The sequence below is a fragment of the Shewanella sp. 433 genome, assembly GCF_059338565.1.
The window spans coordinates 2,479,871-2,710,556 of record NZ_CM181703.1; the positions used below are offsets into that span (position 1 = coordinate 2,479,871).

The following is a 230,686-nucleotide window of genomic DNA, read 5'->3' on the forward strand; positions in this document are numbered from 1 at the left end:
GACTCGCTCAAAGTTTGGGCTTGAGTCATCAGCGGGTGCAATTTACCAGTGACATGTTGCCAGCCGACATTATTGGCGTATCGATTTTCGATAAAGAACAGTCGCAATTTGTATTCCATCCCGGGCCGATTTTCAAACAGATGATCCTCGCCGATGAAATCAATCGCGCCAGCCCTAAAACCCAAAGTGCGCTGCTCGAAGCCATGGCCGAACATCAGGTAACAGTCGATGGCATGACTCACCCACTACCCAAGCCATTTTTTGTGATCGCCACGCAAAACCCGAGCGAGCAATCGGGCACCTTTCCCTTACCAGAATCACAACTCGATCGCTTCATGATGCGCCTTACCATTGGCTACCCGAGCGCGGCGGCAGAACTTGCGATGCTTAAGAGCGAGGATTCATCACCGCAAAGTGCGCCATTGCCGCAATGCATCGATCCTGTCACCCTAAGCGCCTTGCAGCAAGAGGTCAGTACGGTCAGCGCCTCCGATGCGTTATTGCAGTATATTTTGGCTCTGGTCGATGGGTCACGTCAGTTACATGAAGGTTACGGGCTGTCGCCGCGAGCCAGTAAAGCCCTATTGAGCGCCGCCAAAGCATGGGCTTTTATTGCCGGGCGACGCTATATCGTCCCCGAAGATGTACAAGCGGTATTTGCCTCAGTGGCAGAGCATCGCCTGCGTCACACCAGCCAGCAACAAGGTGAGGCACTATCGCAAAAATTGCTTAGCAGCACGAACCCCATACGCTAATCCGATGCAACAGGCTAAGGCTGGACTCAAACCTTATCAACGCTGGTGGCAACACTGGTTGTCGCGCCGCTTACCTGCGCAGTCCCCAATAACCTTAGCGCATAAGAGTATTTTCATTTTGCCGAGCGCATTTGGATTATGTTGGCTTGGGGTGGTGGTACTGTTATTTCTGTTTGGTACCAACTACCAAAACAATTTAGTGATAGGCCTAAGCCTCTTACTACTGAGTATCTTTAATACTTGTATTATCTACAGTTACCGCAATCTCGCAGGCCTTACCCTTAACGCTGCACAGGGCCCCGCGGTCTATGCGGGGGAAGATGTGCTCTATCCTGTTGAGTTAACGGCTAAGCAAGCCCAACACCAAATCCAATTGCGTTATGGCAATAATGCGCCGCTTAGCGCGGCGCGTGTCGATGATAAAAAACAGCGCTTATTATTGCCCTTTACCAATCAAGGTCGTGGCTGGATCCACCCAGGTCGATTAACCGTTGAGACTCGCTACCCGTTGGGATTATGCCGCGCTTGGTCGGTTATCGATTTGGCCAACCGCCAACTGGTATTTGCGGCGCCTAAAGCGGTAATGACACCACTTCGCCAACATGCAACTCACGCCCATGAGCAAGCTCATCTAAAGGGAAGTTTGGCGGCGGGGGTGGAAGAATTTAATACCTTAAAGCCCTATGTCAACGGCGAGTCGCTCAACCAAATCGCATGGAAACAGTTGGCGCAAGGCCGAGGTATGCTCACCAAATCATTTGGTGAGCCCGTGAGCGCGCCCACCTGGTTAATACTCAACGCCCAGCATCCTGACATTGAGCAGCACCTCAGTGAACTGACATGGACGGTAGACACCTTATCGCAAACTCAGCAGGTATTTGGTTTACAGCTCCCGATGCACACTATTGCTCCCAATAGCGGCGCAGCACATCGGCTGCAATGCCTCACCGCGCTAGCCGTCTACCCGGAGGTTCCCAACGCTGTCAGCTCAGGTTCACCGCACGTAATGTTCCACGCCAAGCAGCCGAGCTATACACAAGCAAATGCTACTACACCAGAGAAGCCGACAAGCTCGCAGGAGCAGCATAATGGCTGATCAGCAGGAGATCATCACGCGCCACACGCTCGCCTGGTTACTACTGGTTAATATTGCCGTGCTGGCGCCGCTGCACGATAAAATGACCAGTTGGACTCTCGCCATCTGCGCCATCTGTTTCGTCTGGCGTGTGGGCATTTTTAGCGCCAAAGTCGCTCGTCCACCGCGCTATCTGGTCACCCTGATCGCGCTTGCATCGGCCGCTACGTTAGTGTTAGTCACCAGCCAAATAGGCATGCTCAATGGTTTGATTAACTTACTGATTTTAGGTTACGCACTTAAGTATATCGAGATGCGAGACCGCCGCGATGTGCGCGCGGTCGTCATGGTCGGCTTTTTCTTAATCGCCATCACCTTTATCGAAAAACAAAGTCTGTTGTTTACCCTACAACTGACCCTAGTCGCCACCCTTAATTTAGCGGTGTTACTCAGTTTATACCGTGAAAATGAGGCGATGATGCATACCGCCAAGCGGGCGAGTCAGCTGCTGTTACAAAGCGTGCCACTGGCGATCCTGTTATTTATCGTGCTACCGCGATTCCCCCCACTGTGGTTGGTGCCTAACGCCAATAACGCCACTACAGGACTGTCAGATACGGTTTCCTTCGGTGATATCAACCAATTAACCCGTTCGCCTGCACTGGCGTTTCGGGTCAGCTTCGACAACGAACCGCCACAGCACAAACAACGCTATTGGCGCGCCTTAGTGATGGAGCATTATGACGGTAAAAGCTGGACCCCATCTGCGGCAATAAAGCAGCTTGAAGCCAACCCCAGTCAAGCTAAAGCGGCGCAAAGGCAACGCCCTGTAGGTCAAGCATTGCAATATCAAGTGATCGCCGAGCCCAGTCATCAGCACTGGTTATTTGGCCTAGACCTTGCCTACAGCCCAAGCGATGGGGTGATTAACCTACCCGACGGTCGGCTATACGCCATAAGCTCGGTGGAGCAGCAATACCAATATCGCGTCGCCTCCTACACTGAGGCGAGTTTAGACAGCCAGTTAAGCGAGGCGCAAATCCAAGGTAATTTACAGTTACCCGCACGCAGTAATCCCAAAACGCTAGCGTTAGCCGAACGGTTTAAGCAAAGCTATCCAGATCCTCAGCAGCGTATGGCTGCCATGATGCGCTATTTCAATGAGTCACCCTATTACTATACTTTGCAGCCGCCACCCGTTGGACCACAGCAGATAGATGATTTTCTGTTTGAAAACCAAGCGGGCTTTTGCGTGCATTATGCTAGCGCCCTCGCCTTTATGGCGCGTCAAACTGGCATTCCAGCCCGCTTAGTGACCGGATACCAAGGCGGAGAGTGGAACCAAAGCGCACAATATCTCAGCGTGTATCAATATATGGCCCATGCTTGGATCGAAGCATGGCTTCCTGGCCACGGCTGGACCCGATTTGATCCCACCGCTATGATTGCGCCAGAGCGCGTCGAACAGGGATTTGATGCCTTTTTTAATCCCGCAGATAGCTATCTACAAGAGCGTCCTTTTAGTAGTTTGCGGCTCAGACAATACCCCTTACTTAACCAGCTCAGGTTATCCATTGCCAGTATCGACTACTACTGGAGCAAATGGGTATTAGGCTTTGATAACCAGCGTCAGCAGCAACTGCTTAAACGCCTGCTGGGCGATGTTGACAGTACTAAACTGGCCATATTGATTATCTGTACCATGGCCCTTATTGGCGTCGCTATTGCCTACAGTGTTGGATTATTGCAGTTTCAACGCCAGCCAGACCGACTTAAAGCAGGCTTCGATGCCATCACCGCCTTGCTGGCAAAAAAAGGCCTGCCCCGTGAAACCGACGAACCGCCGCTGCGTTATGCTCAGCGCGTTGCAACGCACTTGCCGACACTCGCCGTCCCCTTGCAGCGGTATATCGACTGTTACATGGCGTTAAAATACCAGCCTCACAGCCCTAGTGAGCGCCAAGCGTTACAACAGCAGATAACGAGGTATCGCAGGCAGTTACGCTTGGCGATATTAAGCCTTGATAGCCGCCAAGCTACGCGCTGATGTTTTTTCAGGCAAATGTTTGTTTCACTCGATAAAATTGACCTTGATGATTGGCTATCAAGCATTAACACCATAGAATAACCCCTATAAGTTTGTCACTCTTGGCGCACACCTTCGCGCGCAGCATCATAAAGATAAAGGCCCACTATGCTTTACTTGGTTCAGTCAAATCGAATGGAATCGTTAGCCCAATTATTGGCTGATGAGCTGAAATCGCCTCAAGCCATGGACTCGCTGTTATCGTGCGAGCAAATTTTGGTGCAAAGCCCGGGCATGTCCACTTGGCTGCGTCTGGCGATTGCGCAGCACAACCACATTGCTGCGGCGCTCGAATTCCCCCTGCCTTCCAGCTTTATCTGGCAATTGTGTCACACCCTACTGCCTAACGTGCCCAAAGAAAATGCCTACACCAAAGCGGCGATGACCTGGAAATTAATGGAGCTGTTGCCGCAGTTGCTGGCACAACCTGTGTTTGCGCCCCTAAGACACTATCTAGATGATGATGCCATCACAGATGATCTCAACGCGACTCACTCGCTTAAGCTGTATCAGTTATGCGGTCAAATCGCCGATATTTTTGACCAATACTTGGTCTATCGCCCCGATTGGATTTTAGCTTGGGAGGCCAATGAGCCGTTGCTGCCACCCAAAAATGAGCGCCTTAGCCCAGCACAAGAGTGGCAACCTGTACTCTGGCGCGCGCTTATCCAATACAACAATCAAGAGTTAGGCCAAAGCACCTACCACAGGGCCAACCTGCATCAGGCACTGTTTGATACCTTAGATGATCCTAACTGCGACTTAAGTGGCTTACCTCGACGACTGTTTGTGTTTGGTATCTCATCCATGGCACCGCAAACCCTAGAGGTGCTCTATTTCTTAGCCAAACGCATCGATGTGGTGATGCTCAACCTCAGCCCTTGTCAGCATTATTGGGGCGACATTGTCGACCCTCGTCTGCGCGCCCGTATGGCGCTGCAATATGCAGATAAGCAGCAACTGTGTATGGACTGGGAAGATAAACTGGAAGTGGGTAACCCTTTGCTTGCCAATAATGGCAAGATGGGCCGTGAACTGCTGGATTTGATCCTCGAACTGCCTGAAGAAGATACCAATTTTAACTTCGAATGCTATCAAGATCCCGGCAATAACACCCTATTACACGGCGTGCAGCAAGATATTTTGGAGCTTACCACCCGCGGTAAGAGCCTTGGCCCCGATGGCGAGCTCTATTTAAGCCTCGAAGGGCGGCGACGGTTACCCGCCAATGATGACTCTATCACCCTTCGAAGCTGCCACAGTGCGCTGCGCGAAATTGAAACCCTGCATGATCATTTATTGGCGCTACTGGCACAGCAAGAGGGCAGCGAAACGCCCATCAGCCCGAAAGACATAGTGGTGATGATGCCTGATGTTGCGGCCTACGCGCCCTATATCGACGCCGTGTTTGCGGCTAAAAGTGGCGCGCACTATATCCCTTACGCCATTGCCGATCGCGGTGCCGCCCAAGAGTCGCCCTTGATCAGCAGCTTTTTACACCTGTTAACCCTAAATCAGAGCCGCTTCGCCCTCACCGATATTTTAGCCATTGTGGAAGTGCCAGCGGTACTGCGCCGCTTCGATATTAGTGATGATGAACTGGGTATTATTCGTCGTTGGTTAGAACAAGCTGGCGTGCGTTGGGGCCGTGATGCCAAGGCGCGTCAGGCACAACAACTGCCCGCCTTTGAGCAAAATTCTTGGGCCTTTGGTATTAAGCGATTGATTTTAGGTTACAGCTTTAGCGATCACGCCCCTATCTACCAAGACAACTTGGCGTTAGAGGGCATTGAAGGTCAATCGGCTCAGGCCTTAGGCAAGTTACTCAATTTTATCGAAGCGCTCGATGAATTTACTCTGGCGCTCAATCAGCCTTGCTCGCTCAATGAGCGTATCGCCCAGCTGCAGCAGTTAGTCGATGAGTTTTATGATTGTGATGAGGAGGAGCTTAATCAAGAGCAAGCCATTCGCAGCGCCATTAGCCGCCTAAGTGAAGAGCTAAACCAGAGCCAATACAGCAGCGAACTGGATATTAGCGTACTGCAAAATTGGTTTGTTAGCCAACTGTCAGAATCCCGCGTTGGTCAACGTTATTTAGCCGGTAGTGTCAATTTTTGTACCTTAATGCCGATGCGCTCTATTCCCTTTAAGGTGGTGTGTTTACTGGGGATGAACGATGGTGTCTACCCTAGGGTACAACATCCGGTAGGCTTTGATTTAGTTGCACAGTTTGGTGCGCGCAAAGGCGATCGTTCACGCCGACTCGACGACAGATACCTGTTTTTAGAAGCCATGTTATCGGCAAGGCAACAACTGTATATTAGCTACATAGGTCATAGTGAGCGCGATAACAGTGAGCGCATCCCCTCGATGCTGGTCTCAGAGCTGATAGAATATTGCCAGCTGTGTTACCTGCCTGCATCGCTCGAAGCTACGGTTAATGCGCCAGACTCTGACTCTGGCACTGTCGATATTGATGCCATTGAAAAAACCATTGCCGCGCAGTTGATAAAACAGCAGCCGCTACAGCCCTTTGATGAGCGTCTGTATCAAGCCGGCCAAGGCTTACAGCACAGTTATAGCCAGCAATGGTGCCCCGTTGCCAGTCACAGCAGCGACACGCAAGGCCAACAGAGCCGCTTTATTGAGCAAGCGCTCAAGGTTAGCAGTGATGATGACAGCCGTGAAATCGAGCTCTCGGCGTTGATCCGCTTTTATCGTAATCCCGCGCAGTATTTCTTTAACCGCTCGCTGAAACTGGATTTAGGCTTAGCTATTCAAGCCGATGACAATGATGAGCCTTTTAGCCTCAATCCATTATCTCGCTACAAGTTGCAAGCCCACTTGATTGATGATGCCATTAAGCGGCAGCAAGAGCTGCCCGACGAGCAACTGCTCCATAAACTCAAACTGGCGGGCCAACTGCCCCTAGCGCCGTTTGACGATCTGCTGCTTAATCAATATCTACACGATATTAAACCCATTATCGGCAGAGCTAACTACCTCAAAGGCGAACAATCCCACGCGCTAGAGATCGCTATCGCCCTCAACGATAGCCGCCAAAGCCACCTAGTGGGGCGGATAGACTCGCTATCGGCCAAAGGGCTCGTCAATTATCGTCCAGGCACGGCCAACGCCCGCGATCTTATTCGGGTTTATTTGCGCCACCTTTGTCTTAACGCCATGGGCACCCAAGCCATTGGCGACAGTTATCTGCTCGATATTGGCCATTTTTATGGGTTTGCCCCAATTACGTGCGAGCAAGCCATCAATCAGCTCAGTGTGTGGGTCGACTACTTTCACCGTGGCCAACATCAGCCGTTGATGTTTATTCCGCGCACGGCCATGAGCTATGTCGAAGCCGAAGGCGACCACACAGGCAAACTTGCCGAGGCGCAGAAACAGTGGCTTGATGATCAAGGTGCCATGGGTGAAGGGCTCGAACCCCATTACCAGCGCCTATTTCGTTTTCCAGAAGATTTCACTGAGGCCCAATTTGGCGAGCCTGCCACAACACTATTATCGCCCTTAATTAGCCTGCTTTATAAGGCGCCATTAAGTGAGCTGGCCACCTTTGTGGAGGGACGCTAACATGAGCACCACCATACTCAACACCCTTACCCTCCCTTTTGACGGCACCCGTCTTATTGAAGCCAGCGCCGGCACAGGTAAAACCTATACTATCGCGGGCCTATATGTGCGCCTATTGCTGGGTCATGGTTGCCCGCAGCCACTGCGCTGCGAGCAAATATTAGTGGTGACCTTTACCAATGCCGCCACAGGTGAACTGAGGGATCGCATTCGTAAAAAAATCCAGCTGGCTTATCGCTGTTTTATTGGCCTGCCCGTGAGCGATCCCCTGATTGAGCAGCTCTACGCACAGACCCCAGCAGAGCAGCTACCGCTGGCGCGTAAACGACTCGATTTGGCGCTTAAATCCCTCGATGAGGCGGCCATTTTTACTATTCATGGTTTCTGTCAGCGCATATTAGCCGACATGGCGTTTGAATCGGGTTTGCTGTTTGAGTCTGAATTTACCCTCGATGATAGTGAGTTTTTACACCATGCGGTGCGCGATTTCTGGCGAGAAACCTGCTATCCACTGCCCGGCTATCTTGCCCAAATTGTGCAAGGTAAGTTTAGCGATCCCGATGGATTGGCCCAGCAACTCAGGCCGCTGCTCGGCGCCAGTCAAGCCAAAGCGACTCCCACGCCGCAACCCTTTAAACTGATAGCCCAGGCGCTGAGCCAAAGCCTGAGTCGCTTAAGACTCATCTGGCCGCGTGAGCGCGATGCACTCGAGCAACTCTTGCTGCAGCTGCCGCTCAATGGAGTGCGGTTTGGTAAAAAAGATCAAGGTTTTCCCAAACTCGCTGCCATGTTAGCGGCGATGGACAATTGGGCTCATCATGGCCAATCACTGCCCGATAGCAAAGTGCTCGATGCGCTCGCGTTAAGCCAGCTTAAACTCAATAAAGGCGGCGAGATCCCAACGGCTGAGCAAGCGCCACTGTTGGCCCATATCGACAATCTGAATCAATTGATAACTCAGTTTGTGCCCAGCTTTCTGTTTGCGGCGCGCCAAGGGATCTCGAGCCGTTTTGCAAAGCAAAAACAAGAGCGTAATCTGCTGACACCCGACGATCTGCTGCTCACCCTTGCGGGTGCACTGAGCGCGCAGAGTAAAGATAACAACGACGCAGCGCAGAGTCTGGCTCACAGCATCGCCCAGCGTTTTCCTATTGCGCTTATCGATGAGTTTCAAGATACCGATCCACTGCAGTATCAAATTTTTAGCCACATCTATCAGCAGGGCGAAAACCTAGCGCATCCGGCGCAAAGCTTATTGATGATTGGCGATCCCAAGCAGGCCATTTACGCCTTTAGGGGCGCCGATATTCACACCTATATTGACGCTCGCCAGCAGGCTCAAGCCCACTACAGCTTAGACACTAACTTCCGCTCTAGTCGCAATATGATAGCCGGCGTTAATCAGTTATTTGGCCAACATCACGATCCCTTTATTAGCGAAGCGATTCCGTTTGAGATCGTGGCGCCCTCTCCCTTTGCCGATAACAAACGTTTAATCGAGGCCAATAGCGATAACAGTGCACTGCGGCTCAAACTGCTCGGTGAAGATCCCGACAAAGGGCTCAATAAAGCCACCGCGAGAAGTTTGCTCGCCGAAGATGCCTGTAATGAGATAGCCAGACTATTAACCGAGGCGCAGCAAGGTTTATGCCTGCTGGACGATAACCCCCTTAGGGCCAAAGACATTGCGGTGCTGGTTCGAGACCGTAACGAAGCCGCCTACATTAAAGCCGCCCTCAGCGAGCGCCAGATAGGCGCGGTGTTTCTCAGCCGTGACAGTGTATTTGCCACCCTCGAAGCTAAAGAGCTGGCACTGGTGTTGGTCGCGATTGCTAATCCAAAGGATGAGCGCGCGCTAAGAAGCGCGCTGGCCACCCAGCTGCTGGGCTACAATGCCGAAGCTATTCATCAATTTAACCTCGATGAAGACAGCCGACAGCAACTGCTGGAACAATTTAATGGCTTGCAGCAGATCTGGCAAAAACGCGGCATTATGCCCTGTTTATTGGCCATGGCCAGCGATACCGCGCTTATTCAGCGGCTGTTAAGTACCGCTGACGGCCAGCGCCGCTTAACCGACTTTAGGCATTTAGGCGAACTGTTACAGCAAAAAGCCAGCGAGCTTGACGGGATCAGCGCCCTGCTCAATTGGTATCAGCAGGCGCTGCTCGACAGCCACAGCACAGAAGAAGCGCAGCTCAGGCTCGAAAGCGAGCAAAACCTTGTGCAGATAGTCACCATCCATAAGAGTAAGGGGCTAGAATACCCAGTTTGCTTTGTGCCCTTTGTCAGCCTTGCCCGCGACAACCGCCGTAAGCCGGCCCCCATGTTGTACCACCAAGATAACCAACTGCTGTGGGACATAGAGCAGAGTGATGAGGGCTGGGCGCGGCATAAACGGGAAACGCTGGCCGAAGATTTGCGCTTACTCTACGTGGCGTTAACTCGCCCCGTACTCGCCTGTTATCTGTATGTGGCAAACCACTCGCGCTACACCAAAAAAGCGGGCATTAGCAGCCAACTACACGAAACCGCCATTGGCTATCTGCTTGGCATTGAAGAGGCCAAATGTGAATTTAGCGATATACAAGCGCGTGCCCAAGCCTTGGCAAGTGATGCGTTAAGTGTCACCAGCATCGAGGAAATAGCCAGCGCCACAGTGCTGGCGCCAACGAGTGTCGATAACCTAAGCCTAGCGCCTAAGGCACTGCGACGCCTTCAAACCACCCCATGGCGGGTCGGCAGTTATTCGGGGCTGGTAAAAAACCAAGCCCATGAACGTGTCATGCCCGGCGGTGACGATGAGGCCTTTCCTGAGCTCAAGGTGATTGAAGATGATCTCGATAACCAGATGTCACGTTTCACCTTCGAGCGCGGCGCCAATGCAGGTAGCTTTATGCACTTGGTATTAGAGCTGATTGATTTTACCCGCGCCGATGTCACGCTACAGGAGCAACTGCCCATAGCGATGGAAAAATTTGGCATCGATAGCGTCTGGCAACCTGTGCTGCACCCGTGGTATATGGACCTGCTCGCTGCGCCGCTCAATGACAGTGGCCTGTGCTTGGCGCAACTTCCAGCAAGCAAAACCTTAGTCGAAATGGAATTTTACCTACCGATATCGCACTTACAGGCCAGCGCATTGAATCAACTACTTAGCGAGTTTGGTTATAGCGCCGAACTCAGCTTCGATGCACTACAGGGCATGCTAAAAGGCTTTATCGATTTAACCTTCGAATATCAGGGCCAATTTTACATTGCCGATTATAAGTCCAATCATTTGGGTAACGATGTGAGTCATTATCATCAAGGCCAGATGCAACAGGCCATTAGTAGCCACCGTTATGACTTGCAATACATCCTCTACACCTTGGCGCTGCACCGCTACCTTAAGCTGCGCTTAGCCAACTATTGTTACGATCAGCATATCGGCGGATGTTACTACCTATTTTTACGCGGTATGTCACAGCAAGCACCTGGTGCTGGGGTGTTTTATGATAAACCCAGCCAAGCCCTGATAGAGCGACTCGACCATCTATTCCAAGCCCCCCATCAGCCTTTGGGCAGTGGGACATCTACGGAGCTCGCACTATGATAACCTTAGAGCAACCCTTAACGGCACTGTTAAAACAGTGGGAACAAGAACGACTATTAACCCCACTCGATCGCCATTTTGCACTGCAGATGAGTACGCTGCATCCGAGCAGCAATGAGCTGTTTATCTTGATCTGCGCCCTGCTCAGCCGCCAACTGTCACTGCAGCATAGCTGCCTGCCCATTGAGCAGATCGATGTCGACAACCCCATGAGTGAGCAGCAAGCTCAGTGCCGTATCACCTTAAGTCCACAGGAGATCATCGCTGAGCTGAGTCGCTGCGATGCGGTCGGCTTAGCGCCGGAGCAACTCGATAAACCGCTGATCCTTGATGGTTCCAACCTCTACTTGCAACGTTATTACCAGTTTGAATCTCGCGTGGGCCAGCAACTCAATGCCTTAGCCCAGCCCATTAGCGTGAGTGATATCGGCGCAAGCACCAATATGCTCGCCAGCTTATTTGCCCCTACCGAGAGGCAATATGACTGGCAAAAAATCGCCACGGCCACAGCGCTCACTCAAAAGCTGGCGGTGATCACGGGCGGCCCTGGGACGGGTAAAACCACCACAGTGACTAAGCTACTGTTGTTATTGTGTCAGCAAGAGACCATGACTATCCGCCTCGTTGCGCCCACGGGTAAGGCCGCAGCGCGATTAAGTGAGTCGATTAAAGCCTCTAAAGCGCGCCTAGCCACTGAACTGGCCCCCTTCAGTGACATTATCGATCTTAACGCATTGCAACAGGTGCCAGAGGAAGCCTCGACGCTACACCGTTTACTGGGGGTTATTCCCAACTCACACCGTTTCCGCCACGATAGCGACAACCCAATGCGACTGGATCTCTTGGTGGTCGATGAAGCCTCAATGGTGGATCTGCCTATGATGTATAAACTCCTTAATGCCTTGCCTAGTCATGCTCGGCTTATTTTACTTGGCGATCAGGATCAGCTGGCGTCGGTAGAAGCTGGCGCTGTGCTGGCCGATATTTGCGCTGGGTTAAAAGAGAGAAATGGTCAATGGTCAATGCGCTACTCGCAAGATAAGGCTGCATTACTCAGCCAGCTCACGGGGACAGATCTTAATGGTTTTGTCAGCGAATCACCCCAGCTCGGTGACAGTTTGGCGATGCTGATGCACAGCCACCGCTTTAAGGGGGATGCCGGTATTGGTCAACTGGCCAGCGCCGTTAACATCAGTGATTTAGCGGCCATAATGCAGGTCTGGCAGCGCGGTTATCAGGAACTGCTGTGGATTGAGCATCAGATTCATCAGCAAGCCAATTTGGGCTTAAACGCCTTGCTCGAGCGCAGCGTGGCGCAATATCGTCACTACCTTGAGGCGATCACTCAAGCGCAAGATGCCATGAGTATTATCGACAGCTTCAATCGTTACCGCGTGCTGTGCGCCATGCGCGCTGGTGAATATGGCGTCGATGGCATTAATGCCAGTATCACCCAGGCCCTCGCCAAGGAAAAATTGGTCAACCCGGCCACTGAATTTTATGCAGGGCGGCCGGTGATCATCCAAAGTAACGATTATAACCTTGGTCTGTTTAATGGTGATATCGGCATTATTTTGCCCGATGCCCATAACCAACATCGCTTAATGGCCCATTTTGTTCAAGCCGATGGCACCTTACTCAAAGTGTTACCGGCGCGCCTGCCAAGCCACGACACCTGTTATGCGATGACAGTGCATAAAAGCCAAGGCAGCGAATTTAGCCACGTGGCGTTAGTCATGCCACCTCGCCCAAGTGTCGCCCAGCGGCAACTGCTCACCAAAGAGTTGGTGTATACGGCGATCACTCGCGCTAAACACCATTTTACCTGTTTAGGTAGCCAGCGCGTGTTTGAACAAGCATGCAGCCAAGCCACACTGCGCGCATCAGGACTGGCGAAACGCTTATGGCAGTGACAGCATAAAATAGGCTGCAAGCCTATAAAATCGTCAAACGATAACGGCGCTTGATAGCAAAACTTGCATAAAATTATTAGCGCGTCATAGTGCATCATAACATCTACATTCAGTTGTAAACGGAGACCCGATGAGTCCGACCAATCTATTATTGTTATGTGGTGGTGGCGGTGATGAACACGCTATCTCACTGTTGTCAGCTAACTATTTTGAAACTTCGCTGGCAAAATTAGACCAAGTGAATGTGCTGCGTGTCGAACTGGACGGCCATGGTCAGTACACCACCAAAGACGGCCACCGCTGTGAGCTCACTAATCGTAAAGAGATCCGTTTCGAAGATGACAGCATAGCGCCTTGGCCTGTGGATTACGTCATCCCTTGTATACATGGCTATCCGGGTGAAACGGGTGATATTCAATCCTATTTTGAACTCATAAAACTGCCCTATTTTGGCTGTAACTCAGAAGGTTCGAGTAACTGTTTTAACAAGGTCACCGCAAAAATGTGGTTTAGCGCACTGGGGATCCCCAATACCCCCTACCTGTTTTTAAATCAACTCGATGCCGATGCCATTAAACAAACGCAGCAAGCCTTGGCGGACTGGGGCTCAATTTTCATTAAAGCCGCCTCACAAGGCTCATCTGTTGGCTGCTACCGAGTTGATGATGCAACGCTTATCCAAACTACGCTGACCGATGCCTTTCAATATTCCCCCTATGTGGTCGTTGAAAAAACCATCAAGGCTCGGGAATTAGAGGTGGCTGTCTATCAATATAAAGGGCAGACAGTGGCGACCCTGCCCGGTGAAGTGATCTGTGCTGGCGACACTTTTTATACCTTCGATGAAAAATATGCAGCTAACAGTAAGGCCACTACACAAGTGGTTGCCGATGTTTCGCCGGCTATCGCCCAACAAATACAGCAGTATGCCATCAAAGTATTTGATGGCATGAAACTGCGTCATTTGTCACGTATCGACTTTTTCTTAACCGAGCAAGGTGAGATCTTACTCAATGAGATCAATACCTTTCCGGGCTTAACTCCAATCTCTATGTTTCCTAAGATGCTAGCCAACCATGGCGACGATTTTAGTGCGTTTTTACACGAAACCATTATGGCGGGGTTATCGGCGGAAAAATAACCGCCTCATGAGCTTATCCTGAGGCGTAGGTTGTAAGGTGTTATGCGTCATTAGCACCGATTGAGTACAAAAAAGGGAGCCAAGGCTCCCTTTTTTGTTTGTGTGAGCAATGCTGGCTAAGCCGCATTGGCTAAGGCGGTATTACTCTTTATTGAGTAAACCTGAGTGGTTGATCTCAATTTTACGAGGTTTGAGCATCTCAGGGATCTCACGTTTGAGATCGATATTGAGTAAGCCGTTTTCTAAATTAGCACCAATCACGGTGACATAATCGGCTAACTGGAATGTACGCTCAAAACCACGCTCAGCAATACCTTGATATAAGTACTTGCGTTGTTCATTGGCTTGTTCCGCCTTTGTGCCCTTCACAATCAATTTATCACCTTCGCTGGTGATCTCTAATTCTGGCATCGAAAAGCCGGCTACAGCCATAGTAATACGGTAACGGTTTTCGCTGAGTAACTCGATATTATAAGGTGGGTAACCTGAGTTACCTTTGTTCGCTGCTGCATGCTCTGCAAGCTGAGCTAAACGGTCATAGCCAATGGCACTGCGATAAAGTGGAGATAGATCATAATTACGCATTTTTATATCCTTGTATTAAGCAATATAGTGAAAATTTGGCCGACCGCCCATATAGTGGGCTTGAGTCGCACCGTTTGACTGCCACTTCGATCACGTTAATTCACTGAGGGTGACAGCCCTGTTAATGGTCGATTGCACAGCCCCAAAGGCACTGTATTTCAATCGACCCGAAAGCCTCATTGAGCGCTTCCTACAGACTATATAGGGATAGGCCAAATTGTTTTCAAGTCATCAATGCAAAAAATTTTATCGCGTCTAACTTATCTATTAACCGCCAATAAAAAAGCAGCCTTGCGGCTGCTTTTACGCTGTAAAGTGTAACGGTAATAACCCTAACGCCTTTGGCATAAGCAAGGTGTTAGTTAAATCATGTCATTACTCTGCTGCACAACTTGCAACGACTTTACCCGCTTTAGTGAACGTGAGCTCGCCATCTACCGGCGCATAATCGGCTATCGATAGGCTTGGGTTTTTAACGAAGTAATCACGGAATACCGCGGCATCGGTCAACTGAGTGTCAATATAATTTGGGTGTTGGTTAACGATAGGATAATCATCACCACCCGCTGCACTAAAATGGATCAGTGCAAAGGTGTAATTTTGCTCTAGATCAAAGGCGCGGCCACCTAATTGAGCAATATCGACAGTCCCTGCATCACAATTAACCTGCATTGCGACTTTGTTGAATTGTGGGTAACCACCACCGGTTTTAACAGCAACAGCGGCCAGGTAATCTTGCACTTCAGCGCCGGTCATGGTGACGTATGACACAAAATTACCAAATGGCTGCACGGTCAGTACATCACGATAAGAAATATCACCTTGTGCAATCGATGCGCGAATACCGCCAGAGTTCATTACGCCAAAATCGGCCGTCACATTAAAGTTATTGGTCACAAATTCAGAATATGCGGTTGTCAGTAATTGACCTAGGTTAGTTTGCTGAGCGCGTACTACATTTCGCTCACCTTCAAATACCCCATCGGTGTACGAGATCACCACATCAAGCAACTCTTGACCGCGCTCTTGGTAAGGCTTGAGCATGGCATACACATCTTGGTCTTGCTCAATCTCTTCGGTCACGTAGACCAATTCACCAGCGTCATCTTTGGTCTTTAAGTTAATTGGGATCAACTTATAACTTGCCAGCGTTAGCTCACCGTCTAGGTATTCAAAATCGGCGCGGCCCACATATTTGCCCCACTCATGGGCTTGCATGATATAGGTGCCATTTTGCACATCAGGTTTACACTCATCACCAGGTTTGAAGTCGGCATATTCGCTACCTTCCATACACACTGGATTTTGCGAATGACCACCAATAATGGCTTGTAATTGGCCAGCCTCCACTGAGCGGGCTAACAACACATCACCAGGGGCCTCAGTACCATGATTACCGTTGGCGTAATGGCCCATGTGGGTTAGTGCAAATACCATATCCACAGTTTCATTTTGTTCAATTTCAGCTAATACTTTTTTAAGCTCGACCTGTGGATCGGTAAAGCTTAGTGGCTCAACATTTTCGGGGTTAACAATTTTAGGTGTATCAACGGTTGTGAAACCGACAATGGCCACTTTAACACCATCAAGCTCAAACACACGGTAGGGTTCAAAATAGCGCTCACCGCTATTTTTATGGTAAATGTTAGCCGCTAACATGGGGAATCTCGCCAGCGTTTGCTGCATATCGAGCACATCTAATGAGTTATCAAACTCATGGTTACCCACAGCCATTGCATCGTATTCCAATAAGTTCATGCCGACAAAATCGGGAATAGCCTGTTGCATATCAGACTCTGGAACACCGGTATTGATATCACCACCAGACAAAACGATGGCTTGGCCACCACGGCTTTCAACTTCGTCTTTAATCTGTTCGATGACCGTCATACGAGCGGCCATACCATATTCGCCTTTGCTGTTTTGCCAAAAACGACCGTGGTTATCGTTGGTGTGGATCACAGTAAATGTTTTACAAGCATCACCTGCAAGTTCACATGCTGTTTTAACTTGATCATCATCGCTATTACAACCAGCAAGTGCAGCGAGCACTGCTGTCGCAACTAATCCTTTAATAAGCTTATTCATTATTACATCAACCCCTAATTTTAGTTTTTAATAACCATTATTCTTGTGCCGGCGAATCGGAGTTATCGCCAGCCAATATAATAACAAACATTACACCTAAATTGTGGCATTTTTATGAACAAGCTTGAGCTAACTCATTATTTTAAAACAATTTTATCAATGCCATTGTTCGTTGACAAAAACAAGGGCATTTAAAACTAAAAAACAAACACAAACATTAGCGCTTCACTTTGAAATAAAATCGCTACATTTAAATCACTTACACAAGCCAAGCTGGCATTACCCAGCATCCTCTTTGCAAAACAACAAAGCAGTAACAACCCTCTAGTGATTGCTACGAAAATGAAACTTTTATGCTTTTTATTGGTTAACTCAAGGTCATTATTGCTGGTTAAAGCGTCAATAGGAGCGATGCCTGTGTGTGGATGCTTAACAGCACGCCACAAAAGTGATTTGCGGCGCGCTTAACTTAGGAGACTAGATAAGCGCGATATAGCGTTAACGGTTTAAGTGGAAGGTACAGCTTAACGCCGTACGGATCTGGAGCCGTTCACGTCGCAACATGGCTTAACATAAGTAGTTAATTGATGCTTAGCTCAAACACTCAGTTAACCAGCGGCCAATATCTTGTAGCTGATTAGGCAGCACGCTATGCCCCATAGGATAGGTTTGCCACTGGGTTGGATAACCTGCGGCGCGAATGAGCTCAAATGCCGCCAGCCCTAAAGATAACGGTACCACCTCATCTTGCTCACCGTGCTGCTGTAAAATAGGCGTCGTTAAATTGGCTTCACTTAGCTGCGTTGGTAATGCATTGCCTGTTGGCAGATAACAAGAAAGCGCCATGATCCCAGCTAATTTTTTAGGGTAACGTAATCCGGTAAATAGGCTCATCACCCCACCTTGACTGAAGCCTGCTAAGACAATGTTCTCTGCTGGGATCCCAGCTGCTACCTGTTGATCGATTAAAGCGGCGATTGCTCTTTCTGAATGCAACACGCCAGGCATATCGGCGCGATTATCCATGTCCATCCCTTTGATATCATACCAAGCGGGCATGACATACCCTTGGTTAATGGTCACAGCCATAGTGGGAGCATTAGGGAAAATAAACCGCACAGCTAGCGCATCTGGCATGCCCAACATGGGGACTACTGGGGCAAAACCTGCCCCTGAATCTCCCAATCCATGTAACCAGATCACGCAAGCTTTAGCGGCTGACTTGGGTTCTATGGTGATCTGCTCTAATGGCTGATTCGACATTTTTATATCCTTTAACAAGAAATGGTTGATTGTTTACGGTAGTGATGATGCAAATATTGGCGATTCACTATCAGGCAATTGAGCACACTTAAGGGGAATGGCCAACAAAGGCTAAGCCAATCCGCTGGTGCGCAATCATAACAGGAAGGCTGAATACGCCCAACTATTCGAAAAATTCGATATTTTAAGGCCGTTTTCTGGCCTTTTTATTTCGTTGGTGGGCTTATACACTCAATAGACCAGCAAATAATGAGGCAAACTAATGGGATTACTACAAGGTGGTAAGTGGATCGACCAATGGTACGACACAGAAAAAAACGAGGGGCAATTTGTAAGAGAAGATGCCGCCTTTCGTCATTGGATAACAAAGCCAACCCCTGACAACCCTCACCCCACATTTGCACCTCAATCGGGCCGTTACCATCTCTATGTTTCGCTGGCCTGCCCGTGGGCACACCGCACCTTAATTTTTAGGTCATTAAAGTCACTGCAATCACATATCGATGTGACCGTAGTGGAGCCGCATATGTTGGCTAATGGCTGGGAGTTTAGTGGGCCAAACCAGAGTAGTGATGCCATACATATTGACGGGGCTGAGCCAGATAGCCTTAATGGCCATGATTACCTATATCAGCTGTACCAACAAGCAAAAGCGGATCATAGTGGCCGAGTTACCGTGCCAGTGTTATGGGATAAGCACCACAACACCATTGTCAGTAACGAGTCGTCGGAGATCATCCGCATGTTTAACGATACGTTTGACGATATTACGGGCAATACCACCGACTTTTACCCCAGTAAACTTCGAGCAGAAATCGATACGCTAAATGACTGGATATACCAAACCATTAATAATGGCGTCTATAAAGTGGGGTTTGCGACCACTCAACATGCCTATGCGCAGGCATTTGATACCCTGTTTAGTGCGCTCGATACTTTAGAGCAACGCCTGACGACCCAACGATATCTCACCGGTGATACCATCACCGAAGCCGATTGGCGCCTGTTTACCACGCTTATCCGTTTCGATGCTGTGTACGTGGGCCACTTTAAGACCAACCGCAACAGGCTGGCCGATATGCCTGCCATTCACGCTTATATGAAAGCACTGTATCAATACCCCGGGATTGCAGAAACGGTTAATTTTGAACACATTAAGCAGCACTACTATTTCAGCCATGGGCAAATTAATCCCACTCGAATTGTGCCTGTAGGGCCAAGGCTGGATCTACTCAGTCCCCATGGTCGTGATTAAGGTCGTTTCAATGCGCCATCAGAATATGCTTAGTGAGAGCCACCATGGTTAAATATTGATGTAGTAGCTTAAATTGCCAGCGAGCTTAGCCGTCAATGCCAAGCTCGTTTGCCACGTCATCGAACTGTTCGATAGAGTCGAGTTTAATGCTCCAACGTACTGCGCCCGCATCGGCCACTATGGTGAGCGCGCTGCGGATCAGCTTAATGTCTTCTGCCATGGCATATAAAGATACCCCCGTTGCCGAGAGCAATATTTGCACCTCCTGCATCGACACCACAATCTTACCTTGAGCGAAATTAATCACCATTATTAGACCCGTCTTCTAGCGTTGAGTAGGAACATAAAAAAACCCAAACGCTTGTCTGGGTTTTTAGCGATATGGCACTTAATTTTCACCTTAGCCTCAGTGATGAATCACTGAGGCTAAGGCATTAAAGATTTAGTGGTGATGGCCGCCAACCCCATGGGCGTGACCATGAGCAATCTCTTCGGCACTGGCTTCGCGCGCATCGACAATCGTTAAATCAAAGGTTAACTCGCGACCGGCTAAAGGATGATTAACATCCACGGTCGCCATAAACTTACCCACTTTAACCACAGTCACTTGGCGCTGACCTTGGTCAGTGTTGATAATGGCGCGCATGCCGGGTTTCCACACTTTAGCGCCCTGAAGGTGCTTAACTGAAACCCGCTGCTCTGCATCGTCATTACGAATACCGTAAGTCAACTCTGGTGGCAATGTCACTGAGAAACTGTCACCCACTTCGCGACCGGTAATGGCATTTTCGACACCGGGCATCATATTGTCATGACCATGAAGATAAGCGATGGGATCTAACCCTTCGTTGGTCTCAAGCACTTCGCCCGCTTCGTCACGTAGCGTGTAGTTAAACTGCACCACCATATCATCTTTAATGCTCATCAAGGATCCTTTGTCTCTGTTCAAAAATAAAATTCGCCAGAGCTTAACAAAACTTGTTTCATTGCTCTAGCGCTATCACTGCCTTGGCACGATTTAATTAGGCTAATGCAATAATGCCCACAGCCATGGACGCATCATGTAGCGCTCGATGATTATTCCAAACCCAGCAGCTTGAAGGTTTCATCACTTGGAAAACCATCGGCGATTAATCCCACGCTGCGCTGATAGGCCTGTAAACCGGCTCGCGAATTACTGCCAAGTACGCCATCTGGGGTACCGACATCAAACCCATTTTCATTGAGCTTAGTCTGTAACGCTTTGAGTTTGTCACGACTGATATTAGCTTGTTGCGGCGGCGCTACACGTAATGGCGGCGCGCCATTAATACGGTCTGCTAGGTGCCCTACCGCGATGGCATAAAACTCAGAGCGGTTCCAACGCATAATCACATTAAAATTGTCATAGCCTAAAAATGCAGGGCCAGTATGACCTGCCGGTAAATATAAGGCCGCTTGCATATCGGGTGTCGACAGCGGCTGGCCATTAGCTTTCGTTAGCCCAAGTGTTGCCCACTGGGTCAGTGGTAAGGTGGCTTTGCCGCCCAAATAACGATAATCATAGGCGTTAGGAACCAAGACTTCACGGCCCCAACGCTCATTACGTGCCCAGCCCAATTGCTGTAAAAAGTTGGCCGCAGAGCTAAGCGCATCGGCAGTACTGTTCCATAAGTCGGCTTTACCATCACCATCACCATCGACCGCATATTGTGCATAAGCCGACGGCATAAACTGAGTGTGCCCCATGGCGCCCGCCCAAGAGCCAACCATGTCACTGGTATCAAACTGATAGGCTTCCTTGAGCTTCAATGCCTGAAGTAATTCGCCACTAAAATAACGGCTGCGACGTTGATCGCAGGCTAACGTGGTAAGCGAATCAATCACTGGCATCTTACCTTTATAAGAGCCAAAATTAGTTTCTAGCCCCCAAAAAGCCATCAAATACTGAGGAGGAATGCCGTAGGTCTGTTGTAATTGACTCAGTAATGGACCGTGTTGCTTTAATAAACGGCGCCCTTCTTGTACACGCCAATCGGTCACGCGCTTAGTAAAATAATTTTCAAATGTTTGACTAAACTCAGGCTGCTTTTTATCCAGCTCAATAACGCGTGTCACATACTTAACCTGACCCAAGGTTTCATCAATGGTTTTGGTCGAAATGCCAGCGGCTATGGCTTGCTGCTTAAGATTATCGACGCAAACATTGAAATCTTGTTCCGCATTAATGGGGTCAACCGCCAAGGCTGAAAAAGCACTGAGACTCGAGGCAAACATGAATGAGGCAAGGGTGAACATTTTAGTCAAAATAGGGACTCCACAATACTAGGGCTGAATATACACGCTACCCAATAACTGACAGCCTAAAAAAGATGATAGCGTACTGACATCATAGCGATAGAAACTATTAATACTAAGTATTTTATGATTAATTATTGTTGGAATTGCCGCTTTTAAGAGTGAGCGTTTAAATAGTGCACTTTTTCATAAAACAATCACTTGGTCGAGCACTCACTTGGCGTATAATAGGGCCGTTTTTAATCGACTTCTAAGAGAGCAACATGACTGATAGCAATCCCGTATTAGCAAGTTTTATCGACAACGTAAAAGAACACCAAGCCGTTTGGGGTCTTCAAGACGAAACTGGCGAAGGCTGGGTGGTATGTGACTCTTCAGAATATGAAGAAACGGATGTAATGCCGCTGTGGTCAAGTGAAGCGCAGGCAAAAGTGCATTGCACCGACGAATGGCAAGATTATCAACCCACTGCCATTAACCTAGAAGAGTTTTTAGAATACTGGGTTAAAGACCTGCATGATGATGGTGTATTAGTGGGCATTGACTGGATAGCTGAGCAAGAGTGCTTAGAGTTAGATCCTATCGGCCTAGCTAAAAACTTAGTCGATATCGAGCAAGAATAATTCCTTGGCAAATCTTATTGTAGTGATGTCAGCAGCCGAGGAAACTTCCCTTGTCTGCTGATATCCCGTTAATCGATATTCCATTTGAGCAACGTCACACCTGTTGGTTTTGCAGTGAACCTTGCGATTGCGTGCTGCATTATGAAGCACAGTCTTACACTCCCCATCCCTCATTAGCCGTCCCCTGCTGTAAAGAGTGCCTCAGCATTGCCAAACGCTCGCCATTAACCTCTATTTGGGATTGCCATATGGCAGTTAAAGATGAATTAATGCGCATTTATGCTAAACATTTAGCCATTGGTGAAAACTGGACAGAGCAAGAACTCGCCGAGTCAGAGTTTTCGTGTAAGGTGTTTGAGGGGTTTAAAAAGAGTGCTTGGTTTATGTATCAAGTGGCTAAAACCCGTGTAAGTGTTGCGCCTTGGCCACTGAGCATCAATGGAGTGCTGATTGACAATCAAGATTATCAACTGGCGTTTGAATTTGATGGGGCTCAGTATCGCAGTATTGCTAATGCTGTAGAGCACTACAGCCAGATGCTGGGGTTAGACCGCCACTTTTTACATGATATTATAACGCTCGTAGGGCGAGATCGTTTTGCCTACGCGGTAAGAGTCTGCCGCCTTAATATCGTTAGTACTAAAGCCGTCAAACGGCAAATCTTGGCTGACATCGCCAGCCAAGAAACTCAAGTTTAAGCCTCGACTAACTGCCTGAGACGCTCTTGCACCACTCCGACCAATAAATCCGGCTGGAACTTTGAAATAAATTGATTACAGCCCACCTTTTCGACCATAGCGTTATTAAAACTGCCACTGAGTGAGGTATTAAGGGTGATAAATAATTCTTGCATGCGTTTGTCATTACGGATCTCGTGGGTGAGCCGGTAACCGTCCATTTCAGGCATTTCAGCATCGGTTATCAACATCAAAATCTCATCGTAGACGTCAATACCTTCATCACACCAGGCTTGCAACAACTTCAGCGCCTGTAAACCGTCGGACACCTCTATCACTTCGATCCCCAAGGGCATTAAGGTGTCTTTAATTTGCCGTCTTGCCGTTGAGGAGTCATCGGCAATTAAAATCTTGCGCCCCACCATATTCTCAACCAATGACTCATCTAACACGCCATCCGATAGGGTGATATCGTAATGGATGATCTCAGCCAGTACCTTTTCTACATCGATAATCGACACTAATTGTGTTCCACCATCGACCTCAATTTTAGTAATAGCGGTTAAATAACTGTTGCTGCCCGCGGTTTTAGGTGGCGGCATAATGTCGCCCCAAGTCATATTAATGATGTGCTCAACCTTACCCACCATAAAACCTTGCACGCTGCGGTTATATTCAGTAATGATTAAGTTTGCCTCTACGTTCTCTGCCATCGGCTGAAACCCAATGGCGCGACGTAAATCGATCACTGGAATCGATACGCCGCGGATATTGGCCACGCCTTTAATGCTGTCGTGGCTACCGGGTAGATGGCTCAAGGCCGGTAGTTTCACCACCTCTTTAACTTTGAAGACATTAATGGCGAACAACTGGGTGGCATTAATACGGAACAATAAGAGCTCTAATCGATTTTCACCCACCAGTTTTGTTCTTTGATCAACTGAATCTAACACGTTAGCCATACATCTTCCCGTTACTGCTTTTAAATGTGTGTATCTTAATTTGGTGTTGATTATAACCCGTATAGCCGGATTTAGAATCACCTGAAGCCATTGAAGCTCACATGTTATCTATATTTTTGATCGCATCTTCACCACTTAACCTTCTAAAACAAATTAAGCTGACTGTTTTCGCCGCCACAATGTTACTACCCTGTTACTCCAGTAACACTTGCAACATTAAACGCAGACAGTCACATAGAAATCATTCACTAATAAAATAAATCATTATAAAACAATAGGTAAATCAAGCCCACTCTAGTAAAAGCACAAGACCAGATACCAATAGCGGTGTATAACAGGCATATTCTCGAAGAAGATAAGCCTAATGAATAAATAAAACGCTAATAATGATTGTAATATGTTGACAAAAGTTAACTTATCGATATACTCGATCAATTGAACTTCCTGCCCCATTTGCTTGTGTAGCTCGACCCATCCGTCTTCGCATCCAACAAAATCAGCAGCATCTCTTACGTCATACTCTTGTCATCAAATGATGGTTAACTGTATGCGTTAATTAAGTCAATATTGTGATCTGTCTAACAAGAATAAAATAGATAGCCCGCAGCAAGGACTTGATTAGTAATAAAGAAATGGATAGTCTCAGTAACTTAGAATTCATCTTTCGCTAAAGCTAAGGATATTTTTATTATTAAATTTCAACTGCTAAACAAGCAGTCATCATTAAAGGAGTATGGCCAATGTCGTACAATATGAACGGTCAAGAGATCACGGTTAATTTTCCAGTGGCCTCTATATCATCAAATAAAACCTCTATCGCATTTACTGATAGAGCTGGTAAAAATAGACAAACCTTTTCTAAACGTACCGAAGCGTTACAGTTTATGAAATGGTTACTTTCAAGCAATAAATAAACCTCACGCTATTCGATACACCTCCTCTCATCGTATCGAAGGTTGCTAACGCAACAAGTAGGATTGACATCATTCGTCAACGACTCAGCACACTTCATTTGGCCTAGGTTGTATCACTTTCACAGATACTGACCTAGCCAAGTGATGCTAACCCCCATATTTTCGCCTATATCTCGGCAACATAGACTCATTCCCTAGCAACCCACCTTGATGTAGATAGAGCACCTTTTGCTTTGGATTATTTTCAAGATAGTGCAGTAATACTAGCCAACCCAGTGGATCGTAGAGTAACTCAAATTCCATCCCTGCTTGCTTAAGTTTTTGCCATACTTGAAAAAATTCGGGATAGAGCTTACCAAAATGGTAACGCTTATTCGGGCTTAAAATTTGAGGAAACATTGACTCATCATCGACAAGCATTCGCCATTGCAGCTTAAGGTAATCATCACCGCCAACAACTGAGCACGTTTTAACTTGAATGCTATTATCGAGTTCGCTAAAGCTCTTATGTAAAAATAAGGCTGTGGTCCCCGTCCCTGACGGTAAGAAAACCACGAGTTCACTTAACTGCTGGGCCTGTTTCCACGCTATTATTTCACGTGCTAATTGCCGCACTCCAGACTCGGCATACTGACAGCGCCCACCTTCTGGAATAAACAACAGATCATCACGACCCGGTAATACGCATTGCTCGATATAACTGGCGCAATCGAGATCAGCCCTATCATGACACTGACTTAAATCGATAATATTGGCGCCATTTTGCAGCGCTGCACGGTAATTACCCAGTGGATGCGTAAGCAGATAGCTGGCTATATGATCCACATAAAACTCTAATTGCCACCCCTTAAGCTTAGCCAGCGCTGACATCGAATAAAGTGAGTTCGCCTGAGGGGAGCCATATCCAACTAAAGTGGAGATGTCGGGGAAATCCTGCTGGAGAAAATAGGCAAATTTTCGTGCCTTGTTACCAGAAAATGCCGGGTGGAGCAAATCATCACGTTTGACATAAACATCATGCCCATCAACATGAAGGGTATGCACAGGAGTCTGAGTCAGTTGTATCATAAGCAGTTCAAAGACAAAGAAATCCATTTTACACTGACTGATACACCTTGACTAACTTCAATCTCAAGTACCTTAGGGACTCAATCGCCCGGCACTCTAGATAACATGATTTGTCCCCCACTATTAGTTAGCCTGATGGGCTAAACAGTAGTAAAAAAAAACATCTATGATTGTAATAAAAACTAAAAATCAATAATAAACAGCAGTTTAAGTATTGGCACGATTATCGCTTGATTGCGTTTATAGATGATTAACACTTACTGACAGAGAGTGATTGAGGCGCTTAGCCCGTACTGGCGATCGTCACCATCAGAAGTTGCTATTCATCAAGGTACATTTTAATTAACAACAGATATTCAAAAACCGATGTTTTGAACACTTTAGCTCGGCATTAAATCGATAGCATAAGTGAAAATAATAATAGGAGCGCTCAATGACCGTCATTCGTTTACTACTCAATATTGCATGGTTCATCTTAGGGGGATTGGTGATGGGGTTAGCCTGGTGGTTAGCAGGCCTACTCTGTTTTATCAGCATTATTGGCATTCCCTTTGGACGCGCCTGCTTTGTGATTGGCGAAATGGCTTTTTGGCCCTTTGGTCAAGAGAGCCACAACCGTAAATCGCTGACAGGCGTTGAGGATCTGGGTACCGGTTCACTGGGTATGATAGGCAATGTCATCTGGTTTATATTATTTGGTTTCTGGTTAGCAATAGGCCACCTGGCCCACGCACTGGCTTTATTTGTCAGTATTATTGGCATTCCATTTGGGATCCAGCATTTAAAACTGGCCATACTCAGCCTAACGCCGATAGGTCAAACCATCAAAGCTAAAGCCACTTAAACCAACATGTTGATCACTATTTGCGGAGTAATAATTAATGGATAACCAATTACATAAAATAGCTATCACCATGATAGGAGGTATCTTAGTATTGCTTGGTGCTGTGCTAATAATACTGCCAGGCCCTGCATGGCTACTACTGCCTATAGGATTAGCAGTATTGAGTATTGAATACCCATGGGCAAGGCGTTGGCTCAAACTGAGTCAACGCCAGATGAAACAATCGGCACTTTGGTTAGATAAACGCTGGGCCAATAGAAAGGGTTAACACAGTGATAACGCGCAGTAATTAGTTGCTGCGCGTTATTCATTATCAGTACAGTCAGATTGCTAAACGTCATTGCCCCGACAAGCAATTGAGCAGAAGTCTATAAACTAATGAGTTTAAATTAATTTAACTAGCGTTGTTGACCATCTGCCACCTGAGTAAGTCGCTCTAAAATAGCTAATAACACCCCTTGGTGATGCATATTGTCGAGCAAGCCTGTGCTAAAGCGCTCAAGACGCGTCATAGCGGTCAACAATAACTGACACTCTTGCAAACTAGCATCACCAATATATTCGGGTCTATCGATAAGATGGCTATTTTGATACCAATCACTCCAGTCTAATCGCTCCAGTAACAGACCACACTCTTGCAACTGCTCAGTAAAGTCATGCAGTTTACTGCTACACACAAGGTGTTCTCCTTGGGTAAAATGCTTAGCATACTCTGCATATAATGCAGCGATTTGTACTGACATAATATCACTCATACCGACCTCCTAAAGCGAAATGTCAGAACACGTGACCAACAATGTGGCGCGTAGCACTGAACTAACGAAAAAAGAGATAAGCACGTCACCTATACCAACGAATGGGGGACTAGGCTAATTCAACGCAGCTGTACCATGGCTTAACGGCTAATAATTAGTCTGGCTGATAGATCATAATTCGAGAGGCTAGCGCCGCTCAAGAGGTGATAGTCATATTAATGGACGCTCAAGTTTCACTGGCAAATTGATTAAAGCAGTCGCTGCTGATATAAGCTATTAGAGCGAGTCTTGATACAATGCAAACTCCTGTAAAATCAAATCGGTAAATAGACTACCAGCCCGACCTAAAGGCCGCTCCATGGTGGAGACAAGTTGCGGAGTAAAGCTGTAACGGCTGGCGCCGACAAAGTCCACTTCCACTAATGCTCCCGAGGCCAACTCGGTTTGAATCAAAAATTCAGGCATCCACCCAAAACCTAAACCCATCTGCAGCGCATTTTTCTTCATAATAAAACCTGATAAATAAAACACCTTATCGCCACCAAACTGTAATTGGTCACTGTGGTGCACACTGGGGGATGAATCTTGAATGGTGAGCTCGACATACTGCAATAACTCAAATAAGGCCACTTGTTGCATCGCGGCAAGTGGATGCTCGCGGGAGACCACCAGCAAACTGTTAATGACCGGCAAAGGTTGAGGGCAATAGTTAGGGCCTGAGCGATAGTCCTTCACCAGCATAAGATCGGCAGCGTCACGCTCAAACCTCTGTTGCACCCCACCCAAAAATTCAACATTAAGCTGGATCTTAGTGGGAATATTCTGCTCAGCCACTTGCTTAAGCGCGCGCATTATCGGCTCCATGGGTAATGAGCCATCGACCACCAATTCCAATGTCGGCTCCCAGCCTTGACTAAATCGGCTGGCTAAATGCTCAATATTGCCCAAATACTGCAGCAACCTTTGGCCCTCGGCCAACATAACCTTGCCTTCTGCGGTTAATTCGGCTCGATACTTATCGCGACAAAAAAGCTTTACACCTAAGTGTTGCTCTAGTTTTTTTACCTGATAGCTCACTGCCGATTGCGCCTTATGTAAACGTTCTGCCGCCTTGGCAAAGCTGCCCTCTTCGACCAGTACTTCGAGTACCTTAAATGCTTCAATATCAATTTTCATCAGCCTTCCAAAGCGTAAAGCAAATACAACCATCTAAATATTGGATTGAGTTAAGCTATTTATTATTCTTTTTTTTGTTAATGCGAGCAACTAAATTGATAACTCGATCACAAAAAACGCGTTCACCACAATAACAACAAGATCTGTGTGCAGGTAAAGCACTGAGGAAGAACATTATGCCGTTTTATGTCAAGCAGGGGCAGATCCCACACAAGCGTCACATCACCTTTAAAAAAGACAATGGTGAGCTTTATCGTGAAGAGCTGTTTTCTACCCACGGCTTTGCCAATATTTACTCTAATAAATATCACCATAATATGCCCACTAAAGCATTAACGGTGGCGCCATATGACTTAAACCACGGCGATACCTGGCAAGACCCACTGATCCAAAACTACAAACTTGACTCGAAGCAAGTGGATTGCCAAGGCCACTTTTTTTCCGCCCGTAATAAGATTTTTTTCAATCATGATGTGGCGATCTATACCGCCAAAGTCACCCAAGATACCGACGAGTTTTATCGAAATGCCTATGCCGACGAGGTGGTGTTTATTCATGAAGGGCAAGGCACGCTTTACAGCGAATATGGCACCATTAGTGTCAATAAATGGGATTATCTGGTGATCCCGCGAGGCACCACCTATCAACTTAAATTTACCGATTTGGATAATGTCCGCCTGTTGGTGATTGAGTCCTTTTCCATGGTGGAAGTCCCCAAACATTTTCGTAACGAATATGGTCAACTGACCGAATCGGCGCCCTATTGCGAGCGCGATATTCGGGTGCCAACCTTGCAAGATGCCACAGTAGAGCAAGGAACATTTCCCTTGGTGTCTAAATTTGGCGAGCGCTACCAGATAACTGAGCTGCAATGGCACCCATTTGACTTAGTCGGCTGGGATGGCTGTGTTTACCCATGGGCGTTTAACATCCAAGATTACGCGCCAAAAGTGGGGCAAATTCACCTGCCGCCCTCTGAGCATTTAGTCTTTAGTGGCCATAATTTTGTCATCTGTAATTTTGTGCCGCGCCCTTATGATTTTCATCCCCAGTCGATCCCGGCACCTTATTACCACAACAATATTGACAGTGACGAGGTGCTCTATTATGTCGACGGCGACTTCATGAGCCGAACTGGCATTGAGGCCGGTTACCTGACGTTGCATCAAAAAGGGGTACCACATGGGCCCCAACCGGGACGCACCGAAGCCTCCATTGGCAAAACTGAAACCTATGAATATGCCGTTATGGTCGATACGTTCGCCCCACTACAACTCACCCAGCACGTACAAACCTGTATGAGCCCAGATTACAACCGCTCGTGGATAGAAGAAAAACAATAACCACACATCGGCAGTCAAGCTGCCAACACCCAACACAACTCAGGCCGATGGAGCAATACACCGCGGCGAGATAACATATTGAACGAGGACATTGACATGGCAAGCGAACAAAATCCCCTAGGACTATTAGGTATCGAATTTACAGAATTTTGCACGCCTGACAGTGAGTTTATGCATCAGGTATTTATCGATTTTGGTTTCTCTAAGTTAAAAAAACATCAGCAGAAAGAGATTTTTTACTACAAACAAAATGACATCAATTTCCTGTTAAATAATGACAAAAAAGGGTTCTCATGCGCCTTTGCCAAAAAACATGGCCCAGCTATTAGCTCAATGGGCTGGCGTGTGGAAGACGCTCAATTTGCCTTTGACGGCGCCGTGGCGCGCGGTGCAAAGCCCGCTACAGAAGCTGCGAAAGATCTACCCTATCCTGCAATTTACGGTATTGGTGACAGCCTAATCTATTTTATCGACACCTTTGGTGAACCAAACAACATTTATGCCAATGACTTTATTGACTTAGATGAGCCCGTTATCACCCAAGAGAAAGGTTTTATCGAAGTCGACCACCTGACCAATAATGTCTACAAAGGCACCATGGAGCATTGGTCTAATTTCTATAAAGAGGTATTTGGCTTTACCGAGGTGCGTTATTTCGATATTAAAGGCTCGCAAACGGCGTTGATCTCCTATGCACTGCGCTCACCCGATGGCAGTTTCTGTATCCCAATCAATGAGGGTAAAGGCGATGATAGAAACCAAATTGATGAATACTTAAAAGAATATGATGGCCCGGGAGTACAACATCTGGCTTTTCGCAGCCGCGACATAGTGGCCTCGCTCGATGCGATGGAAGGCAGCTCCATTGAAACACTAGACATCATCCCCGAGTACTACGACACCATCTTTGACAAGCTGCCACAAGTCACCGAAGACAGAGAACGTATTAAGCATCACCAAATTCTGGTCGATGGCGATGAAGAGGGTTATCTATTACAGATTTTCACCAAAAACCTATTTGGGCCCATTTTTATCGAGATCATTCAACGCAAAAATAACTTAGGTTTCGGTGAAGGTAACTTTAAGGCGTTATTTGAATCCATTGAGCGCGACCAAGTGCGCCGCGGTGTGCTCTAAAGCCCACTGGCTCTCATAGGATAATAAAAACCAGCTCAAGGGCTGGTTTTTTATTGGCACCCAAGCGATAAATCACTACACTAGCGGCCTGTTTATATTCACTGATTAGTCCTTATCACCATGTCCGAACACATTCTTATTGCGGTATTTTTACCGACCTTTTTCTTTGTCTCGATAACCCCAGGTATGTGCATGACCTTAGCCATGACCTTAGGCATGAGCATTGGCGTACGCCGCACTCTGTGGATGATGATAGGTGAATTGGTGGGCGTGGCACTCGTGGCCATTGCCGCCGTCATGGGTGTGGCCAGCATGATGCTCAATTACCCCCAGATATTTGAGATCTTAAAATGGGTCGGTGGCCTCTACCTCGCCTTTATCGGGGTGCAGATGTGGCGCGCCAAAGGCAAACTCGCCCGTTTAGAAACCTCGACCTCGATCAGTAATCGCGCCCTTATTACTCAAGGCTTTGTCACCGCCATCGCTAACCCTAAGGGCTGGGCCTTTATGATCTCCTTACTGCCGCCTTTTATCAATGTCGATAACGCCATTGCGCCGCAAATGATGATGCTGTTATCCGTCATCATGTTGACCGAATTTGTTAGCATGTTGGCTTATGCCAGCGGCGGTAAATCCCTCAAACTGTTTTTAAGCCGGGGTGACAATATTAAGTGGCTCAACCGCATCGCCGGAAGCTTAATGGTGGGTGTGGGTTGCTGGCTGGCGCTAGGTTAGACGCCAGCCTCTAACGTAAACCGCTTCACTCTTGCCCTTTTTTGTAAGGCAGAGCCTGTTTAAGCTGTGTCATGTAATGCTGCACCTGTGCCCGTTCTTGCTGGGTAAAGTCGGCGATGGCGGCGCGAAATTGCCCATGGGCTATCTCATGGGCCGAATAGGTTTCTACCGGTTCAAAACCCCGTAACACCTTATGTTCGCCTTGAGCCCCCGCATCAAACACCTTAAGCCCATGGGTAATAGCATACTCGATCCCCTGATAGTAACAGGCCTCAAAGTGCAACCCATCGAGCTCAACTAAGGTGCCCCAATAACGCCCATAGAGGGTGTTGTCAGAGACAAAATAGAGCGCCGCCGCAATCATAGACTCACCGCCTTCCCCTTGCTGGCTCACCAATAACAGGCGTATCGCAGCGCCCATGGTGGCCACCAGCTGAGTAAAAAAAGCTAAGTTAAGATAACCGCTATGACCTGAGCGTTTAAAATAGGTCGCTTGATAACACGCCACAAAATGTTGCAATGCATCACCGGTGATCTGCGGCCCCTCAACAAACCGAAAATGCAGCGATTTATCCTGTAACTGCCGTCGATCTTTGAGGATGTTTTTACGCTTGCGGCTGCTCATTTGCGCTAAAAACTCATTAAAATCATGATAACCACGATTATGCCAATGAAACTGAGTGCCCAAGCGGGTTAAACACCCGGTACTGGCCAAACGCTGATGCTCGGCGTGAGGATGAAACAGTTGATGCCAGCCAGAGCCTGCAACACGTGCAACCTGCTGTTCAAGGTAACGACTGAGCTGGGTTAACAACGCCTGTATCTGCGCGGCATTTAGCTGCGTCGATATTGCCAGCCGCGGCCCGGTCACTGGCGTAAAAGGGACTGCACTAACGAGTTTGGGATAGTAGTTGAGTTGATGCCTCTCATAGGCCTGCGCCCACGCCCAATCAAACACATATTCGCCATAGGAATGGGTCTTAAGATACATAGGCATGACAGCGACTACGTTAGTTTCAGCATCAATATTAGTACCGAAAGTCGCTTCATCCTGAGCCAGCTTGACGATGACATGCATTGGCTGCCATCCGGTTTCGATACTCACGCAGCCACTGTTTTCTAATGCGTGTAAAAATTCATAGCGGCTAAAGGGGTTATCACTGCCCATTAACTGCGCCCACTGCCGCTGGCCTATTTGACTTATCTGACTGACGCACGTGAAGGTAAACAAGGGCACAAGACTCCTTTATGATGATGGTTTAAGTGCAGCAACGCGCTGTGGTAAGCATCACTTACTAATGGCCACTTGATAAGCGTCTTTTTGACAGCAATGACTTGCTATTAATAATGCCAGCGGCTTGATTTTAACAGCAATAGTCGGCACATTGAGGGACAAATGTAGACACAAAGGATCAATTGTGCGCCCACTTAACACCCTCATTATCGCCCTATCGCTTTCACTGCCTTTCACCTTAGGCCAGTATAGCCACGCGGCTGAATCATCAATATACAGTAATAGCGCTACCGTCCAACCGGTATGGGCAAAGCATGGCATGGTCGCCAGCCAAGAAGCGCTCGCCACCCGAATTGGGGTGGATATTTTGCAGCAAGGAGGTAATGCCGTCGATGCTGCCGTTGCCGTTGGCTTTGCCCTAGCGGTTACCCTACCGCGCGCGGGTAACCTCGGCGGCGGAGGCTTTATGCTGGTTCATATCGCCAAAGACAATAAAACTATTGCCATCGATTATCGCGAGGTCGCGCCAGCAAAAGCCGATAAGGATATTTTTTTGAACGCGCAAGGCGACGCCGTCGCCAAGCTCAGCCGTGAACATGGCCTCGCCGTAGGCGTGCCCGGCACCGTAATGGGCATGGAGTTAGCCTTAACGCACTATGGCACCATGACCCTAGCACAAGTCATCGCCCCCGCCATCACTTTAGCCAAGCAAGGCATTGTCGTTACCCCAGATTTAGCCACCTCCCTTGCAGGCCTTAAACGTCGCATTAGCCAATGGCCTAGTTCGAAAGCAATTTTTTATCGACCCGATGGCAGTAACTTTGAGATTGGCGACACCTTAATACAACAGGATCTGGCTCACTCGCTAACACTTATCGCCGAGCAAGGCAGTAAAGGCTTCTATCAAGGCAGTACGGCTGAAAAAATCGTGGCCGCAGTAACCGACGCTGGCGGTATCATGACTCAGGCCGATCTGGCCGACTATCATGTGGTTGAGCGCGAACCCGTCAGTGGCGAATATCGCGGTTATCGGGTGGTCTCTATGCCACCGCCATCATCGGGCGGCGTGCATATCATAGAGATGCTCAACATGCTCGAACCCTTCCCCATTGATAAAATGGGCCATAACACCGCCGATACCCTGCATGTGATGTCTGAGGTGATGAAGCGCGCCTATAGCGATCGCAGCAAATACTTAGGCGATCCCGACTTTGTCTCTGTGCCGGTGGCCGAGCTTATCAGTAAGTCCTATGCCAAGCAGCGTTCTAAAACCATCACCTTAGAAACATTGACCCCAAGTCATCTTATCAACCCAGGTAAAGTCTCGGGCTATGAAAGCCCACAAACGACCCACTATTCTGTGGTCGATAAATGGGGGAACGCAGTCGCGAACACCTACACCCTTAATTTTAGTTACGGCTCTGGTTTAGTGGCTCAAGGCACGGGGATTTTACTTAATAATGAGATGGATGATTTTTCGGCAAAACCCGGCGTGCCTAACGGATATGGGTTAATTGGCGGTGATGCTAATGCGGTCGAGGGGCACAAACGCCCGTTAAGCTCAATGAGCCCGACCATAGTGATGCAAGATGGTAAACCATTTATTGTCACTGGCAGCCCGGGGGGCTCGCGGATCATCAATACCACCTTACAGGTGATCATGAATGTGATTGACCATAAGCTCAACATTGCCGAAGCCAGCTATGCCAGCCGAGTCCATCATCAATGGCTGCCCGATGAGCTGAGGGTTGAGAAAAGCCTCAATCACGACACTATTAAGCTGCTAGAGGCCAAAGGCCACAAAGTGACGATAGGCAATGCTATTGGCTCGACCCAATCGATTATGGTTACTCCTGAAGGGATCTATGGCGCATCAGATCCAAGACGTGCGGGTAGTGAAACGGCGGGTTATTAACATAGCCACTTTCGAGTGAGTCAAAATGCGCCGTCAAGGCGCTTTTTTATTGAGTCAGCCAAAGCCATTAAGGTAAAGTGAGCCATCAACACCACCACACAAGAGCTGCAATGAATCAAGCTGATGGACTGCCCTACTCCCAAGCCTGCGAAAATAATAAACAAGCCATTTTATCTGTGTTACGCCACCGTTTTGCTCAGGTCACTCAAGTATTGGAAATCGGCAGTGGCACGGGACAACATGCACTCTATTTTGCCGAGCAGTTGCCTCATCTCACTTGGCAACCAAGCGATCAAGGCGCCTATCTTGCACCGCTGTGCCTTAGAGTGAGCCTGGCGGCCCACCTTGATAATCTTGCCCTGCCGTTAACTATCGATGTTATGCAGCCTTGGCCCTGCAAGGCGCAACAATTTGATGCACTCTTTAGCGCCAATACCTTACATATTATGAGTAAAGCCATGGTAGAAGCCATGTTTGAGGGGATATCGCAGCATTTAGCTCTAGGAGGAGTATGCTGCCTGTACGGGCCGTTTAATTATCAACAAGCCTACAGCAGTGCCAGTAATCGAGAATTTGATACTTGGCTAAGGACTCGCGATCCCCTCAGTGGTATTCGCGACATTGAGTGGATAATCGAGCTTGCCGCCCGCGCAGGTATGCGTTTAATGGCTGATAATGAGATGCCTGCCAACAATCGGTTACTGCAATTTTTAAAAGAGGCGTGATCATTCCCCCCTGATATGCCGCGTGACCACGGCATATCATTATCTAGCAGTCATTAAAAATGGTGGCTTAGAAGTCGGCCTCGGTCAGTGAACAGATAAGCTCACTACTGGACTCAATTTGCGCCCTCAAACTGCGAGTTTGCACCGCCCAATACGCCATGTAAAACGCGGCGGTTTTCAGTTTATCCTGATAAAACGCCTGCTCTTGAGAGGAATGCTCGAGCGCCACCGCCGCCATCCTCGCCCACATCCAAGCTAACGCGGCAATGCCAAACATCTGCATATAGGGCATAGACGCCGCCCCGATGATATCGGGATTGTGACCAGCATGAGTACTGATATAACCTGTGGCCTGTTGCAGATCCTGCAAAGCATCGCGCAGCGGCATAATATAGGGGATCATGGCGTCATTAGCTTGATGCTCATCGATAAAGCGGGTCACTATCTCAGACCATAGGGCTAAAGCTGCACCGCCATCGCTGAGTATTTTGCGCCCAACTAAATCCAATGCCTGCACGCCATTAGTGCCTTCATAGATCATCGCAATACGACTGTCGCGTACAAATTGCTCCATGCCCCACTCATGGATATACCCATGGCCACCAAACACCTGCTGGGCATCGACACAGGCCTTAAACCCTTGGTCGGTCACAAAGCCTTTGACCACTGGGGTCAATAACGCGGCCAGCTTACTGGCATTAGCAGCCAGTGACTTATCGTTAGCGCGATGGGACTCATCGAGCCACAGTGCTTGCTGGCCCATTAAGGCTCGCGCCCCTTGATTAAAGGCCTTTTGTGCCATCAACATACGCCGAATATCACCATGAACTAAGATAGGATCGGCGGCCTGTTCGGGTGCCTTGACACCGCTCAGCGCGCGACCTTGAATCCGCTCTTTGGCATAGGCTAATGCATTTTGGTAGGCAATCTCCGATACGCCAAGGCCTTGCACTCCCACCCCAAGGCGCGCCTCATTCATCATGGTAAACATGGCACGTAAACCTTGATGGGGTTTGCCCACCAGTTCCCCCATGGCCTCATCAAACACCATCACGCAGGTTGAATTACCATGAATGCCCATTTTATGTTCCAGCGCACTGGCGACCACACCATTGTGCTCGCCTAAGCTGCCATCGTCATTGACGCGATATTTCGGCACCGCAAATAAGGAGATCCCTTTCACCCCAGCAGGTGCATCTGGCAGGCGAGCCAAGACCAAATGTACTATGTTGTCGGCCAAGTCATGATCGCCCGATGAGATAAAAATTTTCTCGCCGCTAATGGCATAATATTGCTCGTCAATCGCTTGTGCCTTGGTGCGAAGTAGCGCCAGATCGGTTCCCGCATGGGATTCAGTTAAGTTCATGGTGCCGCTCCATTCACCGCTGACCAATTTGGCTAAATATTTCGCTTTAAGCACCTCACTGCCGTGGGCATGAATCGCCGCATACGCCCCATGAGTTAAGCCGGGGTACATGGCAAAAGCCATATTGGTGGAGGTGTTCATTTCGGTGGCAAATATCCCCACAGACTCGGGAAGCCCCTGGCCACCATAATCAGGATCGCTGGTCAATGTAGCCCAGCCATTGTCTACATATTGTTGATAGGCCGCTTTAAAACCTGTTGGGGTGCGTACTTGCCCCGCGACAATTTCGCAGCCCTCGACATCGCCGCTGCTATTTAATGGCAACATCACTTCGGTAGTAAAGTCTGCAACCCCTTGTAGAATCGCGTCCACTAATGGCGCATCAATCTCATCGAATCCTTGTAGATCGCCACGCTGATAAATCGACAGTAACTCACTTAATATAAATTGATAATCTCGAAGCGGAGCTTGATAGATAGGCATTGAATCATCCTTATTAATCGCTATTTCATCCATTACGTCATACCGAGCTTAAGTTCAGTTACGTGACTGAGATGGCCGCGTCGCCACTCATGCAACCACTATTGCAGCATTACGAACCTATGCATCGAACTTGAGCGTCAATATTTTCGTCAAGATGCAAGCTAAACATGGCACTTGCTCTTGTCCTCCCACTCTAACCAAATCAGCCTAAAAATACAGCACTGATAAGACTAATAATATTGAGCGGGGATAATAAAACAGCAAAAAAAATCAAGGCGATACTTATCCTTAAATAAAAAAAACGTTAAGCTAATACCTCTGCGGCCTCAGGCCAATATTAGGCAATAGGATAAGACGATGGCTTCTGTTACCACCAAAAAACACCCTAACGGACTCGACTATGTCGAAATCGACACCCCCTTGTGCGAGGCGCGGATCTTTATGCAAGGCGCGCAGATCGACCGTTTCACCCCTAAAGGCAAGCCCCCGTTACTCTGGGTGTCGAGCGCGGATGATTATCAGCCCGGGCATGGTATTCGTGGTGGTATTCCCGTATGTTGGCCTTGGTTCGGTATGAGCAACCATCCAGAATGGCCGCAACATGGTTTTGCACGCACTCGTATTTGGACACTCGATTCGGTGCAGCTGCGCAATGACATAGCCGAACTTAAATTTAGTTTATCCATCAATGATGAAGACAGGATCAGCTGGCCCCATGACACCAAAGTCGAGCTGCTGTTTACCCTAAGCGATACCTTAAGCGTCAGCTTAATCAATACCAATCTCAGCGATGAAACCGTAAGCCTAACCCAAGCCTTGCATACTTATTTCCCTATTGACGATATTCACCAACTTAAAGCCACTGGCTTTAGTGGCGCCCATTACATTGAATTTGGTAAAGGGCCCTATCCGCAGGCCACAGATGAAGTGATATTCAACCAAGAAACCGATAGGGTTTATAACGCCCTTGGCCCACGACAGCAGCTACATACGCCCCAAGGGATAATTAATGTCTGTCGCCGCAATAGCCAGTCGGCAGTTCTGTGGAACCCATGGATTGATAAATCCAAGCGCCTAGCACGCTTTAATCATGATGATTATCTCACCATGGTATGCCTCGAAGCGGCCAATGTGCTTGAAGATAAAGTCACCCTTGCCCCCTATGGCAGTCATACCTTAACTACTGAGATCAGCTGGGCCAACTAACAGCATTGGCCATAAATAGCCAACTGAGCAGCTTATGTTGCGCCAATGGACGGCCCGCCCGACATAACTGCTAGACTGATCGTAACGACTCTATTTGTGGCGCAGCATGTTTAGCCAACGACATTAAGGGCAACAACCGAACCATATGACAAAGAGACAGGGATAGATGCGGCAGCGACTGAGTCAATCACGCCTAATGGCAGCGCTACTGATCACGGCGCTGCTAATGGTTGTCGCCCTCGGTTTAGTGGCTGCCAATCTCAGTGGTATCACCCAAAGCCTAGCGAATCGTTACCTATTACCTGCCAACACCCAAATCAGTGCCCTCAATGTTAACCTTGACGGTGTGCTCAACGGCCATGTTGCACAGTTAGATTTACAGGTCAACGACAGTCATATCGCCATCAGCGATCTGCAATTGACCTTCAATGATGCCGTTACATGGACACATTTTTCTCTCGAGAATATTGACACGCTGGCCATTAGGCACATTGAGGTGCTGTTATCACCCACGCTATTTTCTTCCAATCCCAATACAGAACTCGCCCCGACGACTAGCCCAGCGCTGTCGCTCGATATGGTAGCAATACCTAAAATAGCCATAGGACAGACGCAACTGAGTGTGCAGCAGATCCCGAGTGAACAACTGAGCCTAAGTCTGGATTATCTCAATATCGATAATCAAGGAAGAGTGACCAGCCAGTTAAGTCATCATGATAAATTACTGTTTGGCCTCGATGCGCAACTATCTGACGAGAGCTGGCAGTTCGACACTCGCTTATCCTTAGATACCCTCCAAGCATTCATGGCCCAGTGGGTAGCATCGGCGCCGGCGCAGCAGCAAGAGACGCCTCCACTGCGCCAATTTATCGCACTAAAACACCAGTTAGCTACCCAGCATATAGATATCAGCGGCCAGCTTATTTCATCGACTCGGCTCGATATTGCCAAGGCCCGCATCGATTCCAGCCATCAACTGGAGCCGTTTTCGCTAACACTTAACGGCTTGACTGGTACAGTATTTAACTCACCTTTGCAATTAGTTCCAAAAGCGCTGCCGATTGAGGGCGGTGCTGACTCAGCCTCCGTTTCGACGCCAAGCAACTCATTGCCATCAAATAGCATTGCCTTCGAGATCACCGGTCCAGTTAGCGACCTAAGCGTGAGCCTTGCGCCAAGCCAACTTGAGCTGGCAATATCGCCATTGCAACGTCAGGCATTCTATAGCGGGGCCACGACCCACGCGCCTTTGCTCAATACACTCGATAGGCTATTGAGTACAACTGCCTTGTCTGAAAGCAACGTGGCGGATAACAATTCGGCTGATAATCACCGCCAACCCTCTCCCCCAGATCAGGACGCTCTGCACTCTCAGCAATCTCTGCGCACTCTACTTGGTGAGCTAACTGGCCAGCCACTTTATCTTATGTTGCAACTTGCCAGTCCGCTTAACTATCAAATTAATTCACAACAATTAAGCATTGAGCACCTACAAGCAGAGCTGTTACTGGGTAATTTACAGCTTAATACTGAGCTAAAACATCTCAAGAGCGTGAATAAAATTGATGAAACCAGTGTCACCACCGATTGGCAGCTGACGCTGGCGCACCCATCCACCTTATGTGTCGGTTTTTCAACGCAGCAAGAAAACGCAGCCCCTATTGCTCCCTGTGATACGAGGATAGATTCGCAGCTACGCGCCGATAACATAGCGTTGTCTGCAACAGGCAGCGCCAACGCAACCTACCCCACAGCGCTGTCGGCAGGGGCTGTAGCATCGAGCTTTGCCTTGACAGTGCTGCCTGAGGCACAGCTGATAATCGACGGGCCATATTATCGTCATCAGTCCCTTGATGTCGCCTCAACACAGTTCACACTTGCGCTCACTGAACCACTGAGTTTTAACACTGCTGATGAGGTTAAACTGCAATTTGGTCATATCGATATAAGTAACAGTGGCAATCAATTCACCTTCGTGCAAGCTGGCGAGCACTACCAGCTTGCGAGTCATCGCACTGAGCTGCAACTAAGCGGTGGCCAGTTCAACAAGCTAGCTAATGGCGCAAGCCAATGGTTATTGCGCCCCTTGAGTATCTCAACCCTTAACCCACAGCTAACCCAGTTAAGTAACCTCGTTGCGGCGCTGCCAGCACAAACACTGACCAGTGCCGAGCTTGTTTTCAACAGTAAAGAGACGCTACATATTAACCTCGACGCGGAGCTTAATAATAAAAACACAGGCAAACTAACGACTCAACTATATCTCCCCCCCCTCATGCTGCAACTTAATGGGACGCAACTGACGCATCGGCAAATTAGTGATGAGCAACATACAATTGCCACCACGACCAACATAGGCGTCGCTCGCTTAGATGTGGGCGCTATTGATATGGGGTACATAGCCTCCCTTACAGAGGAGAGCAGCTCAGCTGTAAACAATAAACCTGTCGCCAACACGAGCGCGCAGTCGAATCTGAGCGCACCATCACACTCACTGGCAGCTTTGGTTCTGAACGCACCATGGCACAATCAACTTGAACTTAGCCTTGAAAATATCAGTGTTAATCAGCAGTATTATCAGCTGAAAAAACGCCGGCAACGTAATCTTTTTGCGATCACCCAGCTGGGGATGACTCAACAACTCGATTGGCAAGCCAGCGCCAGCCAATATCGGCTAAGCACAGCAGAGCAATGGACGGCTGGACAGTTATCGATGCGCAGTCAGCATCAATTGACACTGGCAAAACAACCAGATAAGGTCGCGCTACAAGGTGAGTTCGCGCTTAATAGCGATCTGCAGCAACTAATCAACCAACTCAGTAGCAGTTTTGCCCTCAACATGCCTCTTACGACCATTGGCGATATCCAGCTAGCCAGCCATCATCAACTCTCATGGCAGCCTGATGAACTCCACTTCTCCATGCAGCTGACACCAAAAATTCAAATCAGCGAAGGTAGCATTAACCTACTGCCCTTTAAACAGTTTAACCTTGATGGCAAATGTTATTTCAGTGCGAGTGCGATAAAACATAGCCCTAGCAAACGCAGCATTAACTGTAATGACCTAAGCCTTCAGACGCAGGCATTTAATCCTGGCGTGGTACTCAATAATATCAATGCCAGTACTCAACTTAATTGGTCTTCTCAAAGCGCGTCGAGCCAAGAGACTAAAGAGGCTTTGCTTCAAACAGCCGATATTAATATCAATGCCAGCGCCGATACCCTAGGTGGCCATTTGCTGCTGCCTAAATTTTCGCTCGACTTACATCACCCCTCAGAGGCGTATCTAGTGTTACAGGCGTTAGATTTAGCCCAGCTACTGACCATTCAGCCACAAGAAGGTATTTACGCCGACGGTATTTTCGACGGTGTTTTACCGATGCAAATTGTCGATGGCAAAGTGTCGGTCAGAGGCGGTAAATTGGCTGCGCGCGCTCCGGGTGGCTTAATTAAAGTCAGCAATAATCCTGCAGTGATACAGATGCGCGCCTCTCAGCCCTATTTGGATTTTGCCTTTTCTGCCCTCGAAGAGCTGCACTATAGCGAGCTGTCGAGTCGTTTTGATATGGCCGCCAATGGCGATGCCGTGCTGCATGTCAATGTAAAAGGTAAGGCTAAAGATATTGAACGCCCTATTCACTTGAACTACGCTCAAGAAGAGAATATGTTGCAGTTGCTCAAGAGTTTACAAATAGGTGATCGCCTACAACAGGATATTGAACAGTCGATGGCACAATAAGCGGGCGCCAATCATGTTCAGGTTATGGTCATCTATAAAGGATTAAGCTGAGCTCACCTTGAATGATCCAGAAACGATCATCGCTACAAAAAAGGAATCACTAGTGAAGATATTGCCGACGTTAATAAGCACCACCATAGCGGCCGCGCTATTAAGTACCATAGGCTGTTCACCCACGGTTAAAATCGAGCCGCCAGATAAGCCTATTGTGATTAATCTTAATGTTAAAATTGAGCACGAGATCAAGATCAAGGTCGACAAAGAGCTTGATGAGTTACTCAATAACAATGAGCTATTTTAACCCATTTTGAGATCAGGAAATCACCATGAAACGTCAAATACTTATACTCATAACCGGATTGCTGTTGAGCCTAAATGCGTTCGCTATCTCCTTACAAGAGGCCAAGAGTCAAGGTCTTGTCGGTGAGCAGGTGAATGGTTATTTAGGACTGGTCGTTAACAATAGCCAAGCCAAACAACTGGCTGACTCGGTCAATGCTAAGCGCCGAGCCCATTATCAAAAAATTGCCACGCAAAATGGCATTAGCGTCGAAGATGTCGCCAAACTGGCAGCAGAAAAGGCCATTGCCGCCGCCGATAGAGGTGAATATATCCAAACGCCTCAAGGTAATTGGATTAAGAAATAACCTTTAACTAGATACTTAACATAGTCACCAGCTAAGCAACTAACCTCCAGCGCCTATGAGATGGGCGCCTTTTCTTTTGCCTAATGATAAACCGCTGACGAGCGAGGTTTAACCACCAGTAGATCGCAATCGATACGATCGATCACCTGCTCAGCGGTATTACCACACATGCTAGAGAGCAAATTAGACTCGCCAGCATCGCCCACAATCACTAACTCCGAATCCACCTGCTTCGCCAGCACGGCTATGGCGTCTTCAGGGAGCGCTTTAGCCACATGAAAATGACTGGCTGGCACATGATGCCGGCTCTGATCCGGTAACAGGTGATAACGACTCGAATAGAGCGACAGTTGGCGCAAATGATACTGTTCATCAGTTTCAGGCATGACAGGTTGCTGAAAAGAGATACTGGGGTTATCACCATAATAGCAATCAAGCAGATGACAATTCCCCTTTAACAGTCGGGTAAAGTGTTCGGTCGTTTGTAATACCGTTTCATTTAACGATTGATGCTGCAGCCCTTCAGCGCAAGGCTCGACCAGAGATAAAATTCGCCCGCCTGGTTGCCAAGCATGATCTTTTACTATCACCACAGGCTTCGGTGACTCTTTAAGTAATCTCACATCTAATGATTTAATCGCTAACCAGTGCCATAACTTGCGAGTCGAGGCACTAATCAAAACCGCATCAACATGAAAATCTCGGCAACACTGCAACACATCATCAATAGCGTGGCACGATGTCGATGCATATGATATTGCAACGCCTGTATGAGCAACCGAGTGGATAAAGTCAACTAAACATTGACGTTTAGCGTCGATAGTTGGTGCACCATTATCGGCATTGGCTTGTTGGGTGTCTTGACTACGATAAAAAGTATGTACAAGGCGTGAGACAAAATGACTATGTTCAAGCAACATGACTAGGATATGCGCTTGACTTTTTTTGGCCATATAGGCGGCCCTTGAGATACCTCTAAAATTAAAATCGTGTTCATCGATAACCACTAGCAATCGTTTGTAGCTGTCCATAACGGATCCATCTTGCCATGGGGGAACCCTAATTGTAGTTGAGCCTGAGACGCTATTTGAAGCTGTTTACCGCATAAACACTGGGCTAGCGCCAAACAGCTGATAATGAAAATGATTACTGTTTATAACATTTTCGACTTAAAAAATCCGTTTGCCATAATACCGACCACAACGGTAATCTCTATTAGCGCCAGTACGAATGCCATAATAAATAGGCAATACAAATGGCAGGTAATGACGACAAGTTAATCCCCCCATTTTGTGGTGTAAGGCCGTTAGCGCATCTCACCGCTGTGAACAAGTTCACAAGGTACAGAAAAAGTGAATTAGTTGGCGCTACTATAGTGATTAAAGGCGTAAAATCAGTACATCGTGCATAAGCAAGTCATACTATTAATAAGCTTCCCTGCTCTCATACCGTCCTTTTGTTTTTACACCTGGAGTTTTTATGATCGCAATAGAGCTATTTGTAGTACTGGCCTTTATCTATCTAGGTGCCAGAATGGGCGGCATTGGCATAGGGCTGGCTGGCGGCGCAGGCGTGCTGGTGCTCACCCTCATCTTAGGCCTAGATCCCGGTCATATTCCGGTGGATGTCATTTTAATCATCATGTCGGTGATCGCTGCCATTGCGGCAATGCAAGTTGCCGGAGGATTAGACTGGCTAGTACAACTCTCTGAGACCTTTTTAAGAAAAAACCCCAAACACATCACCTTTTACGCACCGATCGTCACCTATTTTATGACGCTGCTTGCAGGCACAGGTCACACCGCATTTTCAACCTTGCCCGTTATTGCACAAGTCGCTAAAGAGCAAGGGATCCGCCCATCTCGGCCACTGTCGATTTCCGTTATCGCCTCACAAATTGCCATAACAGCATCGCCTATCTCAGCCGCTGTGGTGTTTTTCTCTGGCATACTCGAACCATTAGGCGTTGATTATCTGACATTATTGGCGATCTGTATTCCGGCGACTTTTTGTGCTTGTATGGTGGGCGCTATAGTCGCCAATGTGATGGGGAGTGAACTAAAAGACGACCCCATTTACCAGCAGCGTTTGGCTCAAGGACTGGTTAGCCAACAACAAAGTTCAACACAAGTGATCGCCCCTAGCGCTAAGCTCGCTACCGCCATCTTTATCAGTGCCATTGTTTGTGTCATCGTGTATGCCACCCTGATCTCCGATTCGGTGGCGCTGATCACCGAACCCACTTTAAGCCGTAACGATGCCATCATGGTATTTATGTTAACGGCCGCCGCGGCCATTGTGACCTTTACTCATATCGATGCCAGCAAGATCTCTGAGGCTTCCACGTTTAAGTCAGGAATGAGCGCCTGTGTTTGCGTACTCGGCGTCGCTTGGCTGGGTGATACCTTAGTCGCCGGTCATATTGATGAAATTAAAGATGTCGCGGCAGCGCTATTACAGCAGTATCCTTGGCTATTGGCATTAACGCTGTTTTTGGCGTCGATGCTGCTTTACTCACAAGGGGCAACGACCACCGCATTAATGCCAGCCGCGCTAGCCATTGGCGTTGCTCCCATGACAGCGATAGCCTCTTTTGCCGCAGTCAGTGCATTGTTTGTTTTGCCAACCTACCCAACATTATTAGCCGCTGTGGAGATGGATGACACAGGCTCGACCCGCATCGGTCGTTGGGTGTTTAACCACCCCTTCTTTATCCCCGGAGTGGTGACAATCGGCACCTCAGTACTACTTGGATTTGTCTTTGGCGAGCTACTGTTAGGCTAAGGACTTAGCAACCCAGCAAACTCAGGGGGTTATAAGCGCCCCCTGATGTGGAGGACCATAGAGTGAGTGGGCAAACGGGTGGCAAGCGCAATCTATACGCTTACTCACCAAGTGCGAGTGTGACAGAGGTTAACCCTTTCTTTTGATGCTTGTGACGATACATTTGCTCATCAGCCTGTTGCAACAGTTGGGTGATATCAGCCGCCTCATCAACCGCTACGGCAACCATGCCATAGGAAAATTGCAGCGGATAAGGCAGTTGCTCTCGCAACATAACTTCGTGTAAATGTTCACCAAAACGCTTAACCGCTGTTTGTGCAACAGCCGGTGTGCAATCATGGAAAAAAGCGGCAAACTCATCGCCGCCAAAACGACCCACAATGTCTGAATCACGCAAGGCAGTTAACATTTGCTGCGCAAACAGACACAAGACTTTATCGCCTTCACCATGACCATACTGATCATTAATCGGCTTAAAGTTATCTAAGTCGAGATAAACCAAGCACGCTGGCTGTTTATTGCGCTGCATCATTTGCAAGCTTTTATCGACCAGAGCCATAAAGCCGCGTCGATTCGCTATCCCTGTCAATTCATCACTGGTCGCCAGCTCGATAGCTGCTAGCTCATCTTCAACCATCATCGCCAGATCTTTAAGTGCCAGTTTATCCTCATCCGTTAACTGTCTAGGCTGATCATCGATAATACACAAGGTTCCCATCAATTGGCCATTGGGTGCATGTAGCGGTTGCCCTGCATAAAACCGCACATGCGGCGGTTCTGTGACTAGCGGATTGTTGGCAAAGCGGCTGTCTAGGGTGGCATCGCTAATATGAAACAGCTCATCTTTTAAAATGGCATGGCCACAAAAAGAGATATCCCTTGGCGTCTGACGCACATCAGTACCTATGGCAGACTTAAACCATTGTCTCTGTTTATCAACCAGGCTAACGCAAGCTATCTTGACATTAAATAAGCGCTTAGCCACTCGAGTGACACGATCAAAACGCTCTTCTGGTGCCGTGTCGAGAATATTCAACGCGGTTAACGTTGACAACCGACACGGCTCATTTGGGGGAATACTTGGGACCTGCATATATGGCCTCTGTTATTAAAGTAGTTTAAATTATCTGAGGCCTATCCAATGGCGCGAATTAGGCTAAGCGATTATCCAACCTAATACAAACATTCATGCTGACTAATTATTGTTCCAGATCAATACCTGCGCGGGTTCGCCGCTTTTTCGAGTCGCGCGGTACATGCCTTCAGTATTAAAGGGAGTTGCGATATTGCCACGTTGGTCGATAGCAATCACTCCTCCGGCACCGCCAGCAGTGATTAAACGTTGATTAATCACCTCATCGGCGGCCTGAATAATTGATTTTTGCTGGTATTTCACTCTCGCGCAGATATCTCCCGCCACGTGATAACGAATAAAATATTCTCCATGGCCGGTCGCCGACACTGCACACACCTTATTTTCAGCATAGGTACCAGCCCCAATGACCGGCGAGTCGCCAATGCGACCAAACCGTTTGGCTGTCATGCCGCCGGTAGAGGTTCCAGCGGCTAAATTACCCTGTTTATCCAGGGCCACCGCGCCAACAGTGCCGAACTTGTAATCGAGCTCCTGTGGATCGTCAAACAACAATGATGCTTGTGACGCGCCACTAACATCACCGACCTGAGCCGCCTTTAGCTTGGCTTTGGCATCGAGTAACTGCTGATAACGATGGTCATCATCAAAATAACTGACTGGCACAAGCTCAAAACCTTGGGTCAACGCGAACTCCTCGGCGCCACTACCAGATAGCATCACATGAGGCGAATGGTCCATCACACGGCGGGCGAGCGTGATCGGGTTCTTAATGTGTTTAACTCCCGAGATGGCCCCGGCATTTAGGGTACTGCCATCCATAATGGCGGCGTCCATCTCATGTTGACCATTAAAAGTATACACTGCGCCAACCCCTGCATTAAACAAGGGGCTATCCTCTAAGATGCTAATCGCGGCAGTGACCGCACTAAGGCTATCTCCGCCTTTGTCTAATACTTGATAACCCGCATCAACTGCTTGCTTTAATTTGGTGCGATAAGCTTGTTGCTGTGCATCACTCAACGCAGCTTTTGAAATCGTGCCAGCCCCACCATGAATGGCGATAGCAAACGGCTGTGATGATGTCGCGCCCACTGTTGTAGCAACGATACTCAAGAGTGCGGTCAAGCTAAATAATTTGATTGTACTGTTCACCTAAGGCTCCTTGCTATGGTTTGTATTGTTTGTACCGATTTTAATTATTAATTACAATCATCGTCTTGCTTGACCGTAATAATCTGCGACAATAAACCTTAATCACTTTTTAAATTAGATAAAGGCGTTTTGAGTGCGAATTTTTTTCGTTAAGTCGCTTCTCATCCTTGTGGTCATTTGGCTAGGCATTCATACATCAGTAGCATCAGCAAATCAATGGCTTAATATTAATATCCTTGGTGCAGATGAGACGTTAACCAAAAATATCACCGCCCATTTAAGCCCCTTACCAACATCTGAAGTACAACGCCGCGCTTTTTTATTTAATACCGCAGACAGCCTCGATGCCGCGCTACACTCACTCGGTTACTACCATGGTGTGGTCGACCAACAATTAGACAGTCCAGAACAAGGGCCATGGCAACTGACTTTAAGAGTCACTCCAGGTGAGCCAACCCGTGTTCAATGGGTTGATATTCAACTGAGCGGTGAAATTCGCCAAGATAAAGTCGTCAACATATGGTTATCCAAACTCGAACTAAAACCTGGTGATATTCTTAACCATGGCCAGTATGAAACCATTAAGTCGCAACTGCTCACCTTGGCATTAGCCCGTGGCTATTTCGATGGCCGTTACCTGACCAATACCATAGTGGTTAACCGTGATCTCAATCGCGCGCAAATTAATCTGCATTATGATTCTGGACCGCGTTATAAAATGGGCAGTGTCAATTTTACTGGCCATACGCTGATCCCAGGATTACTCGATCAGTTAATTCCCTTTGAAGCAAACACCAATTACAGCACCGGTGCACTAGGTGGCTTAAACCGTGAGCTGGTCGACACTGGCTATTTTACAAACATCAAAGTGTTACCCCAACTGGATAAAATTGAGCAGCAACTCGTCCCCATTAAGGTTGAACTTACCCCAAAACCCAGCCATTCAATTAAATTGGGGGTGGGTGTCGATATTGGCAGTTCGGCCAACAATAGTGTTGATCCAAGAGTACGTGTCACCTGGCAAACGCCGCAGATCAATCGTTATGGACACTCACAAGAGACCAGTATTGAGTGGTCTCCCGATCGGCCAAAATTTCTTACGACTTATACCATTCCGCTTAGCCACCCGCTGGATGATCAGCTTAAAATTCGGCTTGGCTTACTACGTGACAAATATGGGGTAACCCAATTGTACGACCCCGACGAACGCCGTTATGTTAATACCGGAGAACTCGAATCCACCAAGCGCACTGCTGGTGTACTGCGGCAAAAACGCCTTAACCATAATTGGTTACTCAGTTATTCACTCGATGCCATTAAAGAGTCCTATACGCAATCGGATACCTATTATGACCCCAATTTTTTACTCTTAGGCAGTAGTCTTAGCCACACTTATCGCGGCGACAATTCGCTGGATCCGAAATCAGGTTTCTATCAATATTACAGCGTAGAATATGCCGACCCCACCCTAGGTTCAGAAGTACGCCTAACACGACTACAAGCCAAATTTAAATGGATTGACACCTTTTTCGATAAGCACCGACTCGTCACACGTATGGACTTCGGTGCTAACCTTGCCGCCGACGACGACTTAGCAAACATCCCGCCCTCTTTACGCTATTTTGCCGGTGGCGATGAGAGTATCCGTGGTTATAGTTTTAATGAACTAGGGCCTTACATAGATTATCGAACTCAAGATGATCAATTAGCTCGTATGGTCGTTGGTGGTCGCTATTTAATGGTGGGCAGTATTGAATATCAATACTATGTCACCCCCACCTGGCGAGTAGCGACCTTTGTCGACGGCGGTAATGCCTTTGATGTCGACCAAATCGACCCCATTGTCGCCGTCGGTGCTGGCATCCACTGGATCTCTCCTATTGGCCCGATCAAGCTAGATTTAGGGGTGGGCCTCAACGAGTCAGAAACCGTTGAGCGCTCATGGCGGATCCACTTGTCGATGGGGGCTGAGTTATGACCCAATCGACACACAAACCACCAATATCTGACTTACCGACCGAAGAAGCAACCGCTCAAGGCAAAACCTTCGCCACGCGATTACTTCGTTGGCTTAAAAACACCATCCGCTTCGTATTCTATGTACCGCTTTCACTGTTAGTCATTGTTGCCGTGTTATTTGGAACCCCATTTGGCAGCCGTATCGCTGTGAGTATCGCCGATACATTTATCGACGGATTAACGCTTAACTACCAATCTGGCACCCTTAACAAACAACTGAGTTTATCCCTGGCCCGTTGGCAAATGCGTGGACTGACAGTCGCAATTGATGACTTAACACTCGATTGGCGGCCACTATGCCTACTGCAACGTCAGCTCTGTGTGGAGGCATTAACGGCCACGGCCGTCAATGTCGATATCGATACTGCCGAGCTCAGCGCCGACGCTGCAGAGCCCAAAATTGACCCCGTTACAGAACAAGGCCTACTGCAACTGCCTGTCGATATTTTATTGAGTCATACGCAACTGCAACAAATTAAGGTGGCGGTCGATAAGATGCGATTTAACGCTCAGCAGCTCAGTGGCCAAGCCAGCTGGTTAACTAATGGCCTACGTATCCACTCGCTCGACAGCCTAGGACTATTAGTCTCTATCCCCAAAAATGAGGCTGAGCCACTCACAACGGTAGCCGATCCCCTGGATAGCCCATGGCCCCTTGCAAGCTTGCCGCAAGTCGCCATGCCTATGCCCATTTTTGTCGATAATTTGCAATTGAGCGACAGTCAATTGCAACTGGGCGATCGCACTGACAACTTCGCCAGTATCCATTTACAAGGTAACTACATTGACTATCTTCTTGCTGTGGATCTATTGCAAGTCACCCATGATTACGGTCAAATCACTGTCGATGGTGACATTACGCTTAGCGCCCATTACCCAATGGCCCTTCAAGTTGAGGCGACAATCGATAACATAGCTGAACTACCAAGCTTGTCTCAGCAAACCCTCGAACTAAACCTGAGTGGTGACCTACAGCGGTTGCAGCTAACGGCCGCAGGCCAAGGACATATTAACTTAGCCTTAGAAGGTGAAATTGATTTAGCCGATCCCGAGCTCCCCTACCAGCTCAAATTGACTAGCGAACAACTTATGTGGCCGCTCGATGCGCCACTATATCGAGCACAAGCTATCACGCTGGAAACGGCAGGGTCGCTTAGCCAACAACAGGCTAAAGTGAATGGCCACGTTTTGACCCCTTATCATCCTATGCTGCAGCTGGATGCTCAGTTGAGTCACAGTGAGCAAACGGTCACGATAAGCCAATTGGCCATCATTAGTGATATGGGTAACCTGCAAGCTTTAGGCTCTGTGGGTTATGGCGATGAGATCAGGTGGGACTTAGCCATAACCAGTGACTCGCTACAATTGGCATCTCTGACGCTTGATAATGAGACCACCTTACCAAATACCAATATCAGCGGTTCATTGATAAGTCAGGGCTCAGTGGCTGCTAAACAATGGCAAGTAGCCATTCGCGAGGCAGCGCTGCAAGGCCAGATAGATCAGTACCCGTTACGAGTAGAAGGAGATGTTAATCTTAACCATTTATGGCAACTTAACGCTAATCGCTTAGTGCTTCACGCGCTAGACGCAGAGTTGGCTATATCAGGAAACGTTGACCAACAATGGGCGCTCGGTGGTCAATTAGCTATTCCGGCGCTGAATTTATGGCACCCCGATGCCTCCGGAAGCATTAATGCCAAGATCACGGTTTCTGGTGACAGCCAACATCCTGAGCTGGCTCTGAATGTTGACAGTCGCGATCTTAGTTTTGCTGGTAATGCTGTAGATAAAACTCACCTAACAGCTTTTTATCGACCATTGGATGATCACCAATTTGCCTTATCAATGAACGCCTCAGCAATCGTCATGCCTGCGGTAGAATTTGACTCTATCACCCTTGGAATACAAGGCGATCAAGCGGTGCAGCAACTGAGTCTACAAAGTGAAGGCGATGTAATTTTAGACAGTGCGATAGCATCGACGTTTGATATGGACAAACAACAACTCGCACTGTCAGTCAATAAGCTAAACCTTGATTCTCTGCTTGGATTAGTCCAGCTTAATCACCCCATTGTGTTTAATTGGGATAATAATGCCCAACAAGGAAACATCGACCCATTTTGCTGGCAACATCAACACGGAAAACTGTGTCTCAACGACGATGTAGAACTTGGCAAATCTGGCGATGCCAATATTCAGTTTGCCGGGGATATTGGCGCACTGATTAAACCATTATTACCAGTAAACATGTCGTGGCAGGGCCCTGCGACTCTCGAATCACAGCTAAGTTGGGCACCGCAGCAAAAACCACAAGCACGGGTTGATTTAAACTTCAGTGCTGGGCAGGTCTTATTACAAACCAGTAAACGAAAACTGGAAAGTCGTTATCGACAACTGCAGTTTAATGCTGCATTAGACGCAGAACAATTCGTCTTAAATGCCCAGCTTGATGCGCAGGAATTGGCGCAACTTAACAGCTATGTAGCCATAGGTGTCGGTCCAGAAAAGCCCCTATCAGGTAATATCAACATCGCTAATATTGATCTGCAGGCTCTGGCCAATTTCACCCCACAATTGGCCACCTTAAATGGGCAAATCGACAGTGCACTGCAGTTATCAGGCTCCTTAAGCCAACCTCAGGTAACCGGTAACATCGATCTATCCCGGGGCAAATTACTCGCAGCGGCTAATCCAACCTTACTCGATGACATCAATATCGCTGTTCGGCTACAAGGACAAGCGGCCAGTGTTCAAGGTGGCTGGACAATGGGCAATGGTAAAGCCAACTTAAGTGGTGATCTCGATTGGGGCGGTGAAGCATTTCAAGGCAATTTAGCGGTTAACGGTGATAAGCTTGCCGTTATCCAACCGCCGATGGTCATTTTAGATGTATCACCCGACATAAACATTACCTTTGGACCAGAGCGTTTGGATGTCAGTGGGATAATTAATGTGCCCACTGGCCATATCAATATTGTTCAACTGCCCGAAGGGGGGGTAGCCGAATCCAGCGATGTGGTCTTTAACGATAGTAAAGCCAGTGAACAGCAGAAGGTCAATCCTATCGCCATCACCTCTAAAATTGACATCCAAGTAGGCGATCAGTTAACCATTGACGGTATGGGATTAACGGGTCGACTACAAGGCACCTTAACGCTTCGTCAAGAAGCCTTTAAACCCCCCTTGTTGTATGGCGATGTAAAAGTGGTTGATGGATTTTATAAATTTATGGGGCAGAAACTCGCAATCAACACCGGTGAAGTGCAATTTATAGGGCCTATCGATGTCCCTAACCTCAATATTGAAGCGGTACGAGAAATTAAAAGCGAAGATGTCATCGCCGGAGTCCGCGTCACTGGTACGCCTTTAAAACCCATTGTCACCCTCTTCTCTTCGCCAACCAAGGAGCAAGCGGAGATCTTGTCATACATTGTCAAGGGAACTGGCTTTAACAATAATAGTGACTCACAAAATAACGCCTTAATGATGGGAGCGGCATTAACCCTTGGTAACCAATTGGGTGGCGGTGCAGTCAATAACATTGGCAGTTCAGCGACAGGCATCGTTGAGAAATTTGGTCTTTCTAATGTACAGCTCGATGCTAATGATGATGGTAAGGTGGCTATTAGTGGCTTTATTGGTGATAACTTAATGGTCAAATATGGTATTGGTGTCTTTAACCCAGGTTATGAGATGACGGTGCGCTACTATTTACTGTCTCAGCTCTATTTAGAAAGTGTCTCAGGCACGGTAGAGAAATCACTCGATATCTATTACAACTTTAATATCGATTAGCCAATTTAAACTTTAATAAGTGCATCATTACTTTTCGCATTCGGTTGACGAAATAATGCCACGCCGAGAATAGCTATAGCGAAAGGTCAACCGACATCCATAAAAAACCGCAGTTCACAAACGAATGTGAATGCGGTTTTTGTGTTAATGACGTTAGCAACACTAAAAGTTAGCAGATAGCAACAAGCCTCACTATGGATGCTGCTTGGATTGGCGGTTGCAGCTTAGCTTGTCATCACAATGATTTTTCAGCCTGGAGCAAGAGATCATTTTTATGTCGTTGCCAAACTTTACCACTATTGATGCCGTAACTGCGCATCAACACAGGAATGTCATTATGATTATGCTCTTTGGCTAACGCCTCTAGTGCCTGATAAAAATCAAGCGCCAGTTCACGAGCCTGATCAATGGCAAAATACTCTTTACCAACTCGGCTATATAAACCTTTAAACCCATTTAAGATCAATACATAAAGCGGATTACCCGAATGATAGGCAAGCGCATGATGCAATTGGTAGTCGAAATCGATATAGGCCTTTGCTTCATCTTTTAATGTCGCTAATGGTGCCAACGCTTCTAATACTTTATCCGGATTATAACGCACTGCACCTTTAAAATAGATAGCGCTGATATTGGTGCGAGCCGACAAGAGTTGTTCTAGTAATACAGGCTCGCCAGCAGGGTTAAGTTCGGCAATGGTTTCTAATACATTTAAGCCAGAGGTTTCCCAAATATCATTAACCCGAGTTGGTTTACCATGTTGGATGGTTAACCAACCATCTCGTGCTAAGCGCTGTAACACTTCTCGAAGTGTAGTACGGGTAACCCCGATAAGTTCCGATAGTTCACGCTCAGCAGGCAAAATTGAACCGGGAGGAAATTTCCCTTCCCAAATAGAGCGAACAATATATTTTTCAGCAAAGCTTGCGGGCCCTTTCGCTTCAATTATATCTTTGTTTTTCGGCGGTACTGGTGCTTGGGGGACAGTTGTCATCAGGCCACTATTCCAAATAAATGAGATTATCTTAATACTGATCATACCAGAGCGACGAAAAATGGAAACCTAATCCGCGATATTAACTACTCACACCTAGAAGGACGAAGCTCTCAATTTTCACTTAAACGTGCTGCATATCAAAAAATAACCAATTCAAATTTTGTTGTAGCCCTGTGTTTTTAAACTTTAGCTTTATAAAAGTATTAATTTATAGATATCATTAGGCTACACTGTCCGAACTTCGGACCGTTCCTTGTCTATTTTTATCAAAACAATTATACATTTGAGAGGGTGCCATGCCTGTGACTATGAGTCGGGCGTTTATTGACAATTTCTTAGGAAACTCTCCTAAGTGGTTCAAATTCGCAATTATATCATTTCTAGTGATTAACCCCATTATATTCTATATCAACCCATTTATTGCCGGTTGGTTATTGGTGGTTGAGTTCATATTTACCTTGGCTATGGCCTTAAAGTGTTATCCGTTACAACCTGGGGGGCTGTTAGCCATCGAGGCCGTGATTATCGGCATGACCTCCCCCAGCCAAGTTCTGCATGAAATTGAAGCTAATCTTGAAGTATTATTATTGCTGATCTTTATGGTTGCCGGTATCTACTTCATGAAACAGTTATTGCTGTTTGTCTTCACGAAGATGATCACTAAGGTACGCTCTAAAATTGTCGTTTCTTTGATGTTCTGTATTGCATCGGCATTTTTATCGGCGTTTCTCGATGCTCTAACCGTTATTGCGGTTATCATCGCTGTAGCTGTTGGTTTCTACTCCATTTACCACAAAGTTGCGTCAGGTAAAAACTTTGCAGATGACCATGATCACACCAACGATCAACATGGTGAAGGCTTCTCTTTATGTGAAGATGAGCTCGAAGCCTTCCGCGGATTTTTGCGTAACCTATTGATGCACGCAGGTGTGGGTACGGCATTAGGTGGTGTATGTACCATGGTTGGTGAGCCACAAAACCTCATCATCGCCGCACAAGCCAATTGGCAATTTGGTGAGTTTGCCCTGCGTATGGCGCCAGTGACTGTGCCCGTGTTTATCGCGGGGATATTCACCTGTTTCTTAGTTGAAAAATTCAAAGTCTTTGGTTACGGCCAGCAATTACCTGAAGCTGTACATAAAATCTTGGCAGATTATGCTTCACATGAAGATGCTCGACGCACTAAACATGACAAAATGAAGCTGACTATTCAAGCGTTAGTCGGTGTTTGGCTCATTGTCGGGTTAGCATTCCACTTAGCGTCAGTTGGCTTAATCGGCTTGTCAGTTATTATTATCACCACCGCATTTAATGGTGTCACTAACGAACATGCCTTAGGTAAAGCGTTTGAAGAAGCCTTACCTTTCACGGCGTTACTCGCCGTGTTCTTCGCCATTGTTGGGGTGATTATCGATCAGCAACTGTTTGCCCCAGTGATTCAGTGGGCATTAAGCTATGAAGGTAATACACAGTTAGTGATTTTCTATATTGCGAATGGTTTACTGTCAATGGTCAGTGACAACGTGTTTGTTGGTACCGTTTACATTAACGAAGTCAAAGCTGCGTTACTGGATGGACAAATTACCCGAGATCAGTTTGATCTACTGGCAGTGGCCATTAATACCGGTACTAACTTACCTTCAGTAGCAACACCTAACGGCCAAGCTGCATTCTTATTCCTGCTGACTTCAGCAATCGCACCACTTATTCGTCTCTCGTACGGACGCATGGTGTGGATGGCTCTCCCCTACACTATCGTATTATCGATTATTGGAGTATTGGCGATTGAGACTGGGTATTTAGCTGACATGACGCAATACTTCTATGATTCACAGATGCTGATCCATCATTCGGTAGCGGAAGTGAGTCAAGGCGCTGTTAGCGTTCATTAAATGATAATTGACCTAAACGAACTAGTTTCGTAAAGTCTTAAAAACGCCTCTTAATGTAAGAGGCGTTTTTTATAGGAGAAGTTTGTTTGAGCCCACTAACCCGTTTTGCCCAATCCCGTGTTGCATGGATAACCTTATTCAGCAGTGCACTGGTTCTTGAATCTTGTGCTCTATATTTTCAATATGTGATGCAGTTAACCCCCTGCGTAATGTGTATTTACCAGCGCCTTGCCCTGTTTGGGGTATTGTTTGCTGGCGCATTGGGTTGCATAGGTTACCGTTATCGTTTAGTGCGGCTATTGAACATTATATTATGGGGAGTGAGCGCTGCATGGGGCTTAAAGCTCGCGATAGAACTAGTGGATATGCAAACCAATCCATCGCCTTTTTCGACCTGTTCATTTCTGCCCGAATTTCCGACTTGGATGCCATTACATGAGTGGTTACCTTCGGTATTCATGCCAACAGGTATGTGCACCGATATTCCCTGGCAACTATTTGGCGTCACTATGGGCCAATGGATGATAGTGGCATTTTCAGTCTATTTACTTGCCTTGGCTATTTTCGCCATCCCCGCTTTGAGTAAAACTAACGAGCAAGGTAATTAATCGGCGGGCCTTAGTTAAATGACCATAAAAATGCCCGGGTAGTGATACTCGGGCATTTTTATGGTGTGTATAGTGGCCAAGCGTTCTATTTAACGCTCCTTCGCACACTAACGATTAATCGTTCAGTATGGCAAAGTCAATATAGGTAGGCACAGTTACTCACAATCCTTGAGCGGCCATAACACTATATGATCTTCTAAGTATTTCACTTTAGTCTCGTTAACCACTTTATCTTGAGTCGACATACCCAGTGCATGCATCATCTGTTTATCGCCAGCGATTAACGGATGCCAACTGGGTAAACTACGACCTAAATATAGCCGGCGATATGCACAGCTGTCGGGTAACCACGTGAGATCCGCAATATTATCGAGTGTCACTTTAGTGCAGCTTGGAACGAAGTCAAAACGCTGCTCATAATGGCGACATTGGCATTGCTGGGCATCAAGTAATTGACAGGAAGCATTGGTGTAATACAACTCCTCTGTCTCGTCATCGATAACCTTATTTAAACAACATTTGCCACAACCATCACACAACAACTCCCACTCTTCACTGGTTAATTGTGCTAGAGATTTTTCATTCCAAAAAGCCATAGTTCTCATTCTACAAAATGCCTACAAACGCAGGCGAGTTTACACTATTTTAGCCTAATGCGGCAGATGCCAGTACCAAGCTACTTAATGGCTGGAAATTTAATTCGTTCGGATAGATAGGTCAAAGACAAGGCATAAAAGTCAGAAGGGTTCCATTGGGTCAATGCTCGATAATTGTCATACACCAAATACTTACGACCGTTGATGCCGTCGGGCATAATGAGCGATACTTGCATATCTTGCCTGCTTGGTAAATTGGAGCCATCGAAACGCTTAACACCTAATGCCTGCCACTGAGCAAAGCTCTTGTGCGTCTCTAAGCCAATCAGATCTCGGGGAATCGCCTTTGGCACTTGTACTTGTCGACCCCAGGTTGCCTCGTCATTCCAGCCTAATTGGTTTAAATAATAAGCCGTGGAGGCAAACGCATCACTTAGATTGCTCCAGATATCGATAACGCCATCATTATCACCATCTTTAGCAAAACGCGCATAATCGCTAGGAGTAAAGTGTGCATAGCCCATTTTGCCTAACGCGTTACTTTTAAGCTCTGCAAACTCAACCTGCTTATGCTCAATAAGCTTGAGCGCATCCATAAATGCTTGACGGTTTGCCACTTCGTTATCACCGCGATAGCCATTTGATGCCGCCACAGTTAATACGGGATAATGACCAACATCATCTCCTAGTTGAGATGTCAGCCCCCATAAAGCGATGATAAAACGAGGCTGTACGCCATATTGTTCGCCTAAAAGATCAAATTGTGTTTTATTCGCCTTATACAGGCTTCTAGAACGAGTAACGATAGACTCTGGTACTAAGTAAGATAAATATTGCTCTAAGTTAGATGGCGATTCGGGCATATTGGCATTAAACGACGCCTTCTTAAACAACTTAATTTGCGGAAATACCTGTTTGACTGTGGTCGCAGAAACCCCTTCATTTAAGGCTTGTTGTTGTAACACATCAAGATATTGCTCAAACGAGAGCTCTGAAGACTTTGCTTCGACCACTGCTATTGATAATACAGTGGATAATAGTAAGGTTCCCCACAAGGTATTTACAAACATGCATATTCCTTTATTAATTAGTCATGCAAATAATCAGTCGCGGCTATAGCCTATCTCTTGCTTATATTCTTCAAGAAGATTTTTGGGTGGTGGCGGTAACTGAAGATAATAGCCCTTCTCTTTAAGTTCAACCTTTACCTTATTAATATCGGCAATGCCTAAATGTTGACGCTTATCTAGTGGCACTATCATGACTAATTCTGGTACACCAAACATCTGCATCAGAGCCTCGGGAACCCGCTCAAATTCATTACGTTTTTCAATAAATAGATAACAGTCAGCTTTTAATCGACTTTTATATACTGCACAGATCATATTGGGGGAATTTCCTGTTTATTCAACTTGCCAGCAAATGAGGCACACTATACCATGTGGCCTAGGATTATAGTAATCTCTAACTGGCTAAGCTGGTTTATTTTATAAAGAGCAAAATTAGGAATGCAGAAACCTAGCCTCGAATTAAAAGGCTCTTCATTTACGCTTTCAGTACTGCACATTAATCATGCTGATCTCAATAAAGTTGCCGTTGAATTAGACAGTAAATTAGCTATTGCGCCGCAATTCTTTATCGGTGCACCGCTAGTGGTAAATTTAAGCAGTATTAATGATGCCAATTACCCTTTAGCGGGGCTAAAAGACTTGCTACTGTCTCGTAATTTAGTGATTGTTGGGATCACTGGGGCACCAAGCGCTATAGCCAATCAGGCCAAATCACTTGGGCTAGCCATCATTAAATCCGGTAAACAGAGTGCTAACCAACCGCAGTTACCCAGAACCACCAAAATAGTGAAACAAAACATTCGCTCAGGACAGCAGATCTACGCTCAAAATGGCGATCTCATTATTGTCGGCGCTGTGGGTAATGGTGCTGAAGTGATTGCAGATGGCAGCATACATATATACGGTAGTCTTAGAGGTAAAGCCATGGCGGGTGCCAATGGTGACAAAAATGCCGTCATTATTGCACAAACGCTGGACGCAGAACTTGTGTCCATCGCTGGACAATATTGGCTAACCGAAAATCTTCAGGCACATGCCACGATAAAAAGCGGTTGTATTCGGCTCGAAGGTGACAGCCTTACCCTCGACGCGTTATCGCTATAGCAACACATTAAGGATAGAAATGCACATGGCACAAATCATTGTTGTCACTTCAGGTAAAGGCGGAGTGGGCAAAACCACTTCTAGCGCAGCGATAGCCACTGGGTTGGCCTTAAAAGGACATAAAACAGTCGTAGTCGATTTCGATATCGGCTTACGCAACCTCGACCTAATAATGGGTTGTGAGCGTCGGGTGGTTTATGATTTCGTCAACGTGATTAACGGCGAAGCCAATTTAAACCAGACTTTAATCAAAGATAAGCGTACCAGCAATTTGTATATTTTGCCGGCTTCGCAAACTCGAGACAAGGACGCGCTGACCAAAGAAGGCGTTGGCCGAGTGCTTGACGAACTGCGTAAAGAGTTCGAGTACATTATTTGCGATTCTCCCGCCGGAATTGAAACAGGCGCAATGATGGCACTCTACTTTGCCGATATCGCTATCGTCACGACCAACCCAGAAGTTAGCTCAGTGCGCGATTCAGACCGTATCTTAGGCATGTTGCAGAGTAAATCTAAGCGCGCTGAAGACGGTTTAGAGCCTGTCAAAGAGTTCTTATTGTTAACCCGTTACTCGCCTACTCGTGTGGCAACAGGTGAAATGCTGAGCGTGGCTGACGTTGAAGAAATTTTAGCCATCCCACTTTTAGGGGTTATTCCTGAGTCTCAAGCGGTATTAAAAGCCTCAAACTCTGGTATTCCCGTCATCATAGATCAAGAGAGCGATGCTGGTCAGGCTTATGCTGACAGTGTGGCCCGTTTAGTCGGTGAAAACGTTGAGATGCGTTTTATCACCGAAGAGAAAAAAGGATTCTTAAAAAGGATATTTGGTAGCTAATTATGTCTTTACTCGATTATTTTAAAACCAAGAAAACACCGAGCACTGCAGTTACTGCCAAAGAGCGACTGCAAATCATTGTGGCCCACCAACGTGGTGAGCGCGATGTGCCTGACTATTTTCCTGCGATGAAGCAAGAGATCATCGAAGTGATCCGTAAGTATGTGCAGATTGACTCAGACCAAGTGACTGTGCAGCTAGATCAAAACGATGACCACCTATCGGTACTTGAACTGAACGTGACCTTGCCTGAAAAATAGTCGCCATCTCACCCAACATACTGTTTAACTTGATAAGGTGGCAAACAGTAAATTGGTACCGAGACAAATAAGCCCTCATGATGAGGGCTTATTTATTATGACAACTTATTGATGAAGGCTTATCGATGGAACTTATTCATGAGTCAAACAACATCATGATGTAAGCCTAACTGCGCACTGAAGTTAAATGACCAACTGCTGCAGTTTATCTTGTACCAGTGAAGCTCGCCAACCGCACAATAATAGCGGTAAATCCCCCGTTTGCCCTTCCCAGCGCCACTGTAAATATTCATGAATATGACGTTTTGAGCCAATCAGCTCCATCGGCACATCCTGCTGCTCGGCAATCTCTGTTAAACAGTTTTTGATATTTTTAAAGGCCGACTTATAGCCCGGCTTTAATGCAATCACATCAATCGCGTTAGGCAAATTAGCCAGATCCACGGTGGCCATCACAGCCACTATCGCCTTAGCATGAACCCGCTTTTCTTGCTCAGTAAGTTCAGACATCTTAAAGATATCGGCTGTTGTTTTAGGCTGTTTTTTAGCTAGCGCGATCAATGCATGATCTTTAATCACAAAACCAAGGGCTAAATCTTTGGCAAGGGCTTTTTCAAGACGCCATTTAGCCAGCACTTTTAAATATGCCAGCTGTTTAGGGTTAAGCTGAAAAGCATTTTTCACTTTAAGGTAAGCCGCTTCACCATCGGGAGCATCAAGGCGCCCTTGCGTCATGCGCTCACCTTCTTCATAAAGCCAAGCTAATCGGCCCGTCGCCTCAAGCTTAATCACCAGTTGCGGATACAGCTGATAGAGGTATTCGACATCATTGGCCGCATAATGTAACTGCGCCTCGCTCAAAGGGCGCTTAAGCCAGTCGGTACGTGACTCACCTTTATCTAAGGTAATATTTAAACAGTGCTCTACCAACTTAGCGTAACCTAAGCCATGTCCTAGGCCACATAAGGCCGCAGCAATTTGGCTGTCGAACAAGACTTTAGGCTGGCATAGGCCATATTTTGCTAACACTTCGAGATCTTCACTACAAGAGTGCAACACTGTAATAATATCGTCACGTTGGAACAGTGCCCAAAAACTGCTGAGATCATTCACCGCCAATGGATCGATTAAGGCCAACGATTTCCCGTCATACACCTGAATTAAGCCTAAACGCGCATAATAGGTGCGTGTGCGAACAAACTCAGTATCCAGCACCAGCACACTCGCTTGACTATACTGCGCCACAAGCTCAGTTAGGCTTGCATCATCCTCTACATATTGAAACGCTAACAATCTCATCTCCCCAAACACGGCTTTACTTATCGCAGTGACATTAATTCAACGTGCGCTTGTTTAATGTCACCGCGATTAACACAAAAGCCGGCAATAAGCGCCGGCTTTGAGTTAACATTAATACGGTTAATACCTAATCTCTACTAACTAAGCTTAACTACGCAGATTTGGCCTCATCGCGGAGTTCGCGGCGTAAAATTTTGCCGACATTACTCTTAGGTAACTCATCCCTAAATTCTACCAGCTTAGGCACTTTATATCCCGTCAAATGATGACGACAATGCTTAATTAGCTGCTCTTCGGTCAAAGATTTATCATTAGCGACCACAAAAATCTTCACCAATTCGCCACTGACCTCGTGAGGTACACCAACGGCAGCGACTTCTATCACCTTTGGATGCAGTGCAACTACCTCTTCGACTTCATTAGGAAACACATTAAAACCTGACACCAAGATCATGTCTTTTTTACGATCGACAATAAAGAAAAACCCTTGCTCGTCCATGTAACCTATATCGCCGGTCGCGAGATAGCCTTGGGCATCGATGACCTTGGCCGTTTCTTCAGGACGCTGCCAATAGCCTTTCATTATCTGTGGGCCTTTAGCAAACAACTCTCCCGTTTCCCCTTGCGCTAATACATTACCGTCATCATCACGCACTTGCATATCGGTATTGGCAACAGGAAAGCCAATCGAACCGTTATAGCCTTCAAGATTATAAGGGCAGCAGGCCACCAGAGGTGAAGCTTCAGTTAGGCCATAACCTTCTAGTAATTTAGTCTTGGTGAGCCCCTGCCACTTATCGGCTACCGCACGTTGCACCGCCATACCACCGCCAATAGACAGCTTAAGCGCAGAAAACTCTAACGCCTGAAACTCTTTAGAGTTCACCAAGGCATTAAACAGGGTATTCACCCCGGTCAGTGCCGTAAATGGGTGCTTCTTTAACTCAGCCACAAACGCTGGGATATCTCTCGGGTTGGTGATCAATAGATTATTTGCTCCTTTATGTAGGAACAATAAGCAGTTAACCGTTAGTGCAAAGATGTGATATAGGGGTAGCGCCGTGACCACAAACTCTTTGCCGTTTTCCAGTAAAGGAGAGTAAGCGGCATCGGCTTGCAGTAGATTACTGACAATGTTGCCATGAGTGAGCATCGCACCTTTAGAGACGCCAGTGGTGCCACCGGTATATTGCAAAAAGGCCACGTCATCGGCATCAAGAGACGGCTTAACATACTGCATGCGGCGGCCTTTAGATAAAGAGCGACGCATCGAAATGGCATGTGGAAGGTGATATTTAGGCACCATCTTCTTAATGTATTTCACCACGAAATTCACTAAGGTGCGTTTAGGCGCGCTCAGTAAGTCACCGAGTCCGGTTAAAATTACGCTTTCAACAGCAGTGTCTTCAACCACTTCTTCCAGCGTACTGGCAAAATTAGAGACCACAACAATCGCTTTGGCACCCGAATCATTAAGCTGGTGCTTTAATTCTCTCGGGGTATACAGTGGATTGACGTTGACCACCACCATACCTGCACGCAAAATACCAAATAGCGCAATAGGATATTGCAACAAATTTGGCATCATGATGGCAACGCGATCGCCTTTTTGCAGCTTAAGTTCATTTTGTAAGTAGGCGGCAAACGCACGGCTACGCTCTTCGAGTTTACGGTAAGTCAGTGTCGCGCCCATATTCACAAATGCAGGCTGATCGGCATATTTTGCCACTGAACTTTCAAACAGATCGATTAACGAACTGTACTGTTTCTCGTTAATAATGGCGGGTACATCATCGGGTAAATTGTTCGTCCAAAGCTGTTCCACTAGTCTCTCCTAAATCCAGAGGCAGAGTTATTGTGAATGAAATCAATCACTAATCGTTTCAAATAATAGAAACTAAACACTGACTTATCAATATTGTAAGTAACACCCAAAAATCATACGGGCGTTTTAATTTTGAACATCATCACATAATTAGAGTAAAAATCCTAGACTAATTTTGCGTACCGATGATTATTCAATCGACTGACTCATGTCAGCTTAAAAATTCATAAATGTGCCTAGCCACCTGCTGTGCATTGCCCATATGCAGATGATGGTCGCCATCGAGTTCCACATGGGTTATTGCCTGATACCAATCCAATACTTGCTGAGTGATTTTCGGCTCGCGTTGATAACCATCCCGTGCAGTAATCAACAACACACGACCAGTATGGCCTTGCATTAATCCTGTCACGTGTTCAAGATTAAGCCGCATCGGCGAGTCCAAGGTAAGCCTAGGATCGGTACGCCATCGCAGAGCAGTCTCACCATTCACATTACGTTCAATGATAAGTCGACACCAAGGCGTGGCCAGTCCGGTCAAACGATGCCTAGCCGTTACGGCTCTCTCAAGTGAAAAGCTCCGTGAAGGCGCGCTCTTTTTTTCCAATAAGCGCCGATAACCTTGAAAACTTCGAGTCAATCGCTGCCGACTATTCACAGGGGTTTCAAACAGCGGCGCCATCGCTTCAATCAATATCCAGTGGGGCACTTTATCGGCAAAGGCTGCGCTATAAGCAGACGCAACAATCGCACCAAGTGAATGGCCCATCACCGCATAAACGGGTTTAATCGCCATCACAGCATCAAGCAAAATATCGACATCATAAAGATAATCAACCCAATGCAGCGGATAGGCGCCGGGTCGATGTTCTGAGCGACCATGCCCAGGCCAATCAATGGCTAACACTTGGAAGTTATCAAGATTCTGGGTTAATGGCGCAAAGCTGTTGGCATTATCTAACCATCCATGCAATGCCAGTATTAATGGCTTATCGTCACTTCCCCATACTCTTGCGGCTAAACGAATATGAGGCAACTGAATCGTCACCTCATTTTCTGCGCCGCAAGATTGCCATAGCAAGCTCTTTTTGTCAGGCATTTATTACTACTTTTTGATAAATTTGAGTGTCATGCGGTCGCTTTCGCCTATTGCGAGGTATTTTTGCTTGTCTTGCTCACCCAACCTCAGGCTTGGTGGCAAGGTCCACACCCCTTTAGGGTGATCTTTGCTGTCTTTGTCATTGGCGTTAATTTCGCTGCTAGACACTAGAGTAAAGCCTGATTTTTGCGCCAAATCGATGATCTCATCTTGCAGCATATAACCAGAGCTTAACGCCATTCCGGGCTTAGCCCTATGCTCAACAATGCCCAGTACTCCACCGGGTTTGAGCACCTGATACGCACTGTCAAACACATTTTCTAACTGGCCTGAATTGGCCCAGTTGTGCAGATTACGAAAAGTCAGCACAGCATCGACACTGTTATCTTCACCTAACTCGGTCAGGCGTGGTGGATCGAACGCCAAGAATGAAGCTTGACCAAGCACAGCGCGATTGTCATCCAGCCACTGCGCTAATGCTTTGCCTAAACGAATTTGATATCCAGGTAACTTAATCCCTTCTGGAGGGTTTGCATCGAAGTTTGCAGCGATATAGTGTCCTTCAGCGGCTAAATATGGCGCCAAAATCTCGCTATACCACCGTCCACCTGGCCACAATTCTATGACTGTATCGTTAGGTTTTATGTCAAAAAAAGTGAGTGTTTCAGCTGGATGCCTATAGGCGTCACGAGCAATATTGTCTGCTTGTCTTAAGTCATTGTTCAAGGCGGCACTCAGATGAGTATCTACCTCGGGTTGCGCCAGTAAATGGCCACTAAATAGACTCGCTACAAGCACAGAAGGTAATAGCAGATTATTGAATAACGGCATGGATTTCATTAAATATCTCCTCAGCAAAGACTTAAACCTATCAGTCTCTATGAGGAAATTAAATAAAAACAAACAAGGAGTAATGTTTATTTTGATAAGCGGTCAACCTTACTCCAACACAACCACAACATCAGCAGGCTGGTCAATAACCAGAGTGTCACCCAAAACACAGCCGGCATCCATGTCAACTGCGCCAACATTGCGGCATCCCCCTGACCTGTTAAGCCAAATAACACCGCCGGGCTGGCCAAAGCATTGAGCATCACCATTAATGCCATCACCCTAAGTGATAGCGTCAACGGTGGGCTGTGACTTAACTTTAACGGTAATAAAAACAGCAAGGCTAATAGCGACAAAATACCCAGCGTCAACAGATCGCGCCCCCACAGTAACATGGTTAACAACACCGCTAAGCCTAACAAAGCAAAGCTAAGCCGTATCCCCTGACGCCACGTGGCTAAATTAAAAATCAGTAATCCCCATAAGGCTGCACCAAAATAACCGGCAAAACCGATGGCTACAGGCCACCCCCCTTGGCTAAAACAGAGCCCGGCACCATTAGGAAATAGCTGGATATGGCTAACGGCGCCGCCAGTTAGCAAAGTTGCCAAGCCATGAGAGAGCTCATGAAAATAACTCTCTAGCCATTTAAAGGGCACGCTGAGATAGGGAATACGCGTAAGTATCAGTGCCAGCAGTAGTTCGATAATAAATTGACCACGGCTGGGGACTGCGATGGCATTGGGCGCAGTGGATTGACTATGCAGCGCCATTAGTGACTCCACCTAGGCAAGTGACCGTTACTCAAATAACGAGTACAGGCAAAAAAATAAGCTAAGACACTAAGTGACAATAAGGATTTTTGCGCGCCATAGACAGCTAACAACAATGCGGAGACAAAAGCAGTTAAATACCACCAAAGCCTGCCCGCGCTGAGCCGCTTATGCATAAGTATCGATACCCACCATTTGCGAAATAGCTTCTCGCTGCGCGGCATGTTCATGCTGTAGGTAAGTAGAAATCGCGCCTTGCTTGGCCTGAGTATTCTGCTCATACTCGAGCTTGGCATCGAGACGGGCGTCAAGTTGCATGGCACTTGAGTTGTCTGCGTTATCAGCATTACCAAGCTCCACCTCAGTTGCGCCTGACTGGCCTTGTTGGCGCAATAGATCGCTAGACTCAATCGCTTTGACATCAATAATCGCAGGCAAAACTTGCGCCGTCTTAAGCGGCGCAATGCTGTCACTGATGTTTGTGGCGCTTGGCAATGTATTGCTGCGCAGCACATGACCGGATTGGATCTGCATAACTTACCTCACAGTGTGGCGCTTGATTCTGCTGTGCGCCACGGCAATGGTTAGATTATCGATATAGACTCATTTATAGCGAGTTACGATCACCTCGCTTTCAGCAGTATGAATTTGTTAGGCTTAACTTCAAAGACAACAACTAGCATCTACTAAAAGCCGATTGCTATAAGTTTAAAACAGATCACTCACGCCCGGGCAACTTTTTCCACGTAACGGTATCACGCAAATAGACAGGTTGAAGCCCTTCTACATCAGTCGATTGTCCAACGTCATGGGCTATCTCTGCTAGTTGCAACATATATTTAGCTTCGGGAAACTTGGCTTCTGCTGCCAGCAACATTCCCTCGATAAGCAACTCAGGATAAGCATCAAAGCCGGTGCCACAAGCCATCACCGCTTGCTGATAATCTAAAGCACGGCTGACTTCAACAGGAGCGCACACGCTTTCCCGGCCAATCAGTGTCGCTATACCCGCTTGATTGATAAATTCGCCCCAATAGACTTCGCCCATACGGGCATCGATGGCAGCCACGACTTGCGCCGCGCCATGGAGCTCAATCGTCGCCTGCGCCATCGCCTGTAAAGTTGAAATACCTACTACAGGTAAGTCTTGGCCTAACGCTAATCCTTGAGTCATTGACGTGCAGATGCGTATACCGGTAAAACTGCCAGGGCCGCGGCCATAGGCTATCAAGTCAACATCACTTAACCCAATATTGGCATCATTGAGCACCTTATCGACCATAGGTAATAGCCTTTGGCTGTGTTCACGCGGCGCATCGGCCTGCTGGGCATACACTCGCCCCTGATAGCTTAAGGCCACCGAGCAAGATTCGGTGCAGGTGTCTAGCGCAAGCAGGGTCAAGGATGAAGCATTGTCTGTATTATCAGGCATTAATCTAACCAAAATAGGAATAAAAGCAGATGTTAATCGTCAATCGATGTTCATTAAGGTAACCAGTATCGGCTAGCGATATGACTCGGTACAATAATCACAGTAATTGAGAATCACAGTAATCGAGGGACGACAACATATTTAATGACGCCGATTATAACGTAAATTCAAATCAGGTATAGCCCAAAAGCGGGCATAGACTAAAGCTAACTCAAGATATTGCGCCGCTTAGCGCACTTGTGTTCACCTTCCCGCATCATAACCTCGCTATTATAAGCGCAACATAAGCCAATAACATCAAGTAGCAGCTCATAGATCGCTACCATTACCATCACGCAACTGCGGTACGTAAAAAGGCTTTCGTATTTTGAGCCAATTGGCAAGACTCACCTTGTTGAAAATTATTTCATGGTCAAATTGATTATAAACGATACCATAAAGGCCAAATAGCCAAAATACTCAGCCCATAAGACATTCTGACCACAAGGATCGGCACCACCATGACACAGGATACAAGTATGAGCCCACCACTTAAGATCATTATTGTGGGTGGCGGCGCTGGAGGCCTAGGCCTTGCAACCCAACTGGGGCTTAAACTAGGGAAAAAAGGCCAAGCGGAGATCACCTTAATCGATAAAAACCGCACCCATATTTGGAAGCCGCTACTCCATGAAGTCGCCACCGGCTCACTCGATGCCGATCTCGATGGTGTGGTCTATTCGGCCCATGCGGTGCGCCACGGTTATCAATTTCAATTAGGCGAGCTCAATCATGTCGATCTTAAGGCTCAGAGCATTACGCTTGCCCCGATCATAAACGCTAATGGGGAAGCCCTACTCCCCAGCAGGCAGCTCAGTTATGATAAATTAGTCATCGCTGTTGGCAGTGTCAGTAATGATTTTGGCACCCCTGGGGTACAAGAGCACTGCTACTTTTTAGACTCCCACCAGCAAGCCAATCGATTCCATAATGCACTGTTAGACAGCTTTACTCGGGTGCATCAATCGGATGAACTCGGCGCACTAAAAATTGCCATTGTTGGCGGCGGCGCCACAGGCGTTGAGCTGTCGGCAGAGCTATACCATGTCACCGAGCAACTCAAAATGTACGGTTTAAGTAAAATGACCGCCGATAAACTGAGCATCAGCTTGATTGAAGCGGGCCCGCGTATTTTACCTGCGTTACCTGAGCGGATTGCCGCCAGTGCGGCTCGTGAGTTAACGGCACTGGGCGTTAATATCAGAGAAAACACCCGTATTAATCAAGCCTCGGCGCAAGGTTTTATCACCGCCGATGATGAACTCATCGATGCGCACCTGATGTTATGGGCCGCTGGGGTTAAGGCCCCCGAGTTTATTAAACAGATTGAGGGGCTCGAACTTAACCGCGCCAACCAAATTCTGGTAAAAGGCACATTGCAAAGTACCCAAGATGATAACGTCTATGTGATTGGTGACTGCTGTGCATGCCAGCAAGCCGATGGCAGTTTTGTCCCACCGCGCGCACAATCGGCACATCAGATGGCCCAATGTGTTGAACACAATATGCTTGCCGAGATAAAACAACAGCCATTACAAGACTATGTTTATGTCGATCACGGCTCTTTAGTCAATCTATCGCGTTACAGTACCGTCGGTAGCTTGATGGGTAACTTAACCAAAAACAGCATGTTTGTTGAAGGGAAGATCGCTCGCTTTATGTATATCTCGCTATACCGTATGCATCAAAAGGCTATCCATGGCATACCGAAAACCTTGGCATTATGGATGGCAGAAAAAATGATGCGCGTGGTGCGCCCCAGAATGAAACTGCATTAAACTCAATCACTCGCATCCTCAAATAAACAGTCTGTGTGCACTGTTTATTTGAGCCGCCAAGTCGCTATTAGCATAAATAGCATAAAGACAAGATGCCATGTGATCGATTTCACTTATGCGTTTAACTTCAGCGCTTAAAAATCAGTTATCAATGCCAGCCTTAAAAGTGAGCGTTGCCGTCTGTTGGCGCTCAATCTATCTGCTGCAAAAAGGTAATCGCTTGGTCAAGATCCCGGGTGCGGTGCATAGGTGGCAAAGAGTTGATAAATGCCTGTCCGTAGGGGCGATTAACGATACGGTTATCGCATAAAATCAACACGCCGCGATCTTTTTCATCACGGATCAATCGACCTACGCCCTGATTTAAGGTGATCACGGCTTGGGGCAATGACAAACTCATAAAGGGATCGAGTCCATCACGCATTACCCCCTCGGCCCTTGCCTTATACAAGGTGTCATCGGGTGACATAAACGGCAGTTTATCGATAATGACGCAGCTTAATAGTTTACCGCGCACATCAACGCCCTCCCAAAATGCCCCCGTACCCAACAAGACGGCATTACCCAATTGGCGGTACTTTTTCAGCAAAGTTTGTTTGCCCGCCTGCCCTTGTACTAATAAGGGATATTGCACTCGCCCGTGCAGCGCTTGGGCCACCTGATTAAGCATTCGATGGCTGGTAAACAGCATAAAAGTGCGACCTTTAGCGGCATTGATGGCTTTTATCGCCACATCAACCAACTGCTTAGTGGCATTGTCGTGTTGACTGACGCTGCCGAGATGACGCGGCACACAAAATAGCGCTTGGCGCGCATAATCAAATGGACTGTCTAAGATAGCCGTTTGCGCGCTTTTTAATCCTAATGCCTGAGTAAATAAGCCTAAATCACGATTAATTTGTAACGTCGCCGAGGTGAAAATCCAACTGGTATCGGCCCTAAATAATGCCTGGCACTCTTTGGTCACATTAATTGGCGATATTCGCAGCGTCATATGCCGATAACCGTATTCAATACTGTAGGCACTGTTGTGATTATCGCATTGAAAAAACACCGCTAATTTACTTAATTGCTGATTAAGTTTCTCGACGCTATCATCAAACTCTTCATTGCGGCCAAGGTACCCCATTAACAGGGTCTGATAGGCGGTCAGCTCTTGTAACAGCGCCCATGAGGCTGTCATTATCGCTTTGTCGGCCAGCAGATAACGCCAATTGACTTGTTCGGTAGCAAAGACTTGAGCTTGCCACTGCTCAATTAAGGTGTAACAGCGGGCCGTCATCGACGCTATCTGCGCTGAGTCTGTCATCGATTCACGGTAAAGCTGGGCAAAGCGTTCGATCAGGTTAATCACGCTTTTAATATTCAGCTGCTGACCAAAGTAAGTGACTGCAATATCGGGCAGCAGATGTGCCTCGTCAAAAATAACGGCGTCGGTATCGGGCAACAACTCGGCAAAGCCAGTCTCTTTCAACACACTGTCGGCAAAAAACAGGTGATGATTAACCACAATCACCTTGGCATCCATCGCCTTTTGCCGCGCTTTACGGGTAAAACAGGCTTCATAATGCTCGCAAGCTTTACCAATACAACTCTCTTTTGAACTGAACACCAAAGGCAAGGCTGCTGAGTTTTCTGACACACTATGGATACCGCCGATATCACCATCTTGAGTATGTCCAGCCCATTGATTGATTCGCAGCAGATCGTCAAGGACTTGACTGTCCATCACATCGGCACCGTTGAGTTGCCGCTCCATATTGAGCTGGCAAAGGTAGTTGCTGCGGCCTTTGAGTAACGCGACGTTTAGTTTGATATCGAGCATCGCCAGCAATGCAGGAATATCTTTAAAGAACAATTGCTCTTGTAGGTTTTTACTGCCGGTACTGATGATAACTTGCTGACCACTGAGCAATGCTGGCACCAAATACGCGTAGGTTTTACCCACACCAGTGCCCGCTTCAACCACCAAGTTGTCTGCACGCGACATCGCTTGGCTGACTAAAGCTGCCATCTGTTGCTGCTGCGGGCGGCAACTGTAGCCGCTAACGCCTTGGGCTATAACACCGTCATCAGCGAAAATACGCGCCACTTCTTGGGTTAATCTGCTGCTCGTCAATCTCAATCCATCATAGGGTTGTCAGTGCTATTGTGTGGGCATTATCCGTGTTTCATCTCTGAGCACAAGTGGTCGGCATTATCTCACTGACAAAACTTGTTACCTTTACGGCTCACCACCCAACCGATTTTACGACGTACAAAGAGACTTCACTACGGCCAAAACCATTTTGACTATGCACAACGCCTTTTCCCGCGCAGCTTGAAGATGAAGATCACTAATTATGCAAATTAGGGGTTGCATAAACACCCAATCTTGATTAGTTTAAATACAACTCAGGCGACAGCATCGCCGCTTTAGCAAATGATTACACGAGAAAAGAACATGACCCAGCGTTTGAACACTATCCATCATCACCATCATATGCGGTAGCCTTCGGACGCTTACTGCCGGAGGACTATTTCCTTCTGGTGGTTGATTCAAGACAGATCAAAAACCCCTGGAAGGAATTCCGGGGGTTTTTAGTTTCTAGCTTAATATTTTGTTTTAAAACAGTTTTAAAAAATTATTGAATCAACCATAGAGGAAGTCAGTTATGTCAGAGTCAAGCAGATTACGTATCGCCATTCAGAAATCGGGGCGCCTGTCTAAAGAATCACAAAAGCTATTAAAAAGTTGTGGTGTTAAGTTTAACGTTAACGAGCAGCGCCTTATCGCACACTCTGACAATATGCCAATCGACCTGCTGCGGGTGCGTGATGATGATATCCCTGGCCTTGTGATGGATGGCGTGGTTGATCTGGGGATCATAGGTGAAAACGTGCTTGAAGAGGAGCAGATTGAGCGTCAAGCCATCGGCAAACCTGCTGAATGCCTTAAGCTAAGAGAGCTTGATTTTGGCGCGTGTCGACTATCACTGGCTGTACCTAATGAATTTAATTATCAAGATGCGACCTCACTCGAAGGACTGCGCATCGCCACCTCTTACCCGAACCTACTTCGCCGTTATATGCAGCAAAAGGGCATAAGTTATCGCGACTGTATGCTTAAGGGCTCGGTCGAAGTTGCCCCTCGTGCAGGCCTTTCTGATGGGATCTGCGACTTGGTATCAACTGGCGCCACCTTAGAAGCAAATGGCCTGTACGAAACTGAAGTGATCTACCGCTCTATGGCCTGCATCATTCAATCGACTCAAGAGCAAACCCCTGACAAACAAGCGCTGATCAACAAGATTCTTTCTCGTATCAATGGCGTTGTACGCGCTAAAGAGAGTAAATATATTCTGCTGCACGCGCCTACCGAAACTCTCGATCAAATCGTGGCCCTATTACCTGGCGCTGAAAACCCAACCGTACTGCCCCTAAACGATGATACCAATCGCGTCGCTATCCACGCGGTAAGCACTGAAGATCTGTTCTGGGATACCATGGAGGAGCTCACTCAGCTCGGAGCCAGTTCAATACTGGTCATGCCAATCGAAAAAATGATGGGTTAACACTATGACATTAACGACGAGTACCGATGCGATTAAGGTCAAGATGCAACAACTTAAGTGGGCAGAGTTAAGCCTTGGCGAGCAACAACAAGCACTGCAACGCTCTCCCCTCGTTGGCGATTTGGCGCTAGAGCAAAGTGTCAAAACCATTATTGATAAAGTGGCTAACGAGGGAGATATCGCGCTCAAGCAATTTTCAAAGCAGTTTGATGGCGTCGAGTTGGATGAGCTTGCACTGTCTGATATTGAGATAGAAGCCGCCTGCGCAAGAGTTAGCGATGAGATAAAGACCGCCATAGCCCAAGCTATGGACAATATTGAAACCTTCCATAAAGCGCAAGCCTTTCAAGGCATTGATGTTGAAACTCAAACGGGCGTGCGCTGCGAACTTCGTAGTGAGCCCATCGAGAAAGTAGGGCTTTATATTCCTGGAGGCAGTGCGCCGCTCATATCCACCGTATTGATGCTCGCACTGCCAGCCAAAATTGCGGGATGTGAGCAACGTGTGCTCGTCAGCCCCCCGCCCATTGATGATGCCATTGTCTATGCTGCCAATGCATGTGGGATCACAGAGATTTTTCAAGTCGGTGGTGCCCAAGCCATCGCCGCCTTGGCATTAGGCACTGAGTCGATACCTGCTGTCGATAAGATTTTTGGCCCAGGTAATCGTTATGTCACCGAAGCTAAACGTCTAGTATCGCAAGATAGTCGCTGCGTGGTGAGTATCGATATGCCAGCTGGGCCTTCTGAGGTCTTAGTTATCGCAGATAAAGACGCGAACGCCAGTTTTATCGCCGCCGACCTATTGTCTCAAGCGGAGCACGGTCCAGACTCGCAAGTGATGCTGGTCACCGACAGCCAAAAACTCGCTAATGAGGTCAATCAAGCGCTGCAGCAACAACTTGCCCTGTTATCTAGAGCCGATATAGCGAAGACGGCGCTAAGTTGCAGCCGCACCTTACTGGTTAGCGATATGAATGAAGCCGCTAAAGTGTCCAACCGTTATGGCCCTGAACACTTAATTATTCAAACCAATGCACCTCGTGAACTGCTCAGACAAATTCGCGCTGCGGGCTCGGTATTTTTAGGTGCCTACACACCAGAATCCGTGGGTGATTATGCCAGTGGCACTAACCATGTGTTACCCACCTACGGCTATAGCAGAGCCGTATCTAGCCTATCACTTGCCGATTTTAGCCGCCGCTTTACCGTGCAAGAGCTCAGTGCCGAAGGCTTAATGGGGCTAGGCCAAAGCGTGATGACACTTGCCAGCGCCGAGCAACTCGATGCCCACAAGAATGCCATTGCAGTGCGCCTGCTTAGTATTGATACGGCAACAAGTACGGATAAGGGAGCTTAATATGGAGCAGAAGTTAACTATTGCCGAGCGACTAGCACGCCCAGAGCTGCTGACGCTGCAGCCCTATCAGTCTGCGCGCCGCATTGGTGGTGAAGGACAGGTTTGGGTCAATGCCAATGAGTCACCGTTTAACAATAGTGATATCGACGGCCTCAATCGCTATCCTGAATGTCAGCCACCAGCACTTATTAATGCGTATGCCAAATATGCAGGTGTGAATGCCGGTCAAGTCCTCACCAGTCGCGGTGCTGATGAAGCTATCGAGCTGTTAATTCGCACCTTTTGTGTACCCGGCAAAGATAGCATTGCCTGTTTTGGCCCGACCTATGGCATGTACGCCATTAGCGCACAAACCTTTAATGTCGGTGTTAATGCCCTGCGTCTCAATGATGGATATCAACTGCCAAATGATATCGCAGAGCAAGTTAGCGATGCCAAACTAGTGTTTATTTGTAACCCCAACAATCCTACTGGCACCGTCATTAGCCCACAGATAATAGCGCAGGTTATCACTAAGCTGCCTGATGCACTCGTCGTTGTCGATGAAGCCTATATTGAGTTTTGCCCCGACTATAGCGTTGCTAACCTTATCGACCAGTTTGATAACCTTGTGGTGCTGCGCACCTTGTCCAAAGCGTTTGCATTGGCTGGCGCACGCTGCGGCTTTATGCTCGCCAATAAGATGGTTATTGAGATGGTGATGCGAGTCATCGCGCCCTACCCTGTGCCTTTGCCAGTATCGAATCTTGCTTGCGAGGCGCTCAGCTCCCAAGGGATCGACACTATGCAACAACAGGTTAGCCAACTTAAACAGAATGGTTTACGACTCAGTGAGGCACTGCTGCGTATCGGCGCTCAAGTTCTGCCCGCCAATGGCAACTTTGTGTTGGCGACCTTTAATGATGTCACCGATATCCAACATAAACTTAAGCAAGGGGGTGTCGTGGCCCGCGCCTATAAAGATCCCGCCCTTGCTAACAGCATTCGCTTTAGTTTTGCCAGTGATGAACAAACGGATACGTTAATCAAACTGCTTGTCGATTAATGGCCGTGAAGCACTGATATTGACCCATATAACCCTAACTAGTGGCACAGAATAAGAATTGACATTGAAGGTAGAATAAAGATGAAACAAAAGATCCTTTTTATCGATAGAGATGGCACCATCATCGAAGAGCCAATCACCGACAAGCAAGTTGATAGTTTAGCCAAGTTGGTCTTTGAGCCACAGGTGATCCCTGCGCTGCTTAAGCTGCAAAAAGCGGGGTATCGACTCGTGATGGTCAGTAACCAAGATGGGTTGGGCACGCCTTCGTTCCCTAAAGATGATTTTGACACGCCGCAGAACATGATGATGCAGATCTTAACCAGCCAAGGTGTGGTCTTCGATGACGTGCTGATCTGCCCTCATTTTAATGATGAGAACTGCAGTTGCCGCAAACCTAAACTGGGGTTAGTTAAATCTTACCTTACCGAAGGCCGCGTCGACTTTACCGCCTCTGCCGTGATTGGCGACAGAGAAACCGATTTAGGTCTTGCCGATGCCATGGGAATAGCCGGACTGCAGTACAACCGTGAGACCCTAAACTGGGATGCGATTGCCGATAAGCTCCTTTGCAGCGATCGCGTCGCAACGGTCGTGCGCACCACCAAAGAAACCGACATTCGCGTCACCATTGATTTAGATAGCCAGCAGAAAAGCGACATCAATACTGGCATCGGCTTTTTTGACCACATGCTCGATCAAATTGCCACCCACGGCAGCTTTAAGATGGATGTTAGCGTCGATGGTGACTTAGAAATTGATGATCACCATAGCGTCGAAGATACCGCCTTAGCCATTGGTGACGCACTAAGGCAAGCCCTAGGTGATAAGCGCGGCATCGCCCGCTTTGGCTTTAGCATCCCTATGGATGAAGCCAGTGCCTCATGTTTGCTGGACTTATCAGGACGGCCGTTCATCAAGTTTGACGGCCAATTTGAGCGTGAAATGGTGGGCGAGATGGCCACCGAAATGGTGCCACATTTTTTCCGCTCTTTCGCCGATGGCCTGCGCTGCACCCTGCACTTATCCACCAATGGCGATAACGATCACCACAAGGTCGAAAGTCTGTTTAAAGTGCTTGGTCGCACCCTTCGCCAAGCCGTCAAAGTCGAAGGTGATGCCTTGCCATCAAGTAAAGGTGTGTTATGAGCAATGATAGAGCCAGCACCATTATCATAGACACTGGCTGTGCCAATTTAAGCTCGGTTCGCTATGCGTTTGAGCGTATCGGCGCCGATGTTCAAATCAGCGACGATTTAGCCAAGATCAAAGCCGCTACCCGCGTAGTATTGCCTGGTGTCGGTAGCGCTCAAGCGGCAATGGCCTCACTTAATGACAAAGCCCTCGTTGATACCATTAAGTCACTGAGCCAACCCGTACTCGGCGTCTGTCTTGGCATGCAGATTATGACCAACTCTTCGACTGAGCGCGGTAACTTTGCAGTAAAAAACAGCACTGACGGTTGTCGCTGCTTAGGACTTATCGACACCGAGATTAGCGATCTCGATAGCCACGGGCTGCCACTGCCGCACATGGGGTGGAACCAGATAACGCCAACGGCCCATCCACTATTTGAAGGAATTGCCGCTGGCAGTTACGTCTATTTTGTTCATAGCTACCGCGCGCCGATCAGCCAATACACCATTGCTAGCAGTCAATATGGCGAGCCCTTTAGTGCGGCCATCGCCAAGGATAACTTTATGGGGGTGCAGTTTCACCCTGAAAAAAGTGCCGCCATTGGCGCTCAGATCCTGAAAAACTTTATGAAAATGACCCGTGACAGTCTAAATCCACAAAAACCGGAGGTCGCCCAATGATTATCCCCGCAATCGATCTTATCGACGGCCAAGTGGTTCGCCTCTATCAAGGTGACTATAACCAGCAAACCACCTTTGCCTTAAGTCCATTAAGCCAACTGCAATCTTATCAAGCACAGGGCGCCCAGTGGCTACATATCGTTGACCTTACAGGCGCCAAAGATCCCGAACTACGCCAAACAGCATTGATAGCTGAGCTAGTGAACGGGCTTGATGCCAATATTCAAGTGGGCGGCGGCATTCGCAGCGAAGCCCAAGTAGCGGAGCTGCTGGATATTGGCGTCAAACGAGTGGTGATAGGCTCACTCGCGGTGAAAGAGACGGCACTGGTGCAAAGTTGGTTTACCAAATATGGTAGCGACGCCATCTGTTTAGCCCTCGATGTCAATATCAATGACGTGGGCGAGAAAATCGTTGCCGTGTCAGGCTGGCAATCGGGTGGCGGTAAAACCTTAGAGTCCTTAGTGGAAGCCTTTACACCTTATGGCCTAAAACACGCACTGGTGACCGACATTAGTCGTGATGGCACCCTGAAAGGCAGTAACACCGAATTATACCAAGAGATCGCGCAGCGTTATCCCGATATTGCATGGCAAGCGTCTGGTGGTATTGCTACTCTCGAGGACGTTGCCGCAGTAAGAGACAGTGGCGTCAGCGGTATTATTATCGGCAAAGCCCTATTAATTGAAAACTTTAGTGTCGAGGAGGCTATCCAATGTTGGCCAAACGCATAGTCCCCTGCCTCGATGTCCGCGAAGGTAAAGTGGTTAAAGGCGTCCAGTTTCGTAACCATGAAATTGTTGGCGACATAGTCCCTTTGGCCGCACGTTACGCCGTTGAGGGCGCCGATGAACTGGTGTTTTATGATATTACCGCCAGCGCACACGACCGTGTGGTTGATAAAAGTTGGGTGAGCCGGGTTGCCGAGCAGATTGATATCCCCTTCTGTGTTGCGGGCGGAATAAAAACGATTGCTCAAGCGCGAGAAAAGCTTGCCTTTGGCGCCGATAAAATCTCGATAAACTCACCCGCTTTAAGCGATCCAAATCTTATCGATCGCCTGCAAGATGAGTTTGGCCGCCAATGCATCGTCATTGGTATTGACTCCTTCTACGACACCGACAGCAATAGCTACAAGGTCAAGCAGTTTACAGGGGATGAAGCCGCCACCAAAGATACCCAGTGGTATACCCAAGACTGGGTCGAAGAGGTGCAAAAACGCGGCTGTGGCGAGATCGTACTCAATGTGATGAACCAAGACGGCGTGCGCCAAGGCTATGATATAAAACAGCTCTCAATGATCAGAGCGATATGCGATGTCCCCTTAATTGCCTCAGGTGGTGCCGGTACTATGGCGCATTTTAAAGCAGTCTTTGAAGAGGCCAAAGTGGATGCGGCATTGGCTGCCAGTGTATTTCATAAAGGGATCATCGACATTCAAGCATTAAAACGTTACCTACAAGATAATGGCATCCAGATGCGTTTGTAACCGCAAGCTGATAAGGCTCAAGGATTAACAATGAAAAACATAGAAGATTTTTCCAATTTAGATTGGGATAAACAACAGGGACTGATCCCCGTCGTGGTACAAAACCACCTTACAGGTAAAGTATTAATGCTCGGCTATATGGATAAAGCCGCATTAGCAAAAACCTTAGACACCAAAATGGTCACCTTCTTTAGTCGCAGCAAGCAACGCCTATGGACTAAAGGTGAAACCTCAGGTAACACCCTAGATTTAGTGGCCATCGATTGTGACTGTGATGATGACAGCTTATTAGTGCAAGTGATCCCAAATGGTCCCACCTGCCACCTTGAGCGAGAAAGCTGCTGGCCTGATGGCGATGCCCATCCGTTTATCGATAACCTTGCTAAGCTAATTGCTTCACGTAAGGGCCAAGATGCCAAGTCGAGCTATACCGCCCATCTATTTGAGCGTGGCACTAAGCGTATTGCTCAAAAAGTGGGCGAAGAGGGATTGGAAACCGCATTAGCAGCCGCGACGAATGATAAACCTGAGCTAATCGATGAAGCATCCGATCTGATGTATCACTTACTCGTGCTACTAGAAGATCAAGAGTTATCGCTGGCAGACATTACGGCTAACTTATTAGCGCGCCATAGCAAACCTAGTCAGTAATACAGATCAACATGTGTTAAAAAAGAGGCCTACTTACATTAAGTAAGCCTCTTTTTTATTGGCTTTAAGCCCAATAGAAGTAAGGGATTTAGCACTTTTATACCCAGTTCTAAGAGATTGATCATCTGCTAAAGAAAACACACTGTTTTCCAACTGCTTTTATACCGAAAGAGCTGTTGTCAGTCTCGAGTTCTGCTACAATTTCGGCGTAATTTATCCCTCTACTCAATACATAAAAAAATAATACCCTATGAATCAATCAAACAAAGTTTTAGCCGTTAACGATGATCTGCCGATCCGTACCGATAAAGCAGTTCATTCAGGCAAAGTACGCAGCGTATATTGGTTAACCGCCGAGGACAGTGCCCGTCTTATTGAGCAAAAAGGATATGACGTACCCACCGATACCCCGCTAGCCATTATGGTGATAAGTGACCGTATTTCGGCCTTTGACTGTATTTGGCAAGGCGAGAATGGCCTCAATGGTGTACCTGGAAAAGGCGCCGCACTCAATGCCATCTCAAACCATTGGTTCAAACTGTTTAAAGAGAAAGGGCTAGCCGATAGTCATATTCTTGATGTGCCGCATCCATTCGTATGGATCGTCCAAAAAGCCCAGCCAGTGATGGTTGAAGCGATCGCAAGACAATACATCACCGGTTCCATGTGGCGTGCATACAGCAAAGGTGAGCGTGATTTTTGCGGTATCACCCTACCTGAAGGCCTAGAAAAAGATCAAAAGCTGGATGAAGTGTTGATCACTCCGTCAACCAAAGGGGTGTTAACGGGTCTTGAAGGCGTCCCGGAAGCTGATGATGTCAACGTCTCTCGCGCCGCTCTTGAGCGGCACCTTAAAGGCTTTAACTTTCGTTCAATAAGCGACATCGACTTATATGAGAAGCTTCTCAAAGAAGGCTTTGCCGTGATCAGTGACGCCCTAGCAGAACAAGATCAGATTTTTGTCGATACCAAGTTTGAATTTGGCTATGTAAAAGATGCCAGCGGCCAAGAAAAGCTTATCTATATGGATGAAGTTGGCACGCCCGATTCATCTCGTATTTGGGATGGTGAAGCACATCGTAATGGTAAAATCGTCGAGAAATCGAAAGAAGGGTTCCGCCAGTGGCTACTTAACCATTTCCCTGATCCTGATATTTTACTCAACAAAGAGCGTATGCCCGAGCGCTTTGCCCTCGCTCGCGATAATAAGCTGCCGACAGACGTGATGATGGATATCTCCAATACCTATGTTGGAATAGCAGAAACCATTATTGGTGAGAAACTTAATCTTAGCGACAATCCTCGCCAAGAAGTGATTGATGTGCTGCGTAATGAGTATCAACTAATTGTGGATTAATCGCTGATCCACTTTCGCATTGTCTTCTATGAAACCGTAATCGCTACTAGCATTGCGGTTTTTTTAGCCAACCCCTGCTTAACTTTGTCACTCGACATTGTTAAATGGCCCAATGATCGGCCCCTTGCTGGTTGTTATCCCATCGCAAAATCAAAGACTCTCGCTTTTAAAAAGAACAAGGCATAAATTAACGCATAAGCGACTTAATGCGAATTATAATGAAAGAATAACGACTCGTTAATAACAAGGGACGACTATGGATACTCTCCACATAGACACTATCGGTTACGTCAGTACTTTTTTAGGCTGGTGCACTGTACTGAATATTGTATTGTTTAGTTATATGGCAGTGATGCTTATCGCTTTCAACGCCCCCATTAAACGTCTACATAGCCGTATTATGCTGATCCCTAAGGAACAATTAAACGGGTTTTACTTCTCATTTTTAGCACATTATAAATTAGCGATATTACTCTTTAATCTAGTGCCTTACTGTGCCCTAAAAATCATGTCACAATGAGATGTTTGATATAACGCAGCCATTGAGTTATTTAATGGCGCATAATAAGACTATTGAGAATGGATTCAGATACTTGAAGTGTCTAGCACAATGGCAACATGTGACAATAAACAGATAAATCGCAATAGTTGCCGACTCACCTGTTTATTTAGCCTAGTTAAAGTATCAATACGAGGTAAATATTCGACTCAATAAATTGACGCCTCACCTGGTGGACGAGTACGTAATACTTTTAAAAACCACATATACTGCTCAGGATATGCACTGATCACCTGTTCTACTACGCGATTAAGCGCTAAGGCTTCATTTTCTTTGCCTTGCATCTCATCGGGAGAAATCGCCGGCATGACAGTCAACTGGAATTTGCGGCGCTGTTGATCGTAGCCAATTTTAACGGGCATTACCTGAGCGTTTCCAGCCGACGCTAATCGACCGACCACGGGCAGAGTCGCTTTTACTGTGGCAAAGAATGGTGCAAACACACTTTTTTCTGGGCCTAAATCTTCATCGGGCAGATAGAAAAAACTGTTATCCTGCTTAAGTTCGGAAAGTAATGCCCGAATGCCAGCATCGCGCATATAGATATTGCCACCTTGAGAACTACGCATACGGTTATTAAACCAATCAAAGAGCTTATTACGATGCGCTTTTGCCATAGAGACCATAGGCAACTCAAGATTCAGACGCAGCCCCGCATACTCAATTCCCCATACATGGGGCATGATGAAGATAACAGGTTGACCCGCATCACGCGCTCGCTGCACATGTTCGAAGCCATCAAGTATGACTCGGCGGCGTAAATTATCGCTTGAACGAATAAGTAACTCTGATTGTGCTAGCAAGATCATCACAAAGTTTTCGATGTTATTATCGAGTAACTGATTAATTTCACTCTCTGATTTTTCTGGGAAGCAGGTTTCTAGATTAGCCCTTGCAATGCGTAACGGCTTTTTAGCCACTTTTTTAACTAACTTAGCAATCATGCGCGCGATGGGATCACGCACGCGCGCTGGCATAGCACCAAAAATGACTAACAAGCCAATCGCCAGCCACGTTGGCCAGAGTTTAGGGTGTAATAAGCTAAGGTTGAAACGGCGGTCAAAATATTTGGGTTTTCTGGACAAGTAATTAAACCTCTAACCTTTCGAAAAATAAGATGAATCGGTAAATAAAAAACAGAAAAAGCCACTCTGTGAGTGGCCTTAAACTGTCACGCTAAGTAACGTTATTTGTCGGCTTTATTAGCCTCTTCGACTCGGCTCTTGAGCTTCTGTCCTGGACGGAAAGTCACCACACGGCGAGCAGAAATTGGAATATCCTCGCCTGTTTTTGGGTTTCTTCCCGGTCTTTGGTTTTTGTCCCTAAGGTCAAAATTGCCAAAGCCAGATAACTTGACCTGCTCACCGTTTTCGAGTGCTTGACGAATCTCTTCGAAAAACGTCTCTACCATCTCTTTTGCAACTCGCTTATTAATACCAAGTGTTTCAAAAAGATGTTCTGCCATTTCGGCTTTGGTAAGTGCCATACTTTTAATCCCTCAACAATGCGTTGAACTCTGACTTGAGTGAAGAAACTACTTTTTCGACGACTTCTGCAATTTCTTTTTCTTCAAGTGTACGAGCGTTGTCTTGTAGTGTAAGTGCTATCGCCAAGCTCTTTTTGCCTGGTTCAACACCTTTACCTTGGTATACATCGAACAAGTTTAAGCCAACCAACTGATTTTCGCCAACTTTTCTTATCAAATTTATAACATCGGCCGCAGATACCTGCTCATCAACGACGATGGCAATGTCTCTACGGTTTGCAGGAAACTTAGACACAGCCTGGGCTTGCGGCAAACTTGCATGTAATAAAGCGTCTAATTCAAGCTCAAAAATAATGGTTTTACCGTTCAATCCAAATGGCTTTTCTAAGCTAGGATGGACGGCTCCTATGACACCTATGACGCGATCATTTCTTAATATTTCAGCACATTGCCCCGGATGTAATGCCGGATGAGATGCTGATCTAAAAGTAAATTCTTCATCAGATACTGTCAAGCCGATTATGGCTTCTAAGTCACCTTTAAGGTCGAAAAAGTCGACCGTTTTCGACTCCATTGACCAATGTTCATCATGTTGGTTACCTGAAATCACCGCACCCAGCATCGCTTGCTGACGTACTTGTGATTCTGCGACTTCATCTGGTACAAAACGAAGGCCAGTTTCAAATAGACGCACACGATTTTGTTGACGACTTTGGTTATAACCTACTGCAGTCAATAAGCCAGTAAACATCGACAAACGCATCGCTGACATCTCTACCGAAATAGGATTAGGCAAAATCATCGCTGGCGCATCAGGATGAATAAGTGCTTGCTGCTTAGGATCAACAAAACTATAGGTCACCGCTTCTTGGAAACCTCGCGCCACCATCATTGCTCGCACACGCTTTAAATCGATGTCAGATTCTTTATGATCTGGCATGCGTAGCGCTGCTATTGGAGCCGTATTAGGGATATTGTTATAACCATAAATTCGCGCTACTTCTTCAATAAGGTCTTCTTCAATCGCCATATCAAAACGGTAAGTCGCCGTGGTCACATTCCAAGCGCCATCGATTGGCTCAACAATAAAGCCTAAACGTTGCAGAATTTCAGTAACGTCATTGTCGGCAATATGATGACCCAATACGCGATCAAGCTTGCTACGACGTAACGTAATGCTTACAGGCTTGGGTAAATGCGCATCAGATTTAGACTCAACCACTGGACCGGCTTCGCCGCCGCAGATATCAAGCACTAGACGCGTGGCTCTGTCCATCACTTTAGCTTGCAGTTCTGGGTCGACACCACGCTCAAAACGATGTGATGCATCAGTGTGCAAACCTAAACGACGTGATTTGCCCATAATGGCCAGCGGCGCAAAAAACGCACACTCAAGCATAATGTCTTTAGTCTCAGCGGTTACGCCCGATGCTTCACCACCAAATACACCGGCCAACGCCAATGCTTGCTGTTGATCGGCTATCACTAAAGTATCAGCCGGCACCGTAATTTCATTGCCATCAAGCAAGGTCAGTTTTTCTTCACCATCCGCCAAACGCACCACGATATCACCGTTTACGGTGGCTAAATCGAAAGCGTGCATAGGTTGACCAAACTCAATCAACACATAGTTAGTGATATCAACTATCGGATCGATAGAGCGAATACCACTACGGCGCAGCTTCTCTTGCATCCATACCGGTGTTTGTGCCTTAACGTTGATGTTTTTAACTATGCGGCCTAAATAGCGTGGGCATGCCGCTGGCGCTTGGTTATCAATAACGACAGCGTCAGTAATCGTCGGCGTTACCGCTTCCCATGTTGGCTCAGTCACCGCTTGACGATTTAATACACCCACTTCACGAGCCAGACCTACCATACCTAAACAATCTGCGCGGTTCGCCGTTAAATCAACGTCAATCACAGCATCATCTAGATCAAGGTACTCACGGACATCTGTCCCAATTGGCGCATCTAATGGCAGTTCAATAATGCCATCACTTTCGATATCGATACCCAGTTCGCCGTATGAACAAAGCATACCGAATGAAGGTTGACCACGCAGTTTGGCCTTCTTAATTTTAAAGTCGCCCGGTAATACGGCGCCAACCATAGCCACGGCCACTTTTAGTCCTAAACGACAGTTAGGTGCACCGCAAACGATGTCGATCAACTCATTTTGACCCACATTAATTTTAGTTACGCGCAATTTATCGGCATCTGGATGTTGGCCACATTCGACCACCTCACCAATAATTACGCCAGAAAACTCACCTGCAACGGCGTCGATTCCATCGACTTCAAGACCTGCCATGGTAATTTGGTGAGATAATTCTTCTCGGGTCACACTTGGGTTAACCCACTCACGAAGCCAAGATTCGCTAAATTTCATTTTTACTCGCTCCGTTATTTGAATTGCTTAAGAAAGCGCAGATCGTTCTCGAAGAATGAACGCAAATCGTTAACGCCGTAACGTAACATCGATAAACGCTCAACCCCCATACCAAAGGCAAAGCCTTGATACTTTTCAGGATCAATTCCTACGCTGCGCAGCACATTAGGATGTACCATGCCGCAACCCAATACTTCTAACCACTTACCGTTTTTACCCATCACGTCAACTTCCGCTGAAGGCTCAGTGAAAGGAAAATAAGATGGACGGAAGCGTACTTGTAAATCTTCTTCAAAAAAGTTACGCAAGAAATCGTGCAGGATCCCTTTTAGTTCGGCAAAATTAACATGCTCATCAACTAACAAACCTTCTACCTGATGAAACATCGGCGTGTGGGTTTGATCATAGTCATTACGGTAAACGCGGCCCGGAGAGATAATTCTCAATGGCGGCTTCTCGTTTTCCATAGTACGGATCTGTACACCCGAGGTTTGGGTACGCAACATTAACTTAGGATTAAAGTAGAAAGTGTCATGATCGGCACGAGCCGGATGATGCTCCGAAATATTGAGCGCATCGAAATTATGGAAATCATCCTCAATTTCAGGCCCCTGCTTAACGCTAAAACCAAGTTCACCAAAGAAAGTTTCAATACGTTCGATAGTTCGCGTAACAGGATGTAGCCCGCCATTATCAATACGACGTCCTGGCAAGGTCACATCAATACTTTCTGCCGCTAATTTCGCTTCAAGTTCGGCTGATTTTAACCCGTCTATACGCTCAGATAACTTCTGTTGTACGGCTTGCTTAGCTTGGTTAACTGCTTGACCGAAAGCAGGCTTCTCTTCTGCACTAAGCTTACCCATCATTTTCATCATGTCGGTGATCTTACCTTTTTTACCTAGGTAATCGACACGAAGCTCATCGAGGGCTTTCAGATCATCTGTCCCTTCGATAGCCTGCAAGGCCTGTTCTACGATTTCTGTTAACTGTGACATCATCTCTTCCAGTACGCCCGGTCCCGAGTTCGAGAGCCAAGACTTTCTATATGCTGACTATTTATCTTGCGAAAATAGAAAAAGAGACAAATTTTACGTGAGCCTAAGCCGTTTGACTAGGGCTTATTTATGATTTTTCCGAAGAGTTTCACTGAACTACCCAACAGACAGAAAACGATAAGCGAGTTTGATGAGCTAATATGACAAAATAGTTACCTTGTTACCATGGCGCTACAACAAACAAATCAAGAACAGTGCAAGTAACGACTATTGAAAACAAGTTGCACAAATAAACAACAAACAAACGTAAGTGGTCATATTTTCTATTAAGTTATGACATTTCAATCCGATAAGATAGATATTATTTAGCGCAACAAACGAGTATTTCGATGAAAGAAGTCAAGTTTAGGTGGATAGATCAATACCTGATCCACATGACCTTAAAAACAAAGTTTACCATTTTAGCGATTATTCCAATCATCACCTTACTTGGCTTAGCCAGCATTTTATATGGCCAGTTCAATAATCAACTGCGTCAAAGCCATCAAGTCACAAGTGTTAACTATGCACAGCAGTTGGCCGATGTCATTGAACTCAGTTCTCAATACATACCTACTGAGCAACAAGTCGCCTTTAAACGTGCTTTAACTCAACAACAGATAGCAACATATACCGAGTCATTAACTGCTGATACGGCCCGTATTGCATCGCAAGGGGGTGGCAGTAACGTTAGTGACGACAGTGTTAACGCTTACAGCCGCGTAACCGATAGCGGACTTATCGCCATTGTTAAGGTCGATAATTTAAGTCATACACTCGATTCGGCGAAACCTTATGTATTGGCTAGCTTGTTAGTGTTGACCTTAATCATCTTAATCGCCTGTTACTATATATCGACCTTTGTTGGCGGTGCTCTATACACCAGTGTGATGGCGCTAAAACGTGCTGCCGATGGCGACCTTACGGGTCGACTTAACTTCTTCGAAGTGAAAGATGAATTTAGTATTTTGGCGATTAGCATAGATACATTGGTAGAGCGCCAGCACAACCTTGTACGCCAACTATCCCAGGCCAGCAGCCAAATTCGTAATGTCGTACAAAACTTTAGACAAACCGCTGAAGAAGGTCAGCACTTGGCAGCAGGGCAACGTCAGCATTTAGACTCACTCGCCACCGCCATGGAGCAGATGACGGCCGCGGTAAAAGAGGTAGCCCGTAACGCCGAGCTGTCATCTAGTGAAACCCAAGAAGCTAACCAACAAGTTGAGGCAGGTTCTAAAGATATTGCCATTACTGTCGATGCCATTGGTGTGCTATCAAATGAGATTGGTGACGCCGCTAATGCCGTCAATGTGCTCAATGAGAATGCCAGTAAAATTGATGAAGTGGTATCGACCATTAACGCAATTTCTGAGCAAACTAACCTACTAGCATTGAACGCTGCCATTGAAGCCGCCCGAGCCGGTGAACAGGGACGCGGCTTTGCCGTAGTTGCCGATGAGGTGCGCACATTAGCTGGGCGGACTCAAGCCGCTACTGTCGAAATTAAAACCATGATTGAAGCCTTACAAAACGGTTCACAAAATTTAACTCAAGTAATGAAGCGCACCGTGGATTTGGCACAAAATGGTAAGCAACATGTTCTCGACACAGGTAAAGACTTAACAGCGATTGCACAACATAGTGAAAAAGTGTACGAAATGAGTGTGATGATCGCGACTTCAGCAGAACAACAATCTGCCGTAGCGAATGAAATTGCCACAAATCTCATGGAAATACGTAACCAATCCCATGATGTTGAGACATCAGCCAACCAATCAGTATCTGGTTGCGACGAATTACACGCCACAGCAGAGCAATTAGATCAATTACTCATCGGCCTAAAAGTTTAACATCATAGAGTGCTGGCCTTTTTAATCACAAGGCTAGCACTCTGTTTTTGCTTTACTATTTAATCTCAGTCTGTTTTGATTTAATCTTGACCAATCGCGTTGGGTTACAGGAATTGCAGCTGAAATGGCCACACACACTAAACACAATACAACAATGCGTAATACCCAATGGAAAAACAGCCTAACGGTTAAATTTATCCTGGTTCAATTTGTGGTCGCCGTGCTCATTATTGCCTCCAGTACCTGGTTTATTTTTAACGCTGAAAAAATACATCATATGGACACCCAGCTGTCCTTAAGCCAAAGCTATGCCCGCGCGGTTATTGCTCAGTTACAACAAATTACATCGAAAGTAGAAACCTTGACCCGTTCACTGGGCACGGTTGGAGAAACTTATTATGAGCAAGCGAAGCAAATTGATAAGTTAATCTCCCCCTTGCTGACAATGGAAAACGATCAACAACTAATTGCCAGCGGTGGCATTTGGCCTGAGCCGAAACATACGACGGCTCAGGTGTCGCTCGACAGTTTTTTTTGGGCTAGGGATGACAACCAGCAATTCCGTAAAATCGATGACTACAACCTCCCAAACAATGATTTAAGATACGATGAAACGAGTTGGTATACGCCGGCAAAGTATCTACAAGACCGCCATACGCATTGGTCACAATCTTATATTGACCCCTATACCAAGGAATTAATGATCACGGCGTCTATTCCAATGCGTGTCGACCATCAATTTGTTGGCGTAGCAACCGTAGATATGGCATTAAGTGGTATTGATAAGTTGCTGACGTATTCTGACCAAAACCCATTATCAAAAGGTTATATTATCGCCTTAGATGCTTACAACAATCTGTTAAGCGACCCTTTCAAAAATAATGATAATGAATCGCCACATTTAGGAAAGTCTTTCACCCACCTAGTGAGCCATTACCCTGAATTATCCCCCTTAGCTACCGCGATAACGCAGATGGACCAAGAGTTCTATCAACAGATAATGACAAAACCTGCTTATCAAAGGGCACAGCTGCAACCATTACTCGATAGTCTCTCTTCTGAGCAACATGACAGATTGCTTGCCGTTATTAACGCATCGCTGCAACCTAAAGCCTATAAACAAGCCGTAGAGACCTTAACACTCGATACAGGCCCACTGCTCAACGAACCTGTAATTATCTCAATCCTTACCATGGAAGAAACGTTATGGAAAATCATTTTAGTCACCCCCATTTCAGGGTTATCGCAGCAAGCCAATGCCATCGCAATGAAAATTGGGGCATTTTTATTACTGTCACAACTTCTGGCACTCATCATCTTATTTGTCTTTCAACATAAGCTGTTTATTCGACCTATTTTTCAAATATCCTCGGCATTACAAAGCGGTAATCTAGGTTGGCTAGCACTTGATGCCAATACTCGCCAAGACGAGATCGGTCAGCTAGCTAAGGCCTTCGTGGCCCGCAGTAATCAACTGGAGATTGCTTACGCCAGCTTAGATGCCAGTAACCTGGCATTAGAGCAGCAATTGGCGATGCAACAACAGGCAAAAACAGAGTTGGAAAGCAAAAAAGAGCTCATTAATTCGTTACTCAACGCGTCTCAAAATCTCATTTGCATTAAAGATATGACAGGTAGATATACCTTAGTAAACGACAAGTTTTGTGAAATATTAGGCCTAGAACGCAAACAGATCTTGGGCGCAAGAGACAGTGAAATTTACCCACCGCATATTGCAGACATTATCGCGCACCATGATGCTATCGTTAAAAACAGCGATAATGGCCAAAGTTTTGAGCAGCCAATCCCCACCATTCATGGCGAGTTAACCTATTTGGTCAGTAAATACCCTATCAACGATACCGACGGCAACCTTATCGCATTGGGCGGCATGGCAATGGACATTAGTCGTTTAAAAGCGCAGCAAGTGGAAAGTGATGCCCGCATTCAGGAATTAATAACACTCAATGCACAATTACAACAGACTCTCGAGTTGACTGCGAAACAAGAATTGGCCTTTAAAGAAGACAAACAGGCTAACGCAGCTCCTAATGCCCCGATAAGTTACAACAAGTCAGTGACTCAACCTGGTAGCGAACACGACCAACAACAAATTTTGTTGCACATAGTACAGCAACTTAATAAGCAACAATTAACCGCACTTGAGCACCTGTTTACCCAACTACAAAAAGTCACCAGCCAAGGCCGCGTCGCCCCCCTAATGACAGATAAGGTTCATGCCGAACATCTAACAGAGATTCTAGCCGAGCAGATCGATATATTACGCCATACACAACCATTGCTGTTATGTGAATATCAAGAAACCAAATCAATCCAGCTTGAACAGTACTTACAAGATATGCTGGCGATGCTGGCGCCGCAACTGAAACAAAAACAGGTACAATGGCAGGTGAACAGCGAACAGTCACTGGCGGTATCTCTGCCCTCTTGGCACCTATTTTATCTAAGTTACCGCTTAATTAACAATACACTAGTACACGCTTTCCCCAATGAAGTGCCTTTCGATAGTCCAAAAACCTTACAGATTGATGTTAACTATCAAGATGGCAAGCTCACGATAATAGTGCGCGATAACGGCATCGGGCTCTCGGGCAATGCCTTAACTAAATTACAGGGACAACTGATGGATCTTGAGGGGTACGGCACACTCGTGGAACTCAACCGTTGGTTAGCCACCCATTATCAAGGCGAGCTCAGCATCGCCTCTGTCGCGAACCAATTCACGGAAATACGTTGTCAGATCCCACTGAATCGGCAACAAATTCATGGACTGTAATATTGCTTTTTTCAGGCAAAAAACAAAATCCAATGGGCATGATCTTATCAATAACTTGATTTTGTTGGGACCGATATCGAAGCGCGAATAAACAGGCGCTAAGGACACCCTAGATATATAGAGTTAAGTGACATTCGATATTAAAAGTAAATTAGCGCGAGACATCAACTATATAATGCCCTTGCAACCAATTGCGCCCAATAAGCAATTTATTGGTCATTTTTGAGCGATCTCGCAAATTCACCCTAGTCTTATACTCTTTACCTGGCTCGCCCATATTAAGCTCAATCATATAGCGGATCTCGCTGCCTTGGGCATTTCTAATCAAGGATGTTTCCACAATACGGCTACGGATACGCTGCCTTTCTCCCAGCTCATTTTCCGTGGTGAAAGTAATCATCTTACCAACATTCTGTTCCATATCAGCAACGCCAGCATCAACTTTAAGATCAACGGCATGCAGCGAATTTTCAACCGCTCCGGTATCGATGCGAGTGTTATAACGTAACCCCGCTTCTACGATATTAATCATGGCCACTGAGCCTATCAACTGCTTTTCAGCAACATCAACAATATATTTATCTTTCAGCCAATTACGTCCAATCAGTAAACGGTAATCCATGTGGCTGCGATCGCGTAGGTTCACTTTGACTTGACGCTCCTTGCCATCGAAACCAAGGTGTAATGCCACCATGTAGCGCGTTTCGCTTCCCTGTGAATTTTTCACCCTAGACACTTTGACAATTTTAGCGCTTAAACGCCGCGCTTCACCAGCTTCATTTTGCGTTGTAAACCAAAGGGTTTTGCCGATGTTATCTTTCATTTTAGCCGCGCTACCACCTTCAATCTCTAAATCGGTGGCATGCAATGAGGTGTTTGCCGCTCCCGTGTCCATGCGAGCCTCATAGATGAGATCCGCCTCTTCAACAGATAATGAAGCCGTTGGACCAATAATCTCTTTTTGTGCCGCCCAGCTTGGCATGGTAAACAATATGGCACAAAGACAAATGATTTTAAGCATCTAACACCTCATCTCTCATCAATTAAAAAGCCGACAATCTCAGTCGGCTTCATTGCAATGTCACGCGTTACGCTGTGGCATCTTGACTTGCCAGCCATTGGCGCGCCGCAAGCCTATTGTCATGCTGAAAGACTTTGACCGGACACGGCACCATGCAGGCCAACACTGTGGCCATGGGCAACTCACCGCTTGTGATAATGGCAACTCGTGAAAAATCCATCAAATGAAAAAAACCTAACTTTGCTTCATCCCACAGCGTCTCAACCGACACACCTTCAAAGTCAGCACTCAATTCATACCATAACTTAATTGTTGCATGATCTTTTAACTTGGTTTCGATAGCAGGCAATAGCTGTTGATTGAAATCGTCACTGGTGAGTACGCCATAGACTTTTATCGCCACCACTTCATGACTGAATCCCTCTAGTAACTCGATCATTTCTCACTCCTTACCAATCAAGCATCAACAACCAATGTTACGAGCTTAAACGAGAAAGTCATACACTACAACGGACAACTAATTGCGGGTATTAGAAATTAATATAAGCACACTGCGCTACATCAGGATTAGTGTAACTTGGCAATTTCCTGATCGAATAAATTTTTGATTAAGCCTGAAAATTCGGTGATGAATAGCGTCTGCTCAGAGGTAGCATAATGATCAGCCACCTTAGCCAAAATCTCTTCAAGATCATAAACAATCGCATCGACTTCTCGTATAACGGTATTACGCTGGGCAAAGGTTAATGCAGGATTTTGACCACACACCATAATAATCTGCGCCGCAAGTTGCTCTTCAAACAACTCCATCACAGTATCGCCAGCAATTAAGGAATTATCTGACGACTCAAACAGCCCCAGATGTTCGGTGAGATATTGAATGAGATGTATATATCCGTCTTTATCTGTAACCATGATTAGCCTTAACAAACATTAATTAAAGAGCATGCTCTCACCCATGCCCTTAATTCGATAATTGCCGCTATTATGGTACAAATTATGTGGTCAGTCTCGTCTAAAGTGCACGTTTTTGATTAACGGTTTAAAGTTAACACAAATGATACTGGCACCGCCTTGCTGATAGCACTTAAGCCGGCCAATTCACGCAGTTTCTCGACCCCTGCTGCCAAGTCAAAATCAGCAGCGTCGATGATAAGTGGCATTTCGCTAGTAACCAATAGCGTGTTTTGATTCAACTTGGCTACCCGCACGCTAATATCCAGCATTTTAGATTGACCGCGTAACCTGACATTAGCAGGAATGACCATAGTATCCATACTGCCCACAGCCAGTTTATCAATCGCCTTAGCATCAATATTTGCCGTTAATGCTAATGCGGGGAACTGCGAAGTTTCAAACAATACCTGCTTCATGCGCTCATCACGGATCTCAATATTGGTCCATACACTGATTAATGGAATCGATAACGAAAAATCACCATTACTATTTAATTCGCCTTTGATTTGAGTAAACTTGTGGATCTCTGCAAGGTCACCATTCTTCACCGATATAAAGTTGACCACTGAGCCTTGATTATTGACTTGCCAAGTTGAGGCAAACACACTCACGCTGACCACTGCGGCCCATAGCCCTAATAATACTGTTTTCATTTCATGCTCCATTGAGTTAGCTGTAATTCCATTAACCATTATCAAACGGCGATAATGAAGGTTATTTCTATATTAGCCTATTATAGAATGCGTTGAATCGCGAAATTAATCGCCATAAAAAAAGCCCTAACAAGGTTAGGGCTTTTTATCATCAACATACTATTTTGCTTTTGGCTTCGCCTTGGGTTTGGCTTTAGGCTTGGCCTCTGTCACCCATTCACCATCGATATATTTAGCGGTCCAACCTGTAGCCTTACCATCAACTTCGGTAGCGACATACTGCTCTTTGGTCTTACGACTAAAGCGCACGAACGCCTTATTCCCGTCATCATCTGCCACGGGTGCATCGGCAAGATATTGATATTTAGGCCATAATAGTTCGCGGTATTTAACCAACTCTTCTACTAAGGGAGCACGAGTTTCACGTGATTTAGGGAAAGTACTGGCCGCCATAAAAATACCCGCTGCACCATCACGTAATACAAAGTAACCATCAGACTTGGTACACTTGAGCTCGGGTAGATGGATCGGATCTTCTTTTGGTGGCGCCGCTTCACCGCTTTTAAGCAGTTTACGGGTATTTTTACATTCGCTATTAGTACAACCGAAATATTTACCAAATCGGCCGTTTTTAAGCTCCATGTCATTACCGCAGCGGTCACACTCTAAGATAGGACCTTCATATCCTTTAATCTTAAATTGGCCTTGTTCGACTTCATAGCCGCCGCACATAGGGTTATTACCACACACATGCAGCTTACGCTTCTCATCAATTAAGTAGCTATCCATGGCCGTGCCACAGACACCACAGCGATGTTTAGCCCGCAGCGCATCCGTCTCGGCATCTTCGCTATTTTCACTCACAGCCTCTTCACCTGGGGTCAAGTTCATGGTGGTTTTGCAACGCTCTTTAGGCGGCAAGGCATAACCAGAACACCCCAAGAACACCCCAGTGGTGCCAGTGCGGATACCCATAGGACGCTGACAAGTCGGGCATTGAATGTCGGTTAGCACCATCTCGTTAGGACGCATGCCGCCCTCTTCTGGTGGTAACTCGGCTTTTTCTAATTGCGCCGTTAAATCTTTGTAGAAGTTGTCGAGTACTTTTTTCCAATCAAGCTGACCTTGGGCCACGTTATCAAGCGTTTGCTCCATACCCGCGGTAAAGTCGTAACTCATTAACTCTTCGAAGCTGCCCACGAGGCTTTCGCTCACGATTTCACCCATTTTCTCGGCGTAGAAACGACGATTTTCCACCTTGACGTAACCACGGTCTTGGATAGTTGAGATGATCGTGGCATAGGTCGATGGACGACCAATTCCACGTTTTTCTAACTCTTTCACCAATGACGCTTCGCTGTAACGCGCGGGCGGCTTAGTGAAATGCTGTTTGGGTAGCAACTCTTCGAGCGCCAAATTGTCACCTTTGGCGACAAACGGCAAGGTGTTATCTTCTTCGTTTTTCTTCTTGATGGCGGTTTGTACGCGCGTCCAACCATCAAATTTGAGCGTACGACCGGTCGCCTTTAATTCGTAATCGGCAGCCGATACCGTTAAGCGAGTAGCATCGTATTTAGCAGGTGTCATCTGACAGGCCACAAACTGACGCCAAATAAGCTCATAAAGACGCTGAGCATCACGCTCCATGTCAGAAAGGCTCGCTGCCGTAACTTTTACGTTAGAGGGGCGAATCGCTTCGTGGGCCTCTTGTGCGCCTTCCTTGTTACCGTAACGAATCGGAGCTTCGGGTAAATACTTATCACCAAAGTCATTGGCAATCATTTCCCGAACATTATCTAACGCTTCTTGACTCAAGTTGGTTGAATCGGTACGCATATAGGTAATATGACCAGCTTCATAGAGACGCTGCGCCATCATCATGGTTTTCTTGACGCCAAAACCTAATCGGGTGCTCGCCGCTTGTTGCAAGGTCGAAGTAATATAGGGCGCAGACGGTTTACTCGACGTGCCTTTGTCCTCGCGATCGCTCACCACAAAAGTGGCATCAGATAAGGCCGCCACCGCCGCCATGGCTTGGGCTTCATTTACCGGGTTGAAGGTATCACCTTGGTACTTATTGACCTGCATTTTAAGCGATTCATTACTGAGCGTGTTTAGCTGAGCATGAATGTCCCAAAACTCTTCTGGCACAAAGGCTTTAATTTCGCTTTCGCGTTCAACCACTAAGCGAGTCGCAACCGATTGCACACGACCCGCAGATAAGCCTCTGGCCACTTTTTTCCACAACAGTGGCGATACCATAAAGCCAACAACACGGTCGAGGAAGCGACGTGCTTGTTGAGCATTAACCATATTAGTATCTAGACTAGAGGGATGGCTGAAAGCCTCTTGAATGGCAGTTTTGGTGATCTCATTAAACACAACGCGCTGATAGCGCGCCGGATCCCCACCAATCACTTCTTGTAAATGCCAGGCGATCGCCTCTCCTTCTCTATCCAAATCGGTTGCGAGAAAGATATGGTCGGCATTTTCAGCAAGAGATTGTAATTCTTTGACGACTTTTTCTTTACCGGGCAGAATTTGATACTGGGCTTTCCAGCCATTTTCAGGATCTACCCCCATGCGAGCGACGAGAGCTTGCTTGGCTTTTGCGGCTTTATAAATTGCCTTTTCTTCAGGAGACATCTTGCGCACTTCAGCGGGCGTTTTCGTCAAAGACTTCGCCTCACTGGTGGAAGATGTTGGTAGGTCACGAATGTGCCCCACACTCGATTTCACGATGTAATCTTTGCCGAGATATTTATTAATAGTCTTGGCTTTGGCCGGTGATTCGACAATAACTAGCGATTTACCCATAGAATGATCTGCGCCAAAAAGTCTCAAAATTCTGTAAATTGGCTCCATATATAGAGTGTTGTACTCCGAGTTTCAAGCAAATCCCTGTTTTATTTGTCACAGACAGCCAATTTTTAACCATTTCTTAAAAAAATGTAAAAAATAATATTTCGCCATAACATGCGAATTTTCCATTATTGTGCACTCATAAGTGATACTTATGCACTTATGACCCTATCGCTACTCCCTTGCCCAAGGCACCAACTTGTTAAGCACGTCACCTTACGTATACTGGTGCCCAAATTCAGCAAATCATCAAGTACCGTATGATGATTTGCCTACAATAATAATGATATCGAAGGAATGGGAATGAAGCATTACGAAGCAAATTTTGATGGACTCGTTGGACCAACACACAACTATGCAGGACTCTCCTTTGGCAATGTCGCCTCACTAAACAATGCCGCATCGACCTCAAGTCCAAAGTCGGCCGCTAAACAAGGTTTGAAAAAAGCCAAAGCGCTTGCTGATATGGGAATGGTTCAAGGCATACTGGCCCCTCAGGAGCGACCAGACCTACATACACTGCGTCGAATTGGTTTTTCCGGCACAGATGCGCAAGTATTAAGTAAAGCGGCTAAGCAAGCCCCTGCGGTCCTTAGAGCATGTTGCAGCGCTTCAAGCATGTGGACGGCAAATGCGGCCACGGTCTCGCCCAGTGCCGATACCCACGATGGTAAGTTACATTTTACTCCCGCTAACTTAGTCGATAAATTGCACCGCAGCATAGAACCAATCACCACAGGCAACATTCTTAAGGCCACGTTTAATAACTCTCGCTATTTTAGCCACCACCAACATCTACCAGAACAGGCCAGTTTTGGTGATGAAGGCGCGGCTAACCATACCCGTTTATGCAGTGAATATGGACATGCTGGGCTCGAGCTTTTTGTCTACGGCCAAGAAGCGACCAACCCTTTAGCGGCCAAGCCTAAGCTTTTTCCCGCTAGGCAAACCCTAGAAGCGTCACAAGCGATAGCACGCTTACACCAACTCGATGATGACAGCGCGGTATTTATCCAGCAAAATCCTGATGTGATTGATCAAGGGGTGTTTCATAACGATGTCATCGCCGTGGGTAACCAAAATGTGCTGTTTTATCATCAGCAAGCGTTTGTCGACACCCAAGCGAAAATCGCCGAGATCCAGCGTAAATTTAATAGTCAAGAACTGCACTTTATTGAGGTGCCCACCGGTAAGGTCAGCATTGACGATGCGGTTAAAAGCTACCTGTTTAATACTCAAATCATTACGCTACCCAACGGTGAAATGGCCATTATTGCCCCCACAAATTGCCAAGATAATCCAGCAGTTTCAGCTTATCTTGATGAGGTCGTTACCTTAGGCACCCCCATTAAGCAGGTCCATTACTTCGATGTGAAGCAGAGTATGCAAAATGGCGGTGGCCCAGCTTGCCTGCGTTTACGTGTAGCCATGAATGAGATGGAAGTGGCAGCCGTAAACCAGCATACATTAATGAGTGATGCGCTTTACGCTCGCCTTAATCTGTGGGTCGATAAGCATTATCGTGATGAGCTGGCCGTTGATGATCTTGCCGATCCTCAGCTTGTTATCGAGTCGCGTACCGCCCTTGATGAGCTAACGCAAATTATGAAACTGGGTAGTGTGTATCAATTTCAACAATAAGCTAAAACCTGAATCCTAAATAATCAATAAAAAAGCGCACTTTAAAGTGCGCTTTTTTTACTGACTTTACAGTCCCTTTAACTGAACTTGATGAGCTTCAGCCTTATGCTATCTAGTGAATAATCACAGGGATGGTAGCCACTTGGCTTAGTTTTCCTTTCGGTGTGACAGCCTCAATGACTAAGGTCCCAGAATCAGCTTGATCAGCGCCTTTAATCACCACGCTGTAAATACCCGCACGATTATCATTAGTCGATTCGACAATAAATTCACCTTTGCTCGCAAGGCTGCCTGCTGACGGCGTAAAGGTTATCTTAGTGCCTGCTGGTAAAGGCTGATTATGCAAATCGCCAATAATGATAGATACGCCACCGGTTGATTTACCGATAATATCCAAGGTCTGGTTATCGTTAAACCCGTCACACGGATCCACTACGTTTTTGTCATCTATGCAGCTATCTTCTATAACTGGTGTCGATGACACCGCATCACTACCTGCCATCACTAGGACAATCGATGCACGCACATTGAGTGACTTGTTAACGCTTGAACAGCCATCGTGCCCGTCGCCATTAGCATCTAACGTACATAGACTGCCGTTATATAAGTTATCAGCAATATCAAATACCTTGTTATTGTTGAAATCAACAAAGGTCTCTGCGTCACCACCCGCTTCACCGATAAACCTTGGGTTAAACAATGAGTCTTCATTATGATCGACAAATGCCTCATCTAGATCATAAGGTTTACCTGAAACATTAAGCTTGGTTCTAAAATTGACGACTTCATTGGCATCGAAGCGACCATTACCATTGAGATCAGGAAACGACTCTTCACCAATGGCTCTGGCCAAAATAGTTACCCGTCCACCATAGGGCTGGCCGATATCTGCATCTAGAGATGGCTCTTGAGCCAAATCGAATAAGGTTTTACCTGTAGGTCTTGGGTTTTGGCTGGTCCATTTAACCGAGCACACACCATTGACAGTGACACATGACGGGTCAATAACACCGCCTTCGGCGGTAAAGGTCACGGCGGTACCATCTGGCACAGGGTTATTAAAGGCATCGGCTAAGCGCGCCGTCACATTTACCTCAACACCGTCATAATCCCATCCCTCAGGATTAAGGTTGTCGGCAGACAGAGAAAAACTGTCTTGATCTGGTAAGCCAGTTGAGACAACCAATAGCTTAGATTGACTCGATATTTCAGGCGAGCTGCCATCCACAATCGCAGTGACTCTGACTGATGTAGCAACCGTCCCCGAATTAACCACTGTCTGAGCGATACCTTGAGCACTAGTGGTTGCAAATTTAGGCTCAAATTCAACATCGCCAGTATCGGTATTTAAAGAGAAAATCACATTTTGATTACTGACAGGATTACCGTTTTTATCTGATACTTTAAATCTGACTGTCGAGGACTCAGCTCCCCCAGTACCTTTAAGGTTAATTACCTCTGGTAAAGCTTCGACAAATGCAATACTACCAACACTTGCAGGCAACACATTCACTAAAGCACTGGCTGAAAGTGATTTCCCTCCCACATTAGCGCTGACATTGATTGCATCATCGCCCACACAGCCTTTAGCTAAATAGGTGGTGGTTGCCACACCATTGATCGCCAATACCGGCGAGCTAATTTCAGCTTCAGCTTTAGTTGAACATGTAGATGAAAAATTCACTTCCACAGGCTCAGTAAATACGGTACCGGTATCATCTTGCAGTGATACTGAAATACTGGCCGTGCCACCCGCTGAGACTTCTGCTGGTGAAACTGAAGCCACTCCAGCTTGAAACGGTGTGCCACTGCCCATCTCTACATTGGTCGCACCAATTTTAAAGACTAAATCTGTTTTTTCACCAGAGAGTAAAGTCGCCGTAGCAGTCCCTGCACCAGGTGCTGTGCCGGCCAAAATCTGCACCGTTGCTTTACCATTATCGGTGGCAGCGGTATCGATTGGGATCTCGCCCAAGGTGCTGGAGAACTGCACTATCGTAGTTTTAGAGATACCTGATACCGTCGCCACTAAATAACCAGGGGCTAATGATGAAATGGTATCTATCGGATTTTGAGTAATAGGGTCATCTACTAAAATAAGCGCAATTTGGGCACCATCTGTAGGTGCACCGCCGTCACCTGATGTATTAAAAGAGACCAATGCCGTTACAGTATCGCCATCAGCGGCATTATAAGTGGCAGTCACACTGCCTGACCCCAGTTTATCACCGGGCAACACATCCACCGTGACTTGGCCTGCAGTATTAGAAACACCACTACCAGGGGTTAACACTCCCTCACCTTCGAGAGTAAATACAATGCGACCACCAGAAAATGGGGTTCCATTTTTAGACAGTGTGGCTTGTAATTTACCGGGTGTGGTATTGGAAATATCGTTAATGGCTTGCCCATTAGCATCCGTTAACGCCAAAGTGAGGCGATAAACATCATCGGGCGCGGTCGGAGGAACGCCACCTGGACCATCGTCAGCTCCACCCCCTCCACCACTACAGGCTACGATAAACAACAAAAACAAATATGAGGTAAAAACTTTATACGCTGACTTCATTGTCAGACTCCCTGTTACTCAAATTATTACTATAATCATCACTGCAAGCACAAGCACGTTACCTGCTGCACACCCAGAAAAACCTTATTGTAACCATTTGAATATTATTCGCACTTATTTTTACACATGTATCCTAAATAGTATTGATATAGCCATTTCCTCACTTTTCTTTTCTTGCTAGGCTTTAGTGATAAATGAAAAGTATAAAAATAATACAGGACGCACTATGTCGCAAACTCAACAAAAGAAGCTTGGTTTAACCGGAAAAATACTCATTGGTATGGGTACTGGGATTTTATTAGGCTTGCTTCTTCGCAACTTATTTCCCGAAAGTCAGTTTATTCAAGATTATATTGCCGACGGGATCTTAAATGTTATCGGCACAATCTTTATCTCCAGCTTACAAATGCTCGTGGTTCCCTTAGTATTTATCTCACTGGTCTGCGGTACCTGCTCGTTAAGCGATCCCTCGACTCTAGGACGTCTAGGAGGAAAAACTATTGCATTTTACTTATTTACCACCGCTATCGCGCTGAGTATGGCGATTCTTATTGCACTGCTTATTCATCCTGGCAATGCCTCGTTGGCAGCAGAAAATATGCAATACAGCGTCAAGGAAGCCCCTAGTCTTGCCAATGTATTGATCAACTTAGTGCCCCGTAACCCAATACAAGCAATGACTGAAGGTAATATGCTACAAATTATTATCTTTGCCGTTATTTTTGGGTTTGCGGTTTCTCACATAGGTGAAAGAGGTAAACGGGTTGCGGCATTATTTACTGATTTAAACGAAGTGATCATGCGCGTTGTCACCCTAATTATGCAGTTAGCACCTTATGGTATTTTTGCCTTAATGGCCAAACTGGCCTTAACTCTCGGTTTAGAAACGTTCGAAAGTGTTGTTAAATACTTCTTTGTGGTATTAGGCGTATTACTCATTCATGCTTTTGTTGTTTACCCCACGTTACTAAAAGTCTTCTCAGGCCTAAGCCCACTGTTATTTATTCGCAAAATGCGCGATGTACAACTGTTTGCATTCAGTACTGCCAGTTCAAATGCAACGTTGCCAGTGACCATCGAAACCTGTGAACATCGTTTAGGTGTCGACAATAAAGTCGCTTCATTTACCTTGCCACTGGGCGCGACCATCAACATGGACGGCACGGCTATTATGCAAGGCGTGGCGACCGTATTTATCGCGCAAGTTTTCGGTATCGATTTAACCATTACCGATTATGCCATGGTCGTCGTCACCGCAACGCTGGCCTCAATTGGGACAGCGGGTGTACCAGGTGTTGGCTTAATCATGCTCGCCATGGTGCTTAACCAAGTGGGTCTTCCCGTTGAAGGGATCGCGCTTATTATGGGGGTCGATCGTCTTTTAGATATGGTACGAACGGCCGTCAACGTGACAGGTGACTCTGTGGCGACATTGGTGATTGCAAAATCAGAAGGCGCATTTAACGAAACGGTATTTCATGATACTCAAGCGGGTAAAACTGCTGGTAGCTTTGTTGACCAAGTCAATGCAGAGGTCAAAGACTAAGCTGATTTTCCGATGCATGGGCAATGATACATAACAGCGGCTCATGCAAGTAAGTGGATGTTACAGCGGCTTGATAAAAGCAAACGAAAATGAAAAAAGGCGTCCAATGGACGCCTTTTTGATTTCTATGCTACTTGGGAATTCAACGCTCCCAGTATGCCTCTTCTAAACTGTCTTCTTTTTCTGGTAAGCCACGAGAAAGACGTGGGCTGTGCTGGGCTAGCACCTCATAAGCGACCCGGTTGGCATACTTACAGACTTGTGAAAACGAGGAGTAACATAACCCGTCGCGCTTATGTTTACTCGAACCTGGCACATTGGCTTTATGGTAGGTATTTGAGGCCAAATCATGGAGTAATGCAGCCAAAGCACCATCACCGGCACCATTAGTATTGCGGATCACTTCCGGCCCGCCCATATAAGGTGGAATGTGCGCAAACACCTTAATTGGGGTATCACAATCGTTTTTAAGTTTGGGTCTAGAAAACTCATAACGATTAAACTCAGGAATAATGCCCGGAAGCAAAGTATGGCTGGTTTCACGCTTTTCAGAATCTTCCGTATGGCCAGCCATATACAAGCCTAACGGACCCGCTGTGGTGAGCACCAAATCACACCATTCTAACGCGGCATCGCTAGCGCTTAACGGATCGCGAAAACCGGTTAACGCTTCGCCTTCATCTTCATTCATCGCTAAAATAGAGACATTGTCTTTGATGAAATTGATCCACCACTGTGGATCTTCTTCAATTAAAAAGCGCGTCCCTAGTGTCAACACCACAGGCACATCGGCCTCTTTGGCGTATTTGATGGCCGTTAACGCCGCATCCGTTATCTGATCGCCACCGCTGGCGCGCATCAGATAAGCCGTTAACACTAACGCCGATGAGCTCTGCACCACCTCTTTATCGATAAACTCAGGGGTCAACTTATCCATTGCCCCCTTACTGATAGCAAAGGTGCGCTCACCACAAGCAGAGATTAAGGTAAAACAGCGACCAATAGGGCCATCAACCGGTTGCAGGTAATTTAAATCCACTTTTGAAGAGGTGTTACAGAGGTAGCGATAGGCATAACTGCCCACTTCAATATTGTTGCTCATGACCCCAAATAACACCGAGCGATCGTCAGCTAAGATAGAGTAGTTGTGTACGGTATTGCCAATGGTACCGCCGGCAAACTCGTCACTTATCATGTTAGATTGCTTAAGTTCGGTATAAAGTTGGTGCGCCTTCTCATCGTCAATAAGCGTCGAATTACCTTTGGGTAATCCATAGCGGCTAAGCAACTCATCTTCGACTTTGGCTTCGATATCGACCAAGGTTTGATCAATACCACTGATATGGGTAGTAATATGTTGTGGCTGCAGGGTTAACTGCGCTAATAATGGATCGCGATTTTTAACTGGAAAGTAATGCTTAGACTTACGTTGACCAGGAAACTTCATACCTAACTCACTTGTGTCGCATCCATGCAAAATCGAATTGAAGTAAATAGTAAACCAGACCCTCTTAATTCACTATTTACAGAACTGAGTCAATGAAAACGACCACAGCCCTTACCCTACTAAAATGGCGGCAGATTTTACCATATAAAATGCGACTAAGCAGTGATTTATACTACGGTAATGACATTGAATGACTAACAAAACAACCAAAGGACACGGCTAAATCGTAACCATAGAGACTTAAACGCAAAAAGCCCACCGAAGTGAGCTTTTATACTGTATTACATCTGTAAGCGACTGTAAGTACACTGCCGCTAATCAAGACTAATTAGCCGATCGCCTTAACAATGGCATCACTGACAGAGGCAACGCTTTGGGTGCCGTCAAACTTATTGTAAGTCAAGCCACCTTTGGCTGCGAGGGCACCATAATATTCAATCAATGGCTTAGTTTGCTCATGATAAATCGCAAGACGCTTACGCACTGTGCTCTCTTCATCATCAGGGCGAATAGCTAAATCTTCACCTGTTACATCGTCCTTGCCTTCCACTTTAGGTGGATTAAACACCACGTGATAAACACGGCCTGAACCTGGGTGAACACGACGTCCGCTCATGCGCTTAACGATCTCTTCATCTGGCACATCGATTTCAATCACATGATCGATTTCGATGCCGCTAGCCGCCATAGCATCCGCTTGTGGAATAGTGCGTGGGAAGCCGTCCAACAGGAAACCTTTTGCACAATCGTCTTGTGCAACACGCTCCTTAACTAAGCCAATAATCAGCTCATCAGAAACCAATTGCCCTGCATCCATCACTTTCTTTGCTTCAAGGCCAAGTGGCGTTCCCGCCTTAACCGCGGCACGTAACATGTCACCCGTTGAAATTTGTGGCACACCATATTTTTCCATGATGAACTGGGCCTGAGTACCTTTACCGGCACCTGGGGCACCTAATAGCATAATGCGCATCTGAGAGTCCTCTTATTTCGCATAGAGTTGATTATTAGTTTTGATGATTCAATTAGAATTATTTTTATCATTGGGCGGCGATCTTCGCACATATGGCCGCCCTTTTGAAGTGAAGAAACCGGGGTTTTAGTTCGACTTTAGGCTGATACAGTTAAATCAACTGGCCTTTAGTCATTAAGCAGCACTAAAAGCCAAGGAGCAGATAAAAAAAGCACAATGATTAGTACAGCAAGCTGTATAACTTGCGTCGATATTGATTAGCAATCGAATTACTTTGACCCATCGCCGTCAAAATATCCATAAATAACTGCTTCAACTCACCGTTATGTGCGCCGATGTCTTGTCGCAACACAGCAAATAACCTTTCCAGTGCCTCTTCATCTCGGTTAGCACCATGCAGGGCTTTTGCCAAAGAGAGCAGTAAACTCAAGTCTTGTGGATTGGCTTCGACATTGTCCATCAATTGACGAATTTCAGGTGTGTCGGCAGCATCGAGCGCGAGGGTTAATTTCGCTCGCAAGCTTTGATAATAGCCATCTTGATCTGCCAGCCCTACGCCATCGAGAAGCACTTGAGCTTGATTGATATTACCAAGGGTTAATAGCGCATCGGCATAGACCAAGGCAACTTCCGCTTGTTGATTGGCTTGATAGGCCTGCTGCAATAGCGGTAAGGCTTGCTCAACGTCATTTGTGGCGAGTAAGGTTTTCGCCTCTGCCAGTTGTAATTGCCAAACCTGTGGCAAATGCGGCTCAAACATGGCTTCAATTTGGGCAGGCTCTTGAACGCCAGCAAAGCCATCGATTGGTTTACCATCGCGCAACAGCAAGGTCGTCGGCACACTCTGGATCTGGAAATAATTCGCAATTTCCAGCTCTGCATCGCAATTGACCTTCGCGAGTACAAAACGACCCGCCTGTGCGCTGGCCATTTGCTCTAGTGTCTGTACCAATGTCATGCTTTCAGGGCTTTGCTGACTCCAAAAAGTCAACACCACCACCTGTTGCATTGACGCATCAACCACTTGTTGGATGTTCTCTTTAGTTAAATCCAATACCGTATCCATAAGATCCCTTCGCATAGATTAAGCGCATATAAGAAGAGGCAGTTAAACTGCCTCTTGCGTTTGACGGCTAATTACTTCATGCCCGCCAGCAACATCTTGTTCATTAACTTAATGAATGCCGATGGGTCGGCTAGGCTGCCTTTTTCAGACAATTGCGCCTGTTGTAATAATAGCTCAGACCATTGGCCAAACACCTCGTCATCTTGCTCGTTATCTAAACGTGCGACCAGCGGGTGTTCTGGATTAAGTTCAAACACGGGCTTGCTTTCAGGCACTGCTTGGCCAGCGGCTTGCATCAGTTTAATCATCTGCGATGACATTTCGCCTTCACCTGCAACCACACAAGCTGGGGTATCGGTCAAACGCGTGGTGACTTTAACGTCAGAAACCTTGTCACCTAACGCCGCCTTCACTCGCTTGATCAAGCCTTCAGATTCCGTTTCCAGTTTTTTCTGCGCTTCTTTTTCCTCGGCATCTTCAAGATCGCCTAACTCTAAGTCACCACGAGTGACCGAGTGCAACTGCTTGCCCTCGAACTCGGTTAAGTGGTTAATTAACCACTCATCGATGCGTTCGGACATCAATAGCACTTCAATCCCTTTCTTGCGAAGCAACTCAAGATGTGGGCTATTCACGGCCGCTTCATGGCTGTCAGCAACAATATAATAAATCTTGCTTTGGCCCTCTTTCATGCGGCTTACGTAATCACTGAGCGATACGGTATGTGCAGCTTCATTAGTGTGAGTCGATGCAAAACGCAGCAAACCAGCGATACGATCTTTGTTGGCAAAATCTTCAGCTGGGCCTTCTTTAAGCACTTGGCCAAACTCTGCCCAGAAAGTTTGATACTTTTCAGGCTCATTTTTTGCCAGTTTCTCAAGCATACTTAATACACGCTTGGTCACAGCAGTGCGCAGTGCGGTGGTTATCTTGTTGTCTTGCAAGATCTCGCGCGATACGTTGAGCGGCAGATCGTTAGAGTCAATCAGACCTTGCACAAAGCGCAAGTAGCTTGGCATAAACTGCTCGGCATCATCCATCACAAACACGCGCTGCACAAACAGTTTTAAACCATGTTTACGATCGCGATTCCATAGATCCCACGGCGCTTTTGCAGGGATATACAGCAAGCTGGTGTACTCTTGCTTACCTTCTACGCGGTTGTGGCTCCACATGAGTGGATCAACAAAGTCATGGGAAATATGTTTGTAAAACTCTTGGTATTCTTCGTCAGTCACGTCGCTCTTATTACGAGTCCAAAGCGCGGTGGCTTTGTTCATCGGCTTCCAGTAACCCTCGGTAGCTGGAATGGCCTCGCCACCTTCTTCTGTCGCTTCTTGCGCTGGCGTTCCCTCTTGCCACATCTCTACAGGGACAGAGATATGATCTGAGTATTTAGTGATGATTGAGCGCAAACGGTAATCATTGGCAAACTCTTTTTCCTCTTCACGAAGATGCAAGATAACCTCAGTACCGCGAGTCTCTTTTACTATGTTTTCAACGGTAAATTCACCTTCGCCAGCAGATTCCCACTGCACAGCTTCATCGGCAGCATGACCGGCAGCGCGCGTGCGTACGGTTACCTTGTCGGCCACGATAAAGGCAGAGTAGAAGCCTACACCGAATTGACCAATAAGCTGTGAATCTTTTGACTCATCGCCAGATAGGTTTTTAAAGAACTCCGCAGTGCCTGATTTAGCGATGGTACCTAAGTGTTCAATCACGCCATCGCGAGTCATACCAATACCATTATCTTCAATGGTGATGGTGCCCTTTTCACTGTCGGCGCTCACACGTACGCGTAACTCACCGTCACCTTCGTACAGATCATTATTGGTCAATGCTTGGTATCTGAGCTTATCGGCAGCATCGGCGGCGTTGGAGACCAATTCACGCAAGAAAATCTCTTTGTTAGAGTACAAAGAGTGGATCATCAAATTAAGTAATTGTTTGACTTCAGTTTGAAAGCCATGGGTTTCTTGTTGTGACATCGATTATTCCTTCTTAAATTTCACAAATGACGCTCTATGGCTTAAGAGATGGGGTTAGAATTTTGCTTTTCAAGTTTAAAGTTGTCAGAGCGGTTCATTTGCTCAAAAAAAATCCAGCATCAAGGTGCTGGATTTAAAAGAGTCACGATAAACCTATGATAATTACAGCGGTAAGCGCCCGTTGAATGACAAGGCTAATGTGGTGCTATCGACATATTCGAGTTCGCCCCCCACTGGCACACCATGAGCAATGCGACTGACATTAACAGCATGTTGCCGCGCCATGTCGGCAATAAAATGTGCCGTTGCATCGCCCTCCACTGTTGGATTAGTCGCTAAAATTAACTCGCTAATCTCACCGCTGGCCAGATGCTGCTCAAGTAGGCTGAGGCCTAACTCTTCGGGCCCGACGCCATCGAGGGGCGATAAATGCCCTAAGAGCACAAAATAACGACCAGAAAAATACCCGCCTGCCTCAATGGCTAACACATCCGCTGGGGTTTCCACCACACAGATAATATCGGACTGACCGCGTCGGCTACTGGCGCAAATAGGACACAAGGTCTCTTCAGTAAAAGTACGGCACGCGCTGCAGTGACCCACATCACTCATGGCACTGGTCAGCGCCTGCGCTAAGGTCTGCCCCGCTTTGCGATTACGCTCCAACAACTGAAACGCCATGCGCTGCGCCGACTTAGGACCGACACCGGGTAAACAGCGTAATGACTGAATTAACTCATCGACCAAGGGACTAAATTTCATAATTAAGCGGGCATCCTACTGGTTAAAACATAAAGCGTTATTAGCTATAGTGATAAGTCGTTCATTGACATGACCAATGGGTTCTCATCAAATTATGCGCAGGATATTATCATAAATCACCGGCATGATGAGCCCTAATTCATGACAAAATCATTAAGCTAATATTTAAAATTAAGCAATCAAAATGATTGCCTATCAAACTTAAACATTAATAGTATTCTTAACTGCTTTATTATTTTTAATTTCAGACTCTTAATAACAAAATGCAGCGTCGTAGCTCATAACTGCTATTACTCGACATTATCCAATACTCATCTGTGGCGAAAACTAAGGGGATTAATTGACATCACCTCTCATCGGATGCAGGAGATAAAATATTGACATCGAAAATCATATTCAGACTTGCCTTAGCTTTAACCACCCAGGCTTTATTTCTGCCCAAATTGCATCAATATCAATATGGGCTAGCCAAACAATTTTATACCTGCTAAGCCTAAGGTAAATAAAGATAATTAACCATTTTGTTTAATCGAGCCAGCGTCAGGTTCACTAGGCATTATCGGCTGAGCGGTTAAATTTAATACAACCGCACCTAGTATTATCGCAATGATTATCGACTCCAAGCGCAATAATTGAGCCGAAAAAGAATCGATGCCTTGGTGAGTAATGATCTGATAAATTAATACCGTGAAGTTGGTAAATAATAGTTGGTAAATACTCATACGAGCTTGACGAGCAATAGCATAGCAAGCCAATTGCAGTCCACAGGCTATCGCCGCGCCGCACAACAGCCAACCAGAAGCCCCTAATGCAGATAATAGCATCACAGGTAACGTAAATAAAATCCCTATCACAGTGGTGATAATTCGATTTTTACTATAAATACTGTGTTCATGAGGACTGGGGATCTTAATCATATTAGCTAAGGTGATCGCAATTAGGATAGTTTGAGAGCCACCCAATACGATAAACACCGCTAAAACCACACACATAATGCTAGCCTTAAACACAATAGTAGTAAGTGGTACTGCTACACCTATAATCTGATTTTCGTCAGGTAAAATATCTTGCTCGTCACCAGGAAACAGTATGAAGCATACATAGGTGATCACTAGCGCAATAATAAAAGCGGCAAACAACAGCCAGGGTAAACCATCTATTGGCGTACCAAACTGCTTTGTCATGACGGTCATAATGATCACAACAATTAGGACTAATGTAGACAAAATATCTTTAGGATCTTTATGGCTACGATAAAAACTCCAACACACCAATGACCAAACAAATAATCCATATCCGAAGGGTGAATCAAGTAGCAGTTGTCCCAACAAGACTAAACCAAAGCTGACAAACAATAGTACAACCAACAGCTTAATAAGTAAGCCTAATGGTGGTTTAGAGGGCATTAGGGTTAAAAAAATCACTACGAAAACTGGTGCTAATATTGGCAAAGGTGCGCCCTGATATAATAAGTACCACAGGAGTAAGATAGGCCCTAATACCAGCCTCAATATCGGATTAGCAGCGCTACGAAACATAAGTCCACACGCTGAAGATCTCCATCCACAATGAGGCCAACCATTCACCTATGGTGCTCTGCTCCGTAAAAAAGGCGACTGTCGCTTGGGATCCAAAACGAATATTGTGGGGCACAACACCACTTTCAAAAACAATATTAATGGGATAGCGCTGCGCTTTGATACCGCCAGTATCGGCAGTTAAAAAGCCAGTTGTTTGATCAATATTATTACTCCCCCCCGTTCCCCAGCCGATACTCTCCACCGAACCTAATAATACGCGCCCAGGCAAGGCATCGAGTACTACTTTGACTTTGTTGCCAGCACGAATGTGCTCGAGTGAATTCTCCCTTACTAAAGCAGATATCCACACACTGCGCGGATCTATAAAAGTGAGTAATGGTGAGCCTGCCGTTGCCTTTTGACCCACTGTCAGCTGGACATTAGTAACGATACCTTTTGAAGGCGCTATTACCGTGGTTTTTTGCAGATCTAATTGTGCTTGCTCTAGTTTGGCCATTGCCGCCAAGATATGGGGATTATCTTGCCCTGCTGGGCCTAAGTTTTGTTTGGCTTGTGCCAGTGAAGCTTCTGCCGCTTCAAGGCTGGCTTGGGTTCGCTCCCGAGCTTCAATTGCATTATCTAAATCAGCTTTACTTAACACGCCCTGATCTGCAAGTTCGATAATCCGTGCCGCTTGCTCTCTAGCATTATTACGGGCAGCTAATGCATCAACCACTTTGGCTTGAGCCACTTCAACTGCCGCCGTACTGGCACCAATATTTTGCCCAGCTAAGGCCAAGTTAGCTTGGGCCGCTTGAAAGTTAATTTGATAATTTCGAGGGTCGATACTAAATAATGGCTCTCCAGCCTGAACAATTTGATTATCTTTCACATTCACATCAATGATGTTGCCACTGACCTCGGTGGCAATTCTTACCAAATAAGCATGCACTCTCGCGTCGGCAGTGATCGGCGTGACGCGATCAGCCCACAGACTATAAAGCCAAACCATGAGCACTAATCCAATAAGATAAAAACTGAGTTTACGCGACGATTGTTCTGCTGCTGACATGCTGAATCACCTATTAGATATACTTAGCTTATAGTAAGCATATATCAATTTTACAACAAGAGGTTAACATCACAGTGGCGTGATAAAATATCGTATCCCGTCGATAGCAGTCATCCACTCTAATTTGAATAAACTTAAAAAAACAGAGTTAAAATACCGACATAAAAAAGCCTAAGGCAGGCTTAGGCTTTTAACAAAATCAGACCTTTGCAACCACAAAGGTCTGATTTAAAAATACTTTATTAGAAAGGCATCTTCATGCCTGGTGGTAGTTGCATACCGCCAGTCACTTCAGCCATCTTCTCTTTTTGATTTTCTTCAACACGGCGCGCTGCATCATTGCAGGCTGCTGCGATCAGATCTTCTAGCATCTCTTTATCGTCTTCTAGCAGGCTAGGATCGATGTCAACCTTACGAACGCTGTGAGAGCCTGTCATAGTTACTTTTACAAGACCCGCGCCGGCTTCACCCGTCACTTCCATACGTGCAATCTCTTCTTGCACTTTGGCCATCTTGTCTTGCATCATTTGGGCCTGTTTCATCAGGTTACCCATACCGCCTTTTCCAAACATATCGAGTTCTCTTCAATATTAAAAAACTGGCTAATCTTACTTAATTAGCACCAAGAAGCAATCAATGCTGATCACCAATCTACAAACTTATGATCTAAATACCCACGAACTTAATACACATCACGATTGCCATTATGACTCTGCTTTAGCAATAAAGTTCGATTTATTAATAAGCGCAATCGTCTTGCCACGTTGACCTAATCGCTCAGGGGCATAGCTTAAACTATCAGGCTCCATCTGCGCATTCATGGTCTCACTCAACCAGCGAATGTTATCATCATTAAGCAATTCATGATGCGCTAAGCCTAACAGTTCTCGGTGAAAACGCTGCCTGATCTCAAGCGGAGTCTCACGATTGGGCTCCATGCCAACGGTAATGGTAACCGTGCATTCGCCCTCTAAGGCTTTGGATAGCGCCGCTTCCAATTGCTGCACCGCGCTAGGTGCCGCCAAATGCTTTTGGTTGGGTTTTAATACGAGCGGCAACGGGTCAACAAATTGCTGACATACTGAGTTAACCGCTAATTGCCGTACCCTGCCCCCAATGTCGAGTGCCGACATGAGTCGGTACCATTGCAGATCGATTTCATTACCACTAATGTCAGCAGTAAGCGTGGGCAAGTGAGTCTGTTCACTTGCCTCAGGCATCTGCATACTGTCTTGATCAGCTTGAATATTTTCAGGCTCAGCTTGCTGGGACATCATTGTCTGTGTTGCAGCAGCTGACGTCTGAGCCTGGGTTAACTGCGACTCTGGCTCATGTGACGTGTCCGGCGTCGACAACGCTTTATCGTCTGCGGTTGGAGCTTGAGCCTGTACAGGCGCTTCCCATGGTGGCCTATCATCAAGCTCATCAACCATTACGCTATTGCTAGCCGTATGCTCAAGGGCAGAGGCTTGATCACTTTTATGAAGTAAAGAGGCTGCCTCGCTTACGACTGCCACCTGCTCATCAGCTTGAGATGATGGCGCTTCTCGCTTAGGCGGCACGAAGGCCTGTAGCCCCGCTTCAGGCTTTTTTGTGTCACTCTCCTTAGACGAGGTTTCATCTAAGTCGCTGAGCAATGATTGCCTCGCTGAAAGGACGGCATCGAGTACGTCATCATCTGAAAATAGATCAGCTTCTTGCTCAGGAGCCTTATCTAAGGGTTGCTCAGTCGGGGGGGCCGTCACAGGGGATTGAGCAGTGTCGTTGCTGTGCATTTGGCTAGCCAGGTAGGCTTCATAATCGCCAGGATCGGCGTCATTCACCGAGTCATAATCATCCAAATACTCTTGTGGCATCGAATAATCATCAACAGCATGAGGCGCCATTGAAGGCACAATAGCAGCATCAGTTAACTCGATGCTGGGTAAATTATCATCTGTTTCTTCAGCGGCAACGGGCACGCCCTGGCTTTGCGCTTGGCTTAAAATAAGCGCTTGCTCTGCAAGTAACGCTGTGTCGTCACAATCGATATTACCCAGCTCCTCTGCTTGAGTAGGCTCACTGGCCTCAGCGATATCGCGGCCATTGGGCTGATGTTTATCCTGCTCATCGCCCGCCTTATCGGCAGTATCAAGGGCAGGTTTGCTCACCTCAACACTGGGCTGACTGGCTAACGCTTGGCTTGTATCATTACTGCTAACATGGTCATGCTTAGCTTGACTATCATCACGTACCTTACTTGTCGCCACTTCAGCAGCGTTAGCAACACTGGTCGGTAAAATAACCTTATGATTAGCTTCCACTTGCCAGCGTTTCACTGGCGCTTCTGGGACAAAAGCGATAGCGCGCAATAACGCCATCTCTAATCCTGATTTAGGATCCGGTGCATGGGGCAGATCTTTACGCCCAGTTAAGAGTAACTGATAGTAAAGCTGCACTTGCTCAGGGCGTAGCTGCTCGGCAAACGCCTTGATCTGCTCGGCATAACGAGATAATTGCGCGGCGGCGGGAGCAAATTGGGTTAAGGTAATTTGGTGCAACAACTCCAGTAAGCTGCGTAACACCTCAAACGGATCGGCGCCATAAGAGAGCACTTCATCAGTCACCTGCATCAAATTAGCCACATCGCCATCACACAATGCATTGAGTAATACAATGACATAGTGCTCGTCTATAGTGCCGAGCATGGTTTGCACTTGACTAAGTTGCACCTGCCCTGCACCAAAGGCAATAGCTTGATCGGCCAGACTTAAGGCATCACGCATACTGCCGTTGGCGGCCTTAGCCAATAGTTTTATCGCGCCATCATCAAACGCGATATCTTCTTGAGCCAAAATAGTAGCAAGCTGCTGGCAAATCTCATCGAGTGTTAAACTTTTTAAGTTAAATTGCAGGCAGCGCGATAGTACGGTAACTGGCAGTCGCTGAGGATCGGTGGTTGCCAGCAAAAACTTCACATGTTCTGGTGGCTCTTCTAGGGTTTTAAGCAGCGCATTAAAACTACTGCGAGACAACATGTGCACTTCATCAATAAGGTAGACTTTATAGCGACCACGTGATGGCCGATATTGCACGTTATCGAGCAATTCACGAGTATCGTCAACTTTAGTACGCGACGCCGCATCGACTTCAATAAGATCAACAAAGCGCCCCTGGGCAATTTCAACACAGCTGCTGCATTCGCCGCATGGCGTGGCCGTGATCCCTTGCTCACAGTTGAGTCCCTTAGCAAATAACCGCGCTAAACTGGTCTTACCGACACCTCGGGTGCCTGAAAACAGGTAAGCATGATGTAAGCGGTTTTGTGTCAAGGCGTTGGTCAAAGCATGTAAAACATGTGACTGGCCGACAACTTGCTCGAACTTGGCAGGGCGCCACTTTCTGGCTAACACCTGATATGACATGGAACTCCCCAACTGTGTCATCAATCAATAACGGAACTCGCTTCCGACAATGGGCAAACAATAACACGCTAAGGCGTAACTCGCTAGCAAGCAGCAGCTTGGGTAAAGGTTATTTTTAACCATTAGGTCACTGTCGCAGCATGTTTAATCGATAAAATAAAAAAGTGGCAATGAGTGTTTGAAAATCAATCAGATAAATATGAAGTTAAAAACAAAAATGCTACGGATACTTCTGCACCGTAGCATATGAGGGGCTCAAAATGACCGTGATTATTCGCCGTCAAACTCGCACAATGTCATCAGCTCAAGATCTAAATCATTCAAACGTTGTTCACCGCCTAAATCGGGTAAGGAGATCACAAAGGCAGCATGGTTCACTTGACCACCTAACTTACGGATCAGTTTTACCGTCGCTTCTATAGTGCCACCGGTCGCTAATAGATCGTCGACAACCAACACCTTATCGCCAGCATTGATTGCATCGGTATGGATCTCTAACATATCGTGACCATATTCAAGCTCATAGCTTTCGGAAATGGTTTCACGTGGTAATTTACCCGGTTTACGCACTGGCACAAATCCTAGGCCGAGTTCTAATGCCAAGGGTGCTCCAAATAAAAAGCCACGAGCTTCGGTACCGACGACTTTGGTAAATCCACAGTCTTTGTATTGTTGCACAAACATTTCAATGGTTGCTTGATAGGCATTATGATCTTCCATTAGGCTGGTCACGTCGCGAAACATGATGCCTGGTTTCGGATAATCAGGAATTGTTTTAATGCTCTCTTTGATCAAGGCTAACTTGTCTATATTCATTGCTACCATCTTTGTCAATTAAACCCCTTTACGGGAAAAACTGACCATTAAGGTCAGTTCAATTAGAATTTTCGCTAAAGCTTAAGCCCCTTTGGCAAGGGTTGCAACAACGAGTGTCACAAAGCGCAGTCAAGACTGACGTGCGATATCATCATTAGTCACTTAAGTCGTATTATAATGCGGCACTATTGCAAGCTGACGTCACTCGGCTTTTACCCAATAAACAAAACGTCACAACCTGTTACTCTTCCAACTCTGGGATCTGACGTAAATAAAGCAGTAATAGTGTTACCATGCACAGCAACATCACTTTCACCCATAGTAGTGGCACTATGGCGATACTAACACCAAAACTTAAGCTAGTTGCCACGTAAGCCTTACGTTTTAAGCCCCTGCGCATAGCGCGTTTGCTTTCCCAATCTTGCAACGCATCAGCAAACCAAGGGTGGCACAGCAACCAAGCATGTAAACGACTGCTCGAACGGGCAAAACAAAACGCCGCTAATAGAATAAATGGCACTGTTGGTAATAAAGGGACAACAATACCAATAATGCCTAATAACAAACTTATCAGGCCAACCATTAACAACAAACCACGCTTAAGCGCCATTAAACCCCCACATAAAAAACCACTCGACAATGAGTGGTTAGTATACCTGAGTTCAGAATTGAGACTACAGCAGTTGTAGTTGCTTCAACCAAGATAAGGTGGCTGGTAATGTTGGCAGCATCAATACGAGCAAAAATCCAACAAAATAAACAAGATTAAACGGGTCTTTAAACGGCTGACTCATGACTTCCTCACTCGAAATTAGTGGCTTACATTGATCTAGATCAATTTTCGCGGCCATTATAGTGAGATGTGCCCTCGATAGAAAGTCTTATGAGTAACAAATTAACCGTGCAGCGCTAAGATAATATTTTTATCACTCATCTCAGTTAACATCTGCCTGCAACCATTGACCAACATATCACCATCCATCTGATTAAATGTCTGTTTAAGCCACTGACAAACATCAATAAAGCTAACGCCATCGCACTGGCCGATATAAGCCAACACCTGCGCGGCTAATGGATTTAACTGTAAAAAGCACACTTCATCTTGTGCATCACGGTAGATACAGAAAAAATGGGGCTGGGCGCTTGGGCTCATAGGGCGATAATTGGGACTGATATTCTGCACATCATAGTGATATTGCGCCACTTGCGCCGCGACATTCAGGCACAGTGTCACGTCATTAATTTCTGCTGCGCTAAATGGATGCTGTGTAGGTTGTGTAGGCACCGTCGCCACCAACAGTTCAAGCCATTCATAGTGTGCGAGCTCAAGCATAAAGGGCGCGTCATGTTCATTAGGTTGATATTCATGCTGTAAAAACTGCAAAAATTCTTGTGCTATTTCAATAAAAATCGGTGTTTGACAATCATGATGCACAAAAAAATCTTGCACCAGCGCATTCCAATCATCCTCATCATATAAAGAACAGAGCACCGGGAAACCGTTAGACACAAACCCTTTAATATTATTGAAAAATAGCTCTCGATAAATACGCATCCGGCGTTTATCCGTCCCCGGCGGCAAAGGCAATGAGGGATCACGAATGTAATCGATAAAGGATTGCTGCACTGTTATAAAATTCATTTACGCACTTCGCTCCTGCCGTGATAATGCCGCCGTTTGGTAAGCGTGTATTTGGTTAATCTCCTGCATTAGTATCTCTGTCTTGGGGAGATTAAAGTCGCGCTCTAATAACGTTGGAAAGACCCCATGGTGGGCGTAGCACTGTTGCAGCAGTTGCCACACGGGGGGGATAACGTCGCTACCGTGGGTATCAACCATTAAATCAACGGCCTCTTGATAATGGCCTGCAATGTGTAAATAAGCGATACGCTCGGTGGGCATCGCCTGTAAAAAAGATAAGGCATCATATTGATGGTTAATCGAATTAACATAAATATTGTTTATATCGAGTAATAATCGACAATCTGCCTCACTTAATACCGCTTTAACAAATTCAAGTTCACTCATCTGGCTGGCGGGCGCCGCATAAAAGGAGACATTTTCAAGAATAAAGGGCCGTTCAAGTATCTCCTCTACTTGTTTAATGCGCTCGGCCACATGAATAACCGCTTCATCGGTAAAGGGGATCGGCATTAAATCATACAGGTGACCACTGCCTGAGCAGTAACTTAAGTGCTCTGAATAAATCTCTATCCCATGCAAGTCTAAAAAACCTTTAACCTGTTGCACAAAAGCGGTATCTAGTGGTGCGGGACTGCCGATAGAGAGTGATAATCCATGGCAAAAAAATCGATGCTGCTCCGTCAACTGACGAAATTGACGTCCAAATTTGCCGCCTAAGGTCATCCAATTTTCAGGCGCGACCTCAAAAAAGTCGATCCCGCTCGGTACCGAGTGGCAAAATTCATTGAGCATCTCTCGGCGTAAGCCTAAACCTACGCTAGCTACTGGAGCCATAAGTCCCTCTCATCATTAAACTCATATAAAAATAAAAAGTCTGTACATTAAAGACACTAGGCCAGTAAATACTGGCCTAGTTGGCATTGGTGAATAAAATAGGCACTGCAATTATGGCTCTGCACATTAACACTCTATTCAGCAACTAACCATCACCCATCACAAATCAAGCAATTCAATTGCAAAGGAAAAACAAACACATAGCCTTGCCATACTTACTTATTACCACCACACTTGCCCTCTTTAGTCTTGGTCTCGCCGCCACACTTACCTTCTTTCATGGCTTTTTTCTCGGCGCCACATTTACCTTCACCACATTTGCCCTCTTTCATCGCTTTGTTTTGGGCACCACATTTACCCTCCTGCATGGCTTTATTCATGTTTTCGCCACATTTACCTTCACCACACTTCCCTTCTTTGGCAGCTTTACGCATATTTTCGCCGCATTTACCTTCACCACACTTCCCTTCTTTGGCGGCTTTCTTCATGTTTTCGCCGCACTTACCTTCCCCGCACTTACCTTCCCCATCGAGGAGTTGATAGCCAGATTGCATTTCAGAGTATCCGAATGGATTGGCTTGTGCTTGGGCAGCAAATGCAGTACTGACACAAACAGTACCTAAGGCAACAGCGACTGCGGTTTGTTTAACTAATTTCATAATCTTTCCTTCTTTCATCCAATGGTATGCAACTGGTTGCCAACTCCACAATGATGCTGGCTCTATTATATGACCCGATACGCTTACACTTTATTGCAAAAACTTATCATACATCACAGTTATGCTACAAATGCTGTGATAGTGCAACTCGATCTATTGCCAATGACAGTGCAATTAAGTGATGTCGCCCGTAATATTTTTGTAAGTCTCCTACTCATGACGTAGAATTAGCGCCCTTTAATCCGCTACCTAGCAATACATTCAGTTGCCATTGCTACCGCTAGCGATTATGTCAAACCACACTGTATTTAACGTACTTATTAGTACGATTAGATTTAGCAAGCGAGTTTTCAGAGAGAGCCGAGTCAATGAGAGTAATTTTAGCCCCTATGGAAGGTGTGGCAGATGCACCTATGCGCGCATTACTTACTGCTGTGGGCGGCTATGACATGGTAATAAGCGAGTTTATTCGCGTTGTCGATCAGTTGCTGCCTGAAAAAGTGTTCTATCGCCTGTGCGCCGAATTAAAATACCAATGTCACACCAAATCCGGTACGCCTGTTAGGCTACAACTGTTAGGGCAACATCCTGATTGGATGGCTGAAAATGCGCTTAGGGCCATTGAACTGGGCTCTCGTGGTGTCGATATTAACTATGGCTGCCCTGCGCCTATGGTTAACCGCAGCAATGGCGGCGCCGCGCTCTTAAAAGAGCCCGAAACCATTTATCAGGTGACGAAAGCGGTGCGAGACGCAGTGCCGATAGATAAACCGGTTTCGGCTAAAATTCGACTCGGGTGGGATGATAAAAGCCGCTGTATTGAAATTGCTCAGGCCATTGAAGCTGCAGGCGCCAGTGAACTCACTGTACACGCTCGCACTAAAGAGGAGGCATACCGACCTCCTGCCCATTGGCACTATATTCAAAAAATCAAACAAGTGACTACCCTGCCCATTATCGCCAATGGCGAAATTTGGAGCCGTGAAGATTACCTCAATTGCCGCGAGGCCAGTGGTTGTGATGATGTGATGCTTGGCCGCGGAGCATTGACTGTGCCCAATCTGGCCCATGTGGTTAAAGGCAACCAATTACCAATGACATGGCCCGAGGTAAAAGAGCTACTGATCCAATATTCAGAATTTGAAATTGTCAGCGAAAAAGAGAAATACTATCCAGCTCGAATAAAACAGTGGCTGAGATTTATTGCGCGCCATTATGTAGAAGGTGAAGCCCTATTTTTACAGGTTAGAGTGCTAAAAAATACCGCTGAAATTCTAACGCTACTGCGCAGCAGCTAGTTTGATCCACTAACAAACTCACATTGCTCAACACAGCGCGCTCGATTAGTGTCGATATTTAACAAAATATCACTCACTTTTGATCTTCGTCATAGTCAAGTTGAGTCAGCGGTTTAGACTGGTTACCTAACACGATTAAACTAGGCAATGATTTGTGAGCAGATCCTATATCAGACATGAATTGTCAGAGCTTGAAGCTAATCTCAGGGAAGAGTTAGGCCAACTGCTAGCGCAACATCAGCTATCGATGGATAGTAAGACGCTATCGTTATCAGCATTGATCGATGCGTTAACCGCAGCAAAACTCTGTGATGACCCCTTATTTATACAACTCACCCAGCTCGATGCGGCAATATGTCAGCTCGATATTGGTCTCTACGGCTTGTGCGCCGATTGTGAAACTGATATCGAACCGCAACGCTTGACCCTCAACCCACTGGAGCAGCGCTGTCAACAGTGTGCTGCTGAGCACGCCCACCAGCATCGTCACGAGCTCCGGCTAACTCACTAATAAATTAGCGTTAACCTAGTGTTAACGCTAGTTTTTAGGCTGCTATTTTAGCTAACATCAAGCGTTATATTGGCAAAATAGATGGCGCATTTGCCTTCATGGGATGAATAGTAACTGACCAACAACTCATCGCCTTGCTGCACAATGCCCGCATAACTGGTATCACCACCCGATGGGAACGTCAAACGCTCAACCACAGTGCCTGTATCTAATTTTATTTCCACTAACGATGTCCGCACTAGGTTGTCATATAAACGCACAATGGCGTACAGCCGCTGCCGGTAGATAAAACTTACTGGTCCGCCTATGCGTTTGTCTAATATCCGCCACTGCCAATGAGTATAGGGCGCTGTTGATTGCCCTAACAAGGCACGTTCATCGGTTTGCCACAGCGGATCACGGCGTAATAAACAGTAGGCAACCCCTTGTTCATCAATGCTTAATCCCGCCTCATTGACATATCCAGCCCGACTTAAGTGACTGACTAAGGGTTGCCAATCGAGCAATGCATCCTCGGCGAGCTGTGCTTGGTAAAGCCGTACATAACCATCATGTTCATCGGCATAATAAGCAATGCCAAGTAAGCGATGGTGATGGGCAGTAATGCGCCATAACCATTCATCTTGACCGCCCACAGCCATAGGCTCAGACCAATTGCTGCCGTCATCAGAATACCAATAATAAGATTGAATGCGCGGCGAGCTTCCTTTGGCGAAGGTCGCACCGCTAAACAGATAGAGTTGCCCCTCAAAAACTACTAACTTCGCATCACGTAAATCGGCATCGCTATGGGTTAATGTTGCCACTAAGTCCCAGGTGACACCTGCATCATGTGATGCTAACACCCGAATCATGCCATCGGGCGAGACATGGGCACAGCCCTCTCTAAAGGCACAATAAAGTCGCTGCTTAAACAAGGTAAGGTCGCTAAAGGCATTATGTGCTCCCTTGTCCCAGATGTTGTTCACCCAATTTAATCGCATCGGCATAGCGCATATCCCTAATCACCTTTTATTACGCCACCATTAAGCTTGAACTGCACGATAAGTGCAACCATCTGCAACTTAAGGCAATCGCCAAATACATGTCAAAATAGTGAACGTAATATCATTACCGCCAAGCAGGTACAAAAAAGCCGTCTAAGTGTATTCACTTAGACGGCTTTTAAATCACACCTTACGCTTTATATTAACTAATTAATGCACAGTTACAAGGCACATGCTTCAGCGCTAGGCTTTACTATTTAGCTTTAAGTGCGTTGGCGAGGCGCCTTACCCGCAGTGGTCTTGTGCTTGCGCACCGCACGGCGGATCTTGGCGCTTTTCACTTTAGAGCGAGCAACACTGTGTTTATCGGTACCCATTAAAGTACGGGTCTCTTCTTCGAGTCCGGCTAATTTACGTAGGTAATTAACCTGCTCAATCGGCAATTCTACCCAACCACCACGTGGCAGTGTCTTTGGCAGCTCAATCATACCGTAACGAATACGGATCAAACGGCTAACCTGCACCTCTTGAGATTCCCACAAGCGGCGCACTTCACGGTTACGGCCTTCAGCCAGTGACACATGCCACCACTTATTCATGCCTTCGCCGCCCGCAGGCTTTACTTTATCAAAGTGAGCAGGGCCGTCTTCTAGGGTCACCCCATTACGAAGGCGCTGAATAACAGCATCAGACACTTCACCAAACGTACGTACGGCATATTCACGCTCAACTTCGTGTGACGGATGCATGAGGCGATTAGCCAATTCACCGTCAGAAGTAAACAGCAACAACCCAGAGGTGTTGATATCTAAACGACCCACTGCCACCCAGCGTGAATCACGCGTACGAGGCAAACGGTCAAATACCGTTGGACGTCCTTCGGGATCTTTACGACTGCAAATCTCACCTTCAGGCTTATGGTAAGCAATCACACGACAGACTAAATCTTCTTCAGATTTAACCGATACGCTGCGGCCATCGATACGCACTTTGGCATCAGCTTCGATACGATCGCCAAGCTTGGCAATTTCACCGTCAATACTAACTCGACCTGCAGCAATCCATGCCTCCATCTCACGACGGGAGCCATGGCCTGCACGGGCCAAGACTTTCTGCAATTTTTCACTCATTAGTAGACTCTTCTGTAGTTTTGGGCGCTGACTCTGGCGCGTCTATGTCCGTCTCAGGACGGGTCACACCAGAAAACAGCGCCGCTAATGACTCAGCATCAGATAAAGCAGGAAGATCTGCTATCGTATCTAAGCCAAAATAGGCTAAAAATTCATTTGTAGTCGCATACAGAGCGGGCCGTCCCGGCACCTCTTTATGGCCTACAATCTTTATCCAATGTCTATCGGATAAACTCTTAATAATATGGCTACCGACTGCTACGCCACGAACAAACTCAATATCGCCACGTGTCACTGGCTGACGGTAGGCTATCACCGCCAAGGTTTCTAGCGTCGCTCTTGAATAACGCGGCGCTTTTTCTTGCCATAAACGTTGTAAATAAGGACTTAAGGTTTCAATGGTTTGAAAACGATAGCCCCCAGCCACTTTAACTAATTCAACGCCGCGGCCTTGATAGTCTTGTTGCAATGCTTCGATCGCCGCCTTAATTTTAACCCGTGAAACATTAAAATTGGCCAGCACGCTTTCGCTTAAATGTTTTATCGACACCGTTTTCGCCATCACAAATAGGCTCGCCTCAATCAGCTGCTTAAGTTGTTCTGGATTGATTTGCAGTTTATTTTTCGACAATTCAATACGCCCTAACGTGAATGGTCGACAACGGCTCGGCCTGAATGACGTCAACCAATAACTCTTTGACCAGCTCCATCAGCGCCAGAAAACTCACCACCACACCACTACGCCCTTCGGCAACATCAAACAGGTGTTCAAACGGGACGTAGGACTTACCTTCTAGCATAGCCAAGATCTGGATCATGCGTTCACGGGTCGATAAGGTTTCCCGGCGAACATGATGGTGCTCCGTCGCTTCAACCCGTTTAAGCACCGCGGCAAACGCGCTGGCCAACTCGACTAACGATACCGAAGGCGGCACCATCAGCGGTTTAATATCGGCAGCTGGTAAGGCTCTGGCTTGAAAAATATCACGCTCTAAACGGGGTAACTCATCCAAGCGCTGCTGCGCCTCTTTGATCACTTCATAGGCTTTTAATTGCCTAATCAGTTGTGCGCGAGGGTCTTCCTCTTCCTCATCGGCCACATCAGGTTTAGGCAGCAAAAGCCGAGACTTAATCTCGGCTAATGTTGCCGCCATCACCAGATAATCGGCGGCTAATTCAACCCTAGCCCCTTGCAGCAGTTCAATATATTCAAGATATTGATCCGTCACAGGCGAAATGGCTAAATCGACCACATCGAGTTTCTGCTTGCGGATCAAATACAGCAGCAGGTCGAGCGGACCTTCAAACGACTCAAGAAATACTTCGAGCGCTTCGGGAGGAATAAAAAGATCGGCGGGTAAGTATTTAACCACTTCACCGCGTACCACGGCTAAAGGTAAACTTTGCTGTGTACCCTGCATCCGCTCTCCCAATATCCCTTATTTTTCAAAGGGTAAAACGATAGCCACCAGCACCATTTTAACGGTATGGCTTTTATCAAACGCGCGATTATACCGGGTTAATCCCTCAATAGACAGGGAATTAACCAAATTGACTCACATCGCCAGCCCCAACACGCAATATCTCAATCTCCCCTTCAGACAAGTCGATCACCGTGGTGGGTTTCTGTCCTAAATATCCGCCATGAATAATCACATCCACTTGATGCTCTAAAATATCGCGGATATGCTCGGGATCAGACTCGGTAAACTCTTCTCCTGGCATGATCAAACTGGTCGACATCAACGGTGCATCCAACGCTTCAAGTAAGGCCAGCGCGATAATGTTGTCGGGTACCCGAATACCTATGGTCTTCTTTTTCGGGTTTTGCAGACGCTTAGGCACCTCTTTGGTCGCCTTAAAAATAAAGGTAAACGGCCCAGGTGTGTTATTTTTAAGCACACGATAAGCTTGGTTATCGACGCGGGCGTAGGTTGCCAGCTCAGACTGGTCACGCACCATCAAGGAAAAATCATGATCGTTATCAATCTGACGAATGCGCGCAATACGCGTCATCGCCTCCTTTTCACCCAATAAACAGCCTAAGGCGTAACCAGAATCGGTGGGGTAAACTACCACTCCACCTTGCTTAATCAGTTGCGCCGCTTGGTTAATCAAACGCGTTTGTGGGTTTTCCTCATGAACATAAAAAAATTGACTCATCGGCTTTCCATCCATTTATCCATTTGCCAAACCCAGTCGACCCCCTGGGGTTGGAACATATTTTTACCCAACTCAATCCAGCTACCCGGAAAGTGGAAATCACTGCCAAGGGACGCGAATAGCTGATTGAGTTTGCTAAGGGCGATTAAATTATTGCGATCATCTAAGGTTTGCTGACCCAGCACCACTTCCATAGCATCGCCGCCGGCCGCTTTAAAGTCGCGTACTAAACGCTTTAACCATTTAGCCGACAACTTATAACCACTTGGATGCGCTAATACCGCAACGCCGCCAGCCTGATGAATAATCTCAATGGCGCTGGCCATGTCGGACCAATTATTAGGTACATAGCCAGTTTTTCCTCGGGCAAGGTATTTCTTAAATACCGACGCCTGATTGACCGCATAGCCATGTTCTGCCAGCCATCTCGCATAATGGCCACGACTTAATGCCGCACTACCCGCGAACGCTTTTGCGCCTTCGTAAGCCCCTTCTATACCGGCTTTTTCTAACCTAAGACCTATCTCTTTAGCACGGGTTTCGCGCAGGGTTCGTTGCTGACAGAGAAACCCATCAAGCGTGGCGTTTGTTCTATCGATGTTTAAGGCAACAATATGAATATCAAAGTTATTCCAACGAGTCGATATCTCGGTGCCATCCACCAATTTTAGCGGCTCAGGCTGCGCATTGTTAAAATGGTGCGCCTCATCGAGGCCCGCCGTCGTATCGTGATCAGTAATGGCCAACACCTGCACCCCTTTTTCAAGGGCACGCGCGACTAACTCTGAGGGCGTTAATTGGCCATCAGATGCGGTGGTGTGGCTGTGTAGATCGATTAAAAGCGTTTCATCTGTCATCCGCATATTCTACTCGAGTTTGCCATTAGAAACATCTAATTGGCTTAACTTATTTACACAAACATTGATGGTCAAATACCGCTGTGCCTTGGCATTAATCACTATTTTTAGAAATAGAAAAATATTCCATTGACATGACCGCCATGCTGATGCTTTTATATAGCCAACGACATAATTTAACTTTTACATGACTTTTCGAGACACAATTTTATGACACAGCAATTTAATCACATCATTTGGTGGTGGCACTTCCCAACATAGCGGGTGGTGTGAAATTCTGTGCTCATGTAAAAGAGACAAGATTGAAACAACAAGCCCGCATTAAATGCGGGCTTTTTGCATTTAAGGGTTTAATTTTATTAACGTATTTTATTAATTAATACCAATCAAATTAACGATTTGATCGGCGCAGGAGCAGACACATGGCGTTACCCTCTCTGGCAAGAGTCAACACAGTAAAGGAGCGGATCACTTACCAAGACGATCCACTCAACTTGTATCAACAACTTACCCAAAATGCGCCGCACACCATGTTGCTCGAATCAGCAGAGATAGACAGTAAAGACCACCTAAAAAGTATCGTGATGACGCACGCCGCGATGATGATACGTTGTGAAGGCTTTCGCCTGATCTTTACTGCACTCAATACTAATGGACAGTCACTGTTAGCGCCCATTAAGGCTTTTTTTAACCTCGACAATGCCGAGCTTCACGACAATCGCTTAACCCTGACGCTCAATCAAGCGCCAGCCCAGCTCGATGAAGACGCCAGACTCAAAGCCACCTCCGCTTTAGATGGCCTAAGGGCTTTGGTGCAACATATCGATTGCGGTGATGATGTAGGGTTTGAGTCGTTATTTCTAGGCGGCGTATTAGCCTATGATCTTATCGATACCGTCGAGCCACTGCCCACGGTGCCAGAGAGTGAAAATAGCTGTCCTGATTACCTGTTCTATTTAGCTGAAACCCTGATTTTGGTTGATCACCAGCAGCAAACTGCCAACTTGATAACCCATGATTTTAGCCAGCAAGTGAGCGTTCAAGCAGCGTTGGCGGCGCGTGCTGAGACCCTAAAAAGTGCCTGTCATACGCTGGACCCTATCGAGGCCTTAATCCCAATTGATGCGCCAACCCAAGTCAACATTAACGACGAAGCCTTTATCAACATAGTCAACGACTTAAAAGAACATATTATTGCTGGTGATATTTTTCAAGTGGTGCCCTCACGCAGCTTTAGCCTCCCTTGCCCGAACACATTAGGGGCATACCGCGCACTGCGCCTTACCAATCCCAGCCCTTATATGTTTTATTTTCGCGGCGACGATTTCACCTTGTTTGGCGCCTCCCCCGAAAGCGCCCTTAAATATGAGGCGGCAACCAATCAAGTGGAAATTTATCCTATTGCTGGCACACGTAAACGTGGCAAAAAAGCCAATGGTGACATCGATTTCGATCTAGACAGCCGTATCGAACTGGAGCTAAGACTGGACAAAAAAGAGCTCTCTGAACATTTGATGTTGGTGGATCTTGCCCGTAACGATATCGCACGTATTAGCCAAAGCGGCAGTCGCCAAGTGCCCGAGTTACTTAAAGTGGATCGCTACTCCCATGTGATGCATTTAGTCAGCCGCGTAACCGGCCAATTGCGCAGCGACCTCGATGCCCTACACGCTTACCAAGCCTGCATGAACATGGGCACCTTAACGGGCGCCCCTAAAGTCAGTGCGGCCCAATTGATCCGCGGCGCCGAACAAGCGAGGCGCGGCAGCTATGGCGGCGCCGTTGGCTACATCAATGGCCTAGGCGATATGGATACCTGCATAGTGATCCGCGCAGCCTTTGTTAAACAGGGAACGGCGCATATTCAAGCTGGCGCAGGGGTTGTGTTTGACTCCGATCCCCAGGCCGAAGCCGATGAAACCCGCCAAAAAGCACAAGCGGTCATTACAGCCATCAAGATGGGAGGCGGACAATGAAACTGTATCTGCTGGATAATTTCGATTCATTTACCTACAACCTGGTGGATCAATTTCGCAGCCTAGGTTGTGAAGTGATTATTTACCGTAACGATGTGGCGGCAAGCTTTATCGCCGATAAGCTGCTCAGTGAAACCGAGCCCGTGGCGTTAATCTTATCACCAGGCCCTGGTGCCCCCCATGAAGCAGGCTGCTTAATGGCGCTTATTGGCCTGCTGGCAGGCAAAGTCCCTATGCTGGGGATCTGCTTAGGCCATCAAGCTATGGTTGAACACTTTGGCGGTAAAGTTGAGCGCGCCACACAGGTGATACACGGTAAGGCCAGCCCAACCATACACTCAGGGCAAGGGATCTTCCACGGACTGCCCTCGCCGCTGCCGGTGGCCCGCTATCACAGTTTAGTCGCCACCCAAGTACCCGACTGTTTAACAGTGATCGCCACCACCGACACCATGCCGATGGCCATTACCCATAAGGATTTCAAAGCCATTGGCTTTCAATTTCACCCAGAATCAATTTTGACCACCTTAGGCAGCCAGTTGTTAACCCAAACATTGGACTATTTAACAGGTGACGAACTCGGGTTAAGTACTGATAAAGGAGCACTGTAAATGAGCGACCTACAAGCGATTATCGATAAGTTGTATTTAGGTCAGAGCGTCAGTCGCGACCAAGCTAACTTGCTCTTTAGCGCCATTATTCAAGGTGAAATGAGCGAAGCCACTATGGCTGGCATGTTGGTCGCGATGAAGATGCGTGGTGAAACCATCGATGAGATCTCCGGTGCTGCCGACGCGCTACGCGCCGCCGCCAAGGTGTTTCCGATACCCAATGCCACCACCCGCAGCCAAGGGATAGTCGACATAGTCGGCACCGGCGGCGATGGCCATAACACCATCAATATCTCCACCACCGCAGCCTTTGTGGCCGCCGCCGCTGGCGCCAAAGTGGCTAAACATGGTAATCGCAGCGTATCGAGTAAATCAGGCTCATCGGATCTACTATCGCAATTTGGTATCGACTTAACCATGGCGCCAGAGACCGCACGCGACTGCCTCGATGAGTTGGGGTTATGCTTTTTATTTGCGCCCCATTACCATGGCGGAGTACGTCATGCCGTGCCGGTGCGCCAATCATTAAAAACCCGCACCCTATTTAACCTGTTAGGTCCGCTTATCAACCCTGCTAACCCAGATTATATTGTACTGGGCGTGTATAGCCGTGAGTTAGTTGAACCTATCGCTAATGTGCTTAACACATTAGGACTCAAACGGGCCATGGTGGTGCATGGCAGTGGCTTAGATGAAGTGGCCGTGCATGGTGACACCTTAGTGTGCGAGCTCAAAGACAAGCAGATCTCCCAATATACCCTTACCCCATCGGCATTAGGGGTTGAGCAAGCGACATTAGCCGAGCTTGAAGGTGGCACCCCAGCTGAAAATGCCGCCATCACGCGCGCCATTTTACAGGGGCAAGGCAGCCAAGCACATCGCAATGCTGTGGCCGTCAATGCAGGGTGCGCGCTCTATATTTCGGGCAACAGCGACACTCCCCTCGAGGGGGTAAAGCAGGCGTTAGCCATACTCGACAGTGGCAAAGCCTTCACCTTACTTGAGCAGCTCGCCAACGCCAGCAGCCCTGCCAATTAATACGAGGAGTCATTGTGAGTAATCAAGCAGCGCCAAGCCAAAGTAACGTATTAACCCGTATTGTTGCGACCAAAGCGGCACATATTGCCGCGCTCAAGTTGCGTTTTCCAGAAGCATCACTTCAGCCCAAGCAGTCGGATCGCAGTCTATTTGCAGCATTAAAAGCGCCCAACGCAGGCTTTATCTTTGAATGCAAAAAAGCCAGTCCGTCTAAAGGGTTAATTCGCCAAGACTTTGATGTTGAAGCTATCGCCGATGTTTACGCCCATTACGCTGCGGCAATATCGGTACTGACCGATGAGCAGTTTTTTCAAGGGGATATGGATTATATCCCTAAGGTGCGGGCGCGCGTTGCACAACCGATTTTGTGTAAAGACTTTTTTGTCGACACTTATCAAATCAAACTGGCGGCGCATCAAGGTGCCGATGCAATTTTGCTGATGTTATCTGTACTCGATGATGCGCAGTATCGTACTCTGGCTCAGCAAGCGCAGGTCTATCAGCTTGATATCCTGACAGAGGTGAGCAATGAAGCCGAGCTGCAGCGAGCCATCGCGCTCGATGCCGCCATTATTGGCATAAACAATCGCAATCTTCGCGATCTATCCACCGATTTAGCCACCACAGAGGCGCTCGCTCCCGCCATACCGCAAGATCGGGTGATCATCAGTGAGTCAGGCATTTACCAGCATGCTCAGGTACGCCGCTTGAGCCCGTTAGTCGATGGTTTTTTGGTGGGCAGCTCCTTGATGGCCGAGGACGATTTAGATATCGCGTGCCGCGCGTTGACACTAGGACACAACAAGGTGTGTGGGTTGACACGTGATGCTGATATACAAGCTGCAACCGACGTCGGCGCCGTCTACGGCGGGCTGATTTTTGCCCCCAAATCTCCCCGTTATATCAGCCCAGCGCGCGCACTTGAGCTAGTACAGCGCCAACGCGGCAGAGGTAAAGCGCTGCGATTTGTCGGGGTTTTTGTCAATGAGGCCACTGAGGTTATTGCCGCGATTGCGGCCTCGCTTAACCTGTTTGCGGTGCAATTACATGGCAAGGAAACCGCCGAAGATATCGCTACGCTGCAACAGGCACTCAAGGCTCTCGATTGCAACGCGCAGATATGGAAAGCGCTCCCCATTAGCGTCGATAGCGGCACAGCAAACCTTAACATCGAAGTGCCCCCCAAAATCGATCGACTACTGTATGACAGCCAACGGCTTAACAAACAAGTCGATAACGCTGGCCAATTTGGCGGCACCGGGCGGTGTTTTAATTGGCAGTTGGCCCTGCCCCATAAAGCACAGGCCATGTTAGCTGGCGGGCTCAATGACCAAAACGCTGCACAAGCGGCAACACAAGGATTTTTCGGTTTGGACTTTAACTCCGGCCTTGAGAGCGCGCCTGGGCTAAAAGATAGCCATAAACTGAACGCTGCCTTTAAGGCGTTACGCCAATATTAAGCAGATTGACCATACACTTATTGATATTTCGCCCAGCACTCACTCTGGGCAACACATTAGGACACGATTATGACTAAGCTTGACCCTTACTTTGGCGAATATGGCGGTATGTATGTACCACAAATATTGATGCCAGCATTGAAGCAACTGGAGTCGGCCTTTGTCGATGCGCAGCAAGATGAAGCCTTTCAAGCCGAATTTAACGACCTGCTGAAAAACTATGCCGGGCGTCCTACCGCCTTAACCTTAACCCGTAATTTAAGTCCCAACCCTTTAGTCAAAATCTACCTAAAGCGTGAAGATTTACTCCATGGCGGTGCCCACAAAACAAACCAAGTGTTAGGTCAAGCTTTACTGGCTAAACGCATGGGCAAAAAAGAGATCATCGCCGAGACGGGCGCAGGCCAACACGGCGTCGCGACCGCGCTGGCTTGTGCCCTGCTGGGGTTAAAATGCAAGGTGTATATGGGTGCCAAAGATGTCGAACGTCAATCACCGAACGTGTTTCGGATGAAACTGATGGGCGCCGAAGTCATTCCGGTGACGTCAGGCTCTAGCACCTTAAAAGATGCCTGTAACGAAGCCATGCGTGACTGGTCTGGCAGCTATGACAAAGCCCACTACCTATTAGGCACAGCGGCAGGGCCGCACCCGTTCCCAACCATAGTGCGTGAGTTTCAGCGGATGATCGGCGCCGAAACCAAAAAACAGATCCTCGAGCGCGAAGGACGCCTACCCGATGCCGTCATTGCCTGCGTCGGCGGCGGGTCAAACGCTATTGGGATGTTCGCCGACTTTATCGATGAACCCTCGGTGCAGCTTATCGGTGTCGAGCCTGCGGGCTTAGGCATAGACACGCCGATGCACGGCGCGCCGCTTAAACACGGGAAAACCGGCATTTTCTTTGGCATGAAAGCGCCATTGATGCAGGATAAAGAGGGCCAAATTGAGGAGTCTTACTCTATCTCGGCAGGCCTGGATTTCCCCTCGGTGGGACCACAACACGCCCATTTGGCGGCAACTGGGCGAGCCACCTATGAGTCTGCTACCGATGATGAAGCCTTAGAAGCGTTTCAACAATTAGCGCGTTGTGAGGGCATTATTCCGGCGTTGGAGTCGGCTCATGCACTCGCTTACGCCGTTAAATTGGCCAAACAAGCCACCAAAGAGACCCTGCTCGTGGTTAACCTGTCGGGGCGAGGTGATAAAGATATCTTCACCGTCGCCGACATTCTCGAACAACAAGTTAAGTCAGCACCACAGGAGAGCGGCAATGAGTAACCGTTATGACGCCACGTTTAGCGCCCTTAAGGCCAACAATCAGGGCGCTTTTGTCCCCTTCGTCACCTTGGGTGATCCAAGCCCTGAATTGTCGCTACAGATAATCGACACCTTGGTCGATAATGGCGCCGATGCCTTAGAGCTAGGGTTCCCGTTTTCCGATCCGCTCGCCGATGGCCCCGTGATCCAAGGTGCAAACCTGCGCTCACTGGCAAGTGGCACGACCGCAAGCCACTGCTTTGAGATGTTAAGCCAGATCCGAAACAAGTATCCCGATTTACCCATCGGCCTGTTGCTGTACGCTAACTTAGTCTATAGCAATGGCATCGATACTTTTTATGCCAAAGCCAAGGCCGCTGGTGTCGATTCGGTATTAATTGCCGATGTACCGGTCGAGGAAGCCAAACCCTTTATCGCGGCGGCAACGCACCATGGCATAGCGCCCATTTTTATTGCGCCGCCTAACGCCGATAGCGACACACTGCAACAGGTGAGCGAGCATGGCAAGGGTTATACCTATTTGTTGTCTCGTGCGGGCGTGACGGGCACCGAGTCAAAAGCCGGCATGCCTATCGCCGATATATTAGCCCGCTTAAAGGCCTTTAACGGCGCGCCGCCTCTGCTGGGATTTGGTATTGCCGAGCCTGCGCAGGTGCGCGAGGCCATTATTGCCGGTGCTGTTGGGGCGATTTCTGGCTCAGCCGTGGTTAAGATCATCGTCGAGCATCAAGAAGATCCTGCAAGGTTACTGGCCACATTAGCCGAATTTACCCGAAATATGAAAGCCGCCACCTTAATGTAACCAAGCTGAATGTAACCAAGCCTAATCGACATAAACTATCAAAGTATGACTCAACAAAAAAGCGCCTGATAACAGGCGCTTTTTTTATCAAGGTAATGATGTTTGATACTGACTTAATTGAGCGTCAATCAAGCGCACACGCCATGCTTTAAGCTTGGGTTTTTACCGCCTCTAGCTTAGCTTTATGATCTAACTCGAAGCTAGGCAAGCTGGTTGCACCTTGCTTAAGATAATGATCCATCCAACGCATCAAACGCAGATGATAATCATACTGGGCAGCCGCTTTACGGTTACCATGACCTTCGCCAGGGTAATAGACCAAACGTACCGCTTTACCTTGCACTTTCATGTAGCGATACAGCTCCATCGACTGCGCCGGATGCACTCGAGGATCCTCTTTACCGTGCATGATTAGCAGCGGCGTTTTAGACTGACCCGCCCAGTAAATGGGGCTGCGCTCTAAATACCATTGCCATTTTTCCCATGGGTATGAGCGTGCATGCACTAGATGCATCTCGTTGGAGATATCTGTGGTACCAAACTTTGACAGTTGATTGCTCACGCCAACAAACATCACACTGGCAGCAAAATGCTCAGTTAACTTAGTCGCCGCCCACGCAGAGGCGTAACCGCCGTAGGAGCCGCCGGTGATACCGACTCTTTTGGCATCCACCAGCCCCATATCCACAAGGTGGTCTTTAAAGCTGACTAAATCGTCAAACTCCTTGCCAGCATAATCGTTTTGCCCAAGCTTGGAGTAATCAACCCCCTTGCCTGTACTACCACGGTAATTGGGGTAAAACACCGCGTAGCCTTGCGCCGCTGCCAGCTGCCCTGGACGCGAGTAGTTGGTTAACCAACCGTCCTTATCATGGCTCTCTGGCCCCCCATGTACTGACATGATTAAGGGGTAACGCTGGCCCTTTTTATAATCCAGTGGGTAGATGAGTATGCCGCCAATCTCGACGCCATCACTGGTGTTAAATGAAATGGATTCTTGCTTGGCAAAACGTTTGTTGTCTAGCCAAGGATTAGAATTGCTCAAACGAGTAGCGCTAGATGCACGGCTACTGAGTTGATAGACCTCATTAGGGTGTTTAGCGGTATTGGCACGCATCACCAAGGTGTTGTCTGAGTCTGATAAACTCAATTGTGAGGCGATGAGTTGCCCAGGTTTGACCACGGTGCGGTAATCGCTGCTACCCGGTTTGAGTAAACCAACTAAAGAGTCAGTATTGATATTGCTGATAAAATACAGCTCGTTACTCTTGTTCTTCCACTCAAAATCACTTACATGACCCAAGTGGTTAGGTAACCATGAACTTATCTTGCCTGTTTTCGTCTCGGCCAGATAGAGTCGCCCAGTAGCTGGATCGTGCTTATCTTGCGCCCCAAGGATCGCCACATATTGGCCATCATAGGAAAACTCTGCCGCACCTAATTTACCTTCGGTGATAAACGAGGTCATGACCTGTTGCTTGTTGGCATCGACAAGATGCCATTGGGACTTCATGTATTGATCGTCAATTAAAGCACTAGGCTGAGTCTTAACCAATAACTGGCTGTCATCTGCCGACCACTGCACCGCCGACACCACACCATCGATTTGCCACGCAACAGGGGTTAACGGCTCATCATTAACGGCCAGTTCAAGCACAAATAGCTGCTTATTGGTTAAGTCTTCTTCATAGACTTCGGCCATAAAGCCGAGTTTTTTCAACTCATCGACACTGCTATCTTTAGCCGGGTTGGCAATTAAGGCGACCTGCTTACCGTTATGACTTAAAGCATAGTCGGCGACATCGGTCCCTTTAAGCGCCAAGGTCTTAACCGCTTGCCCGCCATTAAAAGGGATTCGATACAGGGCGGTGTGTTTATCTTCGCCCATCTTAGCTAAGAAATAGACTAACGACCCGTCGGCAGACCACTTGATATTATTAATGGTCACCTGCCCGGTAATATATGGGCGTTCAACCCCCTTACCATCGACCAAGTACAGTTCGGCCCAGTGGGCACCGTTTTCTTCTTTGTATAACTGCCGAGGCACATAGCGTGTAAACGCGACATTATCGCCCGATGGACTCACTTGTACCTGTGCTACCTGTTGTAGGCCTATGACCTCTTCGGCTGTCAGCAAGTCGGCGCTGCTACTAAAACTGAAAATGCCTAACGATAACGCTATTGCCTGCTTAACAGTATTTAACTGCTTAATCATCAATATCACTCCAATTTGTTCATTTTATTGTTTTTCTCTTGATCTGCTCTGCCATTATAGGTTTTTGTTAACAAAACAAAAGCACCTAAGAGACATTATTCCCCCCTGGTGAAGACTATAATGCAACAGATGTGAACGATTGCCTGCACTTTTATGCTTTAAAATAAAGCCGCGACTCACCATCGAAGCGATTGTCGATAAGTGATCGATTGAGATCAGGCTGACGTAATACCATGACCACTAGGTCTCGGGAGTTAGACATGACGCAAGATGAACTGATTGAACTATTTAAAGCAAACCACCTTTCACCCACCATCATAAACACCGCCGATGCCACCCGTTATCTTGTTGGCGGTGAAGATCACCAAGGTAATTTTTATCAGTTAACCCAAGACGATCTCAGCCCTATGCCCTGTCACTCTCTGGAGCAAGCCAAAGTACAACTGAAACAGATGGGCGTGTGTAAAGCTACCTTCGAGCTCTATACCGCCTACGATGAGATGATTGGCGTTGCCCCTCAGTTCGATAACAAAACCAGTATTGAGTTATCGTTTTAATCCAATACTGAGGTTAAATGGAAGCCTAATGAATAACATAATTAATCTGACCCAAGCACTACGCGTCTATGGGCTAGTGATCGATAAAGGCACTAAAGTCCAAGACTCAAAGAGCGCCCCCGAGCAACAACTTAGCACCGAGGGTAACGGCGGCTATTACTATCAAGATATGCTGGCATGGAGCGATTATGACGGCTACACCGCCTACCTGAAATATAATCAGGTAACTCTCACGCTGTTGTTTCATGGTAAATATATGCTCGACTACCCAAGCGACGCCAAGTTAGCGGCATTTATTAAGAAACTGAATAAACTGGCTAATTAAGCCAAATAAGGAACGTGATGCAACGTTTTACCAACAGCTTTCAAGGCGTGATTTTTGATTTAGATGGCACGTTAGTCAGCTCTAACTTGAATTTTAGCGCATTACGCCAGGCGATTAAGTGCCCAAGCGATCATGATATTTTGCACTTTATTGCAACGCTACCTGCAGAGCAAGCCGCTCACGCCCACAAGATTATTGAACAAGCGGAGCAGCTTGATGCACAGCAAGCACGGCTGCTCAATGGCACCGATGCCTTTTTGGATTTCCTGTTAATGCAGCAGATCCCTATGGCAATTATCACCCGCAACAGTAAAGCCGCGGCGATGCAAAAAATAACGCAAAACAACCTTCCCATTGACTTCGTTATTAGTCGCGAAGATGGCCCGGCCAAACCTGATCCTGCCAGCCTTACACATGTGGCTAAAGTGTGGGGGTTAACGGCGAATAAAATTGCCTTTGTCGGGGATCATCATTATGACGTCGATGCGGCTAATCGCGCCGGTATGCAATCGGTGTTGTTAACCTTTGATGAACACAAATCCTATCAACACCAGGCACGTTTTGTGTATCGCGATTTACACCAACTATTACAAGCAATGCCGTTGATTTCGCTCTGCGCGTAAACCACTCAGGTAATATCCGCACTCTATGAGTGAATGCCATCTCAACCTCATTGATAACCAACAGGAGTGACTCATGGAGCGAACTAATTGGTGTTGCCTTCATCAATTGATGCCTCAGCGGTTCAACCCGTTAGGCGCACAACCATTATCGCAAGTAATATTAATAAGGAGATTACTGAGATTATTAGCACCACGAAGTAGGCTAAACCTAGGCGTTGCCTCAGCGATGCTGCTAACATCACTTACCGCCTCAACAACCAACGCAGAGACTCACATGGACAATATCGATCTACTAAACCTTGATGGCACGCCTCAACAGCAGTGGAACATAGTCAATGACGGCGTGATGGGTGGGCGCTCAAACAGCCGTATACATAATAATGGCAACAGCTTACTGTTTTCTGGCACAGTTTCACTGGAAAACAATGGCGGTTTTGCCTCTATCAGCCAGCCGTTAACCCCATGGCAACAGAGGCTCAAAGAGCCCAAATACGATCCACTTATGGCACAAAAAATAACCGCAAGCCGCATTACCATTACGGCAAATGGCGATGGTAAACGCTACCAACTGCGAATAAAAACCGGTAAAGGCATCGCACAAACCACTTATAAAACCGGTTTTACCCCCCTAAATGGGGCGCCGCAGCAATGGCAATTTTCCCCGCAGCAGTTTATCGAAACCTTTCGTGGCCGCGACTACCCTACGCGCCCCAAACCCGACTTTAATCAGCTAAGTGCGGTGGGGATCTTAATCAGTGATAAGCAAGCAGGGAGTTTTCAACTCGAACTGCATTCACTAGAGCTGCTGCTTGAATAACCGCCATTACCGCTCACATAACAAGTCAGTGATCTACATTTAACAACCCGCTGGCTTGCTCAATGTTTGGCAAGGCTCGCATTAATTTAAATTCATCGCCAATTACCCGCTTCTGCCCATTGGATAGCTTTTTCACCCAAAGCAGGCATGCTACACTGCGGCCAATCTGTTTATTGACTCATTGAAACCAAACTTATGAAACAACTGCTCGACTTTTTGCCGTTAGTGATCTTCTTCGCAGTGTATAAATTTTTCGATATCTATATCGCCAGTGGTGCCCTAATCGCAGCTACAGCGTTACAGCTGATCATCACCTACCTGATGTACAAAAAAATTGAAAAAATGCACCTTATCACCTTCGCCATGGTTAGCTTTTTCGGCACCTTGACCTTAGTGTTTCATGATGATGCCTTTATTAAATGGAAAGTGACCGTAGTGTATGCACTCTTTGCACTCGCCTTAGCCATCAGTCAATTTATTAATAAGCCCATTTTAAAGGGCATGTTAGGCAAAGAGTTAATTGTCGCCGATAAAATATGGGCCCATGTTACTTGGTATTGGGTGTTGTTTTTTGTGGGCTGTGCTCTGCTTAACATCTATGTCGCCTTTAACCTGCCTCAAGAGACATGGGTTAACTTTAAAGTGTTTGGCCTAACGGCCCTAACGCTGCTTAACACTGTCGTTACTGTAGTGTACCTTTACAAAAACATGCCCGAAGAACATAAAAAGGAACTCAAATAATGTGGTATATGATCTCATCTCAAGACATTGAAAACAGTTTAGAAAAACGCTTATCAGTACGCCCAGCACATGTGGCGCGCCTGCAAGAGTTATCCGATGAAGGTCGGCTAATGCTAGCAGGTCCCCATCCTGCTATCGATAATGAAAATCCTGGCGAAGCCGGCTTTACAGGCTCACTGGTAGTGGCTGAATTTGATTCACTGGAAGCCGCGCAAGCGTGGGCAGATCAAGACCCATACGTTGCCGCTGGAGTCTATGCCAAGGTGATAGTCAAACCGTTTAAACGCGTATTGCCATAGAGTTGACAGGATTGAACACATTGAAAATCGTATCATTTAACATCAATGGCCTCAGAGCTAGACTACACCAACTTCAGGCCCTTATTGATACGCATGCCCCCGATATTATCGGCTTGCAAGAGACTAAGGTTCATGATGAAGCGTTTCCGCTCGCTGACGTCGAGGCCATGGGTTATAAGGTGCACTACCACGGTGGTAAAGCCCACTATGGGGTAGCTATGCTGTCTAAGCGTGAGCCGCTCAGTGTACAAAAAGGCTTTCCTACCGACGAGGACGATGCTCAGCGCCGCATGATCATCGCCACCTTTAACCAAGACAATGGTAGACCGTTAACCGTGATAAATGGTTATTTCCCACAGGGTGAGAACATCAGCCATGAAACGAAATACCCAGCTAAACGTAAATTTTATCAAGATTTAATGCACTATCTCAATACCCATTGTCATCCAGGAGATGATATCGCCATCATAGGTGATATCAATATTTCTCCCATCGATTTGGATATTGGTATTGGCGAAGTAAACGCTAAACGTTGGTTAAAAACCGGTAAATGCAGTTTTCAGCCAGAAGAGCGTCAATGGCTCAGCACGCTACTCGACTGGGGCTTGGTCGATACTTTCCGTCAATTACACCCCACTCGCAGTGAGCGCTACTCATGGTTTGATTATCGCAGTAAGGGGTTCGATGATAACCGCGGTCTGCGTATCGACGTGATTTTAGCCACACCGTCACTGGCTGAGCGCTTAATTGAATCTGATGTCGACTATAACCTACGCGGTATCGAAAAGCCGTCGGATCATGCGCCGATCTGGAGCACCTTTAAATAAGCTGGCTTAAATCACAGATGAGATAAGCAGGGATAAATGCGCAGTGGATGTGGATGCTATCTCAAGCTCATTTGTGCTAACAGGGTGTGTTGACATACGCCAATACCAGACGCTTGCTTGTGAGATGCCACGCGGCTAGCTGTTAGAGCAAGTTAAAGGGAATTAAAGGCATAACGGGCTGTTTAGCCAATGAGTGATTAGGCACAGCACCAGTAAAGAATGCCCCATTAAAAAGGTTCAATATCGTCTTAAAAAGACGTTATTGAACCTTTTTTAATACTTTTTATGCTGTACGTGACGGAGCACGGCCTAATTAGCGGCATTAACTCAAACGATATTGGCTTAAAATCCCCTCAAGTTCAGTTGATGACTGCTTAAGTGAAGTGGCCAGAACCACTGAGCGTTCGGCGGTCTCTTTAATGGTTTGTGACTGCTGGCGAATATCATTTAACTGGCCGCCAATATCACGGGCCGATACACTTTGCTGCTCGGCAGATGCCGCAATTTGTGAGTTCATATCAAAAACATGGTCGATTGAGTCAGCCATATTATCAATATCTACACCTACCGTTTCGATGGCTCCTCGACCAAGTTCAGCCTGCTCAACTATCTCATGGGTAATACTGGCTAACTGACCAGAGCCCGTTTGCAGCCCCTCAATCATAGATTGGATCTCAACCGTCGCCTGCTGAGTTCGGCCGGCTAAGGTTCTCACCTCATCTGCTACTACAGCAAAACCTCGACCTTGCTCACCCGCACGCGCCGCCTCAATAGCTGCATTCAATGCTAATAAGTTGGTCTGCTCTGAAATACCATTAATGGTAGTGACGACAGCGCCAATCTCGGTGGCATTGGTCGACAGTGCATCTACCGCGCTCGACGCTGAAGCGATCTGTTGAGTAAGCTGGCCGATACGCGCCATCGCCTCACTGATGCGTAATTTGCTGTCGGCCGCCGCATCGGCATTTTGTTTAGTATGATCTGAGGCATTGGCCGCATTATGCGACACTTCACCGATGGCGGCAGTCATTTGGTCCATCGCCACCGCAACGGTGTCCAGAAACTGATGTTGGAACTTAGCCAACTCCTCATTTTGCTGCGCCTGTTGATTAAATTCATCGGCGGCATTGGCCAGTGTGGCCGCATTATTACCAATAGCAGTGACCATTTCACTCATATTGTCGGCACTACGATCGATTTCCCGGGCAATCATACTAAAATCATCGGTACCAAAAAAGTTAAGTCTAAATGATAGATCGCCATCGGCTAAACGCTTAATGGCAGCGTACATGTCCCACAAGCCAGCCCCAAGTGATGTCGAGATCCAGTAACTCAGTTGATACAAAGGATATAAGCCAATCAACGCCAAGCAAAACATCCACCAGCCATCGCCCTTAACCTCTTGCTCCCACTGGGCCACATTGGTGTTAGCCTGTAAAAATTGACCAGCAATGGGGGCGCTTACGGTCACATTATCACCCTGACGCGTATTGACAGCCCGACTGGCTAAACTCAGCCCATGCTGCGTGGCAAACTGAGTCAGTGCAGAGCCAGTGAGCTGTTGTGATTTAGCTATATTGGCATAAGCATCAAGACTGGCCTGCGCCCGTGCAGCAGAGCTGCTGTGGGCGTATTGGGTGAGTTGATTGAGATTAAGTAAGGCTATCGTTAAGGTAATGACGCTGACCATAGCGCACACCACCCAAAATTTGCCATTGAGACTTAACTTGATCATTAACGCATCTATCTTTCTAAATTCGCTTGCTTTCATGGGAGCCCACTTATTTTATACGACGAGATGCACCACGAGCAGTTTCACCGACTAACGTTACCCGCATTCACACCACAATGGCTTGACTGATGTCTAAGACATCTATCGGCCAGTGAGTGCTTTACTGTATGGGTATCGGTAGAAAATGTAACATCACGATGGATTGAGCTTAAAAAATACTCCTGCCGAACCAGCTTTACTTGTGAGACTTAACGCCATGCACAACAAGATGTTAGCAGTTGCAGATAATCACGGACTCAAAAAATGTGATGCTAAACGGCTGTGCACACCTAAAACCAAGGGAGGTAAGTTGGCGGCGATATTAACACCTATAACAAAAGTGATGCAACACTCCAGAGACGATCAACAAGGAGTAGCGGTTTTAGTGACAAATCTTTAGACAACCACACCAAAAGCACTTGGGCACAGCACGCTGATGTGCCCAAGTAACACTGAAATAACCCGTTTTAACTTATAACGGGTCATGGGTTTACCTTGTGCCTAAGTCATACTAAGTCAATTAACTTGAAGCAGTTAATTGACGTGGCATTATACCGACATATGAGCGTTAATCGGCAGCTGACGAATGCGTTTGCCTGTAGCAGCAAAAATGGCATTGACGACACTTGGCGCCACAGGCGGTACGCCTGGCTCACCCACCCCTGCAGGCACCGCATCCGAGGCGATTATTATCGTCTCGATTTCTGGGCACTGTGACATACGTAACAATGGGTAATCATGAAAATTCGACTGCTGCACCCGCCCCGCTTTAAAGCTGATTTGACCCATTAAGGCGAGGCTCAAACCAAACATCACCGCACCTTCAAGCTGAGAACGAACACGATCAGGGTTAACCAGCGTACCGGCATCGATAGCGATAATCGACTTCAGCACCTTAAGTTTATTATCCGTCACCTCAACCAAGGTGGCGGTGGCGACAAACGCGGTAAAGCTGCGGTGCACGGCAAACCCCCACCCTTGACCCGACGTGGGTTTAGGCTGACGAGCCATGGCCTGCTCTACCGCATCAATCACCCCTTTAAAGCGGGCCGTGTCCACAGGATGACGACTCAAAGAGTCACCATAGTTACCATATGTGAACCCTTGGTTTTCAAAGGTTTCGTGCCTATCGCTGCCAAGCAGCTCGCGCCACATTTGTACTGTGGGTAAGCCGCGTTTATGTGCCAATTCATCGACAAATGAGCCAATGCCAAAACCATGCTGAATATTACACACTGAGCGCAGCCACCCGATTCGTGTATGTGCCTGTGCTTTTACCGACTCGCAGCGTAAGCTGTTGATACTCAGCGGCACATCGACAAAGCCCATATCCAATTCTGAGGCGCTAGGCTCATCAACACTGGCGTTAAAGGTAGAACTGATGCTTGGGAAACCACTGCGTTGTAGTATGGCTTTGACGCCATCGGCCCCCACTTTGCCTTTAAAATACTGGGCGCTAATGGCATGCAGATAACCGTTTTGCAGCTCATCTTCGCGGCTCCAACTGACCTTCACCGGCTTACCCGTTTGTTTGGCTAATAAGGCGGCCTCGACACAAAAATCAGGTTTCGACTTACGGCCAAATCCCCCACCGAGCAAGGTCACATGAATGATCACCTGATCAACCTTGAGCCCCAGCGCATTGGCCACGGTTTGCTGCGCACTTTGCGGGGTCTGAGTCGATGCCCACAACTCAACACCATCGGCTGTCATTCTGGCGGTAGCAGTCGGGGGCTCCATCATGGCATGGGCCAGATAAGGCACGGTATAGAGCGCACTGATGGTCTGCTCTTCTGGCCAGTCAGTATTGACAGGTCCTTGCTGGCGAACCACTTTACCGGGTTGCTTCACCCGCTCACTGAGCTCGGCTAAATACTGCTGTGAGTCATGCTCATCATTAGGCGATTCCCCCCAACTGAGACTCAGTTGTTTGCGCCCTTCGATGGCGCTCCAGCTATTGGTTGCAACAACCGCCACACCGCCTAGGGGTTGGAAACTCGGCGCACCTTTAGGCGCTGGCAAGGTGATCACATCGACCACGCCAGCGGTGGCACGCGCCTTCGTGTCATCCAGGCTATTTAGGACGCTGCCCGCCACGGGAGGGCGGGTAATGCTGGCATATAGCATCCCATCAAGCTGCACATCGTAACCAAATTCTGCTTGGCCAGTGAGAATATCCTCCATATCGACAATCCCATGGGATTTACCAATATGGGTGTACTGCTGCGCCGATTTCAGCGTTAAGCTAGCAGGATCGGGCAAAGGCAGCGCTGCGGCCGCTAAGGCGAGCTCACCAAAACTCAGGCGTCGACCAGAAGCTGAATGCACTACCTCATTGTCAATGCAGCTTAGCTCAGAAGCGGGCACCTTAAGGCGCTCTGCGCCAGCTTGTTCTAGCATGGTACGAGCCATCGCGCCCATTTCACGCATCTTATCAAAACCACGGCGAATACTGCGTGAGCCATCGGTATTTTGACTGCCGTAACGTTCATCCGCCAGCCCTTGTACCACCACCACATTATCCCATTTAGCGCCCAACTCATCGGCCAACACTTGCGGGATCCCGGTTCTGATCCCCTGGCCCATTTCTGAGCGATGACACGTTAAATACACCTGATTATCTTCACCGATAGCGATAAACAGATTAAGCCGAGACTCTGACGTGCCTTGCTGTGCAAGCGCCATCGGGCTCCAACTTACGCCACTGGCTCCTAAGGCTAATCCGCCTCCGGCAACACCAAACAGCTTTAATACGTCGCGGCGGCTAAAATTTTGTACTGCAGTGAATTGACTCATGCTTGTGCCTCCTGCTCAGACTCGCTATGGGCGTCGGCTTGGCTGACTTTTTGACCCGACGCCGTTTGAATCGCCGCCTTAATGCGCGTATAAGTGCCACAGCGACACAGGTTACCTGCCATCGCCTCATCTATTTGGCGCTCTGTCGGCTGCGCCGTCTGAGTTAACAAGGCCGCAGCCGACATCAACTGCCCAGCTTGGCAATAACCACATTGAGGCACATTATGCTCACGCCATGCCTGTTTTAACGGCTCAAACGCCAAGCCTTCAATGGTGGTGACCTGCTTACCTTGCACCTGCTTTAGGCTGGTTAAACAGGCACGTTGAGGTTGACCATCGACATGGATAGTACAGGCGCCGCATAAGCCCGCGCCGCAACCAAATTTAGTGCCGGTAAGACCAACCAGATCGCGAATGGCCCACAGCACGGGCATATTGGGGTCGGCATCCAACGTATAATCTTTGCCGTTTATCTTGAGTCCTAATGGATTCTTGGACATCTTGTATCTCCTTGATAACCCCGACAGCGATTACAGGGTGTTCGACTAGTTAAACAGGTGCTGAGCACCTATATCTTATAAAAATCATACAGTTGTTCTGGGGTATCGATATCAACTTCGGCGCGGGGTAAGCATGCGGCAATCAATTTGCCCTCTTGATAACGACGTTTAAGCAGCGCCTTGGCCCCCCTATCCCCTTTTAATTTAAGCAATTCAGTATAGTCATCACGATGAAATATCGCGGGCACCGCAGGAGCCGAGGCGTAATAGGCGCTAACACGGGAACTGGCTTGCGCGCGAGCGCCATACAGGGTTAAGTAATCAGTAACGTGTAAGGCAAGTTGATCGCCCAGGGTTATCATTAACGACTCGGCGCCCATCGCCTGCGCATACTCAGTCGCAACGCCGATGGAGCTGGCCATCCCTTGTTGCCAGTGGGGGTTAGCCAATACCTTGGCATCGGCTGGTAAACCATCGATCACCGCCTCACGATGCCCACCGACTACCACCACTAACTGTGCGCCCACATGGCTGGCGACCTGGGATAAACGCCCATACACGACCCCAAGAAGCGTCTGTTTGTGGCCCGCTTGTGAACCATCAATTGAGTTGTCAGCCTTAATGGGGGCGGCTAATTTGGCCCCACCAAAACGGCGGCTCCCGCCTGCGGCCAGCAAGGCGATCATCCGTAATGGCGACTGAGTTTGGGATGGCGACTGAGTTGTGTGCGTCATAACATCACCTCTTGCAACGCCCTAAGTTTGGCCTGATGCAACACCCCATGGCACTCAGACAAGATGCTCAGCGCAATCGATGCGGGCAACTCTCCCCCCAAGGCCAAGCCCGCCGGCGCCGAAAAAAACGGTTTAATCGCATCAGGGGAGAGCTCGGCTAACGCCAGCACGCGATCGCGCCTATGCCCAGGGCCAAGCAGAGCAATGTAAGCGATATTCACGCCATTTGCATGCAGCGAGGCCAAGGCCTTAGCATCGAGGGATAAATTGTGGTGCATAACAATCGCCCCATCGAGGCCGTGCCAAAATGACGCATCTAGCGCCTCGATTGGCTGCTTAAGCACGCGGGCACCGACGAAATCATGACTACGCGCATAACTGGTGCGTTCATCGACCACATCAACCCGCCAACCTAGCTCCATGGCAATACGACACACAGGCTGGGCATCCAGACCGCCGCCAAAAATGGCAATACGGTAACGACTGCGCAGCGGGATCACTAAGGTAGTCTGTTCACTCTGGTGAATGCCTGCTCGGTTAAAATCACTCAACTGTAAGCTAAGACCTTGTTTATCAACTTGTGCCTGATTGGCCCATACCGAGGTGGTTATCGCCCCTTGCGGCGCACTCGGATCACACAGGCTGAGCTGGTAATAGCACCGCCCTCCCTGCTTTAACGCCTGACTCAGGGCGGGAAAATTAAGGTAGTGGTTCTGCCGGCACAGGGGAATAAGCATCAAGTGCACCACGCCGCCACATCCCAACTGATAACTGGCGTCAGACTCGTCACTGGCGTCGTAACAGACACTCAGTGCTTGCTGGGTTTGTAATGCTTTTTGGGCGTAACGTTTTAAGTCGGCCTCTAAACAGCCACCACTGATCACCCCAACGCTCTTGCCCAAGGAGTGGATCAACATCATGGCGCCCACTTTGCGATAGGCCGAGCCTTCAACTTGGGTGATCACAGCCAACACCCAGTCATCATCGGGCGCCGATTGCCAGCTGCTCAGGAGATCTTCAATATGATGTGACATCGCCGCATGCCTCCTGCTTGTGACGCATAAATAAAGGATAAGCCCCAACCGATCGCTTAACGCGTCGAAGACGCAATGACAGATACCGCTTGAGTCATCCGCTACCGTTACAGCAGCCATTTGACATCATGTCATCGATAGGTTTTCACTGAACATATCGACCTAGCCTAACAAAGCACAGATAAGGAAACCAATATTATTGCTTGAAAATCAAAGGAACGCCAAAGGCCATTAGTCATGCTGACGGCATAGACTAACGGCAAGGCAAAAGTGTTAGGAGAAAGCTTAGGCTAATAACTGATCGGCAACGAAAGGATTTTGCTCGCGCTCGGCGCCAAAATTAGAGATAGGTCCGTGGCCAGGAATAAAGGTCACATCACGGCCTAATGGCCATAAGTTTTGGGTTATCGACTCGACTAACTGTTGATGGTTTGACTGCGGAAAATCGGTGCGACCAATTGAGCCTTTAAACAGCACATCGCCAACCCACGCCAACTTAGCTTGCTGATGAAAAAACACAATATGCCCTGGGGTATGTCCGGGACAATGCAAGACTTGCAGTATTTGTTCGCCAACCGAGACGGTATCGCCCGCCGCAAGGTAACGGTGAGGGGCAAAAGGCTGCGCCGGTAAAAAACCAAAATGTTTGCTCTGCTCCGCTAACGAAGTCAACCAAAACTCATCATCTTTATGGGGACCAATAATATCAACGCCAGTGGCTTCACTGAGCGCTTTTGCACCGCCAACATGATCGATATGACCATGGGTTAACAAGATTTTCGCTATCGTTAAACCATGATGAGCCAATTGCTGCTCGATACGAGCGATATCGCCACCGGGATCGACAACCGCTGCTAACTTGGTTTTTTCACACCAAATAATACTGCAGTTTTGCTGAAAAGGTGTGACCGGCACAATTTGATATTTCATCTGCTACTTCCACTATTTCAATTAAGCATAGATTAGGATAACACGTCAGTTTTAACTAATATCGGTTATCAATATATTGATCTAGGATAATCTATGCCACGCTATTGTTTTTATATACAATTCTTGCGGGCTACATCCACTAAAAATCAAAAGGATACACATGAGCAATCGCCAAATCCTGTCTGGGATCCAATCCATTAAACACACCTTTATGCTGCCACTGGATCACCAACAGCCCAATGGGCCGCACATCAGTGTGTTTGCTCGCGAACTCGTCTCGCCCAGCCACAGCGATAACACGCTGCCTTACCTAGTCTTTTTTCAAGGTGGCCCAGGATTTGGCGCTGTAAGGCCTGTGGCAAACAGCGGCTGGATAAAAAGAGCCATGCAAGAATATCGGGTATTACTCCTCGACCAACGCGGTACCGGGCTGTCATCACCCGTTAACGCTGTGTCGCTGGGCCATTTAGACGCCGCCGCTCAAGCCGAGTACCTGAGCCATTTTCGCGCCGATAGTATCATTGCCGATGCAGAAGCGATACGTCAGCAGCTTTGTCCGGGCAAGAAATGGAGTATTCTAGGGCAAAGTTTTGGCGGCTTTTGTGTCCTAAAATACCTTAACGATGCCCCACATGGCCTCGAAGAAGCCTACATCACTGGCGGTATTCCCTCGCTCACTCGCCGCTGTGATGAGGTCTATCAAGCCACCTATCAAAGAGTACAGCGCAAAAATAACGACTTTTTCACGCGCTTTCCCGACGCGCAGCCATTAGTGCAAAACCTCGCACAATATATCAGCACCCATGAGGTGCGTATCGCCACTGGCGAGCGACTTACGGTAGAAATGTTGCAACTGTTGGGGATCAATATTGGCATGGAGCAAGGCCCCGAAGCGGTATATTACCTGTTAGAGCAAGCCTTGATGGAGACCGACCAAGGCCTGCAGATGAATCCGCTATTTTTAGCGCATTTTTGCCAGTTACTCGATTTTAATACCAACCCGATTTTTGCCTTGCTGCACGAGAGTATTTACTGCCAGCAGCACGCATCAAACTGGGCGGCGCAGCGCGTACGAGGCCAATTTGAACAGTTTAACTACCGTGCCGATAGTCCATTTTTATTTACTGGTGAAATGGTATACCCTTGGTTTTTTGAGCAATTTACTAACCTTAAACCACTCAAACATGCTGCGCACCTGCTAGCCGAAAAAGCCGATTGGCCCATGCTGTACGATGTTAATATTTTGGCAAACAATCAGGTGCCGGTCGCGGCAGCCATTTATAGCGAAGATATGTTTGTCGAGATGACCTACAGTTTAGAAACCGCAGCCCAAGTGGGTAACCTAACCTATTGGCTCACCTCAGAATATGAACACAATGGTATTCGTATGGATGGTGAGCGCATCCTAGATAAACTTATTGCCCTTAATCGGCGTCAGCAGTTGCGTTAACGCGCATCACGGCCAGTGACATCCGTTTACTGGCCGTCCTTGAGCGCTATATTTAAGCTTCGTTAATCCGATTAATAATCCGCTTCTCTGAGATGGGATAGGCAGTGCCCAACACCTGAGCAAAACAGGACACTCGGTACTCTTCTATCATCCAGCGGGCATCTTGCAGCGCCTGAGGAATAGCCGCAGTTCGCGGTACCTTAGCCAGTTGTTGCTCGAGTAATTGCTGCACATTATTAATGCTTTGCAGGTGCAAGCGATCGCGATTGGGATCGACCGGTAACTTGTCGAGACGAGTATCTATCGCTTTGATATAACGAACTAAATCGGTTAATCGTTGCCAGCCACATTGCTCAACAAACCCTTTGTAAACCAACTTGTCGAGCTGCGCTTGAATATCACTCATGGCAAAGGCGATATCGAAGCTAATTTTCCCCTTAAGGCGTTTTTTTACCTTTTGATACAAGGTTAAAATCTCTTCCACCTGCAAGGCTATCTTGGCCGCTGTGGGGTTAAGCTCTTGGCGTACCCACTCTTTTGCCTGTTCAAATTGCTCGGCGCTACGAATATCCAGCCCTTTTTCGTCCAGTAACTGCTGCACTGCCGCCGATAAAATATCATCGATCAGCTCATTAACCTGACCAAAGGGATTAAAATACATCGCCAACTTGGCTTTATTGGGCAAGGTTTGTTGCAGATGCTTCACAGGCGACGGCATGTTAAGCAGCAACAAGCGCTGCAGGCCACTGCGATGGGCGCGCTGGGCCTCATTTTCATCATCAAATAAGGCAATAGAGACACTGGTTTTATCATCCACCAGCGCTGGAAACGCCTTGACTTCAAAATTTCCTTTGCGTTGCTGATACTGCTTGGGCAGGTCGCCAAAGCTCCACTCGGTCAACGCTTGCTGCTCAATACCTGTGTCGGCCACATTGCGAATCGCCTGACTGACTTGGCCTTGCAGCTGGGTCTTGAGCTCCTCTAGGTTGCGGCCTTGGGCGATGAGCTTACCGCGGTCATCTTCGACCTTAAAATTAATCAACAAATGCGCAGGTAACTGCGACAGATCAAAATCATCGATTGAGACCCGCACCCCGCTCATGCGCAGTAACTGTTTGCACATGGCCTCGAGCAGGCTCACCTCGGTCGATGTCATCGCCTGTAAGCAGGCTCTGGCATAATCGGGAGCGGGCACAAAGTTACGCCTTAAGGTTTTAGGCAAAGACTTTATCAGCGCGATGCACTTCTCTTCTCGTAAGCCCGGCACCAGCCAGTCAAAACCGTTACTGTCTATTTGATTTAATAACGCCACCGGAATGTGCACCGAGACACCATCATCAACATCGGCAGGTTCAAAGTGGTAACTTAGGCAGAGTGTTAAATTGCCTTGATGCCAATGATCGGGAAAATCCAGCGCCGAGATATGGTCATCACTGCGTTTCATCAGCTGTGAGCGTTCAAAGTCTAAGAGATCGGGATTGACCTTTTTCTCCTGCTTCCACCAACTGAGTAATTTGGGCGCGTTATAAATATCAGCGGGAATGCGGCTCTGGTAAAAATCCACCAGTGCCTGTTCATCGACCAAAATATCGCGCCGACGCGACTTGTGCTCTAACGACTCAATGTCTTCCAGCAGCTGACGATTTTTGACGAAAAACGCTTCATTAGTACGCAGTTCTCCGTCAGCTAAGGCGCTGCGAATAAAAATTTCACGCGCCTCAACGGGATCTATCGGCCCATATTGCACCCGGCGACGATTGACTATGGTCAGGCCATATAGCTGCTGATTTTCCAAGGCCACGACACTGCCCTGCTTGGCCTCAAAATGGGGCTCAACATAGCTTTTCTTAATTAAATGGCCAGCTAAGGGTTCAATCCATTCAGGCTCAATTTTGGCGCAGCAGCGAGCAAAGAGGCGCGAGGTTTCGGTCATCTCGGCGGCCATAATCCACTTAGGGCCTTTCTTGGCTAAAGGAGAGCCTGGAAACACAAAAAACTTACGGTTACGGGCGCCGACATATTCGTTGTCTTTATCTTTAAAGCCGATATGGCTCAGTAAACCGGTTAACAGTGCTTGATGCAGGGGTTGATACTCGGCCGGCTCGCTGTTGAGTTTCCATTTAAGATCATGCACCGCTTGACGCAGCTGAACATACAAGTCTTGCCACTCTCGTACTCGCAGATAAGCTAAAAACTCCTGCTTACACAGTTTACGGAACTGGCTGGCTGATAAGGTTTTTTGCTCGGTTTTGACATGGTTCCACAAGTTAACCCAGCCGACAAAATCAGAATGTTTGTCATTAAAGCGACGATGGGCTTCGTCCGCCGCCTGCTTTTTGTCCATCGGGCGCTCACGGGGATCTTGTATCGACAAGCCTGCGGCGATGACCAGCACCTCATGCAAACAGCCATACTCGTTGGCTTGCACTACCATGCGCGCTAAACGGGGATCCACCGGAATCGATGCCAATTGGCGCCCAAGTGGCGTCAGTTGCAGCTGACCTTGGTGTTTTTTAACCGACTGCAGTTCTTCGAGCAGCAAGAAACCATCGCGGATATAACGGGGATCAGGCGGCTGAATAAATGGAAAACCTTCGATATCCCCAAGGCCAATGGCCAACATCTGCAGAATAACCGACGCCAAGTTGGTGCGTAAAATTTCCGGATCGGTAAATTCGGGCCGATTAATAAAATCGGTTTCATCATATAAACGGATACAGATACCAGGCGCCACACGACCACAGCGGCCAAGACGTTGGTTGGCGCTGGCCTGCGAGATGGGCTCAATGGGCAGGCGCTGCACCTTAGTGCGGTAACTGTAGCGACTGATTCTGGCGGTGCCGGGATCGATCACGTATTTAATGCCGGGCACGGTTAACGACGTTTCGGCCACGTTGGTTGCTAATACGATACGCCGGCCAACGTGACTCTTAAACACCTTAGACTGCTCGCCATAAGAGAGACGTGCGTATAAGGGCAAGATCTCAGTATCGCGATACTGGCGTTTATTGAGCTGATCGGCCACATCACGAATTTCACGCTCGCCGTTCATAAAGATCAAAATATCACCGGGGCCTTCGGCCATCAGCTCTTCTGCTGCGGCAAATATCCCCTCGGTTAAATCTAAGTCTTCGTCTTGATCGCGCACTAAAGGACGATAACGCGTCTCAACCGGATAGGTTCGCCCAGAGACTTCAATCACAGGCGCATTATCAAAATGCTGGGAAAAACGCTCTACATCTATGGTGGCTGAGGTGATGATCACTTTGAGATCGGGGCGCTTTTTCAGCACATTTTTTAAATAACCTAAAATGAAATCAATATTCAGGCTGCGCTCGTGCGCCTCATCGATAATGATGGTGTCGTATTGGTCGAGCCATTTATCGGACGTCAGCTCTGCTAATAAAATACCATCGGTCATCAATTTAATGTACGAGCTGGGTTTTATCGCATCGGCAAAGCGCACCTTAAAGCCCACCACTTCACCTAATGGACTGTTGAGCTCTTCAGCGACTCGGCTTGCCACACTGCGCGCTGCCAGACGACGCGGCTGCGTATGGCCGATAAGTCCACGACAACCCAGACCCAGTTCTAAACAGATTTTAGGCAGTTGCGTCGTTTTACCTGAGCCAGTTTCACCGGCGACAATCACCACCTGATGACCCGCGATTGCCCGCGCTATTTCGTCACGTTTTTGCGAAATTGGCAGCGCCTCGGGATAGTCTATTTGCGGGCGACCGCTGCGACGTAGCTCAACCTTTTCCCAAGCGGCAACTGCCAGCGCTTCAAGTTTGACCAATTCATCCCGCTTCTTATCGGAATCGGCTTGCTTATTTAAGCGAAAGAGACGACGCCTAATTTTAGAGGCATCCGCTTGATAACATTGCTTTAAGAAGGCATTAGACAGGGGGTGAAGTGGCGAATTCAAATGCAAAACCCATAAAAGAAAAACACAAGGCTGCGATCCTACCAATTAACGCACGCTATTGGTATGGCAAATGGTGCATTTCTGCAGGAGATAAGGCTCACCCTCGCGTCACTTTAATTCACGCACCTTTAAAGTAACGCGACGGTGAGAGTAGGCAGACAGTCTAGTTCAATAGCCCCTAAGCGGGCTTGAGGTAGCAGGCTTGCATCGACAGGTTTATCGCTTTGAGCACCGCATTACGATCGACAATGCCGACCACCTTGCCCTGCTCTACCACTGGGTAGATTTTGGGTTTAGCCTGTAACATCTGTTCCGCGAGGGTGATGATTGGCGTGTCTTGGGTGACACTTAATACGTCACTGCGCATGCAATCGCTAACATTAGCCGTTAAATCACAGTGATACGAGCTTTTTAACATTACCGCCAAACAATCTTGTTGCGACAGAAACCCCACTAAATTGCCCCCATGATCGACTACAGCTGCCCCGAGTTTTTTTTGTGTCAGCAGCTTTTCTACCGCCGCGGCCAGTGTCATATCCGGATGTAATAACACGGGTTGACGGTCCATATAATCAACGACTTTCATCGATTCCATAGTCTAACTCCTATGATAATGTGCACTTAAAACCCACTCTATTCATTATCAGGTGGATATTGATAGCTAACTAAGCACTAGTCAATTTAACCCATTACTCATTGTCTTAACTTGAGCCTTGTCTTATCGACTTATCCTAGTAAGCCTAGTTAATGCGTCAATAAACAGACCGCTGATCGCTGTAATTGCTCATAGTAAGTGTATATAAGCTTAGCAATATCAACCGACATTTTGCGTAACTTTTTTATTTAATAGTGGCTTACTTTCTGCATTTTTTAGGAAAACGCTTCTCTGGAACACCGTCTGTGTGCACAGCTTCAAGCCATCATGGCATACGACCAACGACTGACTTTTCGGCCTAGCAAGGTGATTTATTATTCTGCGTCAGCTCACACAAGCATTAAAAATTGGGACAATTTGACCCAATTAATAAATTAAACATGATCTGCCTCATACGAATTAACGGAAAAACATCGACTCGATCACGATTCCTCAAAAGCTTGATACATATCAACAAATATCCCTAAATTGCGGCCTAAACTTAGTTGTCGAATCGATACATCACATTTCAGCATCAGAATGACAACAAAGGGTCAACCATGGACACACATGCCGCCTTATACCAACAGGGTCAAGCGCGTCTCGATATGTTGCGCAGCTTATCACCCCGTCATGCCCATTCTTTGCAAAGCAAAATGGAAGAGCATGGCATTTCACGCCGAGATTTCATGAAGTGGAGCGCTGCAGTAACTGCAATGCTGGCTTTACCACTTCCATTTAGCACCTTAGTGGCCGAAGCCGCCGAACTGGCCGATAGAGTGCCACTGATTTGGTTGCATATGGCCGAGTGTACTGGCTGCTCCGAATCACTGGTACGCGCCGATACCCCTAATCTTGATTCACTCATCTTTGACCATGTGTCATTGGAATACCACGAAACCTTAATGGCCGCAGCAGGCTGGCAAGCCGAAGAGAACCTCGAGCATGCCCTAGAAGCTTATAAAGGCAACTACCTGCTGGCGGTTGAGGGGGCGATTCCCACGGCCAATAATGGCGCCTACCTCACCGTAGGCTGTAAAGGCCATACTGGGCTTCAAATAGTTAAACATGCCGCCGAAGGCGCCGCTGCCATTATTTCGGTCGGCACCTGTGCAGCCTTTGGTGGCGTCCAGGCCGCAGCGCCTAACCCAACGGGCGCTAAAGGGGTTGACCAAGTGGTCAATAAGACGGTGGTTAACTTAGGTGGTTGCCCACCCAGTGAGAAAAACATTGTCGGAACGCTGATGTATTTCATCATGTTTGGCCAATTACCCGCCTTAGACATGTTTAACCGACCTAAGTGGGCTTATGGTGCTCGGGTCCACGATAACTGTGAACGTCGTGGTCGTTTCGATGCTGGTGAATTTGTCGAAGAGTTTGGTGACAGCGGGGCCAAAGAAGGTTTCTGTTTATACAAGGTGGGATGTAAAGGTCCCTACACCTACAACAACTGCCCTACCGAGCGATTTAATCATCACACCAGTTGGCCAGTGTTGGCCGGCCATGGCTGTATGGGCTGCTCTGAGCCCAACTTCTGGGATGATATGGCTGATTTTGAGAAGCCTCTAGGCAGACAGTTACTTCACGGACTCGATGCCACCGCCGACACTGTCGGAGCCGTTATTTTAGGGGCGACAGCCATTGGTATCGGCGCCCATGCAGTTGCCAGCGTATTTGCCAATTCGAAAGAGGACTAGTTAAATGAGCAAACGTGTAGTTATCGACCCCATCACTCGCATCGAAGGCCATTTACGCGTCGAAGTTGAAGTTGATGAAAATAATGTTGTTCAAAAGGCCTGGTCCTCATCCACCTTGTGGCGCGGTATTGAGGTGATCCTCAAGGGACGTACCCCCATGGATGTCGGCCTCATCGTACAGCGCATCTGTGGTGTGTGTACCTATTCCCATTACCGCTGCGGCACAGAAGCGGTTGAAAATGCGCTTGGATTAACCATTCCACTGAATGCCAAATACCTGCGTTCTTTAATGCTGACATCCCTGTATATGCATGATCATATTGTCCATTTCTATCACTTACATGGGCTAGACTGGGTCGATGTGGTCTCGGCATTAAGCGCCGATCCTGCCGCGGCTGCCCAAGTAGCTCTCAAATATACCGATAAACCAATTGCGGCCGGTGAAGGTGAACTTAGGGCAGTACAAGAACGGGTTAAAGGCTTTGTCGAAACCGGTAAGCTTGGCCCCTTTGCCAATGCTTATTGGGGCAATCGCACCTATAAGTTTACCCCAGAGCAAAACCTGATCGCCCTATCGCACTACCTTAAGGCACTTGAAGTGCAGCGGGTTGCGGCAGAGATGATGGCGATTTTCGGTGGTAAGCAGCCCCATCCACAATCCTTAGTGGTCGGCGGCGTGACGTCGGTACGTGATATGTTAAGCCCTGCTCGCCTGCAAGAGTGGAAGCAAAAACATGCTACGGTGACGGACTTTATTCGCCGAGCCTATCAAGCCGATATCGTGATGGCAGCCGAAGCCTTTGGTAACGAGCCAAGCGTATTAGGTGGCGTCAATGTGAAAAACTTCATGGCGACCAATGACTTTATCTTGGCCAATGGCGAATACCTGTTTGACCAAGGGGTGATCATGAATGGCGATTTAGCCAATGTCAGCGACCTCAACCCCGACTTGATTAAAGAAGATGTCAGCCATGCATGGTATGACGCTGATGGCCCACAGCACCCCTATGATGGCACCACCATCCCTAACTACACCGGCTTTGTTGAACGCGACACGGTATACGGCAAACTGCCCACCCTCGACGGTGACGGTAAATACTCTTGGGTCAAATCACCACGTTATCAAGGTGAACCCGTTGAAGTTGGCCCATTAGCTTGTCTATTAGTCAGTTACGCACGTGGTAACGAAGTGGTCGTCAAAGCGGTCAATGGGTTACTCGAAGCAACCGGCCTGCCCGTGGAAGCCTTGTTTACCACCCTTGGTCGCACCGCGGCGCGCATGTTGCAAACCTTGATTGTGGCCGAAGAGGGCTTAAAAACCTTTGATGCGCTGATCCAAAATATTCAAGTGGATGAAAGCACCTATGTGAAGCCCGAAATGGACCCTGACCGTGAATATGTCGGTCACGCCATGATCGAGGCCCCGCGGGGGGCTCTCAGCCACTGGATCCGCATTAAAAATGGCTTAGTGGAAAATTACCAAGCCGTAGTGCCCACTACGTGGAATGCCGGCCCTGTCGATAATGAAGGCAAGGTGGGCCCCTATGAGGCGGCGCTCATCGGATTGCAACTGGAAGATCCCACTAAGCCGCTGGAAGTGATCCGTATTATTCACTCGTTTGACCCTTGTATGGCGTGTTCTGTCCATGTAATGGATTACAAAGGCCAAGATTTGGGTGAATTCCGACTCGATGCCAACGGTAACACCTAAGGAGCAACTCATGGATACACCTACTGTACCCTATGAGAGAGCCTTTATATTTAGCGCCGCGATCAGAATTTTTCACTGGTTGCGAGCGCTAGCCATACTGGTTCTTGTCATTACGGGGTTCTACATCGCCTGGCCATTCTTGGTTGCGCCTAGCAACTCAGATGTACTAGTGCAAGGCTGGATACGTTTTGCTCACATCGTGTTTGGCTTTGTACTGTGTGCCATCACTGTGGTGCGAGCTTATCTGTTCTTCTTTGCTAAGAGTGATATCGAGCGGCGCTCCTTTAAAGATGTCACCAGTATCAAGAGTTGGATTGTACAGCTCAAATCCTATCTGTGGATGGGACATCTTGATAAAAAAGGCGTTTATGGCCCATTGCAATTTGTGACCTACTTAGTGATTTCACTCATTGCGGCGTTAATCTGCATCACAGGACTGGTCCTCTATGCTAATGTCTATCATCTGGGGCTCGGTGGCCTCATGTGGGAGCCTGCCGCATGGATAACCGCGCAGATGGGTGGCTTAGCACAAGTGCGTATTTGGCATCACTACTTTACGTGGGTGTTTGTCATCTTTGTGGTGATCCACGTCTATATGGCGGTGTGGACCGGTATTCGATTTAAACATAACTCGGTTGACTCTATCGTGTCTGGATACGATTATCACCCAAAAAAGCATTAACAAGGATGTCATGAAAATACTGCTACTTGGTATTGGTAATGTGTTGTACGCCGATGAAGGTATCGGCGTACACTTCGTTAATTACCTACAAGAAAACTATCAATTTACCCATCCAACCCATCAACTCGATATCATGGATGGGGGAACCTTGGCTCAAGGCCTTATCCCCATTATCTGCCAATATGATTATCTGATTGTCGTCGACACAGTCAATGCTAATGGCGTCGGTCCTGGCGAAGTTTACTTTTTCGATTTTGACAAAGCCCCAAGTGAAATAGACTGGCAAGGCAGTGCCCACGAAGTGGAGATGCTGCAAACCTTGACCATGATGGAGATGGTTGGCGATCGTCCAAAAACCTTTGTGCTCGGTTGCACCCCTACCCTTATCGAGCCGATGACCCTCGGCCTTACCGCTAGCGTCGCCGCCGCGGTGCCTTTAATGGAAGCGACCACGCTGAACCATTTACGCTCACTGGGGTTTAGCGTGACTCGTATCAACAACATTGCTATCGATAAGCTCATTCCCGACTCTTACAAGCGCGGTGTCATCATAAATGAAAATAATCAGATTTGAATTTACCTGCTCACGTCCGGTGCCGCTGTACGCGCACTTATGTAACCAATACCTAAATTACGCTGAGCTCACAATCAGCGTAGGTTACCAAAAAGGCTGTTACTTTATCGAAGCCGAAGGTGAGCAACCGCAACTGGAAACGTTAGCCGATGCCATCGCACACGACTTTTTAATCTCGGTATGGCTGACCGATTCACGCATCGCCTTAATCGATTGTCCAAGCGGCAGAACCAGTCCACTGCAAGGTGGGGCCATTACCCAGGAGTTTTGCCAGCAATGTGCACCGCTATTTGGCGATAATCAATCCCCCCAATTTGGCGATTTGGGCTTGGTGTGCGAGTGTTGCCACGGCGAGCGAAGCATTAACCCCAATTACCAAGGACTCACCGGCGCCGATATTGCGGCGCTGAGCACAGAGCTACTCACCCATGGCACGCTGACCTTAACTGGCGATCTCCCCGTCACCTTGAGCCTCAAGCCACTGAGTCCAACGGGTCGTCCCACATTATTGGTGTGCAACCCCAATACCCTTAATGCCCAGTTCCACTTAACCGATCGCCAAGTGCTTGCCCTGTCAAGCATCGAAAAGCCGCTGATCACGACCAGAGCCATAGATAGCCACCCAAAACTCGACGCCCCGCTGTATGACCTCTGCTTTGCCTATAACCGCTTATTGGTAATTTTAACTGAGCATCTGCGCCGGCAAGGCATTGACTGGCTCTATATTGACGATCCTCGCCACAGTGAGCCACTGGCCTTTATCGACGGTGCCTGGGTCGAAATTGATCACTGCGCACAATCGCCTGTCAAACTTAGGCGCACCACGCCAGCACTGCATGATGATGTGTTACTGCACAACGGCGAGCAGACTTACTATGCCTGCCATGATAAACAGCAATATCGGGTCGAGCGCGTGACTGGCGAACCGACGCCACGACAGCAAGCGGCTTTACTCAGCTTAACGCCCCAAGAGTATGGGCTATCGGCCTTACACAGCGTAAATCTAGAGCATGGCGTGGATAAACACAGCGCCATCATCTATTTTAGCCAGCAGCACGGCGGCCAAATTCAAACACTCGACGCTAAACACCAGAGTGAACTGTTTTTCGCCTTGCCCAGCCTGCCAGACAGTGGCTATGAAATCTATCATCAGTTAGAACAGAGTCCGCAGCGCAAGGTGCTGGAGAAATTTAAACAGCAATACCCAGATGATTATCTCAGGTTGCTCGATCTTAAACTGCCCGCACCACATAATAACCTCACGACCTTGTGGGCCATTGGTGCGATTTTATTGGGTCTACCAAGTCGCTCGATGCAGGTCAATGACCTCAGTGATGCGCTGACGGCCGCGGCTCAAGCCCACCGCGGCGCTAACTCACCACGTATCGACTACCCGCTTACACGTGGAGAAGCACACCGCAGCTTAAACTGGTGCAAGACACTAGGCACCCTAATGAGTTTTCGCCTCGCCGATGACAGAGACAACCGCAAGCTGGCCTTTGGCATGCACGACTCGTTAGCCGATTACCTCGCCAACTGGATAGAGCATTTAGACCAAAATATTGGCGTCCGCTCAGTGGCATTGGCGGGAAGCGAATGGGGAAATCCCCTATTGTGCCAACGTGTGGTGCTGCGCGTCGGTAAAAACTTTCCGATAAAATGCAATCAGCAATTGGCTATCGACGGTAATAATCATGCTATCGGTGCTTTATTGTTGAAAAAACGGCGAAAATAGCGTGACTATCACCCCATCTCAACGGCCTTCGGCTCACGTAGCGGCTGAGCCGCAAGCCGCGCCACAGGCATCACTGCATCGGGTTAAACTGCTGGTCACGGGCATTGTCCAAGGGGTGGGATTTCGCCCCTTTGTCTACCGCCTCGCCCATGAATTAGGCTTGAGCGGCTTAACCTTTAACCATAGCCTGGGCGTGACCATTGAGCTGCAAGGGGCAAGCGCGCAGCTAACGCAATTTATAGCGACATTAACTCAAACGCCGCCTCCGCTCGCCCGTATCGACAGTGTGACTCAAGAGACCATGGCGCCACTCTCTAATAGTCAAAGTTTTGAGATCATTCAGAGTCAAGCTAGCGAGGGGGCGCAGGTCGCGGTATCAGCCGACAAAAGCTGCTGTGAAGATTGCCTCAATGAGATAAAAGATCCTCATAATCGTCACTTTCGCTACCCCTTTACCAATTGCACCAACTGCGGGCCGCGTTACACCTTAATCAATGCTTTACCTTATGATCGCCCCAATACTTCGATGGCGAAATTTAGCCTGTGTGAGCAATGCGCCGAGGCTTATGGCGATCCGCTAAACCGACGTTACCACGCTCAGCCTGTCAGTTGCCCTAACTGCGGGCCGCAGCTGACATTAACCACACCCAATGGCCAAGCGATAGCCCACAGTGATGCCGCGCTAGATCGCTGCGTTGCCTTGTTGCAACAAGGAGATATTGTCGCGATCAAAGGCTTGGGCGGGTTTCATCTAGTATGCGATGCCAGCAATCATCAGGCCGTGATGCGCCTGCGCGACCGTAAACAGCGTCCAGCCAAGCCCTTTGCCGTAATGTGCAGTGACCTTAACATGGCCAAAACCCTGGCCAAGGCAAGTGAGGCTGAGTGGCAACTGCTGTGCAGCGCCGAGCGGCCTATCACCTTACTCGAACGCATCGATAACCCCAGTTTGCTCAGCCCGGGTGTCGCTCCCGATATTGACCGGTTAGGGCTGTTTTTACCCTACACCCCCTTACATCACCTGTTATTGGCGCAGTTGCAACGGCCCCTAGTGGCCACCAGCGCCAACCGCAGCGGTGAGCCTATCATTACCCAAAGCGTTGGTATTCAAAACCAACTGGCTGGCGTGGTCGATGCGATATTGGATCATGATCGCGCTATTTTAAATGGCTGTGATGACAGCGTAGTGCAGATGATAGATGACGAGCTGCAAGTGATCCGCCTAGCACGGGGCTACGCGCCATTGACCCTCCACTGGCAGCACAGCGTTAAAGACCATACCTTAGCCGTCGGCGCGCAGCAAAAAAATAGCCTCGCCTTCGGTTTTGGCCATAATCTGGTGTTAAGCCCACATATCGGCGATCTCTTTAGCCTAGAGGCTGAACACTATTTTACCGATACCTTAGCCACGTTTAGCCGCCTATATCAGTTTACGCCCCGCTATGTGGTGAGCGACCGCCACCCTGACTACGCGCCGACACGCTGGGCACGTGACTATGCAGCAGAGCAAGCTTGTCACCATAGCCAAGTGCAGCACCATTACGCCCATATACTCAGCGTCATGGCGGCGCAGCAATACACAGGTAAGGTGCTGGGTTTTAGCTTTGATGGCACAGGCCTTGGGGATGATAAGCAGTTATGGGGTGGCGAAGTGATGCTGGCCGACGTGAAGGGTTATCGGCGCATCGTGCACCTACAGCCCATGGCGTTAATTGGTCATGAGCAAGCGATTACCGATCCGCGGCGGGTCATGCTCGCCCTGCTGTTTAAGCAGCATTCGCCCGAGGCGATCGCCGCGCTCAATTTGCCCGTAATACAAGGGATGTCACCACTGCTGATACAAAACTTATATCAGTTATGGCGCAAGGACATCGCCATCCATCAGACCAGCTCGATTGGTCGGCTATTCGATGCCCTCGCCTGTTTACTGGGCTTAATGACCCGCACCCAATTTGAGGGGCAAGCGGGCATGTTACTGGAGGGGGCAGCCAATCGCGTTGCCAATGAGCCAGCGTCGCTGCGCTTTACCTTACCCTTGGTGGACGGTGTGTGGCAAACCGATAACCTATGGCAACAGATCCTCGATGCCATGTCACTGCGCGATAATTCCCCCCAGTGGCAAGGACTGATTGCCCGCGCTTTTATGGATTGTCTAGCAGACGCCATCGACAGCTTGACCAGTGAACACGCCCACTTACCTGTGGTACTCACAGGCGGCGTATTTCAAAACCGTTACTTACTCAAACACACTCGGCGGCGGATCAAACAACGTAACCAGCAAGTGCTCAGCCCCAAGCAGGTGCCCGTCAACGATGGTGGCATCGCAATGGGCCAACTCTGGTATGAGATCCACCGCCAAAAATAGGCTGCAAGCTGTGCAGCAAGATTGATAAAAATACTGACATTTTGTTAATAAAGTGACCCGTATCAATGAAGTTAATGCTGTCACCATGCAAAATGTTTATTAGCATTAGATTAAATGGAGTTCATCATGTGTAAAGATTGCGGCTGCTCTATCACTCGACACGAACCGACCCTGGACAGTGGCGCAGAACATGCGGACCACCACGGTCATCACCACGCGCATGAGCATCATCACGGCCACAGCCATGACCATCAAGAGTTGCACAGTAACCCGCAACTCAATGACAGCAAAACCCTCTCCGTCATTCACAAAATTCTCGATAAGAACGATCATGAAGCGGTCCACAATCGGCAACATTTTGAGGCCCATCAAATAACCGCATTCAATTTGATGAGCAGCCCAGGTAGTGGCAAAACCACCTTGCTGGAACACTTAAAAGAGTATACCTCGCTCAACTATGGCGTGATTGAAGGTGATTTAGAAACCTCGCGCGATGCTGACCGCTTAATTGCCAAAGGGATCCCCGCTTACCAAATTCAAACCGGCTCAGCCTGCCACCTTGATGCCTTTATGGTGCACGGTGCCTTGCATCATGTGGATCTTAATCCGCTGGATATATGCTTTGTCGAAAACGTCGGTAACTTAGTCTGTCCCGCCTCTTATGATGTGGGCACCCACTTCAATATCGTGTTGGTATCGGTACCGGAAGGCGATGATAAAGTAGAAAAATATCCGGTGATGTTCCGTAAGGCCGATCTGGTTTTAATCACTAAAGCGGATCTGCTGCCCCATTTTGATTTTGATGTTGAGGAAGCCAAGGCCCAAGTGAAAAAACTCAATCCAAAGGCTGAGGTGCTCATCACCTCTGTTAAAGACAGTGACAGCATGTTTGCCTTTGCACAATGGCTCAATGACCATAGGAGAGCCTAAACATGTGCTTATCAATCCCCTCAAAAGTGGTTGCGATTCACCCAGATGAGCAAGCGGTAACGGTTGAAACCATGGGGGTTAAACGCAAAGTATCTAGCCACTTAATGAGTGAGCCGTTAGCCATGGATGATTATGTGCTGATCCATATCGGTTTTGTCATGAATAAAATCGATAAGGTTGATGCCGAGCAGAGCTTGGCACTCTATCGAGAGATAGTCGACAAGATGGAGCAGGAGCACTGAGCATGATTGACCTAAGTCAGCTTTACCAAGGATTTAGAGATCCCACCACCATACATAATTTGGCCCAAGAGATCCAAACCTTAGCGAGCCAATATCCGGGTAAAATCAATATTATGGAGGTATGCGGTGGCCATACCCATACCATAATGAAATACGGCCTCAATCAACTATTGCCCGCCAATATTGAATTTGTCCATGGGCCCGGATGCCCTGTGTGCATTATGCCTAAAGAGCGTATCGACCACGCCGCCATTTTAGCCTCCCAGCCCGAGGTAATTTTAGTGACGCTAGGCGACATGATTCGGGTACCTGGTTCTAAAGGTAGCTTGGCGCAATTTAGGGCTCAAGGCTGTGATATCCGCCCGATTTATGATCCTCTCGATACCCTCACCATCGCCAAAGATAACCCTGAAAAAACAGTGATTTTTTTTGCTATCGGCTTTGAAACATCCACTCCGATGACCGCGGTGCTGATAGAACAAGCTGAGCAGCAAGGGGTTAATAACCTACTATTTCATATCAATCATGTATTAGTGCCACCCGCCATCGATGCCGTAATGGCCGATCCCAAAGCCACAGTGAACGCTTTTATTGGCCCATCCCATGTGAGCGTAATAAGTGGCGCTAAATTGTATCGCCCTGCGGTTGAGCGCTACCACACCCCAGTGGTGGTCGCTGGCTTTGAACCTGTGGATGTCATGGAGTCGATTTTACGTATCGTCAAACAAAAAGTGGCCGGTACAGCCGAGTTGGATGTGCAATACAGCCGCGCGGTCAGCGAGGATGGCAACTTGCATGCCCAGCAAAAGGTCAATCAATACCTCATGATACGCCCCCAATTTCGTTGGCGTGGTCTTGGGCCTGTGGCCAACTCGGCATTGATGCTACGACCCGAATACGCCCACCGCGACGCCGAACGTATTTTTAGTGACAGGCTTAACGTCGCCGATATTGACGATCATAAAGCGTGTCAATGTGGTGATATTTTACGGGGGATCGCCAAACCCAAAGATTGCAAGGTGTTTGGCCGTGGCTGTACGCCCGAGTCCCCTTTAGGCAGTTGCATGGTGAGCTCCGAGGGGGCTTGCAACGCGTATTATCGCTATAACGGAGTCTAACCCATGTCTGTAGAGATTAAGCTGCCCACCGAAAAAGCCGTTCAACTTAGCCATGGTGGTGGCGGCAAAGAGATGAATAACCTCATTAAGTCTATCTTCTTTAAGGCCTTTGCTAACCCAATTTTGGCCAGTGAAGAAGACGCTGCCCTGCTCAATTTAGACGGGCCTACCGCCTTTACGACCGACTCTTTTACCGTGAGCCCGCTGTTTTTTGCTGGCGGCGATATTGGCAAATTGGCCGTGGCGGGCACGGTCAACGATCTGGCGATGATGGGCGCAGAGCCACAATATCTCAGTTGTAGCTTTATTATTGAAGAGGGATTTGCCATCGCCTCGCTCAAACAGATTGTTGCGAGTATGGCAAGTGAGCTGCATAAAAGCGGCACTCGCGTTGTGTGCGGCGACACTAAAGTGGTGCCCAAAGGCTGCGCCGATGGTTTATTTATTAACACCTCTGGGGTTGGGCGGATCCTCAAACCCCATATTTCGGTCAATAATTTGCAGCCAGGGGATGCCATCATTGTCTCTGGTGACATTGGCCGGCACGGCGCCGCCATATTGATGGCCCGCGAAGGGCTTAACCTAGAGTCAGATTTACGCAGTGATTGCGCTAACTTATGGCCTGTAGTTGAACAACTGATCGCCGCAAATATTACCATCCATGCCATGCGCGACGCCACCCGTGGCGGCCTGGCAGCCGTGCTCAATGAATGGGCGCAGGCATCAGAGGTAGGCATTAGTGTGGCCGAGTCACAGATCCCCGTCAGTGATGAGGTTAAAGGTCTGTGTGAACTCTATGGCTTTGAACCCCATGATTTAGCCAACGAAGGCACCTTTATTTTGGCCGTGCCACAAGCCATCGCATCTGGGGTGGTTGAAATTATCAATCGCTATGGTGATAGCCAAACCGCTGCCATTATTGGTCAAGTGGAGGATAATCATCATGGTAAGGTGATCTTAACCACGCCGTGGGGCAGTAGTCGTTATCTCGACCTCCCCCAAGGCGAATTATTACCTAGGATCTGCTAATGCACGAGTATTCCATCGTCGGCGCTCTGCTGGAGCAATGCGAGCAATATGCCAGTGACAATAACGCCACGAGGATAACCGAAGTGGTGATAAAAATTGGTGTGCTAAGTGGCGTTGAACCCGCCTTATTAGCCACCGCATTTGATACCTTTAAACTAGAAGGACGCGCCAAAGAGGCCGTACTCACCATAGAGCATCAAGCCATCGTACTCAGTTGCCAGCAATGTAACACCACTGTCGAAGTGGCCGAGCGCACTGTCATTTGCCCCAAATGCCACAGTTTTGACACGCGCATCGTTGCCGGTGAAGAGATGCTGCTGATGCAGTTAGCGCTAGAAACCAATTAATCATTATACCTAAAATGGAGCATCACCATGAACAGAGCATTATTACTACTTGTTAGTTTATTACCTGCAGCGGCGTGGGCACACGGAGGACACAGTGGTATTGGCTTATTCCACCATCTATACGATATATTACCGCTTGTGGCATTAGTGATTATTGTCGCGGGGATCATGATGTGGAAAAAACACCATTAAGGTAAACCGCTGACTTCAAGAGTCACACCACAGCAACAGAGTGAATCTTGTGTAGTTCGTGCCACGCAATATGCCAGTAATTGGCACGAATTGCACTAAGTTGACGACTCGCTTATAAATCAAGCGAGTTGTTTCTTTGTCTTGTCTACCATCGAGCCACGATAAACCTCAACTATGCATTGTGCCCTACGTATTCAAACTTTGACGCTATAACGAAAATCTGACACTGATTTTTTATTTGGCGCCTTAAACTTTCCAGCGCCTTCTTCGGGTAAAAGCCCAATAAAAACAGTATCTAATAAAAAGTGAATGATGACTATTTCGCGGCAAAACATTGACAGTTTATTTGTACAAAATTAGCGCGTATAGTGCATCTCTAATTTAGCAACCACCAAGGTACTTTCATGTTCCGCTTAACCATTTACTCCATCGTAGGCTATGCCTTTTGGCTGACCGTTGTCGACGTTTCCACCTATGTTAACCACAGTTCTGACGGCGGTTGGTTAAGTGGTGTGACTCAAGTCTTGTTTGACGATAACCAGCCAAGCACTGACACAGCAGAGCCTTTATTAACTCGCTCGGCCAAGCCTGACAATTGCCAGGCAGACCAAGGCTGTTACTCATTCGCGATAACGGCGGCAAAGTAAACTCGCAGGGGCTAAGCTGCCAGTCAGAACGTCAAGATCATGAGTTACCGAGTAACATCACTCACGGGGTGCTCACCTTGCAAAACAACGCAGCTTTAATCACGTTGCAACGCCACGATGGGATCTAAACGCGCGGCTTTTTGCGCTGGGTAAAGCCCAAAACCTATCCCTATGGTCATACACACCCCTAGCGACAGCAGCACCGCAAAGGGTGACCAGGCCACGGGCCAGCCTGCAGCGGCTGATATCACTAAAGCTAACAGTAATCCCACCACTATGCCTATCACGCCCCCCGTGGCAGAGATAGCTATACTCTCAATTAAAAATTGGCGCGCGATATCTTTACGTCTCGCCCCTAGGGCGCGCAATAAGCCAATTTCAGCGGTACGCTCCATAATTGTTGCCAACATGATGTTCATGATCCCTATGCCACCCACCAGCAAAGAGATCCCTGCCACACATGCCATCACAATGTTGAATATTTGCTGCGTTTTTTGATGTTGGGCCAGTAGATCGGCAGGCACCACGATCTCATAATCTTTTTCGCCGCCGTGACGCCGCTCAAATAGGTGGCCTAAACTTTTAGCCGCCAGTGAAGGCTCAATCCCATCGGCAATGGCCAACTTAATCGAGTCGAGTTCATCCTCTAACGGTTTAACGTTCATCTTCTTGAGTGCCGTTGCCAGTGGAATAAACACTTGATTGCGTTCGCCGCCCAGTTTCACTCCTTGAATTTTAGACTGCACCGCCTCGCCTTCAGACAGCACGCCGACCACCTCAAACCATTGATGGTTCACTTTAATCAGTCCGCCAACGGGTTTATCTTGCGGAAATAAACTGCGCGCAGCTTCGGGCCCCAGCACGGCGACTTGACGATAATGATTCTGATCGGCTTGGGTCAAGCTGCGGCCTTTGGCCACCTTGAGCGCACTCAAATTAAAGTAACTGGGCGTAACCCCAACCACTGTGGCATCACTGCGCCCTTGCGGGCTAAATAAACTAAAGGTTTTCACCTGCTTTTGCGCGCTCCAATCTTTAACAAAAGGCAAGGTGGTGGCCGCACTAGACACATCGCGCAGGCTTAAGCCGATGCTGTGTTCACGGATAGATTTTAACGCATCACCATCGGCGGGCCGCGCATTGATGACGATGTTGTTCACTCCCATGGACTCAATCATCCGCAAGGCTTCACGCTCGGCGCCTTCGCCAACACTGAGCATCGCAATCACCGCGCCCACACCAAATATCATCCCCAGCAAGGTTAATGCGGTGCGCAATTTATGATGGCGCATCTCGTCAAACGCTTGAATGACGCCCTCAACATATCCCTTAATCACCTTCATAAGCGGCTCCTTTTGGGCGGTGTGGTTAAGGCAATCACATCACCTTGGTTAAGTCCGCTGGTAATTTCCGTCATATCGATACTGCGTTGTCCTGGCTCGACCCCCTGCTCGATAAAACCCTCTGCCGTTTTGAGGTACACCCAATAGCGGCCCTCTTTCTGAAATAGCGCTTGGTTAGGCACGGTCAACACCTCATTGAGTGACACCGCATCCACTTTAGCGCTCAGCTGTCGCCCCGGTTGCATGATCGCCGGCAGGGTCTCATCTAAACTCACGGTAAACTGAAAGTAGTTAACTGGGCTGTCTTTATCTTTGGGTTTTGCTAACGCATCGAGCTGACTGACCTTACCGCTGAAACGTTTATCTGGGTAAGCATCGAGATAGACATGAGCTGGTTGCCCCACAGAAAGCCCTGCAGCCTCAGACTCAAGCACAAACAGCTTAGCTTGCATTACAGAGGTGTCGGGCAAGGTGCCTATGGTAAACCCTGACCACATCATGTCACCGACCACTGGCATGGCACCGTCCCAGCCAGACTGATACACAAATAGGCCATCATGGGGAGCGATGATCTCCATCTGTTTGAGGTTATTTTCATAGCGATCAATTTTCGCTTTATGCCCCTGCTGCTTAAGCTCGATAAGCTGCTGCTCGGCTTGCGCCTGTGCATCATGCTGGGACAATCCCCAATCAAAATAGTCCATCTTGGCACCCAAATAATCTTGATTACGCATCTGCTCAATGATCTCTATTTTGGTGTAGACCCGTTCATCTTCACTGAAGAAACGCTCGGCCAAGTCTCGCTCTTCACTGGTGACCTGCGTACCCACCTGCAGCTCTTGGCTTACGGTTTTATCTTTTTGTTGCTGCATCTGTTTATCGAGATCCAGCTTATTAAAATCAAACGCTTCCATTTCGAGTAAATAGGCTTGGCGTGTGGGATCCATGCGCGCCACCACATCCCCCGCCTTGACTCGACTAAAGTTGGCTAAAATCCAGGCTAGGGATTGCGGTCCACGCACCCCTGAAGGCACAGTCACCGCCGTCGATTGGCTCGCCTCCAGCTCACCGGTCGCTGGGATCTGCACATTAAAATCGCGCAGCTTAACCTCCATGGTTAACACCCCATCGTGCTCGGGTTGACTGCAGCCAAGCAGCAGTAGACTGCTACAAAGTACGCTGCTCATCAAAACAGATGACCGCAGCTTAGCTTGGCCTAAGCAGGATTTCATAAGACGACAACAATCAAAAAAATGCACTAACATCATGGCAGTAACACCTCATCACCGGCACGTAAACCTTGACTGACCACCATTCGCTCGGCCCCCATATCACCAATAGTAATTGGCTGTTTACGTTCGCCCAGCCAAGTGGGCTGGCGTACATACGCTTGGCCACCGTCAAAGCTCACCGCTTCTTTAGCCACTAATAACGAGGGGCTCGCCTGAGCAATATCAATACTGATCTTGGCCGTCATCCCAGGTCGCATCAGCTCACTGTCGGGCTCATCGATACTGGCGACGGCATCGAACACCACCATGGGGACATCTTGATTCTTATTGCGAAACACCGCACCCAACTCAATTATTTTGCCCTTAAACACGCGCTCAGGATTGGCGTCGAGACGAATGTTAATCACTTGACCGCGTTTAACCCGCTGTGCTTCCACTTCGGGCACGGTCATGTTGACTTGCATATGAGATAGATCAGGGATAGATAACACGGCGTCACCGGCAAACACCGATTGGCCCTCTTTAATTTTATTGCCTTGCGGATCGTTGCCATACACCACCATGCCCGCGCGAGGTGCTTTTAAGGTCATCGACGCGATCCCCTTCTCTAAGGCTGCCACTTCTGAAGCAAACTTTTGCTCATCCCCGGCTAACATGGCTTGACGCTGCTCGGCGCCTTGGGACTCTAGTGCCATTTTTTGCTTAATCAATGCCACTCTATCTTTGGCAATAATGGCATCACGCTGGTATTTTTCTTTCTCGATTAACGCCACGGTTTCATCGGATAGTTTAAATTTTCGTTCCGCCTTTTCATGGTTCATCTGGGCTTCGGCAAGATCGAGCCGCAGTTGTTCGAGCCGCTTGGCATTGCGCAGGTTAGAGGTTTCAATATCTTGCTTGGTCGCCGCCAATCGCGCCGCGCTGACCGACAGGCGTTGGGTTAACTCAGAGGTATCTAACCTGGCGACCACATCGCCTTTGGCCACTTCGCTGCCCTCTGGAGCCAACTGTTTGACTTGATATTGCCATACACGACGGATCGCCGGCGGCATCATCGCCACGGTATCGGCTGACACCAGTTCACCTGTCACCTCGACTTGCTGGATCAATACCCCTTGTTCGACGCGTGTCAACGCCTGTTGGCCGCAGCCTGCCAGTAACATACTGACGAATAAGGCGCAGCACACCTGCATCATATTACCCTTGCGCATCAGCTAACTCCTTGGTCGCCACCAGCACGCTCATGCCCGGTACCAACTCAATTTGGGCATTTTCTTTGGCAAAATCGATGCCGACCTTAAACCATTTGCTCTGCCCCCAAGCTGGTTGAGACATCGCTTGCTTCCCAATAGATGCAATAGTGCCATCGAAGGTCACTTCAACATGGGCATCGAGTTGCAGACTAACGGCTTGCTTAAGCCTTAGACGGTCAACATCCACCTCATTAACCCAAGCAACGACTTCGAGTTTATCTAGCGCTGGGATCGTCGCCACTTGACGGCCTATCTGCACTGTGTCGCCCACGCCATATTTGGTCTCTGTCCATGGATGGCGCTCATACAAGAGAGGGCCGGCAAATTGCGCGGTTAATTCCAGTTGCGCTATGCCTTGCAGCGCCTGGCTTAACTCCAGCTGGGCTTTGCGTTTATCTATGGCTAACTGTTGACGGCTAGCATCTTGCTTATCTAACGCCTCAACTAAGGCCTGCTGCGCCTTTTCAAGCTCGCTGCGGGCCTGCATCAAACTGAATTGGTTTTCGGCATACTGTTTAGCCGCTAGATAGGCTAATGGCACATCGGCATCAAGCTGGGCTTTTTCCACCTCAAGTTGGCGCTGCTTAAGATCAAACTGTGCTTGCAATACCGCACCCGTTAGCTCGATAGCCGTACTTTGCTCTTGCGCCGTGACCCGCAATAAACTGGCCTCTAGCTGCTCAATTTGATTGGTCAATTGGCTTTTATCAAAAATCACCACACTTTGCCCAGGCTGGGCTAAAGTGCCTTCGGGCAGCATCCACTGAATTTGATAGCGCCAAGCATCTCCGGCCTTAGGTACGGTAAAGGTTTGTGAGTCAACCGAGCTGATTTTGCCCGTTAACAGTAATGAGGGAAAACTATCGTCGGCCCAGCTGCAAAAGCTTATCATGCAAGCAGCCAATGCGGCGCAACCGCCAAAAAACACCTTATGCGGCATGTACACCTCGCTGTTCAATGCTGACGATATCGCCATCGCGCATACGGATGATCCGCTGAGCATAAGCCGCGACTTCCTCCTCATGGGTCACTAAAATGATGGTTTGCCCCGCTTGGTGGAGCTCGGTAAACAGCGCCATTATCTCCACTGAGGTTTTACTGTCTAAGGCACCTGTCGGTTCATCGGCCAATAAAATGGTGGGTCGATTCACCAAGGCTCTGGCAATCGCAACTCGTTGACGCTGCCCACCGGATAATTGGTTGGGGCGATGATCTTGACGATCGCTTAAGCCCACTCGTGCCAGTAATTGCTGCGCATAATCCGTGCTATCGTCGGCATGCTCACCAAAGCGCAGTGGTAATAATACGTTTTGTAATGCACTGAGACGCGGTAATAAATGAAAGCTTTGAAATACAAAGCCTATCTCTTTGTTACGCACTGCAGATAAGGCGTCATCATCGAGTTGACTCACCTCTTGCGCGTTTAAGCAGTAAGAGCCACTGGTAGGTTTATCGAGGCAACCAATAATATTCATTAAGGTCGATTTACCAGAGCCAGAAGGCCCCATGATGGCCACAAACTCATTGGCTTGTATGGAAAAATCGACCCCGCGTAATGCCAACACCGGCGACTCTCCCATTTGGTAGGATTTAACTAATCGTTTTACATTTATCATGAAGTGAGTCTCACACTCTCAAGGCTTACAGCGCCGCAGCCGTTCCGTCGACTAAAATACTAATCATCCACTGTGCCTCAATAGCGCAGCACTATGCAATTGAATTTAGATAATATTACACTCAATTACACTTAGACAAATTTGTACTGAGACAGTTAGGCTAGAAAGCTTACTTATTAGCCCCATGTTGAAATGGCCGCTTAATCGGTAAACACGCCTAATAGCGTAAACACACTAATGATAATAAAAAACACCCACTGAAACTGAACACGACGTGCACTCTTTGCTTCGCCAAAGTAACCAATATATATTTGCCAAGTCGCAAACAGCATAAAGTTAAGGCAGATAAACAAGGCCAAGGCATAGGTTTGCCGTGGGGACACTAAGTGTAAGCCACAGGCAAATAACACCAGTGTCGATAGCACCAAAAATATCGACACATAGTGAAATACACAGTGCATTAGGGTTTTAGTCGTGGGATCAAAATCGGCTTGTAGCATGGGACGTAAAAATTGCGGCTTGGCCATCACAAAATGGCCAACACAGGTAATTGAGGCCAATACTGCTGCAATCAAAAGGTAGATATTCATGGCTTCTCCGACATCACTGTTGGCCGCATTAGCGAGAGCGAGCAACTTAACAAGAGGGACTATTGCAAAACACGATAACTCACTAGACCGTAGTTGAGTGAATGAAGTTTCAGAACCAAACAAAAAAGAGCGCCAGTGCACTCTTTTGATTCATTTTTATTCAACTTACCCTATGCAGAACCTAGCAGCGCTCTATTGGCCGCTGATCTCATGCTCACAGGCGTAACAATCACATAGTGGCCATTATCCAATAGTCGAGGCGTTGCTGCGGATCGGCAAGCAGGTTCTGACAAGGGGTTTTATAACGTCCCATCAGGCCACCTAAACTTTTGTTATTAGGCAGGCTAGCCTGCTGCTTAGCAATGGCTTGTTGCAATAATTGCTCGACCTGCGCTTCACTTTGATACTGCTTTGCCAGTGTTAGCGCCGCCTCTCCCGACTGTTTAAGCCGCTCGCCAACTGGCTTCATCTGCGGGGCATCCATATTGCTGATGGCATCGGATGCAATATGGTAATAAGCAGCGCATTGCACCACTTCTTGATTAAACGCGATTTCAGCGGCTGAAACTGGCGTTTGATTGGCCGTGACAGAAAGACTGAAAACAGCAAACACGGCAGCAGACAGTGGAGTATAAAAGCGCATATGGAAATTCCTTTGCATTAAGCCTAAATATTGCGTTATTTCTACTTTAGATATCGCTCAATATCAAGGTTATCATTAAAAAAATCTTGTTGTTCTAGCATTACAAGCGACTCAAACTAGACTTATGCTTGACGATTATCTTAAGCGTTTATTCACTGTAAGTAGCCGCGATAGAGCCATAATAGCGGTTTTATCTCCCCTCAACTAAGCAACGAAACCCTCGAAACAATGGGCTCCCTAGTTTAAAGCCATGCGCTGGCGTAACAGTTGCTTCACTGTAGGCCACTCACTGTCAATAATGGAGTAGACAACTGTATCTCTGATCGTACCATCTTTGAGTAGTCGATGGTTGCGTAACACCCCATCTTGGGTCGCTCCTAGGCGTACTATCGCCTCGCGCGAGGCTTGATTATGCCAGTGAGTGCGAAACTCCACCGCCATCACAGCTAAGGTTTCAAAGACATATTTAAGCAACAGGTATTTAGCTTCGGTGTTGATGCCACTGCGCTGCGCACTTTTACTGTACCAGGTGTGACCAATCTCCAACCGGCGATGAGCTTGCTCCCAGTTCATGATGCGGGTTGAGCCAACAATGTGACCTGACAGGGTATCGCGCACCACAAAGGCTAAGGTCTCACCGCGTTGCTCGTCTGCCATGGCCTGCTCTACATAGGCTTTCATCTCATCGGGATGAGGCACACTGGCATACCATAAGGTCCATAATTGACCATCAGTAACCGCAAGCGCTAACGCAGGAATATGCTCATGCGTCATGGGTTCTAACACTACCCGCTCACCTTGTAACCAACCTACGCGTCCACCTTGATCCATAACGGCTCCTGTATGATATCCACTTAATGTGACCGATTAATGACTCGCTATCTTGTATCGCTTTACGCAACAGCTTTAGCATATCTTGGCAATAGTTCATAATAGTAAGCCGTTAGATAAGCAGCAATGGCCTTACTTGAACAAACATATTAGATGGGGCAAAAAAATGCCCACGCTAAAGGTCGTGGGCAATATAATCACTTAGGGTGAAACCTGTACATGGGTATGAGGCAGGTATAACACCACTGTGACAGTTTTATACTGTATGTAAACCCGACCAAAGTCGAACGACAGCAGACACTAACTGATGACTATAAGTAGCGCACAAAACCTTGGGCCGATTTAGTTGGTTTTATTGGCGCGGTTATCGCTGGGGTCCCCAGATACAAGAAACCGATAATTTGTGCATCGTCGTCCAGCGCTAACGCTTGGTGTAAATGGCGGTTAAATGCCAATCCACCGGTACGCCATATACCGCCTAAACCTAAAGCAAACGCCGCTTGTTGCATCGCCATACAGGCGCAGCCCACCGCAAGGTGCTGCTCTAACGCGGGCACTTTGGCATGCTCAACCACTTTAGCGACTACGGTTATTACCATTGGCGCACGCTGTGGCATATTGCGCACTTTATCGATAGTGCTCGTGTCGCCGCCATCTGCTTGTGTTGCATCAACAAACAGCGCGCCTAAGCGATCGAGCCCCTCACCAGTGGCGACAATGAACTCCCAAGGATTTAATCCACCATGATCTGGAGCGCGCACAGCGGCACTTAAAATGGTGTTAAGTTGAGACTCGCTAGGGGCCGGAGCCACTAACCGAGGAGAAGATTGACGTGTTAACAGCAGTTCGATAGCATCCACAAAATAGTCCTGTAATAGAGCAAATCAACGGGCAAAGAGTAGCAAATTGATCTATAAAATCCTACTAAAACAGTAGGACTTATCTCTTAGCCAGCGACAATTAAATTCATTGATACCGTTTGGCGATAAGGTAATCAAGACTGGTATAACGCCCTCCTCCAATGACCATTAGCGCCAGCAGCATTAACAGATAGGTGATGGCAAATTCAATCCCATTATTAAGCACCACTAGGTTACCCGATGAGGTTAGCCAATCATAATTACCATATTGTTGCAGTAATGACTTAGCCGCTTGTAACTTTTCAGCCGATGCCAGCACCTGCTCATTGGCTAACCAAGAGTTGGGATCGGCAATCGCCAACCAGCCGTTTTGCCAATGCACACTGAATGCGGCCACCAGCATGGTAATACTCAGGGGAATGGTCACTAGACGGGTTGCTAAACCAAAGAGCAATAAGATGGCGCCAAAAAACTCGGTTCCCGCCGCAAGCGCGACCATCACCTCTGGCATAGGCAGGCCTAAGCCCCAGTTAGGGTCGCCAAACCAAGCGACAGTATCGCTAAAGTGGGTCAACTTATTGTACCCAGCCTGCATCAATACAGGCGCCAAATAGAGGCGCAGCCCTAATGCGACGACACCATCGAGCTGAGATATGCCCTTGAGCGCTTGTTGATATAAACGAATAACCTGCATAAAAAAATCCTCTTTATCATCATTGATAAAAGAGACCCTTACTCAGTTGATAATCTTTCGCATCTTAAACAATTAATGCCAAATAGAAGTCATTTGTCGCTTTTTTAACCCCGTTCCCCCGTTTAATAACACTAAGGTGCGACTCTCTTTAAAAAGTCATCAAAATATTCAAGGTAATCGTTTGCTAGATATGACGCTTTAGCGTCAGCACCGATAAAGGCATTAGCCTGGTTTATCATACCGCCATCAAGTATCAGCTCACTGTGCATTAATAGCGCCCAACAAAGCGCAAAATACCAGTACAGTTCAATCGCAGCCGGCACAGCATTAAGCGCCGCGTCATTGAGTTTGCTATGATCTAGCAGATACTGAGTGGTTAACCATTGGCGCTGCCAATCGGACAATTTATGGGTCGCTAAGATGCTAGCTAAGTCGACCAACGGATGTGAGCTGCAAGCATATTCATAATCGATACACCAAAGCTTATCACCGCTAAGCAGCAAATTATGCGGATTTAAGTCGCGATGACTAAATTGCGGCAAGACCATGCACTCTGCAAGGGTATCGAGTAACAATTGCACTCGTGGACTATGACTGTTCAATAGCTCAAAACGCGCCAGCCAAGCCTGACAATGAGAAACAGAACCGCTTAGCTGCTCACTCACTTGGCTTAATTTAGCCAGATACTCATGCCACTGCTGGGCGACCGAGATTGCATTATCGGGTATGGGTAATGCGCTTAATTCTTGCAGTAAAGACAATAACGCTTGATGCGCCGTCGGGTGCACAGGGGCAACTGGCTGTGGTGCGGCGCTATCGGCGGTCATTAACAGGCCCCAATCCGCAGTGGTTACGATAAATTCACTAAGGTAATATCGATAATCATCTGACACATAATGTAATTGCGGCGCAATCGAGACTTTGGCCGCGCTGCGCCACAGTTGCACTTCACTGTGGCGACTGCAAAGTGCATTACTAGCATCGCTATTAATGCGCAGTGCAAATTCACGCTCGCTGGTGACAATACGGTAATTTTGGTTACTTAAACCATGGGACAAACGTTCAACATCTAACGCCTGAGCAAGGTTACAGCCTTTGGCGGCCAATTCGTCTTTGATATCGGCAGACAGTGATTGCTGCAACGAATACGCTAAGCACGGCGGCATGGTCACCACTTATGACTCATACGCATAATGGTTTGCCTGATTCTCCGATTGCTCGCGCATGCTCGCGCGCCAGATAAAATAACCACCGATCGCCATGCCGACATACAAAATAAATAGGATGCTAGTGAGTAGCAGCCCCTTATTGAGATACAGATAAATTGACACCAGATCGATAACCACCCAGTAGAGCCAGTTTTCCAGCACTTTTTGAGCCACTAAATAGGTGGCCATCACCGCAAAGCAGGTGGTCGCAGCATCAAGATAAGGATAAGACGCTTGAGTCTGGGTCGCCATAAAGTGCCCAACCAGCAAGGAGATAACACTGGTTAGGCCAATCAATAACAGGTGACGAGACACAGACCAACTGACAATATCGACCCCTTTATCGCCACCACGCCCCCTTGTCCATAACCAGTAGCCATAACCCGCCATCGCCATATAGTAAATATTGAGCAGCGACTCCATTAATAACGAGACTTCCCAAAACAGCATAGTGTAGATAGCGGTACTCAAAAAGGCCGCCGCCCAACACCAAATACTGCCACGCATCGCTAGCATCAAATACGCCATGGCCAATACGACAGCAACACCTTCCCACCCTGTCAATTGATGGGCCTGCGCCGCTGCGCTAGAAACGGTTGATACCAACTCTGTCCAAAGTTCTATCATAGTAATATCATACTCTTATCATGAATTATGTAGAGCCTTAATCAAGATTATTGGGTGTGAGACAAGTCCAATTCACCGCCAATAAATTTCACCACAAATACCGACTTCCCCCATTTTTCATGGGCCGCTTGCATCTCTATCGCCAGCATGTTCATCACCGCGGCATAATCGCCGCAAATTTGTGTCGCCATGGCATTAGTTTTACGCTCGATATGCTCATAACTGTCGAGGCGATCAATAAACCACTGTATAGGTTCGATATAATTTTCTTTAAACGGATACATGCTGATTTCAGCGGTTAATTTCATCATGGTTGATTGCATCTTATTTCATCCTGTACTGAGCAGACTTTGTTTGAAAACAGCCTAGCCTATTGAATACACCAAATTTGAGGCTACTGGATAGCCAGCAGCCTCACACCTTTATGCGATGGGCATTACATCAATTTAACCTTAAGGGTTAAGCCTAGCTGACGCGGATCGCCATAGCGAATGTACTGCTTATCGGCCCAACCTAAATCAGGTTCATTACCAAAATAGAAGCCGCGCACGCCATACTGCTCATCAAACAGATTACGCCCCCACAAATAGGCGGACCACAGCTCTGTTTCATAACCGATACGCGCGTTAAAAATAGTGTAAGGATCTGATGTAGACTCATTACTGTCCGAGTAATAAAATTCACTCTTACCGCTGCTGGTTAAGTTAGCAAACCAACCGTTATCGCTACGATAAGTGGCACCAGCGCTATAGGTAAAGTTTGGCGAGTGGGCTAATTCACGCTCACTTAAGTCCACAAGCTCGCCATACTTATTTTGATATTGATAATCGCCATAGGCCGTCTCTAACCAGCCTGCAGTGGCGTAGAGCATTAAATTATCGCTGGTATACCAACGCCCCTCAAACTCAGCGCCATAATTATAGGAGTCGCTGGCATTTTCGGTGTACAGAATAAATTTTTGCGGCTCATCAGGATTTTGCTGCGATGCTGCAACCTGTTGATCGCTACGATCCATATAAAACACGCTGACATTGGTACTCACATCGCCCTCAAACCAGGTCGATTTTAAGCCAAGTTCATAGTTATACAGGGTTTCGGCCTGATACTCTTTTTTATCACTGAGCGCTGCTGGCAGAGACATATTAAAGCCACCGGCTTTATAGCCTCGAGCGATGCGGATATAACTTTGATGATCATCACTGAGCGCCTTGCTCAAGGCGATATGTCCGCCCCACATAGTCTCAGAGGGGTCAAAGCCATCCCCTGCACTGTCTTGATAATCGCTTTCTCTGCGCTCGACTCTTAGCCCTACTGAGAGGGCATAATCATCACCCAAATCACTATCAAGCTGACCAAATAATGCCATATTGGTGGCGTTATAATCGGCAACCAGTGCTTCTGGCCAGCCGTTGTACACTTCTGTGGTGTGATTATCTTCATCGAGTTTCATACCATACACGCCCAATAACCAATCGGTGCTGCCATTAAATAGCCTTCCTGCATCGGTCGAGCTGAGACGAAACTCTTGTGACACCGTTTGACGATCGCCTACTTTACCCCAGGTATAGTCATACTCACACGGGGCTGCGTCACACACTCTTGCGTGCCAATAATCGGGATTGGCCCAATCACCATCGTATCCATGGTGAGTATCGGTCTGAGCCATTGATGTTAACGACACTAATTCAAAATTGTTGTAACCCGAATAGGTGATTTTAAGCGAGCTACCCGTGGTGCGCTGTTTATCGACACCCGGTGCATCGGTCAGCGTATCAAAACCGTTATTGTCTAACGTCCAGGCATCATAGCCATTATCAAAATTGGCGTGCATCAGGTTAAAATCTAGCGTGAGAGAGTCACTGGCGTACCAGCGCAGCTTAAGGCGGGTGTTTAGCTCATCACGGCCGTTACTGTCATCTTGGCCAGTGTAGAGATTATCGCGATAACCATTTTGCTGATGTTGCTGCAGCGAGACGCGATACAGCAAGGTGCCTGAATCGGTCAGTGGCCCCGAACTAAAGCCGCTAAAGGTGCGCAGTTTATCATCCCCAATTGACACCTCGGCACCATGTTCAAACATCGCCGTGGGATCGTTGCTTTTGAGGTAAATTAATCCGGCTAAGGCATTGGCACCATACCTTGTGCCCTGTGGGCCACGGAGTACTTCTACCTGCTGCAGATCATACATGCTGGCGACCATCCCCAAGCCCGACATATCGATATCATCGATGATATAACCGACCGATGAATTGGGCGCGCCTTGATACTCTTCTTGCTCACCTACACCACGGATCTGAAAATATTTTGGCCGTGAACTGCCGCCAGACCAATTAAAATTGGCGATCGTATTAAGTAGCTCTTCAAAATGCTGCGCCCCTTCATCTTCGATCTGTTGCTGATCGATTATACTGATGCTCGACGGCATTTTATCTAGGGCTGATTGACGAAAATCGGATGTGACGACAAGGACTTCCATCTCATCGGTATCAACTGGAGTCGTATTTGCAGCAAGGCTTGTATGGGTTAACGCTGCGGTGATAGCTAACGCTATTGGAGATAAAGATTTTATTGTAAACATAGGACCTCAAATAAGTTTTTGAGATCCGGCAGTTAAAGAAGCGAGAAAGAAAGCACAATGAGATTATAGTAACCAGAGAGATCCTATAATGCATTAGTGTGGCCCATTCCTACGCCGGTATTAGCCGGATCAGGTTCTAAGGGTTTGTCGATAGACATCTCAGTGAGTCGACTATATGAACAATTAAAACGGTTCACGAGTCGCTAACACCCCTTGGCGCTGAACATTATACATCAACAATACAAGTCTTTGACATCTCTAACGTTAATTTAGGCCATTTATTTATGAAAAAGCGGACTTGATAGTGCAAAACTAGTGCAAAAAAGACGTTAGCAGAGTGCATTGTGCTCACTCCACTCCCCCGCATTATCACCAACACTCCTTAGTTAGAAAAAGCCTCACGTACATACAATTGACAGCGTACGGCTGTGCTATTAGGCGCGACAGCCCGAACCTGTAACTGCTGCTTGCCATGCAATTTAACCGGCTTCCAACTACTGCCTTCATCTTCAATGGCAAAGCCATTAATATCAAACCAGGTAAATTTATATTGTACTCGAACATCTGTTGCCACTTGGCTTTTAAGGGTGCCCGATGCCGTTAGTAACGACCCATCAATACGCGTCTGCACATTATCGACAGCCACTTGGCGATGAAAGGCGTTGTTGTCGACCCTAACCTCACCGGTTGAACTGGCCATCACCCCTGCAGTATGGTTAGCACATGCAGTTAACATCAGCAGTGCGGTAAATAATATGGTTTTTTTCATTTCGCCTCGCTTAATTTAGTAGGGCCTGTTGACCGCGGCCCAGCAGATCTGTTCCTGAGCATTACTCAATCAGAAAATGCGCCCTTGCCGTGGCAATCAGCGCTTTTCGATTGGTTTGCCAACAGTTAATACTCACATTGGCGACCCGTCTGCCTTGGCGGGTTATTTTACACTCGGCAAAGCTGTCTTTATGATGCCCGGCTCTTAGGTAATCGATAGAAAAATCAACCACCTTTGGCACCTTAGTTGCTTGCATAAATACCATTAATTGTAATATAGCTGACATTTCCATAAATCCAGCTATCACGCCACCATGCAACGCGGGCAATGTCGGATTACCGATGTTGTCATCTTTAGCGGGCAGTTGAAATACTAACTCATCGCCAAAACGCGCTACCTGCATGCCGATAAACTTAGCATAAGGCACATGTTCCAGCAGGTGACTAAAGTCATTTAACTCGGTGGCTCTTTTAACAAGGTCTTTAACCTTTAATTCGCCACCAGAATTACTCACTTCGCTCATGACACCTCTCCCATCAGCGCCCGCCTAAAGGGCTCACCTACCATGTCGGGACTTATGCGCATAAAGGATCCCACTGCATGGGCAATAGGATCATCAATGGAATCTTGATAAGCTATCGCTCGAGTAAAAGCCACACTAGACGATAATTTGTAGCATTCAGCAAAGCCATACACGCTCTTATTAGGCGCGGCGGGTTTCATATAATCGACCCGCAAGTCTAACGTAGGCGACAGTTCTAATGATTTGTATTTATCGAAAATACTGCACACCACAGAGGTGCCACTGGCGGTATCCATCAGTGTGGTGATCACCCCACCATGAATAACGCCCGTTTCAGGATAACCGATTAACGCTTTACTATAAGGCAATTCAATTAGCACATGATGTTCACTGGCTTCTAGTACACTGAGCTTTAAACGGCGACACTGTACTAATTGATCCACAAAGCGGCTGGCTAACTCCGTTAAGGGAAAAAACTCGGGATTTGTTTTCATGAATGACTCGATCAGGCGCTAGCTTAGCGATTGCGATACTAATGGCCCTAAATATTGGCCGCCTAGCAGATGCATATGAATATGGAAAACCTCCTGGCCGCCATGCTTATTACAGTTAATTACTAACCGATAACCATCTTCGGCAATGCCCGCTTCTGTTGCGAGTTTGGCGGCAACCGTGATCATCCGTCCCAAGGCTTTTTCATCAGATGATTTCACATCGTTAATGGTCGGAATAAGGTGATTAGGGATGATTAAAATATGCGTTGGGGCTTTAGGTTGAATATCACGAAATGCTGTCACTAGCTCATCTTGATATAAAATATCTGCTGCAATTTCTCGTCGAATAATTTTACTAAAAATCGTTTCTTCGGCCATCTTCGCGTCCTCTCTAATATTTGGGTCTATCAGTATACCCACAAATCGGTGATTTGCGATCGGCATCTATTACAACCACTTATTTACGTGACTGATTATAGCTAACTCTAACGCTAAAATCCTAACAAGTGATGTCGACAACTCTGGTACAAAAAAGGCGGGAGATGACAAATACTCACTGGCCGCGCTGCACGGCGGCCAGATGAGGTATCAGCAGTAATATTATTGCTGCACTTCGTGCAGGTGAGTCTGAGCCCATGCGATAGCTTGGCCACGGCTTGAAACGCCAATTTTACGAAATACCCGGTAAAGGTGGGTTTTAATGGTACTTTCACTGACAAAGAGTTGATTAGCAATATCGATATTCGTGCTACCGCTTAACAAGGCCTGCAACACTTCTCGCTCGCGTATGGTTAAGTTATCGCTACCATCATCGAGCGCGGCATCGGTGTCACCTGTCAGTAATTGTTCAGGAATAATGCGCTGGCCCCTCAATACATCAATCAAGGCCTGGCCCACCTGTTCAAGACTGGTATCACGAAAGAACACCGCCGCCGTGATCGGTGAGATCAAAAAGCGCGCATCAATCTGCTCAGGATAGTGTAAAAACACTACTCGCGCCGAATGGCGCTTTTTAATCTGTTTCTGTAATTGGTAGGCTCGTTGAACATCCACTGTGGCTAAGTCAATCACCACTAGAGAAAAACTATCCTCATTCATGGTCGCCTCTAGACTATCAGGCGCCACTTTCGCAAGTTTAACTAAAAATTGTTGGGGCCAACGTGTTTCCAGTAAATCGTTCAGCAATTGCGAACGCGAAACCACTACCCATTTGATTACTTTAAACATCCTGTACACTCCATGTCGCCTACCAATGGCCTATTCCATTCAACCAACACTCATAATAACAAGTTAACAACCAAACAATAACACTCTAATTGCTCCGACCTCATCTAGCTAGACCTAATCCATGGGGTTAGACTGTCGATGATCAACGTCGTCTCCCGGATCAGATAACCAAATATTGAACAAGAAAGCTCAGGATTAACTTACGAATCATTAGGTGCTGCGACCCATTATTATCACTTAGGGACGGTTCCTAACGCTAATCGCGGTTATTTTACTCAAGCACACCAATAACTCAACACTTGTTCTAACTTGTTTAGGCGCAAACATTTCCCACGTTACCCTGATAATAACAAAGTCACAACGACAGAATGTGGTGACATAAAAAAACACCAGCAATATTGCTGGTGTTTGTTGTTGCGCCTAATGCGCTATGTCATTACTACTTTAAGACTGATTCTGCAGTACGGCCATCATCATGGCAGCTGTCACAACCTGGCTTGTCACCCACATTCGATGAATGAGGAGCATGGCAATCGGCGCATACTAAATTGCCATCATGTGGCTTATGTACTGCGTCCATTTCGGCTAAGGTGCCATGGCAGCTTTGACACTGCTCAAATTCATAAGCACCGTCAGCTGATGGCTCGCCATCGGCATGACATGCTTCACAGCCATCCATTTCTGCATGCATCTCTGCTAATTCTTGTGGTTCAGCCATTGCCGCTGGCGATAATGCCAATGCCGCTAAGCCTGCACCAAATAATGCGCTTAATATTTTATTGCTCACAATCATATCCTCTTTATGGTTGGCATAGTGGGTGTTTGTTTTGAATCACGGCCCATCTTGCCTATGTCCTAATTTGCATTTACGTGACTAAACCTAAGCTAGCCGAGACCTTACAAATTAGCAACGCTTAATGTGGCGGCGATAGTACCAACAGCCAATTACTAAAAATGTGCACTGAATCAAATATCTATAGCCCAAACACCCTACGAGCTGACAAAAGTGACACTTGTCACACCCTGTCTATGCAAAATGGAATCGACTTGGCATTAACAAGTGAACAATCCTTAACCAGTATAGCGGTATTAGCCAATTTACGACATTGATCCATAAAAAACGGGAGCCTTAGGCTCCCGTTTTATCTACGCAATATTATTGCATGCTATCGCTTAAGTGATGACCTAAATCATTATTTCGCTTGTAAGGCCGCGATGCGTTTTTCTAGTGGTGGATGGCTCATTAATAATTCAGCCATCGATTTTTTACCATTGATACCAAATGCTGCCATTTGGGCTGGCATCGCACCAGTTTCTGGGCCACGACGTAATCGGTCTAATGCCGCGATCATCTTATGTTTGCCCGCTAAGCGTGCGCCACCTTCATCGGCTTTAAACTCACGCACACGTGAGAAGTACGCCACAATGATTGACGCTAAAATACCAAACAGCATATCGAGTACAAACACCACCGCCATATAGGCGAACATACCTAGGCCTTCACCCTCTTCATCGTTACTCGACACAAAAGTGTCGATAATGCCTGCCACAACGCGGGCAGCAAAAATAACGAAAGTATTCACCACACCTTGGATTAAGGTCAGTGTCACCATATCGCCGTTAGCCACATGGCTCACTTCGTGGGCTAACACTCCCTCAATTTCATCTTGCGTCATGCCGTAAAGCAAACCGCTACTGACCGCAACCAGCGAGTTATCTTTACTCGGACCTGTCGCAAACGCATTGAGCTCTGGAGATTGGTAAATCGCCACTTCAGGCATCTTAATGCCCGCTTGCTTTGCTTGGCGCGCGACGGTTTCAAGCAACCAACGTTCGGTATGATCTCTTGGGGTGGTGATCACTTCACAACCCATGGTTTTCTTCGCCATCCATTTTGAGATAGCTAAGCTGATAAACGCGCCGCCAAAACCAAATATCGCAGCAAACACCAATAGGCCGCTCATGGTTGAGGTATTCACCCCTAAAAGGGACATAACAATTGATGCAACCAACAATATTGCCATGTTTGTTGCTATCAATAGGAAAATACGCTTCATTTTAATCTCCTGCTCCTGTAAGACACCCTTGGTGCCATCTTTAACTCTCTTGATGACATAATATGTCTGAAAGAGCAGATATCAAGGGGTAAACGTAAAAAAATAATATCCGGTGTGTTATCGAGCATCAATCACCCGCAACGACCGTCGCCGCAGTCTAGGGCGAGAGTATTAAGCCAAAATTAATATTGCACTACTTTTAATAAGATATGGCATTAATCTTGGTTAATATTAACAAATAAGTGAAACATCATATTGACTAGTAAGCCATGAAGTTATCGAGTAACCATTAACAGAGCGCATCCAGCGACAAATAACGGGCCGCCTGACTGACATGCTCTTGGGTATCGTACGCTGATAAATGCGCCACCACGCCCAGACAAGGGCTCGACATAAGGTGATGTAAACTGTCGAGATTCTGCTGTGCGACACTCATCGCCGGATCCACCATATTGGCCACCCAACCAGCAATCTGCACGCCATCAGCAAGTATCGCCTCCTGTGTGAGTAAGGCATGGTTTAAACAACCCAGCTTCACCCCCACCACTAAAATCACAGGCCAAGATAAACGCTGCACCACCTGAGATAAAAACTCTTCTTGATTTAAAGGTAAGCGCCAGCCTCCTGCGCCTTCGACAATGGCAAAATCGACATCTGTTAACGGTAGCGCTGCCAAGTGCTCGATAATGGCCGCCGCCGTTAGGTTTTCGCCACTGTGCAACGCCGCAATATGGGGCGCGATGGCAGGGGCAAAAGCAAATGGATTCACCTGCGAGTACGCCAACTTAAGTGTCGATTGTGCCATTAAGCTCAATGCATCGCTGTTGCGCAGCCCATCAGGGGTAAACTCACATCCTGACGCCACAGGTTTTATCCCCAAGGTCGTGCCGGTTTGCTTGGCCCGATACAGTAAGGCTGAGGCGATCAATGTTTTACCACAATCGGTATCGGTCCCTGCGACAAAATACTGCATAAATTACCCCTTTAATTTGGCGCGAATAAACAAAATTTGATAGGTGAGCGGTAATCCCGCATTCTGGCGCATCTGCTCTGCTTGGCTATTGAGCGCCAGCCAATCTTGGCGTCCGCGCAAAAGCGGCTGCGCTTGGCCAGTATCGCCCTCGCCTCGCACTGACGCTCCAACCCCTTTGATTGAATAGAGCAAAGGTTTAAGGTGGTTAAAGTGCACCGTGATAGGCATCACCTGTTGCTCCCGCAGCTGCCACTGCTCATGGTTAAAGCTGGCCAAGATCTCCTTTGCCGACTGAAAGCGGTTAACCCGCAACCCCAGCTGCTTAAGTTGCTGCAAGCTGCCATCGACAACAATCGCCAAATAACACTCCCCCTTAGGTGATAGCACGCGGGCCATCTCTTGCACTGCACTATTGAGTGTGGCGCACCATTGCAACGCCAGATTCGAATAAATGGCATCAACACTGTTATCTTGCAAGGGCAAACACTGAGCATCACCGCAAACACTGAGATACTCAGGGTAGCGCGTACGCATCTGCTGCAACATGCCTGGTGCAATATCAACCGCCAGCACTTGCTTGATTGGCCCCAAAAATGAAAAATCGGTGCCTGGGCCGCAGCCAATATCTAACAGCCGCGACGTTGAGTCCATGGCCTCTTGCAGTACCTGGGCGGTAATACGTTGCAACACATCATGTTGCTGATATTGCTGCGCAGCGTGGGAGAACTGCTGGGCAATCTTATCGACGGCACTCACATTCAGCGTCATAACATCATCGCCAGAGGGCAGCGCTGACCCATTATGCTTGGCAAGTTATAGGCAGCAGAGAGAGAGGAGATAAGCATGTTTGTTGTACCACTTTATTAATGACTGACGCGTTAAATATTTAAGCTTTTAATTTAGACTTTTAATTTAGGTGCTATAAATTTCGGATTAAGGTGATTGACCCGCACAGACCTTAGCATTACCGCATGCGCAGTATTGTTTGGCTAGCGCGTTATAGCACTTCAACCAAGCTGGCTATCAGGTGGTCAAGCTGCGCCTGAGTGTGATTCACATTAAGGGTAATTCTTAGGCGGGCACTGCCTTTAGGCACCGTTGGCGGCCGTATCGACCCGACCCAAATGCCTCGCGCTTTAAGCCCATCGGTTACCGCTTGTAAGCGCTCAAGCTCGCCTATCACTATGGGTTGAATTGGCGTAACCGAGTCGCTCAGCGTGATCCCCGCTTGCTGACATTGCCGCCTAAATGCATCAATGATGCCGTGCAAGGTGTCTGCGACCTTGGTTGACTCACCAAGCCATTTGACCGCGCGATAGGCAACATAGGCATTAGCAGGAGACAGCGCCGTCGAATAGATGTAATGGCGGGCATTAGCCACCATAAAATCGATACACGCTTGCGAGCCTAAAATCGCCGCGCCCTGACACCCCAGCGCCTTGCCAAAAGTGACCACCTGCACGTCGCAGTTGCTGGCGCTCGCCCGCGGCTGCTTTGCCACTGGTAACACCCCAAAACCGTGGGCATCGTCAACGATAAGCCAGCTTTGTGCCTGTTGGCATGCTTGATACAGCGCCCCCAACGGCGCGCAGTCACCATCCATGCTAAAGACACTTTCGGTGATCACCGCTTGCGGCTGATGAGTGGCAATAAGCTTAACCGCCGCATCAATATCGTTATGGGCAAAGCGCTTTAAATGTGCGCCGCTATCGCGTAAGCCATCGATAAGTGAGGCATGGATCAACTTATCGGCCACCACGGTATCATGGCGGTCAAACAAGGTTTTCATCAATGCACTATTGGCGCTAAAGCCCGAGCAAAATAGCAAGGCAGCTTCATGTCCGCTGGCCTCACACAAGGCCTGTTCAAGTTGACGATGCGCCTCACTGTAGCCCGTGACTAAAGGAGATGCGCCGCTTCCCACGCCATATAACTGACTACCTTGGCTCATGGCCTCCACCAGCACAGAAGCTTGGCTCAGGCCTAAATAGTCGTTACTGCTGAAATTAATAAAGCTGACACCCTCGAGCATAAACTCATTTGGCGTCTCATCGCCCACCTTAGCGATTGCCAAGGCGCGGCGCTGACGCAGTAACCCTGCGTGACGGGCGCGCGCCATCTGGGTATCGATTTTTTGGCTCAGTCGACTCACCTTAGGTGTGGCTGCACTCATATGGCCAACATCAGCAACAAGGCACTTAACACGTTCAACATTAAATTAGAGCGCCGCCGCATCATAAAAAGGCTGTGTCTGCTTGGCCTTGATGGCTTCGGCCTTGGCAAATACCGCTTTTTCTTCTTCAATGGTTGCCGCTTTACCCTGTTCTGGGTGCAAGCCTAAACGTTTAAATAGCGCCATATCATCGTTTTCTTCAGGGTTGCTGGTGGTGAGTAATTTGCAACCGTAAAAAATCGAGTTGGCGCCGGCAAAGAAACACATGGCTTGTAGCTCATCGCTCATGCTCTCGCGTCCAGCCGACAAACGCACACGTGAGTGAGGCATAATAATGCGCGCAACGGCAATGGTGCGCACAAACTCTAACGGATCAAGATCGTCCAAATTCTCAAATGGTGTGCCCGCCACTTTCACTAACATATTGATAGGGACAGAGTCAGGGTGCTGCTCCATGTTAGCCAATTGCTGCAATAAGCCAGCGCGATCGCTCGCCTGCTCACCCATGCCAACAATACCGCCAGAACACACTTTCATGCCCGCGGCGCGCACATTCGATAAGGTGTCTAATCTATCTTGGTAGGTACGAGTGGTGATGATATCGCCATAATATTCTGGCGAGGTGTCTAAGTTGTGGTTGTAGTAGTCAAGCCCAGCCCCTGCCAGTTCTTCAGCTTGCGAGGGCGACAACATCCCCAACGTCATGCAGGTTTCCATGCCCATGGCTTTCACTTCAGCCACCATATCTTTAAGGTACGGCATATCGCGCTCATGGGGATTACGCCATGCCGCGCCCATACAAAAGCGCGATGCACCGGCGGCTTTCGCGGCGCGAGCCTCGGTAAGGACTTTATCAATTTCAATCAGCCGCTCTTTTTCAAGTCCGGTGTCATAACGGGCGCTCTGAGGACAATATTTGCAGTCTTCTGGGCAAGCCCCCGTCTTAATTGACAGTAGACGACTGATCTGCACTTCGTTAGGATCGTACACTTGACGATGAATACTGTGGGCCTTAAACAATAAGTCGTTCATCGGCAATGCAAAAAGTGATTCTATTTCATCACGTTGCCAGTCATGACGTAGTGGTATTTGTGACATTGATAGCGGCCCTTACTCTGAATATGATCGCGATGAAGTCATACCATTCATCGACATTTATGTTGCTTAGCATACCTTTAGGTCTTAATCTGTCAACGCCAACCAGTGCGCCAAGTTGACTAATGGTCAACAATTAACCACGGAGACGCTATGACCGCGACACCCCCTATCGATTATGATTTTGACAAACAACACATCTGGCATCCTTATACCTCTATGACCCACGCCCAGCCTACCTTTGGCGTAGTGTCAGCCGATGGTTGTGAACTCACCCTCGACAATGGACAGCAACTGATCGACGGCACCAGCTCATGGTGGGCCTGTGTCCACGGTTATAGTCACCCTTATATTCTTGAGGCGATGCAAGCGCAGCTGCACACCTTAAGCCATGTTATGTTTGGCGGGATCACCCATCACAGCGCCATCGACGTGTGTAAAAAGCTGCTCAATTTGACCAGTGATAACTTAACCAAGGTGTTTTTAGCCGACTCTGGCTCGATTGCCGTTGAAGTTGCCATGAAAATGGCGCTGCAATATTGGCAAGGCCAGCAGCTGCCCAATAAGCAACGTATCTTAACGGTAAAAAATGGCTATCACGGTGACACGTTTGCCGCCATGAGCGTGTGCGATCCCGAAGGCGGCATGCACACCATGTTTGGTAATGCGGTCACCCAACAGCTGTTTGTTAATGCGCCGCAAACCCCATTTGGTGAGCCATTACAACACGATGATCTTAGCTCGATGCGCGATGCACTCGATGAACACCACCAGAGCATTGCGGCGGTGATTATCGAACCCATCATGCAAGGGGCTGGCGGCATGCGTTTTTATTCGAGCGATTACCTCAAAGGCTTAAGAGCACTGTGTGATCAATACCAAGTGCTGCTGATTTTAGATGAAATTGCCACAGGTTTTGGCCGCACCGGTAAGTTGTTTGCCTATGAGCATGCCGCTATTGAAGCCGATATTCTATGTGTGGGTAAGGCCCTAACAGGCGGTTATATCTCCCTTGCAGCCACGCTCTGTAGTGACGATGTTGCCCAAGGGATCAGTGACTCGCCCTCGGGGGTCTTTATGCATGGACCAACCTTTATGGGTAATCCACTGGCCTGCGCCGCGGCCAGTGCCAGTTTAGATCTCATCGCCCGCAATGAGTGGATTGAGCAGGTGGCGCAAATTGAGGCGCAAATGCAGACAGAATTAGCGCCAGCAAGCACATTGCCTGGCGTGGCCGCGGTGAGAGTGCTGGGCGCAGTAGGGGTGATAGAGATGCAACAACCATTGAATACCGCCCAGTTACAGCAGGCGTTTGTTGACTTAGGTGTCTGGATCCGCCCTTTTGGGCGCTTAATCTACATTATGCCGCCTTACTGCATTGATCAGCAGCAACTCACTCAGCTGACCAATGCAATGACATCGGTGGCAAAAATGGTGGGTGAGCAAAGCGCTAACGGGCAAGTACTGCCACAATTTATCAGCCACGGTTAATGGCTCAAAGCTAATTGCTCAAACTAAGTGCTAAGTGTTGAGCCTGCCAGTTTGCCAACGTAATCGAGAGCCGTCAGGCTCTCGATTAAGCAGATACCCATTAGACTCTGATATTAATACAGTTTCTACCATCAGATTTGGCCCGGTACAGGGCAGTATCGGCGGCGCACAACAGGGCTTTATAGGTGCGGTATTGGCCTAAGGTTTCCACGGCAATCCCCTGACTGACACTAACACGCACCGAACCATGCAACCCCAAGTCGGTAAATGACAAATGATTAATGGCAGTCTGTACGCGTTGGGCGCAAAGCTGCGCAGCGGTAGCATCACAGTTAGGTAAAATAAGCGCAAACTCCTCCCCACCGTAGCGCGCAGCCATGCATTGACTGGTGGGTAATGCACTGTCAATCACCGCCGCGACCTTCTTCAGGCAGGCATCACCATTGACATGACCATACCTGTCATTAAACAGCTTAAAATAATCTACATCGATCACCACTAAGCTCAGTGGCTGATGGCCATTATTACAATCGACCCAGCAACGCTCTATCTCTTCATCAAACGCATGGCGATTGGCTAATCCAGTTAACTTATCGGTGCGAGCCTGCTGCCTTAAGGCTTGGTATTGCGCCTTATGGCGAGTTAAATTGTGCATCACGCCCATGTACAGTGCTCCCTGCACCGTTGGCGAAGCGGGTAAATAAGACAGGGATAAGTCGACATCTAAGCTCAAGCTATCGGCGCGCTGCAGCACTATCTCCTTAGTGCCCATATTCGCCAGTGCTTCTTGGCCGTTAGCCCCTTGTGCTAGTAGGGATAAATAGCGCTCTTTCACCTCAGGTTGCAAAAAATCACTCCAAGGTTGCTCCGTTAAGTCCTCTATTGATGCGCCAAATAAGGTCGCAGCCATCGGATTGAGCATCTGTAACACCCCTTGCTCATTAATGATAAAAATGGCTTCATTAACATGGTTAATAACACTGGCCAGTGTGGTTAACAGTCCGGGCTGCACCTTGGTAGAGGGGAAGTTAAGCGTGGCTACATTTGCGTTGAAAGGTGTGTCCAGTATGGCCGCACTATCAGTATCAACACACCCACGGTGAGTTAATAAAGAACTATCTGCTGTAGCATCAGCATCGCCACGGTAGGCAGCCCATCTATCATCCAGTTTCTTGAGTGTCTCCAAGCTATCACCTCGGTATTGCTCAATCATGTTTACGCATTTATCAGCTTGCATATCTTATCCCTCGACCTTGGCAGGCAGTCACGGCTTTCACCTTATGGGATAAAGACTACAGCAGCGAAGTGAAATTAACCTTTCGGTACTCTTCCCACGCAAGCCATTGGTTTGATTGATATTAAATGGTGACGGAAGATTAACTCAAGCGAGAAAAGTACCTCATTGAGGCTGATTATTGGCTCAACAAGATAAACAATGCAGATAAATAACCCATACAAACAACCTGCAGCAACATATACATAAGCAATATGCACAACCAATATAAACGACTCAGATAAGCGACTAAGATAAGCGATAGACAACACAGATGAAGAGTCGCTAATTATGTATTTGTTCGCCCCAACGTTAACCGACCTCATGTAAACCGAGTCAGTGAAGCCATTTAATCTATGCACGCGCATAACGAGACATTAATAAAACAAGGGTTTCAATGAAGAAAATTAAGGGAGGGAGCGAAAGCTCAAAAAGCGCTGCAACTCAATGCAGCGCGACTCACTGTAATATTAAATATGGTTTATAACTTGTGGATCTGGACTTAACACTAGCAATGTATTGGCGGCATTGGATAACACAAACTGGAATTTGGTGGTGCCTGGGGTGTTATCTAGGTCCACCATTTGAATTAAGGTGCCATCACTGCTAATCGTTACCGCATCGACAATACCGTCAAATGGCGTAATAAAGCCCACGCCGGTGAATTTAAGGCCTTTGCCGGTATTATCATTGAGCTGGTAGGTAATAGTGCCCGCTTCAGTCACTGTAACATCGCCTTCACAAGGCTCGCCGTTAAAATGGCGATAACTGAATACGGGTTCACCGTTTTCTAAATCGACATTCACTTTCACATAATGGGCCTGACCGGCTGCTTTAGACATTTGATTTCCTTTTAATATTACGCCAGAAACTAGAAACTAAGCACTAGAAACTAAGCACTAGAACAAAAATGATGATTGACATCACTACCTATAAATTAACTGTCTTTTGTTACAATTTTTACCCGTACAGCTAATGCTTACAACTTGATTAACAATTTAAATCGCTTATGTGAGCAGTGCTATTAGCGAATAATGGTTGAACAACAGGTTAACTACTGGCTGACGACAGAATAAATAAAGCCAAGCACTAAAACGTTATACCGCCAACGCCTGCGCTGCTGAGGCGCTGCACTAGCTCGCTGCTGTTGTCTAACTCGCCCAAGCAGTCGAGCGCTTTAGCCAGCGGGATCCCGTAACGGGGATCTTTATCCAGTAACACTATCGGGCTAAGCAGGCTGTGGGCCTTAGCGCACAGTGCGGTGATCTCTGCGCTGTGCTGTGTTGGGTTAACAGGTGTTTTTTGTGATAACTTTTTTTGTAATAGCTGCGCCTGTAATAACTGGCTTTCTGCCAATCTCAGGGTATAGCCAGAATTTTGGCTAAACTCTTTGGTTAACGCTTGATAGGACGCAATAGCGGGCTCGATATAGCGCTGGCTTTGTTCATGCTTGCCAACATTAAACAAGTGCCGCGCCGCAGCGTATTGAAACGCGGCCCACACCTCCCTATTTCTGGGTGAACTAGCCAGTTGTTCATCAGCCGTTAACAAAACCGCTAATCTCTCAATATTGAAGGCATTATCGCTGTCAAAATATTGATCGCTCAAATCCAGCAGTTGAAATAAAGAAAAATATCGCGTGATTTTCCATACATGATTATCGGGGTCTTGAATTAACGCACTGTCAATTGTATTCAATGCTAACGATGACTTGTTAACCGCATCGTGAACCCAACCTTGATAAAAAAGCAGTCGCGCAGCCCTATTGTAACTCCCTGTTAATCGATCTAATAAGTAAGGTTGATTTTCAAAGTTGAGCTGTTCGAGCTCTTGCTGGATCTGCTGATGGATCTCGATCGCGCGGCTAATCTCACCCGCCGATACCATCGCACTGGCGAGCCAAGAGCGCGTATCGGCAATATCGGCAATCATTTGGCTGCTATCTGGGTCTCTCGCAAGCGCTTGTAGCTTCAGTTGCAGTGATTGCTCAAAGGCGGCGGTAGCGCGGCTAAAATCCTTTCGCTTCATATACACAGAGCCCAGCGAGTTATGAGCGTAGGAGAGCTCCATCATGGCGTCTACATTATCAGGCGCCACTCGATACATCCGCTGACTATAATTGAGATACTGTTCAAACCAAGGCTGTGTAGCACGCCAATCGCTGTTATCGTAGTGCAGTTGCCCTAGCCAAAAGGCATTGGCCCCCAAGGCTTTGAGTAAATCTAAATGATTGGGCTGCAAGTTTAACAGCGGCGCCATTTTGTTTTGAGCCGCTAACAGCGCGCTGCGGGCTTCATCGACTTTATTACGCGAATAAGCCACCTCACCCATCGCCTCTAAGGTTTGACCATGCTGAAAACGGGCATCGAAACTGAGGTGTTTCTCATCATCATCCACCGAAAAGTCACTGAAATATTCCAGCGCTTTATTACTGATCCCATCGAGCAGGTCCATTCGGCCAATGCCGCGCAGCTTGTCAGCAAAATCCCCCACCATAAACCCGAGTAAGTTTTCTGCAGCCAAGCGCTTTTGCTGGGCTTGTTGCTCGGCATCGTGACTTTTAACACTCATTAAGATAGAGATAAACGTGAGCAGACATAAGAGTGCGACCGTCGCGCGCCCCGTCCAGCGCCTAACTTGGGCCCGCCGCCGTGAGGCGGCAATAAACGCCAGCTCTGGTTTATCTAAGGTAAAAAACGGGTTATCACAAAGCTGCTCTGCCTCATTGAGCGGTTTACCCGCCGCGAGCAAGTAGGCATTTTGTTTGTTTTCGCTCAGCCAGCGCTGCGACAGATGAAACAGGCGGCTTTTAATGCTTAAGCTATGATGGTGCGCCTCTATCCATGCGGTGATCCTAGGCCATCGCCTGAGCAAGGCCTCGTGCGCAACACTAAAACAGGGCTCACCGTTTTGCAGATGGGAGACAAACAAGCGGCTATCCACCATGGCTTGTACTAGCTGCTGTTCATCCTGACTGTTTAACTGTGACCAGCGCGCAGTGCGGCTGGTAATGCTGTTTTCATCTTCCTTTAAGGTCACTAGCAGTGATAAGACTCGGGGTAAACAGCCTTGCTGCGCCGCACTTAACTGGCAAATGGTCTCTTCAGCTTGTTTGCCAATCGCGCCATCGATACCGCCAAGTTGGCGGTAGACACTGGCGCTTAATTGATTATCTTCGCTGCGTTGCAAATACAGCGACTGCAACACAAATTGCAGCATAGGCAAGGTGTCAGGGTTGCCAGCGGCATCGGAGCAGATCAGCTCATCGAGCGGCATGGCACTGCGCTCATCAAACTCCCAGGTTAAATTGGCCGCTATCGCTGGCAGACGGATCATCTGTAACAGCTCTTGGCGACTCGGCGGCGCAAGATCAAAATGGGCGCCGCGAGATTTACCCGCCATTAAACTAGGGTACTCAACCAACAAGGGGTAAAAATCGTTACGACAGGCGCTGACGACTAATACACTACCGGAGCTAGCAAGTTGCTCGATTAAATCAACAAATTGATGTCTCTCTGCATCACTAAACAGTGGCGATGAGAGCAGTACCTCTAAGCGGTCGATAAACAGTGCCAGTTGTGACAGATGATCAGCATGGGTTCGAAGTGCAGTGTTACAATGCTCAATCACGGCTTTGGGCTCGGTCTGCAGCAACTGGGCTAACGCTTGGGCGCTTGAGCCGTCAAATACCGGCACATCGTTGATCTCCCAATCGAGCATCACACTGGCTAAATCCATCAGCAATTGCCCACTGGTAACATCAGCAAGATCTAAGTGACTAAAAGACTTAACGTTAAGGCCGTTATAACCGTGCTCGCTCATTAAGTTGGGCATCACACCGGCGCTGATCAAAGAGGATTTACCACTGCCACTGGGGCCAAGCACTAAACAGAACCCACGACCAAACTGGATCTGCTGAGCAATGCGATCTAACAAGGTGGCGACCTGCTCGCTGCGGCCAAAAAACACTCCTGCGTGTTCAGGCCCAAAGGCTTTGAGGCCCGGATAGGGAGAGTCGCCTTGCCAGACTTGGGTTTTGGCTGCTTGCTCACTGCCGACAGGATAACTCACCTCGGCAAGCGTGCGATAACCGCGCTTACGTATGGTTTCAATGTAAGTGGGCTGGGTGGCACTGTCGCCTAAGGCGCGGCGCAGTTGATTGATAATTTTGTGTAGCGGATTGTCGCCGATATCGGCCGCTGGCCAACATTGTGCCACGATATCATCACTACTGAGCACCTCCCCCTGATGGCGACAGAGCAGCTGCAATACGTCCATGGCTTTAGGCTCAAGTTGTTTAACCACTGAACCGCAGCGAAGGGTGTTGGCCGAGGGAATAACCTGCCAATCACCAAAATAAAAAATCTGCTCATCCATGTAAAAGAGATACCCTAAACGTATTGGTCGCGTTAACAAAATGTTGGCAGCGACATTTTTTGGCTACAACTTTATGCGCAGTCTAAGGTGAAGTCAATTAAACATAAGAAGAGTATTAGTAGATAAGTATTAGATTATTCAAGGCATTGCCAAATTTTACTCAAATTCGCCTCACCTAGGCTAACTTGAGTCAGTCTAGCTGGCCCATATTGGCTTTACCGATATTGGCTTTGTCAGCAATAACCCTTTTTTATTCGGCTAAACCCATTCAGTGAGACTCTGGCGTAGGCATCATGGGCGTTGATGGGGTTTGTAGGAGATAGATAACGGTGCAGGATACTGTGTGCAGTGTGCTGTGTGCTGTGTGCTGGATAGGGTGTGCACATGCCGCTGCAAAGCATAGAACAAGTGGCTTGTTAAACCTTAGCCCAAATGGCACACATGTTAAGTCATGATGAGTGAGTCGCAACAACTCAAACACTATTAATGAATCTCATATTAACTAATCATATTAACTACTTATATTAACTACTTATATTAACTACTTATATTAACTACTCATTGTTAGTGCGTATATGGGAGGATAAGTTAGCGCGTATAAATTAAGGCGTTAGACAGATAGTTAAAGTCACTTTTGTTGCTGTAACCAAGAGGCTAATAACACCATACCGTCATCGATAGAGATCAGCGGTTGATAACCCAGATCCTTTTTGGCCGCCGAAATATCAAAATAGTGGCTGGTCGACAGCTGCTTAGCGACAAAACGGGTCATGATGGGTTCTTGCTGTTTACCCAGCAGCCAATAGACACCTTCGAGCAGTGCCCCCACCCCATAGGCAAGATTAGCTGGCACGCGTTGGGTAACCGCAGGCAAGTGTGCACAAGCTAAGATCTTATTTAGCATGGCTGCCATGGTGATGGGCTCATCGTTACTTAAAAAATAACATTGCCCCGCACAAGATGGCGCGTCGTCATATAAGGCCAGCGCCGCCAATAGATGACCATAGGCGGCATTGGCAATGTAAATGGTATCGACAAGTTTATCGTCTCGGCCAACCAATTTCAGTCGTTTGGCCCGAGCACGCGCAATCACGCGTGGCACTAAATGGGGATCTTCAGGCCCCCAAATAAGGTGCGGCCTGAGCGATACCGTCTTTAACAGCTTACCATCGGCCAACACTTGGCCATTGGCCGCCACCACCTGTTGTTCGGCGCGGGCTTTGGACTCAGCATAATAGTTAAGGTAACTGGCGGCATAGGGCTGCGTTTCATCGATAAATGCTTCATCGACTCCGGCAAAAGTGACGCTGGGGGTGCTGGTATACACCAAGCGCGGAATATTATGCGCCACGCAGGCGTTAATAATGTTGTTGGTGCCCACCACATTAGGCAGATAATAGCTGGATTTATCGCCCCACACGCCCGCTTTGGAGGCCACATGAAACACCAAATCGCAACCTTGCAGCGCATCAGAAACCTGTTTGGCATCAATAATGTCACCCTTGAGCATATTGACGCCCATGGCGGTTAGCTCTGGATAAGTGCCACGGGCCAAACCACTGACCTTGATGCCAGCAGCGACAAGCCGCTCACAAATCGCCTTACCTAAAAAACCGCCAGCGCCAGTGACTAACACCCGCGGCGCACGCTGCGCTAATTGCTGTAAGGCGGCTTGCTCTTGTGGGTGAAACTGCGCCAGGCTTGGCGCTGTGGTGTGCTCTGCTGTCATGCTACCTGCTGTTATACTCTCTGCTGTCATGCTATCCGTAGCCATCATCATTTTTCAGTCATTTATCGGCCATTGCTCAGTCAGACTCATTTATCTTTTACCTTGCGGCGAGATCAATGGGGCAATTTTTGCTTATTCTTTATAAGTGGCTTGGGCCCATAGTGCTAATTTTTCTCTAAAAATCTTAGCGTTATGACGAATATCGACTGGGAACCCCCCATGAATGGCAAACCGTGTTATCCCTTTTGTTTGCTCATGGGTTTGGGCTAACTCACGTAATTCGTGATACAGCTGCGCCGAGCAACTGCAGCTTAAACCTTGCTTCAGCTCTAAACAGATCAGGGGCGTGGTGTTACCGTCGATGTCGATACCCACTAAGGCGGAGCGTTTAACGCTGGGATGCGTATTAAAAATACGCTCACAGGGAATAGAGAAATAGCGTTTGATGCTGCCCTCATTGTCAGGCGCTAACGCCTCGACCCGGTGCGCTTTGCGCCCGCACATCCATAATTTCCCGTCAGCATCGAGATAACCCAAATCTCCCATACGATGATAAATAACATCGTCATTGCCTACTATTTTGGCAAGCAGCGTCGCGCTGTCACGCTGATAATAGCATCGACTGACCATAGGCCCTGACACCACAATTTCACCAATCTCACCCGCAGGTAAGCGCAAATTGTCATCCCATTGAGCAATGGGCGCGTTATCGATCCCAATGATGGCAATATCGACTCCCTCTATGGCGTCACCTACGCAGATCCCACCGCCGTTATCTGTGATATCTGTAGTGGCAAATAGGGCCTGACTGCCCATTTTACTGATGGGTAAGGATTCTGTCGCGCCATAGGAATTAAGCACCTCAACATCATCATTGAGTAGCTGACTAAAGCGTTTTATAGAAGCGATGGTGGCAGGTGCACCGGCGGAGATCACCCGTCTTAGGCTAGGCAGTGTTACCGCGTGGTTATCTGTGCCCGCCTCACCTAAACGTTCAATCAGCGCCGGATTAACAAACATGTTAGTGCATTGATAGCGTTCGATCGCGGCAAAGATATGGCTAGGATTGGCCGTAATAGGTTTACTGGCATCCATATCAGGCACAATAGAAGCCATGCCTAGCGCTGGGCCAAAGAGGGAAAACAGCGGGAAAGTGGCTAAATCACGCTCGCCATGGCTTATCTGATAATCGTGTTTAAGCGCGCTAATTTGCGCCTCAAACATGCGGTGGGAATAGACCACCCCTTTTGGCGTACCAGTGCTGCCACTGGTAAATAAGATGGCGCACATCTCATCATGACTCAGCAGCGCCATTGGATAAGGCTTATCCACTGGCACCTGGCTTAAGAGTTGGGGCAAGGACACCCCGCCCCACCAGCCCTTGCCGCCAACGGTGATGAGTTTTTTAATGCTGTGTTTACCCCAGCCAAACAAGCGCCTAGCGAGGTGCGCTTTAGGAATACCAATAAAAGCATCGGGCTGAGATTCTGCAAAACACTGCTTAAGGTTTTTTACTCCCATGCCAGGATCAACCAAAATAGGAATGATCCCCGCCTTAAACAAGGCAAAGGTGAGCGTGAAAAAATCGATACTGGGGGTGACCATTAACACGGCTTTCATGCCGCGAGTGATGCCATATTGCTCGAGGGCAAATGCCATACGCGAGCTGAGCTTATCGAGTTCATCGAAGCTAAGCTCTTGATAGCTAAACTTTTTAGTCAACAAACCGCCGTGGGCCTGCTGCACCGCCACCGCCAGTTGCGTTGGGGTTTGCTGGGCGGCGCTGTGCAGATGGCGACACAGATTGGCACCATCGGCATTTAATTGTGGTTTATCAACGACATTTGCCAGCACTGGGCTAACAGATGAGCTACCAGATAAGCTATCGGCTGGGCTACTGCAAACGGGCGGTGTCATTAGTGCGCCATAAACTGGCGAACATGAGCGACAACCTCATCACTGGCATCTTCTAAAATGTAGTGACCACAATCGGCAAATTCATGCACTTGAGCCCCCGGAAACACCCGTTGCCACTCATCTAAGAAGTGCTTATCGAACACAAAGTCTTGCAGGCCCCAACAGATCATCACAGGCAGTGTGGCAAACTGTGGCAAGGCGGCGGCAATATCCGCCACCAACTGATAGTTTCTATCGCCAGGCTTAAGCGGAATATCTTGCACAAAACGCAGCGTCGAGATGCGATTGGCCCAAGAGTTAAACGGCGCAACATACGCTTGGCGAACCGCTTTCGGCATAGGCTGACGTTTAACGCCAACATAAGATGCAATCGATGAAAAAGCATTAAAACCGCGCACCAATACCGTACCTAGCAGCGTGTTGCGGCAGATAGATAAGGCCCACGGAAAGGGTTTTGCCTCTGGCAGGTGAAACGCGCCAGTGTTGAGGATGACTAATTTTTTAATCCGCTCAGGATGACGCGCCGCAAAGCCCATGCCGATCATACCGCCCCAATCGTGCACGATAAGGGTAATATTTTGCTTAACGTTGAGGTGATCTAATAAGGCTTCTAAATCATCAATACGCTGCTCAAGGGTGTAATCGTATGCGCTATCGTCTGGCTTATCTGACAAACCACAGCCAATGTGATCCGGCACAATACACTGATGGTTATCGCTTAAGGCCGATACCAAGTTACGATAATAGAATGACCAGCTTGGGTTACCGTGCACCATCACCACCGGCTCGCCTTGGCCCTCGTTGACGTAATGCAGTTTGTTACCATTGATATCGAAATAATTGCGCTTAAAGGGAAATAGCGTATCGAGCATGATCTTTCCTATATACCATTCTTGTCCTCGATAACGACCGATGCGCCGCTATCGAGATAATCTGTTTGATTGAGACAACACTATGGGGACAATCAGTGGCCAATTACCACTTAAGCCCAAGCATCATGCAATTTAGACCACTGCCTATCCCAAGAAAACTCACCTGATCGCCTTTACGCAAAAAGCCTTGATCATGCGCCATGGCAGCGGTGACCGGCAACGAGACAGTGCCCATGTTGCCCAAAAATTGGTAGGTGGGAAACTCTTTCTCTTGCGGAATATTAAGCGCACTGAGTACCTGTTTACGGTTAGAGGCGCCCACTTGGTGACAAATCACTTTGTCGACCTGCTCCACCAGCCAGTTACGCTGCTCAAGGAAATGGCTCCAAGTATGTCGTGCCAGCTCGACCCCCTCTTTCAATAGGGCCACACCATCGGTGCGCATAAATTCGCGGTACAGTTGCGTGCCCGCTTCTTGCAAGCCCCACTGACACAAATTGTGATGCTCGGGTGCCGACAGATGGCTTGCGCCCAGCAGTTGGTGCTGGCGATCGCCTTTTAAGGGGATGCTACCATCGGTTAACAACACCGCCACCGCGCCCGAGCCGCCAGTTAAGGTCGCTAACGACTGCGCATAATTTTGCATCGTTGGCTCAGCTAGCATATTGTCTATGGTGATATCGACAATATGACGCGCCGATTCACACGAGACCACCAGCCCAGCTTTGATTTGGCCTAACTCGATGCGATTAGCGATATCGAGAATACCCGACAACACCCCAAGGCAGGCGTTACTGATGTCGTAAATGGCAGTATCTTTTGAGACGCCAAGCTCCGCCGCGATGCGACATGCTGTGGCTGGCTCATGTTGGTCACGACAAACGCCGGTGTAAACCACCGCGCCTAAATCGCTAACACTGATGCCGGTTTCTTCAATAGATTTGTACGCCGCAGCCAAGGCGCCGTCAGATAATCTGTGGCCTTTAGGCCACCAACGACGCTCTTGGATCCCCGTTAATGCAGCAAGCTGCCCCATTGGGATCCTAAACTTTTGATAGAGAGGGGCTAATCGAGACTCTAACTCTGAAGTGGAGACCACTACAGGTGCCAGCTCATAGGCTAGACTATTTATAAAAACGCGAGAATATTTCATGCAACCGTGTAGTTCGCTCAATATATCAACACTAACCGCGCCAATATTTATTATTCACTGATAACCCGACATTTGAGCAAGAAACGGCGCATGATTCAATAAAAAACCATCATAGAGCGGCTTTTTTCGGCAATATGTCGACAAGTGTCGCCTCTTTAACCAAGTCTATCGGCTTTATCTCACCAAGTGGCACGTGCATTCGCCCAGAACCAAGGCTGCGCCGATTTAGTCATAGGTGTGACGCTGAGCCAAAATCAGATGGTTTCGCGGGGTGATCTGCTTATCACAAAAAGTGGTCAACTTGACCTGATAACCCGCCTCTTCGAGAAAGCAGACTCTATCAAGTAAGAGCCATTGCTCCAGCGCGTCACGAAACAGGTGCGCCACCAGATCGATACGCCGCGTGAGTCGCTGGCGTCGATACCCTAGTGCCAAATAGTGCTCCACAGGCCAGTTTACCGGCAACGATACCCCTTTTTGCGCTGCGGCCCAGAGACAAAATGCCTTAAAGTCACCATTGAGCTGACTCTGTTTTACCGACGGTATCGGCAAGTAATGATCATGCCCGCTCACCTCACGCTGCAAGCTATCAAAACCTAAGCGCCACGCCACCTCTTTATGGCGCAGCTCGGTGGCCTTGTCATTGGCAATAACGCTGTGCTGCAAAGGCAACTGCAGATCGTGACGACTTAAGTTAAGTCCGCTTTGCTGAGCGACCTGCGATAACGGCTGATAATGGCTAGCGCGAATAAGATGGTAACAGCAAGGTGATATTGCCAATGAAGCAGTGTTCGCGCACCTTGCCTGTTGCAGTAACGCCACATGTAAATCGCCACAAGCATGCAATGCCACCGCTTGCTGAGCCGGTTTTAGCAACCGAGCGGCATCGGGGCTAAAGGCATCGGCGCAGACAAACCGTTGCGGCAATGACCACTGCTGCGCAAAGGCTTGACCGCTATCACATAAGGCCGATTGCCATTCAAGACTAGTGACACTTCGCTGCTGCGCTTTAGCGATTAACCGCCCCAGGTGACCTTTACCAGCGCACCACTCGAGCACATCGTGCTTATCATCGGCAATGGCCTGGGTAAATGCACTGATCTGCTGCCACTTACGGCCTTTAATGTGGGCGCTAAAATGGGGCGCTACCTCATCGGCTAAGCCGGTGACAGCCACATGCTGTACCGCGTGACTTACCTGCGGTTGAGCGGCGCGTGGCGCATGGGGCAGCTCTTGGTCTGGCGCGTTGACGTTTTTAGTGCCAAAAGCATTTACTTCGCCCGACAATAACCCCAGCGAATCTAACAATACCTGCGCCTGAGTCGCAGAAGCTGACTTCCCATTGGCCATTGCGTTAATATCGTGCGTCAGTGCTGGCAGCAAGATCGCCAGTAAGCGCGGCGTATTGACATCAATAGCGTCGATATCATCATCGTCTATTTGCCACACCTGCTTAGCCAAGGTCGGGTAGTGTGCCTCCCAAGGCAGATGATGACATTCGAATGCTTTAACCTGCCATAACGCACGGCTGCTATGCAGTAATGCGCCAAGTACCTGCAGGGGTTGACCATAAGACATGTTGATTCCTTCATAAAAAAGCACTCGGTGAGTGCCTTGTTATTGTAATCAAGTTACCGCAGCCAGCATAGCGCTATTGAGGCGATTGCGGCTTAAGCGCCATGCGTTTGCCCAGCCAAACGCCCAAGCCGAGCGGCGCAAAAAAGATCACCAGCAAAAATAAGACAAAATAGAGGATCAGGCTCTTGAGCGTGGCGGTTAATTGCGCAAACACCACCTCAACCGAGTGCTGGGCGATTTGATCCAGATTGGCTGCGGCAGCCATACGCTCTCTTGCCACCATCTCCTCTAGGGCAAGGCGCTCATTTTTAACCATAGATTCGAGTGCTTGTCGCTCGGTAGACAGCTGCACGAGTTTGCTATCGGTCGCTTCACTGAGCTGTTGTAATAGTGGGGTCAGTTCGCGGCGCAGATCCACCGCTAAGTCTTGCATCATTTGTGGGCTCTGCTCCATTAAGCGGTGAAAACGCGCCGATGTTTCGCTGATGCTGGCCAAGGTCACCTGAATATGTTCCACATTTAGGTTTGAATGCAATGCATAAAGCTCTGCTTTCCAGCCAAGGATCTTAGGCATCTGCTCAGATATCATCGCCATGCGATCGGAAATATCACTCATCACCTCGGGCACTGTGCCAAATGTGGTCACCGCTTCAAACTCATGAATGGCTTTAAAGTCTAACCAACCCCTAAAAGCAGAACGGCGCACAAAGGTGATATCGGTCAGCGGATTATCGGCCACGTACTGATTAACAAACGCCTGATACTGCTTAAAATCGACCTCGTTGACAAAGCCTTTCACTGTCTGCTCGAACTCTTGTTGCAGTTGCTGACTAGCGGTGACGGCAATGGCTTGCTGCTCGCCAAACAGTTGTTGACCTGTGCCAGAGGCAAAAAAGGCCGACATTTGCGCCGTTAAGGTCCAGGTATCGACCATAGCTGCCATAGGCGATGCCTGAAAGATCGCCCGCTGCAAAGCTTGCTCGCTGTTGATTTTCCACATCAGGGAGTGAGACTTGATAGCCACATCATCGGGCGCTAACGCCGCAATTTTATCGGCGCTATGCTCAACCCCAGCGTAAAAGGTATTACTAAACTCACGACTAAACACCCGCATATTCAGCTGTTCCTTAGGTAGTGGTTCGATATCACTTTCTAATTTAATCTCCAGTAATGAGCAGCCGCTAACGCCGATTAACATGATGACGATTAAGAAAAAATGAATATTACTGCGCATAACATAACCTGTGAGGTAAGCAGATTGAAGTATCTCTTAAAGTAAGTGTTTTATGCAGGCGGCTCAAGTGATAGTGATTAGATAATCTCAATAGCGTCAGGTCTTAGCCTCAGCAAAAACCTCTATGAAGGCTTTATGTTAAGCAAAAAGGTAGCGGCGTTGAATCTGCCTTGCCACTGACGTAGAATCGCGCCCAAAACAATCAACAAGAGTTTACCTATGCGCTCACCCTGCGTCGCACGCTGTGGCCTTAATGACGATGATATTTGTGTGGGCTGTTTTCGCCATATTGATGAGATTGTTGGTTGGGGAGAGGCCAGCGAGGCCCGTCAACAGGCGATTGTTGAGGCGGTTAATCAGCGTAAAGCCCAGCTAAAACAGAGCAAGCCGTCTCAGGCCAGTGTGCTGAATAAAGGGCAGATCATTAGCCGTGACAAGTGGCGCCAAGCCGAACAACGCTTGCTTGAACAAGATAGTTGATAACGGCTCGGCATCTTATGCTAGCGACAGGCCGTTGGCGCTTATCACTTTTTGCTCATCATCCCTTTTAAGTCTGCAAACGGGTTATAAGTGGCCGCCTCGACTTTGGTTTCGGTGGTCGCACCATATTGGATCAGCTCTTCATACTTAGCATGTTCATTGTCATGGCAATAGAGGCACAATAGCTCCCAGTTTGACCCGTCTGAGGGGTTATTGTCATGGTTATGATCGCGATGATGTACGGTTAACTCGCGCAAGTTGGAGTGAGTAAACTCGCGGGTACAACGGCCACACACCCAAGGGTAGAGTTTTAACGCCTGTTCACGGTAACCGGTTTCTCGTTTGGCTTTGTATTCGCGCGCCTCAGCCAGCACTTTGTCTAGCTTGCTTTGACCTTGATGGGTTGACATGAACTGTCTCTCTGCAAAAAATAATTGCCTGCAAGAATAATCATTGGCCTAGCTAAGTGCAACCAAAATAGTGCAGCACTATATGCCTTAACCACCCACATAAAAAAGCCCAACTCAAGGAGTTGGGCTTTTAAATCACTTAAGGTGAGCTATTTGGGGTTAGGTATTTTCATCACTGACATATTCTGAGCTCGACAGATGCAGATAATGCAAATAGCGCTCATATTGGGTCACCACGTCGGCCAAGATCTGCTCCTCGGTGTAACCCATTACGTCATACTGTTGACCACCGTGCTCAAGGAACACTTCGACCCGATAATAATTAACGTCACCGTCTTTAATCTCGGCTTCTAACGGATTAGGGATGGTATATGCTCGTATCCTTAAGCCGTAGACAAAGTCACCCTGCTCAGTTTCTTGGATGATAAAGCGGACTCTGTCTTCAACATATTGCATCTGCGCCGGAATATTACGCTTCACAAAGCTTAAACACGCCTTTTCTAAGGCGGGAGCGGCAACATGTTTCAAAAACAGCACAGCATCTTCATGGCTTGGATGCGACACCAGTACATCGATGCGCTCTTCCCAACTGACGTTGGTCTTAGCGTATTGCACACTGGTATTGTGCGATTGTACGCTATTGATCTTAAGCCAGTCATCTTGCAATGCCTTAAACAAACCAAAGCACATTAACAACATCACAATTAAAAATGGCATCGCACTGGCTATTGCTACCGTCTGCAGGGCTTGTAACCCGCCAGCAAGTAACAGTACAGAAGCCACTACACCTTGCAATAATGCCCAAAAAATACGTTGCCATACTGGCGACTTCGGATCGCCGCCCGAAGTCAGGTTATCAATCACCAGTGAACCGGAATCTGAAGAGGTAACAAAGAAGGTCACCACTAGGCATAAGGCGATAGTCGATAACAGGGTCGACATTGGCATATGTTCGAAGAACATAAACAAAGCCACCGACACATCAGAGGATACCGCATCGCTCAAATAGGTCGCGCCGTGATTCATAATGGCGTCGATAGCGGTATTACCAAACACGGTCATCCATAAAAATGTGAAGGCCGAAGGCACAAATAACACGCCAATCAAAAACTCACGAATCGTGCGTCCACGGGATACCCGCGCAATAAAGGTACCTACAAATGGAGACCAAGAGATCCACCAGCCCCAATAAAGCAGTGTCCAACCGCCAATCCAATCATTCTTTTGCTCGTAGGCATAAAGATTAAATGTCTTCCCGACAATATCACTTAAATAGGCACCAGTATTTTGGACAAACGCTTGTAACAAGGCCACCGTTGGGCCAAATAACAACACAAATATCAACAGTAAGATGGCGAGTCCCAGGTTAAGCTCACTGAGGCGCTTCACCCCTTTATCTAAACCAGAAAACACCGATAAAGTCGCGATTAGGCTGATGGCGATAATTAACACCACCTGCACTGTGGCTGAAATTGGTACATCTAGTAAGTAATTTAAGCCTGAATTGACCTGTAACACACCAAAACCTAATGAGGTAGCCACACCAAACAAGGTGCCTAATACCGCAAAGGTATCCACCGCATGGCCTATTGGGCCGTTAATACGCTCACCGATTAAGGGGTACAGCGCACTACGAGGCAGCAAGGGTAATTTATGACGATAAGAGAAGTAAGCTAAACACAACGCCACCACAGCATAAATAGCCCAAGCATGGATACCCCAGTGGAAAAAGGTGATCTTCATGGCATCTTTGGCGGCCTGAATGGTTTGCGGATCGGCATCGGGCGGCGCCAAGAAGTGCATCACCGGCTCTGCTACACCAAAAAACATCAACCCAATCCCCATACCAGCCGAAAACAGCATGGCTATCCAGCTTTTATAGCTGTAATCGGGTTCAGAATGGTCGGGGCCTAATTTTATGTCACCAAAACGGCTGACCATCACAAAGATAATAAAAATTAAGAAAATCGCCACAGCCAAGATATAAAGCCAGCCGGTTTTCATCTCTAACCAGTGCTGAGCAGATTTAAAGATAGTTTGTGCTTGTTCAGGCCACACCGCACCCACAAACACCATAATAAAGATCATGACCACCGATGAATAAAACACCGGTGGGTTGATACTCGATTTTATCGACATAATTCCTCTCAAAATAAGCAAATACCACACAACCTAACAGGTGACTGTCTAGTTGAATTTGATGCTGTCCATGCGGCGCCATGTAAGTTATAAGGCAGCAGCGAGAACACTCCTGAGTGAACGTTTAAACACGATGTAAATAACGGCATCGCTCAAAAACATCTTGAACGACGCAACAAATCACATTAAATAACAACCATTAAAAAGCGCTATTGAATACAATCTACCTTCACCAAAAGCTGGCGCAGTATACCCGAAATACCTTATCAATTCACCTCTTTAGCTAAATTGTATAGATATTCACCTATCTTGATAAAGCCAAAGAGCAGTCTTAAAGACTGCTCTAATCTAAATCGGCAACTGAGTTTGCCTCTACTGGCTAGATTTTTTGCATCTCTTCATAAGAAGTGTGGCGCACATCTTTGCCTTTGACATAATAAATAATGTATTCGCAAATATTTTGGCAGCGATCCCCTACCCGCTCGACGGCGCGAGCCGCCCATAACACATCCAGTACTTCGGGGATTGAGCGCGGATCTTCCATCATATAGGTCATCAACTGGCGAATAATGCCCTCATACTCACTGTCGAGCTTGATATCTTCTTTATGCAGCTCAAGAGCGACATCGGCGTCCATGCGCGCTAAGGCATCTAAAGTCGCATGTAAGGTCCGGGTAGCATGACGGCCCATATTCTCGATACTGACTAGCAGTGGCTGTTGATTTTTCAATCGCTTGTCTAATGCCGCCTTGGCAATCTTAACGCACGCATCGCCGATACGTTCTAAATCGGTAATGGTTTTAGAAATGGCGATGATCAAACGTAAATCACTGGCTGCCGGCTGACGCTTGGCGATGATGCGGGTGCACTCTTCATCGATAGACACCTCCATACCATTGACCGTATGGTCGCCCTCAATCACCTGCTGCGCCAGTTCGACATCTAAATTGCCAAGCGCATCGAGTGCTTGCTCCAACTGACGCTCGACCAAGCCCCCCATAGCCAATACGCGATGACGAATATCATCCAGCTCAGCGTTAAACTGACCCGAGATATGTTTATTTAAATTCATGTTTTCCATTAAAATTCAACCCTATTAAATATCATCAATTCTGCCATCACTACGAGTCTTAGCCCGCCGTTCAAAGCCTGCGATAGCGATGAGATTAGCCATACCGCCCGGTAATATAATCTTCGGTCTTCTTCTGCTTCGGGGTGGTAAAGATGGTATTAGTGTCGGCATATTCCACTAACTCGCCCATGTACATGAAGGCCGTCTGATCTGACACCCTTGCCGCCTGTTGCATATTATGGGTCACTATCACCACGGTATATTGCGATTTTAACTCGGTGATCAGCTCTTCAATGGTTAAGGTCGAGATAGGATCCAAGGCGGATGTGGGCTCATCCAATAGCAAGACTTCTGGCTCAATGGCAATGGCTCTGGCGATCACCAAACGCTGCTGCTGCCCGCCCGACAAGCCAAAGGCATTATCGTGTAATCTGTCTTTAACTTCATCCCAAATGGCCGCACCGCGCAGCGAACGCTCGGCGGCTTCATCGAGTTGACGACGATTATTAATCCCCTGTAAGCGCAAGCCATATACCACATTTTCATAAATCGACTTGGGAAACGGATTCGGGCGCTGAAACACCATGCCCACATTGCGGCGCAATGAAGCCACATCGACATTTTTGGCGTAAATATTTTGCCCATGCAGTAAAATTTCGCCACTGATATGGCAGTTATCCACTAAATCGTTCATGCGATTAATGCAGCGCAGCAAGGTCGACTTACCACAGCCACTGGGGCCGATAAAGGCGGTTACTTGCTTTTTCGGGATCTTCATCGACACATCAAATAGCGCCTGTTTATCGACATATTTAAGATCCAAATTGCGGATCTCCAGTGCCGTCTGCTCATGGCTTAAATTATCTAAGTCTACCGGCGCGGTTTGCATTACCGACTTATCTATCGAAATCATATCTGTTCCTAATCACTTCAGGATAAAGGGGGATTGGCGCTCAAGCCGAGCTTCAGCGCAATGTAATCTATGCCCAATTAATGCTCTAGCGAGCGATACTTCTCACGCAAGTGGTTGCGCACGGCGATGGCCGTTAAGTTTAAACTCACAATCACAGACACCAATAAAAATGAGGTCGCATACACTAGGGGCCTCGCCGCCTCAACATTGGGACTCTGGAAACCGACATCATAAATATGGAAACCTAAATGCATGAATTTACGCTCTAAATGTACAAATGGAAAGTTCATGTCTATTGGCAATGTGGGCGCTAATTTAACCACACCCACCAACATTAATGGCGCCACTTCACCCGCGGCGCGGGCTACCGCTAAAATCAGCCCGGTCATGATGGCGGGGCTGGCCATGGGCAACACAATGCGCCACAGGGTTTCCGCTTTCGTCGCCCCGAGCGCCAAACTGCCTTGGCGCACCGCACTGGGAATACGGCTTAAGCCTTCTTCGGTGGAGACGATGACCACAGGCAAGGTCAAAATTGCCAAGGTGAGCGCCGACCAAATCACCCCGGGTGAGCCGAAAGTGGGCGATGGTAAGGCTTCGGGATAAAACAGTTGATCAAGCGAGCCGCCCAACATATAGACAAAAAAGCCTAAACCAAATACGCCATACACAATCGATGGCACGCCGGCTAAGTTAATCACCGCAATGCGGATCATCTTAGTGATGGGGCCTTTTTTGGCGTATTCATGCAGGTAAACTGCGGCAATGACACCAAAGGGGGTAACAATGACCGCCATCAACATCACCATAAATACGGTGCCAAAGATGGCCGGAAACACGCCGCCTTCGGTGTTGGCTTCGCGGGGATCGGCGCTGACAAAATTGCCCACCCCTTTAAACCAGTGGACTAACTTACCGGCGATGCCTAAACGATTAGAATAGGTGACGCCTAAAATAGTATCGAGTTTAAGCACCACCTCTTCACCGCGCATATCGCGCACCACAACCGCATCGCGAGCCGCCGCTTGACGCAGGGCAAAGAAGGTTTTTTCCAGCTCAAGGTACTCATTTTGCAGCCGCTCACGCTCGCTCGCTAGCGCCTGCTTACGGCTGTCAGTCAGAGCGTTATCTAATTCATAACCGCGCTGCTTGAGACGTAAGTTTTCTAGCTGATAGTTAATCGAGCCAATGTCGCCTTTTTGCAGCGACACCGCTTGGTCACTCAAGGCGACGGCCCGCTCGATATGTGCCTCAAATGAGGCTTCAACATCATCTAACGCTAATCGTTTGCCATCTTCGATAATGGCAATAGGATAACCGTAAAAATCGCCATTTTTACTGCGCTCAAGCTTAGCCACATCATAGGGCGCGGTGCGCGAGACAATATCGGTGGCCAGCACCCAACGAAAGTCCAAATTCACAAACTCACGGTTACCAGTTTTAATTAAGTAACGGGTGACCGTTTCACCTGGATGCTGCGTAAACTGGTGCCCCGCCGACAACAAGCGCTCAGTCGGCACCGTTTCAGTGTCGTAAATCTCACCAATCAAAGTTGAGCGTACCCCTTGTTGATCCACTAACTCCCACTGATAAATCTGTGCCGGCCAGAAATAACTCAGTCCGCGCCATGCGATTAACAGCAGCAATCCCAACACGGCAATCAAGCTAATACTCACGGCGCCGCCCGTCATCCAGATCCACGGCGAACCCGATTTAAACCACTTACCCATTACATAAGCCTCTTAAGGTCACAGGCGAAAATATTGATGTCGAAAACATACTGGCCTCCATTACAGCGAGCTGTAGCGTTCGCGTAGACGCTGTCTCACCACTTCAGCAATGGTGTTAAAGACGAAAGTAAAGATAAACAATACAAACGCTGCTAAGAACAGCACGCGATAATGGGAGCTGCCAATGGCAGACTCTGGCATCTCTACCGCAATATTGGCGGCCAAGGTGCGCATACCTTCAAACACACTCCATTCCATAATGGCCGTATTACCTGTGGCCATTAGCACTATCATGGTTTCGCCCACTGCGCGCCCAAGCCCCATCATCACCGCAGAGAAAATGCCTGGGCTGGCAGTCAGTAGCACGACCTTGGTCAACGTTTGCCAGTTAGTCGCCCCTAGGGCCAAACTGCCGTTAGACAGATGACGCGGTACAGAGAACACTGCATCTTCGGCGATGGAAAAAATCGTTGGGATCACGGCAAAGCCCATGGCAATGCCGACCACTAAGGCATTACGTTGGTCGAAAGTGATCCCCAGCTCGTTAGTGATAAACATGCGCGAATCACCGCCAAAGAATGCCTGCTCAACCACGGGACTAATGTAAAACGAGAACCACCCCACAAACACGATAACCGGTAACAGCATCAGTTCTTGATAGGTCTCTGGCAGGCGCTGTTTCCAGCGCCCTGGCAACTGATGCCATGCAAATGCGCTGAGCAAAATACTGCAGGGCAGCAGCACCAGTAACAGCAAAAGCCCTGGGAGATTATCTTCAATTAACGGCGCGAGCCATAAACCGGCCAAGAACCCCAAGATCACCGTAGGCAGGGCCTCCATGATCTCAATGGTGGGCTTTACCACGGCACGCACCTTTGGCGACATAAAGTATGCGGTATAGATAGCGCCTGCAATAGCCAGCGGCGTGGCAAACAGCATGGCATACAAGGCCGCTTTCATGGTGCCAAATGCCAAGGGCATTAGGCTTAATTTGGCTTCAAAATCATCTGATCCCGAAGTCGACTGCCATACATATTGTGGCTCTGGGTACCCCTCATACCACACCTTGTCCCACATGGCGCTCCACGACACCTCTGGATGACTATTGTCCACAACAAACAGGTGTAATTGCCCGCCCGCCTCGACCACTAAGGCATTGGAGCGCGGGCTAAAGCCCATCACGCCGGGTTGCTTAAGGTCAAAGGTTTGGGAAAACAGCTTACGTTGACTGGTGGTATACAAGAGGTTTAACTCGCCTGAGTCGCTAATCGTGGCGAAACTTTTACGATAAAACTCGCTAGCGATACGCTTAACGCCCGCCTGATTGCTAAACTGGCGGATCGCTTGATACTGGCGGCCTTTGTCACTATTAACCTGAAAATATTGCAATATCAAGCCATTATCATAACTGACTAATACCGAACTGGCCCCCGCCAGCAAGGAGACATCGGTCACCTTGGTTTTGGCTCGCTCGAGTTCAATCACCTGCATTAAGCTAACGGCTTCGGTATCGTCAATATCATAAACAAATAGTCGGTTACCCGAGCGCAGCAGTAACTGGCGTTGATCTGGCGTCATTAACTGTTGCTGCACTTGCACTGGCGCATCGCTTATCACGCTAGAGGTCGCGGTCCATTCCACCTCCTCGGTCATCATGTTCTCTTCGCCCTCTTGGCGTGAAAGCAACCACTGACCCGCATCGCTGCGATAGGCAAAGCTCATTCTATCGGTTGAATAAGCAAAAGTGAGCTGATTAAGCGCCATATCCTTATCGGCCACTTGCAGCGAGGGCTGCCCTAAGGGAAAACTGACCTTAGGGGTGATGAGTCGCTGATTGTCAGGATAGGTGACTGAAAACTGAATATCGGCGATGATCACCCGGCCGTTTGATAAGCCATAAGCGAAGCGTTGCTGACTAGGAAAGGCGGTAGCACTACTGACAATGTGTGCATCTGTGGGGATATCGATACTATTGCTTTCAATCAGCTGGCCTGTGGCGGTGCGATAAAACTGCACTTCACCTTGGCTGGTGACCCGATAGATAATATCATTTTGCTCATCGCTGCCTACCATCAAGGTTGCTACGTCAGGTTTATCGAGCTGAGCCGTCATAACAGGTGTCACATCGGCGCCATCAAAAATCGGCTTCACCACATACAGCAGATAAAAGAAGATCAGCAGCAAAGCGACAAACACCATGGTGCCGCCAAGCGTTACCCCTATTTGGGTAAGCTTATCTTGCCACGCTCGTCTATTTGAGCCTCTTGCCATCAACAGTTTCGCTGCAGTAGAACCAGGTTGAGTTACCTGAGTTTCCATTAAGAACCTCGTTTATGTTTGTTCTGTAGAGTTTTCACTGGGATTGTTGTTATACCTATGTTAACAATAGTCAAACACTCACACCCCATTGCTGACCATCGAGATTATATGACGTCAAGATGACATTATTGTTACAGCGACAAAATGGCATCACGATTAAACAACTTATGGAGTTTTAGCGACATGTTACGATACCTAGTTACCCTACAAGTGGCCGATAAAAAAGGCTTAGTTGAACAGATTGCTCACATTGTTAGCCGTCATGGTGGCCATTGGCTCGACTCTGAGCTGCGCCATATCGATGGCTTATTTGCCGCTATCTTGTTACTGGAGGTCCCCGCTGCCAACTGGGAGACCTTGCTCGAGAACCTCGAATGTATCGATGGTTTGAGTCTGACCTATGCCAAAACCCGCCACAAACAGCCTCATACTCGCTACCAAGGCTATTCACTGGTGGCCTACGACAGACCCGGACTTGTGCACCAAATATCTAATAAGATTAGTGAATTAGGACTCAACATTGAGCGATTATCGACTCAATATGAGAGCGCTAGTCACACCGGTGTGGCACTCTTTCGGGCTAACTTTAGCCTAAATATTCCTAATGATGATATTGAACAACAACTGCGTTTGGCGCTGTACACTATCGGCGATGACGTGGTGCTCGATATCAACGCCTAAGCTGTAGCAGGACTAAGGCACCGATTGTTAATTCATCATCTGCAAGCGGCGCATTAACAATCGGTAAAACCAATCAAAAACATTGCCAGCAATCTGATATAATCCGGTGTCATCGCGATGCTTACTCGCACTTTTTAGCTATTTTTTATTTTATATCGGACTCCATGATGCCAAATGCCCCAATCAGCGGAAACATCCGCAAGATGCGTTCTGCGCTCGATAACCAAGGTCAAGTGCAATACCAGTTGCCACTGTCTGACCAACTTATCGAGATGAATCCGCTTATCGGCCGTCAAGTCACCCTTACTCACACGGGCCATATTTACTGCAGTCATTGCAGCAAAAAAACCAAGAAGAGTTATTCACAAGGCCATTGTTTCGTCTGCATGAAAAAGCTGGCTAGCTGCGATATGTGTATTATGAAACCGGAAACCTGCCATTTTGCACAAGGCACCTGCCGCGAGCCGCAGTGGGGTGAAGATAACTGCTTCGTACCGCACTATGTGTATTTATCTAATACCTCGGGCCTTAAAGTGGGTATTACCCGCCATACCCAATTGCCGACCCGCTGGATAGATCAGGGTGCCACCCAAGGTTTGCCTATTCTAAAAGTCTCTACACGACAACTTTCAGGCCTTATCGAAGTTGAACTGGCTAAAATGATCAATGATAAAACCAATTGGCGCACTATGCTTAAAGGCAATGCCGAGCCACTCGATTTAGTTGAACAGGCAAAAGTGTTACTGCCGCACATCGAAAAACGTATTCATGAACTGTCGATGGAGCATGGGGAGTACGCTATCGAGCAACTCGATGAAGCGATCCTTGCTATTGAGTATCCAGTAAGCGAGTTTCCAACAAAAATCGCCTCTCATAACTTCGATAAAAATCCAATCGTGACAGGTAAACTGATGGGAATTAAGGGTCAATATCTGATTTTCGATACTGGGGTCATTAACCTACGCAAGTTTACCTCCTATGAGATAAGCCTCTGTGCCGATTAACGGCTTTGGTAACGCCACAGCTAACCATTAGTCGATGATACTAACCGCGACAAGAGAGAGCGTCACCCGTTACGGTAGCGCTCTTTGTACTAGAGGTTCATTGCTGCTGTCGATGGTTTTTCCTAGCGATTATAGTTAACTAAATCGCTGTCAACAGAGAACGATTATCGCTGTGGCATACTGGCTAGCATCTTGGCGACCACTCGATCGAGTCTTTGATTATCTTGTTTAGGCGCAATGGATGGCCTTTGGGATAATTCAGTAAAGCCTTGTGCCAATACGCGCCAACTCGGCACGGCGTCCTCACCAGAAAACACCAGCAGTAACACTGAGCCTTTGGCATACTGCCCCATATCTATGCCCTGCTCTGAAACCCCAGGTACTAGGCCAACCTTATTTAAGATCTCTGCATCGGACATGCTGTCACCGAGGGCAACACCAAATCCGATCAATAGCTGAGCAGGCTCTCCAGCGGGCACATAACGATAACCTTTCGCTTGCATCGCCGACTGTATCGCAGAGCTCATCTGTTTTTGAACCGCCTCAATGGAAGACTCTTCATCGACTCGTACCTTGGCAAATTGAGGATGTAAGCCGAACGTTTGCTGCCCACGGCCGAGAAAATCCAGCTCACCCGTCGCCACTATGGTGATTCTATCTTCTGGCGCTGTCGCCGTTTGGAACTCGGGCGCATCATGCACTGTGCAGGCGGATATACTGAGTATCAGCAAAAATGGCATTAATATTTTACTCATCGCATCAATTTCCTTGTTGTTAACGTTTGCTAGTATAACCGATTAAAATTGAACCAATACTGACACTAAGTCATTACTCTCAGTTTGTAGATCAATTAGTTATCATACAATCATTTATCTTCGGCTAACATGCTATCGCAATAATGTCTACCTCATGCAATATATGATTGTAATTTTTCGACCGTCATTTAGTGCTACCCGTTGACCATTTCGATATTCAAATTGACAACGACTCCCTTAAATTACAGTTAGTTACAAAAGCAATTACCTATATAAATATTTTACTGGTCAGGAAGATAAATGTCGGCGATCATACTTTGTTAATTATCGCGTTGAAGAGATTGAAGGATTAATGGAACTGATTTTTGCCATTGCGCTGTTTGCGTTTTCATCTGGTATTACCCCAGGGCCTAATAACATCATGTTGATGTCTTCAGGAGTCAACTTTGGTATCAAACCCAGTTTGCCTCATCTTGCGGGGATCTGCATTGGGTTTCCTGCCATGGTGCTGGCGATAGGCCTAGGCTTAAGCACCCTATTTCAAAGTTACCCCATACTGCATGTCGCTATAAAATATATTGGCATCACCTACTTACTCTATCTTGCCTGGCTGATTGCTAATAGCAGCAGTAAGATGGAGGGCAAACACACTAGTCGACCACTCAGTTTTATCCAGGCCGCGGCTTTTCAGTGGGTTAACCCTAAGGGCTGGATCATGGCAGTGGGCGCGGTAGCCACCTTTACCACCCTAGAGCAACCGCTCACAGGTCAAGTCCTCACCATTGCCTCGGTTTTTTTAAGCGTGGCCTTTCCCTGTGCCATCGTCTGGTTAGGCTTTGGGGTTGCTTTAAAACGGTTACTAAAAAACCAACGGCAACAAAAAGCGTTTAACATCACCATGGCACTCTTGCTTGTGCTGTCTATCATCCCTATGATCGCGCCTTAATTCTCCCCAACGATTGCGCCGTCATAGGCTTAGGGGATATTGATAATAATGGAGACACTAGGTGACACTGCAACGACCAGCAACCGATGACTTTACCCAGGCCATAGCCACCGAGATGCAGCATTGGGTCGAACGGGTCATCATGAAATACAATATCTGCCCATTTGCCCGCCAAGAGGTGTTGGCCGATACCATACGTTACCAAGTCGTGGAAAACCGCCAACTCGATGAAGTGCTCAACGCCTTAATCGATGAATGCCAACTTCTCGATGCCCATAGCGAGATAGAAACCACGCTACTGATCTTACCGCGCGGATTTGAAGGGTTTTACCTTTATCTGGATTTGGTCGACATGGCCAATGATCTGCTTATTGAGCAAGGCTATGAGGGGATGTATCAACTGGCCAGCTTTCATCCAGATTACTGTTTCGATGGCGAGCCACAAGATAGTGCGGCCAACTACACTAACCGCGCCCCTTATCCGACACTGCATATTATTCGTGAAGCGAGCATGGAACAGGCGCTGGCCACTTATGCTGATCCGGAGTCGATCCCCGAGCGTAATATCGCCTTTGCCGAACGTAAAGGCACTGAATTTTTCGTCAAACTCTTGCGAGACTGCAAGCAATAATACTCACAACGACTAGCACAACTTTAAGACGAGATAAACATGGCAACAAAATATTATGTGGTTTGGGCAGGACGAGAAACCGGTATTTTTACCAGCTGGCCTCAAACCAAAGCCTTAGTCGATGGTTTTGCAGGCGCCCGCTATAAGTCCTTTAAGACCGAAGCCGAAGCCAAAGCCGCTTTTGCTAAAGGTGGCGTCAGTGCCCGCCCTAGCCCATCGGCTAACAAGCCGAAAAGCCAAGCCACTGCCAGCGCGGCCCCAGACAGTGATGTGGATATCTATACCGATGGCGGCTGTGAGCCCAATCCCGGCAAAGCGGGATCTGGGCTAGCACTGTATCGACAAGGTGAACTTGCCGAGCTGTGGTACGGTTTATATAACCCTAAGGGGACCAATAACACCGCCGAATTAAATGCCTTGCAGCAAGCACTGCTGATGGCAAAAACCGAACTTGCACGCGGTAACAGCGTTCATATTCACAGTGACTCTCAATATGCCTTAAATTGCATCACCAATTGGGCTTATGGCTGGAAAGCCAAAGGCTGGAAGCGCAAAACCGCAGGCGACATTGCTAATTTAGAGATAATCCAACAGGCTCACGCACTGTATGATGAGCTCAAAACTGCGCTAAAAATATCCCATGTTGCCGCCCACGTGGGCATTGAAGGCAATGAACTCGCCGATCGCATGTCTATCTATGCTATCGATAAACAAGATCGCGACTTTAGCCGCTACCCCGCGCCATTTTCGCTCGATGAGATACTGGCACTGCGCGCCGGTTAATCGACATATTACGCGCAATAAAATCGCGCTAATCTCGGTCTACCATTGGCTATATTCCGTATTAGCCCATATGGGCTAATACACAGCACATCAATGAGTTGGAGAATAACAATATGTTCAACATGGATTTCACTCAGCGGTTGGCTATCGACACCCAAGAGCAAGACTGGCAAGCAAGCCCAGCCAAAGGGGTATGGCGTAAGCCACTTGAGCGAGAAGCCAAGGAGTCTGGGCACACCACCAGCATAGTCAAATATGAGGCGGGCTCGGCGTTTACCACTCATGCTCACCCACTGGGTGAAGAGATTTTAGTACTTGAAGGTGTGTTTTCTGATGAGCACGGCGACTACCCTGCCGGCAGTTACATCCGTAACCCTCCCGGCAGCCAACACGCCCCCTTTAGCCAGCAAGGTTGCACCTTATTGGTTAAGCTTAATCAATTTGCTCCACATGACAGCAGCACTGTGCGCATCGACACCCGAAATACTCCTTGGCGACAAGGCATAGGTGGCCTTCAAGTCATGGGCTTACATCAGTTTGAACATGAGCATGTGGCCTTAGTCAAATGGCCTGCGGGCGAGCGCTTTCAACCCCATCGCCATTTTGGTGGCGAGGAGATCCTAGTGCTCTCGGGTGAGTTTCGTGATGAATTTGGGGTATATCCAGCCCATACTTGGCTGCGCAGCCCGCACATGAGCGAACACTTCCCCTACGTTGAACAAGAAACCATCATTTGGGTTAAAACCGGCCACCTGCCAGTGAGATAGCTGCGCCTACACAGGTTTGCTTATTGTATTTTCCCCGCTAGAGACAGGGTCAGCTCGCTGGCACAAATGGCGTGGCAAGCTTGGCTATTTTGCCCACACCACAAGGGTGAAAAATCACTGTTATGTTGTTTTTCTGCCGCTTGTCTCAATTGAGTCAACTCAATCGCAGCATAGGGGAAATCTGGTGCGTGTGGGCTAATGTAGCCCAATTCTCGCATCAGGCGATTAACAATGCCTCGCGCCGGGCGCCCTGAAAACACATTGGTAATGGCAGTATGCATAGCGGCATCACTCGTGATTGCGGCGCGGTGCAGCGGCGATGTAGTGGCTTGGTTCGTCAACAGATAAGCCGTGCCCACTTGCACCCCGACCGCCCCCAAGGTGAGTGCGGCTTTAACCCCTTGGTGACAGCCTATCCCTCCTGCGGCGATCACAGGCACCTGGACTTGACTCGCCAATTGCGGCACCAACGCCGCCAGCCCCATTTGGGTTGACACATCACGGGTTAAGAACATGCCACGGTGGCCGCCAGCCTCAAAGCCTTGGGCAATGATGGCATCGGCACCATGGGCTTCGAGCCAAAGCGCCTCTTTAAGTGTGGTCGCCGACGAGAGCACCTTAGTGCCCCAACTTTTAACCCGTTTAAGCAGTGTTGGCTCAGGCAAACCAAAATGAAAGCTAATAATGGGCGGATTAAATGCTTCAATCGCATCGGCCATCTCATGGCTAAAAGGAACACGACTGGCACCATGAGGCTGGCTTTCACATTCGATGCCCAGCTCATTAAAAAAAGGAGCTAATTGTACCTGCCAGTTGGCGTGTTGCTGCGCGTCATAGGCTTGCACCTGATGACAAAAAAAGTTGAGATTAAAGGGGTTAGCTGTGGCGCGCGTAATGGTATTGATTTCATCTATCACCTGTTCGGGCGTCAACATCCCGCAGGGTAAGGAACCTAAGCCGCCAGCATCACTAACCGCTATCGCCAATGCACTGCCCTGCACTCCCGCCATCGGCGCTTGAATAATCGGCAGTTCAATACCCAAAAGTGATTCCATTTGATGCTCCATAAGCGACATCCTTTGTAGGCTATGGTTGTAGTTATACCTTTTTGATAACACCACTGCTTTACCGGCGAGCGAGTACGCCAAAGCTGATGTTCAAAGCAGAGTTAATCTTCGCTGCAGTCAACTTATTAAGAGTTGCATGATTTGATAGAGAGTGTAATAAAAAATGAGCCCAACATTCAACTCATCCAATGCATAACCTATTAAATAAAAAAGGTTATTTTGCAATAAGTAACATTGAGCTCACGATAAAACAGCAAGAGGGTCTGAATGCGGCTTAAATTAGCCTTATTCGGCGTAGCCTTAAACGGATTCAGTAATAAATGTTATAAATGATATTCACCCGCTCGCTCTGGCTGATACTCAACCGCAATGATTTTAACCTCTAGTTGACCGCCACCGGGCTTAGGCCACTCAATTTCATCGCCTTCTTTTAAGCCCAGCAGCGCACTGCCCACTGGAGCTAAAATCGAAATTTGGCCTACATCGCCAGTATGGTTTTGAGGGTAAACCAAGGTCAATGAAAACTCTTTATTCGATGAGGCCACTTTAAAGCGCACGGTCGAATTCATGGTCACTATGTTAGCTGGCATCTGCTCAGGAGGCAGGATCTCTGCGCGTTCAAGCTCAGCCATTAAATCATCAATTTCGGCACAGTACTGACCATCTAACGCATCAATCATTTTTTCTAATCGAGCTAAGTCGATAGAAGATACTGTAATATTTGGCTTTTTACTCATAACTAATTTACCTAACCTGTATAAATTCATTATCACTAACGCATCGCCATCAAGGCATGCTATTAGGCTCAAACACGTTCACTGTAACGCAGCGCTGAGCCGATTTTCTCACCTTTGGAACTTATGATTAAACAGTGTCAATCATAAGTCCCGTTATTCATACCAGACATGACAAACATGCCTCCCTCGACGACCAACAGAACGATGCAGGCCAGACATTGGCCGACCATCATCATGGCAACAAAGCCCAAAATAGGCAACGACTAAAAATGTTAGCCTCGACTTCATAAAACAATAAGGTTTAAAACAAAAAACTCAATATTTCATACCGATAAAATCTATGGTTACACGATATTCACTTATTAGCACGCCAACCTCATTTCCCCCTTGGTCATGAGTATTGGTCCATAGTGATATATAACCATTAGCTTGGATCGGTAGCGTAAATGTAAGACACGTCACAATTGTAACAATTGTGAACGCATCACTTGTTGGATGAGGCAAAATTGTCGATATTATATATTCAAGTCGATTAAAGGCTGCAAGTGTCACGGTGACACCTGCTCAAATAAAACCCAACAGACATAGAGAAAGGACTTCGCCGTGTTTAGTTATATATTCATTTAATTTGTCATCATTAAAGATGACAAATTAAATAGTAAAGGGGCTATAAGTGTTTAGAAATTTATCCATTAAAACTCGCCTAGCAGGCGGGTTTACCAGTTTAGTTGCACTCACGGTCGCCATTATGGCGATATTTTATTTAAGCAACTCTAATCAATTGATTTCAGAGGCTGAAAAACGGGAAATGGAGAGCCTTTACGGTGCCGCCAGCTCACAAATTAACACTCAGGCGCTGTTTGCCGAAGCCATGAGTGCGATTGTGGCTAATCAACCGTCGGTAAAACAAGCCTTTGCAGAGGGCAACCGCGCTGAGCTTACCCGCGAATTCAAGCCGGTTTTTGATGTGCTTAAACAGCACTACGGCGTAGCACAATTTCAGTTTCATACCGCCCCAGCGACCTCTTATTTACGCTTGCATAAACTAGACAAATACGGTGACGACCTGTCCAATTTGCGCGAAACAATTGTACAAGTGAATCGCTCACGTCAACCCGTTAGAGGCATGGACGGTGGCGTGGCTGGTATTGGTATTCGCGGCTTAGTGCCAATGAACTATCAAGGGCAACATACAGGGTCTGTTGAGTTTGGCCTTAACCTATCTCAAGAGTTCGCTAGCCGTTTTAGCCAAGCATTTGGTAGCAATGTGGACATTGCGATTCATGCCGTCAACAATGGCAGCACCAAAGTATTAGCTTCGACCATTAATGGGCAATCCTTTGTTAGCCAAGATGCCATCTTAGCGGCGTGGAATGGCCAAACCGTTATTAGCCAAAATAATAGTCAAAGCCGACCATGGGCAACACTGGTCAGAAATATTAACGATTTTTCTGGCAAGCCTATCGCCGTTGTTGAAATCGCGATGGATAGAAGCTTTTATGCTGATTCTGCCAGTAATACGCGCAACTTCGTCATCATCATGGCTATTGTTGCCATTGGCTTTGCGGTATTCATTGCTTATGGCTTGTCACAAACCATTATTAAACCGTTACGTTTGACCGTGACAACCTTGCAAGATATTGCCGAGGGTGAAGGCGATCTGACCCGCAGGCTTGACGAGAGTGGCCAAGATGAATTGAGTGATTTAGCTAAAGGCTACAATGTGTTTATCGCAAAAATTCAAGAACTGGTGCAGCAAGTTGCCGACTCGACAAATCAAATGGCCGCCGCCACAGAAGAGTTATCGGCAGTGGCTGGAGAAACCCGCCAAGGTGTCGTGACCCAGCGTGACCAAACCACTCAAGTGGCCACCGCCATGACCGAAATGGCCGCCTCGATACAAGAGATAGCCGGTAATACCCATAACGCCGCGACCAATGCACAATCGACCACAGAAATCGCCTTAGAGGGCAATCGCACGGTTGGGCGCAGTGTCGATGCGATTAATTCACTCGCAGCAGAAGTCGAGCAAGCCTCGCAAACTATTCGCGATCTGCAAGTGCAAAGTAGCAGTATTGAACAAGTCCTTGAGGTGATCCGTAATATTGCCGAACAAACCAACCTACTCGCCCTCAACGCCGCGATTGAAGCCGCGCGCGCGGGTGAAGCGGGCCGAGGATTCGCCGTGGTGGCCGATGAAGTGCGCAACCTAGCCCAGCGCACGCAGCAATCGACCGGTGAAATCGAGCAGATGGTCGCAGGTATTCAAAGCGGTACTCAAGAAGCGGTTAATGTTATGCAGCGTAGCAGCCAGAAGAGTAATGATGCCGTCGCTGAAATTGCGGGTACCCAAAGCACACTTAACGAGATCAACCGCTCGGTCGAAGTGATCCACGACATGAATATTCAAGTGTCGGCCGCCGTTGAGCAGCAATCATTAGCCGCTGAAGAGGTCAACCGCAGCATCACCACCATTAGTGATATTGCTGAGCAAAGCGGCCAATCGGTGGAACAAACCGCACTGGCTTGTGATGATCTTGCTAGGCTTGCAGCGGGATTACAGGTGTTAGTCGCGCGTTTTCGCGTGTAACTGCAGTTCCTAGCGAGATAAACTCACTCCGTTTGGTATCAACTTAACGGAGTGAGTCAATTCACCGTCAGAGAGCTTATTTTTTACCGCCCCCCCCACATTTAAACAATCCACCTTGCATCACGCAGCCAAGGTCATCGGCTTAAGCTTTGCCCCACTAGCGATTTAAGCCTGCCCGCGATGAAGACGTTACATCTAGTACTCAGCAGCCAAAAAATCATACTAAAACCCTGTCGCAATAACATTTAAAGATAGGTGTCAGGCTTGCCCTATGAGACAATCACGCCATGAAAATTTACCGTAAATTACATAAAGCGCCTTTTAGAGTATTTCACATCTCTCGACGCCGATTCGGCCTGCGTTTAAAACGCGACATGCTGGTGCTGAAAGATGCGCTGTCACAAGAAAAACAGGAAACCAAAGAGATGTTGGTGACCTACAAACGCTACACTCGTAAACAGGCCAATAAAGAAGAGTTGAAGCTAGCCAACAAGCAGTTAGCCGATCTCATCAAGGGGCTGGGCTTAGGCGTATTTGCCGTGTTACCTTTTGCGCCAATCACTATCCCCATAGTGGTTAAACTGGCTAAGGTGGTAGGCGTTGAGATTCTACCGAGCTCTTTCAATAACTTATCAGAGCGAAAAGCCCAGCTTAATCGTGTGGCCCAACAGCATAAACGTGATATCCACGTCGTAGAAAAAACCAGCAATAACCCGCAGTAACTCACCCGCCACATTCACCTTGTGGCGCTAGCGTGATAATCTTAATTGATTTTTTGACCTCAAATAAGATGATACCCAATGACTTCACTACTTATAACTGGCTCCAACGGCATTCCCTTGTCGATCATTTCAACTGAAGATTTTTCACAATGGCATGAGCAATTGCCAGCAACACAGCAAAATTGGCTTAAAGCCACCCAGTTTTCAGGCAAAGGTTTAAGCCTGATCCCCGGTGCCGACGGAGAACTGGCACAGGTTGTCTATGTTAGCGAATCACCGGATGACTACTGGGTTTGCGGCGATATCGTCAACCAACTGCCCGCCAATCAGTACTACCTCGATGCCAGCGAAGCTCAGTGTAAAGTCGCCGCGTTCAGTTGGGCATTAGGGGCTTACAAGTTCGATCGATACAAGAAAAATGATAAACAGTATCCTCAACTTGTTATTGATAACGACGCTTTGGTCGCCAGTACATTAAAACTGGTACGTTCGGTGACCATAGTGCGCGATCTGGTTAACACCCCTGCTGCCGACATGATGCCACAAGATTTGGGCGACACCATGGAGGCCTTGGCTGAAGAGTTCGGCGGCCAAGTGACGCAAATCATCGGTGATGAACTGCTTGAGCAAAACTACCCCACCATCCATATGGTTGGCCGCGCCAGTGACAACCAGCCACGGCTTATCGATTTAACCTGGGGCGATGAAAATGCGCCTAAAGTGACGCTAGTGGGTAAAGGGGTCTGTTTCGACTCGGGCGGTTTAGATCTTAAACCCGGTGCAGGCATGCGCTTGATGAAGAAAGATATGGGCGGTGCGGCACATGTGATTGGTTTAGCCCACCAAATTATGGCCAGTAACCTGCCTGTACGCCTGCGTGTACTGGTGCCGGCGGTGGAAAATGCGGTCTCGGCAAATGCATTTCGCCCAGGTGATGTGATCATCACCCGTAAAGGCTTAACCGTTGAGATTGATAACACCGACGCCGAAGGCCGCTTAGTCTTGTGTGATGCCCTTGCCGATGCCAGCGATGAAAAGCCTGATCTGTTGATCGACTTTGCCACCTTAACCGGCGCCATGCGCATCGCCTTAGGTACTGAGTTACCTGGCTTCTTTAGTAATGATGACGAAGTGGCTGCTGATATTACTGCTGCAGGACTTAAGGTTGAAGATCCCGTCTGGCGCATGCCGCTGCATAAAGCCTACTTTGATCTTACTGGCAGCGATATTGCCGACTTAGCCAACTGTGGTAAGACGCCTTTTGGCGGCGCGATCACCGCCGCCTTGTATCTTGAAGCCTTTGTGGATGACAAGATAAGCTGGAGCCATTTTGATGTCATGGCGTGGAACAACCGCACCTTACCCGGTCGCCCCATTGGTGGTGAAGCCTTTGGTATTCGAGCGGTGTTTGAATATCTAGCACAACGTTTCGCTAAATAGCCGTTTTAAAACAGCCAACCAACAAAAAGCCCAAGGCAATGTAATTGCCTTGGGCTTTTTTATCAATGGGGTTTAGCGGCGATTAAGCATCGACACCCTTGCTACGCAAGAACTCATCGTAAGTGCCTCTGAAATCGTTCACGCCATCGGCGGTGATCTCTATGATACGGGTGGCGAGTGATGATACAAATGCGCGGTCGTGACTGACAAACAACAATGTGCCTTCATACATCTCTAGCGCATTGTTGAGCGATTCAATCGATTCCATGTCCAAGTGGTTGGTTGGCTCATCCATAACCAAGATGTTTGGCTTTTGCATGATGAGTTTACCAAATAGCATACGGCCCTTTTCACCACCTGATAACACCTTGACTGACTTCTTGATGTCATCAGAGCCAAACAACATACGGCCTAAGTAACCACGAACGCTTTGATCGTCATCTTCTGGTTTGCGCCACTGGCTCATCCAGTCAAACAAAGTCATGTCGTTTTCAAAATCAGATTCATGATCCTGGGCGTAATAACCGATGGCTGAGTTTTCAGACCATTGGATAGTGCCTTCATCTTGTGGAATATCATGGATAAGGGTACGTAACATAGTGGTCTTACCCACACCGTTTTCACCCAGTACCGCAATACGCTCACCCACTTCTGCAATCAGGTTAACGCCTTTAAATAGCGGGTTGTTCTCGAAACCTTTAGCCAAATCTTCAACCACTAATGCGTTACGGAACAGTTTCTTTTCCTGCTCGAAACGGATAAATGGATTCACACGGCTTGAGGCTTTAACCTCTTCAAGCTTAATTTTATCAATCTGCTTAGCACGTGAAGTCGCCTGTTTCGCTTTAGAGGCGTTAGCCGAGAAGCGTGCAACGAAGCCTTGAAGTTCAGCAATTTGTGCCTTTTTCTTAGCGTTATCAGACATCAAACGCTCACGAGCTTGGTTAGCCGCCATCATATACTCATCGTAGTTACCCGGATAAACGCGCAGTTCGCCGTAATCCAAGTCAGCCATGTGAGTACAGACAGAGTTTAAGAAATATCTATCGTGCGAGATGATAATCATGGTGCTGTTACGCTGATTGAGCATCTCTTGTAACCAACGAATGGTGTCGATATCCAAGTTGTTGGTAGGCTCATCGAGTAGCAAGATATCTGGGTCACTAAACAGTGCCTGGGCAAGCAGCACTCGCAGCTTGAAACCTGGCGCGATTTCGCTCATCAAACCAAAGTGTTGCTCAAGCGGAATACCCACGCCCAGCAATAATTCACCCGCGCGAGATTCGGCGGTATAACCGTCCATCTCGGCAAATTCCATCTCAAGCTCAGCCACTTTAATGCCATCTTCTTCACTCATTTCTGGCAAAGAATAGATGCGGTCACGCTCTTGCTTGACTTTCCACAGCTCAGCATGGCCCATGATCACAGTATCAACCACGTTGAACTCTTCATAACCAAACTGGTTTTGGCTTAACTTACCTAGACGCTCGTTAACATCAAGCGATACGTTACCCGAAGTAGGCTCAAGCTCACCGCCTAGGATCTTCATGAAGGTTGATTTACCACAACCATTAGCGCCGATAAGACCGTAGCGGTTGCCGCCGCCAAATTTGACTGAGATGTTTTCAAACAGTGGCTTAGAGCCAAACTGCATGGTGATATTAGCTGTTGTGATCAATGTGAAATTCCGAAATTAGTTAAGCGAAGCGCTGCCAATGGTGGCCATTTGATCCCCAAACTGACGGTATACTCTCAGTCAAGGATGCAGTGATGATACACCGCGCTAAAAGGGACAAATTAAAGCGCGCTACTATAGCGATTTAGGTGGTAATTAGCAATGACAACCCTAAAGTTTCCCCAGAAAAGTCGCATAAAATATCGACGCAATGGCTTCACTAAAGGGTGTCATGACCCAGAGTCTAGCAGCAGGATATCTTGCCCCAACCGCCTACTTTTTAGTTGCATCAGTGCCTAAACGCAGTCCTCGTAACCGGTTAGCATTGGTCACCACAGTCAATGAAGACAGGGCCATCGCCGCGCCAGCTACCACAGGGCTGAGTAACCACCCCGTCAACGGAAACAAGACGCCAGCGGCAACGGGGATCCCCAAGGTGTTATAAATAAAGGCACCAAACAGATTCTGTTTAATATTACGCATCGCCGCGTTAGCCAACATAAAGGTATCCGCTAAGGCCATCACGCGCTCAGATAACAAGGTGATGTCTGCGCTCTCTATCGCCACATCCGTGCCGCTGCCCATGGCGATGCCAACGTCCGCTTTTGCTAAAGCTGGCGCATCGTTAATGCCATCACCCACCATAGCAACCACTTCGCCCTCTGATTGACGCGCCTTGATAAGCGCCAGCTTTTGCTCAGGACTGACCTCAGCAACGACATCGGTAATGCCCACCTGCTGCGCTACGGCCGTTGCGGTGTGCTGATTATCGCCGCTGAGCAGCACTACCTTTTTTCCTTGTTGTAACAGGGCCGCCACCGCCGCTTTGGCATCATCCTTAATAGGATCGGCAATCGCCACCACGGCCTGTAGATGACCATCAACCGCACAATAAATAGGCGTCTTCCCCATTTGGGCAAAATCACTAGCATGGCTTGTAGCTCGCTCAATATCGCTAATCTGCTCTGCTTGCATTAACTTAAGGTTACCGGCCACCAATCTATGGCCATTCACTTTGGCAACAATCCCTTGGCCAGTGATATTGTCAAAACTATCGACCTCACCAAGCGCCAATTCACGGCGTTTAGCCTCTGTTATCATGGCCGCCGCTAAGGGGTGTTGCGAGCGCTGCTGCGCACTGGCTAGCAAGGCAATTAACTTATCTTCGCTAAAAGGACTTGCCGTCTCATTATCGCCAGCTTGACTGCCAGTAGGCTGATTGTCACGGGTCATCTTTGCGAGCGTGACCACATCGGTGACTGCAGGCTTCCCCTGAGTGATAGTGCCGGTTTTATCGAGCACCACAGTGGAGACTTTACTGGCACTTTGCAGCGCCTCACCGTTTTTAAGTAATACGCCCATCTGGGCCGCACGCCCCACCGCCACCATAATCGACATCGGCGTCGCTAGCCCTAACGCGCAGGGGCAGGCAATGATCAGTACCGTGGTTAACACCACCAGCGCATGGCTCAGCTGGGGGGCTGGCCCCACCACAAACCAGACTATGGCAGCAATAATGGCGATTAGCACTACCACTGGGACAAAGTACGCGGCAATTTTATCGGTTAACCTGCCAATGGGCAGTTTCGAAGTTTGCGCCTCTTGCACCAGTTCGATTATTTTTGCCAGCTTAGTCTGTTGTTGCCTAGCGGTGACTTCGTAAATGAGACTGCCGTTTTCATTAACCGTACCGGCGCTTAACTTATCGTCTGGCTGCTTCTCTACTGGTACAGGCTCACCGGTTAACATCGCCTCGTTGATCAGCGCCTGTCCCTCAAGCACGTCACCGTCCAGTGCCACGCGCTCGCCAGGTTTAAGGCGCAACTTATCACCAATATTAATGGCGCTAATCTCGACAACCTCATCGCCATCATCAGTCACTCGCGTGGCACTGGTCACTTGCAAACCTATTAGCTTACTGACCGCCTCACTGGTTTTACCGCGTGCGCGCAGCTCCATCGCATGACCAAGGTTGATTAAGCCTAAAATCATCACACTGGCCTCAAAGTAAACGTGACGGGTGTCGGCTGGAAACCATTGGGGTATAACAACCACCAACATAGAATAGAGCCACGCCGAACTGGTGCCCAACACGATAAGGGTATCCATATTGGCGCTGCCAGCCTTAAGCGAGCTGTACATACCGCGATAAAAGTGACCGCCGGTAGTGATAAGCAGCACGAAAGTGAGTATGCCCATGATCCCCCAGCCCACTTGTTGTGCGGGGCTGTTGATCATCATCTCATTACCTAACAATCCCCACAGCATCATAGGCACACCCAGTGCAAGCGCCGCCATGGATTGCCATAATCGGGTGCGATACTCCTTACGCTCATTATCCTGTCGCTCTTTGATCGCTAACTGCTGGTCGATCACTTGCTGGCCCGGATAACCGGCATTTGCTAACGCGTTAGCCACTCGCTGCGCCTTAGCAACCCCCACCACGGTAACCTGTTTATCGGCAAGGTTGACTGATGTTTCGACCTGCTCACCATCGCTAGCTAACGCCGCCATGGCTTTATCAATTTTGGCTACGCAGCTGGCGCAATTCATGGTT

196 protein-coding genes, 1 riboswitch and 1 other annotated feature (2 of these 198 cut by a window edge) are annotated in these 230,686 nt (G+C 47.7%); of the genes, 85 read left to right on the forward strand and 111 right to left on the reverse strand.

Features of this window, described 5'->3' with window-relative positions; translation table 11 throughout:
- From AC5YB1_RS10950 to AC5YB1_RS10980, 7 genes are all read left to right on the forward strand, one after another.
- Positions 1 to 755, forward strand: the 3' portion of a protein-coding gene (locus AC5YB1_RS10950) for an AAA family ATPase (protein ID WP_494519192.1). 157 nt of this gene lie to the left of the window's left edge; only the last 755 of its 912 coding nucleotides appear in the window; the start codon falls outside the window, past its left edge; it ends in the stop codon at positions 753 to 755.
- A gap of 4 nt (positions 756 to 759) precedes the next feature.
- Complete coding sequence (locus tag AC5YB1_RS10955; RefSeq protein ID WP_494519193.1) at positions 760 to 1,851, forward strand: DUF58 domain-containing protein; 1,092 nt, start codon at positions 760 to 762, stop codon at positions 1,849 to 1,851.
- Positions 1,844 to 3,877, forward strand: coding sequence for a transglutaminase TgpA family protein (locus AC5YB1_RS10960; RefSeq protein ID WP_494519194.1), 2,034 nt, complete (start codon positions 1,844 to 1,846; stop codon positions 3,875 to 3,877). Before AC5YB1_RS10955 ends, AC5YB1_RS10960 begins: the two co-directional genes overlap by 8 nt.
- Positions 3,878 to 4,024: 147 nt before the next feature.
- Complete coding sequence (gene recC / locus AC5YB1_RS10965; protein WP_494519195.1) at positions 4,025 to 7,507, forward strand: exodeoxyribonuclease V subunit gamma; 3,483 nt, start codon at positions 4,025 to 4,027, stop codon at positions 7,505 to 7,507.
- A 1-nt stretch (position 7,508) separates the two neighbouring features.
- The gene (gene recB / locus AC5YB1_RS10970) at positions 7,509 to 11,102 is read left to right on the forward strand and encodes an exodeoxyribonuclease V subunit beta (RefSeq protein ID WP_494519196.1); all 3,594 of its coding nucleotides are present in this window, start codon (positions 7,509 to 7,511) and stop codon (positions 11,100 to 11,102) included.
- On the forward strand, positions 11,099 to 13,015 hold the full coding sequence (recD, locus tag AC5YB1_RS10975) for an exodeoxyribonuclease V subunit alpha (protein WP_494519197.1): 1,917 nt from the start codon (positions 11,099 to 11,101) through the stop codon (positions 13,013 to 13,015). Before recB ends, recD begins: the two co-directional genes overlap by 4 nt.
- Positions 13,016 to 13,145: 130 nt before the next feature.
- Positions 13,146 to 14,156, forward strand: a complete 1,011-nt coding sequence (locus AC5YB1_RS10980; RefSeq protein ID WP_494519198.1) for a D-alanine--D-alanine ligase — start codon at positions 13,146 to 13,148, stop codon at positions 14,154 to 14,156.
- A gap of 141 nt (positions 14,157 to 14,297) precedes the next feature.
- Here the strand turns inward: AC5YB1_RS10980 and AC5YB1_RS10985 are convergent, their stop codons facing one another.
- The 3 genes from AC5YB1_RS10985 to AC5YB1_RS10995 all read right to left on the reverse strand — a co-directional run bounded on the left by AC5YB1_RS10985 (position 14,298) and on the right by AC5YB1_RS10995 (position 18,092).
- Positions 14,298 to 14,741: an Hsp20 family protein gene (locus tag AC5YB1_RS10985; protein WP_494519199.1), complete on the reverse strand. Its 444-nt coding sequence runs from the start codon at positions 14,739 to 14,741 to the stop codon at positions 14,298 to 14,300.
- 375 nt (positions 14,742 to 15,116) lie between these two features.
- Positions 15,117 to 16,832: a bifunctional UDP-sugar hydrolase/5'-nucleotidase UshA gene (gene ushA / locus AC5YB1_RS10990; RefSeq protein ID WP_494521624.1), complete on the reverse strand. Its 1,716-nt coding sequence runs from the start codon at positions 16,830 to 16,832 to the stop codon at positions 15,117 to 15,119.
- Between the two features lie 588 nt (positions 16,833 to 17,420).
- Positions 17,421 to 18,092, reverse strand: coding sequence for an alpha/beta hydrolase (locus AC5YB1_RS10995; protein ID WP_494519200.1), 672 nt, complete (start codon positions 18,090 to 18,092; stop codon positions 17,421 to 17,423).
- 262 nt (positions 18,093 to 18,354) lie between these two features.
- On the opposite strand from AC5YB1_RS10995, the gene AC5YB1_RS11000 reads away from it, so the two are divergent.
- Entirely contained in the window at positions 18,355 to 19,347 is a 993-nt protein-coding gene (locus AC5YB1_RS11000) for a glutathione S-transferase family protein (RefSeq protein ID WP_494519201.1), read from the forward strand.
- An 85-nt stretch (positions 19,348 to 19,432) separates the two neighbouring features.
- Here the strand turns inward: AC5YB1_RS11000 and AC5YB1_RS11005 are convergent, their stop codons facing one another.
- The 3 genes from AC5YB1_RS11005 to AC5YB1_RS11015 all read right to left on the reverse strand — a co-directional run bounded on the left by AC5YB1_RS11005 (position 19,433) and on the right by AC5YB1_RS11015 (position 21,603).
- Positions 19,433 to 19,657, reverse strand: coding sequence for a DUF3389 family protein (locus AC5YB1_RS11005; protein WP_494519202.1), 225 nt, complete (start codon positions 19,655 to 19,657; stop codon positions 19,433 to 19,435).
- A 132-nt stretch (positions 19,658 to 19,789) separates the two neighbouring features.
- A complete protein-coding gene (locus AC5YB1_RS11010) occupies positions 19,790 to 20,272 on the reverse strand; it encodes an FKBP-type peptidyl-prolyl cis-trans isomerase (protein ID WP_494519203.1) in 483 nt (160 codons plus the stop codon).
- Positions 20,273 to 20,424: 152 nt separating this feature from the next.
- Entirely contained in the window at positions 20,425 to 21,603 is a 1,179-nt protein-coding gene (locus tag AC5YB1_RS11015; RefSeq protein ID WP_494521625.1) for a lytic murein transglycosylase, read from the reverse strand.
- Between the two features lie 284 nt (positions 21,604 to 21,887).
- On the opposite strand from AC5YB1_RS11015, the gene AC5YB1_RS11020 reads away from it, so the two are divergent.
- Together AC5YB1_RS11020 and AC5YB1_RS11025 are read left to right on the forward strand one after the other, a co-directional pair.
- Positions 21,888 to 22,247 carry a DUF2750 domain-containing protein gene (locus AC5YB1_RS11020; protein ID WP_494519204.1) on the forward strand — a complete coding sequence of 120 codons (360 nt, stop codon included), beginning with the start codon at positions 21,888 to 21,890 and terminating at the stop codon, positions 22,245 to 22,247.
- Positions 22,248 to 22,297: 50 nt separating this feature from the next.
- Positions 22,298 to 22,945 carry a hypothetical protein gene (locus AC5YB1_RS11025; protein WP_494519205.1) on the forward strand — a complete coding sequence of 216 codons (648 nt, stop codon included), beginning with the start codon at positions 22,298 to 22,300 and terminating at the stop codon, positions 22,943 to 22,945.
- On the opposite strand, the gene AC5YB1_RS11030 is transcribed toward AC5YB1_RS11025, so the two are convergent.
- Positions 22,942 to 23,886 (reverse strand): chemotaxis protein CheV, encoded by a 945-nt coding sequence (locus AC5YB1_RS11030; RefSeq protein WP_494519206.1) that lies wholly within the window; start codon positions 23,884 to 23,886, stop codon positions 22,942 to 22,944. The genes AC5YB1_RS11025 and AC5YB1_RS11030 overlap by 4 nt on opposite strands.
- A gap of 740 nt (positions 23,887 to 24,626) precedes the next feature.
- On the opposite strand from AC5YB1_RS11030, the gene AC5YB1_RS11035 reads away from it, so the two are divergent.
- Positions 24,627 to 24,800, forward strand: a complete 174-nt coding sequence (locus tag AC5YB1_RS11035) for a hypothetical protein (RefSeq protein WP_494519207.1) — start codon at positions 24,627 to 24,629, stop codon at positions 24,798 to 24,800.
- 147 nt (positions 24,801 to 24,947) lie between these two features.
- Here the strand turns inward: AC5YB1_RS11035 and AC5YB1_RS11040 are convergent, their stop codons facing one another.
- A complete protein-coding gene (locus AC5YB1_RS11040) occupies positions 24,948 to 25,868 on the reverse strand; it encodes a pyridoxal-phosphate dependent enzyme (protein ID WP_494519208.1) in 921 nt (306 codons plus the stop codon).
- Positions 25,869 to 26,301: 433 nt separating this feature from the next.
- Between AC5YB1_RS11040 and AC5YB1_RS11045 the strand changes: the two genes are divergently transcribed.
- Both AC5YB1_RS11045 and AC5YB1_RS11050 read left to right on the forward strand, forming a co-directional pair.
- Complete coding sequence (locus AC5YB1_RS11045) at positions 26,302 to 26,712, forward strand: YccF domain-containing protein (protein WP_494519209.1); 411 nt, start codon at positions 26,302 to 26,304, stop codon at positions 26,710 to 26,712.
- Between the two features lie 37 nt (positions 26,713 to 26,749).
- On the forward strand, positions 26,750 to 26,980 hold the full coding sequence (locus AC5YB1_RS11050; RefSeq protein WP_494519210.1) for a PGPGW domain-containing protein: 231 nt from the start codon (positions 26,750 to 26,752) through the stop codon (positions 26,978 to 26,980).
- A gap of 130 nt (positions 26,981 to 27,110) precedes the next feature.
- Here AC5YB1_RS11050 and AC5YB1_RS11055 read toward each other — a convergent pair whose 3' ends face one another.
- Positions 27,111 to 27,467, reverse strand: coding sequence for a DUF6508 domain-containing protein (locus AC5YB1_RS11055; protein ID WP_494519211.1), 357 nt, complete (start codon positions 27,465 to 27,467; stop codon positions 27,111 to 27,113).
- 276 nt (positions 27,468 to 27,743) lie between these two features.
- Positions 27,744 to 28,643 (reverse strand): LysR family transcriptional regulator, encoded by a 900-nt coding sequence (locus AC5YB1_RS11060; RefSeq protein WP_494519212.1) that lies wholly within the window; start codon positions 28,641 to 28,643, stop codon positions 27,744 to 27,746.
- A 176-nt stretch (positions 28,644 to 28,819) separates the two neighbouring features.
- Between AC5YB1_RS11060 and AC5YB1_RS11065 the strand changes: the two genes are divergently transcribed.
- The 3 genes from AC5YB1_RS11065 (at position 28,820) to AC5YB1_RS11075 (ending at position 31,858) form a co-directional block, all read left to right on the forward strand.
- Entirely contained in the window at positions 28,820 to 29,986 is a 1,167-nt protein-coding gene (locus tag AC5YB1_RS11065; protein WP_494519213.1) for a homogentisate 1,2-dioxygenase, read from the forward strand.
- A gap of 96 nt (positions 29,987 to 30,082) precedes the next feature.
- On the forward strand, positions 30,083 to 31,123 hold the full coding sequence (gene hppD / locus AC5YB1_RS11070; RefSeq protein WP_494519214.1) for a 4-hydroxyphenylpyruvate dioxygenase: 1,041 nt from the start codon (positions 30,083 to 30,085) through the stop codon (positions 31,121 to 31,123).
- A gap of 120 nt (positions 31,124 to 31,243) precedes the next feature.
- Positions 31,244 to 31,858 (forward strand): LysE family translocator, encoded by a 615-nt coding sequence (locus tag AC5YB1_RS11075; RefSeq protein WP_110458000.1) that lies wholly within the window; start codon positions 31,244 to 31,246, stop codon positions 31,856 to 31,858.
- 25 nt (positions 31,859 to 31,883) lie between these two features.
- On the opposite strand, the gene AC5YB1_RS11080 is transcribed toward AC5YB1_RS11075, so the two are convergent.
- Complete coding sequence (locus tag AC5YB1_RS11080) at positions 31,884 to 33,095, reverse strand: GNAT family N-acetyltransferase (protein ID WP_494519215.1); 1,212 nt, start codon at positions 33,093 to 33,095, stop codon at positions 31,884 to 31,886.
- A gap of 181 nt (positions 33,096 to 33,276) precedes the next feature.
- Here AC5YB1_RS11080 and ggt point away from each other — a divergent pair, with 181 nt between their 5' ends.
- Together ggt and AC5YB1_RS11090 are read left to right on the forward strand one after the other, a co-directional pair.
- Complete coding sequence (ggt, locus tag AC5YB1_RS11085) at positions 33,277 to 35,007, forward strand: gamma-glutamyltransferase (protein WP_494519216.1); 1,731 nt, start codon at positions 33,277 to 33,279, stop codon at positions 35,005 to 35,007.
- Between the two features lie 110 nt (positions 35,008 to 35,117).
- Positions 35,118 to 35,732 carry a DUF938 domain-containing protein gene (locus tag AC5YB1_RS11090; protein ID WP_494519217.1) on the forward strand — a complete coding sequence of 205 codons (615 nt, stop codon included), beginning with the start codon at positions 35,118 to 35,120 and terminating at the stop codon, positions 35,730 to 35,732.
- Between the two features lie 67 nt (positions 35,733 to 35,799).
- On the opposite strand, the gene AC5YB1_RS11095 is transcribed toward AC5YB1_RS11090, so the two are convergent.
- The gene (locus AC5YB1_RS11095) at positions 35,800 to 37,581 is read right to left on the reverse strand and encodes an acyl-CoA dehydrogenase C-terminal domain-containing protein (RefSeq protein ID WP_494519218.1); all 1,782 of its coding nucleotides are present in this window, start codon (positions 37,579 to 37,581) and stop codon (positions 35,800 to 35,802) included.
- Positions 37,582 to 37,938: 357 nt separating this feature from the next.
- Between AC5YB1_RS11095 and AC5YB1_RS11100 the strand changes: the two genes are divergently transcribed.
- The 4 genes from AC5YB1_RS11100 (at position 37,939) to AC5YB1_RS11115 (ending at position 43,173) form a co-directional block, all read left to right on the forward strand.
- Complete coding sequence (locus AC5YB1_RS11100) at positions 37,939 to 38,787, forward strand: D-hexose-6-phosphate mutarotase (protein WP_494519219.1); 849 nt, start codon at positions 37,939 to 37,941, stop codon at positions 38,785 to 38,787.
- A gap of 166 nt (positions 38,788 to 38,953) precedes the next feature.
- A complete protein-coding gene (locus AC5YB1_RS11105; RefSeq protein ID WP_494519220.1) occupies positions 38,954 to 42,526 on the forward strand; it encodes an intermembrane phospholipid transport YdbH family protein in 3,573 nt (1,190 codons plus the stop codon).
- 109 nt (positions 42,527 to 42,635) lie between these two features.
- Positions 42,636 to 42,827 (forward strand): YnbE family lipoprotein, encoded by a 192-nt coding sequence (locus AC5YB1_RS11110; RefSeq protein ID WP_494521626.1) that lies wholly within the window; start codon positions 42,636 to 42,638, stop codon positions 42,825 to 42,827.
- Positions 42,828 to 42,852: 25 nt separating this feature from the next.
- Entirely contained in the window at positions 42,853 to 43,173 is a 321-nt protein-coding gene (locus AC5YB1_RS11115; RefSeq protein ID WP_494519221.1) for a YdbL family probable chaperone protein, read from the forward strand.
- A gap of 80 nt (positions 43,174 to 43,253) precedes the next feature.
- Here the strand turns inward: AC5YB1_RS11115 and AC5YB1_RS11120 are convergent, their stop codons facing one another.
- Positions 43,254 to 44,204 carry a universal stress protein gene (locus AC5YB1_RS11120; RefSeq protein WP_494519222.1) on the reverse strand — a complete coding sequence of 317 codons (951 nt, stop codon included), beginning with the start codon at positions 44,202 to 44,204 and terminating at the stop codon, positions 43,254 to 43,256.
- Between the two features lie 448 nt (positions 44,205 to 44,652).
- Here AC5YB1_RS11120 and AC5YB1_RS11125 point away from each other — a divergent pair, with 448 nt between their 5' ends.
- The gene (locus AC5YB1_RS11125) at positions 44,653 to 45,957 is read left to right on the forward strand and encodes an anaerobic C4-dicarboxylate transporter (RefSeq protein WP_494519223.1); all 1,305 of its coding nucleotides are present in this window, start codon (positions 44,653 to 44,655) and stop codon (positions 45,955 to 45,957) included.
- 100 nt (positions 45,958 to 46,057) lie between these two features.
- Here the strand turns inward: AC5YB1_RS11125 and AC5YB1_RS11130 are convergent, their stop codons facing one another.
- Both AC5YB1_RS11130 and AC5YB1_RS11135 read right to left on the reverse strand, forming a co-directional pair.
- Positions 46,058 to 47,011 (reverse strand): sensor domain-containing diguanylate cyclase, encoded by a 954-nt coding sequence (locus AC5YB1_RS11130; protein ID WP_494519224.1) that lies wholly within the window; start codon positions 47,009 to 47,011, stop codon positions 46,058 to 46,060.
- Between the two features lie 141 nt (positions 47,012 to 47,152).
- Complete coding sequence (locus AC5YB1_RS11135) at positions 47,153 to 48,178, reverse strand: isoaspartyl peptidase/L-asparaginase family protein (protein ID WP_494521627.1); 1,026 nt, start codon at positions 48,176 to 48,178, stop codon at positions 47,153 to 47,155.
- A 160-nt stretch (positions 48,179 to 48,338) separates the two neighbouring features.
- Here AC5YB1_RS11135 and AC5YB1_RS11140 point away from each other — a divergent pair, with 160 nt between their 5' ends.
- Both AC5YB1_RS11140 and tamB read left to right on the forward strand, forming a co-directional pair.
- Positions 48,339 to 50,183 (forward strand): autotransporter assembly complex protein TamA, encoded by a 1,845-nt coding sequence (locus tag AC5YB1_RS11140; protein ID WP_494519225.1) that lies wholly within the window; start codon positions 48,339 to 48,341, stop codon positions 50,181 to 50,183.
- A complete protein-coding gene (tamB, locus tag AC5YB1_RS11145; RefSeq protein WP_494519226.1) occupies positions 50,180 to 54,022 on the forward strand; it encodes an autotransporter assembly complex protein TamB in 3,843 nt (1,280 codons plus the stop codon). The genes AC5YB1_RS11140 and tamB overlap by 4 nt, the downstream gene beginning before the upstream one ends.
- A 235-nt stretch (positions 54,023 to 54,257) precedes the next feature.
- On the opposite strand, the gene fadR is transcribed toward tamB, so the two are convergent.
- Complete coding sequence (gene fadR, locus AC5YB1_RS11150; protein WP_475516731.1) at positions 54,258 to 55,016, reverse strand: fatty acid metabolism transcriptional regulator FadR; 759 nt, start codon at positions 55,014 to 55,016, stop codon at positions 54,258 to 54,260.
- Between the two features lie 299 nt (positions 55,017 to 55,315).
- Here fadR and nhaB point away from each other — a divergent pair, with 299 nt between their 5' ends.
- Together nhaB and dsbB are read left to right on the forward strand one after the other, a co-directional pair.
- Complete coding sequence (nhaB, locus tag AC5YB1_RS11155; protein WP_494519227.1) at positions 55,316 to 56,911, forward strand: sodium/proton antiporter NhaB; 1,596 nt, start codon at positions 55,316 to 55,318, stop codon at positions 56,909 to 56,911.
- 86 nt (positions 56,912 to 56,997) lie between these two features.
- Positions 56,998 to 57,519: a disulfide bond formation protein DsbB gene (dsbB, locus tag AC5YB1_RS11160; protein WP_494519228.1), complete on the forward strand. Its 522-nt coding sequence runs from the start codon at positions 56,998 to 57,000 to the stop codon at positions 57,517 to 57,519.
- 155 nt (positions 57,520 to 57,674) lie between these two features.
- On the opposite strand, the gene AC5YB1_RS11165 is transcribed toward dsbB, so the two are convergent.
- The 3 genes from AC5YB1_RS11165 to AC5YB1_RS11175 form a co-directional block, all read right to left on the reverse strand.
- Positions 57,675 to 58,115, reverse strand: coding sequence for a YcgN family cysteine cluster protein (locus AC5YB1_RS11165; RefSeq protein WP_494519229.1), 441 nt, complete (start codon positions 58,113 to 58,115; stop codon positions 57,675 to 57,677).
- Between the two features lie 80 nt (positions 58,116 to 58,195).
- On the reverse strand, positions 58,196 to 59,185 hold the full coding sequence (locus AC5YB1_RS11170) for a lytic murein transglycosylase (protein WP_494519230.1): 990 nt from the start codon (positions 59,183 to 59,185) through the stop codon (positions 58,196 to 58,198).
- A gap of 33 nt (positions 59,186 to 59,218) precedes the next feature.
- Positions 59,219 to 59,500 carry a YcgL domain-containing protein gene (locus AC5YB1_RS11175; protein WP_494519231.1) on the reverse strand — a complete coding sequence of 94 codons (282 nt, stop codon included), beginning with the start codon at positions 59,498 to 59,500 and terminating at the stop codon, positions 59,219 to 59,221.
- A gap of 123 nt (positions 59,501 to 59,623) precedes the next feature.
- On the opposite strand from AC5YB1_RS11175, the gene minC reads away from it, so the two are divergent.
- The 3 genes from minC to minE are packed head-to-tail and all read left to right on the forward strand — an operon-like array spanning position 59,624 to position 61,384.
- Entirely contained in the window at positions 59,624 to 60,289 is a 666-nt protein-coding gene (minC, locus tag AC5YB1_RS11180) for a septum site-determining protein MinC (RefSeq protein WP_494519232.1), read from the forward strand.
- 25 nt (positions 60,290 to 60,314) lie between these two features.
- Entirely contained in the window at positions 60,315 to 61,124 is an 810-nt protein-coding gene (minD, locus tag AC5YB1_RS11185) for a septum site-determining protein MinD (protein ID WP_494519233.1), read from the forward strand.
- A gap of 2 nt (positions 61,125 to 61,126) precedes the next feature.
- Positions 61,127 to 61,384, forward strand: a complete 258-nt coding sequence (gene minE / locus AC5YB1_RS11190; RefSeq protein WP_110458020.1) for a cell division topological specificity factor MinE — start codon at positions 61,127 to 61,129, stop codon at positions 61,382 to 61,384.
- 183 nt (positions 61,385 to 61,567) lie between these two features.
- On the opposite strand, the gene rnd is transcribed toward minE, so the two are convergent.
- The 7 genes from rnd to tsaB form a co-directional block, all read right to left on the reverse strand.
- Entirely contained in the window at positions 61,568 to 62,677 is a 1,110-nt protein-coding gene (gene rnd / locus AC5YB1_RS11195) for a ribonuclease D (RefSeq protein ID WP_494519234.1), read from the reverse strand.
- Positions 62,678 to 62,834: 157 nt separating this feature from the next.
- Positions 62,835 to 64,508, reverse strand: coding sequence for a long-chain-fatty-acid--CoA ligase FadD (gene fadD / locus AC5YB1_RS11200; RefSeq protein ID WP_475516723.1), 1,674 nt, complete (start codon positions 64,506 to 64,508; stop codon positions 62,835 to 62,837).
- A gap of 211 nt (positions 64,509 to 64,719) precedes the next feature.
- A complete protein-coding gene (locus tag AC5YB1_RS11205) occupies positions 64,720 to 65,607 on the reverse strand; it encodes an alpha/beta fold hydrolase (protein ID WP_494519235.1) in 888 nt (295 codons plus the stop codon).
- Between the two features lie 6 nt (positions 65,608 to 65,613).
- The gene (locus AC5YB1_RS11210) at positions 65,614 to 66,447 is read right to left on the reverse strand and encodes a class I SAM-dependent methyltransferase (protein ID WP_494519236.1); all 834 of its coding nucleotides are present in this window, start codon (positions 66,445 to 66,447) and stop codon (positions 65,614 to 65,616) included.
- A gap of 77 nt (positions 66,448 to 66,524) precedes the next feature.
- The gene (locus AC5YB1_RS11215; protein ID WP_494519237.1) at positions 66,525 to 67,211 is read right to left on the reverse strand and encodes a M50 family metallopeptidase; all 687 of its coding nucleotides are present in this window, start codon (positions 67,209 to 67,211) and stop codon (positions 66,525 to 66,527) included.
- Between the two features lie 168 nt (positions 67,212 to 67,379).
- A complete protein-coding gene (locus AC5YB1_RS11220) occupies positions 67,380 to 67,745 on the reverse strand; it encodes a hypothetical protein (protein ID WP_494519238.1) in 366 nt (121 codons plus the stop codon).
- A 184-nt stretch (positions 67,746 to 67,929) separates the two neighbouring features.
- Positions 67,930 to 68,643, reverse strand: coding sequence for a tRNA (adenosine(37)-N6)-threonylcarbamoyltransferase complex dimerization subunit type 1 TsaB (tsaB, locus tag AC5YB1_RS11225; protein ID WP_494519239.1), 714 nt, complete (start codon positions 68,641 to 68,643; stop codon positions 67,930 to 67,932).
- 518 nt (positions 68,644 to 69,161) lie between these two features.
- On the opposite strand from tsaB, the gene AC5YB1_RS11230 reads away from it, so the two are divergent.
- Positions 69,162 to 70,460: an NAD(P)/FAD-dependent oxidoreductase gene (locus tag AC5YB1_RS11230; protein WP_494519240.1), complete on the forward strand. Its 1,299-nt coding sequence runs from the start codon at positions 69,162 to 69,164 to the stop codon at positions 70,458 to 70,460.
- Between the two features lie 190 nt (positions 70,461 to 70,650).
- Here AC5YB1_RS11230 and yoaA read toward each other — a convergent pair whose 3' ends face one another.
- Complete coding sequence (yoaA, locus tag AC5YB1_RS11235; RefSeq protein WP_494519241.1) at positions 70,651 to 72,585, reverse strand: DNA repair helicase YoaA; 1,935 nt, start codon at positions 72,583 to 72,585, stop codon at positions 70,651 to 70,653.
- A 341-nt stretch (positions 72,586 to 72,926) separates the two neighbouring features.
- Positions 72,927 to 73,047, forward strand: a sequence feature (His leader region).
- Between the two features lie 67 nt (positions 73,048 to 73,114).
- Here yoaA and hisG point away from each other — a divergent pair.
- The 10 genes from hisG to AC5YB1_RS11285 all read left to right on the forward strand — a co-directional run bounded on the left by hisG (position 73,115) and on the right by AC5YB1_RS11285 (position 82,253).
- Positions 73,115 to 74,014 carry an ATP phosphoribosyltransferase gene (gene hisG / locus AC5YB1_RS11240; RefSeq protein ID WP_494519242.1) on the forward strand — a complete coding sequence of 300 codons (900 nt, stop codon included), beginning with the start codon at positions 73,115 to 73,117 and terminating at the stop codon, positions 74,012 to 74,014.
- 43 nt (positions 74,015 to 74,057) lie between these two features.
- Positions 74,058 to 75,374 carry a histidinol dehydrogenase gene (gene hisD, locus AC5YB1_RS11245; protein ID WP_494521628.1) on the forward strand — a complete coding sequence of 439 codons (1,317 nt, stop codon included), beginning with the start codon at positions 74,058 to 74,060 and terminating at the stop codon, positions 75,372 to 75,374.
- Between the two features lies 1 nt (position 75,375).
- The gene (gene hisC / locus AC5YB1_RS11250) at positions 75,376 to 76,419 is read left to right on the forward strand and encodes a histidinol-phosphate transaminase (RefSeq protein ID WP_494519243.1); all 1,044 of its coding nucleotides are present in this window, start codon (positions 75,376 to 75,378) and stop codon (positions 76,417 to 76,419) included.
- 81 nt (positions 76,420 to 76,500) lie between these two features.
- Entirely contained in the window at positions 76,501 to 77,568 is a 1,068-nt protein-coding gene (gene hisB / locus AC5YB1_RS11255) for a bifunctional histidinol-phosphatase/imidazoleglycerol-phosphate dehydratase HisB (protein WP_494519244.1), read from the forward strand.
- Positions 77,565 to 78,236: an imidazole glycerol phosphate synthase subunit HisH gene (hisH, locus tag AC5YB1_RS11260; protein ID WP_494519245.1), complete on the forward strand. Its 672-nt coding sequence runs from the start codon at positions 77,565 to 77,567 to the stop codon at positions 78,234 to 78,236. The genes hisB and hisH overlap by 4 nt, the downstream gene beginning before the upstream one ends.
- Positions 78,233 to 78,970: a 1-(5-phosphoribosyl)-5-[(5-phosphoribosylamino)methylideneamino]imidazole-4-carboxamide isomerase gene (gene hisA / locus AC5YB1_RS11265; protein ID WP_494519246.1), complete on the forward strand. Its 738-nt coding sequence runs from the start codon at positions 78,233 to 78,235 to the stop codon at positions 78,968 to 78,970. The genes hisH and hisA overlap by 4 nt, the downstream gene beginning before the upstream one ends.
- Positions 78,952 to 79,725, forward strand: a complete 774-nt coding sequence (hisF, locus tag AC5YB1_RS11270; protein WP_494519247.1) for an imidazole glycerol phosphate synthase subunit HisF — start codon at positions 78,952 to 78,954, stop codon at positions 79,723 to 79,725. Before hisA ends, hisF begins: the two co-directional genes overlap by 19 nt.
- Positions 79,726 to 79,755: 30 nt before the next feature.
- Positions 79,756 to 80,376 (forward strand): bifunctional phosphoribosyl-AMP cyclohydrolase/phosphoribosyl-ATP diphosphatase HisIE, encoded by a 621-nt coding sequence (hisIE, locus tag AC5YB1_RS11275; protein WP_494519248.1) that lies wholly within the window; start codon positions 79,756 to 79,758, stop codon positions 80,374 to 80,376.
- Between the two features lie 250 nt (positions 80,377 to 80,626).
- The gene (locus tag AC5YB1_RS11280) at positions 80,627 to 81,733 is read left to right on the forward strand and encodes a phosphoribosylaminoimidazolesuccinocarboxamide synthase (RefSeq protein WP_494519249.1); all 1,107 of its coding nucleotides are present in this window, start codon (positions 80,627 to 80,629) and stop codon (positions 81,731 to 81,733) included.
- A 256-nt stretch (positions 81,734 to 81,989) separates the two neighbouring features.
- Positions 81,990 to 82,253 carry a DUF6868 family protein gene (locus tag AC5YB1_RS11285; RefSeq protein ID WP_475516707.1) on the forward strand — a complete coding sequence of 88 codons (264 nt, stop codon included), beginning with the start codon at positions 81,990 to 81,992 and terminating at the stop codon, positions 82,251 to 82,253.
- Positions 82,254 to 82,441: 188 nt separating this feature from the next.
- Here AC5YB1_RS11285 and lpxM read toward each other — a convergent pair whose 3' ends face one another.
- The 4 genes from lpxM to pheS form a co-directional block, all read right to left on the reverse strand.
- Entirely contained in the window at positions 82,442 to 83,377 is a 936-nt protein-coding gene (lpxM, locus tag AC5YB1_RS11290) for a lauroyl-Kdo(2)-lipid IV(A) myristoyltransferase (RefSeq protein WP_494519250.1), read from the reverse strand.
- Positions 83,378 to 83,478: 101 nt separating this feature from the next.
- The gene (gene ihfA, locus AC5YB1_RS11295; protein WP_110458038.1) at positions 83,479 to 83,778 is read right to left on the reverse strand and encodes an integration host factor subunit alpha; all 300 of its coding nucleotides are present in this window, start codon (positions 83,776 to 83,778) and stop codon (positions 83,479 to 83,481) included.
- Positions 83,779 to 83,782: 4 nt separating this feature from the next.
- Entirely contained in the window at positions 83,783 to 86,170 is a 2,388-nt protein-coding gene (gene pheT, locus AC5YB1_RS11300) for a phenylalanine--tRNA ligase subunit beta (RefSeq protein ID WP_494519251.1), read from the reverse strand.
- 14 nt (positions 86,171 to 86,184) lie between these two features.
- The gene (gene pheS, locus AC5YB1_RS11305) at positions 86,185 to 87,168 is read right to left on the reverse strand and encodes a phenylalanine--tRNA ligase subunit alpha (RefSeq protein WP_475516970.1); all 984 of its coding nucleotides are present in this window, start codon (positions 87,166 to 87,168) and stop codon (positions 86,185 to 86,187) included.
- Between the two features lie 389 nt (positions 87,169 to 87,557).
- On the opposite strand from pheS, the gene AC5YB1_RS11310 reads away from it, so the two are divergent.
- Together AC5YB1_RS11310 and AC5YB1_RS11315 are read left to right on the forward strand one after the other, a co-directional pair.
- Positions 87,558 to 89,060 carry a methyl-accepting chemotaxis protein gene (locus AC5YB1_RS11310; RefSeq protein WP_494519252.1) on the forward strand — a complete coding sequence of 501 codons (1,503 nt, stop codon included), beginning with the start codon at positions 87,558 to 87,560 and terminating at the stop codon, positions 89,058 to 89,060.
- 124 nt (positions 89,061 to 89,184) lie between these two features.
- The gene (locus AC5YB1_RS11315) at positions 89,185 to 91,857 is read left to right on the forward strand and encodes a PAS domain-containing protein (protein ID WP_494519253.1); all 2,673 of its coding nucleotides are present in this window, start codon (positions 89,185 to 89,187) and stop codon (positions 91,855 to 91,857) included.
- 151 nt (positions 91,858 to 92,008) lie between these two features.
- Here the strand turns inward: AC5YB1_RS11315 and AC5YB1_RS11320 are convergent, their stop codons facing one another.
- From AC5YB1_RS11320 to topA, 5 genes are all read right to left on the reverse strand, one after another.
- The gene (locus tag AC5YB1_RS11320) at positions 92,009 to 92,878 is read right to left on the reverse strand and encodes a putative ATP-dependent zinc protease (protein ID WP_494519254.1); all 870 of its coding nucleotides are present in this window, start codon (positions 92,876 to 92,878) and stop codon (positions 92,009 to 92,011) included.
- Between the two features lie 67 nt (positions 92,879 to 92,945).
- Positions 92,946 to 93,317: a SpoIIAA family protein gene (locus AC5YB1_RS11325; protein WP_494519255.1), complete on the reverse strand. Its 372-nt coding sequence runs from the start codon at positions 93,315 to 93,317 to the stop codon at positions 92,946 to 92,948.
- 128 nt (positions 93,318 to 93,445) lie between these two features.
- Entirely contained in the window at positions 93,446 to 93,793 is a 348-nt protein-coding gene (locus tag AC5YB1_RS11330) for a DUF3802 family protein (RefSeq protein WP_494519256.1), read from the reverse strand.
- A 119-nt stretch (positions 93,794 to 93,912) separates the two neighbouring features.
- Positions 93,913 to 94,488, reverse strand: a complete 576-nt coding sequence (locus tag AC5YB1_RS11335; RefSeq protein ID WP_494519257.1) for a YceI family protein — start codon at positions 94,486 to 94,488, stop codon at positions 93,913 to 93,915.
- A gap of 159 nt (positions 94,489 to 94,647) precedes the next feature.
- A complete protein-coding gene (gene topA, locus AC5YB1_RS11340; protein WP_494519258.1) occupies positions 94,648 to 97,305 on the reverse strand; it encodes a type I DNA topoisomerase in 2,658 nt (885 codons plus the stop codon).
- 348 nt (positions 97,306 to 97,653) lie between these two features.
- Here topA and astB point away from each other — a divergent pair, with 348 nt between their 5' ends.
- Positions 97,654 to 98,991, forward strand: coding sequence for an N-succinylarginine dihydrolase (gene astB, locus AC5YB1_RS11345; RefSeq protein WP_494519259.1), 1,338 nt, complete (start codon positions 97,654 to 97,656; stop codon positions 98,989 to 98,991).
- A gap of 112 nt (positions 98,992 to 99,103) precedes the next feature.
- Here the strand turns inward: astB and AC5YB1_RS11350 are convergent, their stop codons facing one another.
- Entirely contained in the window at positions 99,104 to 101,560 is a 2,457-nt protein-coding gene (locus tag AC5YB1_RS11350; protein ID WP_494519260.1) for an Ig-like domain-containing protein, read from the reverse strand.
- Between the two features lie 226 nt (positions 101,561 to 101,786).
- Here AC5YB1_RS11350 and AC5YB1_RS11355 point away from each other — a divergent pair, with 226 nt between their 5' ends.
- Positions 101,787 to 103,106, forward strand: coding sequence for a dicarboxylate/amino acid:cation symporter (locus AC5YB1_RS11355; RefSeq protein ID WP_494519261.1), 1,320 nt, complete (start codon positions 101,787 to 101,789; stop codon positions 103,104 to 103,106).
- 142 nt (positions 103,107 to 103,248) lie between these two features.
- Here AC5YB1_RS11355 and AC5YB1_RS11360 read toward each other — a convergent pair whose 3' ends face one another.
- The 14 genes from AC5YB1_RS11360 to AC5YB1_RS11425 all read right to left on the reverse strand — a co-directional run bounded on the left by AC5YB1_RS11360 (position 103,249) and on the right by AC5YB1_RS11425 (position 119,295).
- Entirely contained in the window at positions 103,249 to 104,553 is a 1,305-nt protein-coding gene (locus AC5YB1_RS11360; RefSeq protein WP_494519262.1) for an inosine/guanosine kinase, read from the reverse strand.
- A gap of 328 nt (positions 104,554 to 104,881) precedes the next feature.
- Complete coding sequence (gene adk / locus AC5YB1_RS11365) at positions 104,882 to 105,526, reverse strand: adenylate kinase (protein ID WP_494519263.1); 645 nt, start codon at positions 105,524 to 105,526, stop codon at positions 104,882 to 104,884.
- 220 nt (positions 105,527 to 105,746) lie between these two features.
- On the reverse strand, positions 105,747 to 106,592 hold the full coding sequence (locus AC5YB1_RS11370; protein WP_475516694.1) for a co-chaperone YbbN: 846 nt from the start codon (positions 106,590 to 106,592) through the stop codon (positions 105,747 to 105,749).
- 71 nt (positions 106,593 to 106,663) lie between these two features.
- Positions 106,664 to 108,583 (reverse strand): molecular chaperone HtpG, encoded by a 1,920-nt coding sequence (gene htpG, locus AC5YB1_RS11375; protein ID WP_494519264.1) that lies wholly within the window; start codon positions 108,581 to 108,583, stop codon positions 106,664 to 106,666.
- Positions 108,584 to 108,745: 162 nt separating this feature from the next.
- On the reverse strand, positions 108,746 to 109,345 hold the full coding sequence (gene recR, locus AC5YB1_RS11380; RefSeq protein ID WP_494519265.1) for a recombination mediator RecR: 600 nt from the start codon (positions 109,343 to 109,345) through the stop codon (positions 108,746 to 108,748).
- Positions 109,346 to 109,857: 512 nt separating this feature from the next.
- Complete coding sequence (locus AC5YB1_RS11385; protein ID WP_494519266.1) at positions 109,858 to 110,883, reverse strand: DUF2955 domain-containing protein; 1,026 nt, start codon at positions 110,881 to 110,883, stop codon at positions 109,858 to 109,860.
- Positions 110,873 to 111,937: an HlyD family secretion protein gene (locus AC5YB1_RS11390; RefSeq protein WP_494519267.1), complete on the reverse strand. Its 1,065-nt coding sequence runs from the start codon at positions 111,935 to 111,937 to the stop codon at positions 110,873 to 110,875. Before AC5YB1_RS11390 ends, AC5YB1_RS11385 begins: the two co-directional genes overlap by 11 nt.
- A gap of 242 nt (positions 111,938 to 112,179) precedes the next feature.
- Complete coding sequence (locus AC5YB1_RS11395; protein WP_069672062.1) at positions 112,180 to 112,509, reverse strand: YbaB/EbfC family nucleoid-associated protein; 330 nt, start codon at positions 112,507 to 112,509, stop codon at positions 112,180 to 112,182.
- Between the two features lie 132 nt (positions 112,510 to 112,641).
- Positions 112,642 to 115,341 (reverse strand): DNA polymerase III subunit gamma/tau, encoded by a 2,700-nt coding sequence (gene dnaX / locus AC5YB1_RS11400; RefSeq protein WP_494519268.1) that lies wholly within the window; start codon positions 115,339 to 115,341, stop codon positions 112,642 to 112,644.
- A gap of 270 nt (positions 115,342 to 115,611) precedes the next feature.
- The gene (apt, locus tag AC5YB1_RS11405) at positions 115,612 to 116,166 is read right to left on the reverse strand and encodes an adenine phosphoribosyltransferase (RefSeq protein WP_494521629.1); all 555 of its coding nucleotides are present in this window, start codon (positions 116,164 to 116,166) and stop codon (positions 115,612 to 115,614) included.
- A gap of 232 nt (positions 116,167 to 116,398) precedes the next feature.
- The gene (locus tag AC5YB1_RS11410) at positions 116,399 to 116,767 is read right to left on the reverse strand and encodes a YbaN family protein (RefSeq protein WP_494519269.1); all 369 of its coding nucleotides are present in this window, start codon (positions 116,765 to 116,767) and stop codon (positions 116,399 to 116,401) included.
- Between the two features lie 285 nt (positions 116,768 to 117,052).
- Complete coding sequence (locus AC5YB1_RS11415; RefSeq protein WP_494519270.1) at positions 117,053 to 117,799, reverse strand: HvfC family RiPP maturation protein; 747 nt, start codon at positions 117,797 to 117,799, stop codon at positions 117,053 to 117,055.
- Positions 117,800 to 118,636 (reverse strand): HvfB family MNIO-type RiPP peptide maturase, encoded by an 837-nt coding sequence (locus AC5YB1_RS11420; protein WP_494519271.1) that lies wholly within the window; start codon positions 118,634 to 118,636, stop codon positions 117,800 to 117,802. It lies immediately after the preceding gene.
- A gap of 215 nt (positions 118,637 to 118,851) precedes the next feature.
- Positions 118,852 to 119,295, reverse strand: coding sequence for an HvfA family oxazolone/thioamide-modified RiPP metallophore (locus AC5YB1_RS11425; protein ID WP_494519272.1), 444 nt, complete (start codon positions 119,293 to 119,295; stop codon positions 118,852 to 118,854).
- Positions 119,296 to 119,663: 368 nt separating this feature from the next.
- Here AC5YB1_RS11425 and dusC point away from each other — a divergent pair, with 368 nt between their 5' ends.
- Both dusC and AC5YB1_RS11435 read left to right on the forward strand, forming a co-directional pair.
- A complete protein-coding gene (gene dusC / locus AC5YB1_RS11430; RefSeq protein ID WP_494519273.1) occupies positions 119,664 to 120,593 on the forward strand; it encodes a tRNA dihydrouridine(16) synthase DusC in 930 nt (309 codons plus the stop codon).
- 154 nt (positions 120,594 to 120,747) lie between these two features.
- Positions 120,748 to 121,104, forward strand: coding sequence for a TraR/DksA C4-type zinc finger protein (locus AC5YB1_RS11435; protein WP_494519274.1), 357 nt, complete (start codon positions 120,748 to 120,750; stop codon positions 121,102 to 121,104).
- Positions 121,105 to 121,151: 47 nt separating this feature from the next.
- Here the strand turns inward: AC5YB1_RS11435 and AC5YB1_RS11440 are convergent, their stop codons facing one another.
- The 6 genes from AC5YB1_RS11440 to rnm all read right to left on the reverse strand — a co-directional run bounded on the left by AC5YB1_RS11440 (position 121,152) and on the right by rnm (position 126,240).
- Positions 121,152 to 122,093 carry a sialidase family protein gene (locus tag AC5YB1_RS11440; protein ID WP_494519275.1) on the reverse strand — a complete coding sequence of 314 codons (942 nt, stop codon included), beginning with the start codon at positions 122,091 to 122,093 and terminating at the stop codon, positions 121,152 to 121,154.
- Positions 122,094 to 122,353: 260 nt separating this feature from the next.
- On the reverse strand, positions 122,354 to 123,220 hold the full coding sequence (rluB, locus tag AC5YB1_RS11445) for a 23S rRNA pseudouridine(2605) synthase RluB (protein WP_494519276.1): 867 nt from the start codon (positions 123,218 to 123,220) through the stop codon (positions 122,354 to 122,356).
- Positions 123,213 to 123,836, reverse strand: a complete 624-nt coding sequence (gene scpB, locus AC5YB1_RS11450) for an SMC-Scp complex subunit ScpB (RefSeq protein WP_494521630.1) — start codon at positions 123,834 to 123,836, stop codon at positions 123,213 to 123,215. The genes rluB and scpB overlap by 8 nt, the downstream gene beginning before the upstream one ends.
- Positions 123,837 to 123,852: 16 nt before the next feature.
- On the reverse strand, positions 123,853 to 124,641 hold the full coding sequence (locus tag AC5YB1_RS11455) for a segregation and condensation protein A (RefSeq protein WP_494519277.1): 789 nt from the start codon (positions 124,639 to 124,641) through the stop codon (positions 123,853 to 123,855).
- Between the two features lie 121 nt (positions 124,642 to 124,762).
- Positions 124,763 to 125,383, reverse strand: a complete 621-nt coding sequence (locus AC5YB1_RS11460; protein ID WP_110458066.1) for an L-threonylcarbamoyladenylate synthase — start codon at positions 125,381 to 125,383, stop codon at positions 124,763 to 124,765.
- Complete coding sequence (gene rnm, locus AC5YB1_RS11465; protein WP_494519278.1) at positions 125,380 to 126,240, reverse strand: RNase RNM; 861 nt, start codon at positions 126,238 to 126,240, stop codon at positions 125,380 to 125,382. Before rnm ends, AC5YB1_RS11460 begins: the two co-directional genes overlap by 4 nt.
- 422 nt (positions 126,241 to 126,662) lie before the next feature.
- Here rnm and AC5YB1_RS11470 point away from each other — a divergent pair, with 422 nt between their 5' ends.
- The 6 genes from AC5YB1_RS11470 to trpA all read left to right on the forward strand — a co-directional run bounded on the left by AC5YB1_RS11470 (position 126,663) and on the right by trpA (position 133,408).
- Entirely contained in the window at positions 126,663 to 128,216 is a 1,554-nt protein-coding gene (locus AC5YB1_RS11470; protein WP_494519279.1) for an anthranilate synthase component 1, read from the forward strand.
- On the forward strand, positions 128,213 to 128,827 hold the full coding sequence (locus AC5YB1_RS11475) for an aminodeoxychorismate/anthranilate synthase component II (RefSeq protein ID WP_494519280.1): 615 nt from the start codon (positions 128,213 to 128,215) through the stop codon (positions 128,825 to 128,827). Before AC5YB1_RS11470 ends, AC5YB1_RS11475 begins: the two co-directional genes overlap by 4 nt.
- Positions 128,828 to 129,865, forward strand: coding sequence for an anthranilate phosphoribosyltransferase (gene trpD, locus AC5YB1_RS11480; protein ID WP_494519281.1), 1,038 nt, complete (start codon positions 128,828 to 128,830; stop codon positions 129,863 to 129,865).
- A 14-nt stretch (positions 129,866 to 129,879) separates the two neighbouring features.
- Positions 129,880 to 131,325 (forward strand): bifunctional indole-3-glycerol-phosphate synthase TrpC/phosphoribosylanthranilate isomerase TrpF, encoded by a 1,446-nt coding sequence (gene trpCF, locus AC5YB1_RS11485; RefSeq protein ID WP_494519282.1) that lies wholly within the window; start codon positions 129,880 to 129,882, stop codon positions 131,323 to 131,325.
- 69 nt (positions 131,326 to 131,394) lie between these two features.
- Positions 131,395 to 132,606, forward strand: a complete 1,212-nt coding sequence (gene trpB / locus AC5YB1_RS11490; protein ID WP_475516667.1) for a tryptophan synthase subunit beta — start codon at positions 131,395 to 131,397, stop codon at positions 132,604 to 132,606.
- Positions 132,599 to 133,408 (forward strand): tryptophan synthase subunit alpha, encoded by an 810-nt coding sequence (gene trpA, locus AC5YB1_RS11495; protein ID WP_494519283.1) that lies wholly within the window; start codon positions 132,599 to 132,601, stop codon positions 133,406 to 133,408. The genes trpB and trpA overlap by 8 nt, the downstream gene beginning before the upstream one ends.
- A gap of 148 nt (positions 133,409 to 133,556) precedes the next feature.
- Here trpA and AC5YB1_RS11500 read toward each other — a convergent pair whose 3' ends face one another.
- Positions 133,557 to 135,623: a S9 family peptidase gene (locus AC5YB1_RS11500; RefSeq protein ID WP_494519284.1), complete on the reverse strand. Its 2,067-nt coding sequence runs from the start codon at positions 135,621 to 135,623 to the stop codon at positions 133,557 to 133,559.
- Between the two features lie 260 nt (positions 135,624 to 135,883).
- Between AC5YB1_RS11500 and AC5YB1_RS11505 the strand changes: the two genes are divergently transcribed.
- From AC5YB1_RS11505 to xthA, 7 genes are all read left to right on the forward strand, one after another.
- Positions 135,884 to 136,180 carry a DUF6482 family protein gene (locus AC5YB1_RS11505; protein WP_494519285.1) on the forward strand — a complete coding sequence of 99 codons (297 nt, stop codon included), beginning with the start codon at positions 135,884 to 135,886 and terminating at the stop codon, positions 136,178 to 136,180.
- Between the two features lie 28 nt (positions 136,181 to 136,208).
- Positions 136,209 to 136,505, forward strand: coding sequence for a DUF3081 family protein (locus AC5YB1_RS11510; RefSeq protein WP_494519286.1), 297 nt, complete (start codon positions 136,209 to 136,211; stop codon positions 136,503 to 136,505).
- A gap of 17 nt (positions 136,506 to 136,522) precedes the next feature.
- Entirely contained in the window at positions 136,523 to 137,128 is a 606-nt protein-coding gene (locus AC5YB1_RS11515) for an HAD family hydrolase (RefSeq protein WP_494519287.1), read from the forward strand.
- Positions 137,129 to 137,354: 226 nt separating this feature from the next.
- Positions 137,355 to 137,945, forward strand: a complete 591-nt coding sequence (locus AC5YB1_RS11520) for a CIA30 family protein (RefSeq protein ID WP_494519288.1) — start codon at positions 137,355 to 137,357, stop codon at positions 137,943 to 137,945.
- A 195-nt stretch (positions 137,946 to 138,140) separates the two neighbouring features.
- The gene (locus tag AC5YB1_RS11525) at positions 138,141 to 138,686 is read left to right on the forward strand and encodes a septation protein A (RefSeq protein WP_494519289.1); all 546 of its coding nucleotides are present in this window, start codon (positions 138,141 to 138,143) and stop codon (positions 138,684 to 138,686) included.
- The gene (locus AC5YB1_RS11530) at positions 138,686 to 138,985 is read left to right on the forward strand and encodes a YciI family protein (protein WP_494519290.1); all 300 of its coding nucleotides are present in this window, start codon (positions 138,686 to 138,688) and stop codon (positions 138,983 to 138,985) included. The genes AC5YB1_RS11525 and AC5YB1_RS11530 overlap by 1 nt, the downstream gene beginning before the upstream one ends.
- 20 nt (positions 138,986 to 139,005) lie before the next feature.
- Positions 139,006 to 139,812 carry an exodeoxyribonuclease III gene (gene xthA / locus AC5YB1_RS11535; protein WP_494519291.1) on the forward strand — a complete coding sequence of 269 codons (807 nt, stop codon included), beginning with the start codon at positions 139,006 to 139,008 and terminating at the stop codon, positions 139,810 to 139,812.
- Positions 139,813 to 140,134: 322 nt separating this feature from the next.
- Here xthA and AC5YB1_RS11540 read toward each other — a convergent pair whose 3' ends face one another.
- From AC5YB1_RS11540 to AC5YB1_RS11565, 6 genes are all read right to left on the reverse strand, one after another.
- Complete coding sequence (locus AC5YB1_RS11540; protein ID WP_494519292.1) at positions 140,135 to 141,583, reverse strand: methyl-accepting chemotaxis protein; 1,449 nt, start codon at positions 141,581 to 141,583, stop codon at positions 140,135 to 140,137.
- Positions 141,584 to 142,132: 549 nt separating this feature from the next.
- Positions 142,133 to 144,379, reverse strand: a complete 2,247-nt coding sequence (locus tag AC5YB1_RS11545) for a xanthine dehydrogenase family protein molybdopterin-binding subunit (RefSeq protein WP_494519293.1) — start codon at positions 144,377 to 144,379, stop codon at positions 142,133 to 142,135.
- Positions 144,376 to 144,879 (reverse strand): (2Fe-2S)-binding protein, encoded by a 504-nt coding sequence (locus tag AC5YB1_RS11550; RefSeq protein WP_494519294.1) that lies wholly within the window; start codon positions 144,877 to 144,879, stop codon positions 144,376 to 144,378. The genes AC5YB1_RS11545 and AC5YB1_RS11550 overlap by 4 nt, the downstream gene beginning before the upstream one ends.
- 68 nt (positions 144,880 to 144,947) lie before the next feature.
- A complete protein-coding gene (locus AC5YB1_RS11555; protein ID WP_494519295.1) occupies positions 144,948 to 145,613 on the reverse strand; it encodes a nucleotidyltransferase family protein in 666 nt (221 codons plus the stop codon).
- Positions 145,610 to 146,647 carry an XdhC family protein gene (locus AC5YB1_RS11560; RefSeq protein WP_494519296.1) on the reverse strand — a complete coding sequence of 346 codons (1,038 nt, stop codon included), beginning with the start codon at positions 146,645 to 146,647 and terminating at the stop codon, positions 145,610 to 145,612. The genes AC5YB1_RS11555 and AC5YB1_RS11560 overlap by 4 nt, the downstream gene beginning before the upstream one ends.
- Positions 146,648 to 146,932: 285 nt before the next feature.
- A complete protein-coding gene (locus AC5YB1_RS11565) occupies positions 146,933 to 147,577 on the reverse strand; it encodes an MBL fold metallo-hydrolase (protein ID WP_494519297.1) in 645 nt (214 codons plus the stop codon).
- A 160-nt stretch (positions 147,578 to 147,737) separates the two neighbouring features.
- Between AC5YB1_RS11565 and AC5YB1_RS11570 the strand changes: the two genes are divergently transcribed.
- A complete protein-coding gene (locus AC5YB1_RS11570) occupies positions 147,738 to 149,027 on the forward strand; it encodes an alpha/beta fold hydrolase (RefSeq protein ID WP_494519298.1) in 1,290 nt (429 codons plus the stop codon).
- A 52-nt stretch (positions 149,028 to 149,079) separates the two neighbouring features.
- Here AC5YB1_RS11570 and hrpA read toward each other — a convergent pair whose 3' ends face one another.
- Both hrpA and AC5YB1_RS11580 read right to left on the reverse strand, forming a co-directional pair.
- Positions 149,080 to 152,955: an ATP-dependent RNA helicase HrpA gene (hrpA, locus tag AC5YB1_RS11575; protein ID WP_494519299.1), complete on the reverse strand. Its 3,876-nt coding sequence runs from the start codon at positions 152,953 to 152,955 to the stop codon at positions 149,080 to 149,082.
- Between the two features lie 178 nt (positions 152,956 to 153,133).
- Complete coding sequence (locus AC5YB1_RS11580) at positions 153,134 to 153,550, reverse strand: CBS domain-containing protein (protein ID WP_475516649.1); 417 nt, start codon at positions 153,548 to 153,550, stop codon at positions 153,134 to 153,136.
- Between the two features lie 599 nt (positions 153,551 to 154,149).
- Here AC5YB1_RS11580 and hyaA point away from each other — a divergent pair.
- The 13 genes from hyaA (at position 154,150) to AC5YB1_RS11645 (ending at position 166,858) form a co-directional block, all read left to right on the forward strand.
- Positions 154,150 to 155,286 carry a nickel-dependent hydrogenase small subunit gene (gene hyaA / locus AC5YB1_RS11585; RefSeq protein WP_494519300.1) on the forward strand — a complete coding sequence of 379 codons (1,137 nt, stop codon included), beginning with the start codon at positions 154,150 to 154,152 and terminating at the stop codon, positions 155,284 to 155,286.
- Positions 155,287 to 155,290: 4 nt separating this feature from the next.
- Complete coding sequence (gene hyaB / locus AC5YB1_RS11590) at positions 155,291 to 156,997, forward strand: nickel-dependent hydrogenase large subunit (RefSeq protein ID WP_494519301.1); 1,707 nt, start codon at positions 155,291 to 155,293, stop codon at positions 156,995 to 156,997.
- A gap of 10 nt (positions 156,998 to 157,007) precedes the next feature.
- Complete coding sequence (gene cybH / locus AC5YB1_RS11595) at positions 157,008 to 157,679, forward strand: Ni/Fe-hydrogenase, b-type cytochrome subunit (RefSeq protein ID WP_494519302.1); 672 nt, start codon at positions 157,008 to 157,010, stop codon at positions 157,677 to 157,679.
- A 10-nt stretch (positions 157,680 to 157,689) separates the two neighbouring features.
- A complete protein-coding gene (locus AC5YB1_RS11600) occupies positions 157,690 to 158,253 on the forward strand; it encodes a HyaD/HybD family hydrogenase maturation endopeptidase (RefSeq protein WP_494519303.1) in 564 nt (187 codons plus the stop codon).
- Positions 158,234 to 159,988 carry a NiFe hydrogenase gene (locus AC5YB1_RS11605; protein ID WP_494519304.1) on the forward strand — a complete coding sequence of 585 codons (1,755 nt, stop codon included), beginning with the start codon at positions 158,234 to 158,236 and terminating at the stop codon, positions 159,986 to 159,988. The genes AC5YB1_RS11600 and AC5YB1_RS11605 overlap by 20 nt, the downstream gene beginning before the upstream one ends.
- Before the next feature lies 1 nt (position 159,989).
- Entirely contained in the window at positions 159,990 to 162,353 is a 2,364-nt protein-coding gene (hypF, locus tag AC5YB1_RS11610) for a carbamoyltransferase HypF (RefSeq protein WP_494519305.1), read from the forward strand.
- 126 nt (positions 162,354 to 162,479) lie between these two features.
- Complete coding sequence (hypB, locus tag AC5YB1_RS11615; RefSeq protein WP_494519306.1) at positions 162,480 to 163,283, forward strand: hydrogenase nickel incorporation protein HypB; 804 nt, start codon at positions 162,480 to 162,482, stop codon at positions 163,281 to 163,283.
- A gap of 2 nt (positions 163,284 to 163,285) precedes the next feature.
- Positions 163,286 to 163,525 (forward strand): HypC/HybG/HupF family hydrogenase formation chaperone, encoded by a 240-nt coding sequence (locus tag AC5YB1_RS11620; RefSeq protein WP_110458100.1) that lies wholly within the window; start codon positions 163,286 to 163,288, stop codon positions 163,523 to 163,525.
- A 2-nt stretch (positions 163,526 to 163,527) separates the two neighbouring features.
- The gene (gene hypD / locus AC5YB1_RS11625; RefSeq protein WP_494519307.1) at positions 163,528 to 164,643 is read left to right on the forward strand and encodes a hydrogenase formation protein HypD; all 1,116 of its coding nucleotides are present in this window, start codon (positions 163,528 to 163,530) and stop codon (positions 164,641 to 164,643) included.
- 3 nt (positions 164,644 to 164,646) lie between these two features.
- Entirely contained in the window at positions 164,647 to 165,672 is a 1,026-nt protein-coding gene (gene hypE, locus AC5YB1_RS11630; protein ID WP_494519308.1) for a hydrogenase expression/formation protein HypE, read from the forward strand.
- A complete protein-coding gene (gene hypA / locus AC5YB1_RS11635; protein ID WP_475516641.1) occupies positions 165,672 to 166,019 on the forward strand; it encodes a hydrogenase maturation nickel metallochaperone HypA in 348 nt (115 codons plus the stop codon). Before hypE ends, hypA begins: the two co-directional genes overlap by 1 nt.
- Positions 166,020 to 166,046: 27 nt before the next feature.
- Entirely contained in the window at positions 166,047 to 166,211 is a 165-nt protein-coding gene (locus AC5YB1_RS11640; protein WP_475516640.1) for a hypothetical protein, read from the forward strand.
- A gap of 404 nt (positions 166,212 to 166,615) precedes the next feature.
- The gene (locus AC5YB1_RS11645) at positions 166,616 to 166,858 is read left to right on the forward strand and encodes a hypothetical protein (RefSeq protein WP_494519309.1); all 243 of its coding nucleotides are present in this window, start codon (positions 166,616 to 166,618) and stop codon (positions 166,856 to 166,858) included.
- A 95-nt stretch (positions 166,859 to 166,953) separates the two neighbouring features.
- Here the strand turns inward: AC5YB1_RS11645 and AC5YB1_RS11650 are convergent, their stop codons facing one another.
- The 25 genes from AC5YB1_RS11650 to bioB all read right to left on the reverse strand — a co-directional run bounded on the left by AC5YB1_RS11650 (position 166,954) and on the right by bioB (position 189,647).
- Entirely contained in the window at positions 166,954 to 168,201 is a 1,248-nt protein-coding gene (locus AC5YB1_RS11650; RefSeq protein WP_494519310.1) for an ABC transporter permease, read from the reverse strand.
- The gene (locus AC5YB1_RS11655) at positions 168,198 to 169,388 is read right to left on the reverse strand and encodes an efflux RND transporter periplasmic adaptor subunit (protein WP_494519311.1); all 1,191 of its coding nucleotides are present in this window, start codon (positions 169,386 to 169,388) and stop codon (positions 168,198 to 168,200) included. The genes AC5YB1_RS11650 and AC5YB1_RS11655 overlap by 4 nt, the downstream gene beginning before the upstream one ends.
- Positions 169,389 to 169,465: 77 nt before the next feature.
- The gene (locus AC5YB1_RS11660; protein ID WP_494519312.1) at positions 169,466 to 170,644 is read right to left on the reverse strand and encodes an efflux RND transporter periplasmic adaptor subunit; all 1,179 of its coding nucleotides are present in this window, start codon (positions 170,642 to 170,644) and stop codon (positions 169,466 to 169,468) included.
- Positions 170,631 to 171,626 carry an HlyD family secretion protein gene (locus AC5YB1_RS11665; protein WP_494519313.1) on the reverse strand — a complete coding sequence of 332 codons (996 nt, stop codon included), beginning with the start codon at positions 171,624 to 171,626 and terminating at the stop codon, positions 170,631 to 170,633. The genes AC5YB1_RS11660 and AC5YB1_RS11665 overlap by 14 nt, the downstream gene beginning before the upstream one ends.
- Entirely contained in the window at positions 171,616 to 172,302 is a 687-nt protein-coding gene (locus tag AC5YB1_RS11670) for an ABC transporter ATP-binding protein (RefSeq protein ID WP_494519314.1), read from the reverse strand. The genes AC5YB1_RS11665 and AC5YB1_RS11670 overlap by 11 nt, the downstream gene beginning before the upstream one ends.
- 200 nt (positions 172,303 to 172,502) lie before the next feature.
- A complete protein-coding gene (locus AC5YB1_RS11675; RefSeq protein WP_494519315.1) occupies positions 172,503 to 172,892 on the reverse strand; it encodes a hypothetical protein in 390 nt (129 codons plus the stop codon).
- A 229-nt stretch (positions 172,893 to 173,121) separates the two neighbouring features.
- Positions 173,122 to 173,535, reverse strand: coding sequence for a hypothetical protein (locus tag AC5YB1_RS11680; RefSeq protein ID WP_494519316.1), 414 nt, complete (start codon positions 173,533 to 173,535; stop codon positions 173,122 to 173,124).
- A gap of 237 nt (positions 173,536 to 173,772) precedes the next feature.
- Positions 173,773 to 174,366, reverse strand: a complete 594-nt coding sequence (locus AC5YB1_RS11685) for a GNAT family N-acetyltransferase (RefSeq protein WP_494519317.1) — start codon at positions 174,364 to 174,366, stop codon at positions 173,773 to 173,775.
- Positions 174,367 to 174,677: 311 nt separating this feature from the next.
- The gene (locus AC5YB1_RS11690) at positions 174,678 to 175,226 is read right to left on the reverse strand and encodes an NAD(P)H nitroreductase (RefSeq protein WP_494519318.1); all 549 of its coding nucleotides are present in this window, start codon (positions 175,224 to 175,226) and stop codon (positions 174,678 to 174,680) included.
- Between the two features lie 106 nt (positions 175,227 to 175,332).
- The gene (locus tag AC5YB1_RS11695; protein ID WP_494519319.1) at positions 175,333 to 175,920 is read right to left on the reverse strand and encodes an HvfX family Cu-binding RiPP maturation protein; all 588 of its coding nucleotides are present in this window, start codon (positions 175,918 to 175,920) and stop codon (positions 175,333 to 175,335) included.
- 131 nt (positions 175,921 to 176,051) lie between these two features.
- Complete coding sequence (locus AC5YB1_RS11700) at positions 176,052 to 177,086, reverse strand: phosphotransferase (RefSeq protein WP_494519320.1); 1,035 nt, start codon at positions 177,084 to 177,086, stop codon at positions 176,052 to 176,054.
- A 9-nt stretch (positions 177,087 to 177,095) separates the two neighbouring features.
- The gene (gene pnuC / locus AC5YB1_RS11705) at positions 177,096 to 177,755 is read right to left on the reverse strand and encodes a nicotinamide riboside transporter PnuC (RefSeq protein ID WP_494519321.1); all 660 of its coding nucleotides are present in this window, start codon (positions 177,753 to 177,755) and stop codon (positions 177,096 to 177,098) included.
- Between the two features lie 47 nt (positions 177,756 to 177,802).
- Positions 177,803 to 178,063: a hypothetical protein gene (locus tag AC5YB1_RS11710; RefSeq protein ID WP_494521631.1), complete on the reverse strand. Its 261-nt coding sequence runs from the start codon at positions 178,061 to 178,063 to the stop codon at positions 177,803 to 177,805.
- A 128-nt stretch (positions 178,064 to 178,191) separates the two neighbouring features.
- Positions 178,192 to 180,333 (reverse strand): TonB-dependent receptor, encoded by a 2,142-nt coding sequence (locus AC5YB1_RS11715; protein ID WP_494519322.1) that lies wholly within the window; start codon positions 180,331 to 180,333, stop codon positions 178,192 to 178,194.
- Positions 180,334 to 180,422: 89 nt separating this feature from the next.
- A riboswitch (TPP riboswitch) is annotated at positions 180,423 to 180,557 on the reverse strand.
- Between the two features lie 158 nt (positions 180,558 to 180,715).
- The gene (locus AC5YB1_RS11720; protein ID WP_494519323.1) at positions 180,716 to 181,102 is read right to left on the reverse strand and encodes a YcfL family putative periplasmic lipoprotein; all 387 of its coding nucleotides are present in this window, start codon (positions 181,100 to 181,102) and stop codon (positions 180,716 to 180,718) included.
- Positions 181,103 to 181,163: 61 nt separating this feature from the next.
- A complete protein-coding gene (locus AC5YB1_RS11725; protein WP_494519324.1) occupies positions 181,164 to 181,625 on the reverse strand; it encodes a PaaI family thioesterase in 462 nt (153 codons plus the stop codon).
- On the reverse strand, positions 181,622 to 182,119 hold the full coding sequence (locus AC5YB1_RS11730; protein WP_494519325.1) for a PaaI family thioesterase: 498 nt from the start codon (positions 182,117 to 182,119) through the stop codon (positions 181,622 to 181,624). Before AC5YB1_RS11730 ends, AC5YB1_RS11725 begins: the two co-directional genes overlap by 4 nt.
- Positions 182,120 to 182,137: 18 nt before the next feature.
- Positions 182,138 to 182,497 carry a purine nucleoside phosphoramidase gene (gene hinT, locus AC5YB1_RS11735; RefSeq protein WP_494519326.1) on the reverse strand — a complete coding sequence of 120 codons (360 nt, stop codon included), beginning with the start codon at positions 182,495 to 182,497 and terminating at the stop codon, positions 182,138 to 182,140.
- A gap of 222 nt (positions 182,498 to 182,719) precedes the next feature.
- Positions 182,720 to 183,346, reverse strand: a complete 627-nt coding sequence (locus AC5YB1_RS11740) for a LuxR C-terminal-related transcriptional regulator (RefSeq protein WP_494519327.1) — start codon at positions 183,344 to 183,346, stop codon at positions 182,720 to 182,722.
- Positions 183,347 to 183,785: 439 nt separating this feature from the next.
- Positions 183,786 to 184,133 (reverse strand): tetraheme c-type cytochrome CctA, encoded by a 348-nt coding sequence (gene cctA, locus AC5YB1_RS11745; RefSeq protein ID WP_494519328.1) that lies wholly within the window; start codon positions 184,131 to 184,133, stop codon positions 183,786 to 183,788.
- 406 nt (positions 184,134 to 184,539) lie between these two features.
- Positions 184,540 to 185,403, reverse strand: a complete 864-nt coding sequence (gene htpX, locus AC5YB1_RS11750; RefSeq protein ID WP_494519329.1) for a protease HtpX — start codon at positions 185,401 to 185,403, stop codon at positions 184,540 to 184,542.
- A 289-nt stretch (positions 185,404 to 185,692) separates the two neighbouring features.
- Positions 185,693 to 186,376 (reverse strand): dethiobiotin synthase, encoded by a 684-nt coding sequence (bioD, locus tag AC5YB1_RS11755; protein ID WP_494519330.1) that lies wholly within the window; start codon positions 186,374 to 186,376, stop codon positions 185,693 to 185,695.
- Positions 186,377 to 186,379: 3 nt separating this feature from the next.
- A complete protein-coding gene (locus AC5YB1_RS11760) occupies positions 186,380 to 187,144 on the reverse strand; it encodes a methyltransferase domain-containing protein (protein WP_494519331.1) in 765 nt (254 codons plus the stop codon).
- Between the two features lie 229 nt (positions 187,145 to 187,373).
- The gene (locus AC5YB1_RS11765; protein ID WP_494519332.1) at positions 187,374 to 188,549 is read right to left on the reverse strand and encodes an 8-amino-7-oxononanoate synthase; all 1,176 of its coding nucleotides are present in this window, start codon (positions 188,547 to 188,549) and stop codon (positions 187,374 to 187,376) included.
- A gap of 45 nt (positions 188,550 to 188,594) precedes the next feature.
- Positions 188,595 to 189,647 carry a biotin synthase BioB gene (gene bioB, locus AC5YB1_RS11770; protein ID WP_475516617.1) on the reverse strand — a complete coding sequence of 351 codons (1,053 nt, stop codon included), beginning with the start codon at positions 189,645 to 189,647 and terminating at the stop codon, positions 188,595 to 188,597.
- Between the two features lie 150 nt (positions 189,648 to 189,797).
- On the opposite strand from bioB, the gene bioA reads away from it, so the two are divergent.
- On the forward strand, positions 189,798 to 191,135 hold the full coding sequence (gene bioA / locus AC5YB1_RS11775; RefSeq protein WP_494519333.1) for an adenosylmethionine--8-amino-7-oxononanoate transaminase: 1,338 nt from the start codon (positions 189,798 to 189,800) through the stop codon (positions 191,133 to 191,135).
- 100 nt (positions 191,136 to 191,235) lie between these two features.
- On the opposite strand, the gene AC5YB1_RS11780 is transcribed toward bioA, so the two are convergent.
- From AC5YB1_RS11780 to AC5YB1_RS11820, 9 genes are all read right to left on the reverse strand, one after another.
- The gene (locus tag AC5YB1_RS11780) at positions 191,236 to 192,372 is read right to left on the reverse strand and encodes a GGDEF domain-containing protein (protein ID WP_494519334.1); all 1,137 of its coding nucleotides are present in this window, start codon (positions 192,370 to 192,372) and stop codon (positions 191,236 to 191,238) included.
- Between the two features lie 506 nt (positions 192,373 to 192,878).
- Entirely contained in the window at positions 192,879 to 193,250 is a 372-nt protein-coding gene (locus AC5YB1_RS11785; protein WP_119976976.1) for a DP-EP family protein, read from the reverse strand.
- Between the two features lie 247 nt (positions 193,251 to 193,497).
- Positions 193,498 to 196,785: an nSTAND1 domain-containing NTPase gene (locus AC5YB1_RS11790; protein ID WP_494519335.1), complete on the reverse strand. Its 3,288-nt coding sequence runs from the start codon at positions 196,783 to 196,785 to the stop codon at positions 193,498 to 193,500.
- Positions 196,786 to 197,413: 628 nt separating this feature from the next.
- The gene (oleD, locus tag AC5YB1_RS11795) at positions 197,414 to 198,514 is read right to left on the reverse strand and encodes a 2-alkyl-3-oxoalkanoate reductase (RefSeq protein WP_110458191.1); all 1,101 of its coding nucleotides are present in this window, start codon (positions 198,512 to 198,514) and stop codon (positions 197,414 to 197,416) included.
- A 132-nt stretch (positions 198,515 to 198,646) separates the two neighbouring features.
- Entirely contained in the window at positions 198,647 to 200,431 is a 1,785-nt protein-coding gene (gene oleC, locus AC5YB1_RS11800; RefSeq protein WP_494519336.1) for an olefin beta-lactone synthetase, read from the reverse strand.
- Positions 200,431 to 201,303, reverse strand: a complete 873-nt coding sequence (locus AC5YB1_RS11805) for an alpha/beta fold hydrolase (RefSeq protein WP_494519337.1) — start codon at positions 201,301 to 201,303, stop codon at positions 200,431 to 200,433. The genes oleC and AC5YB1_RS11805 overlap by 1 nt, the downstream gene beginning before the upstream one ends.
- A gap of 103 nt (positions 201,304 to 201,406) precedes the next feature.
- On the reverse strand, positions 201,407 to 202,456 hold the full coding sequence (locus tag AC5YB1_RS11810) for a 3-oxoacyl-ACP synthase III (RefSeq protein ID WP_494519338.1): 1,050 nt from the start codon (positions 202,454 to 202,456) through the stop codon (positions 201,407 to 201,409).
- A gap of 225 nt (positions 202,457 to 202,681) precedes the next feature.
- Positions 202,682 to 204,034: a methyltransferase gene (locus tag AC5YB1_RS11815; RefSeq protein WP_494519339.1), complete on the reverse strand. Its 1,353-nt coding sequence runs from the start codon at positions 204,032 to 204,034 to the stop codon at positions 202,682 to 202,684.
- A gap of 73 nt (positions 204,035 to 204,107) precedes the next feature.
- Entirely contained in the window at positions 204,108 to 205,268 is a 1,161-nt protein-coding gene (locus AC5YB1_RS11820) for a chemotaxis protein (protein WP_494519340.1), read from the reverse strand.
- Between the two features lie 219 nt (positions 205,269 to 205,487).
- Between AC5YB1_RS11820 and AC5YB1_RS11825 the strand changes: the two genes are divergently transcribed.
- Positions 205,488 to 205,748 carry a DUF1289 domain-containing protein gene (locus AC5YB1_RS11825; protein WP_494519341.1) on the forward strand — a complete coding sequence of 87 codons (261 nt, stop codon included), beginning with the start codon at positions 205,488 to 205,490 and terminating at the stop codon, positions 205,746 to 205,748.
- A gap of 44 nt (positions 205,749 to 205,792) precedes the next feature.
- On the opposite strand, the gene AC5YB1_RS11830 is transcribed toward AC5YB1_RS11825, so the two are convergent.
- The 6 genes from AC5YB1_RS11830 to AC5YB1_RS11855 all read right to left on the reverse strand — a co-directional run bounded on the left by AC5YB1_RS11830 (position 205,793) and on the right by AC5YB1_RS11855 (position 214,331).
- Positions 205,793 to 206,158: a YajD family HNH nuclease gene (locus AC5YB1_RS11830; protein ID WP_110458134.1), complete on the reverse strand. Its 366-nt coding sequence runs from the start codon at positions 206,156 to 206,158 to the stop codon at positions 205,793 to 205,795.
- A gap of 159 nt (positions 206,159 to 206,317) precedes the next feature.
- Positions 206,318 to 208,297 (reverse strand): BCCT family transporter, encoded by a 1,980-nt coding sequence (locus AC5YB1_RS11835; RefSeq protein ID WP_494519342.1) that lies wholly within the window; start codon positions 208,295 to 208,297, stop codon positions 206,318 to 206,320.
- Positions 208,298 to 208,676: 379 nt separating this feature from the next.
- Entirely contained in the window at positions 208,677 to 209,378 is a 702-nt protein-coding gene (gene phoU / locus AC5YB1_RS11840; protein ID WP_494519343.1) for a phosphate signaling complex protein PhoU, read from the reverse strand.
- A gap of 85 nt (positions 209,379 to 209,463) precedes the next feature.
- Positions 209,464 to 210,282 (reverse strand): phosphate ABC transporter ATP-binding protein PstB, encoded by an 819-nt coding sequence (gene pstB, locus AC5YB1_RS11845; protein WP_494519344.1) that lies wholly within the window; start codon positions 210,280 to 210,282, stop codon positions 209,464 to 209,466.
- 77 nt (positions 210,283 to 210,359) lie between these two features.
- Positions 210,360 to 212,012, reverse strand: a complete 1,653-nt coding sequence (gene pstA / locus AC5YB1_RS11850) for a phosphate ABC transporter permease PstA (protein ID WP_494519345.1) — start codon at positions 212,010 to 212,012, stop codon at positions 210,360 to 210,362.
- A gap of 60 nt (positions 212,013 to 212,072) precedes the next feature.
- A complete protein-coding gene (locus tag AC5YB1_RS11855) occupies positions 212,073 to 214,331 on the reverse strand; it encodes an ABC transporter permease subunit (protein WP_494519346.1) in 2,259 nt (752 codons plus the stop codon).
- 183 nt (positions 214,332 to 214,514) lie between these two features.
- Between AC5YB1_RS11855 and AC5YB1_RS11860 the strand changes: the two genes are divergently transcribed.
- Together AC5YB1_RS11860 and AC5YB1_RS11865 are read left to right on the forward strand one after the other, a co-directional pair.
- Complete coding sequence (locus AC5YB1_RS11860; RefSeq protein WP_494519347.1) at positions 214,515 to 215,012, forward strand: glycine cleavage system transcriptional repressor; 498 nt, start codon at positions 214,515 to 214,517, stop codon at positions 215,010 to 215,012.
- 182 nt (positions 215,013 to 215,194) lie between these two features.
- Positions 215,195 to 216,016, forward strand: coding sequence for a DUF2797 domain-containing protein (locus AC5YB1_RS11865; RefSeq protein ID WP_494521632.1), 822 nt, complete (start codon positions 215,195 to 215,197; stop codon positions 216,014 to 216,016).
- Positions 216,017 to 216,180: 164 nt separating this feature from the next.
- On the opposite strand, the gene AC5YB1_RS11870 is transcribed toward AC5YB1_RS11865, so the two are convergent.
- On the reverse strand, positions 216,181 to 216,771 hold the full coding sequence (locus tag AC5YB1_RS11870; protein WP_494519348.1) for a DUF4136 domain-containing protein: 591 nt from the start codon (positions 216,769 to 216,771) through the stop codon (positions 216,181 to 216,183).
- A 352-nt stretch (positions 216,772 to 217,123) separates the two neighbouring features.
- Here AC5YB1_RS11870 and AC5YB1_RS11875 point away from each other — a divergent pair, with 352 nt between their 5' ends.
- The 4 genes from AC5YB1_RS11875 to AC5YB1_RS11890 all read left to right on the forward strand — a co-directional run bounded on the left by AC5YB1_RS11875 (position 217,124) and on the right by AC5YB1_RS11890 (position 219,898).
- Positions 217,124 to 217,717 (forward strand): LysE family translocator, encoded by a 594-nt coding sequence (locus AC5YB1_RS11875; RefSeq protein ID WP_494519349.1) that lies wholly within the window; start codon positions 217,124 to 217,126, stop codon positions 217,715 to 217,717.
- 115 nt (positions 217,718 to 217,832) lie between these two features.
- Positions 217,833 to 218,348: a DUF1415 domain-containing protein gene (locus AC5YB1_RS11880; protein ID WP_494521633.1), complete on the forward strand. Its 516-nt coding sequence runs from the start codon at positions 217,833 to 217,835 to the stop codon at positions 218,346 to 218,348.
- 39 nt (positions 218,349 to 218,387) lie between these two features.
- A complete protein-coding gene (locus AC5YB1_RS11885; protein WP_494519350.1) occupies positions 218,388 to 219,131 on the forward strand; it encodes a ribonuclease H family protein in 744 nt (247 codons plus the stop codon).
- A gap of 113 nt (positions 219,132 to 219,244) precedes the next feature.
- The gene (locus AC5YB1_RS11890) at positions 219,245 to 219,898 is read left to right on the forward strand and encodes a cupin domain-containing protein (RefSeq protein WP_494519351.1); all 654 of its coding nucleotides are present in this window, start codon (positions 219,245 to 219,247) and stop codon (positions 219,896 to 219,898) included.
- A 20-nt stretch (positions 219,899 to 219,918) separates the two neighbouring features.
- Here AC5YB1_RS11890 and AC5YB1_RS11895 read toward each other — a convergent pair whose 3' ends face one another.
- Together AC5YB1_RS11895 and rnk are read right to left on the reverse strand one after the other, a co-directional pair.
- Positions 219,919 to 220,965, reverse strand: a complete 1,047-nt coding sequence (locus AC5YB1_RS11895; protein ID WP_494519352.1) for an NAD(P)H-dependent flavin oxidoreductase — start codon at positions 220,963 to 220,965, stop codon at positions 219,919 to 219,921.
- 323 nt (positions 220,966 to 221,288) lie between these two features.
- Positions 221,289 to 221,702, reverse strand: coding sequence for a nucleoside diphosphate kinase regulator (rnk, locus tag AC5YB1_RS11900; protein ID WP_494519353.1), 414 nt, complete (start codon positions 221,700 to 221,702; stop codon positions 221,289 to 221,291).
- A gap of 673 nt (positions 221,703 to 222,375) precedes the next feature.
- Between rnk and AC5YB1_RS11905 the strand changes: the two genes are divergently transcribed.
- The 3 genes from AC5YB1_RS11905 (at position 222,376) to AC5YB1_RS11915 (ending at position 226,454) form a co-directional block, all read left to right on the forward strand.
- The gene (locus tag AC5YB1_RS11905; protein WP_494519354.1) at positions 222,376 to 224,292 is read left to right on the forward strand and encodes a methyl-accepting chemotaxis protein; all 1,917 of its coding nucleotides are present in this window, start codon (positions 222,376 to 222,378) and stop codon (positions 224,290 to 224,292) included.
- 287 nt (positions 224,293 to 224,579) lie between these two features.
- Positions 224,580 to 225,014 (forward strand): hypothetical protein, encoded by a 435-nt coding sequence (locus tag AC5YB1_RS11910; protein WP_494519355.1) that lies wholly within the window; start codon positions 224,580 to 224,582, stop codon positions 225,012 to 225,014.
- 78 nt (positions 225,015 to 225,092) lie between these two features.
- Positions 225,093 to 226,454: a leucyl aminopeptidase family protein gene (locus AC5YB1_RS11915; RefSeq protein WP_494519356.1), complete on the forward strand. Its 1,362-nt coding sequence runs from the start codon at positions 225,093 to 225,095 to the stop codon at positions 226,452 to 226,454.
- An 82-nt stretch (positions 226,455 to 226,536) separates the two neighbouring features.
- Here AC5YB1_RS11915 and AC5YB1_RS11920 read toward each other — a convergent pair whose 3' ends face one another.
- Together AC5YB1_RS11920 and AC5YB1_RS11925 are read right to left on the reverse strand one after the other, a co-directional pair.
- Complete coding sequence (locus tag AC5YB1_RS11920) at positions 226,537 to 228,132, reverse strand: ABC-F family ATPase (protein ID WP_494519357.1); 1,596 nt, start codon at positions 228,130 to 228,132, stop codon at positions 226,537 to 226,539.
- 270 nt (positions 228,133 to 228,402) lie between these two features.
- Positions 228,403 to 230,686 carry the 3' portion of a heavy metal translocating P-type ATPase gene (locus tag AC5YB1_RS11925; protein WP_494519358.1) on the reverse strand. Its footprint extends 26 nt past the window's final position, so the window shows 2,284 of its 2,310 coding nt (coding positions 27-2,310); its start codon lies off the right edge, out of view; the stop codon is at positions 228,403 to 228,405.

What these genes read in the sequence shown, in the direction of transcription:
- AC5YB1_RS11695 (WP_494519319.1), bottom strand. Translation starts at nt 175,920, where the DNA reads ATGCAGGTTATTCGTTTATATCAACAAGCGCTCAAGGGCATATCTCAG.
- adk (WP_494519263.1), bottom strand. Translation starts at nt 105,526, where the DNA reads ATGCGCATTATGCTATTAGGTGCCCCAGGTGCCGGTAAAGGTACTCAG.
- AC5YB1_RS11785 (WP_119976976.1), bottom strand. Translation starts at nt 193,250, where the DNA reads ATGTCTAAAGCAGCCGGTCAGGCCCATTATGTGAAAGTGAATGTCGAT.
- topA (WP_494519258.1), bottom strand. Translation starts at nt 97,305, where the DNA reads ATGGGTAAATCGCTAGTTATTGTCGAATCACCGGCCAAAGCCAAGACT.
- AC5YB1_RS11505 (WP_494519285.1), top strand. Translation starts at nt 135,884, where the DNA reads ATGACGCAAGATGAACTGATTGAACTATTTAAAGCAAACCACCTTTCA.
- AC5YB1_RS11360 (WP_494519262.1), bottom strand. Translation starts at nt 104,553, where the DNA reads ATGAAGTTTCCTGGTCAACGTAAGTCTAAGCATTACTTTCCAGTTAAA.
- AC5YB1_RS11720 (WP_494519323.1), bottom strand. Translation starts at nt 181,102, where the DNA reads ATGAAAAAAACCATATTATTTACCGCACTGCTGATGTTAACTGCATGT.
- rluB (WP_494519276.1), bottom strand. Translation starts at nt 123,220, where the DNA reads ATGAGTGAAAAATTGCAGAAAGTCTTGGCCCGTGCAGGCCATGGCTCC.
- AC5YB1_RS11550 (WP_494519294.1), bottom strand. Translation starts at nt 144,879, where the DNA reads ATGTCCAAGAATCCATTAGGACTCAAGATAAACGGCAAAGATTATACG.
- minC (WP_494519232.1), top strand. Translation starts at nt 59,624, where the DNA reads ATGCAGAAACCTAGCCTCGAATTAAAAGGCTCTTCATTTACGCTTTCA.
- AC5YB1_RS11515 (WP_494519287.1), top strand. Translation starts at nt 136,523, where the DNA reads ATGCAACGTTTTACCAACAGCTTTCAAGGCGTGATTTTTGATTTAGAT.
- AC5YB1_RS11730 (WP_494519325.1), bottom strand. Translation starts at nt 182,119, where the DNA reads ATGAAAACAAATCCCGAGTTTTTTCCCTTAACGGAGTTAGCCAGCCGC.
- AC5YB1_RS11385 (WP_494519266.1), bottom strand. Translation starts at nt 110,883, where the DNA reads ATGTTTCGTAGCGCTGCTAATCCGATATTGAGGCTGGTATTAGGGCCT.
- trpA (WP_494519283.1), top strand. Translation starts at nt 132,599, where the DNA reads ATGAGTAACCGTTATGACGCCACGTTTAGCGCCCTTAAGGCCAACAAT.
- AC5YB1_RS11520 (WP_494519288.1), top strand. Translation starts at nt 137,355, where the DNA reads ATGCTGCTAACATCACTTACCGCCTCAACAACCAACGCAGAGACTCAC.
- AC5YB1_RS11885 (WP_494519350.1), top strand. Translation starts at nt 218,388, where the DNA reads ATGGCAACAAAATATTATGTGGTTTGGGCAGGACGAGAAACCGGTATT.
- AC5YB1_RS11420 (WP_494519271.1), bottom strand. Translation starts at nt 118,636, where the DNA reads ATGGCTCCAGTAGCTAGCGTAGGTTTAGGCTTACGCCGAGAGATGCTC.
- AC5YB1_RS11395 (WP_069672062.1), bottom strand. Translation starts at nt 112,509, where the DNA reads ATGTTTGGAAAAGGCGGTATGGGTAACCTGATGAAACAGGCCCAAATG.
- AC5YB1_RS11205 (WP_494519235.1), bottom strand. Translation starts at nt 65,607, where the DNA reads ATGCCTGACAAAAAGAGCTTGCTATGGCAATCTTGCGGCGCAGAAAAT.
- hppD (WP_494519214.1), top strand. Translation starts at nt 30,083, where the DNA reads ATGGCAAGCGAACAAAATCCCCTAGGACTATTAGGTATCGAATTTACA.
- AC5YB1_RS11325 (WP_494519255.1), bottom strand. Translation starts at nt 93,317, where the DNA reads ATGATCGAGTTACTAGAGGGATTCAGTCATGAAGTGGTGGCGATAAAA.
- dnaX (WP_494519268.1), bottom strand. Translation starts at nt 115,341, where the DNA reads ATGTCATATCAGGTGTTAGCCAGAAAGTGGCGCCCTGCCAAGTTCGAG.
- AC5YB1_RS11335 (WP_494519257.1), bottom strand. Translation starts at nt 94,488, where the DNA reads ATGAAAACAGTATTATTAGGGCTATGGGCCGCAGTGGTCAGCGTGAGT.
- dusC (WP_494519273.1), top strand. Translation starts at nt 119,664, where the DNA reads ATGAGAGTAATTTTAGCCCCTATGGAAGGTGTGGCAGATGCACCTATG.
- AC5YB1_RS11605 (WP_494519304.1), top strand. Translation starts at nt 158,234, where the DNA reads ATGAAAATAATCAGATTTGAATTTACCTGCTCACGTCCGGTGCCGCTG.
- hisC (WP_494519243.1), top strand. Translation starts at nt 75,376, where the DNA reads ATGGAGCAGAAGTTAACTATTGCCGAGCGACTAGCACGCCCAGAGCTG.
- AC5YB1_RS11830 (WP_110458134.1), bottom strand. Translation starts at nt 206,158, where the DNA reads ATGTCAACCCATCAAGGTCAAAGCAAGCTAGACAAAGTGCTGGCTGAG.
- AC5YB1_RS11390 (WP_494519267.1), bottom strand. Translation starts at nt 111,937, where the DNA reads ATGTCAGCAGCAGAACAATCGTCGCGTAAACTCAGTTTTTATCTTATT.
- AC5YB1_RS10980 (WP_494519198.1), top strand. Translation starts at nt 13,146, where the DNA reads ATGAGTCCGACCAATCTATTATTGTTATGTGGTGGTGGCGGTGATGAA.
- cybH (WP_494519302.1), top strand. Translation starts at nt 157,008, where the DNA reads ATGGATACACCTACTGTACCCTATGAGAGAGCCTTTATATTTAGCGCC.
- AC5YB1_RS11545 (WP_494519293.1), bottom strand. Translation starts at nt 144,379, where the DNA reads ATGAGTCAATTCACTGCAGTACAAAATTTTAGCCGCCGCGACGTATTA.
- htpG (WP_494519264.1), bottom strand. Translation starts at nt 108,583, where the DNA reads ATGTCACAACAAGAAACCCATGGCTTTCAAACTGAAGTCAAACAATTA.
- AC5YB1_RS11055 (WP_494519211.1), bottom strand. Translation starts at nt 27,467, where the DNA reads ATGAGTGATATTATGTCAGTACAAATCGCTGCATTATATGCAGAGTAT.
- AC5YB1_RS11855 (WP_494519346.1), bottom strand. Translation starts at nt 214,331, where the DNA reads ATGGAAACTCAGGTAACTCAACCTGGTTCTACTGCAGCGAAACTGTTG.
- AC5YB1_RS11895 (WP_494519352.1), bottom strand. Translation starts at nt 220,965, where the DNA reads ATGGAGCATCAAATGGAATCACTTTTGGGTATTGAACTGCCGATTATT.
- AC5YB1_RS11010 (WP_494519203.1), bottom strand. Translation starts at nt 20,272, where the DNA reads ATGAGCATTAAAGATGATATGGTGGTGCAGTTTAACTACACGCTACGT.
- AC5YB1_RS11510 (WP_494519286.1), top strand. Translation starts at nt 136,209, where the DNA reads ATGAATAACATAATTAATCTGACCCAAGCACTACGCGTCTATGGGCTA.
- AC5YB1_RS11715 (WP_494519322.1), bottom strand. Translation starts at nt 180,333, where the DNA reads ATGTTTACAATAAAATCTTTATCTCCAATAGCGTTAGCTATCACCGCA.
- nhaB (WP_494519227.1), top strand. Translation starts at nt 55,316, where the DNA reads ATGCCTGTGACTATGAGTCGGGCGTTTATTGACAATTTCTTAGGAAAC.
- minE (WP_110458020.1), top strand. Translation starts at nt 61,127, where the DNA reads ATGTCTTTACTCGATTATTTTAAAACCAAGAAAACACCGAGCACTGCA.
- hyaA (WP_494519300.1), top strand. Translation starts at nt 154,150, where the DNA reads ATGGACACACATGCCGCCTTATACCAACAGGGTCAAGCGCGTCTCGAT.
- AC5YB1_RS11060 (WP_494519212.1), bottom strand. Translation starts at nt 28,643, where the DNA reads ATGAAAATTGATATTGAAGCATTTAAGGTACTCGAAGTACTGGTCGAA.
- AC5YB1_RS11210 (WP_494519236.1), bottom strand. Translation starts at nt 66,447, where the DNA reads ATGAAATCCATGCCGTTATTCAATAATCTGCTATTACCTTCTGTGCTT.
- AC5YB1_RS11460 (WP_110458066.1), bottom strand. Translation starts at nt 125,383, where the DNA reads ATGAGTCAATTTTTTTATGTTCATGAGGAAAACCCACAAACGCGTTTG.
- pheS (WP_475516970.1), bottom strand. Translation starts at nt 87,168, where the DNA reads ATGTCACAGTTAACAGAAATCGTAGAACAGGCCTTGCAGGCTATCGAA.
- AC5YB1_RS11500 (WP_494519284.1), bottom strand. Translation starts at nt 135,623, where the DNA reads ATGATTAAGCAGTTAAATACTGTTAAGCAGGCAATAGCGTTATCGTTA.
- AC5YB1_RS11820 (WP_494519340.1), bottom strand. Translation starts at nt 205,268, where the DNA reads ATGCGCAGTAATATTCATTTTTTCTTAATCGTCATCATGTTAATCGGC.
- AC5YB1_RS11045 (WP_494519209.1), top strand. Translation starts at nt 26,302, where the DNA reads ATGACCGTCATTCGTTTACTACTCAATATTGCATGGTTCATCTTAGGG.
- AC5YB1_RS11660 (WP_494519312.1), bottom strand. Translation starts at nt 170,644, where the DNA reads ATGCGCAAGGGTAATATGATGCAGGTGTGCTGCGCCTTATTCGTCAGT.
- AC5YB1_RS11555 (WP_494519295.1), bottom strand. Translation starts at nt 145,613, where the DNA reads ATGACGCACACAACTCAGTCGCCATCCCAAACTCAGTCGCCATTACGG.
- AC5YB1_RS11230 (WP_494519240.1), top strand. Translation starts at nt 69,162, where the DNA reads ATGAGCCCACCACTTAAGATCATTATTGTGGGTGGCGGCGCTGGAGGC.
- AC5YB1_RS11015 (WP_494521625.1), bottom strand. Translation starts at nt 21,603, where the DNA reads ATGTTTGCCTCGAGTCTCAGTGCTTTTTCAGCCTTGGCGGTTGACCCC.
- fadR (WP_475516731.1), bottom strand. Translation starts at nt 55,016, where the DNA reads ATGACAACTGTCCCCCAAGCACCAGTACCGCCGAAAAACAAAGATATA.
- AC5YB1_RS11105 (WP_494519220.1), top strand. Translation starts at nt 38,954, where the DNA reads ATGCGGCAGCGACTGAGTCAATCACGCCTAATGGCAGCGCTACTGATC.
- ihfA (WP_110458038.1), bottom strand. Translation starts at nt 83,778, where the DNA reads ATGGCACTTACCAAAGCCGAAATGGCAGAACATCTTTTTGAAACACTT.
- bioA (WP_494519333.1), top strand. Translation starts at nt 189,798, where the DNA reads ATGACCGCGACACCCCCTATCGATTATGATTTTGACAAACAACACATC.
- tamB (WP_494519226.1), top strand. Translation starts at nt 50,180, where the DNA reads ATGACCCAATCGACACACAAACCACCAATATCTGACTTACCGACCGAA.
- AC5YB1_RS11125 (WP_494519223.1), top strand. Translation starts at nt 44,653, where the DNA reads ATGATCGCAATAGAGCTATTTGTAGTACTGGCCTTTATCTATCTAGGT.
- AC5YB1_RS11320 (WP_494519254.1), bottom strand. Translation starts at nt 92,878, where the DNA reads ATGCTTAAAATCATTTGTCTTTGTGCCATATTGTTTACCATGCCAAGC.
- recD (WP_494519197.1), top strand. Translation starts at nt 11,099, where the DNA reads ATGATAACCTTAGAGCAACCCTTAACGGCACTGTTAAAACAGTGGGAA.
- minD (WP_494519233.1), top strand. Translation starts at nt 60,315, where the DNA reads ATGGCACAAATCATTGTTGTCACTTCAGGTAAAGGCGGAGTGGGCAAA.
- AC5YB1_RS11370 (WP_475516694.1), bottom strand. Translation starts at nt 106,592, where the DNA reads ATGGATACGGTATTGGATTTAACTAAAGAGAACATCCAACAAGTGGTT.
- AC5YB1_RS11915 (WP_494519356.1), top strand. Translation starts at nt 225,093, where the DNA reads ATGACTTCACTACTTATAACTGGCTCCAACGGCATTCCCTTGTCGATC.
- pstA (WP_494519345.1), bottom strand. Translation starts at nt 212,012, where the DNA reads ATGGGTAAGTGGTTTAAATCGGGTTCGCCGTGGATCTGGATGACGGGC.
- recR (WP_494519265.1), bottom strand. Translation starts at nt 109,345, where the DNA reads ATGAAATTTAGTCCCTTGGTCGATGAGTTAATTCAGTCATTACGCTGT.
- AC5YB1_RS11815 (WP_494519339.1), bottom strand. Translation starts at nt 204,034, where the DNA reads ATGTCTTATGGTCAACCCCTGCAGGTACTTGGCGCATTACTGCATAGC.
- AC5YB1_RS11410 (WP_494519269.1), bottom strand. Translation starts at nt 116,767, where the DNA reads ATGGCGCTTAAGCGTGGTTTGTTGTTAATGGTTGGCCTGATAAGTTTG.
- phoU (WP_494519343.1), bottom strand. Translation starts at nt 209,378, where the DNA reads ATGGAAAACATGAATTTAAATAAACATATCTCGGGTCAGTTTAACGCT.
- AC5YB1_RS11700 (WP_494519320.1), bottom strand. Translation starts at nt 177,086, where the DNA reads ATGCCGCCGTGCTTAGCGTATTCGTTGCAGCAATCACTGTCTGCCGAT.
- AC5YB1_RS11655 (WP_494519311.1), bottom strand. Translation starts at nt 169,388, where the DNA reads ATGAGCAGCGTACTTTGTAGCAGTCTACTGCTGCTTGGCTGCAGTCAA.
- hypB (WP_494519306.1), top strand. Translation starts at nt 162,480, where the DNA reads ATGTGTAAAGATTGCGGCTGCTCTATCACTCGACACGAACCGACCCTG.
- AC5YB1_RS11440 (WP_494519275.1), bottom strand. Translation starts at nt 122,093, where the DNA reads ATGCCGATGCGATTAAATTGGGTGAACAACATCTGGGACAAGGGAGCA.
- htpX (WP_494519329.1), bottom strand. Translation starts at nt 185,403, where the DNA reads ATGAAGCGTATTTTCCTATTGATAGCAACAAACATGGCAATATTGTTG.
- hisB (WP_494519244.1), top strand. Translation starts at nt 76,501, where the DNA reads ATGAAACAAAAGATCCTTTTTATCGATAGAGATGGCACCATCATCGAA.
- AC5YB1_RS11825 (WP_494519341.1), top strand. Translation starts at nt 205,488, where the DNA reads ATGCGCTCACCCTGCGTCGCACGCTGTGGCCTTAATGACGATGATATT.
- AC5YB1_RS11725 (WP_494519324.1), bottom strand. Translation starts at nt 181,625, where the DNA reads ATGAGCGAAGTGAGTAATTCTGGTGGCGAATTAAAGGTTAAAGACCTT.
- oleC (WP_494519336.1), bottom strand. Translation starts at nt 200,431, where the DNA reads ATGACACCGCCCGTTTGCAGTAGCCCAGCCGATAGCTTATCTGGTAGC.
- AC5YB1_RS11330 (WP_494519256.1), bottom strand. Translation starts at nt 93,793, where the DNA reads ATGGTTACAGATAAAGACGGATATATACATCTCATTCAATATCTCACC.
- AC5YB1_RS11640 (WP_475516640.1), top strand. Translation starts at nt 166,047, where the DNA reads ATGAACAGAGCATTATTACTACTTGTTAGTTTATTACCTGCAGCGGCG.
- AC5YB1_RS11765 (WP_494519332.1), bottom strand. Translation starts at nt 188,549, where the DNA reads ATGAGTGCAGCCACACCTAAGGTGAGTCGACTGAGCCAAAAAATCGAT.
- hisH (WP_494519245.1), top strand. Translation starts at nt 77,565, where the DNA reads ATGAGCAATGATAGAGCCAGCACCATTATCATAGACACTGGCTGTGCC.
- AC5YB1_RS11790 (WP_494519335.1), bottom strand. Translation starts at nt 196,785, where the DNA reads ATGGATGAGCAGATTTTTTATTTTGGTGATTGGCAGGTTATTCCCTCG.
- tsaB (WP_494519239.1), bottom strand. Translation starts at nt 68,643, where the DNA reads ATGCCTGATAATACAGACAATGCTTCATCCTTGACCCTGCTTGCGCTA.
- hisF (WP_494519247.1), top strand. Translation starts at nt 78,952, where the DNA reads ATGTTGGCCAAACGCATAGTCCCCTGCCTCGATGTCCGCGAAGGTAAA.
- AC5YB1_RS11020 (WP_494519204.1), top strand. Translation starts at nt 21,888, where the DNA reads ATGACTGATAGCAATCCCGTATTAGCAAGTTTTATCGACAACGTAAAA.
- hisG (WP_494519242.1), top strand. Translation starts at nt 73,115, where the DNA reads ATGTCAGAGTCAAGCAGATTACGTATCGCCATTCAGAAATCGGGGCGC.
- AC5YB1_RS11310 (WP_494519252.1), top strand. Translation starts at nt 87,558, where the DNA reads ATGAAAGAAGTCAAGTTTAGGTGGATAGATCAATACCTGATCCACATG.
- bioD (WP_494519330.1), bottom strand. Translation starts at nt 186,376, where the DNA reads ATGCAGTATTTTGTCGCAGGGACCGATACCGATTGTGGTAAAACATTG.
- AC5YB1_RS11675 (WP_494519315.1), bottom strand. Translation starts at nt 172,892, where the DNA reads ATGAATATCTACCTTTTGATTGCAGCAGTATTGGCCTCAATTACCTGT.
- AC5YB1_RS10995 (WP_494519200.1), bottom strand. Translation starts at nt 18,092, where the DNA reads ATGTCGAATCAGCCATTAGAGCAGATCACCATAGAACCCAAGTCAGCC.
- trpB (WP_475516667.1), top strand. Translation starts at nt 131,395, where the DNA reads ATGACTAAGCTTGACCCTTACTTTGGCGAATATGGCGGTATGTATGTA.
- AC5YB1_RS11565 (WP_494519297.1), bottom strand. Translation starts at nt 147,577, where the DNA reads ATGAAATATCAAATTGTGCCGGTCACACCTTTTCAGCAAAACTGCAGT.
- AC5YB1_RS11075 (WP_110458000.1), top strand. Translation starts at nt 31,244, where the DNA reads ATGTCCGAACACATTCTTATTGCGGTATTTTTACCGACCTTTTTCTTT.
- AC5YB1_RS11050 (WP_494519210.1), top strand. Translation starts at nt 26,750, where the DNA reads ATGGATAACCAATTACATAAAATAGCTATCACCATGATAGGAGGTATC.
- AC5YB1_RS11880 (WP_494521633.1), top strand. Translation starts at nt 217,833, where the DNA reads ATGCAGCATTGGGTCGAACGGGTCATCATGAAATACAATATCTGCCCA.
- AC5YB1_RS11670 (WP_494519314.1), bottom strand. Translation starts at nt 172,302, where the DNA reads ATGATAAATGTAAAACGATTAGTTAAATCCTACCAAATGGGAGAGTCG.
- AC5YB1_RS11280 (WP_494519249.1), top strand. Translation starts at nt 80,627, where the DNA reads ATGAATCAATCAAACAAAGTTTTAGCCGTTAACGATGATCTGCCGATC.
- AC5YB1_RS11415 (WP_494519270.1), bottom strand. Translation starts at nt 117,799, where the DNA reads ATGAATTTTATAACAGTGCAGCAATCCTTTATCGATTACATTCGTGAT.
- rnm (WP_494519278.1), bottom strand. Translation starts at nt 126,240, where the DNA reads ATGACAGATGAAACGCTTTTAATCGATCTACACAGCCACACCACCGCA.
- AC5YB1_RS11030 (WP_494519206.1), bottom strand. Translation starts at nt 23,886, where the DNA reads ATGGCTAACGTGTTAGATTCAGTTGATCAAAGAACAAAACTGGTGGGT.
- AC5YB1_RS11540 (WP_494519292.1), bottom strand. Translation starts at nt 141,583, where the DNA reads ATGAAAGCAAGCGAATTTAGAAAGATAGATGCGTTAATGATCAAGTTA.
- oleD (WP_110458191.1), bottom strand. Translation starts at nt 198,514, where the DNA reads ATGACAGCAGAGCACACCACAGCGCCAAGCCTGGCGCAGTTTCACCCA.
- AC5YB1_RS11220 (WP_494519238.1), bottom strand. Translation starts at nt 67,745, where the DNA reads ATGCAGATCCAATCCGGTCATGTGCTGCGCAGCAATACATTGCCAAGC.
- AC5YB1_RS11065 (WP_494519213.1), top strand. Translation starts at nt 28,820, where the DNA reads ATGCCGTTTTATGTCAAGCAGGGGCAGATCCCACACAAGCGTCACATC.
- AC5YB1_RS11910 (WP_494519355.1), top strand. Translation starts at nt 224,580, where the DNA reads ATGAAAATTTACCGTAAATTACATAAAGCGCCTTTTAGAGTATTTCAC.
- AC5YB1_RS10960 (WP_494519194.1), top strand. Translation starts at nt 1,844, where the DNA reads ATGGCTGATCAGCAGGAGATCATCACGCGCCACACGCTCGCCTGGTTA.
- hinT (WP_494519326.1), bottom strand. Translation starts at nt 182,497, where the DNA reads ATGGCCGAAGAAACGATTTTTAGTAAAATTATTCGACGAGAAATTGCA.
- astB (WP_494519259.1), top strand. Translation starts at nt 97,654, where the DNA reads ATGAAGCATTACGAAGCAAATTTTGATGGACTCGTTGGACCAACACAC.
- AC5YB1_RS11760 (WP_494519331.1), bottom strand. Translation starts at nt 187,144, where the DNA reads ATGACGCTGAATGTGAGTGCCGTCGATAAGATTGCCCAGCAGTTCTCC.
- pnuC (WP_494519321.1), bottom strand. Translation starts at nt 177,755, where the DNA reads ATGATAGAACTTTGGACAGAGTTGGTATCAACCGTTTCTAGCGCAGCG.
- hypE (WP_494519308.1), top strand. Translation starts at nt 164,647, where the DNA reads ATGTCTGTAGAGATTAAGCTGCCCACCGAAAAAGCCGTTCAACTTAGC.
- AC5YB1_RS11165 (WP_494519229.1), bottom strand. Translation starts at nt 58,115, where the DNA reads ATGGCTTTTTGGAATGAAAAATCTCTAGCACAATTAACCAGTGAAGAG.
- AC5YB1_RS11650 (WP_494519310.1), bottom strand. Translation starts at nt 168,201, where the DNA reads ATGAAGGTGATTAAGGGATATGTTGAGGGCGTCATTCAAGCGTTTGAC.
- AC5YB1_RS11860 (WP_494519347.1), top strand. Translation starts at nt 214,515, where the DNA reads ATGTTACGATACCTAGTTACCCTACAAGTGGCCGATAAAAAAGGCTTA.
- pstB (WP_494519344.1), bottom strand. Translation starts at nt 210,282, where the DNA reads ATGATTTCGATAGATAAGTCGGTAATGCAAACCGCGCCGGTAGACTTA.
- AC5YB1_RS11040 (WP_494519208.1), bottom strand. Translation starts at nt 25,868, where the DNA reads ATGATACAACTGACTCAGACTCCTGTGCATACCCTTCATGTTGATGGG.
- pheT (WP_494519251.1), bottom strand. Translation starts at nt 86,170, where the DNA reads ATGAAATTTAGCGAATCTTGGCTTCGTGAGTGGGTTAACCCAAGTGTG.
- AC5YB1_RS11645 (WP_494519309.1), top strand. Translation starts at nt 166,616, where the DNA reads ATGTTCCGCTTAACCATTTACTCCATCGTAGGCTATGCCTTTTGGCTG.
- AC5YB1_RS11740 (WP_494519327.1), bottom strand. Translation starts at nt 183,346, where the DNA reads ATGTTTAAAGTAATCAAATGGGTAGTGGTTTCGCGTTCGCAATTGCTG.
- AC5YB1_RS11175 (WP_494519231.1), bottom strand. Translation starts at nt 59,500, where the DNA reads ATGATCTGTGCAGTATATAAAAGTCGATTAAAAGCTGACTGTTATCTA.
- hypA (WP_475516641.1), top strand. Translation starts at nt 165,672, where the DNA reads ATGCACGAGTATTCCATCGTCGGCGCTCTGCTGGAGCAATGCGAGCAA.
- hisA (WP_494519246.1), top strand. Translation starts at nt 78,233, where the DNA reads ATGATTATCCCCGCAATCGATCTTATCGACGGCCAAGTGGTTCGCCTC.
- bioB (WP_475516617.1), bottom strand. Translation starts at nt 189,647, where the DNA reads ATGTCACAAATACCACTACGTCATGACTGGCAACGTGATGAAATAGAA.
- AC5YB1_RS11570 (WP_494519298.1), top strand. Translation starts at nt 147,738, where the DNA reads ATGAGCAATCGCCAAATCCTGTCTGGGATCCAATCCATTAAACACACC.
- hypD (WP_494519307.1), top strand. Translation starts at nt 163,528, where the DNA reads ATGATTGACCTAAGTCAGCTTTACCAAGGATTTAGAGATCCCACCACC.
- AC5YB1_RS11090 (WP_494519217.1), top strand. Translation starts at nt 35,118, where the DNA reads ATGAATCAAGCTGATGGACTGCCCTACTCCCAAGCCTGCGAAAATAAT.
- AC5YB1_RS11685 (WP_494519317.1), bottom strand. Translation starts at nt 174,366, where the DNA reads ATGGATCAAGGTGGACGCGTAGGTTGGTTACAAGGTGAGCGGGTAGTG.
- rnk (WP_494519353.1), bottom strand. Translation starts at nt 221,702, where the DNA reads ATGAGTAAAAAGCCAAATATTACAGTATCTTCTATCGACTTAGCTCGA.
- AC5YB1_RS11600 (WP_494519303.1), top strand. Translation starts at nt 157,690, where the DNA reads ATGAAAATACTGCTACTTGGTATTGGTAATGTGTTGTACGCCGATGAA.
- apt (WP_494521629.1), bottom strand. Translation starts at nt 116,166, where the DNA reads ATGGTAGCAATGAATATAGACAAGTTAGCCTTGATCAAAGAGAGCATT.
- AC5YB1_RS11580 (WP_475516649.1), bottom strand. Translation starts at nt 153,550, where the DNA reads ATGGAATCGATGAAAGTCGTTGATTATATGGACCGTCAACCCGTGTTA.
- AC5YB1_RS11095 (WP_494519218.1), bottom strand. Translation starts at nt 37,581, where the DNA reads ATGCCTATCTATCAAGCTCCGCTTCGAGATTATCAATTTATATTAAGT.
- AC5YB1_RS11620 (WP_110458100.1), top strand. Translation starts at nt 163,286, where the DNA reads ATGTGCTTATCAATCCCCTCAAAAGTGGTTGCGATTCACCCAGATGAG.
- recB (WP_494519196.1), top strand. Translation starts at nt 7,509, where the DNA reads ATGAGCACCACCATACTCAACACCCTTACCCTCCCTTTTGACGGCACC.
- AC5YB1_RS11805 (WP_494519337.1), bottom strand. Translation starts at nt 201,303, where the DNA reads ATGCTCGATACGCTATTTCCCTTTAAGCGCAATTATTTCGATATCAAT.
- AC5YB1_RS11875 (WP_494519349.1), top strand. Translation starts at nt 217,124, where the DNA reads ATGGAACTGATTTTTGCCATTGCGCTGTTTGCGTTTTCATCTGGTATT.
- AC5YB1_RS11665 (WP_494519313.1), bottom strand. Translation starts at nt 171,626, where the DNA reads ATGCCGCATAAGGTGTTTTTTGGCGGTTGCGCCGCATTGGCTGCTTGC.
- recC (WP_494519195.1), top strand. Translation starts at nt 4,025, where the DNA reads ATGCTTTACTTGGTTCAGTCAAATCGAATGGAATCGTTAGCCCAATTA.
- AC5YB1_RS11710 (WP_494521631.1), bottom strand. Translation starts at nt 178,063, where the DNA reads ATGAAATTAACCGCTGAAATCAGCATGTATCCGTTTAAAGAAAATTAT.
- AC5YB1_RS11525 (WP_494519289.1), top strand. Translation starts at nt 138,141, where the DNA reads ATGAAACAACTGCTCGACTTTTTGCCGTTAGTGATCTTCTTCGCAGTG.
- AC5YB1_RS11530 (WP_494519290.1), top strand. Translation starts at nt 138,686, where the DNA reads ATGTGGTATATGATCTCATCTCAAGACATTGAAAACAGTTTAGAAAAA.
- AC5YB1_RS10955 (WP_494519193.1), top strand. Translation starts at nt 760, where the DNA reads ATGCAACAGGCTAAGGCTGGACTCAAACCTTATCAACGCTGGTGGCAA.
- AC5YB1_RS11780 (WP_494519334.1), bottom strand. Translation starts at nt 192,372, where the DNA reads ATGCAAGCTGATAAATGCGTAAACATGATTGAGCAATACCGAGGTGAT.
- AC5YB1_RS11000 (WP_494519201.1), top strand. Translation starts at nt 18,355, where the DNA reads ATGGGATTACTACAAGGTGGTAAGTGGATCGACCAATGGTACGACACA.
- AC5YB1_RS11475 (WP_494519280.1), top strand. Translation starts at nt 128,213, where the DNA reads ATGAAACTGTATCTGCTGGATAATTTCGATTCATTTACCTACAACCTG.
- AC5YB1_RS11425 (WP_494519272.1), bottom strand. Translation starts at nt 119,295, where the DNA reads ATGAAATTAGTTAAACAAACCGCAGTCGCTGTTGCCTTAGGTACTGTT.
- AC5YB1_RS11035 (WP_494519207.1), top strand. Translation starts at nt 24,627, where the DNA reads ATGTCGTACAATATGAACGGTCAAGAGATCACGGTTAATTTTCCAGTG.
- AC5YB1_RS11835 (WP_494519342.1), bottom strand. Translation starts at nt 208,297, where the DNA reads ATGTCGATAAAATCGAGTATCAACCCACCGGTGTTTTATTCATCGGTG.
- AC5YB1_RS11215 (WP_494519237.1), bottom strand. Translation starts at nt 67,211, where the DNA reads ATGGCGCTGCATAGTCAATCCACTGCGCCCAATGCCATCGCAGTCCCC.
- AC5YB1_RS11005 (WP_494519202.1), bottom strand. Translation starts at nt 19,657, where the DNA reads ATGGTGATTAATTTCGCTCAAGGTAAGATTGTGGTGTCGATGCAGGAG.
- hisIE (WP_494519248.1), top strand. Translation starts at nt 79,756, where the DNA reads ATGAAAAACATAGAAGATTTTTCCAATTTAGATTGGGATAAACAACAG.
- AC5YB1_RS11115 (WP_494519221.1), top strand. Translation starts at nt 42,853, where the DNA reads ATGAAACGTCAAATACTTATACTCATAACCGGATTGCTGTTGAGCCTA.
- AC5YB1_RS11315 (WP_494519253.1), top strand. Translation starts at nt 89,185, where the DNA reads ATGGCCACACACACTAAACACAATACAACAATGCGTAATACCCAATGG.
- AC5YB1_RS11680 (WP_494519316.1), bottom strand. Translation starts at nt 173,535, where the DNA reads ATGCGCTTTTATACTCCACTGTCTGCTGCCGTGTTTGCTGTTTTCAGT.
- AC5YB1_RS11120 (WP_494519222.1), bottom strand. Translation starts at nt 44,204, where the DNA reads ATGGACAGCTACAAACGATTGCTAGTGGTTATCGATGAACACGATTTT.
- AC5YB1_RS11285 (WP_475516707.1), top strand. Translation starts at nt 81,990, where the DNA reads ATGGATACTCTCCACATAGACACTATCGGTTACGTCAGTACTTTTTTA.
- AC5YB1_RS11810 (WP_494519338.1), bottom strand. Translation starts at nt 202,456, where the DNA reads ATGAAATATTCTCGCGTTTTTATAAATAGTCTAGCCTATGAGCTGGCA.
- AC5YB1_RS10985 (WP_494519199.1), bottom strand. Translation starts at nt 14,741, where the DNA reads ATGCGTAATTATGATCTATCTCCACTTTATCGCAGTGCCATTGGCTAT.
- hyaB (WP_494519301.1), top strand. Translation starts at nt 155,291, where the DNA reads ATGAGCAAACGTGTAGTTATCGACCCCATCACTCGCATCGAAGGCCAT.
- AC5YB1_RS11100 (WP_494519219.1), top strand. Translation starts at nt 37,939, where the DNA reads ATGGCTTCTGTTACCACCAAAAAACACCCTAACGGACTCGACTATGTC.
- trpD (WP_494519281.1), top strand. Translation starts at nt 128,828, where the DNA reads ATGAGCGACCTACAAGCGATTATCGATAAGTTGTATTTAGGTCAGAGC.
- AC5YB1_RS11455 (WP_494519277.1), bottom strand. Translation starts at nt 124,641, where the DNA reads ATGCAGGGTACACAGCAAAGTTTACCTTTAGCCGTGGTACGCGGTGAA.
- AC5YB1_RS11470 (WP_494519279.1), top strand. Translation starts at nt 126,663, where the DNA reads ATGGCGTTACCCTCTCTGGCAAGAGTCAACACAGTAAAGGAGCGGATC.
- AC5YB1_RS11350 (WP_494519260.1), bottom strand. Translation starts at nt 101,560, where the DNA reads ATGAAGTCAGCGTATAAAGTTTTTACCTCATATTTGTTTTTGTTGTTT.
- AC5YB1_RS11560 (WP_494519296.1), bottom strand. Translation starts at nt 146,647, where the DNA reads ATGTCACATCATATTGAAGATCTCCTGAGCAGCTGGCAATCGGCGCCC.
- hisD (WP_494521628.1), top strand. Translation starts at nt 74,058, where the DNA reads ATGCAACAACTTAAGTGGGCAGAGTTAAGCCTTGGCGAGCAACAACAA.
- AC5YB1_RS11170 (WP_494519230.1), bottom strand. Translation starts at nt 59,185, where the DNA reads ATGTTTGTAAATACCTTGTGGGGAACCTTACTATTATCCACTGTATTA.
- AC5YB1_RS11870 (WP_494519348.1), bottom strand. Translation starts at nt 216,771, where the DNA reads ATGAGTAAAATATTAATGCCATTTTTGCTGATACTCAGTATATCCGCC.
- AC5YB1_RS11890 (WP_494519351.1), top strand. Translation starts at nt 219,245, where the DNA reads ATGTTCAACATGGATTTCACTCAGCGGTTGGCTATCGACACCCAAGAG.
- AC5YB1_RS11355 (WP_494519261.1), top strand. Translation starts at nt 101,787, where the DNA reads ATGTCGCAAACTCAACAAAAGAAGCTTGGTTTAACCGGAAAAATACTC.